This window comes from Streptomyces sp. NPDC092952, assembly GCF_044754785.1.
Classification (GTDB): Bacteria; Actinomycetota; Actinomycetes; order Streptomycetales; family Streptomycetaceae; genus Streptomyces.
The window spans coordinates 1-227,960 of the sequence record NZ_JBIVPT010000010.1 but is presented as its reverse complement, the minus strand read 5'-3'; the positions used below and the strand labels follow the sequence as shown (position 1 = coordinate 227,960).

Annotated in this window: 185 protein-coding genes and 4 pseudogenes; 63 read left to right on the top strand and 126 right to left on the bottom strand. The window is 72.8% G+C overall.

Features of this window, described 5'->3' with window-relative positions:
- Positions 1–38: 38 nt before the first annotated feature.
- A complete protein-coding gene (locus tag ACIQGQ_RS24120) occupies positions 39–698 on the top strand; it encodes a TetR/AcrR family transcriptional regulator (RefSeq protein WP_402398732.1) in 660 nt (219 codons plus the stop codon).
- Between the two features lie 144 nt (positions 699–842).
- Here ACIQGQ_RS24120 and ACIQGQ_RS24115 read toward each other — a convergent pair whose 3' ends face one another.
- The 7 genes and pseudogenes from ACIQGQ_RS24115 to ACIQGQ_RS24085 all read right to left on the bottom strand — a co-directional run bounded on the left by ACIQGQ_RS24115 (position 843) and on the right by ACIQGQ_RS24085 (position 4,107).
- A complete protein-coding gene (locus tag ACIQGQ_RS24115) occupies positions 843–1,184 on the bottom strand; it encodes a hypothetical protein (RefSeq protein WP_402398731.1) in 342 nt (113 codons plus the stop codon).
- Between the two features lie 284 nt (positions 1,185–1,468).
- A complete protein-coding gene (locus tag ACIQGQ_RS24110) occupies positions 1,469–1,603 on the bottom strand; it encodes an SDR family oxidoreductase (RefSeq protein WP_402398815.1) in 135 nt (44 codons plus the stop codon).
- Between the two features lie 32 nt (positions 1,604–1,635).
- Positions 1,636–1,800, bottom strand: a pseudogene (locus tag ACIQGQ_RS24105) (SDR family oxidoreductase); the annotation flags it as partial.
- Positions 1,764–1,994 (bottom strand): hypothetical protein, encoded by a 231-nt coding sequence (locus tag ACIQGQ_RS24100; RefSeq protein WP_402398813.1) that lies wholly within the window; start codon positions 1,992–1,994, stop codon positions 1,764–1,766. The gene ACIQGQ_RS24100 and the pseudogene ACIQGQ_RS24105, both read right to left, overlap by 37 nt.
- A gap of 85 nt (positions 1,995–2,079) precedes the next feature.
- Positions 2,080–2,154, bottom strand: a pseudogene (locus tag ACIQGQ_RS24095) (oxidoreductase); the annotation flags it as partial.
- Positions 2,155–2,201: 47 nt separating this feature from the next.
- Complete coding sequence (locus ACIQGQ_RS24090) at positions 2,202–2,999, bottom strand: alpha/beta hydrolase family protein (protein WP_402398729.1); 798 nt, start codon at positions 2,997–2,999, stop codon at positions 2,202–2,204.
- A 187-nt stretch (positions 3,000–3,186) separates the two neighbouring features.
- Entirely contained in the window at positions 3,187–4,107 is a 921-nt protein-coding gene (locus tag ACIQGQ_RS24085; RefSeq protein ID WP_402398727.1) for a zinc-binding dehydrogenase, read from the bottom strand.
- Positions 4,108–4,196: 89 nt separating this feature from the next.
- Here ACIQGQ_RS24085 and ACIQGQ_RS24080 point away from each other — a divergent pair, with 89 nt between their 5' ends.
- Positions 4,197–5,141 (top strand): LysR family transcriptional regulator, encoded by a 945-nt coding sequence (locus ACIQGQ_RS24080; RefSeq protein ID WP_402398725.1) that lies wholly within the window; start codon positions 4,197–4,199, stop codon positions 5,139–5,141.
- Positions 5,142–5,427: 286 nt separating this feature from the next.
- Here ACIQGQ_RS24080 and ACIQGQ_RS24075 read toward each other — a convergent pair whose 3' ends face one another.
- Complete coding sequence (locus tag ACIQGQ_RS24075) at positions 5,428–5,859, bottom strand: DUF4259 domain-containing protein (protein ID WP_402398723.1); 432 nt, start codon at positions 5,857–5,859, stop codon at positions 5,428–5,430.
- 501 nt (positions 5,860–6,360) lie between these two features.
- Between ACIQGQ_RS24075 and adhP the strand changes: the two genes are divergently transcribed.
- Positions 6,361–7,386 carry an alcohol dehydrogenase AdhP gene (adhP, locus tag ACIQGQ_RS24070; RefSeq protein ID WP_402398721.1) on the top strand — a complete coding sequence of 342 codons (1,026 nt, stop codon included), beginning with the start codon at positions 6,361–6,363 and terminating at the stop codon, positions 7,384–7,386.
- A 433-nt stretch (positions 7,387–7,819) separates the two neighbouring features.
- Here adhP and ACIQGQ_RS24065 read toward each other — a convergent pair whose 3' ends face one another.
- The gene (locus ACIQGQ_RS24065; RefSeq protein WP_402398719.1) at positions 7,820–9,958 is read right to left on the bottom strand and encodes a PQQ-binding-like beta-propeller repeat protein; all 2,139 of its coding nucleotides are present in this window, start codon (positions 9,956–9,958) and stop codon (positions 7,820–7,822) included.
- Between the two features lie 2 nt (positions 9,959–9,960).
- The gene (locus ACIQGQ_RS24060; RefSeq protein ID WP_402398717.1) at positions 9,961–10,410 is read right to left on the bottom strand and encodes a hypothetical protein; all 450 of its coding nucleotides are present in this window, start codon (positions 10,408–10,410) and stop codon (positions 9,961–9,963) included.
- A 758-nt stretch (positions 10,411–11,168) separates the two neighbouring features.
- On the opposite strand from ACIQGQ_RS24060, the gene ACIQGQ_RS24055 reads away from it, so the two are divergent.
- Positions 11,169–11,555 carry a hypothetical protein gene (locus ACIQGQ_RS24055; protein WP_402398716.1) on the top strand — a complete coding sequence of 129 codons (387 nt, stop codon included), beginning with the start codon at positions 11,169–11,171 and terminating at the stop codon, positions 11,553–11,555.
- 444 nt (positions 11,556–11,999) lie between these two features.
- Here ACIQGQ_RS24055 and ACIQGQ_RS24050 read toward each other — a convergent pair whose 3' ends face one another.
- The 3 genes from ACIQGQ_RS24050 to ACIQGQ_RS24040 all read right to left on the bottom strand — a co-directional run bounded on the left by ACIQGQ_RS24050 (position 12,000) and on the right by ACIQGQ_RS24040 (position 14,247).
- Complete coding sequence (locus ACIQGQ_RS24050; protein ID WP_402398714.1) at positions 12,000–12,800, bottom strand: sulfite exporter TauE/SafE family protein; 801 nt, start codon at positions 12,798–12,800, stop codon at positions 12,000–12,002.
- A 171-nt stretch (positions 12,801–12,971) separates the two neighbouring features.
- Positions 12,972–13,121: a hypothetical protein gene (locus ACIQGQ_RS24045; RefSeq protein ID WP_402398712.1), complete on the bottom strand. Its 150-nt coding sequence runs from the start codon at positions 13,119–13,121 to the stop codon at positions 12,972–12,974.
- A 124-nt stretch (positions 13,122–13,245) separates the two neighbouring features.
- On the bottom strand, positions 13,246–14,247 hold the full coding sequence (locus tag ACIQGQ_RS24040; protein WP_402398710.1) for a helix-turn-helix domain-containing protein: 1,002 nt from the start codon (positions 14,245–14,247) through the stop codon (positions 13,246–13,248).
- A gap of 257 nt (positions 14,248–14,504) precedes the next feature.
- Between ACIQGQ_RS24040 and ACIQGQ_RS24035 the strand changes: the two genes are divergently transcribed.
- Positions 14,505–15,275, top strand: a complete 771-nt coding sequence (locus ACIQGQ_RS24035) for an AraC family transcriptional regulator (protein ID WP_402398708.1) — start codon at positions 14,505–14,507, stop codon at positions 15,273–15,275.
- Here the strand turns inward: ACIQGQ_RS24035 and ACIQGQ_RS24030 are convergent.
- Complete coding sequence (locus ACIQGQ_RS24030) at positions 15,254–15,961, bottom strand: class I SAM-dependent methyltransferase (protein ID WP_402398707.1); 708 nt, start codon at positions 15,959–15,961, stop codon at positions 15,254–15,256. The genes ACIQGQ_RS24035 and ACIQGQ_RS24030 overlap by 22 nt on opposite strands.
- 168 nt (positions 15,962–16,129) lie before the next feature.
- Here ACIQGQ_RS24030 and ACIQGQ_RS24025 point away from each other — a divergent pair, with 168 nt between their 5' ends.
- Positions 16,130–16,450, top strand: a complete 321-nt coding sequence (locus ACIQGQ_RS24025; RefSeq protein WP_402398706.1) for a hypothetical protein — start codon at positions 16,130–16,132, stop codon at positions 16,448–16,450.
- Between the two features lie 62 nt (positions 16,451–16,512).
- On the opposite strand, the gene ACIQGQ_RS24020 is transcribed toward ACIQGQ_RS24025, so the two are convergent.
- A complete protein-coding gene (locus ACIQGQ_RS24020; RefSeq protein WP_402398705.1) occupies positions 16,513–17,532 on the bottom strand; it encodes a proline racemase family protein in 1,020 nt (339 codons plus the stop codon).
- Between the two features lie 262 nt (positions 17,533–17,794).
- On the opposite strand from ACIQGQ_RS24020, the pseudogene ACIQGQ_RS24015 reads away from it, so the two are divergent.
- Positions 17,795–18,211 (top strand): annotated as a pseudogene (locus ACIQGQ_RS24015) (IS607 family transposase).
- Positions 18,204–19,847 (top strand): IS200/IS605 family accessory protein TnpB-related protein, encoded by a 1,644-nt coding sequence (locus ACIQGQ_RS24010; RefSeq protein WP_402398703.1) that lies wholly within the window; start codon positions 18,204–18,206, stop codon positions 19,845–19,847. Before ACIQGQ_RS24015 ends, ACIQGQ_RS24010 begins: the two are co-directional and overlap by 8 nt.
- A 6-nt stretch (positions 19,848–19,853) precedes the next feature.
- Here ACIQGQ_RS24010 and ACIQGQ_RS24005 read toward each other — a convergent pair whose 3' ends face one another.
- The 5 genes from ACIQGQ_RS24005 to ACIQGQ_RS23985 all read right to left on the bottom strand — a co-directional run bounded on the left by ACIQGQ_RS24005 (position 19,854) and on the right by ACIQGQ_RS23985 (position 25,173).
- The gene (locus tag ACIQGQ_RS24005; protein ID WP_402398702.1) at positions 19,854–20,711 is read right to left on the bottom strand and encodes a class I SAM-dependent methyltransferase; all 858 of its coding nucleotides are present in this window, start codon (positions 20,709–20,711) and stop codon (positions 19,854–19,856) included.
- Positions 20,712–20,835: 124 nt separating this feature from the next.
- Positions 20,836–21,432, bottom strand: coding sequence for an RNA 2',3'-cyclic phosphodiesterase (gene thpR, locus ACIQGQ_RS24000; protein ID WP_402398701.1), 597 nt, complete (start codon positions 21,430–21,432; stop codon positions 20,836–20,838).
- Positions 21,433–21,551: 119 nt separating this feature from the next.
- A complete protein-coding gene (locus ACIQGQ_RS23995; protein ID WP_402398699.1) occupies positions 21,552–23,129 on the bottom strand; it encodes an alpha/beta hydrolase in 1,578 nt (525 codons plus the stop codon).
- Positions 23,130–23,611: 482 nt separating this feature from the next.
- Positions 23,612–24,412, bottom strand: coding sequence for a DUF6585 family protein (locus ACIQGQ_RS23990; RefSeq protein WP_402398697.1), 801 nt, complete (start codon positions 24,410–24,412; stop codon positions 23,612–23,614).
- 137 nt (positions 24,413–24,549) lie between these two features.
- Entirely contained in the window at positions 24,550–25,173 is a 624-nt protein-coding gene (locus ACIQGQ_RS23985; protein ID WP_402398696.1) for a TetR/AcrR family transcriptional regulator, read from the bottom strand.
- Between the two features lie 95 nt (positions 25,174–25,268).
- Between ACIQGQ_RS23985 and ACIQGQ_RS23980 the strand changes: the two genes are divergently transcribed.
- Both ACIQGQ_RS23980 and ACIQGQ_RS23975 read left to right on the top strand, forming a co-directional pair.
- On the top strand, positions 25,269–26,519 hold the full coding sequence (locus ACIQGQ_RS23980) for a 2,4-dienoyl-CoA reductase (RefSeq protein WP_402398695.1): 1,251 nt from the start codon (positions 25,269–25,271) through the stop codon (positions 26,517–26,519).
- Positions 26,520–26,657: 138 nt separating this feature from the next.
- Entirely contained in the window at positions 26,658–27,203 is a 546-nt protein-coding gene (locus ACIQGQ_RS23975) for a hypothetical protein (protein WP_402398693.1), read from the top strand.
- Positions 27,204–27,266: 63 nt separating this feature from the next.
- Here ACIQGQ_RS23975 and ACIQGQ_RS23970 read toward each other — a convergent pair whose 3' ends face one another.
- From ACIQGQ_RS23970 to ACIQGQ_RS23945, 6 genes are all read right to left on the bottom strand, one after another.
- Positions 27,267–27,929 (bottom strand): DUF4232 domain-containing protein, encoded by a 663-nt coding sequence (locus ACIQGQ_RS23970; RefSeq protein WP_402398692.1) that lies wholly within the window; start codon positions 27,927–27,929, stop codon positions 27,267–27,269.
- Between the two features lie 228 nt (positions 27,930–28,157).
- Positions 28,158–29,969, bottom strand: coding sequence for a hypothetical protein (locus ACIQGQ_RS23965; protein ID WP_402398690.1), 1,812 nt, complete (start codon positions 29,967–29,969; stop codon positions 28,158–28,160).
- Positions 29,966–33,571: a DUF5682 family protein gene (locus ACIQGQ_RS23960; RefSeq protein ID WP_402398688.1), complete on the bottom strand. Its 3,606-nt coding sequence runs from the start codon at positions 33,569–33,571 to the stop codon at positions 29,966–29,968. The genes ACIQGQ_RS23965 and ACIQGQ_RS23960 overlap by 4 nt, the downstream gene beginning before the upstream one ends.
- Positions 33,568–34,722, bottom strand: coding sequence for an AAA family ATPase (locus tag ACIQGQ_RS23955; RefSeq protein WP_402398687.1), 1,155 nt, complete (start codon positions 34,720–34,722; stop codon positions 33,568–33,570). The genes ACIQGQ_RS23960 and ACIQGQ_RS23955 overlap by 4 nt, the downstream gene beginning before the upstream one ends.
- Positions 34,723–34,838: 116 nt before the next feature.
- On the bottom strand, positions 34,839–39,758 hold the full coding sequence (locus tag ACIQGQ_RS23950) for a DNA-binding protein (protein ID WP_402398685.1): 4,920 nt from the start codon (positions 39,756–39,758) through the stop codon (positions 34,839–34,841).
- Complete coding sequence (locus ACIQGQ_RS23945; RefSeq protein ID WP_402398684.1) at positions 39,755–40,621, bottom strand: DUF4132 domain-containing protein; 867 nt, start codon at positions 40,619–40,621, stop codon at positions 39,755–39,757. The genes ACIQGQ_RS23950 and ACIQGQ_RS23945 overlap by 4 nt, the downstream gene beginning before the upstream one ends.
- A gap of 465 nt (positions 40,622–41,086) precedes the next feature.
- On the opposite strand from ACIQGQ_RS23945, the gene ACIQGQ_RS23940 reads away from it, so the two are divergent.
- Both ACIQGQ_RS23940 and ACIQGQ_RS23935 read left to right on the top strand, forming a co-directional pair.
- A complete protein-coding gene (locus tag ACIQGQ_RS23940; RefSeq protein ID WP_402398682.1) occupies positions 41,087–42,427 on the top strand; it encodes a bifunctional folylpolyglutamate synthase/dihydrofolate synthase in 1,341 nt (446 codons plus the stop codon).
- Positions 42,428–42,661: 234 nt separating this feature from the next.
- Positions 42,662–43,975, top strand: coding sequence for a serine hydrolase domain-containing protein (locus tag ACIQGQ_RS23935; protein ID WP_402398680.1), 1,314 nt, complete (start codon positions 42,662–42,664; stop codon positions 43,973–43,975).
- Between the two features lie 29 nt (positions 43,976–44,004).
- Here the strand turns inward: ACIQGQ_RS23935 and ACIQGQ_RS23930 are convergent, their stop codons facing one another.
- Entirely contained in the window at positions 44,005–44,940 is a 936-nt protein-coding gene (locus ACIQGQ_RS23930; protein ID WP_402398679.1) for an EamA family transporter, read from the bottom strand.
- A 38-nt stretch (positions 44,941–44,978) separates the two neighbouring features.
- Here ACIQGQ_RS23930 and ACIQGQ_RS23925 point away from each other — a divergent pair, with 38 nt between their 5' ends.
- Together ACIQGQ_RS23925 and ACIQGQ_RS23920 are read left to right on the top strand one after the other, a co-directional pair.
- Positions 44,979–45,485, top strand: coding sequence for a MarR family winged helix-turn-helix transcriptional regulator (locus ACIQGQ_RS23925; RefSeq protein WP_402398678.1), 507 nt, complete (start codon positions 44,979–44,981; stop codon positions 45,483–45,485).
- 159 nt (positions 45,486–45,644) lie between these two features.
- Complete coding sequence (locus ACIQGQ_RS23920; RefSeq protein ID WP_402398677.1) at positions 45,645–47,486, top strand: BTAD domain-containing putative transcriptional regulator; 1,842 nt, start codon at positions 45,645–45,647, stop codon at positions 47,484–47,486.
- A 35-nt stretch (positions 47,487–47,521) separates the two neighbouring features.
- Here the strand turns inward: ACIQGQ_RS23920 and ACIQGQ_RS23915 are convergent, their stop codons facing one another.
- Both ACIQGQ_RS23915 and ACIQGQ_RS23910 read right to left on the bottom strand, forming a co-directional pair.
- Positions 47,522–48,061 carry a hypothetical protein gene (locus tag ACIQGQ_RS23915; RefSeq protein WP_402398676.1) on the bottom strand — a complete coding sequence of 180 codons (540 nt, stop codon included), beginning with the start codon at positions 48,059–48,061 and terminating at the stop codon, positions 47,522–47,524.
- Complete coding sequence (locus tag ACIQGQ_RS23910) at positions 48,058–48,897, bottom strand: 4'-phosphopantetheinyl transferase family protein (protein ID WP_402398675.1); 840 nt, start codon at positions 48,895–48,897, stop codon at positions 48,058–48,060. The genes ACIQGQ_RS23915 and ACIQGQ_RS23910 overlap by 4 nt, the downstream gene beginning before the upstream one ends.
- A 241-nt stretch (positions 48,898–49,138) precedes the next feature.
- Here ACIQGQ_RS23910 and ACIQGQ_RS23905 point away from each other — a divergent pair, with 241 nt between their 5' ends.
- Complete coding sequence (locus ACIQGQ_RS23905; protein WP_402398674.1) at positions 49,139–50,149, top strand: TauD/TfdA family dioxygenase; 1,011 nt, start codon at positions 49,139–49,141, stop codon at positions 50,147–50,149.
- Between the two features lie 184 nt (positions 50,150–50,333).
- Here ACIQGQ_RS23905 and ACIQGQ_RS23900 read toward each other — a convergent pair whose 3' ends face one another.
- The 11 genes from ACIQGQ_RS23900 to ACIQGQ_RS23850 all read right to left on the bottom strand — a co-directional run bounded on the left by ACIQGQ_RS23900 (position 50,334) and on the right by ACIQGQ_RS23850 (position 62,887).
- Positions 50,334–52,901 carry an FtsX-like permease family protein gene (locus ACIQGQ_RS23900; RefSeq protein ID WP_402398673.1) on the bottom strand — a complete coding sequence of 856 codons (2,568 nt, stop codon included), beginning with the start codon at positions 52,899–52,901 and terminating at the stop codon, positions 50,334–50,336.
- Positions 52,901–53,686, bottom strand: a complete 786-nt coding sequence (locus tag ACIQGQ_RS23895; RefSeq protein WP_402398672.1) for an ABC transporter ATP-binding protein — start codon at positions 53,684–53,686, stop codon at positions 52,901–52,903. Before ACIQGQ_RS23895 ends, ACIQGQ_RS23900 begins: the two co-directional genes overlap by 1 nt.
- Positions 53,687–53,904: 218 nt before the next feature.
- The gene (locus tag ACIQGQ_RS23890) at positions 53,905–54,693 is read right to left on the bottom strand and encodes a 4'-phosphopantetheinyl transferase family protein (protein ID WP_402398671.1); all 789 of its coding nucleotides are present in this window, start codon (positions 54,691–54,693) and stop codon (positions 53,905–53,907) included.
- A gap of 35 nt (positions 54,694–54,728) precedes the next feature.
- Complete coding sequence (locus tag ACIQGQ_RS23885; protein WP_402398670.1) at positions 54,729–56,105, bottom strand: nucleotide pyrophosphatase/phosphodiesterase family protein; 1,377 nt, start codon at positions 56,103–56,105, stop codon at positions 54,729–54,731.
- The gene (eboE, locus tag ACIQGQ_RS23880) at positions 56,102–57,283 is read right to left on the bottom strand and encodes a metabolite traffic protein EboE (protein ID WP_402398669.1); all 1,182 of its coding nucleotides are present in this window, start codon (positions 57,281–57,283) and stop codon (positions 56,102–56,104) included. Before eboE ends, ACIQGQ_RS23885 begins: the two co-directional genes overlap by 4 nt.
- Before the next feature lie 12 nt (positions 57,284–57,295).
- Positions 57,296–58,153 (bottom strand): TatD family hydrolase, encoded by an 858-nt coding sequence (locus ACIQGQ_RS23875; protein ID WP_402398668.1) that lies wholly within the window; start codon positions 58,151–58,153, stop codon positions 57,296–57,298.
- Between the two features lie 54 nt (positions 58,154–58,207).
- A complete protein-coding gene (locus tag ACIQGQ_RS23870) occupies positions 58,208–58,867 on the bottom strand; it encodes an EboA domain-containing protein (RefSeq protein ID WP_402398667.1) in 660 nt (219 codons plus the stop codon).
- Positions 58,864–59,745, bottom strand: coding sequence for a sugar phosphate isomerase/epimerase family protein (locus ACIQGQ_RS23865; protein WP_402398666.1), 882 nt, complete (start codon positions 59,743–59,745; stop codon positions 58,864–58,866). Before ACIQGQ_RS23865 ends, ACIQGQ_RS23870 begins: the two co-directional genes overlap by 4 nt.
- Positions 59,742–60,734, bottom strand: coding sequence for an SCO3242 family prenyltransferase (locus tag ACIQGQ_RS23860; protein ID WP_402398665.1), 993 nt, complete (start codon positions 60,732–60,734; stop codon positions 59,742–59,744). The genes ACIQGQ_RS23865 and ACIQGQ_RS23860 overlap by 4 nt, the downstream gene beginning before the upstream one ends.
- Positions 60,731–61,918, bottom strand: a complete 1,188-nt coding sequence (locus ACIQGQ_RS23855; protein WP_402398664.1) for an inositol-3-phosphate synthase — start codon at positions 61,916–61,918, stop codon at positions 60,731–60,733. Before ACIQGQ_RS23855 ends, ACIQGQ_RS23860 begins: the two co-directional genes overlap by 4 nt.
- 177 nt (positions 61,919–62,095) lie before the next feature.
- The gene (locus ACIQGQ_RS23850; protein ID WP_402398663.1) at positions 62,096–62,887 is read right to left on the bottom strand and encodes a Tat pathway signal sequence domain protein; all 792 of its coding nucleotides are present in this window, start codon (positions 62,885–62,887) and stop codon (positions 62,096–62,098) included.
- A 371-nt stretch (positions 62,888–63,258) separates the two neighbouring features.
- Here ACIQGQ_RS23850 and ACIQGQ_RS23845 point away from each other — a divergent pair, with 371 nt between their 5' ends.
- Positions 63,259–64,161, top strand: a complete 903-nt coding sequence (locus tag ACIQGQ_RS23845; protein ID WP_402398662.1) for a hypothetical protein — start codon at positions 63,259–63,261, stop codon at positions 64,159–64,161.
- 77 nt (positions 64,162–64,238) lie between these two features.
- Here the strand turns inward: ACIQGQ_RS23845 and ACIQGQ_RS23840 are convergent, their stop codons facing one another.
- The 13 genes from ACIQGQ_RS23840 to sbnA all read right to left on the bottom strand — a co-directional run bounded on the left by ACIQGQ_RS23840 (position 64,239) and on the right by sbnA (position 86,790).
- Entirely contained in the window at positions 64,239–65,651 is a 1,413-nt protein-coding gene (locus ACIQGQ_RS23840; protein ID WP_402398661.1) for an MFS transporter, read from the bottom strand.
- Positions 65,648–66,625, bottom strand: coding sequence for an ornithine carbamoyltransferase (locus ACIQGQ_RS23835; RefSeq protein ID WP_402398660.1), 978 nt, complete (start codon positions 66,623–66,625; stop codon positions 65,648–65,650). Before ACIQGQ_RS23835 ends, ACIQGQ_RS23840 begins: the two co-directional genes overlap by 4 nt.
- Before the next feature lie 4 nt (positions 66,626–66,629).
- Positions 66,630–73,172, bottom strand: coding sequence for an amino acid adenylation domain-containing protein (locus ACIQGQ_RS23830; protein WP_402398659.1), 6,543 nt, complete (start codon positions 73,170–73,172; stop codon positions 66,630–66,632).
- Complete coding sequence (locus tag ACIQGQ_RS23825) at positions 73,169–78,244, bottom strand: amino acid adenylation domain-containing protein (protein ID WP_402398658.1); 5,076 nt, start codon at positions 78,242–78,244, stop codon at positions 73,169–73,171. Before ACIQGQ_RS23825 ends, ACIQGQ_RS23830 begins: the two co-directional genes overlap by 4 nt.
- Before the next feature lie 72 nt (positions 78,245–78,316).
- Positions 78,317–78,532, bottom strand: coding sequence for an MbtH family protein (locus ACIQGQ_RS23820; RefSeq protein ID WP_402398657.1), 216 nt, complete (start codon positions 78,530–78,532; stop codon positions 78,317–78,319).
- Positions 78,533–78,707: 175 nt separating this feature from the next.
- Positions 78,708–79,880: an FAD-dependent monooxygenase gene (locus ACIQGQ_RS23815; RefSeq protein ID WP_402398656.1), complete on the bottom strand. Its 1,173-nt coding sequence runs from the start codon at positions 79,878–79,880 to the stop codon at positions 78,708–78,710.
- Positions 79,877–81,340: a condensation domain-containing protein gene (locus tag ACIQGQ_RS23810; RefSeq protein WP_402398655.1), complete on the bottom strand. Its 1,464-nt coding sequence runs from the start codon at positions 81,338–81,340 to the stop codon at positions 79,877–79,879. The genes ACIQGQ_RS23815 and ACIQGQ_RS23810 overlap by 4 nt, the downstream gene beginning before the upstream one ends.
- Positions 81,337–82,047: a 2-hydroxychromene-2-carboxylate isomerase gene (locus ACIQGQ_RS23805; protein WP_402398654.1), complete on the bottom strand. Its 711-nt coding sequence runs from the start codon at positions 82,045–82,047 to the stop codon at positions 81,337–81,339. The genes ACIQGQ_RS23810 and ACIQGQ_RS23805 overlap by 4 nt, the downstream gene beginning before the upstream one ends.
- A 76-nt stretch (positions 82,048–82,123) precedes the next feature.
- The gene (fabG, locus tag ACIQGQ_RS23800; RefSeq protein ID WP_402398653.1) at positions 82,124–82,867 is read right to left on the bottom strand and encodes a 3-oxoacyl-ACP reductase FabG; all 744 of its coding nucleotides are present in this window, start codon (positions 82,865–82,867) and stop codon (positions 82,124–82,126) included.
- Between the two features lie 40 nt (positions 82,868–82,907).
- Entirely contained in the window at positions 82,908–84,002 is a 1,095-nt protein-coding gene (locus ACIQGQ_RS23795) for a beta-ketoacyl synthase N-terminal-like domain-containing protein (RefSeq protein ID WP_402398652.1), read from the bottom strand.
- A gap of 35 nt (positions 84,003–84,037) precedes the next feature.
- Complete coding sequence (locus ACIQGQ_RS23790; RefSeq protein ID WP_402398651.1) at positions 84,038–85,324, bottom strand: beta-ketoacyl-[acyl-carrier-protein] synthase family protein; 1,287 nt, start codon at positions 85,322–85,324, stop codon at positions 84,038–84,040.
- On the bottom strand, positions 85,321–85,584 hold the full coding sequence (locus ACIQGQ_RS23785) for an acyl carrier protein (RefSeq protein WP_366291837.1): 264 nt from the start codon (positions 85,582–85,584) through the stop codon (positions 85,321–85,323). Before ACIQGQ_RS23785 ends, ACIQGQ_RS23790 begins: the two co-directional genes overlap by 4 nt.
- Positions 85,585–85,740: 156 nt before the next feature.
- A complete protein-coding gene (sbnA, locus tag ACIQGQ_RS23780) occupies positions 85,741–86,790 on the bottom strand; it encodes a 2,3-diaminopropionate biosynthesis protein SbnA (RefSeq protein WP_402398650.1) in 1,050 nt (349 codons plus the stop codon).
- A 258-nt stretch (positions 86,791–87,048) separates the two neighbouring features.
- On the opposite strand from sbnA, the gene ACIQGQ_RS23775 reads away from it, so the two are divergent.
- The 3 genes from ACIQGQ_RS23775 to ACIQGQ_RS23765 all read left to right on the top strand — a co-directional run bounded on the left by ACIQGQ_RS23775 (position 87,049) and on the right by ACIQGQ_RS23765 (position 90,584).
- Complete coding sequence (locus tag ACIQGQ_RS23775) at positions 87,049–88,662, top strand: tryptophan halogenase family protein (RefSeq protein WP_402398649.1); 1,614 nt, start codon at positions 87,049–87,051, stop codon at positions 88,660–88,662.
- A gap of 82 nt (positions 88,663–88,744) precedes the next feature.
- Positions 88,745–89,281: a flavin reductase family protein gene (locus tag ACIQGQ_RS23770; protein WP_402398648.1), complete on the top strand. Its 537-nt coding sequence runs from the start codon at positions 88,745–88,747 to the stop codon at positions 89,279–89,281.
- Positions 89,268–90,584: a cation:proton antiporter gene (locus ACIQGQ_RS23765; protein ID WP_402398647.1), complete on the top strand. Its 1,317-nt coding sequence runs from the start codon at positions 89,268–89,270 to the stop codon at positions 90,582–90,584. Before ACIQGQ_RS23770 ends, ACIQGQ_RS23765 begins: the two co-directional genes overlap by 14 nt.
- Positions 90,585–90,679: 95 nt before the next feature.
- Here the strand turns inward: ACIQGQ_RS23765 and trpD are convergent, their stop codons facing one another.
- The 8 genes from trpD to ACIQGQ_RS23725 all read right to left on the bottom strand — a co-directional run bounded on the left by trpD (position 90,680) and on the right by ACIQGQ_RS23725 (position 100,799).
- Positions 90,680–91,783: an anthranilate phosphoribosyltransferase gene (gene trpD, locus ACIQGQ_RS23760; RefSeq protein ID WP_402398646.1), complete on the bottom strand. Its 1,104-nt coding sequence runs from the start codon at positions 91,781–91,783 to the stop codon at positions 90,680–90,682.
- Positions 91,784–91,803: 20 nt separating this feature from the next.
- The gene (locus ACIQGQ_RS23755) at positions 91,804–92,088 is read right to left on the bottom strand and encodes a hypothetical protein (RefSeq protein WP_402398645.1); all 285 of its coding nucleotides are present in this window, start codon (positions 92,086–92,088) and stop codon (positions 91,804–91,806) included.
- Positions 92,089–92,277: 189 nt separating this feature from the next.
- Positions 92,278–92,910, bottom strand: a complete 633-nt coding sequence (locus ACIQGQ_RS23750) for an anthranilate synthase component II (RefSeq protein ID WP_402398644.1) — start codon at positions 92,908–92,910, stop codon at positions 92,278–92,280.
- A complete protein-coding gene (locus ACIQGQ_RS23745) occupies positions 92,907–94,436 on the bottom strand; it encodes an anthranilate synthase component I family protein (RefSeq protein WP_402398643.1) in 1,530 nt (509 codons plus the stop codon). Before ACIQGQ_RS23745 ends, ACIQGQ_RS23750 begins: the two co-directional genes overlap by 4 nt.
- A 12-nt stretch (positions 94,437–94,448) precedes the next feature.
- Positions 94,449–95,483, bottom strand: a complete 1,035-nt coding sequence (gene sbnB / locus ACIQGQ_RS23740; protein WP_402398642.1) for a 2,3-diaminopropionate biosynthesis protein SbnB — start codon at positions 95,481–95,483, stop codon at positions 94,449–94,451.
- 192 nt (positions 95,484–95,675) lie between these two features.
- Positions 95,676–98,660 carry a BTAD domain-containing putative transcriptional regulator gene (locus ACIQGQ_RS23735; protein WP_402398641.1) on the bottom strand — a complete coding sequence of 995 codons (2,985 nt, stop codon included), beginning with the start codon at positions 98,658–98,660 and terminating at the stop codon, positions 95,676–95,678.
- Positions 98,661–98,955: 295 nt separating this feature from the next.
- Positions 98,956–100,587 carry an acyl-CoA carboxylase subunit beta gene (locus tag ACIQGQ_RS23730; protein ID WP_402398640.1) on the bottom strand — a complete coding sequence of 544 codons (1,632 nt, stop codon included), beginning with the start codon at positions 100,585–100,587 and terminating at the stop codon, positions 98,956–98,958.
- A gap of 14 nt (positions 100,588–100,601) precedes the next feature.
- A complete protein-coding gene (locus ACIQGQ_RS23725; RefSeq protein ID WP_402398639.1) occupies positions 100,602–100,799 on the bottom strand; it encodes an acyl-CoA carboxylase subunit epsilon in 198 nt (65 codons plus the stop codon).
- A gap of 613 nt (positions 100,800–101,412) precedes the next feature.
- Between ACIQGQ_RS23725 and ACIQGQ_RS23720 the strand changes: the two are divergent.
- The 4 genes and pseudogenes from ACIQGQ_RS23720 to ACIQGQ_RS23705 all read left to right on the top strand — a co-directional run.
- Positions 101,413–101,973, top strand: a pseudogene (locus ACIQGQ_RS23720) (phosphatase PAP2 family protein); the annotation flags it as partial.
- 292 nt (positions 101,974–102,265) lie between these two features.
- Positions 102,266–102,778, top strand: a complete 513-nt coding sequence (locus ACIQGQ_RS23715; RefSeq protein WP_402398638.1) for a SigE family RNA polymerase sigma factor — start codon at positions 102,266–102,268, stop codon at positions 102,776–102,778.
- Between the two features lie 42 nt (positions 102,779–102,820).
- Positions 102,821–104,074 carry a hypothetical protein gene (locus ACIQGQ_RS23710; protein ID WP_402398637.1) on the top strand — a complete coding sequence of 418 codons (1,254 nt, stop codon included), beginning with the start codon at positions 102,821–102,823 and terminating at the stop codon, positions 104,072–104,074.
- A gap of 206 nt (positions 104,075–104,280) precedes the next feature.
- Positions 104,281–105,072, top strand: a complete 792-nt coding sequence (locus ACIQGQ_RS23705) for an SDR family NAD(P)-dependent oxidoreductase (protein WP_402398636.1) — start codon at positions 104,281–104,283, stop codon at positions 105,070–105,072.
- Positions 105,073–105,392: 320 nt separating this feature from the next.
- Here the strand turns inward: ACIQGQ_RS23705 and ACIQGQ_RS23700 are convergent, their stop codons facing one another.
- From ACIQGQ_RS23700 to ACIQGQ_RS23690, 3 genes are all read right to left on the bottom strand, one after another.
- Positions 105,393–105,749, bottom strand: coding sequence for a hypothetical protein (locus ACIQGQ_RS23700; protein ID WP_402398635.1), 357 nt, complete (start codon positions 105,747–105,749; stop codon positions 105,393–105,395).
- A 431-nt stretch (positions 105,750–106,180) separates the two neighbouring features.
- Positions 106,181–106,507 carry a hypothetical protein gene (locus tag ACIQGQ_RS23695; protein WP_402398634.1) on the bottom strand — a complete coding sequence of 109 codons (327 nt, stop codon included), beginning with the start codon at positions 106,505–106,507 and terminating at the stop codon, positions 106,181–106,183.
- Positions 106,508–107,868: 1,361 nt separating this feature from the next.
- The gene (locus tag ACIQGQ_RS23690; protein WP_402398633.1) at positions 107,869–108,342 is read right to left on the bottom strand and encodes a MarR family winged helix-turn-helix transcriptional regulator; all 474 of its coding nucleotides are present in this window, start codon (positions 108,340–108,342) and stop codon (positions 107,869–107,871) included.
- Between the two features lie 82 nt (positions 108,343–108,424).
- Between ACIQGQ_RS23690 and ACIQGQ_RS23685 the strand changes: the two genes are divergently transcribed.
- Positions 108,425–109,363 (top strand): zinc-binding alcohol dehydrogenase family protein, encoded by a 939-nt coding sequence (locus ACIQGQ_RS23685; protein WP_402398632.1) that lies wholly within the window; start codon positions 108,425–108,427, stop codon positions 109,361–109,363.
- Between the two features lie 445 nt (positions 109,364–109,808).
- Here the strand turns inward: ACIQGQ_RS23685 and ACIQGQ_RS23680 are convergent, their stop codons facing one another.
- The gene (locus ACIQGQ_RS23680; protein WP_402398631.1) at positions 109,809–110,168 is read right to left on the bottom strand and encodes a VOC family protein; all 360 of its coding nucleotides are present in this window, start codon (positions 110,166–110,168) and stop codon (positions 109,809–109,811) included.
- A gap of 132 nt (positions 110,169–110,300) precedes the next feature.
- On the opposite strand from ACIQGQ_RS23680, the gene ACIQGQ_RS23675 reads away from it, so the two are divergent.
- Positions 110,301–111,041 (top strand): SDR family NAD(P)-dependent oxidoreductase, encoded by a 741-nt coding sequence (locus ACIQGQ_RS23675; protein ID WP_402398630.1) that lies wholly within the window; start codon positions 110,301–110,303, stop codon positions 111,039–111,041.
- 63 nt (positions 111,042–111,104) lie between these two features.
- Here ACIQGQ_RS23675 and ACIQGQ_RS23670 read toward each other — a convergent pair whose 3' ends face one another.
- Positions 111,105–112,514, bottom strand: a complete 1,410-nt coding sequence (locus tag ACIQGQ_RS23670) for an aminopeptidase P family protein (protein WP_402398629.1) — start codon at positions 112,512–112,514, stop codon at positions 111,105–111,107.
- Positions 112,515–112,746: 232 nt separating this feature from the next.
- Between ACIQGQ_RS23670 and ACIQGQ_RS23665 the strand changes: the two genes are divergently transcribed.
- Entirely contained in the window at positions 112,747–113,730 is a 984-nt protein-coding gene (locus ACIQGQ_RS23665) for a LuxR family transcriptional regulator (protein WP_402398811.1), read from the top strand.
- Between the two features lie 15 nt (positions 113,731–113,745).
- Here the strand turns inward: ACIQGQ_RS23665 and ACIQGQ_RS23660 are convergent, their stop codons facing one another.
- Together ACIQGQ_RS23660 and ACIQGQ_RS23655 are read right to left on the bottom strand one after the other, a co-directional pair.
- Positions 113,746–114,138, bottom strand: coding sequence for a glyoxalase/bleomycin resistance/extradiol dioxygenase family protein (locus tag ACIQGQ_RS23660; RefSeq protein WP_402398628.1), 393 nt, complete (start codon positions 114,136–114,138; stop codon positions 113,746–113,748).
- A 67-nt stretch (positions 114,139–114,205) separates the two neighbouring features.
- On the bottom strand, positions 114,206–114,940 hold the full coding sequence (locus ACIQGQ_RS23655) for a dienelactone hydrolase family protein (protein WP_402398627.1): 735 nt from the start codon (positions 114,938–114,940) through the stop codon (positions 114,206–114,208).
- 268 nt (positions 114,941–115,208) lie between these two features.
- Between ACIQGQ_RS23655 and ACIQGQ_RS23650 the strand changes: the two genes are divergently transcribed.
- Positions 115,209–116,060 (top strand): MHYT domain-containing protein, encoded by an 852-nt coding sequence (locus tag ACIQGQ_RS23650; protein ID WP_402398626.1) that lies wholly within the window; start codon positions 115,209–115,211, stop codon positions 116,058–116,060.
- Between the two features lie 168 nt (positions 116,061–116,228).
- On the opposite strand, the gene ACIQGQ_RS23645 is transcribed toward ACIQGQ_RS23650, so the two are convergent.
- A complete protein-coding gene (locus tag ACIQGQ_RS23645; RefSeq protein WP_402398625.1) occupies positions 116,229–116,879 on the bottom strand; it encodes an HD domain-containing protein in 651 nt (216 codons plus the stop codon).
- A 101-nt stretch (positions 116,880–116,980) separates the two neighbouring features.
- Here ACIQGQ_RS23645 and ACIQGQ_RS23640 point away from each other — a divergent pair, with 101 nt between their 5' ends.
- Positions 116,981–117,946: a GlxA family transcriptional regulator gene (locus ACIQGQ_RS23640; protein WP_402398624.1), complete on the top strand. Its 966-nt coding sequence runs from the start codon at positions 116,981–116,983 to the stop codon at positions 117,944–117,946.
- 78 nt (positions 117,947–118,024) lie between these two features.
- The gene (locus ACIQGQ_RS23635) at positions 118,025–118,747 is read left to right on the top strand and encodes a class I SAM-dependent methyltransferase (protein WP_402398623.1); all 723 of its coding nucleotides are present in this window, start codon (positions 118,025–118,027) and stop codon (positions 118,745–118,747) included.
- 70 nt (positions 118,748–118,817) lie between these two features.
- On the opposite strand, the gene ACIQGQ_RS23630 is transcribed toward ACIQGQ_RS23635, so the two are convergent.
- The 3 genes from ACIQGQ_RS23630 to ACIQGQ_RS23620 form a co-directional block, all read right to left on the bottom strand.
- A complete protein-coding gene (locus ACIQGQ_RS23630) occupies positions 118,818–119,645 on the bottom strand; it encodes an aldo/keto reductase (protein ID WP_402398622.1) in 828 nt (275 codons plus the stop codon).
- A gap of 61 nt (positions 119,646–119,706) precedes the next feature.
- On the bottom strand, positions 119,707–120,918 hold the full coding sequence (locus ACIQGQ_RS23625; RefSeq protein ID WP_402398621.1) for an MFS transporter: 1,212 nt from the start codon (positions 120,916–120,918) through the stop codon (positions 119,707–119,709).
- A gap of 166 nt (positions 120,919–121,084) precedes the next feature.
- Positions 121,085–121,579, bottom strand: a complete 495-nt coding sequence (locus ACIQGQ_RS23620) for a VOC family protein (RefSeq protein ID WP_402398620.1) — start codon at positions 121,577–121,579, stop codon at positions 121,085–121,087.
- Between the two features lie 269 nt (positions 121,580–121,848).
- Between ACIQGQ_RS23620 and ACIQGQ_RS23615 the strand changes: the two genes are divergently transcribed.
- Positions 121,849–122,319 carry a MarR family winged helix-turn-helix transcriptional regulator gene (locus tag ACIQGQ_RS23615; RefSeq protein WP_402398619.1) on the top strand — a complete coding sequence of 157 codons (471 nt, stop codon included), beginning with the start codon at positions 121,849–121,851 and terminating at the stop codon, positions 122,317–122,319.
- A gap of 457 nt (positions 122,320–122,776) precedes the next feature.
- Here the strand turns inward: ACIQGQ_RS23615 and ACIQGQ_RS23610 are convergent, their stop codons facing one another.
- Both ACIQGQ_RS23610 and ACIQGQ_RS23605 read right to left on the bottom strand, forming a co-directional pair.
- Positions 122,777–124,294 (bottom strand): FAD-dependent monooxygenase, encoded by a 1,518-nt coding sequence (locus tag ACIQGQ_RS23610; RefSeq protein ID WP_402398618.1) that lies wholly within the window; start codon positions 124,292–124,294, stop codon positions 122,777–122,779.
- Between the two features lie 113 nt (positions 124,295–124,407).
- Complete coding sequence (locus ACIQGQ_RS23605) at positions 124,408–125,022, bottom strand: TetR/AcrR family transcriptional regulator (RefSeq protein ID WP_402398617.1); 615 nt, start codon at positions 125,020–125,022, stop codon at positions 124,408–124,410.
- Positions 125,023–125,066: 44 nt separating this feature from the next.
- On the opposite strand from ACIQGQ_RS23605, the gene ACIQGQ_RS23600 reads away from it, so the two are divergent.
- Positions 125,067–126,320, top strand: a complete 1,254-nt coding sequence (locus tag ACIQGQ_RS23600; RefSeq protein ID WP_402398616.1) for an oxygenase MpaB family protein — start codon at positions 125,067–125,069, stop codon at positions 126,318–126,320.
- A gap of 125 nt (positions 126,321–126,445) precedes the next feature.
- Positions 126,446–127,129, top strand: coding sequence for a tyrosine-protein phosphatase (locus ACIQGQ_RS23595; protein ID WP_402398615.1), 684 nt, complete (start codon positions 126,446–126,448; stop codon positions 127,127–127,129).
- A 92-nt stretch (positions 127,130–127,221) separates the two neighbouring features.
- Here ACIQGQ_RS23595 and ACIQGQ_RS23590 read toward each other — a convergent pair whose 3' ends face one another.
- Positions 127,222–127,884 (bottom strand): lysophospholipid acyltransferase family protein, encoded by a 663-nt coding sequence (locus ACIQGQ_RS23590; protein WP_402398614.1) that lies wholly within the window; start codon positions 127,882–127,884, stop codon positions 127,222–127,224.
- Between the two features lie 363 nt (positions 127,885–128,247).
- On the opposite strand from ACIQGQ_RS23590, the gene ACIQGQ_RS23585 reads away from it, so the two are divergent.
- Positions 128,248–129,036: an IclR family transcriptional regulator gene (locus ACIQGQ_RS23585; protein WP_402398613.1), complete on the top strand. Its 789-nt coding sequence runs from the start codon at positions 128,248–128,250 to the stop codon at positions 129,034–129,036.
- Between the two features lie 86 nt (positions 129,037–129,122).
- Here the strand turns inward: ACIQGQ_RS23585 and ACIQGQ_RS23580 are convergent, their stop codons facing one another.
- Complete coding sequence (locus ACIQGQ_RS23580; RefSeq protein ID WP_402398612.1) at positions 129,123–131,420, bottom strand: FAD-dependent oxidoreductase; 2,298 nt, start codon at positions 131,418–131,420, stop codon at positions 129,123–129,125.
- Positions 131,421–131,857: 437 nt separating this feature from the next.
- On the opposite strand from ACIQGQ_RS23580, the gene ACIQGQ_RS23575 reads away from it, so the two are divergent.
- From ACIQGQ_RS23575 to ACIQGQ_RS23560, 4 genes are all read left to right on the top strand, one after another.
- A complete protein-coding gene (locus tag ACIQGQ_RS23575; RefSeq protein ID WP_402398611.1) occupies positions 131,858–132,784 on the top strand; it encodes a carbohydrate ABC transporter permease in 927 nt (308 codons plus the stop codon).
- On the top strand, positions 132,784–133,704 hold the full coding sequence (locus ACIQGQ_RS23570; protein WP_352278702.1) for a carbohydrate ABC transporter permease: 921 nt from the start codon (positions 132,784–132,786) through the stop codon (positions 133,702–133,704). The genes ACIQGQ_RS23575 and ACIQGQ_RS23570 overlap by 1 nt, the downstream gene beginning before the upstream one ends.
- A 70-nt stretch (positions 133,705–133,774) precedes the next feature.
- The gene (locus tag ACIQGQ_RS23565) at positions 133,775–135,076 is read left to right on the top strand and encodes an extracellular solute-binding protein (RefSeq protein ID WP_402398610.1); all 1,302 of its coding nucleotides are present in this window, start codon (positions 133,775–133,777) and stop codon (positions 135,074–135,076) included.
- 220 nt (positions 135,077–135,296) lie between these two features.
- A complete protein-coding gene (locus tag ACIQGQ_RS23560) occupies positions 135,297–136,619 on the top strand; it encodes a BNR-4 repeat-containing protein (protein WP_402398609.1) in 1,323 nt (440 codons plus the stop codon).
- A gap of 72 nt (positions 136,620–136,691) precedes the next feature.
- On the opposite strand, the gene ACIQGQ_RS23555 is transcribed toward ACIQGQ_RS23560, so the two are convergent.
- Together ACIQGQ_RS23555 and ACIQGQ_RS23550 are read right to left on the bottom strand one after the other, a co-directional pair.
- Positions 136,692–137,528 (bottom strand): EamA family transporter, encoded by an 837-nt coding sequence (locus tag ACIQGQ_RS23555; RefSeq protein ID WP_402398608.1) that lies wholly within the window; start codon positions 137,526–137,528, stop codon positions 136,692–136,694.
- A 159-nt stretch (positions 137,529–137,687) separates the two neighbouring features.
- The gene (locus ACIQGQ_RS23550; RefSeq protein WP_402398607.1) at positions 137,688–137,894 is read right to left on the bottom strand and encodes a DUF664 domain-containing protein; all 207 of its coding nucleotides are present in this window, start codon (positions 137,892–137,894) and stop codon (positions 137,688–137,690) included.
- On the opposite strand from ACIQGQ_RS23550, the gene ACIQGQ_RS23545 reads away from it, so the two are divergent.
- A complete protein-coding gene (locus ACIQGQ_RS23545) occupies positions 137,893–138,873 on the top strand; it encodes an SDR family oxidoreductase (protein WP_402398606.1) in 981 nt (326 codons plus the stop codon). The genes ACIQGQ_RS23550 and ACIQGQ_RS23545 overlap by 2 nt on opposite strands.
- Positions 138,874–138,895: 22 nt before the next feature.
- Here the strand turns inward: ACIQGQ_RS23545 and ACIQGQ_RS23540 are convergent, their stop codons facing one another.
- Entirely contained in the window at positions 138,896–140,401 is a 1,506-nt protein-coding gene (locus ACIQGQ_RS23540; protein WP_402398605.1) for a carotenoid oxygenase family protein, read from the bottom strand.
- A gap of 367 nt (positions 140,402–140,768) precedes the next feature.
- Here ACIQGQ_RS23540 and ACIQGQ_RS23535 point away from each other — a divergent pair, with 367 nt between their 5' ends.
- Positions 140,769–141,935, top strand: a complete 1,167-nt coding sequence (locus ACIQGQ_RS23535) for a hypothetical protein (protein WP_402398604.1) — start codon at positions 140,769–140,771, stop codon at positions 141,933–141,935.
- Positions 141,936–142,192: 257 nt separating this feature from the next.
- Positions 142,193–143,476: a phosphatase PAP2 family protein gene (locus ACIQGQ_RS23530; protein WP_402398603.1), complete on the top strand. Its 1,284-nt coding sequence runs from the start codon at positions 142,193–142,195 to the stop codon at positions 143,474–143,476.
- 61 nt (positions 143,477–143,537) lie between these two features.
- Here ACIQGQ_RS23530 and ACIQGQ_RS23525 read toward each other — a convergent pair whose 3' ends face one another.
- Both ACIQGQ_RS23525 and ACIQGQ_RS23520 read right to left on the bottom strand, forming a co-directional pair.
- A complete protein-coding gene (locus ACIQGQ_RS23525) occupies positions 143,538–144,428 on the bottom strand; it encodes an alpha/beta fold hydrolase (RefSeq protein ID WP_402398602.1) in 891 nt (296 codons plus the stop codon).
- A gap of 38 nt (positions 144,429–144,466) precedes the next feature.
- A complete protein-coding gene (locus tag ACIQGQ_RS23520) occupies positions 144,467–144,991 on the bottom strand; it encodes a hypothetical protein (protein WP_402398601.1) in 525 nt (174 codons plus the stop codon).
- Between the two features lie 442 nt (positions 144,992–145,433).
- Here ACIQGQ_RS23520 and ACIQGQ_RS23515 point away from each other — a divergent pair, with 442 nt between their 5' ends.
- On the top strand, positions 145,434–146,363 hold the full coding sequence (locus ACIQGQ_RS23515; protein ID WP_402398600.1) for an N-acetylmuramoyl-L-alanine amidase: 930 nt from the start codon (positions 145,434–145,436) through the stop codon (positions 146,361–146,363).
- A gap of 51 nt (positions 146,364–146,414) precedes the next feature.
- On the opposite strand, the gene ACIQGQ_RS23510 is transcribed toward ACIQGQ_RS23515, so the two are convergent.
- Positions 146,415–148,070 carry a TlrC/CarA/OleB/SrmB family ABC-F type ribosomal protection protein gene (locus ACIQGQ_RS23510; protein ID WP_402398599.1) on the bottom strand — a complete coding sequence of 552 codons (1,656 nt, stop codon included), beginning with the start codon at positions 148,068–148,070 and terminating at the stop codon, positions 146,415–146,417.
- A gap of 355 nt (positions 148,071–148,425) precedes the next feature.
- On the opposite strand from ACIQGQ_RS23510, the gene ACIQGQ_RS23505 reads away from it, so the two are divergent.
- Positions 148,426–149,484 (top strand): protein kinase family protein, encoded by a 1,059-nt coding sequence (locus ACIQGQ_RS23505; RefSeq protein WP_402398598.1) that lies wholly within the window; start codon positions 148,426–148,428, stop codon positions 149,482–149,484.
- Between the two features lie 18 nt (positions 149,485–149,502).
- On the opposite strand, the gene ACIQGQ_RS23500 is transcribed toward ACIQGQ_RS23505, so the two are convergent.
- Together ACIQGQ_RS23500 and ACIQGQ_RS23495 are read right to left on the bottom strand one after the other, a co-directional pair.
- On the bottom strand, positions 149,503–150,747 hold the full coding sequence (locus ACIQGQ_RS23500) for an MFS transporter (protein ID WP_402398597.1): 1,245 nt from the start codon (positions 150,745–150,747) through the stop codon (positions 149,503–149,505).
- A complete protein-coding gene (locus tag ACIQGQ_RS23495; protein WP_402398596.1) occupies positions 150,744–151,346 on the bottom strand; it encodes an ArsR/SmtB family transcription factor in 603 nt (200 codons plus the stop codon). Before ACIQGQ_RS23495 ends, ACIQGQ_RS23500 begins: the two co-directional genes overlap by 4 nt.
- Positions 151,347–151,514: 168 nt before the next feature.
- Here ACIQGQ_RS23495 and ACIQGQ_RS23490 point away from each other — a divergent pair, with 168 nt between their 5' ends.
- From ACIQGQ_RS23490 to ACIQGQ_RS23480, 3 genes are all read left to right on the top strand, one after another.
- The gene (locus ACIQGQ_RS23490; RefSeq protein WP_402398595.1) at positions 151,515–152,120 is read left to right on the top strand and encodes a dihydrofolate reductase family protein; all 606 of its coding nucleotides are present in this window, start codon (positions 151,515–151,517) and stop codon (positions 152,118–152,120) included.
- Positions 152,121–152,239: 119 nt separating this feature from the next.
- Positions 152,240–152,593 (top strand): ADP-ribosylation/crystallin J1, encoded by a 354-nt coding sequence (locus ACIQGQ_RS23485; protein WP_402398594.1) that lies wholly within the window; start codon positions 152,240–152,242, stop codon positions 152,591–152,593.
- A gap of 58 nt (positions 152,594–152,651) precedes the next feature.
- On the top strand, positions 152,652–153,197 hold the full coding sequence (locus ACIQGQ_RS23480; protein ID WP_402398593.1) for a GNAT family N-acetyltransferase: 546 nt from the start codon (positions 152,652–152,654) through the stop codon (positions 153,195–153,197).
- Between the two features lie 9 nt (positions 153,198–153,206).
- Here ACIQGQ_RS23480 and ACIQGQ_RS23475 read toward each other — a convergent pair whose 3' ends face one another.
- Positions 153,207–153,701 carry a MarR family winged helix-turn-helix transcriptional regulator gene (locus tag ACIQGQ_RS23475; protein WP_402398592.1) on the bottom strand — a complete coding sequence of 165 codons (495 nt, stop codon included), beginning with the start codon at positions 153,699–153,701 and terminating at the stop codon, positions 153,207–153,209.
- A gap of 182 nt (positions 153,702–153,883) precedes the next feature.
- On the opposite strand from ACIQGQ_RS23475, the gene ACIQGQ_RS23470 reads away from it, so the two are divergent.
- From ACIQGQ_RS23470 to ACIQGQ_RS23460, 3 genes are all read left to right on the top strand, one after another.
- On the top strand, positions 153,884–154,681 hold the full coding sequence (locus ACIQGQ_RS23470; protein ID WP_402398591.1) for an SDR family NAD(P)-dependent oxidoreductase: 798 nt from the start codon (positions 153,884–153,886) through the stop codon (positions 154,679–154,681).
- A gap of 101 nt (positions 154,682–154,782) precedes the next feature.
- Positions 154,783–155,388, top strand: a complete 606-nt coding sequence (locus ACIQGQ_RS23465) for a TetR family transcriptional regulator (RefSeq protein ID WP_402398809.1) — start codon at positions 154,783–154,785, stop codon at positions 155,386–155,388.
- A 75-nt stretch (positions 155,389–155,463) separates the two neighbouring features.
- Positions 155,464–157,053, top strand: coding sequence for an MDR family MFS transporter (locus tag ACIQGQ_RS23460; protein WP_402398590.1), 1,590 nt, complete (start codon positions 155,464–155,466; stop codon positions 157,051–157,053).
- Positions 157,054–157,262: 209 nt separating this feature from the next.
- Here the strand turns inward: ACIQGQ_RS23460 and ACIQGQ_RS23455 are convergent, their stop codons facing one another.
- The 3 genes from ACIQGQ_RS23455 to ACIQGQ_RS23445 form a co-directional block, all read right to left on the bottom strand.
- On the bottom strand, positions 157,263–158,039 hold the full coding sequence (locus ACIQGQ_RS23455; protein ID WP_402398589.1) for a hypothetical protein: 777 nt from the start codon (positions 158,037–158,039) through the stop codon (positions 157,263–157,265).
- A gap of 311 nt (positions 158,040–158,350) precedes the next feature.
- Positions 158,351–160,636, bottom strand: coding sequence for an ATP-binding protein (locus tag ACIQGQ_RS23450; protein WP_402398588.1), 2,286 nt, complete (start codon positions 160,634–160,636; stop codon positions 158,351–158,353).
- Positions 160,637–160,800: 164 nt separating this feature from the next.
- Entirely contained in the window at positions 160,801–162,180 is a 1,380-nt protein-coding gene (locus tag ACIQGQ_RS23445; RefSeq protein WP_402398587.1) for a ferric reductase-like transmembrane domain-containing protein, read from the bottom strand.
- A 418-nt stretch (positions 162,181–162,598) separates the two neighbouring features.
- Here ACIQGQ_RS23445 and ACIQGQ_RS23440 point away from each other — a divergent pair, with 418 nt between their 5' ends.
- A complete protein-coding gene (locus tag ACIQGQ_RS23440; protein ID WP_402398586.1) occupies positions 162,599–163,678 on the top strand; it encodes a class E sortase in 1,080 nt (359 codons plus the stop codon).
- Between the two features lie 103 nt (positions 163,679–163,781).
- Here ACIQGQ_RS23440 and ACIQGQ_RS23435 read toward each other — a convergent pair whose 3' ends face one another.
- The gene (locus ACIQGQ_RS23435; protein WP_402398585.1) at positions 163,782–166,028 is read right to left on the bottom strand and encodes a PAS domain-containing protein; all 2,247 of its coding nucleotides are present in this window, start codon (positions 166,026–166,028) and stop codon (positions 163,782–163,784) included.
- Between the two features lie 251 nt (positions 166,029–166,279).
- A complete protein-coding gene (locus ACIQGQ_RS23430) occupies positions 166,280–167,263 on the bottom strand; it encodes a lytic polysaccharide monooxygenase (protein ID WP_402398584.1) in 984 nt (327 codons plus the stop codon).
- Positions 167,264–167,736: 473 nt separating this feature from the next.
- Between ACIQGQ_RS23430 and ACIQGQ_RS23425 the strand changes: the two genes are divergently transcribed.
- A complete protein-coding gene (locus ACIQGQ_RS23425; protein WP_402398583.1) occupies positions 167,737–169,140 on the top strand; it encodes an LAETG motif-containing sortase-dependent surface protein in 1,404 nt (467 codons plus the stop codon).
- Between the two features lie 109 nt (positions 169,141–169,249).
- Here ACIQGQ_RS23425 and ACIQGQ_RS23420 read toward each other — a convergent pair whose 3' ends face one another.
- The 10 genes from ACIQGQ_RS23420 to ACIQGQ_RS23375 form a co-directional block, all read right to left on the bottom strand.
- A complete protein-coding gene (locus ACIQGQ_RS23420; RefSeq protein WP_402398582.1) occupies positions 169,250–170,020 on the bottom strand; it encodes a VOC family protein in 771 nt (256 codons plus the stop codon).
- A 212-nt stretch (positions 170,021–170,232) separates the two neighbouring features.
- Positions 170,233–171,042 (bottom strand): aminoglycoside N(3)-acetyltransferase, encoded by an 810-nt coding sequence (locus ACIQGQ_RS23415; protein WP_402398581.1) that lies wholly within the window; start codon positions 171,040–171,042, stop codon positions 170,233–170,235.
- A 126-nt stretch (positions 171,043–171,168) separates the two neighbouring features.
- Entirely contained in the window at positions 171,169–171,726 is a 558-nt protein-coding gene (locus ACIQGQ_RS23410; RefSeq protein ID WP_402398580.1) for a GNAT family N-acetyltransferase, read from the bottom strand.
- A 119-nt stretch (positions 171,727–171,845) separates the two neighbouring features.
- Positions 171,846–174,647: a DUF5682 family protein gene (locus ACIQGQ_RS23405; protein ID WP_402398579.1), complete on the bottom strand. Its 2,802-nt coding sequence runs from the start codon at positions 174,645–174,647 to the stop codon at positions 171,846–171,848.
- A complete protein-coding gene (locus ACIQGQ_RS23400; protein ID WP_402398578.1) occupies positions 174,644–175,756 on the bottom strand; it encodes an AAA family ATPase in 1,113 nt (370 codons plus the stop codon). Before ACIQGQ_RS23400 ends, ACIQGQ_RS23405 begins: the two co-directional genes overlap by 4 nt.
- 11 nt (positions 175,757–175,767) lie before the next feature.
- Positions 175,768–177,228: a VWA domain-containing protein gene (locus ACIQGQ_RS23395; RefSeq protein WP_402398577.1), complete on the bottom strand. Its 1,461-nt coding sequence runs from the start codon at positions 177,226–177,228 to the stop codon at positions 175,768–175,770.
- Positions 177,225–178,643, bottom strand: a complete 1,419-nt coding sequence (locus tag ACIQGQ_RS23390) for a hypothetical protein (protein WP_402398807.1) — start codon at positions 178,641–178,643, stop codon at positions 177,225–177,227. The genes ACIQGQ_RS23395 and ACIQGQ_RS23390 overlap by 4 nt, the downstream gene beginning before the upstream one ends.
- Positions 178,613–179,116, bottom strand: a complete 504-nt coding sequence (locus ACIQGQ_RS23385) for a hypothetical protein (protein WP_402398576.1) — start codon at positions 179,114–179,116, stop codon at positions 178,613–178,615. Before ACIQGQ_RS23385 ends, ACIQGQ_RS23390 begins: the two co-directional genes overlap by 31 nt.
- A gap of 134 nt (positions 179,117–179,250) precedes the next feature.
- Entirely contained in the window at positions 179,251–179,565 is a 315-nt protein-coding gene (locus ACIQGQ_RS23380; RefSeq protein WP_402398575.1) for a hypothetical protein, read from the bottom strand.
- 148 nt (positions 179,566–179,713) lie between these two features.
- Complete coding sequence (locus tag ACIQGQ_RS23375) at positions 179,714–182,266, bottom strand: ATP-dependent Clp protease ATP-binding subunit (RefSeq protein ID WP_402398574.1); 2,553 nt, start codon at positions 182,264–182,266, stop codon at positions 179,714–179,716.
- 355 nt (positions 182,267–182,621) lie between these two features.
- Here ACIQGQ_RS23375 and ACIQGQ_RS23370 point away from each other — a divergent pair, with 355 nt between their 5' ends.
- A complete protein-coding gene (locus tag ACIQGQ_RS23370; protein ID WP_402398573.1) occupies positions 182,622–183,392 on the top strand; it encodes a hypothetical protein in 771 nt (256 codons plus the stop codon).
- Between the two features lie 313 nt (positions 183,393–183,705).
- Entirely contained in the window at positions 183,706–184,440 is a 735-nt protein-coding gene (locus tag ACIQGQ_RS23365) for a hypothetical protein (RefSeq protein WP_402398572.1), read from the top strand.
- A gap of 77 nt (positions 184,441–184,517) precedes the next feature.
- Here ACIQGQ_RS23365 and ACIQGQ_RS23360 read toward each other — a convergent pair whose 3' ends face one another.
- Positions 184,518–185,033 (bottom strand): lytic polysaccharide monooxygenase auxiliary activity family 9 protein, encoded by a 516-nt coding sequence (locus ACIQGQ_RS23360; protein ID WP_366291611.1) that lies wholly within the window; start codon positions 185,031–185,033, stop codon positions 184,518–184,520.
- Between the two features lie 359 nt (positions 185,034–185,392).
- Here ACIQGQ_RS23360 and ACIQGQ_RS23355 point away from each other — a divergent pair, with 359 nt between their 5' ends.
- The gene (locus ACIQGQ_RS23355; RefSeq protein ID WP_402398571.1) at positions 185,393–186,121 is read left to right on the top strand and encodes a YoaK family protein; all 729 of its coding nucleotides are present in this window, start codon (positions 185,393–185,395) and stop codon (positions 186,119–186,121) included.
- Positions 186,122–186,475: 354 nt separating this feature from the next.
- Entirely contained in the window at positions 186,476–188,008 is a 1,533-nt protein-coding gene (locus tag ACIQGQ_RS23350; protein ID WP_402398570.1) for a PP2C family protein-serine/threonine phosphatase, read from the top strand.
- Positions 188,009–188,062: 54 nt separating this feature from the next.
- Here ACIQGQ_RS23350 and ACIQGQ_RS23345 read toward each other — a convergent pair whose 3' ends face one another.
- Positions 188,063–189,559: a hypothetical protein gene (locus ACIQGQ_RS23345; RefSeq protein WP_402398569.1), complete on the bottom strand. Its 1,497-nt coding sequence runs from the start codon at positions 189,557–189,559 to the stop codon at positions 188,063–188,065.
- A gap of 230 nt (positions 189,560–189,789) precedes the next feature.
- Between ACIQGQ_RS23345 and ACIQGQ_RS23340 the strand changes: the two genes are divergently transcribed.
- Positions 189,790–190,911, top strand: a complete 1,122-nt coding sequence (locus ACIQGQ_RS23340; protein ID WP_402398568.1) for an aminoglycoside phosphotransferase family protein — start codon at positions 189,790–189,792, stop codon at positions 190,909–190,911.
- 122 nt (positions 190,912–191,033) lie between these two features.
- On the opposite strand, the gene ACIQGQ_RS23335 is transcribed toward ACIQGQ_RS23340, so the two are convergent.
- Together ACIQGQ_RS23335 and ACIQGQ_RS23330 are read right to left on the bottom strand one after the other, a co-directional pair.
- Positions 191,034–191,306 (bottom strand): hypothetical protein, encoded by a 273-nt coding sequence (locus ACIQGQ_RS23335; protein WP_402398567.1) that lies wholly within the window; start codon positions 191,304–191,306, stop codon positions 191,034–191,036.
- Positions 191,307–191,351: 45 nt separating this feature from the next.
- Positions 191,352–192,683, bottom strand: coding sequence for an N-acetylmuramoyl-L-alanine amidase (locus tag ACIQGQ_RS23330; RefSeq protein ID WP_402398566.1), 1,332 nt, complete (start codon positions 192,681–192,683; stop codon positions 191,352–191,354).
- A gap of 384 nt (positions 192,684–193,067) precedes the next feature.
- Between ACIQGQ_RS23330 and ACIQGQ_RS23325 the strand changes: the two genes are divergently transcribed.
- Positions 193,068–195,281, top strand: coding sequence for a germacradienol/geosmin synthase (locus ACIQGQ_RS23325; RefSeq protein ID WP_402398565.1), 2,214 nt, complete (start codon positions 193,068–193,070; stop codon positions 195,279–195,281).
- 98 nt (positions 195,282–195,379) lie between these two features.
- Here ACIQGQ_RS23325 and ACIQGQ_RS23320 read toward each other — a convergent pair whose 3' ends face one another.
- The 5 genes from ACIQGQ_RS23320 to ACIQGQ_RS23300 form a co-directional block, all read right to left on the bottom strand.
- On the bottom strand, positions 195,380–195,880 hold the full coding sequence (locus tag ACIQGQ_RS23320) for a hypothetical protein (RefSeq protein WP_352278775.1): 501 nt from the start codon (positions 195,878–195,880) through the stop codon (positions 195,380–195,382).
- Positions 195,881–196,001: 121 nt separating this feature from the next.
- The gene (locus ACIQGQ_RS23315; protein ID WP_402398564.1) at positions 196,002–197,168 is read right to left on the bottom strand and encodes a thiolase domain-containing protein; all 1,167 of its coding nucleotides are present in this window, start codon (positions 197,166–197,168) and stop codon (positions 196,002–196,004) included.
- Complete coding sequence (locus ACIQGQ_RS23310; protein ID WP_402398563.1) at positions 197,161–198,213, bottom strand: thiolase domain-containing protein; 1,053 nt, start codon at positions 198,211–198,213, stop codon at positions 197,161–197,163. The genes ACIQGQ_RS23315 and ACIQGQ_RS23310 overlap by 8 nt, the downstream gene beginning before the upstream one ends.
- Entirely contained in the window at positions 198,214–199,161 is a 948-nt protein-coding gene (locus ACIQGQ_RS23305; protein ID WP_402398562.1) for a Zn-ribbon domain-containing OB-fold protein, read from the bottom strand.
- A 15-nt stretch (positions 199,162–199,176) separates the two neighbouring features.
- On the bottom strand, positions 199,177–199,977 hold the full coding sequence (locus ACIQGQ_RS23300) for a crotonase/enoyl-CoA hydratase family protein (protein ID WP_402398561.1): 801 nt from the start codon (positions 199,975–199,977) through the stop codon (positions 199,177–199,179).
- Positions 199,978–200,143: 166 nt separating this feature from the next.
- On the opposite strand from ACIQGQ_RS23300, the gene ACIQGQ_RS23295 reads away from it, so the two are divergent.
- From ACIQGQ_RS23295 to ACIQGQ_RS23285, 3 genes are all read left to right on the top strand, one after another.
- Positions 200,144–201,772, top strand: a complete 1,629-nt coding sequence (locus ACIQGQ_RS23295; protein WP_402398560.1) for an acyl-CoA synthetase — start codon at positions 200,144–200,146, stop codon at positions 201,770–201,772.
- A 271-nt stretch (positions 201,773–202,043) separates the two neighbouring features.
- Positions 202,044–203,114: a nitrous oxide reductase family maturation protein NosD gene (locus tag ACIQGQ_RS23290; RefSeq protein ID WP_402398559.1), complete on the top strand. Its 1,071-nt coding sequence runs from the start codon at positions 202,044–202,046 to the stop codon at positions 203,112–203,114.
- A 35-nt stretch (positions 203,115–203,149) separates the two neighbouring features.
- A complete protein-coding gene (locus ACIQGQ_RS23285) occupies positions 203,150–204,226 on the top strand; it encodes a methyltransferase (RefSeq protein WP_402398558.1) in 1,077 nt (358 codons plus the stop codon).
- A 64-nt stretch (positions 204,227–204,290) separates the two neighbouring features.
- Here the strand turns inward: ACIQGQ_RS23285 and ACIQGQ_RS23280 are convergent, their stop codons facing one another.
- The 7 genes from ACIQGQ_RS23280 to ACIQGQ_RS23250 form a co-directional block, all read right to left on the bottom strand.
- A complete protein-coding gene (locus tag ACIQGQ_RS23280) occupies positions 204,291–204,620 on the bottom strand; it encodes a TcmI family type II polyketide cyclase (protein WP_402398557.1) in 330 nt (109 codons plus the stop codon).
- A 75-nt stretch (positions 204,621–204,695) separates the two neighbouring features.
- Positions 204,696–205,175 carry an SRPBCC family protein gene (locus ACIQGQ_RS23275; RefSeq protein ID WP_402398556.1) on the bottom strand — a complete coding sequence of 160 codons (480 nt, stop codon included), beginning with the start codon at positions 205,173–205,175 and terminating at the stop codon, positions 204,696–204,698.
- A gap of 1 nt (position 205,176) precedes the next feature.
- Positions 205,177–205,434, bottom strand: coding sequence for an acyl carrier protein (locus ACIQGQ_RS23270; RefSeq protein WP_352278791.1), 258 nt, complete (start codon positions 205,432–205,434; stop codon positions 205,177–205,179).
- Positions 205,435–205,449: 15 nt separating this feature from the next.
- On the bottom strand, positions 205,450–206,700 hold the full coding sequence (locus ACIQGQ_RS23265; protein ID WP_402398555.1) for a ketosynthase chain-length factor: 1,251 nt from the start codon (positions 206,698–206,700) through the stop codon (positions 205,450–205,452).
- Complete coding sequence (locus ACIQGQ_RS23260) at positions 206,697–207,965, bottom strand: beta-ketoacyl-[acyl-carrier-protein] synthase family protein (RefSeq protein ID WP_402398554.1); 1,269 nt, start codon at positions 207,963–207,965, stop codon at positions 206,697–206,699. Before ACIQGQ_RS23260 ends, ACIQGQ_RS23265 begins: the two co-directional genes overlap by 4 nt.
- A complete protein-coding gene (locus tag ACIQGQ_RS23255) occupies positions 207,962–208,396 on the bottom strand; it encodes a cupin domain-containing protein (protein WP_402398553.1) in 435 nt (144 codons plus the stop codon). The genes ACIQGQ_RS23260 and ACIQGQ_RS23255 overlap by 4 nt, the downstream gene beginning before the upstream one ends.
- A gap of 78 nt (positions 208,397–208,474) precedes the next feature.
- Positions 208,475–209,590: a SchA/CurD-like domain-containing protein gene (locus ACIQGQ_RS23250; protein ID WP_402398552.1), complete on the bottom strand. Its 1,116-nt coding sequence runs from the start codon at positions 209,588–209,590 to the stop codon at positions 208,475–208,477.
- A 265-nt stretch (positions 209,591–209,855) separates the two neighbouring features.
- On the opposite strand from ACIQGQ_RS23250, the gene ACIQGQ_RS23245 reads away from it, so the two are divergent.
- Positions 209,856–211,484 (top strand): FAD-dependent oxidoreductase, encoded by a 1,629-nt coding sequence (locus tag ACIQGQ_RS23245; RefSeq protein ID WP_402398551.1) that lies wholly within the window; start codon positions 209,856–209,858, stop codon positions 211,482–211,484.
- A 25-nt stretch (positions 211,485–211,509) separates the two neighbouring features.
- Here the strand turns inward: ACIQGQ_RS23245 and ACIQGQ_RS23240 are convergent, their stop codons facing one another.
- Positions 211,510–213,033, bottom strand: a complete 1,524-nt coding sequence (locus ACIQGQ_RS23240) for an alpha/beta fold hydrolase (protein ID WP_402398550.1) — start codon at positions 213,031–213,033, stop codon at positions 211,510–211,512.
- Between the two features lie 171 nt (positions 213,034–213,204).
- On the opposite strand from ACIQGQ_RS23240, the gene paaK reads away from it, so the two are divergent.
- Complete coding sequence (paaK, locus tag ACIQGQ_RS23235) at positions 213,205–214,494, top strand: phenylacetate--CoA ligase PaaK (RefSeq protein ID WP_402398549.1); 1,290 nt, start codon at positions 213,205–213,207, stop codon at positions 214,492–214,494.
- A gap of 27 nt (positions 214,495–214,521) precedes the next feature.
- Here the strand turns inward: paaK and ACIQGQ_RS23230 are convergent, their stop codons facing one another.
- Positions 214,522–216,132: a Flp family type IVb pilin gene (locus tag ACIQGQ_RS23230; RefSeq protein WP_402398548.1), complete on the bottom strand. Its 1,611-nt coding sequence runs from the start codon at positions 216,130–216,132 to the stop codon at positions 214,522–214,524.
- Between the two features lie 218 nt (positions 216,133–216,350).
- Positions 216,351–216,809 (bottom strand): hypothetical protein, encoded by a 459-nt coding sequence (locus tag ACIQGQ_RS23225; protein ID WP_402398547.1) that lies wholly within the window; start codon positions 216,807–216,809, stop codon positions 216,351–216,353.
- Positions 216,810–216,942: 133 nt separating this feature from the next.
- Here ACIQGQ_RS23225 and ACIQGQ_RS23220 point away from each other — a divergent pair, with 133 nt between their 5' ends.
- Complete coding sequence (locus ACIQGQ_RS23220) at positions 216,943–217,983, top strand: RNA ligase family protein (protein ID WP_402398546.1); 1,041 nt, start codon at positions 216,943–216,945, stop codon at positions 217,981–217,983.
- Positions 217,984–218,256: 273 nt separating this feature from the next.
- On the opposite strand, the gene ACIQGQ_RS23215 is transcribed toward ACIQGQ_RS23220, so the two are convergent.
- From ACIQGQ_RS23215 to ACIQGQ_RS23200, 4 genes are read right to left on the bottom strand one after another with little or no spacing between them, the layout of a single operon-like run.
- Positions 218,257–219,768, bottom strand: coding sequence for an acyl-CoA synthetase (locus ACIQGQ_RS23215; protein ID WP_402398545.1), 1,512 nt, complete (start codon positions 219,766–219,768; stop codon positions 218,257–218,259).
- 48 nt (positions 219,769–219,816) lie between these two features.
- The gene (locus tag ACIQGQ_RS23210; protein ID WP_402398544.1) at positions 219,817–220,923 is read right to left on the bottom strand and encodes a calcium:proton antiporter; all 1,107 of its coding nucleotides are present in this window, start codon (positions 220,921–220,923) and stop codon (positions 219,817–219,819) included.
- A gap of 56 nt (positions 220,924–220,979) precedes the next feature.
- Positions 220,980–222,530 (bottom strand): acyl-CoA synthetase, encoded by a 1,551-nt coding sequence (locus ACIQGQ_RS23205; protein WP_402398543.1) that lies wholly within the window; start codon positions 222,528–222,530, stop codon positions 220,980–220,982.
- Positions 222,527–223,636 carry an NAD(P)H-dependent flavin oxidoreductase gene (locus ACIQGQ_RS23200; protein WP_402398542.1) on the bottom strand — a complete coding sequence of 370 codons (1,110 nt, stop codon included), beginning with the start codon at positions 223,634–223,636 and terminating at the stop codon, positions 222,527–222,529. The genes ACIQGQ_RS23205 and ACIQGQ_RS23200 overlap by 4 nt, the downstream gene beginning before the upstream one ends.
- Positions 223,637–223,817: 181 nt before the next feature.
- Between ACIQGQ_RS23200 and ACIQGQ_RS23195 the strand changes: the two genes are divergently transcribed.
- Positions 223,818–225,668: a serine hydrolase gene (locus tag ACIQGQ_RS23195; protein ID WP_402398805.1), complete on the top strand. Its 1,851-nt coding sequence runs from the start codon at positions 223,818–223,820 to the stop codon at positions 225,666–225,668.
- 47 nt (positions 225,669–225,715) lie between these two features.
- On the opposite strand, the gene ACIQGQ_RS23190 is transcribed toward ACIQGQ_RS23195, so the two are convergent.
- The 3 genes from ACIQGQ_RS23190 to ACIQGQ_RS23180 all read right to left on the bottom strand — a co-directional run.
- Positions 225,716–226,885 (bottom strand): low temperature requirement protein A, encoded by a 1,170-nt coding sequence (locus ACIQGQ_RS23190; RefSeq protein ID WP_402398541.1) that lies wholly within the window; start codon positions 226,883–226,885, stop codon positions 225,716–225,718.
- Between the two features lie 139 nt (positions 226,886–227,024).
- Entirely contained in the window at positions 227,025–227,444 is a 420-nt protein-coding gene (locus ACIQGQ_RS23185; protein ID WP_402398540.1) for an SRPBCC family protein, read from the bottom strand.
- A 59-nt stretch (positions 227,445–227,503) separates the two neighbouring features.
- Positions 227,504–227,960 (bottom strand): aldo/keto reductase (locus ACIQGQ_RS23180; protein ID WP_402398539.1); only part of this gene is annotated, 457 nt, incomplete at its 5' end.

The window sequence follows — 227,960 nt, the reverse complement described above, 5'->3', positions numbered from 1 at the left end:
CAGAAATCAAGTCGGTGGACGGCCCAGGAGGAACAGCAGTGGCGAACACCCAGGAGACGGCCCGGTCCCGCCCTCGCCGCACGCACGGCGGGCGGGACCGCAGGGCGCAGATCCTCCACGCGGCGGCCGCGGTGTTCGCCCGCGACGGCTTCGCGCGGGCGAGTCTCGACACGATCGCCGCCGAGGCGAACGTGGCCAAGCAGACCCTCTACAACCACTTCGGCGACCGCGACTCGCTCGTGGCCGAAGTGGTGGCGGCGACGATGGACCCGCTGGCCGACCGGTTCGACATGCTGGTGCGCGAGACCATCACCGCCCATGACGGCACCGACCTGCCGGCGCAGTTCCGGGACTTCGGCCGGCGCTGGGTGCGGCTGATGCTGTGCGATGACACTGCCTCGCTCCGCTGGCGGATTCTGTCGGACGCCCAGGTGGAGGAGTCCATGCGCCGGGCGCTGCGCGGCATCGACCGGGACGCGGGCATCCGCGCCGTTGCCGAGCAGCTCGCGCTGCTCGGCCGGGCCGGCCACCTGGACATCACCGACACCGAGGCAGCGGCCCGGCAACTGCGGGCGCTGCTGGTCGGGGAGGCCCAGCTGGAGTCGATGCTCGGCCAGGTCCCGTTGGACGAAGAGGAGATAGACGCGGTGGTGGAGCGGGGCATCAGCATGTTCATGCGCGCGTACGGGCGCCGTTGACGGTGGCCGGGGCCCGCCCGCTGTCCCCCGCGGGCCGCCGAGGCGGCGGCGCGGGGGCGCGGCCGCCGCGTCAGCGGGACAAGGGGCGGGGCCGTCCGCCGCGCGGGGGTTCGCGGCGGACGGCCCCGGGGCGCGGGGGCGGGCTCAGCGGGATCCGGTGCCCGCCGGTTCGGGCACCGGCAGGCCGGGGGCGGCCACTCCGGCATCGGTGAACGCCTTCTGGAAGGCGCCGACTGCCTGGGTGACGAAATCGGCCCGGTGCTCGCGCACCCACGAAGCGGAGGCCTCGAAGCCCTCCAGCGAGCCGTTGAAGCGCGGTACGACAAAGCGCGCCAGGCGCTCGAAGGAGGCCCGGGTGTTCTCCCGGGACGCCCGGTCGGCGCCGGTGACCAGCAGGGTGCCGAAGCCTCCGCTCCTCTCGTACAGCTCCTCGACGCCCGCGGCGACCTCGTCCGGCGAGCCGACGATCGCGGCGCCGGTCTCCACCAGGTGCTCGATCTCCCGGCCCGGCTCGATGCCGAGCGCGTCGACCGGCAGGCCTGGAGCACGTCGCGGTCGACGTACCGGTCGACGGCGGCGAGAACGAGGCGCTGGAGCGCGTCCGGCTCCAGCGCCTCTGCCTTCCACCGCACCGGGCGGCGCGGGCCGAATCCGTAGCGGGGGCCGCAGGTCGGCCACCGTGGATCGCCGCGCTTGCTCTCGGTCGCGGACCTGCCTGCAGGTCAGCGGCACCCGCCCCGTCCGGCTCCAGCAGCCCGTGCGCGTCACCATCAGGCGGGTACAGCACCGGTCAGGCCGCCGTCGATGACGGGATCCTGGCCGTTGGCGTAGGACGCGTCGGACGAGGCGAGGAACGCCACAGCCGCGGCGACCTCCTCCGGGCGCCCGAAGCGGCCGGCGGCGATCTGGCCGGTGACCGCGGTCGCCTCCGCTTCCGTCAGCGCGTCCGCGGGGTGTCGATGCAGCCGGGGCTGACGGAGTCGACGCGGATACCGCGCGGGGCGAGTGCGGCGGCGAGAGTTCGGGCCAGGTTGTGCACCGCGGCCTTTGCCGCCGGGTAGGAGGTCAGGACGCTGTTGCCCCGGTGAAGGGTCCAGGAGGCATTGATGGCGATCGAGCCTCCGTCCGCCAGCAGCGGCAGTGCCTTGGGACGGTGAAGAACACGCCCTTGAAGTTGGCGTCGACGCCATGGTCGAAGTCCGGCCCGGTGATGTTCTCGAACAGCAGGGATGTGCCGGTGCCCGCATTCGCGAAGAGGCCGCCCAGCCGGCCGTGGCGGTCCCGGACGGTCTCCACCAGTGCGTCCACCGCGCCGAGGTCGGGCGACGTCGGCCACGGTCCCCGAAGCGGCCGGGCCGACCTCCTGGACGGCGGAATCCACGCGTGCGCGGGTACGGCCGGTGACGACGGCGTGGGCGCCTTCGGCGACGAGGCGGTGGGCGGTCGCCAGGCCCATGCCGCTGGTGCCGCCGGTGATGAGGACGGTCCTGCCGGTGAAGCGGTTCATGCCGGTGTTCCCGTCAGGGCGTGCGTGAGGTGGTCGCCGAGGTGGGGCAGCCAGTCGGGCCGCGCGTTGCCGAGGAGGTGGTCGCCGTGCGGGACGGACAGGTAGCTGCCGTGCGGCGCCAGACGGGCCAGGGGCTCGCCGTTCGTCACCCCGGGGATGACGTCCTGGCCTCCGTCCACGACCAGCAGCGGGGCCATGATGCGGGGTGCCAGGGCGGCGAGGTCCACGTGACGTACGAACTCGTGGGCGGCGTCGGGTCCCCCCGCGCGTTGGGCCATGATCTCCTGTACCGGCGGGGGCAGTTGCTCCCAGTCGAGGCGGAAGGGACCGCTGACGGTGGCGACGGCCGCCACGCGCGGCTCCAGCGCCGCGGCCCGGGCCGCGAAGTAGCCGCCCAGACTCAGGCCGACGAGTCCGATGCGTGCGACGCCGAGGGCGTCGACGACCCGGCCCACGACCCGCTCGTAGTCCGGCACGAAGACCGTGGTGGCCGCGAGCACGCCCTGCCCGGGGCCGTCCATCGCGAACACCGCAAGCCCCCTGGCCAGCAGCGCGGACACCAGATCGAGGAACTCCTCCTTGGCCGAGTCCAGGCCGGGGACGACGACCACGGTCCCCGGCGAGTCGGCGGGGCCACGCAGCCAGCCGGTGAATCCCTCGCCGCTCACCCGCCGCGCACCGGGCTCCAGCACCGTGAGTGCCCGGCCCAGGGCGCGGTCCGCCTCGGCGGCGGCACGGGGCGCGTCCGCGTACGGTGCCAGGGTGGCCAGGTGGAACCACCGGGCCGCCGTCAACAGGTACTCACCTGCCGAGAGAAGCGATCCCGCGTCGTCCGCCCGCCGGAGGTAGCCGTGTCCGGTAGGAAGGACGGGCCCCAGTCGGCGACGGAGGCGAGGCCCTCGGTGACGCGCCGGTACTCGTGAGGGTCCACGCCTGCGCCGATGGCGCGTGTCCACTGGGCGGCGGCGAAGTCGGTGGCGCTCATCGCGCTCCTCCGGTCAGCAGGACGGCCTTGCCCCGTATCCGGCGCTCGCGGAGGTCGACCAGGGTGTCGGCGGTCTGCGCCCAGTCGGCGAGGCGGCCGATCTCCGGGTGCAGCCGGTCCCGCTCCACCAGGCGTACCAGTGCGGCAAGATCGGGGCCGTACGGGGCGCCGGCGTAGTGGAAGTGCTGGATCGTGACGCGCTCGGGCCCGCCGAGCAGTTGGAAGAAGTCGAGGGTCACCGGGGTGCGGCTCGCCTGGCCGAACCACACGAGCGTGCCGCCCGGGCGCACCTTCGACAGGGCGAGGGCCAGAGCCGGCCCAGCCGTGGATTCCAGCACGACGTCGAACGGTCCCTGAGCCGCCTCGACCTCGTGCACCACGTTCGCGCCCAGCTCTGCGAGCCGTTCGCCACGCACCGGCGTGGCTGTCACCGCGGTCAGCTCGGCTCCCGCGCCGACGGCCAGTTCGGTGACGTAGTGGCCGACGCCGCCCGAGGCGCCGGTCAGAAGCACCCGTCGGCCGGCCAGGGAACCGGCCGTACGCAGCAGTCGCAGGGCAGTGGTCCCGGCCAGGGGCAGGGCCGCCGCCCGCACGCTGTCGACACTGTCCGGGAGCACCGCGAGCGAGTGCGCGGGCACGGCCGCGTACTCGGCCCAGCCGCCCTGCGCCGGATGCCCGACCACACGGGTACCGATGCCGGGGCCGGACCCGTCGGCCGCCGCCTGTACGACGAGCCCTGCGATGTCCTTGCCGGGCAGCAGCTCCGGCCGGGGGCGTTCGAGAAGGAACGTCTCGCCCCGGTTCGGGGCGAACGCCTCGACCTTGATCAGTGCCTCACCGGGCTCCGGCACGGGCTGGGGGACCTCGGCGAAGGCCACCGGACGCGCCGCTTCGCCTGTGGGAATCAGTCTTTGCATGGGGAGGATGCAACCCCCGCGGCCGTCCCGCGATCCAACAACGGACAAGCAGAACCGACAACTTTTGGTTGTCACCTATGGTGAGAGCCATGGATCTCGACATGGCGCAGGTACGTTCCTTCGTGCGCACCGCCGAGGAACTGCACTTCGGGCGGGCGGCCGGGACGCTTGCCGTCTCCCAGCAGGCGCTGTCCAAGAGGATCGCGCGGCTGGAATCCCTGCTCGGCACCGAACTGTTCCAGCGCGTCGGCAACGGCGTACGCCTCACCGAGGCCGGCAGGCGTTTCCTCCCGCCGGCCCGGCAGGCCGTGGCCGCCGCCGACGCTGCGGTCGCGGCGGCGGTCGGCGAGGACCGTCCGCTGCGCGTGGATGTCTGGGGGCATCTCTACGCACCGATGCGGACGCTGGCCCAGGTTGCCGGACGGGCCGGAGAGCTGGCGTTGGGACACGGGCGCGATCTGCCGTCAGTGACGACGGCACTGCTGCACGGCGACATCGACGCGGCCTTCGGCCGGGTCCATCCCCCTCTTCCCGCCGGCCTCGCACACCGCCTCGTCCGCCTCGAACCGGTGGACGCCGTGCTGAACGCGGACCATCCGCTCGCAGCCGAACCAGTGCTGCGGCCGGACCAGCTGCGGGACAGCGTGCTGTGGGCGCCCGGCGCGCTGGACCGGCTCGACTTCCTCCACCGGTTCGCCGGCCGGTTCGGCATTCGGAGCACGGCCACGAGCGTCAACCTGGGGCTCGCCCACTTCCTCGCCGCGGTGGCGGAAGAGCCGCGGCGCTTCTCTCTGGTGCCTGCCGATGTGCCACTGCCGGAGATCCCCGGGCTGCGTTCCGTCCCGCTGGTCGAACCCACGCCGCTGTATGCCTGGTCGCTGCTGTGGCGCACCGGCGACGGGCGCCCGGGCCTGAACAGCCTCGCCGCCTCTTGCGCCGAGGCAGCACGGCGAAACCGATGGCTGGAGTACGACCCGACCCGTGAATGGCTGCCCGAACCACCCGCGAGCGGTCCCGGGACCGGGCCGGAATGACCGGCCACCGCGCACCGAACCGGCCGACGCAGTAGGCGGCACCGGCTGACCAACGCACCTGACGAACGACACGACTACGGCATCCGCCCCGGTAAGCGCCATACGCTTCAGCACGGGACTGCCGACCGGTCCGGACCGACTCCTCCGGACGCGTCTCCCGCACCGGAGGGCTGGGCGTCCGTGGCCACGGCGACCGGCGAGCTGGTGCCGGAACTCCTGGAACCTGCTGAGTGGCTTCGTCCACTTCGAGCGGTTCCGCCCAGTTTTCGTGCCGGGTGACGCTCCGTCATGGCTGGACGTCGAAGAGAGCGATGGACGGTGGGGGCGGGGCAAGCACGGCGCGAAGGCGGGTGAGCAGGGACCGCCACCGCTTCCAGTCCTCCGGGTCGGCCCGGTTTGAGGCCGGCCCGTCCTCGTCGCTCGCGATGCGGGCGAGGGCTTCGTCGGCGAGCGTCCGAAGGTCGGAAGGGAACACGGGGATAGGTGTTTCCGGACCGTAGGACATGTCGACGGGTTCGCCTCCCGGGCATTGCGCCGCGATGAGTGCAGCGGCGGCCACCGCCTCTTCCGCTTCCGTGAGATATCCGGTGGCGTCGGTCGTACGGATGAGGACGCCTCGGATCAGGGCTTCGCGCGCCTCGGGCCGGGCGTCGTCGAGAGCGTCGGCGAAGTCTGCGGCTGTGTCGTTGTCGAAGGGACCGGTACCCCAGGTGCCCATGCTGATCTCCTTTCCGCAAGGCCGCCCGGATCCTCGCATCAGGGACTGACAGCATGCCTACGGGGCGAGCAGGACCCGTTTGGGCAGAGGCGGGAAGCCTGCGCGGCCGGGCATCCGGCGCGGTACAGCCGGGCGCAGGCCGGACACTCTCTCCACGCGGCTGGGCGGCCGGGCGGCCACGCGTCCGCCGTCCGCCCCTCCCGCCTGTCCGGCGCCGTCAGATCCCGGCGGCATGGAGCCGGGCGAAGGTGCCGGCCCCCGCGGCCCGTGCGGCCGGGAGACGGCGTCCTTCACGCGATGCCCGGCATCCCCGGCATGTGCGGGCCCCTCAGCGGGCGGGCAAGGCCGCACAGTGCCCCGCCCGCGGTGGCTCGGAGATCGTTCGGGGGCGGGGCCGGGAGAAGAGGCAGGGGCAACCCATCCGAAATAGTCTGTTCCAAGGCTTGTGCACCCTGGTTGCGCACATGGGCCGGATGTACTCGTCGAGGCAGAGGAGCCCCCATGAAAGCAGCCGTTGTCCGCAGCTTCACCGAACCGGTGGTCGTCGAGGACCGGCCGGTCCCCTCTCCCGCCGGGCACCAGGTCCTCGTCAGGATGGAGGCGTCCGGCCTGTGCCACACCGACATCCACGCGGCGCACGGCGACTGGCCGGTCAAGCCCTCCCCTCCCTTCGTCCCGGGCCACGAGGGCATCGGCATCGTGGAGGCGGCCGGCGACCAGGTCACCCACCTCGCGGTCGGCGACCGGGTGGCCATTCCCTGGCTCGGAGAGGCGTGCGGGCACTGCGACCACTGCGTCTCCGGCTGGGAGACGCTCTGTCTCCAGCAGCAGAACAGCGGCTACTCGGTCGACGGCAGCCATGCCGAGTACGCCCTCGCCCACGGAACGTACGTGGTACCCGTGCCCGACGGCATCGACCCGCTGGACGCGGCACCGCTGACCTGCGCGGGTGTCACCACGTACAAGGCGGTCAAGCTCTCCGGGGCACGCCCCGGCACCCGGGCGCTCGTGTCCGGCATCGGCGGGCTGGGACACCTGGCCCTGCAGTACGCCCGGATCTTCGGCGCCGAGACCATCGCGGTCGACGTCACCGACGAGAAACTCGCCCTCGCCAGGGAACTGGGCGCCGACCACGTCATCGACGCACGTGTCCAGGACGTGGCCGAGGAGGCGCAGCGGCTCGGCGGTGCCGACGCGGCCGTCTCGCTTGCGGTGAGCAACGCCTCGTTCGAGGCCGCGTACGCGTCGCTGCGGCGTGGCGGCACGCTGGTCCTGGTGGCCCTGCCGGCGGAAGGGAAGCTGGAGATCCCGGTCTTCGACACCGTGCTCAACGGAACGAAGATCGTCGGATCGATCGTCGGCACCCGGGAGGACCTGGCCGAGGTCTTCCGGCTGCACGGCCTGGGCCGCACCCGGGTGGTGCGCGAGACCCGGGACCTGACCGACATCAACGCCTCGATCGATGAGGTGCTGGGCGGCCGGGTGCCGGGCCGTCTCGTCTTCGACATGAGCCGGACCCGTACCTGAGCCCGTGTCCGGTCCGGTGAGGCTGACGGGTCGTTCGTACGGCGGACGGCTGCGGCGACGCGGGAGCAGCGTGGTCTGCTCGACGCGCTGACGGAACGCGTCGTCCCGCTGCCCCGGCCACGCCGGCACGCGACCCCGCTGGCCGAACCGCGCCGCGCGGCTCGTTGGACGGCTCCGGACCGGGCGGAGGCGCGCTGGGGCGCCGAGCACGCCTCCGCCCGGCCGCACCAGCCCAAACGGATCCGCGCCCACGACGAACGGCGCGCCGGTCTCCGCCAGGGCCCGCCCGAACCGGTCTGCGGCCTCACACACCTCCGCCGCCCGCGGGCCTCAATCGGATCACCCCAGCGGACCAGACGTCGCACGATGGCCGGTGCGGAGAAGGCAGGCCGCCTCTCCCCGCAGCACCCCACGGCTTCGCGGGTCGGCCATGTCAGCGCGCCAGCGCGTGGAGACAACCGTCCGTCGAGGCCACGTACACCGTGGTGGCGTCGACAGCTGTCGTACCGGTGGCCCCGCCTGCCTCGAAGTGCCAGTGTTCTGTCCCGGTGGCCGCGTCCACCGCGTGCACAAAGCGGGTGGCGCGGTTCTTCTCCCGGTAGGCGGCCTCGTCGGGCAGGGCCTGGTAGGCCAGGCTGCCGAGGTACACGGCCTGGCCGGCGACGATCGGGGTGGCGCCGCCCCCGGATGCCCACTGGCCCCAGGTGGCGAACCGCTCGCCGTACCGGACCTTGAACCGCCAGCGCGGCGTACCGGTCCATGGGTCTCTGGCTGTGAGCAGCCCGTCCACGGTCGTCGTGTAGAGCACCCCGCCCGCCAGCGTGAGCGGCTGGAGGTCGGCGGTGGGATCCTTTCTGGATCCGGGCTGGGACCAGCGTCTCTCGTGTGTCGCCATGTCCAGGCCGGTGAGCGTTCCCGCCGCGCAGTTGTAGACATACTGGGTGTCGATGGCCACGTAGTCGCTGAGGCCGAATGAGTCGCGCCATTTCTCACGTCCGGTACGCAGGTCGACGGCGCTCAAGTAGTTGACGGTGGAACCGAGTACCCCCACGCAGACGACGGTTCCGTTCACCGCCGGGCCCGATCCGATACCACCCCTCGGTGCGTAGCTCCATCTTTTCCTGCCCGTGGCCGCGTCGAGTGCGTAAAGGGGCGCTCCCGACCGGGCGGCGTAGACGATGCCGCCGTGCACGCATGGCGGCATCGGGTCCAGGGCGTCGTCCGTGGTGGCCAGTCGGTAGGCCCACCGCTTCGTTCCCCGCCGGGTGTCGACGCCCTGCAGATACATGTTCCCGTCCTCGATGCAGAGGATGCCGGAACTCACCGCGGCACTGCTCAGCCGCCGCGTGAAAGGGGCGTTGTGGTGCAGTGTCCACCGGCGTTCCCCCGACGACCGGTCGAAGCCGTGCAACGTGCCGTCCAGGTTCAGCACCAGAACGTCGTCGACGAGCAGCACATCGGACACGTCCTCCATCTCCGGGATCTTCTTGCGCCACATGGTCTCGCCCGGCTTCGGCTCCTTGCGCGGCGCGCCGCCTGCGGGGCTCGACGTCCGCGTCGTGGTCGGGGTGGGCGAGCGCGAGATGGAAGGGGCGACGGGTGGGCTCGTGGTGCGGTCTGCGGGGCCGGGCCCCAGGCCGACGCCTGCCTTCTCTTCACCGCCGAGCAGGAACTGCCGTATGCCGAGTCCCGCTCCGCCCAGGCCCGCCGTGCCGACGGCCGCACCGGCGAGGAGCGAGCGTCGGGGAAGGCGCCCCAGCAACGGTGCGGTGCTCGGAGCGAGTCGCATGAGCGTGGGGTCGCTCGAGGCGTCGGTGGCCGGGCTGTCCGGGTGGGCCCGGTTACGGGCCAGGACGATCAGCCCGCCCGCGTTTCTGTTGCGCTGCTGCGGCAGAGGTCTTCCCTTCGCGGCGAGCCGCGCGTGGGCTTCCCGGTAGATGGTGTCCATGTCCAGCAGCTCGGGCCCTTCGGGGATGCCGCCGACGAGAATACCGATCAGCTCCCCGGTGAATGCCGTGTACCGCTCCCCCGGGAAGGACAGCGACTTGCGTGTCTCTGCCGTCGACGTCAGCAGACACGTGCCGTCGATCAATGCCTGTGCGGTGACATGGTCACCGGCACCCATCTCCCCGATCAGCGCGCGTCCGCTGTAGCAGCTGTCCAGGATGACAACCTTGCGGCGGGCCGTGACGGCCGGGTCCAGAACAGCCCTGCGCACATACTCGTACCGCAGGGCCGTGTCGGGCCGCCCCCGTTCGGAAGCGGGCAGCGCCAGGTACAGCTCGTCGGTGTAGGGGTCGACCAGGCCATGGCCCGCGTAGTACACGATGAGCGTGTCGGTGGCCAACGGCGCCTGCGCGTGCAGGGCGTCGAGGGCCTGCTGCGCGCTCTCGGGCTGGTCGAGCACCGTGCAGTGGGAGTCAGGCAGGCCCCAGACGGCGGGGTGCCGCAGCGCGCCCGCCAGCCCGGTGAGGTTCCGTGTCACCGCGGACAGATCGGTCAGCTTCCGGTAGGTGTGGCTCCCGATCAGCACCGCCCGCGAGGCCTTCGGGTCCGGCGGGGACAGGCGCACGGCTACGGCTGCTGCGCCGGCAGGTCCTCGGGTGGCACGGAAGAACTGGCCGGACCGGCCTCGCCCGCCAGCCCCGCCGCCCCTCCGCCGTCTCCGTCCGTGGCACCCGGGCAACCGCCCAGCGCGCCGAGAATCCTGCGTACGTTCTCGGCGTCGGCCGCGTCACCGGTCAGCTCTACAGTGGCGCCCGCGCATTCGATGCGAACGGACGGGGCTGCGGGCCGCGAGTCGCGCCAGGCCAGCACCGAGATCACCAGACTGCCGAGCGCGAGGGTGCTGTCGACGACGGCGCTGATCGATTCGAGGTCCGCGCCCATGTCGCCGTCCCGGAGAGGTGCGGCCACCAGGGACACCCTGGCGTCGTGTACAACCTCCCGGTCCCGGACGATCCAGCGATGCAGCGAGGTCAGCTCGCGATCGGCACCTGCCGTGACCACACGGATCTCCACCATGCCTCCCCCGGCACCCACGGCTCTCACAGTCCTACTGGACCCTCTCGGAACAGACCAGCATTCTAACTTCAACTCAGGCATTCTCATTCGATGTTCACCTATTCCTACGCTTCAGGTGTCGGCCACATCACTCCGCCACGGAGCCTCACCCCGAAGAACTGCCTCGGCATCTCAACGATGGCCAGGAATGCCGTGTCGCACCACAGCAGTCAAAGCGTCGGAGAACCCGATGATCTCCGTGATGCTCAGGTCTGTCCGCAACGGAGGAAAATCCGGTCGAGCGCGATCCGCGCCTGAACGGGCGGGGTCTGCCGCTGGTGCCGTCGTACTTCTACTGGCAGCACCCGATCCCCCTGGTAGACAAACAGCTGCTGCCGGCACTCATCCACCCGGTCGACAAGACCCCCTCACCGCCGACCGCTCCCCGGCATCGCCGGCGCGCATGCCGGGCCCACCCGCGCCGCGCTCCTGTCCGAGGCCGCCGCGCCACCACCTCCGAGCTCTCCGATGCGGCAGGGGTACGCCTACCGGGCGTCAGCCAGCAACTGCCCGTACTGCGGGACGGCGGACTCGCCGCGTCCCGGCACGATGGCAAACGCATCCCGGACACCGCAACTCCCCTGCAACGTAGGTTCCTTGGCGGCTTCCAGCACCCCTCGACGTTTTGGCCGCAGCCAAAACCACAAACGCGCTACCTGGTGGCCGTCGCATGCTCTGCGGGAAGGAACACGGCGCACACCACATAAAGGGGATCTTGCATGAAGCAGTTCAAGCGTGCCGCAGCAGTACTGGCCTCCGTCGTCCTTGCCGGGACGGGGCTGGCGCTCGCGACCGCACCGGCCTCCGCCGCCCGGGCCGGGGCCGCCCCGGCCGTCCAAGCGGTTTACCCCAAGGTCTACGTGTACTTCGCCTACTCCTCGTGGTCCCACGAGAGCCCGGACTCGAAGGCGTCCACCCACGTAGGCACCTTGAAAGCGGGCAGGAACTACGTCTTCTGCTTCGTCAACGGCGAAACGTACACGGACAAGGGCCACACGAGCAGCGTCTGGCTGAGGACCAACGACGACAACGGCAACCCCGATGTCTATGTGTCCAGGGTCTACCTCACCGACGGCAGCTACAACGTGGACCTGCCGCGCTGCTGATACCCCGCCGCCCCGGCAGTCCCCGCCAGGCCGCTTCGGACTGGGCCTGGCGGGCCCCCGGGCCTCCCCACGGTCCCCGCATGCACGTTGTCCGAAGGGGGTTGGTGCCATGTTCCCGATCCCCGGGTCGGGACGTCTCAGCCGGCGTCGAACCCTTCCGCTCGTAGCATCGAAGTACGAGCCAGGATCGAACATCACCGGGTGAGCCGGACATCTCCGGTGTCGCCTCCTCCTTCACAGATCCCGGGCACCCGTGTGCTGATGGTGCTGGCCGATGGGCGTGCGCTCCCGGCAGAACGCCCTGCCCAGGCGGCGGGCGTGTCCGGACGAGCGGTCGCGAACCGTCCCATCTACGTGGTGATGGCCGTGACCGCGGTCGGATCCGGCCGTCGTGGGTCTGTCCGCGGTGACGGGAGGGGCGTGCCGTGGTGCCGGCCTGTTGTTTCAGATCACCATGACGAGTGTGACGACTGCCAGCAGGGCGATGTAGGCGAGGGAGTGGATCCGGTCCGGGACGCGGGCGGCGGTGCGGCGGGCGAGGGCGATGGTGGGCAGTGAGCCGGCGAGCAGTGCGGCGCAGGCGATCAGGTCGATGTGGCCGAGCTGTCCGGGGCCGGTGTGCTGGGTGGGGACCGCGAGGGCGTAGACGGCGGTGCCGACCACGGCGACGGGCACGCTGAGCGGGTTGGCCATCGCCGTGGCCTCGGCCATGGGCAGGCCGCGGCGGCGCAGCAGGGGGACGGTCATGACGCTGCCGCCGACACCCAGGCACGCGGCGACGGTGCCGATGGCGATGCCGCCGAGGGTGGTGACGGGGCGGCTCAGGGGGCGTGGTTCCCGGGTCTGCGGGGCGGTCAGGAAGCCCTTGCGGAGCAGGCTGTCGGCGATCGTCGCGAGCAGGTAGACGGTGAAGAGTGCTCGCAGTGTGGTTTCGCCGGTCCGGGTTGCCACGAGGGATCCGGCCACCGCGCCGGCCAGGACGAATGCGGCCATGGGCCAGATGTATTCCTGGCGGATCCGGCCCTGGCGCCATTGTGTCAGGGTCGCGAAGAGCGAGTTGACGACCATGACCGCCGTGGAGGTGGCCACCGCGACGTGCATGGCGTCGGTGCCGGGGTGGGCCGTGGTGTTCCAGAGGGCGTAGACGACGGGGACGGTGACGAAGCCGCCGCCGAATCCGAAGAGCGCCGTGGTGATCCCGGTCAGGCAGCCGAACAGGAGCAGCAGGAGGTAGGGGGTTTGCACTGCTGCGACGCTACGGGCCTGGCGGTGTGGCGGGCAATCGACTGGTTGCCAGGTTCTTTCGCTGATCCGACAGGGGTGGTCCGGCAGGGTGGTCCGGCAGGGGTTTCTTCGGCCGGGCCCGGTGGCCGCGGTGCGGGTTGGCGGTTCGTGTGTGGTGCCGGACCGGGGCGGTCAGCTCCCGGACAGCAGGGAGAGGCCGCCGACGAGCACGATCGCCATGAGGATGACCAGGGCGAGCAGGACTCCCATGCAGAAGCCGCAGCCCTGGCCCGTCCCCCGGCTGAACGAACCGTCGCCCCCGCCGGGCGCTTGCCCTGCCATCCCGCCTCCCGAACTCTCCTGGATGCCACAGGTGGCAGGGCTTTTCCGTCCCCCGGTGCCACGCACCCATCGTGATGGGCCGTGTCTTCGTGGAGTTGGCGACGGGTGCGCGGCGGATGTGCTTTCAGCGCGGAGAACGTGCTGGGGCCGTGCCGTCCCGGAACTGCCGGGGTGTCTGGCCGTAGGTTCTCCTGAACACGCGGCTGAACTCGCCCGGGCTGGAGAATCCCCATCGGGCGGCGATCACGCCGATGGGCTGCTTGTGCGGGGAGGGTGTGGCGAGGGCTTGTCGGCAGCGTTCCAGCCGTCGGCGCCGCACGGCCGCCATGACGCCTTCGGGCTCGACGCTGAACAGTTGGTGGAGGGTGCGGACCGAGATGTGGTGGTGCGCGGCGATGGCGGCCGGGGTGAGTCCGGGGTCGCCGAGGTTCGTCTCGATGAACGCTCCGATTCTCGTGACGAGGGCTCGGCGTCTGGTCTCGGCGGGAAGGATGCCGCTGGCATCGATGTGGCCGGCGAGGAAGGCCGCTGCCAGGTCGACGGCGATGGTGCCCAGGCGTTGGTTCTCCGCCTTCGACTGGTGCGCGACCTGCCCGAACGCGGATCCCATGAGGTGCCGCAGGAGGGAGCCCGTGGCGGTGTGCGTGGACAGCGGCTGGGCGAGCAGCCGGTCCGTCTGGTCGGCGGGCAGGGGGAACGCCGCCCTGGGGAGGTGGAGGACCGTCAGGACCGTGCCCAGTCCGAGGTCCGGGAAGGTCGCCTCCAGCGGGTGGGCCATGTCGAAGAACACCAGTCCGCCGGCGTCGACGGCGACGCTTCCGTTCTGCTGGGTCACCCGCATGGGGCTGCGGTGGATGAGTGCCAGCATGTAGGTGTCGGTGCCGCCGCGCCGGATGTGCCGTGCGGTCCGGGTGGCGTCCAGGGCAGGGAAGGAGAACCGGGCCAGTTGTACCGCGCCGAGATCGGTGTGCCGGACCTGCGCGGGGAAGTCCCCGGCGTGGGAGCTGGTCATGGCCAGTGGTGCGATCTGGTCGTGGATGACATCGACGAACCAGCCGAACCGGTCGGTGGCGGCCAGGCCGCTGTTCGACAGCGAGACCACGGGTGCGGCGGCAGAAGTCGTCATCGCGACATGGTCGGGAACCCGGAGCCGCTCCGGGAAGACCATCTTCGGCCAGGCTGAGACAAGAAGAATAGGGGGCTCGTCGGCTGCGACGGGGCAGGGGCAGGGCTGGCGGCAGTACCGCGGAATGCGCGGCAGCGGCGGTGGGCTCCCCCGACCGGCCCCGGCACGCGACGAGTTCATTCGTCCTCGTACCAGGGGGAAGCCGCCGTGACAGCCGTGTGCCCAAGGGCGCGACAGGGCACTACTAGTCTGGTGGTGTGCGCAATGTCCGTATCGACGAGGTCGATGGCTTCGACCGTGCGGTTCTGGCCATCGGTACCGATTACCCGCCCGGTCATCTGCTGCCGTACCACGAGCATCGCCGGGCCCAGGTGCTGTATGCGGCGACCGGTGTGATGGAGGTGTCGACGGCGGAGGGGGCGTGGACGGTGCCTCCCGACCGGGCGGTGCTGGTCCCGGCGGGGACGCGGCATCGGGTGTCGATGCGCGGGGTGAGTACCCGCAGTCTCTACGTCGAGCCCGCCGCCGTGCCGTGGTTTCCCGGCCGGTGCCGGGTCGTCGAGGTCTCCGCGTTGCTGCGGGAGCTTCTTCTGGCGGCCGTCGACATGGAGCCGCTGTATCCGGAGCACGGTCGCGATGCCGCGCTGGTGGGTCTGCTCCTGCATGAGCTGGCCGGTCTGGCGCCGTTGCCCCTGGAGGTTCCGTTGCCTGCCGATCCGGCGCTCCGGCGGCTGTGTGCCGCGTTCCTGCGCCGTCCGGACATCCATGATCCGCCTGCTCGTTGGGCTGCTGAACTGGGGGTCAGCGAGCGCACTCTGGGCCGTCGGTTCCGTGATTCCACCGGGCTGGGTTTCGCGCAGTGGCGGCAGCGGGCGTGTGTCGTGCATTCCTTGCAGCACCTGGCCGTTGGTGTGCCGGTGGCCCGGGTCGCGGCGGGTCTCGGGTACGAGAGTCCGGCGGCGTTCACCACCGCTTTCGGTGCCCTGCTGGGCCGTCCGCCGAGTGCCTACCGGGGGCCCGGTCCCTGAGGGGGTTCGAGGGGGGCCGTCCAGACCATGGCCAGGGCGAAGCCGAGGTCGTCGAAGCGTGCTCCGGGGAAGACGCTCCCGTAGAGCTCGCGGAACTGTGCGCGGGACAGGTAGCGGTCGCTGAGCAGGTGGGCCAGCCAGGGCCGGCTGTGCCAGAAGCGCAGTTGGAACCATGCGTCGCGGAGCCCCAGGCGCCGGGCCTCGCGGGGGAAGTTCCACCGTGCGGGCCAGGTGTACGCCCGTCGTGGCGGGGTCGGGCGGAAGTCGCAGACGTTGTCGACGAGTGCGACGGTGGCGCCGGGTCTCGCGAGGCTCTTGAGGTGTTCGAGGCCCGCGCGGCAGTCCTTCAGGTGGTGCAGCATCGTGTGGCTGTAGACCAGGTCGAAGCCGTTCTTGTCCTCCAGCGCGAGCAGGTCCTCCACGATGTAGTGCGTGCGGGGCCGTGCTCTTGTGGTCCTGGCGATCTCGATGAGGGGGACGCTCAGGTCGAGGCCGACGACTTCCTCGAAGTGGCCGGACAGGGCTTCGACCGCGTGGCCCGAGCCGCAGCCGGCGTCCAGGGCCCGTTCGCCCTTCAGGCCCAGTCCCAGGAGCCAGGCGGTGTTCCGTCCGGGGAGCAGGCTCACGAAGCGGTCGTAGTCGCGGGCGAACCGGTCGAAGGACTGGGGGTCGGTCGTCTCCGTCATGTCCCGTCCCGATGTCGCCGGCCCTCGGTCTCCGCCGGCCCAGTATGCACGGTGGGATGTGGCGGTGGGATGTGGCGGTGGGATGTGCGGTGCGTTGTGCGCAACCCGGTTCCGTTTCCTGGCGTCCAGTCCCTTGACGGACGGCTGACGATCACCCGTGGAGAGCACATGGCGAAGAAGGACCGGACGGCGGACGCGGTGCGGGAGAGGGACCGCGAGAAGTGGATGGCCCGTTTCCAGGTGCGGCTGGCCATGCAGCCGGGGGTGGACCGGGCGGTGGTGCTCCGGGCGGTCAAGGAGGTCACGACGCACGACGCGGGTGCCGGGGAGGATCCGCGGGCTGTTCTCGGCGATCCGGACGCCTATGCCGTTCAGGTCGCCGAGCGGCTGGTGCCGGCGGACCGGGCGGCGCGCGCGAAGCGGCGCGACGCCGCGGTGGACACGTTCGACTCCGTGCTGAAGAAGGCCCGGGACATCGCCGGTCTCTGACCGGCCGGTGCGGTTTCGGCCGGGCCGGCCGCACCGCCCGTCGCACGTGTCCGCCCGGTCGGTCACCGCAGGACGAAGCCGGTGCCGAGCCCGTCCTCGGGGTCGAGGTCGAAGTGGTGCTCGCCGGTCCGGTAGGCGGTTCCCGTGACCTCGGCGACGACGGCGGGGCGGCCGTGGGCGGTCAGTTCCTCGACGATCCGTGCGTGGAAGCGGGTGCCGACGATCGAGTCGTGGACGAGGGTCCGGCCCGGTGCGAGGCGGCCGGTCGCCGCGAGTACGGCGACGCGGGAGCAGGTGCCGGAGCCGCAGGGGGAACGGTCGACCTGGCCGTCGGCGAAGACGGTGACGTTGCGCTGGTGGGGGTTGCCGTCCTCGTCGTCGCCGAGGTCGTCGTAGAGGATGGTGCCGTAGATGCCGCTGAGGCGGTCGTCGGCGGGGTGCCGGGCGTGCTCGGTGTCGTTCAGCGCCCGTTTGACCTCGCGTCCGAGCGCGATGAGGTCGGTGTAGTGCTCGGGAGTGACGGCGAGTCCGGCGCTGCCCGCGTCCAGGTGTGCGTAGATGGCGCCGCCGTAGGCGATGTCGACGACGACGTCCCCGCGGGAGGTGGTGAGGGCGACGCGTTCGGCGAGCCGGTAGCCGGGGACGTTGACGAAGTCGATGCCGGTGATCCGCTCGCCCTCGGTGTGGACGCGCAGGGTGACCCTGCCCGAGGGGACGTCGATGACGACCGTGGTGGTGCCGGAGGGGTCACGGGCGACGCGGCCGGTCCGCACGGCCCAGGCGGCGAGTGCGATGGAGCCGTGGCCGCAGGCCGTCGAGAAGCCGTCCTTGTGCCAGAACAGGACGCCGAAGTGGGCGCCTTCGTCGTCGGGCGGGGTGATGAAGCCGCCGTACATGTCGGCGTGGCCGCGGGGTTCGAAGCAGAGCAGGGTGCGCAGGGCCTGTACGTCGGGGTCGCCGATGGCGAACATCCGGCGTTCGGCGACGGTGGCTCCCCCGATGGCGGCCGGCGGCTCGGGGACGATACGGAAGGGCTCGCCGCCGGTGTGGTAGTCGACGGTGCGTACCTGACGGACGGTCATGGTGTTCTCCTCGGTCCGGGTCGCCGGTGCGGCGCCGGTCCTCGGGCACGGTGAGGCGGTCCCGGGCGGGCCGCGCCGCTCCCCCGCCGCCGTTGCGCGGGGGCTCGGGGACGATATCCCGCACCGCGGGTGCCCGGTGCCCGGGAGTGCCACTGGCACGGATCGGCCGGTGGGGCGGGGGTGTTCACGGGGTGCACAACTGCTCCCGAACAAGTGTCTATGAGTGTCTTTTGGATGCTATGGGTGTCTTATGATCTCGTGTATGAACCTGACGGAATGGGCACGCGCGCAGGGGGTCGCCCCGCGTACTGCGTACCGCTGGTTCCGTGAGGACACGTTGCCGGTCCCCGCGGAACGTGTGGGGCCGCGCACCATCTCATCGAGGCGAACTCCTCACCGACGGTGACGGGCGGCGTGGGTCTGTATGCCCGCGTCTCCTCCCACGACCAGAAGGACGACCTTGTCCGGCAGACGGCACGGCCGGATGAACGTCGAGCTGGTCGAAGCCGCTCTGTCCGCGACGGGCCGCCGTCTGGTGGTGCTGGACGACGGCGAGGCCGAAGACGACCTGGTGCACGACATGGTGGAAGTGCTGACCTCGTTCTGCGCCCGCCTGTACGGGCGCCGGTCGGCGAAGAACCGTGCGCAGAAGGCTCTTGAGGCGGCGGCCGATGGCTGAGCCGAAGAAGAAGCTGCGCACCATCGACGCACCGTTCGTCGCACTCGGCCCGTCCGGGGTGGCGGTACGCGACCGGCTCAAGCAGCTCACGCCCAAGGACGAGAAGCTGCTACGGCTGGTCGGCGAACACCTCGGTTCGCTGGCGTCGCTGGACCTCAAGGCCCGGTGCGTGGACGGCCCGGACCACACCAGCGACACATGGGCTGCCCGTAAACAGAGCCTGACCGCCGCGTCATCGTCCCGCTGGGCCGGGAGCATCACGAAGGCCACCCACGACCAGTGGGCGCTGTCCCGCCGTTGTCAGCTCGCGCACATCCACAACCTCGAGGCCGGCGTCCGCACGCTGATGCAACGGCTGTCCCGGCCGATCGGCGAGAAGGGCACCAAGCGGGCACCGGGCGGATACCGGTCCAAGAGCGAGTGGTTCCAGAAAACCCGCCGACTGGTGGTCCTGGAACACCGGCTCAACGTCGCTCGCGCCGATCGTGAGGCCAGTGTCGTGCATGTGGTGCGCGGTGGCCGGCGCCTGCTGAACACCCGCCACCACCTGGCCGAAGCGCAGCTCACCGAGGCCGAATGGCGCCGGCGCTGGGAGGCCGGGCGCTGGTTCCTGGCCGCCGACGGCGAGACCGGCAAACGCTTCGGGAACGAGACGATCCGGGTCACCCCGGACGGCGAAGTATCGGTCAAGCTGCCCGCGCCGCTGGCACACTTGGCGAACGCGAAGCACGGCCGGTACGTCCTCGCCCGCAAAGTTGCCTTCAAGCACCGGGGCCAGGAATGGGCCGCCCGCATCTCGGCGAACCGGGCGGTGGCCTACCGCATCCACCTGGACGTCGGCCGTGGCCGCTGGTACCTCACCGCGTCCTGGCAGCGCCCCGTCGTCAGGACCGTCCCGCTCGACGCCGCACGAGCAGGCGGCATGATCGGCGTCGACACGAACACCGACCACTTCGCCGCCTGTCAGCTCGATGCCCACGGCAACCCGGTGGGCGACCCGCGCCGCTTCTCCTACGACCTGTCCGGCACCGCGGATCACCGGGACGCCCAGGTCCGGCACGCCATCACCCAGGTTCTGCACTGGGCCAAGCAGTGCGGCGTGGCCGCGATCGGTATCGAGAACCTCGACTTCACGGCGGAGAAGACCCGCGAGAAACACGGACGCAGGAAGCGGTTCCGGCAGCTCATCTCCGGTATCCCCACCGGCAGGCTCAAGGCCCGGCTGGTGTCGATGGCCGCAGAGCAGGACCTCGCCATCGTGGCTGTCGACCCGGCGTACACATCGGTGTGGGGCGATGAGCACTGGCGCAAGCCCCTGAACAGCAACAAAAGGAAGATGTCCCGTCACGATGCCGCCGGTATCGCAATCGGGCGACGCGCCCTCGGGCATCCGATCCGGCGACGGACGGCACCGCCCCACGACGACCAGAGCGATCGTCGCGGGCATCGGACCGCCCAGGCCGGACCGGGAGCACGGAGGCGTGAGGAAACCCGCCCACCGGTCACGGAGCGTGCACACGATGCACGTCGCCGGACCGGGGAACTGAGAACGCGGGCAACCAGCGCATCCAACACCGTTCGGGACGCGCGCAGTGCCAGGACGTGGGTCCAAAACTCACTCCTGGACACTGTTTAGGAACGGTCAGGTGGTGGCCAGCAGCAGGTCCTCGCCGCTCGACGGGCGCAGGCCGTCGGCGCGACCGGAGAAGTAGCGTTCGGCGAGGAGCGCTCCGGGCACGTGCCCGGCGTCCTCGAAGCCGGTCTCGCGGGCCAGTGCCAGCATCTCGGACGGGGTGTAGAAGCTGATGAACGGTGTTCCGGATGCCTGGGCGCCCGCCTCGCTCGTCCGGAGGCCGGGGCGGTCGGCGTCGTCGAGGAGTTCGGGCGGGAGCAGGAAGGTCATGGCGAGGGTCGAGCCGGGTGCGAGGCCGGCGATCTCGCGCAGGGTGGCCGCGTTGGTTTCCCTGGTGAGGTACATGGTGACGCCGGTGGAGACGACGACTGCCGGGCGGCCGGTGTCGAATCCGGCCCGGGTCAGTTCTTCGAGCCAGTCCTCGTTCGCCTCGAAGTCGACCGGTACGAGGTGGAGCCGGTCGGGGATGCGGTAGCCGAGTTCGGTGAGGCGGCGGCGTTTCCATGCCTGGGTGTCGGGCTGGTCGACCTCGAAGATCTGCAGGCGGGAGGCGAGTTCCGGGTTGCGCTGGGCGAAGGTGTCCAGTCCGGCGCCCAGGATGACGTACTGGGTCGTGCCCCGGTCGGCCTGTTCGGTGATCAGGTCCTCGATGAACCGGGCGCGGGCGACGACGGCCGCCCGGAATCCGCTGGTGGCCTGCGGGTCCATGTCGGGGCGGGTGCGCCAGTCGTCGCCGGGGGCGACCAGGCGCAGGCCGATCCCGTCCTCGATCACGTGCGGGGGCGGGTCGGCCTCGAGGTGCAGTGCCCGCCACAGGGCGGTCCGCACCGCGGTGTGGTCCGGTGGCCGTGTCCGCTCGTGTGCCATGGTGCCGCTCCTTCGTCGCGGTCGGTTCCGGGCCGGTGGTCCGGGGGCGCGGGTGCCTGCCGGGGTCCCCGGGGCGGGCGTGGTGGTGGGGGAAGCCGTGGCGGACCACCACGGTATCGGCTGCTCAGGTTCTGGCGGGCTGTTCGTCGCCGAGCGGCCATGCCTCGATGTCGCGGTAGTGGATCGGGCCCCGGCTGCGGCCGGCGTTGCTCCCGACCAGGTGCAGGCGTTCGGTGTGCCAGGGGCGGCCGGTGAACCCGGCGAGTCTCCCGGCGATCTCCCCCACCGAGGACGGGTCTCCCCGGCGGGCGCGGGCGAGCGTGAGGTGGGGGCGCAGGGGCCGTTCCTCGAAGTCGATGCCGTGGTTCCTGACGGCGGTGCGCACGTCGGCGGCGAGGAGGTGCAGCCCGTCCAGGTCTCCGGTGATTCCGCTCCAGAGCACCCGGTCGTCGAAGGTGCCGCTGCCGTTCAGTGCCAGGCGCAGCGGTTCGTGGTCCGCCGCGAGGGCGGCGAGGGGCGGGCGCAGCAAGGGGACCGTCGCGGCGGGGAGTTCTCCGAGGAATGCCAGGGTGATGTGCCAGTCCTCGATGCGGTTCCATCGCATGCGGGGGTGTGTGGCGTGGGCGGGGCGCAGTTCCTGGGCCAGTTCTTCCTTCGCGTGGTCGGGTGGGGCGAGTGCGATGAAGACGCGGACGGTCGTGGGCGGGGTCTGATCGTTCACACCGGACTTCGTACCGCACGGGGTGGCGGGGGTGGTGTCCGGGGCCGGGATGTCCGTCGCGGCGCCCCGGGCCGGGTGGGTCCGGTCCGGGGTGCGTGTGTGCTGCGGGTGGGGCCGGGTTACTTGGCGCAGGTGCGGTCGCGGGCGGGGAGGCGGCCGGTGGCGAGGTAGGAGTTGACGGTGGAGTCGATGCAGGTGTTGCCGTAGGCGGCGTAGTTGACGTGCTGGTTGGCGCCGTCGAGGGTGAGGAGGCGGGAGCTGGGCAGGCGGTCGTGCAGGGTGGCGCTGTTGGTGTAGGGGACGCGGGGGTCACCGGTGGAGGCGACGATCAGGGCCGGGGTGTCGTGGGTGACGCGGACGGGTGCCTCGCGGGGGCGGTCCCAGAAGGCGCACGGGGTGATGCTCTCGGTCAGCGGGGCGAACAGCGGGTGGGCGGTGCGGCCGTTCTCGATGTCGCGCCAGTACGTCTCGGGGTCGCGCGGGGCGGCGACGTCGCCGCAGAGGATCGCGGTCTGGGCGCTGGCGACGGGGGAACCGGCGGGGGTGAACACGCTGCGCATCAGGGCGGCGAAGGCGGGCGGCAGGGTGGTGGGGCGGCCTTCGGCGGCCCGGGCGAGCAGGGCCATGTGTTCGGCCAGGGAGGCGCGTGCCGGTTCGGTCTCGTCGGCGAGTTCGGTGAAGAGCAGGGCGGGGACCTGGCTGTTGTCGAGGCGGAAGACGTCGGGGGCGGTGCCGACGGTCAGCGGTTCGCGGGCGGAGGCGGCGATCACGTCGTCGAGGGTGGCCCGTACCTGTGCGCGGGTGCGGCCGAGGCCGTAGGTGCTGTCGCGGGCGGCCGTCCATCGGGCCCAGTCGTCGTACGCCTTCTCGTTCTCGGCGTCGGCCCCCTTGAGGAGGCGGGGGTTGTAGCGGTCGGGGTCCAGGGCGCTGTCGAGGACGACCCGGTCGTAGCGCTTGGGGAACATCTGGGTGTAGGCCGTGCCCAGGTAGGTGCCGTAGGAGAAGCCCAGGTAGGAGATCTTCCGCTCGCCGAGGACGCTGCGGACGACGTCGATGTCGCGGGCGGTGTTGCGTGTGGTGACGTGGGGCAGGAGGGGGCCGTTGGTGGTGCGGCACCGCTGTGCGACGTCCTTGGCGCGGGCGGTCTGGCGGTCGAAGCCGGCCCGGTCGGGGCCGGCCGACAGCAGGCCGGGTCCGGAGCTCAGGCCGCAGTCCAGGGGGGTGCTGCGGCCGGTGAAGCGGGGGTCCATGCCGATGAGGTCGTAGCGGGCGCCGGTCTCCTTCATCGTGGGGCGCACGAGGAGTCCGATGCCGAGGCCGGGGCCGCCCGGGCCGCCGGGGTTGATCAGGAGGGAGCCGATCCGGTTGCGGGTGTCGGTGGCCTTCAGGCGGGACACGGCGACGGTGATGGTCCGGCCCCGGGGCTTGCTGTAGTCGAGCGGTACGGTCACGTCCGCGCAGCGTGCGCCCGCGGCGTCGAGGGCGCGGCCCGTCTCGTCGTCCGTTCCCCGGGCGCAGCCCTGCCAGTGGGGGCGCTGCTGGTAGTAGCGGCCGAGTCCGGCCGTGGGCGCCGCGTCGGCGGGCTTGTGCGTGGCGGCGGGGGCGGCGGGCGCGGCGGCCAGGGCGGTGGTGAGGCCGGCGGCGAGGGCGAGTCCCACAGCCGAGGCGCGCCGTAGGGCGGTGCCGGGGGTGGTCATGTGCTTCTCCTGACGATGACGGACACGGCCGGCCCGGGGGTGTCCGGGCCGTACCGGTCGAGCCTTTCAGCGGGGCTTGTCCGTGCGCGTCGTTGCGGGGCACGAACCGGTGGTACGTCAGGGGCAGCAGGCCGGGTGCGGGCGTACGTCGCGCGTACGACGTAGCGTCGGTGCGGGGTTCTTTGTCGGGTGCCGCCGGTCGTCCTGCGGGGTTCGGGTCGGGGTGCTGCCCGTCGGGGTCAGGGTTCCGGTGCAGGGCACGCCCCGGGGTCCCGGGGTGTGTCGCCGTCGGGGCCGGCGGGGTGTCGGTGCCGCGCCGGTGGCGGCCGGGGTGGTCCGGGCGGTGTCCGCGGGTGCGGTCCGGGGCGGCGGCGCTGGGGCCGCCGCGCGGCGAGCATCGGTGCGGCCGGTACGCAGGTGAAGCCGGTGGGCAGTGCGGTCGGGGCGGCGGGGCGTGGGTGTGTGGCGGGAGGGGCGCCGGGTCAGACCGGGTCGCCCGGTTCCGGCCGCCTCCCGGCCGCCTCCCGGCACATCCTCTCGGTGAGGGCCAGGAGGACCGAGAGGTTCTCCACCGCCTCCGCGGGGAACCTGGCCCACGGCTTCCTGTCGCCGTGCCGGTGGATCTCCAACCAGCCGCGCTCCACCGCGATCCGCTCGATCTCGCGCCAGGCGAGCAGGTGGTCGAGGTGTCCGACGCCTGCGGGGTCGAGGTGGAACCCGAAGAAGTCGACCCGTTCGCCCGCCCTCAGCCGGGCGCCGTCCTGCGGCAGCCGTACGCGGGTGAACGCCCTGTCCACTTCCTCGGCGAACCGGACGACTCCCGCGTAGCCGTCGGTCACCACGATCTCGGCGCCCTTGCGGGGGCGTACCCGGAGTTCGTGCGTGGTGGCGCTGGTGATCCCGTTCGTCACTCTGGTGCTGTGCCACCGGATGCCGCCGATCTCGTCCCAGGTGTACGCCTCCGGCTCGTTCCCGGCGACCTGGCGGACGATGCCGTTGCGGTAGTGGCCCACCCAGACCTGTGGCTGTCGTCTCGTGAGTGCGAGGAAGAGGTAGTAGCCGGCCACGGAGACGATGCCGGCCCCCAGTACGAGCAGCGGCAGCCCGTAGTACCAGGCGCCGTGGCTGCGTTGGGCCTCCGCCGCGGCGGAGATCCCCATCCACAGGAGCGGCAGTCCGATCACTGCCGGGAACAGCACCACGATCCACGGGAAGCGTCTGGGGTCGGTCCACGCCAGCCCCTGGCGGGGGCCGAGTTGGAGTTCCTGTGCGGCTCCGCGCATGGCGGGCGGAACGGGAGTGGAAGCACGGTCCGGCACAAGTCCCCCCGGGGGCAAGATGGTTGAGGCCATTGTCGGGGTGGGCGGCCTGTCCGGGAAGGGGGTTTCGGCCCTGTTGCGCGTGCCGGGCGACACGGTTGTCAGGCGGTCGTCCCGGGGGCGGGTGCGGTCGTGGTGCGCGGCGCCGCCGGGGGCGGGGCGAGCAGGGCGCGCACGGCGGCGCGGACCTGGTCGTCGACCGCCTGCGGGGTGGAGCTGTCGAGTTTGCCGTCGAGGTGCAGGAACGCCAGCCCGTGGACGAGGGCCCAGACGGCGGTCGCCCGTGCCGCCGGGTCGCCGGTCCCGGGGAACGCGGTGCGGACGACGTCCTGGACGTACTCCGAGAGGACGGCGGCCGCGGCGGCGCGTTCCTCGTCGGCGGGGTCGCAGGGTTCGGCGAACATCGCCCGGAACAGTGCGGGGTGTTCGAGCGCGAACCGTACGTAGACGACGGCGAGCGCGGCCAGGTCGTCCGGCGCCGGGGGGGACGGACGGGCTCCGGCCAGTTTCCCGGCGAGTTCGCGGTATCCCTGGGCGGCGACCCCGGAGACGAGCGCGTCGCGGTCGGCGAAGTGGCGGTAGGGGGCGGTGGCCGACACCCCGGCGCGGCGGGCGACGGCGCGCAGGGACAGCCCGGCGCCGCCGTCCTCCTCCAGCAGTTCCCGCGCGGCACGCAGGCAGGCCGCGCGCAGATCGCCGTGGTGGTACCCGTTGCTCTGCGGCACAGCTCACACCCTCCAATGTTTGCGGTGCTCACACCGCACCGTAATGTAAGTGGTGCACACATTGTAGGCAGGCGGCACGGAAGAGGGAGACGACCATGACCAGCGAGCTGTTCTCGCCCCTGCGGCTGGGCTCCGGGCAGGTACTGGGGAACCGGATCGCGAAGGCGGCCATGGAGGAGAACATGGCCGGGGAGGGGCAGCTTCCCGGCCGGCGGCTGCTGACGCTCTACCGGCGCTGGGCCGCGGGCGGTGCCGGGCTCCTGATCACCGGCAACGTCATGGTCCACGCCGAGGCGCTGACCGGTCCCGGCGGCGTCGTGCTCGACGAGCACGCACCGCTCGGACCGTTCGCCGACTGGGCCGCGGCCGGCAGGTCGGGCGGCGGGGCGGTCTGGATGCAGATCAACCACCCCGGCCGCCAGGTGGAATCCGGCATGCCCGGCGTGGTGTGGGGGCCGTCCGACGCCGGTGTCTCCCTGGGCAGGCACAGCGGCCGGTTCGGGCGGCCCACCGCCATGACCGCGCGGCAGATCGACCGGACCGTGGACCGGTTCGCCGTCACGGCCCGCCGCGCCGAGGAGGCGGGGTTCGACGGGGTGGAGATCCACGCCGCCCACGGCTATCTGCTCTCCCAGTTCCTCTCCCCGCTGGTCAACACGCGCACCGACCGGTGGGGCGGGCCGCTGGAGAACCGGGCCCGGATGCTGCTGGACACCGTCCGGGCCGTACGCGCCGCCGTCTCCCCGTCCTTCGCCGTCGCGGTCAAGCTCAACTCCGCCGACTTCCAGCGCGGCGGCTTCGACGCCGACGACGCCCGGCAGGTCATCGGGATGCTCGCACCGCTCGGCACCGACCTGGTCGAACTGTCCGGCGGCAGCTACGAGAGCCCGGCGATGACCGGCGGCTCCGCCGACGACCGGACCCGGGCCCGGGAGGCCTACTTCCTCGACCTGGCCCGGGACCTGGTCGGAACGAGCCCGCTGCCGCTGATGCTCACCGGCGGCATCACCCGGCGCGCCACGGCACAGCGGGTCCTCGACAGCGGCGTGGCGGTCATCGGCATGGGCACCGCCCTCGCCGTCACCCCGGACCTGCCCGACCGGTGGAAGGACGGCCGCGAGGCCGACCGGCGGATGGCACCGGTGACCTGGTCCGACAAGACGCTCGCCTCGGCGGCCGGCATGGCCCGGGTCCGCCACCAGATGCGCCGCCTCGCCAGGGGCGCCGGCCCCCGGCCCGGTGTCCACCCGGCCCTCACCCTGGCCTCCGAGCAGTGGAAGCAGCGGCGGGCCCTGCGCCGCTACCGTGCCTGGCTGGCCACCGCGCGGGGCGCCGCGGGCGAGTGACCGGCCCCGGCGGTACGGCCGCGCCGGGCGCAGCCCCTGGCCCCGCCGATTGGCTCCCCAACGGCTCCGTGGGGTAGAAAGCCCCGTCGATCAATCATGATCACGTCACTGAGCCATCTCATTCGGGGGAATGAAGGAATGACGTCAACCCGCCGTTTTCTCGGCGCGATCGCACTGCTCGCCGCTCTGGGCGCCGTCACCGCCTGCGGCCCGGACGAATCCGACGCCGTGGGCACGGCCGGAGGCGACAGCGCCGCCTCCCCGGCCGCCGGAGGCGCGGAGGACGGGGACTGCGGCAAGCCGCCGGTCCTGCCCGCGGGGCACACACGGCTGAAGGTCACGCTGATGCGTGACGCCGGCGGCTTCGAGGCCGCGAAGGCCGAGCCGCACTGCACACCGAACGACTGGATCTACGGCGCCGGCAAGGACGCCCCGACCACGCACTACGTCCTGCCCGAGAACGTCGGGGCGCAGCTGGCCCTGGCCGACGGCCCCGGCCAGTGGAAGCAGGTCGACCACGACCAGCTGGCGCTGCACATCGACCGCTGCCTCGCCCAGGAGATCGGGGCGCCCGACGACTACCCCAAGGTGAAGGCGCCCTTCGGCTGCTTCGGCAACATCTACGAGATCACTCTGGACGCCAAGGGCGAGGTGGCGACGGTGAAGGAGATCTGGAGCGTCTGACGGTGCCCGCGCGTCCGGCCGGGGCCCGGGCTCCGGCCGGGCGTGTTTGGCCCGTCGCCGCTGTCAGACCGTGTGCGTGGGGTAGACCTCGACGTCGGTGTAGGCGCCCTTGACGTCCCCCGCGCCCTCGGGCCACGGCAGGGTCACGGTGTGGGTCTCGTTCGGGGGCGTCACCAGGAGGTTGGTCGGGTGCGCGAGGCTGCCGCCGCTGTTGTCGATGTCGTAGGCGAGGTCGAAGACGGCGGCGTCACCGGGCTTCAGGACGGTGACGCGCGGCTGGGCGTGGCCGCGCGGGACGGGGTTCGAGGTGTTGTCGGCGTCCTTGATGTCGACGCCCGCGAAGCCCGTCGCCGAGCAGGCGGTCGAACCCCGGTTGACCATGGTGATGTCGATCCGGCCGGAGTCCTTGCCGGGTGCGGCGTCCACGGCGTCGATGGCCAGGTCCTTCGTCCTGCAGAACGCGACCTTGCCGCCGGTGCCCGCCGCGGCGCCGGCCCCGCTCCCGCTTCCCTCGCCGGAGCCCTGCTCCGCGCCGCCGGAGCCCGAGCCGCCCTCCGTCCCCGCGCTCCCGTCCGGGGACGAGGGCGAGGCGGCGGACGACGGGGACGAGGCGGCGGGGCCCTGGGCGGACGGGTCCGCCGCGGGGTCGTCGCCGTCGCAGGCGGTGAGCGAGAAGGCGGCGGCGACGGCGAGGGCGGCGAGAGCGGTGACGCGGGTGTACTTCACGGTGTTCCCCCGGAACGGTGCGGTGCGTGCGGTCTGAAGTATTTGTATTCCCCACCGGGTCACGGGCGGCCCCCCGCCGCGTCCTCGTTCTGTCACAGGCGGGGCGGCGGCCGCCCGCCCCGCGCGGGCGCGCGGACGGCCCCGCCGGCCGGCCCGTTCCGCAGCGGCCGGACCGTTCCGCGGCTTCTCCAACGTCCGCCCGGCGGTGGCCCGTTGGGGCGGCCGGGCTCAGGCCTCGGGGTGCGACCAGGACGCGGCCAGCAGCGAGCGTTCCGCGGCGGCCAGATGCACGGCCGAGGCGAGCCAGGCCCGGGCGTAGGCGTCGGCGGAGGGGTCGGCTAGGCGGCCGAAGGGGTCGCGGGGGCGGCGGCCCGCCTCCGCCGTCAGTTCCTGCGCGAGCCGGGCCGCCCGGCCGAGCCCCGCCCGGGTCAGGCGGGCGGGGAGGGAGGCGGCGTCCGGCCCCCGGCCCGCCTCGGCCACGGCGCGCCGGCCGCCCGCGACACCCGTCTCCAGCAGGCGCCGGACCCGCCACAGCGGTGCCAGGGCCAGCGGGTCGGGGCCCGCGGTGACCGGCCCGCCGGCCGCCCCTCCCGCCGGCCGGGTGGGGAAGTGCTCGCCCTGGAGCCGGTCGTAGCCCAGGTCGGCACGGCCCTTCCACGCCTCCGGCAGGCGCAGGGTGGCGGACTCCCCCGGCACCGGCCCGACCGCCAGCGGCAGGAGCGTCGCCGCCCGGTCCAGGTCGGGGCGGCCGAGCACGCGCAGGGCGAGCCCGGGGTGTTCGGCGATCCGTCGCAGGTTGGCGGCGTGCGGCAGTTCCGGGTGGGGGTGGGCGGGGCGCAGCCTCAGCAGCGGTCCCCCGCCGGTGACACGGACGACGACGAAGCCGTCGGCCGCGCCGATCACCTCCGTGTCGCAGCCCAGCAGCTCCGGTGCCGGGCCGCCGGGGGCGCGGTCGGCGAGGACGGCGGCCATCGCCTCGCGCACCGGGCGGGCGAAGAGGGCGGCGGCCGGTTCCTCGGACCAGTCCACCCCGCGCAGCGGTGTCGCCCCGACCTTCCGTCCCGCGCCGAGCCGCCCGTCCGCGGAGACGGTCGCGCCGACGATCCGCAGGCCGCCGCGGGCCAGCCCGGCGTGGTCGAGGACGGCGCCGCCCAGTGCCACGGACGCGGATCCCGCGCCCTTCGCGCGGGCGAGGCCGCCGGGGCGCACGTCGGACACCGTGTAGTGGGCGCCGTCCGGGCCGACCAGGTGCGTGGTCACCCCGCCGTATCCCGTCGCGGACAGCACCGGCTCCCGGCACAGGCCGTGCACCCGCAGGGTGCCGCCCTGTTCGTAGACCCGGCGGGCGGGGCGCGCCGCGTCCGTTCCGGCGGTCCCGGCGGCGAGCAGGGCGGCGCCCGCCAGCAGCTCGCGGAAGGCTCCGGTGAGGTCGGCGAGGCGCTGTTCCCCGCTCCGGTCCCGGGCGGCTCTCAGGCCCCGTACGACGGTGAGTGCGGCCGCTTCGGCCCGGGGCAGCCCGGCCAGCCGGGCGGTGTGGGCGGCGCGGAGCAGCTCGGCCTGCACCACGGCGCCGCCCGCGGTGACGCCGGCGGACAGGGCCTCGGCGGCGGCGTCCCACAGCGCCGTGGCGGCGCGGACCTGTGCCGGGGCGGGGGCGGGCGGGGCGGTGGCGGGCGCGGCCTCCTCCGGGTCCGGGTCCGGTTCCGTGCAGGTGCCGGGGGGCGTGGGGTCCGTACCGTCGTCGCCGTCGGCGAGGGGGGCGGCGCCCAGGACCGCGGCCCGGTGCAGGCAGCGCGGGGCCAGCAGGCAGGTGCACACGGCCTGTCCGGGTTCCGTGACGGTGCCGGACGGGCCGGGGCGCAGGGTGACCGCGGCGTCCTCGCCGAAGGGGACCTCGACCGCCCCGTCGGCCGTGGCCGAGGCCCGGGCGGCGCAGTCCGTGATCGCCGCGTCGAGTTTCCTGCGCAGGCGCGGGCTGAGCTGCTCCACGGCGTCGGCGAGGACGTCGGGGGCGACGGGGGGCAGGGTGCGGGTGCTCAACGGGGTTCTCCACGGAGGCGGTCGCCCACCCAGCGGGCGAGTTCGAGCGGGCTGAGGGCGGCCACCGGCATTCCGGCCGCGACGAGCCGGCGTGCCACGGGCACCGAGTAGCGGGGGGTGCCGGTGTCGTCGAGTGCCGCGCAGCCCAGCAGGTGGGCGCCGCTGGAGGCCAGGGCGCGGACCTCGCCCAGCAGGTGGCCGAGCGGTGCGCCCTCCTCGAAGTCGCTGACCACGACGACGAGGGTGCGGCTGGGCACGGTGATCAGCGAGCGCGCGTGCGCGAGGCCGGCGGCGATGTGCGTGCCGCCGCCGACCCGGACCTCCAGGAGCAGGGACAGCGGGTCCTCGACCCGGTCGGTCAGGTCGATGACCTGGGTGGAGAAGGCCAGGAAGTGCGTGGACAGGGTGGGGACCCCGCCGAGGACGGCGGCGGTCAGCGCCGACCAGATCACCGATGCCTCCATCGAGCCGGAGACGTCGACGACGAGGACCAGGCGCCAGTCCGCCTCCTTGCTCGCCCGGGTGCTGAACAGCGGGCGCTCCGGTACGACGACGAGCCGGCCGTCCGGTGTCCGCCGGGTGTGGGCGAGGTTGGCGCGCAGGGTGCGGGCGAGGTCGAGGCGTCCGCCGGGGCGGCGGGTCGGGCGGGGGGTGGCCAGGCCGGTGAGCGCCGGGCGCAGGCGGGTGGCCAGCTGCCGGGACAGTTCGTCGACGAGCCGCTTCACCAGGGGTCGCAGCCGGGCGAGTTGGGCCTCGGGCATGCCTCCGGCCAGGAACAGCACCGAGCCGAGGAGTTCGACGGACGGGCGTACCGCTGCCGGGTCGAGCTGGGCGAGGACGTCGGTGCGTCCCGTGTCGGCGGCCTCGGCGAGGACCTCCTCGCGTACGTCGGTGCCGAAGAGGGCCTCCAGTTCCCGTGCCCACTCCCGGGCGGTGGGGAAGGAGGGGTCCTGGCCGCCGCCCTGGCCCGGGGCGGTGGTGCCGGGGTCGTGTGCGCCTTCGCCGCGGCCGCGGCCGTAGAGCTCGTCCAGGGCGTGGGCGTAGCGGCGGGCGTCGCCGGTGAGCCGTTCCTTGTGGCGGCCCAGGAGCAGGCGCCAGCGGTCGGTGCGGCCCAGGCGCCGGTCGGGGCCGTTCGTGGCGGTGTCCGGGGCGGGGCGGGGTGTTCCGGCCGGGTCCGGGTCCGGTTCGGGGCCGGGGTGCGTGTTCGTGTCCGGGTGGGGCAGGCCGAGGGCTTGGAGGGCCGCCGAGCCGGCGGCGTCGGCCGCCGCCCACAGGGCGAGCAGTTCGGGCGGGGCGTCGAGCGACAGGTCGAGCCGGTCGCCGAGCCGGTCCGTCACGGTGGTGAGCAGTCTGTCGCGGGCGGCCGGGGGCAGTGTGTCGAAGCCGCCGCGCAGGGCCGGGAGCCGGTCGAGGAAGTCCTGGTCGGTCAGGGTGTCGATCCGGTCCATGAGGGGGGTCAGGGCGTCCGGTGACGCCTGGAGCAGCGGTCCGGCGGCGGTGAGCAGTCCGGTGAGGCGTTTCGTCAGGGCCCGGCGGGTGTCGGGGGCCGTGGCTCCGTCGATCCAGCCGGCCGTGCGTCCGCCCAGTCCGGTCGCGTCGTCCAGGTCGAGCAGGACGCGTACGGCCAGGGCCGCGCCCTGGACGAGTGGTGCGCCCCCGTCCGCGAGTTCGGCCAGGGCTTGGTCCAGGCGCAGGCCCAGGTGGCGGGTGGCTGCCCGGTCCGCGAGGGCGACCAGTGCGGCGGCGTCGGCTTCGCTGTCGCTTCCGGCGAGGCCGGGCAGGGAGCGGACCGCGGCTTCGAGGAGTTCCTCGGCGAGTGTGCCGGCCGTGGTGCGGGTGTGGTGGGGGGTGGCGGGGTAGTGGCCGCGTCGCAGTCCTTCCAGCAGGTCCAGGGCCTGGAGGAGTTCGGGCAGGTCGGCGTCGCGGGGCAGTACGGCGGTTGCCTCGTGCAGGCGTGCGTCGACGAGTTCGGGCAGGTCGCAGCGGGCGGCGGCGGTCAGTCCGGTGAGGATCTGCGCCGGGGTGGGTCCGCCTTCGGCGGCCTCGTGGCGGGCGGTCGCGGTGAGTGTGCCGGCGGCGGCCTGGGCCGCGGTCACTCCGCGTACGCCCGCGAGGTCGAGGCGTGCGGGTACGGAGGGTGTCCAGGTGGCACGCCATCGGGTGCCGAGTGCGGTGCCGTCGCCGGTGCCGGCCACGTCCAGGGGTTCGCCGTAGGAGGCGCCGATCACCAGCAGCCGTTGGAGGAGCGCTTCGCGGCGGGCGTCCAGCGGTGAGCGGAGCGGGTCCAGGCGCAGGTCGCGGGGGGCGGGGTCGTCGGGGCGGGGCAGGCGCAGTTGTGCGAGTTCGGCCTCGACCGAGGGGCCGAGGCCGGACCGGGGCGCGTGCGGGGTGATCCGGCCGCGGGTGGTGCCGACGAACACGGTCTCCAGCGCGCGGGCCAGGGCCCGGCCCCGGCCGAGGGGTTCGCCCTGGCCGAGGACGGTGGTGACGGCTTCCAGGAGTTCGCCGCGTCCGGGTGCGGGCAGGCCGCGCAGGGCGGCCAGGTCGCAGGCCAGGCGCAGGGTCTCGGCGGCCTCGCCGGTCCCCGCGGTGTGGCCGTTGCGGCGCAGTTCGCGGCAGAGGGCGGTCACCGCGTCGCCGGCGGCTTCCCGGATCCGTTCCGGATCGCCGGCGGTGGTGAGCACCGCCTGCTGCCAGAGCGGGTCGCGGATTCCGGCCGGGTAGCCGGACCGGGAGTCGAGCAGGTCGAAGGAGTACGGCACGAGGGAGGTCACCGCCGGGTTGTCGGGCGCCGTGGTGGTCTTCTTCCCGGCTCCGGCCTCCGCTCCGGTGCCGGCCTGTGCGGGCGTGAGGAGCGCGGGGGCGTGGAAGGCGCCGATCACGGCCGCCACCCGGCGCCCGTGGGCCGAGGCGGCGGCGATCACCTGCCGCATCCGTTCCTCCCGCGCCAGGTCGGCGGCGGGTACGGCGGCGTCGGCGCGCAGGGCCCAGCCCACGCCCAGTGCGGCGCGGCGCACCGCGTCCGGGGCGCACCCCGGGGCCAGTACCTCCACCGCGCGGTCCCACAGGTCGTCCCCGTCCCGGCCGGTCCCGGCGGCGGCGAGCGCCTCGGCGTAGGAGTGCGGTGCCCGTGCCGCCCCGTCACCGGGAACGGGACCGGACGTGTCCGTGGCGTCGAGGGGGGCACCGGGGTGCGCGGTCCCGGTCCCGTCCGGTGCGGGGGCCGGTCCGGGTTCGTGCGCCGACCAGCCCGGGTCGGCGAGGGGCAGGTCGCAGCAGACGACCTCCGCTCCCCTGCCCGCGGCCCAGCGGATGGCGGCGAGTTCGGGCGAGAAGTCGGCGAACGGGTAGAACGAGAGCCGTCCTCCTTCGCCCGCGCCGGCCAGGGCGACCGGGGCGACGGTCCCGGGGTCCGCGAGGTGTTCGAGCCAGGGCCGGAAGTCGGCCGGCAGCTCGACGCAGACCACGTCGGCCCGTGCCTCGTCGAGCAGGGCGGGCACCACCGCGGCCAGGGCCGGGCTGTGGTGGCGCACCCCCAGCAGGTACGGGGTGCGCGACGCGGCCAGCGCGTCCACGGCCGTGCGCGGGTCCGGGGCGGTCAACGCAGGCTCCCGCGCAGGTCCCAGAGCCGGCGCCACATCGCCGAGCCGTTCTCCGCCCGGCGGCGCACCGGGCCGTCCCAGTAGCCCAGCAGCCGTGCGTGGTCGGCGGGGTCGTCCTTGCGGACCACGCCGAGCAGGTGTCCCGGCAGCAGGTCGAGCACGTCCCCGCCGGGCAGGTAGGCGGCCGCGACCCCGAGGGACGCCGCGACCTGGACGGCCTCGGCGGTGGACATGACCGTGCCGGGCCGTTCCACGTCCCAGCCCTCGGTGGAGCGGCCGGAGCGCAGGTCGCGGAAAACGGTGACGAGGGCGTCGAGGACGGCTTCGTCGACGGCGAAGGCCGCGCCCGCGCGCTGCACGGCGGCGACCGCCTGGCGGCGGATCAGGACCGCTTCGGCGTCGGCGTCGGCGATCGGGTCGACGGTCTCGAAGTTGAAGCGGCGCTTGAGCGCGGCCGACATCTCCGAGACGCCCCGGTCGCGGAGGTTGGCGGTGGCGATGACGGTGAAGCCGGGGGCGGCGCGGACGACCGCGTCCTCGGTGGCGGTCAGCTCGGGCACGCTCATCCGCCGGTCGGACAGGATGGAGACGAGGGCGTCCTGGACCTCGGGCAGGCAGCGGGTGATCTCCTCGACCCGCACGACCCGTCCGGCCCGCATGGCGGCCAGGACCGGGGAGTCCACCAGGGCCTGCGGGGTGGGGCCCTGGGCGAGGAGCAGGGCGTAGTTCCAGCCGTAGCGGAACGCGTCCTCGGTGGTGCCCGCGGTGCCCTGCACGGTCAGGGCGCTGGTGCCGCTGACGGCGGCCGCGAGGAGTTCCGACAGCATCGACTTGGCCGTGCCGGGTTCGCCGGTGAGCAGCAGTCCGCGTTCTCCGGCGAGGGTGACCACGCAGCGTTCGACCAGGGCGCGTTCGCCGACGAACTTCGGGGCGATCACCAGCTTCGGCGGGAGGCCGGTCCGGCTCCGGGGCAGGGTCAGTTCCGCGCCGTCGCTGCCGCAGACGAACGTGACGACCGCGCGGGGGGTGAGTGCCCAGCCGGGCGGGCGGGGGCCGGTGTCCTGGGCGGCGAGGAAGGCGAGTTCGGTGGCGTGGTGTTCCTCGGCCGGCCGGCCCTGCCGGGCGGGTGCGGTCTGTTCGGTGGCGGTCATGCGGGGTCCTTCGTCGTGGTTCGCGGGATGCGTACGGGGGGCGGCGCGGCGCGCCCGGGGTGCGGGGGCGCCGCGCCGTCCTGGTGGCGGGCGGCCCGGTGAGGGGCCGTGGTGGTTCAGCGGCGGCGCCTGGTGCGCCGCACCTTCAGTTCCTCGAAGCGCGGGAGGTCGCCTTCGAGGATCCGCCGCCAGGCCCGGGTGAACAGTTCCGCGGCCGGTTCGAGCGGGACCAGGGCGCCCAGCGCGGGACGGCCGCCGGTGGCGGTCCCGTACATCGGCAGTTTCCACTGCTCGACGGGCAGGACGGGGGCCGACTGCTCCGCCCAGGCGCCCGGCAGGAACAGGGAGCGTCCCGCCCGGGCCCGTACGGCCGTCACCACCAGGTCGGTCGCGGCGAGTCCGGTGCGGGCCGCCTTGAGCCGGGCCGGCTTCCATCCCGTCCATCGCGCGGTGTTGCGGTCCGTCGGGTCGGGCAGGGCGAGCAGCATCAGGTAGAGCGTCGCCGCGTCGGCGGTCAGTGCGTGCTTCCCGGCGACCTCGGCGACGTGTCCGGGCACCGAGCGGGACGGGTCCTGCGGCCACCACAGGCCCTCGTCGTCCGCCGTTCCGGCCGCGGGGGCGCCCGGGTCGGCCAGCAGCCGGGCGAACGCCGGGTCGTAGGCGCGGCGCAGGGCCGCCTCGGTCTGGGTCGGCTGCTGGTCGGCGCCGCGCAGTGCCGCCAGGTAGGGGTCGGATCCGGTGGGGTCCAGCAGGGCGGGGCGGACGGCCGGCTGGGGCTGGCCGTCCTGCGTGGCCATGAGCACCGCGCCGTACTGCTCGTGGTCGGGTGCGGTCCGGGTCGGGGCGCCGGCCACCTTCCGGAAGTCCGCGAGGCTGCTGTAGTGCCCGACGGAGAGCAGCAGTTCGGGGGCCGCGAGCCGTTGCCGTACGGCGGTCAGGGCGCTGGGCAGTGCCGCCCTGACCGGGTCGCCGGCGGGCAGCCGGTGGGCGAGCCAGGCCGTCAGGCTCATGGCGCCGGCCAGGACCGACGAGGTGAACGGTGTGTCGGCGGGGGTCGCCGGTACCGGGCGGTCGCCCTCGATGCGCCACGGCACGTCGGTGGAGAGCTCCGGGGAGGACTCCGGTTCCAGCAGGGCCGGGAGGGCCCGGTGCACGGGCCAGCCGCCGCGCGTGGCGCGGGCGGCCTCCGCCGTCAGCCAGTCGGGCACCTGGCGGCGGCGTCCCACCTTCGCGTTCCACACGGCGGCGGCCGCCGCCACGTCGGGGCCCTCGTTCCACAGCCGTGCCGGGGTGCCGGGCAGGAGTGCCGCGAGGAGCGCGCGGCGTACCTCGGCCGGCAGTGCGCGCAGTTCGTCGCGGGCGTGTCCCGCCTCGGCCACCTTCAGGCCGAGTGTCCTGCGCAGTTCGGCGGGCAGGAAGTTGTTCTCCCAGCTGTCGATGGCGGGCATGCCCGCGAGAAGGATCCGGGCCAGGGCCCGGGAGGCGCCGGTGAGGCTGCTGAACTCGTCGGCGGCCCGGGGCGAGAAGGGCGCGGCCTCGCGGGTCCGGGCCTCTTCGAGGAAGCGGGTCAGCCAGTCGGCGCCGCGTGTCCGGTCGCCGACCCGGGTCCCGCCGCTGCCGGTGTAGGGGCCGGGGACCTCGAAGCGGCCGTCCGGGTCGTGGAACAGCGCGTCGAACTCCCGGCCGCCGTCGATCTCGGTGTTGTGCTCGGTGAAGCCGAGCGCGGCGCCGCCGCCCAGGGGCAGCACGCTGCGGTGGGCGGGGGTGCGCCGCTGGCCGTCCGGTGTGTGCAGGTGGGGGGTGGTCAGGCGGACCGTGACCCGGCGCCAGTGGGTGGCCGAGGCCTCCGTCGAGGCCAGTCCCAGCGCGTCGACCCGGCCCAGGATGTCGAGGAGGGCCGCCCGGTGTTCCGGGTCGCCGCCGGGTGCGACGGCCCGGTAGGCGATGGCGGCCGGCTCGTCCAGGAGCGGGACGAACGGCAGTGACGAGTACGGCAGTGACGGCAGGTCGAAGTGGAGCCGGCCCGGCGGGACCGTGGCGGCGGTGTCGGCGCGCACGGACGCCAGGGCCTCCAGGTAGCGGTGGGTCACGTCGGTGTCCGCGCCGTAGCTGTAGTAGGAGCGTTCGGCGTCGGTGATGCCGTGCAGTGCCTTGGCGAGCGTCCGGTCGCTCGGTCCCTGGGTCCGGTCCTCCGCGGGCCGGCCGGTGGGGTCGAGGCGTGCGGCCACGGCGTCCAGCGTCTTCTGCTGCTGCATCGCGAAGCGCAGCACCTTCACCACACCGGCGACCAGTTCGGGTGCCGAGAGGCGGGGCAGTGCGGTGCGCACCAGTGCGGGCAGGTCCGTTGCCCGTTCCGCGAGCGCGGCCGCCTTCAGCAGGGCCCCGGCCGACTCCGTGTCGGCGACCCGCAGTGCCGCCGAGCCCTGCGGGTCGCGGGCGCGCAGCATGTGCAGGTACGGCAGGGGCGGCAGGGCCTGGGCGGCGGTCCCGTACAGGTTGTTGTGGTGTTCGCAGTGGGCGGTCGCCGTGACCAGGCCGTCCGGGTCGTTGAGCGACAGCTCGCGCCACTGCCGGGTCAGGGCCCGTGGCCGGTCGTCGCCGGGGAACGTGAGGGCGCCGACCGGCCGCTCGGCGCCCTTGGGGAGGGTGACGGTCCGTCCGGTGGTGTCCTCGCCGTGGTGGGTGCCGTCGGGCAGCCGTACGACGCGCCAGCCGAGGAGCCCGTCCGCGGACGTCCCCTGGGCCGATCCGGCCACCGCCGGGGCGGGCCGCAGCCGGCAGGACCGGGCCACCAGTTCGGTTCCGGGGGTGTGCGGCAGCAGTGCGTCGGCGAGGAAGCCGGGCTGGGAGCGCCGGCCGTACGTGCCGCTCACGGGGTCGTGTTCGAGCCAGCCGCCCGGTTCCTCCCCGTCCCTTTCCCGCCACACCCAGTACGAGGTGCCGTCGGACAGCAGCGCGCGTTCGGCGGGCAGCTTGGTGTCGCCGGTGTGGAGGACTCCCCCGCCGGTGGCCCGGCCGCCGGTGGGGAGCTGCAGGCTGAGGTGGTCCGAGCGCATGGCCCAGGAGTCGAGGCCCGGGAGCGTGAACACCGTGTCGGGTGCGGTGTGCCAGTAGCCCTGCGGTTCGCCCCGGCCGTAGGTGCTCCAGAACACCAGCAGCGCGCCGTCCACGTAGTGGAAGCCCGTGCGCCACACGGAGGTGGCGGGTGTCCGCAGGTCGTGGACGAGAACGGTGGAGTCGGCGTCGATGACGCGTGCCTGGGTGGCGTTGGCCACGATCAGGTACGGCCATGCCTCGGCGACCGTGAGGCCCTCGGTGCTGTGGTGTCCGGGTGCCAGGTGTTCCAGGGCCTCTTCCCACACCGGCCAGCGCAGTTCCTCCCACAGGCCGCCGCGCAGGGTGCGGGCCACGGCTTCGCCGAGATCGGCCCCGGCCGCGGTCGCGACCTCGCGCGGTGCGAGGGCGAGTGCCTCGGCGGGCAGCCACGAGAGGCGTTCGATCGCCTGCGGCAGTCCGGGCAGCCCGGCCGTCACCGAGGAGGCGGCCACCTCGCGCATCCACTCGGTGAGCATCGGGCGGCCGCCCGGGGAGGCGGCCAGCCGCCGCATCACGTCGGTGCCGGAGGAGGCGTTGGTGTAGCTGTCGGCCCCGCGGGTGAAGGCGGGCCGGAAGCGCGGGTCGGCCGCCAGTGCGGTCAGGTCCCGTGGTTGCTCGCCGCGTGCCCAGTCCGACAGGTTCAGGGCGTTGTCGCCGCGGTGGCGGAGGTGCTTCCTCTCGGGGTCGGCGACCTGGATCCCCAGGGAGAGCAGGAGGTCCAGCAGGTCCACGTCCTCGACGCCGATCCGCAGGAACCGCTGGTCGTCGGGGCGGGCGGCCAGGTCGGTGCGGAGCCGGCCGGCCGCCCGCTCGACCAGTGCGAGCAGGGCGGGGGGTGTCGGGCGCGGGCCCCAGCCGCGGTGCCGGGCGGCGTGGAAGCGTTCCAGCCAGCCGGCCGCGCCGTCGGAGCACTGCTCCTGCTGCGGCAGGCCGGCGTCGGTGAGACCGGCGTCGGCCCCGGATTCCGCCAGGATCCCCAGCCACAGGTCGGACGTCTCCCCGTCGTCCCCGGGCGGGGTCATCGACAGCAGTGTGCCCCGTACGGACGGGACGCGCCGGGCCAGGGCGGCCAGCGCGCCGCGGTTCGACTTCCACCAGCCGGTGGCGGCCCGCAGGGTGGCCGGGAGCGGGAGGAGTTCGGCGAGGTGGTCCTGTTCCGCCTCGCTGCCGGAGAGGGACGCGGCGCGGGCGAGGCGCTTGAGTTCGGTCGCGGCCTGGGCGGAGGGGGCGAGGCCGCCGGCGGTGCGGCGGACGCACAGCCGGCGGAACCGCTCGTACGCCTCGGTGGGGGTGAGCCGGGCCGACAGGTCCTTGGCGTAGCCGGTCAGGACCTTCACCGGCAGTGCGCCGGCCAGGGCGAACTCCAGGAACACGGCGTCGAGCCGGTTCTCGTCGACCGTCAGTCCGTGCTGTGCCTCGGCCGTGCGGGCGCGGCCGAAGAGCTGGCCGGCGTAGGTGCTGTTCTCGACGCCGAGGAAGATCCGTGCGGCCTGCTCGTAGAAGAGGGGCAGGAAGTGCGGGACGGACTGGGCGAGCCGCCCGGCCAGTTCGTGGCAGGCGTCCAGGGCGGCCTTGGGCTTGGTCCTGGCCTGCCGGGCCAGTCGGTCCAGTTCCGGTACGACGGCCAGGGCGTGGTGCCCGTCCTCGGGGTGGTGGACCAGCACCCATTCGGGGAAGCCGAGTTCCCGGCGCCGGCCGAGGCCGACCACGGTGGGAGCGGTGTGCGGCTGGAGTCCGAGGAAGCTCGCGGCGAGGTCCTCGGCGGGGCCCAGTTCGGCCGCGGCCAGCCGGACGACGACGCGGTCCTCGCCGAGGACCGGGTGGCGGTAGGTCCGTGCGGTCAGCTCGACCGCCGAGGGGCCCGCGTCCGGTGTGCCGGCCGGGAGGACCGCACCCGCCGCGAGGAGTTCCCCGTTGTTGTTCCCAGCCGTCGCGGTCATGCGCCCTCACCCTTCTCGATCGTGCGGCCGGCGTACAGCGCAGCGGCCATGCGCATCCCCTCGGACCAGGCGACTGGTCCGACCTCGGTCAGCCGCACCGCGCGGCCGTCCCCGTCGTGCCAGCTCAGCGCGCCGGTCTCCGACTCCCCGTCCCAGTACGGCTCGCCGATCCACACCGATGCCTCCGTGCTGCCGCCCCGGTCGCGCACCTTGCAGGTGGCGTAGCCGCCGGAGACGCGGTAGCCGAGGCTGGTGGCGCGTGCGGCGAGGCCGAACCGCGAGGCGAACTTCCCGCCCGCGTAGTCCCGTATCTCCGTCGCCGTCCGCGGGTGCGCGGTGTCCGGTCCGTCCGGCCGGGTCCAGGTCGCCCGGTGGATCTGCTCCACCTTCTGGGTGATGCCGAGGTCGGCGGCGAAGTCCCGTACGTCGTCCAGGTCCGGCAGGAGGACGGGGTGGGGAAGCGTCACCGTGCGCGGGGACAGCCGCACGGTCTCGCCGTCGAGGTCGACGACCTTGAGCTCCCCGTCCCCGGTGACGTCCCGCAGGAAGCCGGCCTCGTCCGGGTCGTCGCCGACGACGGCCATGTCGCGCAGCGCCGCCCGCCACGCCTCGTCCGGCCACACCCGTGCGATCAGTTCGGTCGGGACCGGGAGCGAGGACACCATCCAGGCGTCCACCTGGGCCACGCACGCGGCCGCGTGCCGGTCCAGCCATTCGGCCAGCTGCTTCAGCCGGTCCGCCTCGGGACTGTCGCGCAGCGCCTTCGGCACCGTCTTCAGCTGCCGTCCCCCGGCGCGCCGTGCGACCACACGCCCTTCCTCAAGGGTGATCTCGTACCCCTCACCCGCTGCCAGCCACGCCATCAGCCGTGCCCCTCCGCCTGTCCATCCGATGCCGGCGCAGCCGGAACCAGGGACTACGGAAGTCCCTGAGCTGCGATATGAGGGGGAGACTAGCGAGGGCCTCTGACAACGCGGTTCATGGGCGGGGCCGGTTGCCCGTCGCGCGGCGGGCGGGCGAGTGGTCCCGGTGGGCTCGTCGGTGAGGGCGCCGGTGCGGGGCGGGGTGCGGCCCCGGGGCCTCGGCGGGCGGGGCGGCACCGTCCCCGCGACGGAACAGCGGTGGCGCGTCAGCGGGCTCCTCCTCCCGGTGCGCGGGGCCGCGCAGGGCCAACCCCGGTGGCCTGCGGGGCTCTTGGCCGACGTCCGGGGCCGTCCCCGGCGGGTCTCCGCGCGGCGGTGTGCCGGTGGGCGGCGGCCCGGACACCCGCCCCCGGAGTGATCACTCCCCGCTTCTCGTCCGTCACGCCTGGTGGCATGATCTGGCGGGTGGACTACCAACGCTGCGCCGACATCCTCGCGAAGATGCACGAGAACCCCCACGGCCTCCCCCGGCCGGTGCGGCAGGCGAACGTCTCCAGGCTGCTGGAGGTACTGGGCCGCCCCGAGCGGGAGTTGCGCGGGATGCTGGTGGTCGGTACGAACGGCAAGGGGTCGACCTGCGCGTTCGCGGTGTCGGCGGTGGCCGCGACCGGCGCACGGGTCGGCAGCATGCCGAGCCCGCATCTGCAGGAGCCCCGGGAACGGATCCGGATCGACGGGGTTCCCGTCACACGGGCCGAGTACACCGCGGCGTTCGCCGAGGTCTGGGACGCGATCGAGCGGCACGGTCTGCCCGTCCTGAGCCAGGGCGTCTTCACCACCACCGCGGCCGTGCACTTCCGGCGGGCCGGCGTCGGCCTGGCGGTGGCCGAGGCGAGCATCGGGGGAAGCAGGGCCGCGGCCGCGGAACTCGGCCTGGACGTCAAGGTCCTCACCGGTGTCGGACTCGACCACACCCGGCTGCTCGGCGACTCCCCGGCCCTGATCGCCCGGGCCAAGATCGAGGCCGTGCGCGACGGCGACCACGTGGTCCTCGGGCGGCTGGCCCCCGAGGCGGCCTCCAGCGCGGAACAGGTCCTCAGGACACGGACGGGGCTGTCCGTGTGGCGCGTGGACCACGAGATCCGCTACACCGCCCGTACCGCCGGCCGCGGTCCGGCGACGCTGGTGGACGTCACGACTCCCCGCGCGGTGCACCGCGATCTGCCCTGCCCCCTGCCCGGCGCACACCAGCACCACAACCTCGCGGTCGCCATCGCCGCGGTGGACGCGATGGCCGAACGCGGCCACATCCGCGACCCGGAGACCGAACGCCTGCGTCCCCGGCTGGCGGCCACCCGCTGGCCCGGCCGCCTCGAACTCGTCCCCCACGCCCGGCTGGACGGCTGGACGGGCCGCGTCCTGCTGGAAGGCGCCACCAATCCGCAGGGGGTCCGGACCGTCGCCCCCGAGATCCTGGACCGGGCCCGCTCCGAGGGACACCCGGGCCCGCCCGTGCTGGTCTTCGCCGCGATGGACGACAAGGACGTCTCCGGCATGCTCGCCCCGCTCCCGGCCGACTGGCCCCTGGTCCTCACCCGCACCGACTCGCACCAGGCCGCGGCCCCCGCCGCCCTGCACGGCCTGCTCTCCCCCGGCCGCCGAGGACCGTGCCTGAGCGCCGAGGACACCCCCTCGGCGCTGCGCCGGGCCGCCGGTATCGCCGGGCCCGGCGGCCTGATCGTCGTGTTCGGCTCGCTGCGCCTCGTGGGAGAGGCGCGTACCGCGCTCGCCCTGCGGCCCGGGTGAGGGGTTCCGCGAAGGACGCCGGTCGCGCCACGGCCCGCGCCGGGCCCCGCGACCGTCGCCGTCCGGTCCCCGCTCCGGCCCGCGTCATACCCAAGTACCTTTCTGCCGGGGCGGTTTCACGTCCGTGGTGCCAGGGGAGTCGGTGCCGGCTCGTCCCCGGGAAGGACGCCGCCACGGGAACGGCCGACCAGGATGGCCGGGATGCATTTCGGGCACGAAGGAAAGGACTCCCCTTTGCGTATCATCCGGACAGCCTCGACCGTCGCCGCCGCCGCCCTGTTGGTGACCGCCGCCGCGCCCGTGGCCCTCGCGGGTGCCGGACCCCGGGCGGCGGCCGTCTCCTCGGCGCCGTCCCCGCCCGGGGCGGGCCTGGACCCGGCGGCGCTGGGCGGTTCCCTGGACGCCGTCCACGCGGCGGGCATGTACGGCGTCTACTCCAGCGTCCGTGACGGCGCCCGGAGCTGGGACGGGGCCTCGGGCGTCGCCGACGTGGACACGGGCCGCCCGGTGGAGCCGGGGATGCGGCACCGGGTGGGCAGCATCAGCAAGACCTTCACCTCGGTCGCCGTGCTCCAGCAGGTCGAACGCGGCCGCATCCGTCTGGACGCCCCCGTCGGCGACTACCTGCCCGGCCTGATACCCGGGCAGCGCGGCCGCCAGATCACCGTCCGGATGCTGCTGAACCACACCAGCGGCATCGGCGACTACGTGCTGGGCGCCTTCCCGTCCCTGGCGCAGGGCTCGACGGCCAGCCTCGACGAGGAGCGTTTCCGCTCCATCGCCCCGAAGGAGCTGGTCCGGCTGGGGCTCGCGGCCCCGGCCACCGGAGCCCCCGGGGCGCAGCCCGGCCACTACTCCAACACCAACTACGTCGTCGCCGGGCTGCTCCTCGCCAAGGTCACCGGCCGGAGCGCGGAGTCGTACATCGCCCGGAACGTCATCGACCGCGCCGGGCTGCGCCACACCTCCTACCCGGACGGCCCCGCCGTCCGGGGCCCGCACTCCCGGATGTACGAGAGCTTCTACGGGCTGATCGACCCGCCCCGCGACTACAGCGTCTACGACATGTCCTGGGCCTCCACAGCGGGTGCGGTCGTCTCCACCACCGACGACCTGAACCGCTTCTACCGCGCCCTGCTGACCGGCCGTCTGATCGGCCCGGCGGCGCTCGCGGAGATGCAGCGCACGGTGTCGGTGGACGGCATCGACTACGGCCTGGGCCTGTACGCCGTCGACATCCCCGGCTGCGGGCGTTTCTGGGGCCACGACGGAGCGGTGTTCGGTGCCGGAACGCTCGCGCTGTCCAGTGCGGACGGCAGCCGCCAGGTGGCCACGGGCTGGAACCTGATGAAGTACCAGCGGATCGATGAGGACGGCACCGGCTTCGAGCCGAGCCCGATCGACGACGCCCTCAACCGCTACGTCGTGGGCGCCCTGTGCCCGGCGTACGCCGGACCCGCGGCACCGGCGCTGTCGCCGGCGCCCTCCGCCTCGGTGCTGACCGGTACCGACCTCTCCGCGGAGCCCTGGGCGGCGGTCCTGCGCTGAGCTTCCGGCCCGTGCCGCGCCCGTACCGCTCAGCCGGCGTCCCGCCGGCCGGTGCGGGCCGCGGTGCCGGGGCGCGCCGCACCGGCCCGGGTCCGGATCCTGGCGGCGGCCGTGGCGGCGACGGGCTGCCCGAGCACGATCCCGGCCAGGACGAGGAACAGTCCGCACAGCTGCTGCGGGGTGAGGGTCTCCGAGGCGACGGCGGTGCCGAGCAGTACCCCGGTGACCGGGTTCAGCAGTCCGACCAGGCCGACCGCGGCCGCCGGCAGCCGGCGCAGCCCGGCGAACCAGGCGACGAAGGCGACCGCGGTCGCGACGACGGAGACGTAGGCGAATCCGAGGACCGCGCCCGTGTCGAGGGAGGGGGGTGCTCCTTCGACGACGACGGCGAGCGGGAGCACGACCAGTCCCCCGGCGACGAGCTGCCACGCCGTCGAGGCGATGACATCGGTCCCGGTCCCGGTGTTCCACCGCTTGGCGAGCACGTAGCCGAGGGAGGACAGCACCATCGCCGTGGCCGAGGCGAGGACGCCTAGCGTGTTCGGGCGCGCGGTGCCGGTGAGCAGCATCAGGCACACGCCCGCCAGTCCGGTGGCGCCGCCCAGCAGGGGAAGGGCCCGGGGGCGTTCGGCGACCACCGCCCAGGCGGACAGCATCAGGACCAGGGGCGAGGCCGCCATGACGGTGGAGGCGATGCTCGTCGGCAGCAGCTGGGCCGCAAGGTAGACCAGGGCGAAGAAGGACCCCATGTTGAGGGTGCCGAGCACCAGCGACTTCCACCACCACGCCCCGTGGGGTGTCCGTCGGCGCAGGGCCAGCAGCAGGATCCCCGCGGGCAGGGACCGGAGCACCGCGCCGTAGAGCGGGTGGCCGGAGGGCAGGTAGGCGTGGGTGACGAAGTAGTTCGTTCCCCAGGCGACCGGGGCGATCGCCGTCACGAGGGTCCATCGGACAGTGGCTTCCACGGAAGAAATATAGCTTCCTTGGAAGCTATGCTGGGGCGGTGAACGACTACGAGGACCACGTCGCCCGGATCCAGGCCGAGTGGGCGCGTGAGCGCCCGGACGTGGACGTGGGCCCGCAGGGGGTGATCGGCCGGCTCCACCGCCTGGCCGCCCTGCTGACCGAGCAGTTGTGCCTGGTCTACCGGCGGCACGGGCTGAACGAGGGCGAGTTCGACGTCCTGGCGGCGCTCCGCAGGGCCGGGGAGCCCTTCGAGCGCGCCCCGGGCGAGCTGGCCGCGTTCACCATGGTGACCACGGGGGCGATGACCAAACGCCTCGACCGGCTCGAACGCGACGGGCTGGTCGCCCGGCGCCGGTCGGCCGAGGACGGCCGGGGGCGGGTGGTCGCGCTCACCGGTGCGGGACGGGAGCTGTTCGACCGGGCCTTCACCGACCACATGCGCAACGAGCGCCGGATGCTCGACGAGCTCGCCCCCGACGAGGCCGCGCACCTCGAAGTGCTGCTCACCGCCTGGCTGGCACGGGTCGAGCCGCCGCCGCGGTGACCTGGTCCGACCTCTTGCCCCTGCCCGGTCCGCGGCCGCGTCCGGGGTGGTTCCGGCCTCCGGTATCGACATCCGGCCGATGGCGATAACCCATGGATAAGGGCGCCGCCTACCTTCGGACGGCATGCAGGAGGCTCAGACCTGAAAGGGGTTTGCCGCATGGACTTCCGGATTCTCGGGCCGGTGGAGGCCCGGCGTGACGGAGACCGGATCGCGTTGTCCGGCTCCAAGGTGCACACGGTCCTCGCCGCGATGCTGCTCGCGCACGGGCGGGTCGTCTCGGACTCCAGACTCGGCGCGCTGCTGTGGGGGTGGGACCCGCCCGTCACGGCGAGCGCGCAGATCTACACGTACATGTCGCGGCTGCGCAAGCTGCTCGGCGACGGGGTCGAGATCGTACGGCGGCAGCCGGGATACGTGCTGCGGGCGCCCGGCGCCCGGATCGACGTCGTCGAGTTCGAACGGCTCGACCGGCTCGGCCGGGAGGCGCTGCGGGAGCGGCGGCACGCCGACGCCCAGCGGCTGCTGACCGGGGCGCTGGGGTGGTGGCGCGGTCCGGCGCTGTCGAACGTGACCGAGTTCCTTCTGGAGGCGGAGCTGCCGCAGCTGGAGGAGGCGCGGATGCTGACGCTGGAGAACCGCATCGAGGCGGATCTCGCGCTGGGCATGCACGAGCAGGTGACGGCCGAGCTGACGGGCCTGGTCGGTGAGCATCCGGTGCGGGAGCGGCTGCGCGCCCAGCTGATGACCGCGCTGTACCGGTGCGGGCGGCAGGCCGACGCCCTCCAGACGTACTACGAGGGGCGCAAGGTGCTCGTCGACCAGCTGGGGGTGGATCCGGGCGAGGTGCTCGGGGCGACGTACCAGGCCGTGCTGGGCGGGGAGCTGGGGTTGCGAGGTGCAGGGGCAGCGCGGGGGCGGTCCGATGCACCCACCATGCTTCCGGCCGCCGAGGGCGGGCTGGTCGGCCGGTCCGCGGAACTGTCCCTGCTGACGTCGCGGCTGGCGGCCGGGACGGACCGGCCCCGGCGCCTGCTGGTGACCGGGATGGCGGGGGTGGGCAAGACCGCGCTCGCCGTACGGGCCGCCGAGAAGAGCGCGGACCGTTTCCCCGACGGTCAGCTCTTCGCCGAGCTGTGCGACCGGGACGGCACGCCCAAGGACGTCGGCGAGGTGCTGGTGCGGTTGCTGCGGGCGCTGGGCGAGCCCGGTCTCGACGGCGGCTCCCCGCCCGGCCTCGACCGCGACGAGCTGGTCCGGCTCTACCGTGCGCGGACCTCCGGCAAACGGCTTCTGGTCGTCCTCGACGACGCGGTCGGCGACCTCCAGGTGGCACCGCTGCTGCCCGTGGGCCCGCAGGCCGCGGTGCTGATCACCAGCCGGGCCCGGCTGGCCCGGGTGGCCGGGGCGGACACCGTGGCCCTCGCGCCGCTGGACGACGACGCGTCCCTGGCGATGCTGGCCGAGGCGGCCGGTGCGGAGCGGCTGGACAGCGACCCGGACTCCGCCGACGACCTGGTCGCCTACTGCGGGGGGCTGCCGTTGGCGCTGGCCGTGGTGGGCGCCCGGCTCGCGGCGCGGCCGTCGTGGCCGGCCCGCCGGTTCGCCGACCGGCTCGCCGATCCGGCCGAGCGGCTCGCCGAGCTGTCCTTCGGTGATCTGGACGTGCGGGAGGCGCTGCTTCCGTCGGTGCGGCGCATGGCCGCCAGGGGGCCGTCGGCGCTGCGGGCACTGTCCGGCGCGGGTACGGAGCCGTTCTCGGCCCGGGACGCCGGCGAACGCCTCGCGGTGTCGGAGGACGAGGCCGAGCGGGTGCTGGAGTCGCTGGTGGACACCGCGCTGCTCGACCTCTCGGGACTCGACGCCGAGGGGCTGCCGCTGTACCGGTGCCATGAACTGGTGCTCCTGTACGCGGCGTCGCTGGACCCGGCGGAGGCCGGACCGGTCGTCCCGGCCCGGCGCCGGCCCGCCGCGCACGACAGCGCCACCGCGGTCGGATGACCGCGGTGGCCGGTGGGTCCGCGCCGTCCGCGGTGTCACCACGTGCCGCGGGTCCAGGAGTACGTCGGGATCTCGGGGACGAGCGCCGGGGCGATGGTCTCGCGGACCACGGTCCACGCGTCGGCGACGACGCGTTCGCGGGGCGGCCGGGCGGCGGGGCCGAAGGCGGCCGCGGTGACCGCCCACATGGCGGCGACCGCGGCGACGGCCCGCACCTCGGCGGAGGGCTTGGCCGGCACGGCGCGCCCCCGGCCGACGTCGATACGGAAGCCGAGCTCGGCGGCCTGGGCGGCCCGCACCTCGTGGGCGACCGGGCCGTCGGGGCGGCCGAACACGGCCGAGGACAGCGGGTGTTCGTAGACGGCGCGCACCCAGGAGGAGACCCGGACGCGTTCGCGCTCCTCCCAGCCGCCGCGCGCGGCGGGACCGGGGTCCGCCTGCTCGACGGCGGCGGCGAGCTCGGCGAAGTACCGGGTCAGCCCGGTGTCGTCGGGCTCCCCGGGGCGGTCGGCGCGCGGGGCGCCGGTACGGGCGGCCGGGGGCAGCGGGGCGGTCTCCAGGGGATGCGTCGTCATGACGGGCGGCTTCCTTCGGTGTCGGGCCGGCCGGTCTCGTCCGGCGGGCCGGGTACGGAGTGGATGTGAACGGGGCCGGGCGGGGCGGTGCCGGGCGGGCGGGCGAGGGCGGCGACCACCCGGTCGTCGAGCCGCAGGTCCTGCACCGACCAGACGGTGGTCCGGCCCGAGTGCGTGTGCAGGACGCGGACCGGTCCGTGCCGGGCCGGCCAGGTCTCCAGCCGGTTCAGCTCGGTGCCCACCAGTCCCAGCCCGGCCGCCTTCACGACGGCCTCCTTGCGCGTCCAGACGCGGTGGAATCCGGCGTCGCGCACCGGTCCGGGCGGCAACGACCCCAGATGGGCGCGTTCGTTGTCGGTCAGCACCGAGTCGTGCAGCGAGGCCCGGCGCATGGGCCGCACCGCCTCGACGTCGACCCCGAGGGCGTGGCCCTCGCCGACCGCGAAGACGCCGCACCCCGCGGTGCGGGACATGCTGACCGCCCACGGCACCTCGGGACGCTCGATCACCGGCGGGCCGTGACCGAGGTCCCCGCAGCCGGGGCACCGGCGCCGGCCCAGCTCGATGGAGTGCGGCGCCACGAGCAGTAGTTCGGACAGCGCGCGGCGCGCCCCGGCCCTCGTGTGCACGAAGGCGGCCGCGTCCCGCTCGGCCAGCAGGGTGAGCGCGCGGTGGAACTCGTCGGTGCCCAGCAGCGCCAGGTCGTCGGGGACGACCCGGTGCGGCGGCCGCCACCACCAGACGTGGACCGCACCGGCGAGATCCGGCGTCCCGGGCGCCGCCCGGGACGGCTGCCGGGTCCCGGTGTTCTTCGGTGTTCCGGGTACGAACGCCATGGACTGCCCCCATTCTCATTTCTTCGAGGCCCGGTCGGGCTCTCGTGATTCCCGTGGCCTCCGGTTCCTCCGCCCGGACGGCCGGGCGGACAGGAATGCCACGGTGCGATCGTCCGCCCGGCGGCTACGGGCCGCCTATATGCGCCCGGGCGGTCGCCCGGCACCGAATTCCCCGTAGGGCCGCGATAGCACCTCCTCGGAAACTGGGCCGGTAAAGTCCGAGCGACCCGAGGATGTCCACATGTCCGAGACCCATACGCTTTCCCTGCCGCTTTCCGCGGTGGCGGCCGGCACCGTCGTGGAGCTGTCGCAGGCCGAGCGGAACACGCTCGTCGCCGTCGCCGAACAGCTGACCCCGAAGGGCTCCGCGAACGGCAGGATCGATGACCCGCACTGGCTGGACGCGGCGCGCGAGGCCTCCGTACGGCTTCCGCACCGGCTGCTGTCGGCGCTGCGCGCCTTCCGTCACGACGCGGGCCCCGACGGGGTCCTGCTGCTGCGCAACCTGCCGGTGGCGGCGGAGGTCCCGCTGCTCCCGACGCCGGCCGTGAAGGGGTCGGTGGAGCGTCTTCCCACGGTCGCCGCCTCCGTCATCACCACCGCGATGCTGCATCTCGGAGAGGTCATAGCATTCCGTAACGAAAAGACGGGTGCGCTCGTGCAGAATGTCGTTCCCGTTCCGGGGAGCGAGTCCTCGCAGAGCAATGCGGGTTCCGTTCTCCTCGAACTCCATACCGAGAACGCATTCCACGACAACCGCCCGGATTTCGTGGGTCTGCTGTGTGTGCGGGAGGACCCCACGGGCGACGCGAAGCTGTGCACGTCCTCGATCCGCCGCGCGCTCCCGCTGCTTTCCGAGCGGGCGCGGACCGTACTGTCCGAGCCGCGGTTCCTGACCGAGCCGCCGCCGTCCTTCGGCGCCCTGGACAGCGTGACGCCCGCCCACGCGGTACTCAACGGCGCCCCGGAGGACCCGAATGTGCTGGTGGACTTCTCCGCCACCCATCCGCTGGACGACGAGGCCCGCCGGGCCATGGCCGAGCTGCGGGACGCGTTCATGGCGACGATGTCGGCGCTGTCGCTGCGCGTCGGCGACCTGGCCGTCGTCGACAACCGTCTCGCGGTGCACGGCCGTACCTCGTTCACCCCGTCCTACAACGGTGCGGACCGCTGGCTGCACCGGGTGTACGCGCACCTGGACCACCGGCGCAGCCGGGTGGACCGGGCGGGCAACGGTGCGGTCCTCGGCTGAGCGGGCCGCGCACACGACGTCCGGGTCCGCCGGACAGGCCGAGGGGCCGGCCCCGCGACAGGGGGCCGGCCCCTCGGCCGTTCACGTGCGGCCAGCGGTGCGGCGGCGGGGGGGAAGACGACGGGAAAGGGGGTACGGGAGCGGACTCCCGTACCCCCTTGGGGTGGTGGTGCGGCGATCGGGGCTACTGGCGGGCGCTGATGACGTCCGCCGGGCGGCCGCCGAGCGCGAACCGGCCGGGGACCAGCGTCGCCAGGGCGGTGAGCACCGTGGCGAAGCCGAGGACCCCGAGGAACATCGGCAGGTCGATGGAGGGCTGGGCGGCGCCCGTCATGCCGACGCTGAAGGCGGTGAGCACCGCGAGGGCGATGGCCGTGCCGAGTACCGCGGCGACCAGGACGATCAGCGCGGTCTCGATCCTCAGCATCGACATCACCTGGCGGCGGGTCGTACCGACGAGCCGCAGCAGGGCGAACTCGCGGGTGCGGTCCGAGACCGACATGGCCAGGGTGTTCACCACGGCGATCGCGGTGAACGCGATGATCAGGCCCATGGCGAGGTAGTTGACCTCGGCGTTGGACTGCTGGACCTCGGCCTGTACGTCGTCGACCTGGGTGCGGTCGAGGATGCCGATGCCCGGGAAGCGCTCGAGGGCGCCGGTCAGCTGTTCGCGGCCCGCCTTGCCGTCGCCGGCGGTCTTGACCAGGACGGAGGAGGCGAGCGGGTTGTCGACGTGCCGGGCGATCAGGTCGTGCGACATGGTCAGGTCGCCGAAGCCGAGGCCCCGTTCGTAGACGGCGGCGACCTTCAGCCGGACCACGGTGGAGTCGCCGAGCGTCACCTGGAGCGTGTCGCCGGGCTTCTTGCCGAGGTGGTCGGCGGAGACGTCACTCATCGCGATGCTGCCGTCCCCGAAGCCCTTGAGGCTGCCGCGGGAGACGTCCGGGTCCCAGGTGGTGGTGAGGCCCTGCGCGGAGATGCCCTGTGCCGGGTACTTGTCGAGGCCGACGCGGACCTGGGTGCGGACGATCTCGGTGACCTGGGTGACGCCCGGTACGCCGCGCAGGGCGTCGGTCGCCCCGGCGGGGACGCCGGGGCCGTTCGAGGCGACCACCCAGTCGGCCTTGTTGCCCGCCTTGGCCTGGGCCGAGGCGGCGTCGCCCATGGTGGTCTGGACGAACAGGACGGTGCAGGCCATACCGATGAGCAGGACCAGCGGGGTGACGGCGGCGGCCATCCGCTTGGCGTTGGCGCGGGCGTTGGCGGTCGCGAGGTGGCCGCCGACGCGTGAGAACTTCAGCGGGACCCCGAGGATCGCGACGGCGATGCGGGCGATGACCGGGCCCAGCAGCGAGACCGCGACGGCGAGGACCACGACGGACAGGAACGTGACGGGCTGCGAGGCCGGCTCGGTGCGCAGGAAGCCCAGCAGGACGACCACGCCGATGCCGAGGGCCAGGACGAGGACGCCGCCGCCGAGGCGGCCCCACGCGAAGTGGCGCTGTTCCATGGCGGCCTCGGACAGGGCCTCCGCCGGGCGGATGCGGGCGGTGCGGCGGGCGGAGATGCGGGCCGCGACCCACGCCCCGAGCAGGGCCGCGCCGATCGCGGCGGTGAACGGCACGAAGCTGAAGGTGAGTTCGAGGGTGTCCGGGATGGCCTTGAAGTCGATGAACTTGCCGTGCAGCCAGTACGCGATGGGCAGGCCCGCGGCCGAGCCGAGGGCGCCCGCGAGGCCGCCGATGATCAGGGCCTCGCGGCCGATCAGCTGGCGGACCTGCTTGGGGGTGGCGGCGATGGCGCGCAGCAGGGCGAGTTCGCGGTAGCGCTGCTGGATGGAGAGGGCGAAGGTGCCGACGACGACGAGGATCGCGACGAGCAGCGAGGTGCCGCCCATGGCGCCGCCCATGGAGACGAGCTTGACCCGGGCCTTGCCCGCGTCGAGGAACTCGACGGGGCCGCGCTCGCCGCCGGTGGCGACGGCGTACTTGCGGCCGTCGTCGGCGAGGGCCTTCTCCGCCTGGTCGGCGAGTTGGCCCGCCGAGACGCCGGGCTTGGGCAGCAGGCCGACGACGGCGACCTGGCCGGCCCGTCCGGAGAGGTCGCGGGCGGTCTCGTCGGAGAAGAACAGTGAGGTCTGCTGGTGCAGGTCGCCGTCCTTCGCCGCGGCGATGCCGCTGACCTTGTACGTCGTGGGGGTGCCGGTGGACTGGACGACGAGGCTGCTGCCGGTCTTGAGGCCGGTGCGGCCGGCGAGTTCCCGGTCGAGGACGACCTCGTCGGTGGTTGCGGGTGCTTTGCCGTCGATCAGTTCGAACGGGGTCAGTGCGGCGGAGGACCAGGCGTGCCCGTAGGAGGGCTTGCCGTCGACGCCGGGCACGATCCGGCCCTGGGGGCCGACCGCGTACGCCGGGAAGTTCGTCTCGGGCACGGCCTTGCGGACACCGGGTAAGGCGGCGAGGGTCTCGGTGGTGCCCTCGGGCAGCCAGACCCGTTCGGCCAGCGGCTTCGCCTTGTGCTTCTCCTTGACCTTGCCCTTCTTCTTCTTGACGGTCGTCTGGTGGACGTTCTGGTCGGCGCCGACGATGACCGGTGCGGCGGCGTAGCGCTCGGTGGCGATGGTGCCGCGCAGGCCGGTCTCCAGGAGGATGCCGCAGGCGGTGACGAGGGCGGCGGCGCAGAACAGGGCGAGGAAGGCTCCGATGAAGCCGCCCTTCCTCGCCTTGAGCGTCTGCAGTGCGTAGCGCAGCATCAGGCCCACGCTCCCAGGTGTGTCATGCGCTCGGCGACGCGGTCGGCGGTCGGGGCGTCCATCTTTCCGGCGATCCTGCCGTCGGCGAGGAAGAGGACGGTGTCGGCGTACGAGGCGGCGACCGGGTCGTGGGTGACCATGACGACGGTCTGGCCGGTCTCGTTCACGCAGTCGCGCAGCAGGGAGAGGATCTCCTTGGCGGTCACGGTGTCCAGGGCGCCGGTCGGCTCGTCGCCGAAGATGACGTCGGGCCGGGTGATGAGGGCGCGGGCGATGGCGACGCGCTGCTGCTGGCCGCCGGAGAGTTCGGCGGGGCGGTGGGCGGCCCGGCCGGCCAGGCCGACGCGGGAGAGGATCTCTTCGAGCCAGTTGCGGTCGAGGCTCTCGCCGGCGAGGCGCAGGGGCAGTTCGACGTTCTCGCGGACCGACAGGGACGGGATGAGGTTGAAGGCCTGGAAGACGAAGCCGATGCGCTGGCGGCGCAGTTTCGTCAGCTGGGTCTCGTTCATGTCGTTGAGCTGGGTGTCGCCGATGTAGGACTGGCCGGTGGTGGGCTTGTCGAGGCCGGCCGCGCAGTGCAGGAACGTCGATTTGCCGGAGCCCGACGGGCCCATCACCGCGGTGAAGGAGCCTCTCTCGATCCCCACGGAGACCCCGTCCAGGGCACGTACGCCGCGGTCGTTCTTGCCGTACACCTTGGTCACGTCGGCCAGGCGAAGGGCGTACCCCCGGTTGACCGTGTTGTAGCCGTTGTCGAGTGAGGGGCGGCTCGTCTCGGTCACCATGTTGCGACCTGTCCTCTCGGTAGTGCGGTTCCGGGGTTCGTGGGATGGATTTCGAGCGTATATGGCGTCGCGTCGAGCATGGTCCGTACTTCTATATTCGATCTACTTCGGTTCGTTTCAGGGCAGTTGACCAGGGATTTGCCCGGGTGGCGGGGTGTTGGGGCCGGGTACGGCCTCGCGCCGCGGGAAGGGGTTCCCGCGGCGCGAGGTTCCCGGTGTCATGCCGGGGTGTGGATGCGGACCGGGCCCGGGGGTCCGGTCCTCGGGCGGGCCACGGCGGCGGCCCATGGGCCGCCGGTGCCGATGTCGGTGACCTGCCAGTGGGTTTCCTCACCGCGGTAGCGGTGCACCACGTGGACTGGGCCGTCCTGTGCCGGGGCGACGTCCAGGGTGTTGAGCGGCATGCCCAGCAGGCCGAGGCCGACGGCCTTGACCACCGCCTCCTTGCGGGTCCAGGCCCGGTGGAAGGCGGCGTCCCTGGCCGGGCCCGGGGGCAGGCCGAGGATGTGGGCGCCCTCCGAGGCGGTGAGGACCACCTCGGCCAGGCCCGCGGGTTCGACCGGCCGCAGGGCCTCCACGTCGACCCCCACCCAGGTGCCCGCCCGTACCGCGAGGGCTCCGGCCCCGGCGGTGCGGGACAGGCTGACCGCGAGCGGGACCGGTGGCCGGGTGACGGCCGGCGGGCCGTGTTCCGGGTCGCCGCAGCCGGGGCAGATGCGCCGGCCGAAGGCGACTTCCTCCGGTTGCACTCCGAGCAGTCCGGCGACGGCCCGTCGGGCGGCGGCCCTGGTCGCGGTGAACGCGGCGGCGTCCGCCTCCGCGTGGAAGCGTTGGGCGCGGCCCCGTTCCACCTCGTCCAGGACGGCGTAGTCCGCCGGGTCGGTGCGTGCGCCGAGCGGCCACCACCACACGTGGGTCTCTCCCGATTCCCGCATCCGGCCGACCGCGTCGAGCGCCGGGCGGGGTATGCGCACCTCGCTGATCGCGGTGTTCCGCCGAGGTGTCATCTGGCCTCCTCTCGATCCTTTCGATACGGCCGGTCTCAGGCCAGGTCGTTGAGGCGCAGGAGCAGGTCCTTGACCTCGGTGGCGTGGTAGCGGTCCCGTTCTTGCCGGGGGTCGGAGCACAGCAGCAGTGGTCCGTCCCGGTGGTCCTGGGGCAGCCGTCCGTGGCTGCCTCTGACGTGGGCCGGGTCGAGCGGCACCACGGTGAGTGGTGCGCGCATTCCGGCCTTCTTGCGCAGCAGGGTGAGTGCCGCCTTCGCCTTCACCGCCTTGTCGGCGGGGTCGAAGAAGAGTTCGGCCGGGTCGTAGCCCGGCTTGCGGTGGATCTCGACGCCGCGTGCGAAGTCGGGGGCGCGGGTGTCGTCGAGCCAGTAGTAGTAGGTGAACCAGGCGTCGGGTTCGGCGACGGCGACGAGCTCGCCCGCGTTGGGGTGGTCGATGCCGTAGGCGGCCTGTTCGGTGCGGTCCCAGATCTCGTCGACGCCTTCGGTGTGTTTCAGGACGTCGCGGACGCGCGGGATGTCGGCGGGGTCGGCGACGTACACGTGGGCGGCCTGGTGGTCGGCGACGGCGAAGGCGCGGGAGGTGCAGGGGTCCAGGTACTCCATGCCGCGTTGGGTGTACACGGAGAGGAGGCCTTCGCGGCGCAGTGCGCGGTTGATGTCGACGGGCCGGGAGACGGGGCCGATGCCGTATTCGCTGAGGGCGACGACGGTGGTTCCGCGGTCGCGGAGGTCGCCGAGGAGCGGGGCGAGCGCGGCGTCGGCCTCGCGGGCGGCGCGTACCGCCCGGGGGCTGTCGGGTCCGTAGCGCTGGAGGTCGTAGTCGAGGTGGGGGACGTAGATGAACGAGAGGTCGGGGCGCCGGGTGTCGGCGACGTGGCGGGCGGCGCCGGCGATCCATCGGGTGGAGGCGATGGAGGCGGTCGGTCCCCAGTAGTTGAAGAGGGGGAACTCGCCCTGGCGGGTGGTGAGTTCGTCGCGCAGGCCGGCGGGTTTGGTGTAGCAGTCGGGGGATTTGCGGCCGTCGTAGTGGTAGACGGGTCGCGGCGTCAGTACGGTGTCGACGTCCGCGCCCATGGCCCACCACCAGCAGAGGTAGGCGGTGGTGTGGTCCGGGTTCCGGTTCCGGGCGGCCTGCCAGACCTTCTCGCCGGCGACCAGGGCGTTGTGCTGGCGCCACATCATGACCTCGCCGTGGTCGCGGTGGTACCAGCCGTTGGCGACGGCGCCGTGGTCGCGGGGCAGCAGGCCGGTGGTGAGGGTGGCCTGGACGGTGGCGGTGACGGCGGGGAAGACGGTGTCGAGGCGGGCGGTGAAGCCTTCCTGGCCGATGGCCGCGACGTGCGGCATCTCGCCGAGGAGGCGGGGGGTGAGGCCCACGGTGCACAGGACCGCGACCTGGTGGGTGTTCATGGTGTGTCTCCCCCGTGCTCGGTGAGGCCGAGGCGGATCAGTTCGCCGTGCGTCCATTCCAGTTCGGCGGCGATCCCGGCGGCGATGCCGGCCGCTCCGGTGGGCCGGAGTCCGGCCGGCAGGACGTCCCAGGTGTAGGTCTCGACCTCGATGTGGTCGGTGAGGGCGCGTTCTCCGCCGAGTACCGCCCGCAGGGTCTCCTGCAGGGAGTCGCTGGTGGTGCGCAGCGGCGGCTCGGGCTGGTCGTGCAGGGGTACGTGGTAGTGGATGCGCCAGGGGGCGTCGCCGGGCAGGGCGCCGGCGAGGGCGGGGGCGAGGTCGTCGGAGCCGTGGAGGGTGTTGTCGGGTCCCTGTTCGCGGACCTGGTGCAGGAAGCGGGGTTCGGCGAAGGGGCGCAGTGCCTCGCGGGTCTCGGTGGCGGCGGGTGTGTCGGCGACGAGGGCGGAGGAGGCCTGGAGTTTGACGATGGGTACGCCTTCGGCGACGAGGGCGGCGACGGCGCTTCGGGGGTCCTCGTGCTGGACGGCGAGGTGGCAGGCGTCCAGGCACAGGCCGATCCAGTCGTGGTCGGCGCCGGCGATGGCGTGGGCGGCCTGGGTGGTGGTCTCGGCGACGCAGCCGGGTTCGGGTTCCAGGCCGACGCGGATGGTGCGGCCGGTCTCGGCCTCGATCCGCTTGAGTCCGGCGGCCAGGTCGTCGAGGTGCCGGGCGGCGGTGGAGCGCTGCACGCCGGTCCAGGGGGTGCGCCAGGCCAGTGGCAGGGTGGATATGGAGCCGTGGGCGGCGTCCTCGGGGAGCAGTCCGGCGAGTACCTTGGCGAGGTTGAGGGTGTAGGTGAGGCGGGCGGGTTCGGACCAGTCGGGGAAGTAGACGCCGCGTTTGACGACGGGGCTGTGGAAGCCCCGGTAGGGGAAGCCGTTGAGGGTGACGGTCTCCAGGCCCCGGGCGGTCAGGGCCCGGCGGAGTGCGGCGGTGGCGTCGGGGTGGTCGGCGAGGTGGTGGGCCACGTCGGCGGGGAGCCAGAGGCCGAGGCCGACGAGGTCGGCGCCGAGGTGCTGGCGTACTTGTCCGGCGTGGTCGGTGAGCTGGGCCGTGATGCCGTCGAGGGTCTCCGCCGGGTGCACGTTGGTGCAGTAGGCGAGGTGGATGGTGGTGGAGTCCGGGTGGTGCAGACGCATGATGTATCGACCTCAACTGCCGCCGCGGGCAATCGAGTTTCCGGCGTACAGCCCCGCGGCCTGCACATCGTTGTAACCGTCCAGGTCAAGCCTGCCCGACTGCCCGTAGAACGTGATCGGATTGCGCCACATGACGCGGTCGACATCATCCTCGTCGAAACCGGCTTCGAGCATGGCTTGTGCGGTGATCCTCGTGAGCAGGGGGTCGCTGTGGCCCCAGTCCGCCGCCGAGTTCACGAGCATGTGTTCCGTTCCGTACTTTTTGAGGATGCCGACCATCCGCTGCGGGGTCATCTTGGTGTCCGGGTATATGGAGAACCCCATCCAGCAGCCGGTTCCGACCACTTCGGTGACGGTGACCTCGTTGAGGTGGTCGAGGACGACGTGTCCGGGCCGGATGCCGGATTCCTGGATGACGGCCAGTGAGCGGGCGGTGCCGCCGGCCTTGTCGCGGTGCGGGGTGTGGACCAGTGCGGGCAGTCCGAACTCGACGGCGAGGGCGAGCTGGGCGGCGAAGGCGTGTTCCTCGGCGTCGGTCATGGTGTCGTAGCCGATCTCCCCGACCGCTACGACGGAGTCCTTGGCGAGGTAGCGCGGCAGCAGGTCGAGCACGGGGGTGCAGCGCGGGTCGTTGGCCTCCTTCGGGTTGAGTCCGATGGTGCAGTGGTGGCGGATGCCGAACTGGGCGGCGCGGTAGGGCTCCCAGCCGATCAGTGCGTCGAAGTAGTCGGTGAAGCTGGCCGGGTGGGTGCGTGGCTGGCCGAGCCAGAAGGCCGGTTCCACCAGGGCGCGGACACCTGCGTCGTACATGGCCCGGTAGTCGTCGGTGGTCCGGGACGTCATGTGGATGTGCGGGTCGAATATGCGCATGGCCGATCTCCGTCGGGGTGTGTGGCCCGGTCCCTCGCGGGCCGGGGGCGGTGCTCAGCTGTGGTGGGTGGCGATCAGCCACAGGTCGGCGGGGACGGTGCGGCCCGCCGCGCGGCGTTCGGCGGCGAAGCCGGCGGCCATCCGGGCGAGTTCGGCGTCCCGGCGTTCGTGCAGTCCGGCCACCTTGGCCAGCGGGATCCCGGTGAAGAGGCATTTGAGGACGGCCTGGCGCCAGCGGTACTGGTCGAGGTGGGCGTGTGCGTAGGGGCCGAGGGCCGCGGCGATGAGCCGGTTGTCGTTGGTGCGCAGCGCGTCGTCGGTGAGGTGGAGGGCGTGTGGTCCCAGTGGCAGGAAGGGCAGGGCGCACAGGACGCCGCGCCGCTCCGCCGCGTCGCCGGTGCGGTAGCGGTCGGTGAGCTCGTGGGCCAGTTCCGGTCCTTCGAGGTCGAGCCGGGTGAGGAGCCGGGTGCGTACGCCGTCCTCGATGCTCCAGCCGGCCCAGCCGGAGAGGCGGCCCCGGCCGTAGACGCGGCCGGCGGCGGGGAAGCGGCTGTCGAGGGCGGCCGGTCCCTGTTCGGTGACGGCTTCGAGGTCCCGGGCGAGGCGGGCGCGGTGGTCGTGGCCGAGGGCGGAGCCGAGCCCCTCGGCGAGGGCGCGCAGGGTGAGGGTGTGGTGCACGGTGGCCGGGGCCACCGTGGTCGTCGGTGCTGTCATACCGGTTCGGCCTCCTTCGGCAGGGCTGCGGTACGCAGGAATTCGATGCTGTGGCGGGCGGTCGCGGTGGCCGCGTGGCTGTGGCGGGGCAGTTCCACGGAGACCAGTCCCCGGTAGCCGGCGGTGGCGAGGGCGCGCAGGACCGGCGGGAAGTCGATCTCGCCCTCGCCGAACGGCAGGTGTTCGTGGACGCCGCGGCGCATGTCCTCGATCTGTACGTGGGCCAGGCGGTCGGATGCCAGTTCGATGCAGTGGGTGATGGTGTGCGGTTCCAGGCACCGGCAGTGGCCGATGTCCAGGGTGAGGCGGAGGCGGTCGGGGCGGCCGAGGTCGTGGTGGAGTCTGCGGTAGCCGGCGAGGTCGGCGACGAGCATGCCGGGCTCGGGTTCGAAGGCGAGGTCGATCCCGGCGGCGTCGGCGTGCGCGAGGGTCTCGGCGCAGCCGTCGACGAGCCGCTGCCAGGCCTGTCCGGGGGTGGTGCCGGGGTCCGGGGTGCCGCTCCAGAGGTGGACGGCCCCGGCGCCGAGTTCGGCGCCGATGCCGAGGGCGCGGCGCAGCAGTCCCAGGCGCAGTCCGCGGCCCTCGGGTTCGGCGGAGAGCAGGGTGGGGCGGTGTTTGCGCCAGGGGTCGAGGAGGTAGCGGGCGCCGGTCTCGACGACGACGGCGAGGCCGGTGGCCTCCAGGGCGCGGCGGGTCTCGGTGATGCGCCGGGGCAGGTCGTGGGCGTAGGGGTCGAGGTGCTGGTGGTCCAGGGTGAGGGAGACGCCCTGGTAGCCGAGGTCGGCCAGGACGCGCAGCGCGTCGGGCAGGCGGTGGTCGGCGAAGCCGTTGGTGCCGTAGGCGAAGCGCAGGCCGGCAGGGGCCGGTGGGTGGCTCATGTCGGGGACACCTTCCGGGCGAGCCGGCCCGCCAGGGGCAGGGCGGCGACGAGCGGCAGGGCGAGCAGGGGTGCTCCGGCGCGGGCCGCCAGGGCGGCCTGGAGGGGCAGCAGGGCGTGGATGCCCGCGCCGACGGCGGCGCGGACGCGCGGGGCGCGGGGGTCGCGGACGACGGAGGCCTGGGCGCGGGTGCAGGTGCCCGCGTAGGTGGCGAGGGCGGTCGCGGTGACCAGGGCGTCGACCGGTTTGCGGGCGGTGAGCAGCGCGGCGACGGAGGAGGCGGCGGGGGCGCCGAGGTGGGCGCTGCCGGCCGCCGCCGAGGACAGCCTGGCGGTGGCGGTGGTGGTGGCGGTGGTGCGGGGGCGGGTGGTGGCCAGGAGGTGGGCGGTGCCCGCCGCGGTGATCGCGGTGGTCGTCGCCAGGGAGAGTTTCGGCTCGCCGGGGGGTGCGCCCTCGACCTCGTGGCGGCTGAGGCGGGTCACCGCGAAGGTGTGCGCGGCGACGGCGCCGGCGGCCGGGAGTGCGGCGGTGGCGTGTCCGGGGCGGGTGCCGTGCAGGACGTCCAGGGCGCGGGCGGCGGCCATGGCGGCGGGGCCGAGCGGGGTCGTCTTGAGGCCGAGGTCGTAGGCCCAGACGGCGGCGGCCAGCGGCAGGGTGCGGCGCAGCAGGGTGCGGCGGCCGCCGGCGAGGGCGCCGAGGGCGAGGCCCGCGCCGGTGAGGGCGGTGGCGGTGGCGAGGGCGGCGCGCGGGGTGAGGCGGCCGGAGGGGATGGGGCGTTCGGGGCGTTCGGTGGCGTCCTGGGCGCGGTCCGCCCAGTCGTTGAGGGCCATGCCGGCCCAGTACAGGGCGACGGAGGACGCGGCGAGGCCGGTGGTGCGGGCGAGGCCGGGGCGGCCGGCGGCGAGTGCTCCGGCGACGACGTCGCCGGGGACGGTGATCGCGGCGGGGGCCCGGACCAGTTCCGCGTAGGTGCGCCAGGTGGTGGTCATCGCGGGCTGCCCGTCGTGACCGGGACCGGGGCGTTGGCCCAGGCGGTCAGGGTCTCGTACTGGAGGGTGAGGTTGTGTTCGCGGGAGCCGGCCGGGTCCTTGAAGAAGAAGCCGAGCGCGGTCAGTGCCCCGGACTCGCCGCGGCGGCGGCCGTGGGCGGCCAGCCGTACGAGGTCCAGGACGAGGGGGGCGGCGAGGGCGGAGTCGCAGCCCTGCCAGGTGAACTGCATGGACATCCGCACGCCGAGGAAGCCTTCGAAGGAGATGTGGTCCCAGGCGGTCTTCCACTCCCCCATCTCGGGGACGTTGTCGATGTGGACCTGGCCCTGGACGGGGTGGCCGACGGTCTCCTCCAGGCTGCGCTGCTTGGACTCGGTCTTGCTGCGGGCGGCCTCGGGGTCCTGGAGGGTGGCGCCGTCGCCGCCGCCGAGGAGGTTGGTGCCGGACCAGGAGCGCAGGCGCAGGGCGCGCTGGGTGAACATCGGGGCGAGTGCGCTCTTGACGAGGGTCTCGCCGGTCTTGCCGTCGCGCCCGGCGTGCGGGACGCCGCAGGCGCGGGCGAGCTGCTCCAGGGCGGGCAGCGAGGCACCGGCGGACGGGGTGAAGTTGACGTAGGCGCAGCCGGCGCGGAAGGCGGCGTACGCGTACAGGGAGCTGGGCGGCAGCAGGTCGGTGGCGGTGGCCAGGACCTCGTCGAGTTCGGTGAGGTCGAGGAAGGCGGGGTCGGGGTCGGGCAGGGGTTCGGTGGAGGAGACGTTGACGACGACGACCTGTTCCAGGGCGTGCCGTTCGCGGAAGGAGACGATGTCGGCCGTGAGGCGTGCGGCGGCCCGGGCCTGGGGTTCGCCGGGCCGCTGGGAGCCGTCGCGGATCTCGCGGTCCGCGGCCTCCAGGGCGTCGTGCACGCCGTCGGGGAGGGTGGCGGGCAGGACCCCGGCCCGGGCGAGTTGCCCGGCCCTCGCCGTGAGTGGGACGGACACGAGGTCGTGCCCGCCGAACACGAGGTCGGCGAGGGCCGGGAGTGATGCGTCGCGGAACGGGGGGAGGTCCGTGACGCATCCGTCACTGGAGGCGCTGCCCGCGGCGATCGCGGCGGCGCCGGCGGTCGCGGCCGTGGCGACCGAGCCTCGTGCGCCGATCATCCAGACGCCGATGCGGGGGGAAGTTCCGGTCGTGGCTCGCATGGTGGGCTGTGCCTCCTGTGTCGTGCGGGGGTGGGGTGCGCGGTCCGGGGTGTGCGGGGGCCTCCTGGGGCCCGTCCTCGGAGTGCCGCCCGCCGTGCGGTGCCCGGTACGCGCGGCGGCGCGTCGCCGGGGTCGTCCCCGTACGCCGCACGGCAGGCGGCAGGTCCGAGGCAGGGCCTAGAACGTGCCCATGTCGGCCGGGTACGGGTAGGTGTCGAAGGCCTGGTCGAGCTGGTCGGGGGTGCGGTGCAGCCACTTGCGGGTGAGGCCGTCGACGGTCCGCCGGGGCAGGCGCTTGTTGTCGTTCGCGTCGATGGCCGGCTGGGCGAGGGCCTGGAGCTCCCAGGCGAGGCCCGCGAGCCGGTTGATGTGGGTCCACCACGTGACGTCGATGTCCAGCAGGCGGAAGCCGGCCAGGAAGGGCTGCCAGCGGTGGTAGGCGTGGGTGAAGTCCGGCGGCGTGAAGTTCATCATGTGGACCTTCTCGCCGGGCGCGCGGCGCGGGTCGAACAGGACGCCCTGGCCGAAGTCCTGGAAGGCGCGGACCAGGCCGCGCGGGTCGTCCCCGTAGAACTCGCGGTAGACGTCGCGCTGGACGTCGGAGAGCAGGACGAAGGCGTCGCGGTTGGGGCGGACGAGCTCCAGGAAGCTGCGCGGGTAGCGGCCGCCGGAGCGGGTCTCGGCCCAGGCCGTGTCGACCTTGGTGAAGCCGCCGAACGGCTTGACGATGGCGGCGACGGCCTCGGACGACTCGGGCGTCGGGTTGAAGTAGAAGCGCTCGTCGTACTCGTACCAGAACTCGTTGGCGCGGCGGTCGCCGACCATGCCCGGTACCTCGGGGAACTCGCTGCGGGGCCGGCCGTGCGCGGCCGCCGGCGGGGCGCCGGCCACTGTTACCGCGGCCGCCGCCCCGGCGATGCCGACGGCGGTCCTGAGGACGCCCCGGCGGTCCATGGTGTTCTGCGGCATCGGTGGTTCTCCTTCGTCGGTGGGCGCGTTGGGGAGGACTTCGGTGATGCACCGACTCTCACAGTCCGGACTATGTGCGTCCTATACCGGGCCGGCGGGGCGTACTGCCTGGTCACGTGGGGGTTCGGCGGGTGTCGAAGCCGCCTCGATGCCTGGACGATATGGCCACGGATTACGTTCTTCCGGAAAGCGGATGTACGCATCACTACATCGTTTTCCGGCCAAGTAAGCGGCCAGTACCGGTCACTGCCCCCACCAGTGAAGGAGTCACTGTGGTCACGCTCACCACCACCCGGGTCCGACGGAAGGACACGGAGGACAACGGGGGTCTCCCCCGATTACACGGCCCCCTCGCCTGGTGCGCGGGGGCCATGGCACTGCTCGCGGCGACGGCCGCCGGCGGCCTGTTCCTCGACGGACGCACCGTGCTGGGTGAGGGGGTGTGGCTCAAACCCCTGAAGTTCGCGGTCTCCTTCGGCCTGTACACGATCACCCTGGCGTGGATGATCGGCCGGACGGAACGCTGGCGGCGCACCCTGCGCCGGCTCGGCACCGCCACCGTGGTGCTGTTCGTCGTTCCGGAGATGTCGATCATCACGTTCCAGGCGGCACGGGGCGAACGCAGCCACTTCAACGTGTCGTCCGTGCTCGACGAGGTGCTGGTCAAGGCGATGGGCGGCGCGGCCTACGTCGGCTGGACCATGACGCTGCTGCTCGGGGTCTTCCTCCTGTGGCAGCGCACGGTGGACCGGCCGCTGGCCTGGGCCGTCCCGATCGGGCTGTCCGTCTCCCTGGCGGGCATGTCGATCGGCTATCTGATGACCAGTCCGACGGCCGCGCAGCAGCGGGCCGTGGACGCCGGGGAGCATCCGGACACGGTCGGCGCGCACAGCGTCGGGGTGCTGGACGGCGGTTCCGGTCTGCCGCTGACCCACTGGACGACCGGTGGCGGGGACCTGCGGGTCGCGCACTTCGTGGGTCTGCACGCGCTGCAGCTGCTGCCGCTCGTCGCCCTGGGCCTGGGGATGCTCGCGGGACGGGTGCCGCTGCTGCGGGGCGAGGGGACGCGCACGGCCCTGGTCGCCGTCGTCGGCGCCGGCCATGCCGGGGTCACCGCGCTGCTGCTCTGGCAGGCGGAGCGGGGACAGCCGCTGCTCCAGCCCGACCGGCTCACGCTCACCGTCGCCGCGTGGCTCGTCGGCGCGGTCGTGGTGGCCGTCGCCGTGGTGCTCGCGGCGGCGGCGCGCGGGCGGGGTGGACCGTCCAGGAGATGACGGCTCCCGGTACGCACGGGAACGGGGGGCACCGCGGACGCGGTGCCCCCCGTTCCCTTTTCCGTGGGCCGGGCCGGTCAGCCGGCCGCCGCGAACGGGCCCCGGCGCAGGGCCGGGGAGACCAGCGCGGCGAGGGCCGTCAGGGCCATCGCGAGGCTGAGTCCGAGGACGGTGCGGGTCGGGCCGAGGCCCTCCAGGGCGAACCCGGCCGCGACCGGTCCCACGGCCATCGCGCCGCCGCCGACCAGCATGGCCAGGGAGTTGGCCCGCCCGCGCATCTCGTCCGGTGCGATCCGCACGAGGTAGACGCTGCCCGCCACGTTGAACACACCGCCCACGTAGCCGCTCAGCGCGAAGATCGCGCCCAGGGCGTAGGGGTCGCGGAGCACGGCGACGGGCACCATCAGCAGCGCCCAGACCGCCAGCCCGCCGATCACCAGGGCGCGCATCGAGAGGCGTTCGGTCCACCGGCCGCCGCTGAGCGCCCCGACCAGGCCGCCCGCCCCGCTGAGCGAGAGCACGGCGCCCACCTGGAACTCGGTGCCGCCCGCCGACTGGATGCCGGACATCACCGCCAGGTTGAGGCCCTGGAAGAGGATGTTGGAGACGGCGACGGCGGCCATCACGGCCCGCAGGAAGCGCTGGCGCCACATCCAGAGGAGTCCGGCGCGGACCTCGGCGGCCAGCGCGGTGCGGGGCGCCTGGCCGCGGTCCCGCTGGAGCCGTCCGCGTACCCCGAACAGGCAGGCGACGGCGGCCAGTTGACCGGCCGCGGCGGCCACGAACGGCAGTGCGGAGCCCAGGGTGACCAGTCCGCTGCCCAGCGGCTGGCCCGCGATGGCGGCCCCCCGGGTACGGGCCTCGTTGCCGGTCATCGCGGCGCCGATCTGCTCGGGCGGCACCACGGCGGGCACGGCGGCCCGCTCGGCCAGCTGGAACAGCACGCCGAGGGTGCCCTCGACGAACGCGGCGGCCAGCAGCGCCCACAGCAGTACCTGCCCGCTCAGCAGGAGCGCGGCGACCGCGCCGGCCACCACCGCCTGGCCGAGCCCGGCCGCCAGCATGACGCGCCGCCGGTCCCAGCGGTCGACGAGCGCGCCGCCGGGCAGCTGCACCACGAGCTGCGGCAGCAGCAGCGCGGTCCCCACCAGTCCGGCGTCGCCGGGCGACCCGGTCGCCCACAGGACGGCCAGCGGGTACGCGACGGCGGTGGCGCGCCCGGAGAGCAGCGAGAGGCCGGCGCCGCCCCACAGCAGGCGGTAGTCGCGGTTGCGCCGCAGCGGTACGGGCGCGGCGGCGTCCTTCCCGGCCGGGGCGGGCCCGGCCGTCCCGGGGGGCCGCTCCTCGGGCACGGCACCGGCGCCGGTGCCGGTGCCGGTGCCGGTGCCGGTGCCGGTGCCGGTGCCGGTGTCGGTGTGCTGCTCGGCCAGGAGCCAGGGCACCACCGCCGGGTCGGCCGGGGCGGGTGCGGGGCCGGTCGCGGGCTTCATCGCGCGGCCACCAGCTCGCGGCCGGCGGCCGGGGCCGTCGCGGGTGTCCCGGGCCCGTTCGCGGTGCGGACGAACTCCAGGACCGCCATCGCGCTGTGCATCTTGTTGGTGGCCTGGGCGAAGGCGATGCTGTGCGGCCCGTCCAGTACCTCGGCCACGACCTCCTCGCCCCGGTGGGCCGGCAGGTCGTGCATGAACACGGCGTCCGGGCTGGTCTCCCACAGGGCGGGGGTGACCTGGAAGGGGGCGAAGAGGGTCCGCCAGTGGGGGTCGGGCTTGCTGGTGCCGGTGGTCTGCCAGCGGGTCGTGTAGATCACGTCGTAGCCGCCGGCCAGTTCCTCCATGTCGTGGCGTTCCGTCAGGGTGGCGCCGGTGCGGGCTGCTCGGGCGCGGGCCCGGCGCACGATCGCCCCGTCGAGGCCGTAGCCCGGCGGGGTGCGGACCTCGAAGTGGACGCCGGGGAAGCGGGTGAGGGCGAGTGCGAGGGCCGCCGCCGTGTTGTTGCCCTCGCCCGTGTACAGGATGCGCAGGCCGTCGACGCGGCCGAAGTGGCGCACCAGTGTGGTGAGGTCGGTGAGTGCCTGGGTGGGGTGTTCCTCGGCGGTCATGGCGTTGACCACGGACATGGTGCCCTGCCGGGCCCAGCCGCGCAGTTCGGCCTCGGGTCCGGCGGTCCGGGCGACGAGGACGTCGAGCATCCCGGACAGCACCCGGCCGGTGTCCTCGGTGGTCTCGCCGGTGTTGAGCTGGAGGTCGCCGGGCCCGTAGGAGACGAGGGAGCCGCCCAGGCGCAGCGATCCGGAGGAGAAGGCGGTGCGGGTGCGGGTGGAGGTCTTGGCGAAGTAGACGCCGACCACCTGGCCGTCCAGCGGGAGGGCCCGCCGGGCGGGGCCGGCGGAGAACTCGGCGCCGCGGTCCACGATCCGCCGCAGCTCCGTGTCGGTGAGGTCGTCGATGGAGATCAGATGGCGCATGGGGTCAGCCTTCCTGGGCCGTGCGGGCGTCGAGTGCGGCGGCGAGGTGTTCCACCGTGTGGTGGCGCAGTGCGGTCGCGAGGTCGAGGGGGAGCCCGGCCCTGCGGGCGGCGAGCAGCAGGGGCGGGACGAGCAGGGAGTCGCCGCCGAGGTCGCGGAAGTCGTCGTGGACACCGACCTGTTCGAGGCCGAGCACTTCGGCCCAGACGGCGGCGAGCCGCCGTTCGGTGTCGCTGCGCGGTTCCTCGTAGGGGGTGTCGGCGGCGGTGGCGGCGCGGGCCACCAGGGCGAACCGGTCGCGTTTGCCGTTGTCGCCGAGCGGGAGCGCGGGCAGGGCGGTGACGGTGGCCGGTATGGCGGCGGCGGGCAGTACCGCGCGCAGCCTCTCGCGCAGGGCGGGCACGTGGACGGTGTGTCCCTCGGCGGGCACCACCCAGGCCGCGAGGCGCTTGCCGCCGTCGGCGGCGTCGACGGCGGCGACGAGGGCTTCGCTCACGGCGGGGTCGGCGGCGAGCGCGGCCTCGGCCTCGCCGGGTTCGACGCGGTGTCCGCGGATCTTGACCTGGTCGTCGGCGCGGCCGAGGAACTCCAGGGCGCCGCCGGGCAGGCGGCGGGCCAGGTCCCCGGTGCGGTAGAGGCGGGCGCCCGGCAGTCCGTAGGGGTCGGGCAGGAACGCGGCGGCGGTCGGGCCGGGGCGTCCGGCGTAGCCGCGGGCGAGTCCGTCGCCGCCGAGGTACACCTCGCCGGCGATGCCGTCGGGGACCGGGCGCAGCAGGTCGTCCAGGAGTCGCAGGGTGACGCCCGGGAGCGGGGAGCCGAGGGCCACGAGGGTGCGCGGGTCGCGGGGCCGTTCGGGGGCGTGCAGGGTGTCGGCGTGCTGGAGTCCGGTCCGGACGCCGGAGGCTGCCGGGGCGGGGCGGGGTGCGGGGCGGTGCCGGGGCAGGACGCGCAGGGCGGTGGCGGCGACGGTGGCCTCGGTGGGGCCGTACTCGGCGGCCAGGGCCATGGAGCCGGCCCGGGTGCGGGCGGTGACCCGGTCGGCCTGGTCGGCCGGGTAGGCGTCGCCCGCGCAGACGGCGAGCGCGGCCAGGGAGCCGAGTTCGGTGTCGGTCAGCTGGGTTTCCAGGAGTGCCAGGTGGCCGGGGGTGAGTCCGACGAAGGAGTAGGGCGCGCCCTTGAGGAGTTCGGCGCCGAACTCCCCCGGTTCGTAGGACTGCGGGAGCAGTCGTACGGTCTGGCCGGTCATCAGGGGGGCGTAGAGGGCGGGGATTCCGAGGTCGAAGCCGACGGAGGTGAACCATGGTGCGCCGCCGGTGCCGGCGGCGGCGTACTGCTCGACGGCCCAGTGCAGGTAGTGGGCGAGGGAGCGGTGGCTGATCTCGACGCCCTTGGGGGTGCCGGTGGAGCCGGAGGTGTGCAGGACGTAGGCGAGGCGGTCGGGGTCGTGGGCGGTGGCGGGCCGGGCGGGTACGGGGGTGTCGTCGATGTCCTCGGTGACCAGGAGGGGGATGTCGCCCAGGCGGGCGGCGTGCCGGCGTTCGGTGACGGCGAGCGCGATGCCGGCGGCGGCGATGCGGGGGTCGGGGGTGCAGGGGTCCAGGGGTACCTGGGCGGCTCCCGTCTTCCAGACGCCGAGGAGTGCGGCCACCAGGTCGGGGCCCCGGTCCAGGAGTACGGCGACGCGGGTCTCGGGTCCGGCGCCGAGGGCGCGCAGCCGGTGGGCGACGGCCTCGGCGCGGGCGTCGAGGCGGGCGTAGGAGAGGGTGGTGGAGCCGTGGGAGAGGGCGGGGGCCGCCGGGGTGCGGGCGGCCTGTGCCTCGATGGCGCCGAGGACGTCGGCGGGGGTGTCGGAGTGCGGCAGGGCGGGTGCGGCGAGGGCGGCGCGTTCGTGGGTGTCGGGGTAGGCGCCGCGGGCGTCGCCGTCGGCGCCGGTGCGTGCCATGTCGGTGAGGACGGCGGTGTAGAGGGCGGCGAGGCGCTTGGCGCGGCCCCGGGAGAGGGTGCCGGTGCGGGAGGCGAGGGAGAGGTGGCCGCGTACGGGGGTGCCGACGACGAGCCGGAACTCGTTGGGGCTGTCGTCGCGGCTGGCCATGATGTCGATGAGTTCGGTGTCGACCTGGTGGAAGTCCAGGTAGTGGAAGAGGACGTCGATGAGGTGGGACTCGCCGCCGGGGACGCGCATGGCGGGCATCGGGTAGCGGCGGTGCGGCCACAGTCCGACCTCGTGGGCGAAGACCTGCTGGGCGAGTTCGCCCCAGGTCCTGGCGGTGCGCTCGTAGGGGAAGGGCACGGAGTTGAGGTACATGCCGGAGACGCGTTCGGCGCCGGCCTCCTCGGGGCGGGCGTCGGCGACCATGCCGCCGCGGAACCGTGTGGCGCGGGTGAGCAGGGACAGCACCTTGCTGTGGGCGGCGTGCAGGACGCTCTTGTAGGGGACCTCGGCGGCGGTGGCCAGGGCGCGCAGGCCCGGTTCGGTGTCGCCGAGCGGGATGTCGATGCGGTAGCGCTCGTCGCCCTCGTCGTCGCCCTGCCAGCCGGTGGGGACGCTGAAGCGTTCGTAGGTGTCGACGATGTGGCGCCAGTGGTCGCGGTCGGCGGTGTCGTCCAGGGAGCGCAGTTCGCCCGCGACGAAGTCGGCGTAGCGGACGGCGGGCAGGGGCGGGGCGGGCTCGGGGTCGGTGCCGGAGCGCAGTGCGTGGTAGGCGCGGACCATCTCCATCAGCTGGGAGTGGTAGCTCCAGCCCTCGATGACGGGGTGGCATTCGGTGATCGACAGCCACCAGCTCTCGTCGTCCAGGAGGTGGACGGCCATCCGCATGAGCGGTGCGCGGGTGAGGTCGAAGAGTTCTTCGCGGTCGCGGTCGGCGAACTCCCAGAGGGCCTGTTCGCGCTGGGTGGCGGGCAGGTGGCGCAGGTCGTGGAAGACGCAGGGCATCCGGGCGGCGGCGTGGACGAGCTGGAGGGGCCGGGAGTAGCCGTCGAGGGCGAAGGAGGTCCGCATGACCTCGTGGCGTTCGACGATGAGGTCGGCGGCGCGCTGGAAGGCGTCGGGGTCGAAGGGGAGTTCGTCGCGGATCCGGAAGGAGGTGATGTTGTGGTAGCGGTTCTCGGTGCTGCGTCCGTGCATCTCGACGATCATCCCGGCCTGGGTGAGCGAGACGGGGTAGGCGTCGGTGACGTCGGCGGGCAGGGCGGCGCGGTCGTCGTCGCCGATGAGGGCGAACCGGGCGACGGTGGTGCCGGGTCCGGTGGTGCCGGCGTCGCCGAGTGCGGCGCGCAGGCGGGCCACGGTGCGGTGGGCGAAGATGTCGCGGACGCTGGTCTCCCAGCCGGCCTCGCGCAGGGCGCCGACGAGGGTGACGGCGCGGATGGAGTCGCCGCCGAGCTCGAAGAAGTTGTCGTGGACGCCGACGGTGTCGCGGCCCAGGACGGTGGCCCAGATCGCGGCGATGGCGCTCTCGGTGGCGTCGCGGGCCCCGACGTAGGCGCCGACGGCGGTGGCGGCGCGGCCGGGGGCGGGCAGGGCGCGGCGGTCGAGTTTGCCGTTGGCGGTCAGCGGCAGGGCGTCGAGGGTGAGGTAGGCGGCGGGCACCATGTAGGACGGGAGGGTGTCGCCGGCGCGGGCGCGCAGGGCGGCCGGGGTGAGGTCGTCGGGGCGGGCGCCTTCGGCGGGGACGACGTAGGCGACGAGTTCCCTGGCTCCGGGGGTGTCCTCGCGGACGAGGGCGACGGCTTCGGCGACGGCGGGGTCGGCGGTGAGTGCGGCCTCGATCTCGCCGGGTTCGATGCGGTAGCCGCGGAGTTTGACCTGGTGGTCGGCGCGGGCGACGAAGTCGAGGTTGCCGTCGGGCAGGACCCGGGCGATGTCGCCGGTGCGGTAGAGCCGGGTGCCGGCCGGGCCGTAGGGGTCGGGGACGAAGCGCTCGGCGGTCAGGTCGGGGCGGCCCGCGTAGCCGCGGGCGACGCCGATGCCGCCGATCCACACCTCGCCGGGCACGCCGATGGGCAGGGGGCTGAGGTGTTCGTCGAGGACGTACATGGTGGTGTGGGGGACGGCGCGGCCGATGGGGACGAGTTCGGTGGTGAGGGGGGTGTCGAGGAAGTAGGCGGAGTTGCCGACGGTGATCTCGGTGGGGCCGTACTCGGCGGCGAGGCGGGGGCCGTCGGGGCCGGCGGAGGCGGTCCAGCGTTCGGCGAGGCGGGCGGTGAAGGAGTCGCCCGCGGCGATGACGAGGCCGGCCAGGCCCTGGATCTGGTCGTCCGTCAGCTGTTGCTGGAGCAGGTCGAGGTGGCCGGGGGTGAGTTTGATGAAGGCGTACGGTGCGCCGGCGGTGAGCAGGGCGCCGAGGTCGGCGGTGTCGAAGTCCTGCGGGAGCAGGTCGACGGCGCGGCCGGTCATCAGGGGTGCGTAGAGGTCGGGGACGCCGAGGTCGAAGGCGATCGAGGAGAACAGGGGGGCGCCGCCGGGGCCGGCGTCCGCGTAGGCCTGGACGGTCCAGCCGAGGTAGTTGGCCAGGCCGCGGTGGGTGACGAGGACGCCCTTGGGGCGGCCGGTGGAGCCGGAGGTGTAGATGACGTAGGCGAGTGCGTCGAGGTCGTACGTGGTGGGCAGGGCGGCGGTGGCGGCCGTGCGGGCGGCCTGTTCGGCGGGGTCGTCGGTGACCAGGACGGTGCGGCCCGTGCCGTCGGCGAAGCGGGCGGCGTGGCGGGTCTCGGTGAGGACGGTCCGGGTGTCGGTGGTGGCCAGCATGTGGGCGATGCGCTCGTCCGGGTAGCCGGGGTCGACGGGGACGTAGGCGGCGCCGGCGCGCCAGATGCCGAGGAGGGCGGTGATCAGGTGCGGTGAGCGGTCCAGGAGGACGGCGACGGTGTCCTCGGGGCCGATGCCGAGTCCGGCGAGCCGGCGGGCGTGGCGTTCCGATTCCTCGGCGAGCCGGCGGTAGGTGTAGGTGGTGCCGTCGTGGCGCAGGGCGGTGGCGTCGGGGGTGGCCGCGGCCTGTTCGAGGATGGTTTCCAGGACGGGGCGCAGGGCGGTGGCGTCGAGGGGGTGGTCGGTGCCGACGGGGGTGGCGGGTCCGTCGAGGAGGAGGGCGCGTTCCTGGGGGCCGATGGGGTCGAGGGCGGAGAGCGGGGTGCGGGGGGCGGTGGCGATCTGGGCGAGGAGGTGGGTGTAGTGGCCGGCGATCCGGGCGGCGGTGGTGTCGTCGAAGAGGGCCGTGGCGTATTCGAGGCTGCCGTGCAGGGTGCCGTCGGCGCGTTCGGTGAGGTGCAGGGTCAGGTCGAAGCGGGCGATGGCGCCGGCGGCCGGGACGGGTTCGGCGGTGATGCCGGGCAGTTCGGGTCCGTCCGTTCCCTCGCCGGACGCGAGGTCGAACATGACCTGGAAGAGCGGTGTGGTGGACAGGTCGCGTTCGGGCTCCAGCTCGTCGGCGATCCGGTCGAACGGGGTGTCCTGGTGGTCGAAGGCGTCCAGGACGGTGGTGCGGTTGGCGGTGAGGACGTCCTCGAAGGCCGGGTCGGTCCCCCAGCGGGCGCGCAGTACCAGGGTGTTGTAGGCGTATCCGGCCATCTGCCGCAGTTCGGGGCGGGTGCGGCCTGAGACGGCGGTGCCGACGGCGATGTCCTGTTTGCCGGTGTAGCGGCCGAGCAGGACCTGGTAGGCGGTGAGCAGGACCATGAAGAGGGTGGCGTCGCCCTGGTCGGCGACCCGGCGCAGCGCGGTGGTGGTGGCGGCGGGGACGTCGAAGCCGTGGGAGGCGCCGCCCCAGGTGCGTGCGGCGGGGCGGGGCCGGTCGGTGGGCAGGGCGAGGGGTTCGACGCCGGTGAGTTCGCGGCGCCACCGGTCGAGGCCGCGGTCGGCGTCGGGGCCGTTCTGGCGGCGGGCGGCCCAGGCCGCGTAGTCGGCGTACTGGACGGGGGGTTCGGGCAGTTCCTCGCCCCGGTAGAGGGCGGCGAGGTCGGTCAGGAGCAGGGGGCGGGTCAGTGCGTCGCAGGCGATGTGGTGCATGACGACGAGCAGGACGTGGTCGTCGGGGGCGAGGCGCAGCAGCCGTACCCGCAGGGGGTGGTCGGTGGCGAGGTCGAAGGGCTGGGTGGCGTGGGCCTCGGTGAAGGCGACGGCGGCCGTGTCGCGGGCGGCGGGGTCGAGGCCGGGCCGGTCGGTGACCGTGAGGTCGACGGGGCCGGCCGGGTCGACGGCCTGCCGGGGTTCGGCCGCGTCCAGGACGTAGCGGGTGCGCAGGATCTCGTGGCGGGCGGCGAGTGCGTCGAACGCCCGGCGGAGGGTGTCCGTCGAGAGGGGGCCGTGGAGCCGGTGCGCCATGGGCAGGAGGTATTCGGGGCTCTTGGGGTCGAGTTGGTGCAGGAACCACAGCTGGCGTTGTCCGGAGGAGAGTCCGAGGGGTTGGGTGCGGTCGGCGCGGGGGATGGTGGCGGCCCTGGCGGGGGTCCTGGTGCCTTGCCCGGCGCGTCCGGCGAGGCGGCGGCGCAGGAGTGCGGCGCGCAGTTCCTCCTGCGTGGGCTGCGTCGGCGCGGTGGGTGCGGTCACGGCTGGTACTCCCTGTGGGCGAGGGCGAGTTCGGCTTCGGTGAGCGTCTCTATCTCGGCCGTCACGGCTTCTTCCACGGCTTCGGCGAGCCGGGCGACGGTGGGGCGTTCGAAGACGGCTCGCAGGGGCAGTTCGACGTCGAACTCCTCCTGGATGCGGGCGATGACCTGGGCGGCGCGCACGGAGTTCCCGCCGCTGCGGAAGAATCCCTGGCGGGAGCCGATCCGGTGGCCGTTGACGGCGTCGGGGCCGAGCAGTACCTCGGCCCAGATCCCGGCGATGATCTCCTCGACGGGACCTTCGGGTGCGGTGTACGGCTCGTCGGCGAGGGCGGCGGCGAGGTCGGGTACGGGCAGGGCGGCGGTGTCGGCCTTGCCGTGCCGGGTGAGGGGTACGGCGGTGATCGGGACGAGCAGTGCGGGGACCATGTAGTCGGGCAGTCTGCGGGCGCAGTGGTCCAGGAGTGTGCTGTCGGCGGGTACGGGCATGTGGTCGGCGGCGACCCAGTAGCCGATGAGTGCGGCGTCGGGGCCGGTGCCGTGGACGGTGACGACGGCCTGGGCGACGGAGGGGTGTTCGGCCAGGACGTTCTGGACCTCGCCGGTCTCCACGCGCCGGCCGCGGATCTTGACCTGGCCGTCGGCGCGTCCGGCGAATTGCAGGGTGCCGTCGGGCAGCATGCGGGCCGTGTCGCCGGTGCGGTAGAGGCGGGTGCCGGGGTCGCCGTAGGGGTCGGGCACGAACGCGGCGGCGGTCAGGTCGCCCCGGCCGTGGTAGCCGCGGGCGAGGGCGGTTCCGCCGATGCACAGTTCGCCGGTCACTCCGTAGGGGACGGGGGTGAGGTTCTCGTCCAGTACGCGGACGGTGCAGTGCGGGTAGGGGCGGCCGATCGGGACGGTGCGTGCGGTGTCGTGGGCGTCCCACCGGGTGGAGGCGATGGTGGTCTCGGTGAGGCCGTACTCGTTGATGAACCGCCACAGTCTGCGCGAGAGGTCGCGGGCGAGGGCGGGCGGGCAGTCCTCGCCGCCGGTCTTGCCGACCAGGGGGCGGTGGCCGAGTCCGGCGTCGATGAGCATCTGCCAGTGGGTGGGGGCGGCCTGCAGGTGGGTGACGGCGTGGCGGTCGATGAGGGCCAGCTGGGCGCGGTGGTCGCGCAGTTCGTGGTCCTGGGCGAGGACCACCCGGCCGCCGGCGACGAGCGGCATGACGAGTTCGGTCCAGGAGATGTCGAACGTGGGCTGGGCCAGGGCGAGGTAGGCGTCGTCGGGGCCCTGGCCGAAGTCCAGGTGGGCCTGGAAGGCGCGCAGGGTCGGCAGCAGGGTGCGGTGTTCGACGGCGACGCCCTTGGGGCGGCCGGTGGAGCCGGAGGTGTACATCAGGTAGGCGAGGCGGGTGCCGTCGGCGGCGGGCAGCGGGTCGGCGTCGGGCGGCGGTGTGGTGCCCGGTTCGGTGTCCAGGGTGAGGACGGCGCCGTGGTGGATGCCGGCCAGGCGTGCGGCGCCCGCGGTGTCGGTGACCAGGACGCCGGCCCGCGAGTCGGCGAGGACGTGGGCGATGCGGTCGTCGGGCGCGCCGGGGTCGAGCGGGACGTGGGCGGCGCCCGCGTGCCAGCCGGCGAGGATCGTGGCGAGGAGGTCGGGGGTGCGGCCGAGCAGCACGGCGACGGTGGTCTCCGGGCCGGCGCCGAGGGTGCGCAGCCGGTGGGCGAGGAACGCGGCGCGGCCGGTCAGCTGTTGGTACGTCCAGGTCTCGTCGCCGCAGACGACGGCCGGGTCCTGCGGGGAGCGCCGGGCCGCGTCCGCGACGGCGGTGTGCACGGCGCCGTCGGAGGTTTCGGTGGGGGTCTTTCCCGGGCCGGCCGGGCCGGGGCCGTGGGCGACGAGTTCGGTGCGCAGTGCGGCGGGCAGGAGGTCGGCGGTGCCCAGGGGGGTCCACGGGTCGTCGGCGACCGTCTCCAGGAGCCGGGTCCAGCAGTCGGCGAACCGTTCGACGGTGGCGGGGTCGAACAGGGCGGTGGCGTACTCGGCCATGCCGAGCAGGGAGCCGTCGTCCTGGCGCTGCACGACGAAGGTGAGGTCGGTGCGGGCGGCCTGCCAGGCTCCGCGGAAGGCGTCGAGGTCGCCGGAGGTGGTCGCGGTGCCGGTGCGGCCCTCCTCGTGCAGGTCGAACATGACCTGGTAGAGCGGGGTGCGGGCGGTGTCGCGGCTCTCGTCGAGTTCGGCGACGAGCCGGTCGAAGGGCAGTTCCTGGTGGGCGAAGGCCGTTCGGGCGGTGTCGCGGACCTTGACGACGGCGTCGTGGAAGGTGTCGTGGGCGGCGGCGTCGCAGCGCAGTACGAGGGTGTTGAGGAAGAATCCGACGACGTCGGCGGTCTCGGGCCGTTCCCGGCCGGCGACCGGGATGCCGACGGGGACGTCCCAGCGGCCGGTGAGGCGGGCGACGAGCGTGGCGAACGCGGTGAGCAGGGTCTGCTGGAGGGTCGCCCCGCAGCTGCGGCCGAGGGCGGCGACGCGTTCGGTGAGCGCGGCGGGGACGGTGAAGAGGTGGACGGCGCCGTGTGCGTCGCGCACCGGTGGCCGGGGCCGGTCGGCAGGCAGGTCGAGCGGGGCGATGCCGTCCAGGGCCCGCTTCCAGTGGTCGAGTTCGCGGGCGACGAAGGTGTCGGTGAGCCGGGCGCGGCGGTGGGCGGCGTGGTCGGCGTACTGCACCGGGAGTGCGGGCAGGCGGGCGTCGGTGCCGGTGTGGGCGGCCTCGGCGAGGGCCTTGAGGTCGCGTTCGAGGACGACGGAGGACCAGCCGTCGCAGGCGATGTGGTGCAGTGAGAGGACCACGTGCAGGTGCCCGGTCCCCCGGCGTACGGTCAGGGCCCGCCAGACGGGGCCGTTCTCCAGGTCGAAGGGGCGGGCGAACTCCTCCTGCACCAGGGCGTTGAGCTCGTCGGCGGTCGCGGCGGTCGCGGTGCGGATCCGGGGCGGGCGGGTGCCGGGGGCGTCGGCGGTCTGGACGGGTTCGGTGCCGTGCAGGACGTACCGGGTGCGGAGGATCTCGTGCCGGTCGGCGAGGGCGGCGAGGGCGGTGGCGACGGTGGCGTCGCTGTACCGGGCGGGCAGGGTGAGGAAGACGGGGGCGTTCCACTCGCTGCTGCCGGGGCGCAGCCGGTCCAGGAGCCACATGCCCTGCTGGCCGGGTGACAGGGGCATTCCCTCGGGCTTGCGGGGCACGGGGAGAACCGTTTCCGCAGGGTGGTCGTCGCCGGTCGGGTCGCCGGGGCGGCCGATCAGGGCGGCCTGGGTCTCGACGGTGGTCGCGGTGAACAGGGCGCGCAGCGGGATCCGGGTGCCCGCGGACGCGGACAGCAGTTCGGAGAGCCGGGTCAGCATCAGTGAGGAGCCGCCGAGCTGGAAGAAGTCGTGGGTGGCGCCGATCTGTCCGGCGGGGACGCCGGTGAGCTGTGCCCAGATCTCGGTGACGGCGCGTTCGGCGGCGTCGCGTACCGGGACGTGGGCGGCCTTGGTGCGGTCGGCGGCCGGGTCGGGCAGTGCGCTGCGGTCGATCTTCCCGCTGGCGGTGAGGGGCCACTCGTCGACGGTGGTGAACACGGAGGGCACCAGGACGTCGGGCAGGGTGCGGCGCAGGAAGGCGCGCAGTTCGTCGGGGCGGGGTGCTTCGCCGCGCGGCTGTACCCAGGCGGCGAGGCGGTGGCCGCCGGTGGCGGGGTCGGGGACGGCGGCGGCGACGGCGGTGCGTACCCAGGGGTGGGCGGCGAGCGCGGCCTCGACCTCGCCGGGTTCGATGCGTACGCCGTTGACCTTGACCTGCTGGTCGAGGCGGCCGAGGTATTCGAGGACGCCGTCGGCGCGCCAGCGCACCTTGTCGCCGGTGCGGTAGAGCCGCTGTCCGTCGTGGTGGGGGTCGGGGACGAAGCGTTCGGCGGTCAGGTCGGGGCGGCCCAGGTAGCCGTGGGCGAGTTGGATGCCGCCCGCGTGGAGTTCGCCGGCGACGCCGACGGGCACGGGCCGGCCCGCCGGGTCGAGGACGACGACGCGCATGTTGCCGATGGGGCGTCCGATGGGGACGGCGCCGGTGTCCCGGTCCGGGTCCCAGGGGTGCTCGGTGATGTCGACGGAGGCCTCGGTGGGTCCGTAGGTGTTCCAGATCCGTACGCCGGGGGCGCGTTCGAGGATGCGGCGGCACAGGTCGGCGTGGAGGGGTTCGCCGGCGCTGAAGACCAGGCGCAGGGCGGTGGCGCGTTCCCAGCCGGGTTCGTCGACGAGGCGCCGGTAGACGGAGGGGACGCCCTGCAGGACGGTGACGCCGTGGTCGGCGACGGTGGTGAGCAGGGCCGCGGGGTCGTGTTCGGCGCCCTCGGGGGCGAGGACGAGGGCGGCGCCGCTGATGAGGGGGGAGAACAGTTCGAGTCCGGCGGCGTCGAAGCCGACGGTGGTCTTGAGGAGCACCCGGTCGGCGGGGCCGAGGCGGTGGCGGTGGGCCAGCCAGCGCACCCGGTTGGCGATGCCGGCGTGCGGGACGAGGACGCCCTTGGGGCGGCCGGTGGAGCCGGAGGTGTGCAGTACGTAGGCGGGCCGGGCCGGGTCGGCGGCGGACTCCGGTGCCGCTGCGGCCGGTTCGCCGGTGACGTCCTCGGCGAGCAGGGTCCGGGTGCCGGCGGGCAGTTTGCCGGCGGTGGCCCGTTCGGCGAGGGCGACGGGGGCCTGCGCGTCGTCCAGGACGAGGGCGATGCGGCTTTCGGGGTGGTTCGGGTCGAGCGGTACGTAGGCGCCGCCCGCGAGCCAGACGCCGAGGAGTCCGGCGACCAGGTCGGGTCCGCGGTGCAGGCACACGCCCACGAAGTCGCCGGGGCGCACGCCCAGGGCGTGCAGGCGGGCGGCGAACAGCGTGGCGCGGGCGCCGAGTCCGGCGTACGTGACCGTGGTCCCGTCGGGGCCGATCACCGCGGGCGCGTCGGGGGTGCGGGCGCGCTGGGCGGCGAACAGGGCGGGCAGCAGGGGTGCGGTCCTGGGCCGGGCGGTGGTCGCACCGGCGTCCGGGCCCGACAGCGTGCGGTCGTTCACAGTCTCTCCTCCATCGGGATCGGGCGGCGCGGTGGGGGTCGGGCCCGGCCTCGGATCCGGTGGCCAGTTCGGTCAGGCGGCGGTGGCGTCCATGCGCCGGCGCAGGCTCAGCGGGCGCAGGTCGGTCCAGATCCCGGCGATGTGCGCGAGGCACTCCTCGCGGGTGCCCTCGGTGCCCTCGGTGTGCCAGCCGGCCGGCAGGGCGCGGTCGGCCCACCAGATCGAGTACTGCTCCTCGTCGTTGAGCACGACGCGGTACAGGGTCTCTTCGGTCTGCTTCTCGCTCATCAGTTCGACGTCCCTCTGTGTGGTCGGTTATGGACATGGTTGAAGGGGGAGCTATCCGGGCCCTATGCCGACGATGTATTGGCCGGGCCCGGGGTGTGGTGGAACGCCAGGGGCCCCTGGCGCGGGGAGAGCGCCAGGGGCCCCTTGTCCGGGTGGGCGGTGCTGCGGCCGTGGGTCAGACCGCCCGGGGAAGGCGGTCCCGTGTCCCGGTCAGGGCCGCCTCGGCGTCGTGGTCGAGGACCCAGTCGACGTTCTCGGCGTCGAGGCGGCGCCGGGCGGCGTCCCCCGGCTGCTGCCCGGTCCGGGAGCCGAGCTGCACGCGGGTGGTGTGCGGCCGGCGTGCCCGCTCGTAGCGGTGCAGTGCGGCGGCGATGCCGTCCGGGCCGGGTACCGCCTCCTTGAGGCAGACGGCGAGTGCCACGGCGTCCTCGACGGCCTGGTTGGCGCCCTGTCCGTGGTGCGGGAGCATCGGGTGGGCCGCGTCGCCCAGCAGGGTGGTGCGGGCGGTGCTCCACCGCTCCAGGGGCTCGCGGTCGTACAGTGCCCAGCGGCGCACCTCCCCCGCCGCGTCGGCCAGTGCGCGCACGGCCGGGTCCCAGCCGGTCAGGACGGCGGCCAGGTCGGTGCGGTCGCCGGCGCTGGTCCACGACTCGGCGGCGCCCTCGGCGGCCGGGGTCACCACGACGAAGGTGAACTGCCGTCCGCCGGCGACCGGGTAGAGCAGGACGCGGGCGCCGGGGCCCGCGTACATGTACATCAGGGCCGGGTCCAGTGCGGGCAGGCCGGCGGCGTCGGCCAGGCCGCGCAGGGCGCTGTTGCCGGAGTAGACCGGGGTGTCCTCGCCCGCGACGGTGCGGCGGACCGCCGAGTGCATGCCGTCCGCGCCGATCAGTACGTCGGCGTGGGCGTCGGTGCCGTCCGCGAAGTGCAGGACGACCCCGTGCCCGGTCTCCTCGTACCGGACGAGTTCCCTGCCGGTGTGCACCCGCTCGGCGGGGACCCGGGAGGCCAGCATCCGGTGCAGGTCGCCGCGGTGCACGGTGTAGTACGGGGCGCGGAACCGCTGCTGCCACGCCTCGCCCATCTCCTGGCGGGCCACGAGGGCGCCGTTGTGGAAGGCCCGTATCTCCAGTGCCTCGGGGCGCACCGCGCTCCGCTCCAGCTCCGGTCCGAGGCCGAGGCGCTGGAGCAGCCGGGTGCCGTTGGGGCCCAGGTGCATGCCGACGCCCTGTTCGCGCAGTTCCTCCCCGCGTTCGTGGACCTGGACGTCCAGGCCGCGGTGGTGGAGCGCGGCGGCGGCCGTCAGGCCGCCCAGTCCCGCGCCGGCGATCGCGATGCGCGGGGTCATCGGTGGTCCCGGGAGTTCTCGAAGGATTCGAAGTCGTCGAAACCGGCGGAGCCGTCGGTGTCGTCGAAGGAGGTGGTGCCGAGGGCGAGCAGGGCGGCCGTCTCGTCCTGTCCGGTCAGTTCGACGTCGGTGATGCGGGTGTCCGGGTCGGTGACACCGGCGGTGAGCATCCGTTCGTATCCGTCGGCGAACCGCTCGACCGTGGCGTGGTCGAAGAGGTCGGTGTCGTAGGAGAAGACGGCGGTGATGCCGTCGGGGGTCTGCTCGATGCGCAGCAGCAGGTCGAGCTGGCCCTCCTGCTGGGGTACGTCGACCAGGGCGATGTCCAGTCCCTTGTAGGTGACGGACGGGCCGATGACCTGTCCGGGCGGGACGTTGGGGACCGGCGGGTCCATCCGGTCCATCTGGACCAGGAACAGTGCGGTGCGGAAGACGGTGGCCTGCGGGAAGGCCAGGGCGCACGGGTAGCGGACGTTGACCATGCCCCGCATGATCCGTTCGCCGGCCAGTGCGGCGGTGGTCCGGAAGGTGCTGCCGGTGTCGAACTCGGCGCGGAGCGGCATGGTGTTGAGGAAGCAGCCGATGACGTCGCGCTGTGCCTTGCCCATCCGGCTGGTCGCGGGTACTCCGAGGACGAATTCCTCCTGGCCGGTCCAGCGGTGGGTGAGGGCCTGGAAGACGCCGAGGAGGTAGGCGAACGGGGTGACGCCGGCGGTGTCGGCGGCGGGGTCGATGCCCCGGGCGCAGGCCGGGTCGAGGACGCGGACGACGGTGCCGCCTGTGAGCGAGCGGACCGCGGGGCGCGGCCGGTCCGGCGGGAGCTGTGCGGCGGGTGCCCCGGCGACCGATTCGCGCCACCGGTCCGCGCCGCGCCGGCCCGCCTCGGAGGCGGTGTGGCGCAGTTCCTCGGCGGTGTGGTCGGTGTAGGAGCCGGGGATGGGCCGCCAGGCCGGGGCGGTGCCGGAGGCGATGGCGGTGTAGGCGTCGAGGAGGTCGCGCACGAGCAGCCAGCGCGAGGTGAAGTCGCTGACGATGTGGTGGGCGGCGGTGACCAGCACCCACTCGTGGTCGGTGCGGCGCAGCAGGACGACCCGGAAGGTGCCGGATTCCAGGCGGAAGGGGCGGGCGCCGGCCTCCTGTGCGGCCTGTCGCAGGGCTTCGTCGTCGAGGGGGCCGAGGTCGTTGAACTCCATGTGGACCAGGGCGTGTTCGGCGGTGGTGCGGACGGGTGCGCCGTTGTTCTCGGTGAAGACGGAGCGCAGCAGTTCCTGGCGTTCGCCGACGGCGGTGACGGCCCGGGCCATGGCGGCCGGGTCGAGGGGGCCGCGCAGCAGCAGGGGCATGACGATGTTGTAGGAGGCGCTGTGCGGTGCGACGCGGTACGCGGTCCACATCGCTTCCTGGACGGCGGTGAGCGGGAGGGTGCTGCCGGCCGTGGCGCGTTCGGTGGTGGTGTTCATCCGCAGCCTCCCGCGTGGCTCATGTCGGTGGTCCGGCCCGCGGCGGGCTCGGCCGGCGGCTCGGCGGCGGCTGGGGTGGGGGTGGGGTCGAAGGAGGCCGCGAAGGCGGTGACGCGGTCCAGGCCCCAGTACGGTTCGCCGCCGTTGATGAAGTACGGGACGCCGAAGACGCCGTCGCGGTGCACGTCGAGCAGGGCGCGTACGCCCTGTTCGCGTACGAGGGGGTGGTGGGGGGCCTGGGCGACCTCGGTTCCGTCCAGGCCGATCTCCTCGGCGAGTTCGCGTACCACGTCGGGGTCGCAGATGTCGCGTCCCTCCAGCCAGCGGGCGCGGCCGGCGCGTTCGACCCAGGTGCGGCCCAGGCCCTCGCGTTCGGCGAGGAACCAGGTCAGGTGGGCCGGCTCCCACCAGGGTGTGCGGTCCACCGGCCAGGTGAGGGCCAGGCCGCGGTCGGCGGCGAGTCTGCGCACGTCGCGCAGGATGTAGAACTGTTTGGCCCGGGACATGGGGTGGAACGGGAACGCGGCGCCGGGCGAGGCCTCGGCGAGGAGTTTCTCGCTGGTCGGGTCCGGTTCCCAGAACGGGCGCCATTCGACGCGGTCGAGGAGTTCGGGGTGGTCGCGTTCCAGGTCGGCGAGGGCGAAGAAGTTGTAGGGGCTGCGCAGGTTGAAGTAGAAGCGGGGCGGCTTGGCGGTGCGGGCGGTCACGGCGGGCTCCTGGGAGTGGCGGGCGGGGCGGGGCGGTGGTCTGTGCCGGGCACCTTGCGGGGGTGCGGGGGCGGGGTCAGACGACCAGGCCGCCGTCGATGGAGAAGACCTGTCCGGTGATGTACGCGGCGCGGTCGGAGGCGAGGAACGCCACGAGTTCGGCGACCTCCTCGGGCTCTCCGAACCGGCCGAGCGGGATGCTTCTGGTCATCTCCTTGGCGTACTTCTCGGAGAGTGCGCCGGTCATGTCGGTGCGGATGAAGCCGGGTGCCACGGTGTTGGCGCGCAGTCCGGCCCGGCCGCCCTCCTTGGCGAGGGCCTTGGTGAAGCCGATGATCCCGGCCTTGGAGGCCGAGTAGTTGGTCTGGCTCGCCTGGCCCCGGGAGGCGATCGAGGAGAGGGTGATCACGGTGCCGCGGCGGCGCTTCATCATGGGGAAGACGAGTGCCTTGGCGAAGTTGTACGTGCCGTCGAGGTTGGTGCGCACCACGGCGTCCCAGTCGTCGTCGGTGAGGGTGGCCAGGTTGCTGTCCCGGACGATTCCGGCGGCGGTGACGAGGGTGTCGACCGGGCCGAGGGTGTCCTCGGTCTCGGCGACGAAGGCGCGTACGGCGTCGCGGTCGGTGACGTCGAGGCGGCCGGTCAGGGTTCGGGCGCCGTGTTCCCGGGCGGATTTCGCGGCGAGTTCGGCCGCTTCCGCGCGGGACTGGTAGCACAGGGCCACGTCGTGTCCGTCGCGGGCCAGGACCTCCACGACGGACCGTCCGATGCCGCGCGATCCGCCGGTGACGAGGGCCACCGGCCTGGGGGTGTCGGACATGGTGTGTGCCCTTTCTGCGAGTGCGGTTCGGGGTGGTGGCTCAGCCGAGGCGGAGGAGGGCCGCGCCGACGGTTCCGTCCCGGTCGACGGCGGTGACCAGGGCGAGCCGGTCCGTCAGTCCGGGGCGGGCGTCGGCCGCGGCGAGGACGGCGGCGAGCTGGAAGGCGGCGCCGGCCGCGGTGGCGTCGCCGACCAGGGGGCGGACCGCGGTGCGGGGGGCGGTGAGGCCGTCCAGGGCGGCGGTCTCCTCCTTGCCGAAGACGCCCGGCGGGGTGCCGGGGGCGATGAGCGCGAGGTCGTCGGGGGTGGCGCCGGCGGCGGCCAGGACCTCGTCGACGCAGTTCCTGAGCACGGCGGAGGCGCGGCCCGTGTCCCGGAAGGCCCGGAAGCGGCAGCCGAGCACCGTGGCGAGGACGGTGCGTCCGCCGTCGCGGGCCGCGGCCCCGCTCTCCAGGAGGAAGAGTGCCGCGCCCTCGCCGAGCGGTTCGGGGGCGGCGCCGCCGTGGTCGGCCACGTGCTCCAGCCGGGCGCGCTGGACCGAGAACTCCTCGGCCGCGCCCGCCAGGAGTGCGGTGGCGTGGCCGCCGCGCAGCAGCCGGGAGGCGTAGTTGAGGGCGAGGAGCCCGGTGGCGGCGCCGCCGGAGACGGTGACGTTGGGGCCCTTGAGCGTGTGCCGGATGGCGCTCTGTCCGGTGGGGCAGTTCATCACGGTGTTGGGGAATCTGGCGGGGTCGACCAGGTAGGGGGCCCTGCCGGTGAGGGCGTCCCGGGTGAAGTCCATGATCGACTGGACGCTGCCGGAGGTGCCGAGCACCAGGCCGGTGCTCTCGGGGGTGCCGGCCAGTCCCGTTCCGTACTCGTCCAGGAGCATGCCCACGGTGGTGGCGGCGATGGCGGTGACCCGGTCCATGGAGCGGGTGCCCTTGCGGCCGAGGACGGCCTTGATGTCGAAGCCGGGGATGAGTCCGGCCTCGTCGTAGGGGACCGGCCACTGTGCGGCGTCGAGGGTGTGGACGGCGCGCTGCTGCTCGCGCAGTCCGGCCGTGAATCCGTCCCGGCCCAGTCCGTAGGGCGAGGACACGGCCCAGCCCGAGACGACCAGGTCCTGCGCGGTGGTGACCGCGTCGGCTGACATTGTGTTCGACTCCTCTCAGGCCGCGTCGGGCCGGTTCACGCCGCCGTGCCGGCGGGCAGGGTCTGGGCCGGGGGGCCGTCCCAGTGGCCGAGCATCAGGACCGCGTTGTTCCCGCCGAAGGCGAGGCCGTTGTTCTGCACGACCCGCAGCCGGGCCTCGACCGCGTGGTTGGGTACGCAGTCGACCGCGCACTCGGGGTCGGTCGTGCGGTGGTTGATGGTGGGCGGGATGAATCCCTCCCGCAGGGCCAGGGAGCAGGCGGCCGCGGCCAGTGCGCTGGCGGCGCCCATGGTGTGGCCGATCATCGATTTGATCGACACGGTGCGCGGCAGGTCGTCGCCGAAGACCTGCCGGATCGCGCCGACCTCGGTGACGTCGTTGGCCCTGGTGCCGGTGCCGTGTGCCGAGATGAAGTCCACGTCGGACGCCTCGATGCCGGCGTTGCGGTGGGCGGCGGTGATGCAGCGGGCGATGGAGTCGCGGTCGGGTGCGACCGGGTGGCTGGCGTCGCAGGACAGTCCGTACCCGAGGACCTCCGCGTAGATGCGGGCGCCGCGGGCGAGTGCGGACTCCAGGGATTCCATGAGGAGGATCCCGGCGCCCTCGCCGGTCAGGATGCCCTGCCGGTCGGCGTCGAAGGGGCGGCACACGTCGGGGGCGATGGTGCCGAGCCGGTAGAAGCCGGTGAAGGTCTTGCGGCACAGTGCGTCGGCCCCGCCGCAGAGCGCCATCTCGACGTCGCCGGAGCTGATGGCGTCGTAGCCGGAGCCGACCGCGTAGTTGCCGGCCGCGCAGGCGGTGGGGACGGTGACCGTCTCCACGTCCTCCAGGCCGAGTTCGCGGACGATGCCGGCGGAGAGCCGGCCGGGCCACACCCGGCGGGCGACGGTGGCGTCGAGCCGGTCCTCGCCCTCGGTGACCTGGAGGCCGATCAGGTGGTCCAGGTCGCGGGACTCGCCGTCGGTGGTGCCGACCGAGACCAGGGTGCGTCTGGCCCGTACGTCGTCCTCGGTGAGTCCCGCGTCCGCGACCGCCATCCGGCTGCCGGCCACCGCGAACTGCGCGGCCCGGCCGAGCTCGTCGGCCCTCAGGTCGCGCAGCCACTCCTGGGGGTCGAAGTCGGTGATCTCGCAGGCGTTGGAGTACGCGAATCCGGTGGTGTCGAAGGCGCCGATCGGCTGGGCACCGCTGCGCCCGGCGCGCAGGCCGCCGGCGAAGGCGTCCACTCCGATGCCGATGCTGGTCACCACGCCGAGGCCGGTGATCACCACCCGGTGCCGGGCGGGCGTGCGCGGCGCCGTGCCGTCCGTCGCGCCGTTCACTTTCCCTCGGCCTCCGCGACCACGGCGTACACGCCCGCCAGGTTGACCATGCGGCTGAGCTCGGCCTGCTCCAGGACGAGGCCGAAGTTGCGCTCCAGGGAGGCGAGGATCTCGATGGTGCGCAGGGAGTCGGCGTCGTGCTCCTCCTTGAAGAGGCTGGTGTCGGTGACCTCGTCGAGTTCGAGTTCGAGGATGTCGCAGACGATCTCCTTGATCTCGGCCTTGCGCTCGGTGTCGAGGTCGGCGGTCTGGGCGGTCATGTGGTGCCTCCGGGTCTCGGTTCGGACGTCCCTGTCCGGGATCTCCCGGGACGGGAATTGCCCGGGACGGAATTTCTCTGTTCTGGTGGTGCCGGGCTCCGGGGGCATGCGCTCCGGTGCCGTTCTCCGATGAAAAAATTCTGCGGCGGAACGCTATTACTGGGCTATATCGGCCAGTTGGCCGACGGCTTCGGTGTTGCCCGGCCCGTCCCACAGGTGGGCGACGTCGCCGAAGTGCCGCCGTACCCAGGTGTCGTCGTAGATGGTGTCGAGGTAGCGGTCGCCGCCGTCGGGCAGCACGATCACCACGTTGGAGCCGGCCGGTATGCCGGGGGCGAGCCGGGTCAGGGCCGCGACGACCGCGCCCGAGGAGCCGCCGGCGAGGATCGCCTCGCGGCGCACCAGGGTGCGGCAGCCCACCACGCAGTCGAGGTCGCCGACGTGCACCACCCGGTCCGCGTCGGAGCGTCGCAGCAGTTTCGGTGCGACGGACGCGCCGTGGCCGGGCACCAGGCGGGCGCAGTCGACGGGCGGGCCGAACAGCACGCTGCCGAGGGCGTCGACCGCGTTGACGGTGGTGCCGAGGCGGTGGCGGCGGATGTACTCGGCGCAGCCGCCGAGGGTGCCGCTGGTGCCGGCGGCCACGACGAGCTGGTCGACCTTGCCGTCGAGGGCTTCGGCGATCTCCTCCATCGTGGTCTCGTGGGCCCGCCGGTTGAGCGGGTTGGCGTACTGGTCGGGCCAGTAGGCGCCGGGGGTGGTCGCGACGAGTTCGGCGACCCGGTGCAGCCGGGCGGACAGCAGTTCCCCGGTGGCCGGGTCGGGTTCGGTGATGATCTCGACCTCGGCCCCGTAGGCCCGCAGGATCGCGATGTTCTGCCGGGTGGTGCGGGTGTCCACCACGCAGACGAGCCGCAGGCCGTAGTAGCCGCAGATCTGCGCGAGCCCGATCGCGAGGTTTCCCGAGCTGGACTCGATGACCGTCGACCGGCCCGGGACGAGTTCCCCGGACCTGATCTTCGTGGCCACCATGTTCAGCGCGGAGCGGTCCTTGACACTGCCGCCGGGGTTGAAGCGCTCCACCTTGGCGAACACCCGCGAGGTGGACCCCGGCACCAACCGTTCGAGCTCTACGAGCGGGGTTCCTCCCACGGTGGAAAGGATGCCTTTCAGCCCCGTCTCCGGCTCCCGTTCTGTGCGCGCCATGTGATGCGGCCATCCTCTGCTGGGAGATACGAGTGCGGAATGAACAGGTCCCAGACTGCGCCCGCGCGCTATACGCCCTCCATAAGGGCGCGGTGCGGCACGCCGTGCGGGGCCGGCCGCCGGGCACGTCGAATGCGGGCGCCCAGCGATCTCATTCAGCCTTTTCCTCCGGCTTATAGAAATGCCGTAGATATTCTGCCGATTCTGGCCATCCCCACAGTTCCGCCACCACAACTCCGGCCAGAAGAGGAATTCGATATGACGGGCACCTCCACCGCAACAGACAACGCCATCAAGAAGGTCGTGATCCTCGGCGGCGGTACGGCCGGCTGGATGACCGCCGCCTATCTCGGGAAGGCCCTCCACAACACGGTCGACGTCACGGTGCTGGAGGCGCCCAGCATTCCGCGTATCGGTGTGGGCGAGGCCACCGTGCCCAATCTGCACCGTGTTCTGTTCGACTTCCTCGGAATCGCGGAGGAGGACTGGATGCGTGAGTGCAACGCCAGTTACAAGATGGCGGTCCGCTTCATCAACTGGCGTACGCCGGGCAGGGGCCAGAGCGATCCGCGCGAGCTCGACCGGGGCGGTGCGGACCACTTCTACCACCCGTTCGGGATCAGCCCGGAGCACGACAGCATTCCGATGTCGCACTACTGGTTCAAGAACAAGTTCGAGGGCAGGACCGACGAGCCGTACGACTACGCCTGCTTCCGCGAGGCGCCGCTGATGGACGCCAAGAAGGCGCCCCGGTTCCTGGACGGCACCTCCCCCACCCGGTACGCGTGGCACTTCGACGCGGCGCTCGTCGCGGACTTCCTGCGCCGGTTCGCGACCGGGAAGCAGGGCGTGCACCACGTCCAGGACGAGATGACGCGCGTCGAGAAGGACGAGCGGGGCTTCGTGAAGGCCCTGCACACCAAGGAGGGGCGGGTCCTGGACGCGGACCTGTTCGTGGACTGCTCCGGCTTCCGCAGCCTGCTGATGAACCAGGCGATGGAGGAGCCCTTCATCGACATGAGCGACCAGCTGCTGTGCGACCGCGCGGTCGCCACGGCCGTCCCGCACGACGACGACGCCAACGGGGTGGAGCCGTACACCTCGGCGATCGCGATGTCGTCGGGGTGGACGTGGAAGATACCGATGCCGGGCCGTTTCGGCACCGGTTACGTCTATTCCAGCCGCTTCACCACGCAGGAGGAGGCCACCGCCGAGTTCTGCGAGCTGTGGGGCCTGGACCCCGAGACCACCCAGTTCAACCACGTGAAGTTCCGGGTCGGGCGCAACCGCCGCGCCTGGGTGAAGAACGTCATCGGCATCGGCCTCTCCGGCGCCTTCCTGGAGCCGTTGGAGTCCACCGGCATCTACTTCATCACCGCCGCGGCCTACCAGCTGGCGAAGCACTTCCCGGACAAGACGTTCAACCCGACCCTGGTCGACAACTTCAACAAGGAAATCGAGGTGATGTTCGACGACACCCGTGATTTCATCCAGACCCACTTCTACTTCGCGCCGCGTACCGACTCGCCGTTCTGGCGTGCCAACAAGGAGCTGAAGCTCCCCGAGAGCATCCGCGAGAAGATCGACGCGTACAAGGCGGGTCTTCCGGTCAACCCCGCGGCCACCGACGACACGACGTACTACGGGAATTTCGAGGCGGAGTTCCGGAACTTCTGGACCAACGAGCGCTATTACTGCATCTTCGCCGGTCTCGGTCTGGAGCCGGACGCGCCGCTGCCGATCCTCGCCCACAAGCCGGAGTCCGTGGCCGCCGCGCAGGCCATGTTCGCGCAGGTCAAGAAGGAGCAGAAGGAGCTCCTCAACTCGCTGCCGAGCGCCCACGAGGCGCTCCGCAGGCTGCACGGCAAGTAGCCGTGCCGCCCCGCGTCCCCGGCAGCCGGGTCCCCTCTCCGGCCGGCTGCCGGGCCCGCGGCACACCCTCGAAGGAGAATCCATGACCGACCGGCCCGTTCCGGAAGCCGACATACGCCCGCTGATGGGCGGTTTCCCCTCCGGGGTCTCCGTGGTGACGGCGCTCGGCGCCGACGGCACGCCCCGCGGGATGACCTGCAGTTCACTGGCGAGTGTGGCGCTGGGTCCGCCGACGCTGGTGATCTGCCTGCGCACCGCGAGCCCCACCACCCAGTCCGTGCTGTCCAGTGGGCAGTTGGCCCTCAATCTGCTGCACGAGCAGGCGCAGGCCACCTCCGACCTGTTCAGCTCCGGCAACCCCGACCGGTTCGCACTGAGCGGGTGGCGGCTGCCGCTGGGCGCGGGCGGACCGCATCTGACGGAGGCCGCGCACGCCATCGCCGACTGCGCGGTGGTCGGTACCCGGGAGGTCGGGGACCACACCGCCGTCTTCGTCCGGGTGCGGCGGTTCACCGCCGACGAGACCGCCCAGCCGCTGCTGTACGGGCGGCGCCGCTACGCACGCTGGTCCGACGCCACGGCGTCGGCCAGGGAAGGAGCCGGCCGTGTCGGCACATGACCCGCTGCCCGATCTCCTGGTCGCCGTCCCGGTCGTCATCCTGGCGTGCCAGGCGGGGGCCCAGCTGTTCCGCAGGCTCGGCCAGCCGCCGGTCATCGGCGAGATCACCCTGGGCATCATGCTGGGGCCGTCGCTGCTGGGCTGGATCTCGCCCGCGGCGCAGGCGTGGCTGTTCCCCGAGTCGGTGCTGCCGTACATCGGCGCCCTGGGCAACCTGGGCCTGCTGGCCTTCATGTTCCTGATCGGTCTCGAACTCGATCTCGGCACGCTGCGCGGCCATCGCAGGGCCGCCGTCGCGGTCAGTCAGGCGAGCATCGCCCTGCCGCTGGTGCTGGGCTCGCTGCTGGCCCTGGCGATGTTCGGGTCGTTCGCGCCGCCGGGTGTGGGGCGGTTGCCGTTCGTGCTGTTCATCGCCGTGTCGATGAGCATCACCGCGTTCCCCGTGCTCGCCCGGGTCCTCACCGACCGCGGTCTGCTCGGTACCCGGATCGGTTCGCTGGCCATGGCGTGCGCGGCGGTCGACGACGTGACCGCCTGGTGCCTGCTGGCGGCGGTCGTCGCGGTGTCGACGAGCGGTTCACCGGCCGAGGCGCTGACGACGGCGGCGCTCGCCGCGGCCTTCCTCGCCGTCATGGCCGGTGTGCTGCGTCCGCTGCTCGCCCGCTGGGCGGGGCGGGCCGAGCGGGCCGTGGACGGTGTGGTCCTCGTCGTCCTGTTCAGCGGCCTGTGCCTCTCCGCACTGGCCACCGACCGGATCGGTGTGCACGCCCTGTTCGGCGCCTTCGTCTTCGGCCTGGTCACTCCTCGGGGGTCCGTGGTCATCGAGCACTGCGCGGCCCGGCTGCGCGCGTTCTCGGTTCCGGTGCTGCTGCCGCTGTTCTTCGTCTCCACCGGGCTGCACACCGATGTCTCGCTGCTGGCCGGCGACCCGGTGCAGTGGCTGTGGGCGCTGGCGGTGCTCGCCGTCGCGGTCCTCGGCAAATGGGGCGGGAGCACGGGCGGGGCCCGGCTCTCGGGCCAGTCCTGGCGCGATTCCCTGGCGATCGGGGCGCTGATGAACTGCCGGGGCCTGACCGAGCTGGTGGTGCTGAACCTGGGGCTCGAACTCGGTGTGATCGGGCCCGATCTGTTCACCATGCTGGTGCTCATGGCGCTGATCACCACCGGTCTCACCTCGCCGGCCCTCTCCTGGATCCGGCGCGAGCGGCTCGGCGGTTCCCGGCGCGCGAAGTCCGGGCCGCCGGGTGCGGGCGGCCCGGACCGGGAGCGGTCCCCGGCGCTCGGAGCCACTGCCTCCCGGTGACCGCGCGGACGGGCCGCGGCCGTTCCCCTGCCGGTCCCCCGGCAGGGTGTGCCGCGGTGCCGTCCGCGGCCGGTTCCCGCCCCCGGGTGCCCGCGTCATGCCGCCGTGGCGACGCGGGCGGCCGGGGCCGCGCCGGCCGGGGCGCACGGGGCCGAGGTGGCCCGTACCCACCGGTCGAGGGTGCCGGCCGCGGCGCCGGAGTCGATCGCCCGGCCCGCCGCTTCCACCGCCCAGCCCAGGCGTTCGGTGACGGTCCGGCCCCCGGCGGGTTCGCCCGCCACGAGCGCGGCGCCCGCGGAGAGCAGCACCGCGTCGCGTACCGGTCCGCGTTCGCCGTCCAGGACCCGGCGGGCGACGGACGCGTTGTACGCGGCGTCCTCGCCGCGCAGCGCCTCCAGCGGTGCGCGGGCGATCCCCAGGTCGCGGGGGTCGAACCGTTCCCGGCGGACGGTGCCGTCGTCGACGCAGAGCACGGTCGAGGTGGTGGTGACGGTGAGTTCGTCGAGCCCGTCGTCGCCGCGGAAGACCAGGCCCCGTCCGCCGGCCCCGGCCAGGGCTCCGGCGATCAGCGGCAGCAGCCGGGCGTCGGCGACCCCGACCGCCTGCGCGGTGGGGGACGCCGGGTTGGTCAGCGGGCCCAGCGCGTTGAAGACGGTCGGGATGCCGAGCTGTCTGCGCGGGCCCGCCGCGTGGCGCATCGCCGGGTGGAAGTCCGGCGCGAAGCAGAAGGTGATGCCGGCCTCGTCGGCCACGGCGGCGATCCGTTCGGGCGGCAGCCGCAGGGTGACGCCCAGTGCTTCGAGGACGTCGGCGGAGCCGGAGGCCGAACTCGCCGCCCGGTTGCCGTGCTTGACGACCCGTGCGCCGGCGCCCGCCGCGACGATCGCGGCCATCGTGGAGATGTTGACCGTGTGCGCCCCGTCGCCCCCGGTGCCCACCACGTCGACGGTCCTCCCCGGCACGTCGATGTGTACGGCATGGGCCAGCATCCCGTGCACGAGTCCTTCGAGCTCGTCCACGGTCTCGCCCTTGGCCCGCAGGGCCACCAGGAAGCCGGCGATCTGCGCGTCGGTCGCCCGGCCCCGCATCACCTGGTCCATCACCCAGGCGGTGTCGACGGCGGTGAGGTCCCGGCCGTCGAGCACCTGCCCCAGCAACGGGGGCCAGGAGCGTTCCTGTTCGGGTGGTGTGGCGCTCACGGGTCTTCTCCTTCTCGGGTTCAGGCGGCGCTGGGCGCCGGGTGCCACGGGTCGTCCGTGACCTGTTCCTGGGCGGACACCGGGCTCGGGTGCCACGGGTCGTCCGTGACCAGTCTGCGGACGGACGTCGTGGAGCCCGGGTGCCACGGGTCGTCCAGCGGTGCGGCGGAGGCGGTGACGGCGGAGCCGGCGTGCTGTGCCGGGCCGGCCTCCGCGGCGGCCTGCACGGTGGCGAACACCGCCGCGCCGGCGAGGGCGAGGGCGAGGGTCCGCTGGATCTTTCCGGTGATCGCGTCGAGCTTCATGATTCTTTTCCCCCTATGAACTGTTGCGGTTCGTTCCGACATCCAGAACATTAGGAAGGGCCTGCTTCGAATCATTATCGCCAGGACTTCCACTTACCAGGCACGGCAATATATTCGATATAATCGCTGCTCAGCGCCTTGCGGACGCGGATATTCCAGCCGTTCGGAGGGTGCGGTCGGGGGGTGATTTCATTTTGCGGGCGATCCGGTGCGCGAGTTTCCCATTGCGGTCCCGTCCGGTGCGGGGCCGGTGCGTGAGGCGGCCGTCAGGAAGTTGTCCAGGAGCCGCAGGCCGCCGGCGGTGGTGATGGACTCGGGATGGAACTGCACCCCTTCCACGGCGAGCGTGCGGTGCCGCAGCCCCATCACGTAGCCGTCGTCCTGGGCGTGCGCGGTGGCGATCAGCGGGGGCGGCAGCGGTTCGTCGGCGATCAGCGAGTGGTAGCGGGTGGCGGTCATCACCGGTTCCAGTCCCTCGAACACTCCGGCGCCGTCGTGGCGCACGGGGCTGGTCTTGCCGTGCTTGAGCCGCCCTGCCACCCGGACCCGGCCCCCGTAGGCCAGGCAGATCGCCTGGTGGCCCAGGCAGATGCCGAGGAGGGGGACGGATCCGGCGAAGGCGCGTACCAGCTCGACGTGGCCCGAGTCGGCCGCGTGGCCGGGCCCCGGTCCCAGGACGACCGCGTCCGGCCGCAGGCCGGCGAGCTGCCGCGGGGTGCGGGTGTGCGACCGTACGACGTCGGTTTCGGCGCCCAGGGTGCGCAGGTACTGGTCGATGATGTGGGTGAAGCTGTCGTAGGCGTCGACGAGCAGGACCTTCACGGCAGCAGCTCCTGACCGGTCAGCGACCAGTAGGCCGCGCCCATCTTGTGGAGGGTCTCGCGCCATTCGGCCGGGGGCGAGGAGTCGGCGACGATGCCCGCGCAGCTCTGGGTGGAGTAGGTGTTGCTGCGGCCGTCGTGGACGATCGTGCGGATGCACAGGGCGAGCTGGCTCCAGCCGCGCAGGTCGACGAGGCCGACGGCGCCCGCGTACATGCCGCGCGGTTCGTTCTCCAGTTCCTCGATGATCTCCATGGCGCGGATCTTGGGCGCGCCGGTGACGGTGCCGGCGGGGAAGGTGGCGCGCAGCACGGACCAGGTGTCGTTGCCGGGGGCGAGGGTGCCCTGGACGGTGGAGACGAGGTGGAAGACGTGGGAGTACGTCTCGACGGTCATCAGGCCGTGCGCCTCCAGCGTGCCGGGCAGGCAGACCCGGCCGATGTCGTTGCGGCACAGGTCGACGAGCATGACGTGTTCGGCGCGTTCCTTCTCGTCGGCGACGAGCCGGGCGACGCGGGCCTCGTCGGTGCGGGGGTCGCCGCTGCGGGGTGCGGTTCCGGCGATGGGCCGCATGACGACCTTGCCGCCCTGGGTGCGGAAGAGGACTTCGGGGCTGGCGCCGATGACGGTGCGTCGGTCGCGCGGGAGGAGGTACATGTAGGGGGACGGGTTGCGGTCGCGCAGGCGGCGGTAGACGTCGAAGGGTTCGAGGTCGGTCTCGACGTCGATGCGGTGGCCGATCTGGATCTGGTAGATGTCGCCGACGCCGATGTGTTCCAGGCAGCGCCGGGTCCGTTCGAGGAAGGTCCGTTCGTCGCAGGTGTCCCGTACGGAGTGCGGGCGGGGTGCTTGGGGCGGGGGCTGGTGGGCGGGGCCGGCGGGGGTCTGGGCGGTTGCTTCGGCGGGGGGGTGGGGGGCGGGGCCGGGGAAGGCGTCGCTGTGTGCGGTGAGTCTTCGTACGGTGCCGGGTCGGGGGCCGTACCAGATGGTCTCGCGGTACAGGCCGAGGACGATGTCGGGTTCGTCGTGGTCCCTCTCGCCGCGGTCCGGGAGGGTTTCCATGTGCCAGGCGGAGCCGTAGCCGAAGGTGGCGAGGAATCCGAAGGCGTAGCTGTCGTGGGGGCGGGTGGTCTCCACGGTGAACAGGTCCTGGACGGTGCGCAGCAGGTGCCAGAGCTGGTCGCCGTGGAGGAGGCCGCGTTCGTTGCCGGGCCGGGGGGTGAGGCCGAGTGCGTCGGCGGCCGTGAGGGTGGCGGTGACGAGGGTGTCGGTGCCGTCGACGGTGATGCGGTCGGCGTGGACCCGGATCTCGGCGAGCAGTCCGTGGCCCACGACGGTGGCGCCGGGGTCCTGTCCGGGGCCTTCGCGGCTCTCGAGCAGGAAGACGTCGTGCGCGGAGCGTGCGTGCAGTGCGGCGTACAGGTCGAGTGGTTCGTGCGGGGCGAGGGCGGTCTCCTCCACGCGTACGGTGATGGATCCGGGGCGGGGGCCGGTGGGGCGGGGCGGGCTGTCGAGCAGAGTGGTCATGGTCGTCTCCTCTCAGCCGTGTCGGCGCATCTCGTGGAAGAAGTCGTCCACGACGGCGAGGCGGCCGTGGGCGTGCAGGGTGTCGTAGATGTGTCTGCCGAGCGCGAGGTCCAGTACGCCGAGCCCGAAGGGGGAGAAGACGACGGGCCGGTCGTGGGGGATCCTCAGGTCGCCGGTGAGTACGTCGTACAGGGTGCCGTCGATGAATTCCCGGTTTCCGCTGGTCTGTTCGGCGAGGTGGGGGGAGGTTTCGGCTTTCAGGCAGTGGTCGATGTCGTCGACGATGTTGGTGGCCGAGAGGATCACTTCGGGTGACAGGTCGCGCAGGGACACGTGCAGGACCAGCGGGTTGTGGGTGAACCATGCGGGGTCGGTGACGTGCGGGGCTGCGGCGACGGTCGCGAAGACGACGAGGTCGCTGGAGCGGATGAGGTGTTCGGGGTCGGTGTGCAGGGTGATCCTGCCGTTGTCGCCCTCGTGTTCCAGGTGCTGGGTGAAGCCGCGGGCGTGCTCGTCGGAGAGGTCGTGGACGCCGGTCTCCTCGAATTTCCAGCCGGTGCCGGCGAGGTACTGGTGGATGAATCTGGCGATCAGGCCGGTGCCGATGAAGCCGATGCGGCGTGGCCGGTCGCGTCCCCGGCTGAGCCGGTCGGCGGCGAGGGCCGCCGAGGCGGCGGTGCGGGCGGCGCTGATGATGGAGCTTTCCAGGCAGGCCAGGGGGTAGCCGGTGGCGGGGTCGTTGAGGATGAGGACGGCGGAGGCGCGGGGGATGCCGGCGGCGACGTTGCCGGGGAAGCTGGAGATCCATTTGATGCCGTCGACGGGTGCGGGGCCGCCGAGGGAGGCGGGCAGGGCGATGATGCGTGAGGCGGGGCGGTCGGGGAAGCGCAGGAAGGAGGAGGGCGGGTTGACCGTGTCACCGTCGCCGTGCGCGCGGTAGGCCGACTCGACCAGCCGGACCACTTCCTCGTGCCGGCCGTCGAGGACTCGGTGCACCTGTGCGCCGGGGATCACGGCGAACGGGGGCACCTCGGGGTTGGGCGGCATCACTGACTCCACAGCTCTCGGGGAAACAGAATTTCTGTGATGACGCTAGGCATCCGGCTTATCGGCGTGATATCGCCGGATTAAGCGGGCCCCGTTCCGTGGGGTTGTGGCCGTCTTCTGGAATATGTCCGGCGTTTTTTTCCGGGGGCCGTTCCGCGGTCCCGGCCGGGGTGCGGGACGGCCCCCGTTCTTTCATCCGGTGGCCGGGCCCTTCGGGGGGAGGTGCGGTGCGGGGTCCGGGAGTGGTTCGGGGAAGCCGCCGAGTTCCCGGGCGACCTCGTCCTGCCAGTGTGTGGCCCCTCTGCGGGTGAACAGTTCCCTGGCGCCGAGGAGTTCGGTGCGGGCCTCCTCCTCCCGGCCCAGTTCCCGCAGGAGTACGCCGAGTTTCAGCCGGATCGATCCCTCGACCACGGGGCTGTCGAGTCCGCGGGCGACCTTGCGGCCCTGGACGTAGGCGGTCTCGGCCGATTCGAGTGCGCCGAGTGCCACCCGGGCCTGGCCCAGTCCGTACAGGGCGTGTGCGAGGCCGTGGGTGTCGGCCTTGGCGCGGGACAGTTCCTCCACCCGCAGGTAGGTTTTCTCGGCCTCCTGCGCCCGTCCGGACAGGAGTTGTGCGCTGCCCAGCCGGTACAGGCACTGGGCGAGGCTGCGTGAGGCGACGGGCCGCATGGATTCCGCGACCCGGACGGCGTCCCGGGCGTGGCCGAGGCTGGCTTCGTAGTTGCCGCGGTCCAGTTCCAGCTGGGCCATGTTCTGCAGGACGGAGGACTCCGAGGACAGGTCGCCGGCCTCGCGGAAGATGGGCAGGGCTCCGCGCAGCCGGTCGGCCGCGGCGTCGGGGTCGCCCTGGAGGCGGTGGACGACGGCGAGGTTGCGCAGGACCAGGGCGCGGCCGAGTTGTTCGTACAGGTCGCCGTAGAGTGCCAGTGCCTCCTCGAAGCGGGCCCTGGCCTCGTCCATGCTCTGGCGCATCAGCGCGGCGGCTCCGGTGTGGTGCAGCATGACCGCCTGGCCCAGGAGGTCGTCGGCGGCCCGTGCCGCGGCCAGGGCGTGTGCGGCGCAGCTCTGCCAGTTCTCCACGTAGCTGCGGGTCTCGAAGAGTACGGAGGCGCAGGCGGTGAGGTCCCAGGCGAGGTCGGCCATGCCTGCCCGGGCCGCCTGTTCGACCATGCCGACCAGGCAGAGCCGTTCGGCCTCGAACCAGGCGAGCGGGTCGGAGAGGAGTTCTTCGAGCAGGTCGGTGTCGACGGCGGCCGGTGCGGCGGTGCTGTGGACGATGCTGAATTCTCCGCCGCTCTCGCGGCGGTGTGCCTCGCGGGCGATGGTCAGCGCGGTGCTGAAGACCCGCCGGCAGGCGTCGCGTCCGGCGTCGTGCGGTTCCTCGTCCCGGGCGCGTTCGGCCGCGTACAGGCGCAGCAGGTTCTGGAAGCGGTAGCGCAGCCGGCCGGTCGCGTCGACGCCGACGACTTCGAGGAACTGGGTGTCCACGAGGTCTTCCAGGAGGAGTTCCGCGTCGATCACGTCGACGTCGAGGAGTGCGGCGGCGGCCCAGGAGGTGAAGTCGGGTACGCGGGCGAGGCCGAGGCGGCGGAAGAGGCGGGCGGCGTCGGTGGAGAGGTAGCGGTAGCTGAGTTCGAATCCGGCGCGTACCCGGGACTCCCCCTGGCTGAGTTCGTCGAGTCTGCGGCGTTCGTCGCTGAGTCTGATCACCAGGTGCCGTACCGACCAGTGCGATTTGGAGGCGAGGCGGGCGGCGGCGATGCGCAGGGCGAGCGGGAGGCGGTCGCAGAGTTCGACGAGTCGGTCCGTGTCGGTGCGGGCGGTGGTGATGCGTTCCTCGCCGGCGATCCTGGCGACGAGGGCGACGGCCGCGTCGGGTGGCAGTACGCCGAGGTGGACGCGGGCCTCCTGTGGCCAGGTCACCAGTTGTTCCAGCTGGTCGCGGCTGGTGACGACGACGCAGCTGGCTCCGCTGCCGGGCAGCAGGGGGGCGATCTGGGCGTGGGTGCGTACGTTGTCCAGGACGATCAGTGCGCGGCGTTCGGCGAGCAGGCTGCGGTAGAGCGCGATGCGTTCTTCCAGGGCTTCGGGGATCTGCTGCCCGGGTACGCCGAGGGAGCGCAGGAAGCGGCCGAGGACGTCGGAGACGGATGCGGGTTCGTGCTGGCCGTCGTAGCCGCGCAGGTCGGCGAAGAGGCGTCCGTCGGGGAAGTCGTCGGCGACCCGGTGGGCCCAGCGCAGGGCGAGGCCGGACTTGCCCACTCCGGCGACGCCGGTGATCAGGCCGACGGTGGGGGTCTGGAGGGTGGCCCCGGACTCGATCATCAGTGCGTCCAGGGCGGCGAGTTCCGTTTCGCGGCCGGTGAACCCCGGTACGTCCGGGGGGAGTTCGGAGGGGACCACGGCGACTTCCGGCGGGGCGGTCTCGGTGACGAGGACCGGTCCGTCGGCCGGGGTCAGCGAGGGGTCGTCGCGCAGGACCAGGTCGTGGAGTTCCTGGAGGTCGGGGCCGGGTTCGAGTCCGAGTTCCTCGATGAACCGCTCGCGTGCCTCGCGGTAGGACTCCATGGCCTCGGCGCGCCGGCCGGCCCGGTACTGGGCGAGCATCTGGTGGTAGCGGGTCCGTTCGCGCAGCGGGTTGTCCTGCACGATCCCGCCGAGTTCGGGCAGGAGTTCGTAGTGGCGTCCCAGTGCGAGCTGGACGGCGGTGGCGTCGTCGTAGGCGTTGAGGCGGTGTTCGCCGAGGCGGCCGGCCTCCTCCTCGACGAGGAGTCCGGACACTCCGGCGAGTGCGGGTCCGCGCCACAGGTCCAGGGCGCGCCGGTAGTGGCGGGCCGCGTCCTTGAGGCGCTGTTCGCGTACGTCGGTCTCCGCCTGGGCGACGAGGTCGGTGAACTCCACCGAGTCGATGTAGTGGCTCTCGGCGTCGAGGAGGTATCCGGGGTGTGTGGTGACGATGGTGTCGTCGGCGGCGCCCTGTGCCTTGAACGTCTTGCGGAGCGCGGCGATGACGATGGCGATCTGGGTGCGGGCGGTGGCGGGCGGGTTCCCGTTCCACACTTCGTGCACCAGGGTGTCCACCGGCACGGTCCGGCCGGGATTGAGTAACAGCAGGGCGAGCGTGGTCCGTTGGCGGGCACCGCCGATGACCACCTTTCGCTCACCCGATGTCACCATGAGTGGGCCTAGGATTTTGAACAAGAACCGTTCCCCCACCGGGCCTCCCGTTTCCCCCACCCCGAGGCGTTCTGGGGCCAGATTACCCGTCCAGGAGTTCGAAACGGGTGATCGGGGACGAACTCTCGGTGGCTGGTTCCCGGTTCCGGTCGCGGGCATACTTCCGGGGGCCGGTTTCCTGTCATATGCGGGCGCATCCGTGCAGGTGCGGTCGGCCGTGGTCGCCGGGGCGGGGCGGGGGCCCGGTGGTCCGGGGCGCGGCGGATTTCCGTGCCGCGCGCCCGGGGGGGCGGGTCTACTGCGGGGGGTTGCCGTGCTTGCGGGAGGGCAGGCCGGCGTGTTTGTTGCGGAGCATGGCGAGGGAGGCGGTCAGGACCTCGCGGGTCTCGGCGGGGTCGATGACGTCGTCGACCAGTCCGCGTTCGGCGGCGTAGTAGGGGTGCATGAGTTCGGTCCTGTACTCCTCGACCATGCGGGCGCGTGTCGCCTCGGGGTCCTGGGCGGCGGCGATCTGCCGGCGGAAGATGACGTTGGCGGCGCCCTCGGCGCCCATCACGGCGATCTCGTTGGTGGGCCAGGCGTAGGTGAGGTCGGCGCCGATGGACTGGGAGTCCATGACGATGTACGCGCCGCCGTACGCCTTGCGCAGGACGAGGGAGATCCGGGGGACGGTGGCGTTGCAGTACGCGTAGAGGAGTTTGGCGCCGTGCCGGATGATCCCGCCGTGTTCCTGGTCGACGCCGGGCAGGAAGCCGGGTACGTCCAGCAGGGTGATGATGGGGATGTTGAAGGCGTCGCAGAACTGGACGAAGCGGGCCGCCTTCTCGGAGGCCTCGATGTCCAGGACGCCGGCCAGCGACTGCGGCTGGTTGGCGACGATGCCGACCGTGTGCCCGTCGAGGCGGGCCAGGGCGCAGACGATGTTGCGGGCCCAGCGTTCGTGGACCTCCAGGTAGTCGCCGTCGTCGACGAGTTCCTCGATGACCTTCGTCATGTCGTAGGGGCGGTTGCCGTCGGCGGGCACGAGGTCGAGCAGGGTGTCGTTGCGCCGGCCGGCGGGGTCGCGGGCCGGCTGGGCGGGCGGGTCCTGCCGGTTGTTGGAGGGCAGCATCCCGATGAGGTAGCGGACCTCGGCGATGCAGGTCTCCTCGTCGTCGTACGCGAAGTGCGCGACGCCGGAGGTTTCGGCGTGGACGTCGGCGCCGCCGAGTCCGTTCTGGGTGATCTCCTCGCCGGTGACGGCCTTGACGACGTCCGGGCCGGTGATGAACATCTGCGAGGTCCCGCGGACCATGAACACGAAGTCGGTCAGGGCGGGGCTGTAGGCCGCGCCGCCCGCGCAGGGGCCGAGCATCACGCTGATCTGCGGGATGACGCCGGAGGCCTTCGTGTTGCGCTGGAAGATCCCGCCGTAGCCGGCGAGCGCGCTGACGCCCTCCTGGATACGGGCGCCGGCGCCGTCGTTCAGCGAGACCAGCGGGGCGCCCGCCGCGATGGCCATGTCCATGATCTTGTGGATCTTCGTGGCGTGGGCCTCGCCCAGCGCACCGCCGAAGATCCGGAAGTCGTGCGCGAAGGCGAAGACGGTCCGGCCGTCCACGAGCCCCCAGCCGGTGACCACACCGTCGGTGTAGGGCTTCTTGTCCTCCAGGCCGAAGCCGGTGGCCCGGTGCCGGCGCAGCTGCTCGATCTCGTGGAAGGTGCCCTCGTCGAAGAGGAGCGCCAGCCGCTGGTGCACGGTCAGTTTGCCCTTGGCGTGCTGTGCCCGGGTCGCTTTCTCGCCCGGTCCGCCGCGGGCCAGTTCGCGCAGGGCGTGCAGCTCCCCGACACGGCCCCGGACCCCGGCCGGGGCCGGGGCGGGGGCGGGGGCGGGGGCGGGGCTCTTGGCCGCCGGGGCGGGGGCCGCGGGGTGGGTCGTCGTCGTCATGTCGTCCCCTTTTCTCACTGCCAGCTGATCGGGGCGTCGTAGCGGTCCACGTGCCGCCACCACCGCGAGCCGGCGGCCGGCCGGTCCCCCGGTGTGTCCGCCCGGCCGGCGCGCAGCGCGAACAGCACCGCGGTGAGCGCGGCCAGTTCCTCGTCGGTGGCCTGCCCCCGTTCGATGTTCAGCGCGATCCCGGAGCTGTCCGGACCGTTCATCTCGCCCTCCTGTGGCTCCCAAGTCCACCGCGTGGAACCCCGCGGTGCACCCAGGGGACGACAGGCCCCTTGCGGGGGGCTACGCGGCCCCTATGCCGGGACACCGGGCGGCCGGGCGCACCGGGGGCGCCGGGGGCCGGGGCGCCGGGGCGCCGTGCGTACCGGGGGCGGGCAGCCGGGGGGCCGGGGTGCCGGGGTGCCGGGCGGCGTACGCGCCGGGCGGCCGTGCGTACCGGGGTGCCGGTGCTCCCCGGTGCTGGTCCCGGTTCCGGCCGTCGTCTGCGGTCACGCGTCCGTCTGCACGAACGCAGACGGTGTGTGTGCCGGGGCGGCCGTGTGCCCGTACCCGCGAGCGAAGGGCCCCGTACCCGTGGCCACCGCGCCCGCCGCCGTCCTGGCCGTCCAGGACGGTTCCCGCATCAACAGGGGTTTGTGCACGGCGGTCACCGGTTTTGCCCGCAGCACCCCCTGGCCGAACCGGCCGGCGGTGCGGCGGACCGGTTGCGGGGCGGTGCCGTTCATCGCGCCGCCGGCCACGGCGTGATGGCAGGCCCGGTCCCGGGACGCGCGGGCGCCCGCCGGTGCGACGGCCGGTTCCACCGCGGCCGCGGCCGCCCATCTGGCCGACTCCGGTGTGAAGGACTGCTTCCAGGAGCCCCGGCCGTGCCGGGCCCTGCCCCACGGCCTCCTCCTGGAGGCGTGCCCCTCGCCGGGCGACTACGCCTTCCCCGGCAACCACACCACCGTCGCCTTCGCCGCGGCCGCGGCGCCGCTGGCCGCCGACCGCCGTCCCGGGGCCGTCACGGCCGCGGCCGCCGTGCCGATGGGTGCCTCCCGCGTCCACGCGGGCGCCCACTGCCCGCACGGCGTCCTCGCCGCCGCCCCGGCCGGGACCCTCGTCGCCCTGCCCGTCGTGCCGGCCGGCCACCGGCCCGACCACGAGGACACCACCGGCCGCCGGCCGCTGTCGCGGGGCGGCCTCTTCCCGTCCGTACCGGCAGGAGACCCCTGTCTCCCCAGACGGATCCCCCACGACCGGGACGACGAGCCGGCCGCGGCCCTGCGCACCCGCCGGCGGTCCACGGCACCCGGCCGCCCGGCGGGCACTCCCGCGTCGCCGACGCCGTCGTGCCGCCCAAAAACCCGCCCCACCCGTCCAGGACCATGGACCTGATGACGATGGCCTCCCCCACCGGAAGGCAACGCACGGCGGAGGACCTCGCGCGGCTCTCCGGTCCGGCCCGCCCGCGCCCGCACGGGACCGTGCCGCACCGGACCGTGCCGGCACCGACCGTGCCGGCACCGGGCCGGGCCGTGCGGGGTCGGGGCGGTGAGCGCCGCATAGGATCCAGCGCACCGCCGCGCGAAAGCCCCGCCGCCAGAGCCTCCGGGCACCCGGGTGAAACATCCCGCGGGTCCCACCGCATCCATAAGGCGTAGGCGACGAGACAAGGAGACAGCGGCGGATGAGACGGTCCCAGGAGAACGCCTTCCGGGAGTTCGCGGCGGCCCGCATGGGGCACCTCTTCCGCTCGGCGTGCCTGCTGACCAGCGGCGACACCCATCTCGCCGAGGATCTGGTGCAGGAGACGCTGGGCCGGATGTACGTGGTGTGGGGCAGGCCGTCCAAGCTCGGCAATCCGGCGGCGTACGCGCAGACCGTCCTCGTACGGGCCTTTCTGGCGCACCAGCGGCGCCGTTCGGCCGGGGAACGGCCCAGCGACGAGATCCCCGAGGTCCCCCAGCCGGCCGCGCAGGGCGACGCCCCGCTGCGGCTCACCCTCCTGGACGCGCTGCGGACACTGTCGGCGAAGGACCGGGCGGTGGTCGTCCTGCGGTACTGGGAGGACCGGTCCGTCACCCAGACCGCGGACGTCCTCGACCTCAGCTCCGCGGCCGTACGCACCCGCAGCACCCGCGCACTGGCCCGGCTCAGGGCACAGCTGGGCGACATCGCGGAAGAACTCGCCGCGCACTGACCGGCCCGAACGGCCAACACGAGGAAATGGTGGTGATCCGGCATGCCCGGAACGCAGGAGGACCTGGACGGCTTCGAGAGCGGGCTCGGCGACGCGCTGCGCCGTGCCGGGGAGGGATTCACCGCGCAGGGACGCCCGCTGGTGGACGGCGGCGTCGCACGCGGAAGGCGCCGGCTGCGGCGCAGACGGGCCGCGGCCATGACCGGCGGTGCCGTGGCACTCGCCGTCGTCGGGATCGGCGCACCGTACGCCACCGGGGCACTCGGCAGCGGCGGTGGGCAGGACGGGGCGGGCGTGGCCGCACGGCCGAAGACGGCGGCGTCGCCCGGCACGGGACCGCAGCTCCCGGCGCAGCAGGTGATCGCGACGCTGGAGGGGCTGCTGCCCAAGGGGAAGGTCAGCGGGCAGGAAGGGCGCGGCACCGCCGACCCGGGCGGCCCGTCGGCGCATCTCGTCCTGGACGACGGCAGGGGCGGGGCCGCGGTCGGTGTCAGTGTCGGCGCCGTCGACCCGCACGGCATGGAGGCCAAGCAGCAGCTCGCCTGCCCCGACCGGACCTACATCCCCTACGACTCCTGCCGCAACGAAACACTCGCCGACGGTTCACGCCTGATGCTGCTGCGCGGGTACGAGTACCCCGACAAGCGCGTGGACACCAAGTGGTGGCACGCCTATCTCGTGACCCCCGACGGGTACACGGTCGACGCCAACGAGTGGAACGCGCCCGCGGAGAAGGACGCCGCCGTGACCCGGCCCCGGCCCCCGCTCACGGTGGGGCAGTTGAGAACACTCGTCACCTCACGCGCCTGGCGGCCCGTGATGAACGCCCTGGAGAAGGCGGCCCCCGAACCGGTCCCCCAGCCGCCGGCACAGGGACAGGACGGCAAGGCGGTCCTGCACACCCTCAAGTCGCTGCTGCCCGCCTCCGCGAAGGTGGTCTCCGGGCGCGGTGAGGACGGCTACGCCTACGTCGTCGTGGACGACGGCAGGGGCGCGAGCCTGGTACAGATCAATGTGCAGCCGGGCATGTCGGACGTGGAGGACGAACTGTTCGGGGCCGGCGCCGAGGTACTCGCGGACGGGACGAAGGCCGTCACACACCAGGGACCGGGCGAGAAGGGCGGCCCGGGCGTGGTCATGTGGACCGCCGACACACTGCGCCCGGACGGACTGCGGGTCGTGGTCTCCGCGTTCAACTCCGGCGCCCAGAACACGAAAGCCACACGGAAGACACCCGCGCTGACCCTGACACAGCTGAAAGCGGTCGCGACGAGCGGGAAATGGACCGGGAAGTGAAATAGAACCACCGGCACAGGGGGGACAGGGCACGGCCCGCCGCACCCTCCCCTGCCCCCTCGCGTCGCCGGTGCCGGTGCCCGGGCCGGGCACCGGGCCCGGCGACGGGTCCGGCGACGGGTCCGGTGGCCGGACCAGCACCGGTCCGGCCACCGGTCCGGGAAAAGAGCGCATGGCGGCAGACCGCTTCGGGTTTACTCGCGTCCATGAACGAGCGGACATCCCCCCTACAGAACACCGGCCTCCTGACCGGCCGGACCGTGATGATCACCGGAGCATCGAGCGGCATCGGAGAAGCCGCAGCACGGCTGTTCGCCTCCGAGGGCGCGGCCGTCGTCCTCATGGCCCGCCGCGAGGACCGGCTGGAGGCCCTGGCCCGGGACATCGTCGCGTCCGGCGGCCGGGCCGCCAAGAGCACCGGCGACGTGACCCGGGCCGACGACGTCGAACGCGCCGTCACAACCGCCCTCGACCACTTCGGCGGCCTCGACGGCGCCTTCAACAACGCCGGCTACGCCGGTTCCGTCTTCGGCCGGTCCCACGAACTGCCCGAGGAGGACTTCGACCGCGTCATGGACGTCAACGTACGCGGGACATGGAACTGCCTGCGCCGCCAGATCCCCGCCATGCTGGCAGCCGGACACGGATCGATCGTGAACACCGCCAGCACCGCCGGACTCATCGCCACCGGCGCCCCGTCCCCGTACATCGCAGCGAAACACGCCGTACTCGGCCTCACGAAAGCCGCAGCCGCCGAATACGGAAACCACGGCATCCGGATCAACTCCCTGGTCGTCGGCACCACCCGAACCGAAATGATCAACGCAGCCGTGGCAAGCGAACCCGCCCTCGAAGAAGCATTCATCGCCCGCCAGATCCAAAAACGAATGGCCGAACCCCACGAAATCGCGGAAGCCGCCCTATGGCTACTGAGCGACCGCGCCTCATTCGCCACCGGCAGCCACATAGCAGTGGACGGCGGCATCCTAGCCATCTAAAACAGCAAACCCCCATTTACCTTTTTCGTGGCTCCGCAATGGGGCCACCGGCCTTCGGGCCCGGCACGCCTTCCCCCCTCGTTGTTCATGGTCCGGGGGTGTCACCGGGCCCGGAGGCATCGACGGACCGCTGATGACAGGCTCGAGCACCGGCTTCACCCAAGGCCGGAAGAACTCTCCGTAACGTGAATGCGGCAACTCGATGCCCTGACAAGGCCGGACGAGCACGTGATGGAGAGGTCTGCACGTGATCGGCACCGGCGACATCGACGTCCTCCTCGGCCTGGACCCCGGCAAGAGCGAACACCACGCCACCACCGTCACACCGGCCAGGAAGCCAGAACACCCTGCAGCTCCGCGAAGCGCCGGTCCCGAAAGGCTCCCGCGGCCAGCCCGCTCAGCGCATAGGCCGTGGCCCTGAAGCCGTCCCCGTGATGGAACTCCGCACCCCACGCACCAAGCCGCACCGAAACCACCTCGTCCAGCCCCAGGCGGTGGGCCCCCCACGGGTTGACCGCCACGATCCCGTCAGGGCCGACCTCAAGCCGGACCCTGAGGATCGCCCACCAGAAGAACAACGCGACACCGACGGCCAACCCCGACCACAGGCCGGCCGTCCGGGCCGTCTCGGCTCCCGGAGAGGAAACCCACCCCACCCAACCGAAGAGCGACTTCACCCCTACAACACCCGGGATCGCATAGCCCGCCACACGAGCCCCCCCACCCACCCGCCACACCGACACCAAGTCCCCACCCTGGTCATCCATGCCCGCATTGCGAGCCACACAGCTTGACCAAAAACATAGAAGCACCCCCCGCCCCCATACCGCAGGGACAACAGGCCGACCCGTGATATCACGGACCGGCCCGTCCCCCATTCCGCACCACCACCCCGCCATCACCAACAACACGCCAGCACAGGCCGAAAGCCGGGCACATCAGCCGATACACCAGCAAAAGCCGGACACATTCAGCCGATACACCAGCAAGAGCCGGACAACGGCCGGACACATTCAACCGATACGCCGACAAAGGGCGGAGCGCGTCAGCCGATACGCCGACAAAGGGCGGAGCGCGCCAGTCGGCGCACCGGCAAGGGCGGGGCGCGTCAGTCGGTGCGGTCCACCCAGACGTTCGCGACGTACCCCGCACCCCAGGGATTGGAGACGACCGAGGCCTGGCCGACCGGGGCCCAGTCACCGAGAACGATGCGCTGCGGGAGTCTGGGGTCGAGCGGGTTGAGCACCACGTGGATCCGGTGCAGGCCCGTACCGCTGCTACAGAGACTGGAGAGCGTACCGCTCCCGGACGAGACGGTGCAGTCGCCGGGCACCGCCTGAGCGGCGGGCGCCACGGCCAGCACCAGACCCGCCGCGGCCACGGCGAGGGCCACGGCCCCGGTCGCCCGCTTACGGGAAAGAGACTTCACGAACATGGGAACTCCTTCGTCCTATGACGACACGCAACAGAAAAAAAGGGGGGCGCACACGCGGACGGAACACGGAGAAGAACCGGTCCGGCCTCTACAGGCGGATCCCATGGGGTACCACGGACACCGCACACGCCACACAACACAACGCCGAATGAAGAAGCAGACGATCGCCTGCCTGGCCACACGTCAGATCCTGCCCACACCCACGACTCCCGGCAAGACCCACACCAAATCTGGTACAGACCAATCCCACCAACCAACACACACCCACCCACCCACCACGACGGAGGCGAGGCACACCAACAAAAACCCCACCCCACCCCCCAAACCCGACACAAACCCCACCACAGACCCCACCCGCCCGCAGACCCGGGGCGGGCAGACCGGCACCGCCCTACGGCCGGTCCCACCCGCCGAAAACCTTCCCAGGGGAATGCGCCGCATGCCCCCACCGCCCGAACCCCGCCCCTTCCCGCCGGGCCGCTCCAGGACCGTACGGCCCTCCCGACCAACGGCGGACCAGGCACCGGACTACGGACGGCCCAGGCCATCACCACCCAGGCGCGGACCATCCTGGGCGGGCACACATCAAAGCGTCCGACCACGACCGCAGAACCCGGGGCAGCACCGCGCGGCAGCAGCGCGTGGACACGACCGACACCGCACCACCGACCACACTCCCCGACAGACCGGACCAGGCGCGGACCCCCCATCCACCCCCGCGTCGACGCCCTGCGGAAACCCGGCCCCCAGAACACCGCCCCCCCTGCACCCCCAAATTCTGGAGGCAGCACCACACAGCGCGGCACACGACACCATGTGCCGTCACCCGACAGCCCCACCCCACTCATGACGGAAACCACCAGGGCACACCCACCCGCCCCCACCCCGACCGTGGGCACACCCCGCACCGACACCCAAAACCCGCACCACCAGACCCCAAGCCCCAAGCGCGCGAGGGACGACCGACGGCCACGAAGGGTTCGACACCTGGCAGGACGTCTGCCCCGGGCGCACGAGGGACGACCGTCGGAGCCCGTAGCGGGGCAGACCCGGTACGTGCCTGCCCTGGGCGCTTCGTCGCCGCCCTGCCCTACCCCATCGTCACTGAAGCCCCCCGAGTCCTTGGCATTCATCAGTCGATGCTGGTGACCCAGATCAATCGCCCGGAGAAAGACCTGGGCCGACCCCTGATCGAGCACGCAGAACGCGGCCGCAGGATGCGACCTGCCCCGTTCGGCAGGAGGGTTGCGGCGGTGGTGCGACGGATCGGCTCCGGAACGTGACCATGGAAGGCGTCGGCCGTGAATTGGACACGACGCTCGACTCCCTGATCTCAGGTCCGGACGGCTGCCTTGCAACCGCTACTCGCCACCCGGGCCGGTTTCAGCGCAGGGCTCTTCCGGCTGGACTATGCGCGCGAGGAGATCCATGAGCTGGGTCCGCTCGGCGGGCGTCAAGGCAGCGGTCAGCTCATCGTTCGCCTCGCGGCCCAGTTTCTCCGTCTGAATCAGGCGGCGTTTCCCGCTCGGCGAGAGGGAAATGGCGTTCTTGCGACGGTCCTTGGCATCCGGCGCTCGGGTTACGAGGCCATCGTTCTGGAGGTCGTTGAGGATCGCGACCATGTCCTTGGGATCGATGCTCAGGCTGCGGCCCAGCTCGGCCTGCGATACGGGACCCAGTTCGGCGACTCCCGACAGGACGGCATGGTGCATCATCCGCATGCCCACCTGAGAGAGGGCTTCGGCGACGAGCCGGTGCCCCCGAGCTGCGACACGGCCCAGGAGCCAGCTGGGGAGGGAGCGAATACGGGAGGGAGCGCGGGTGGTCTCGGACATGGGACCAGACTAACCAGAAAATCATTGGGGTTCCCTACGATTCTTCGCTATCGTTGGGTCTCCCAATGACCTGGAGGTGCGCATGCGGCGGGTTCGCTTCTATGAGTACGGCGGTCCGGAAGTGCTCCGCGTCGAAGATGCGGCAGCCCCCAAGCCCGGCCCGGGGGAACTGCTGGTCCGCACGGAAGCCATCGGCGTAACCCTTCCCTCCGTGCGCAAGACTCGCGGCGAAGAGGGCAGGACGCCGCTACCGGGAGTCCTTGGAGGCGAGGTCGCCGGAACGGTGATCGCCCTCGGCTCGGATGTGACGGATTTCGAGGTCGGCGACCGCATCACGTCGCTGACTTTCGGCGGCGGCTCGTATTCCGAACTGGCAATCGCACCCAGCTCCATGGCGAGCCGCATACCGGACGGAGCGAGCGCCGTCCAGGCCGTCGCGCTCGTGCGCAGCGGACGCGTCGCCCTCGCCGCCCTCGCCACGGCCCGTCCCCTCGTGAGCGAGTCGGTCCTCATCACGGGCGCCGCAAGCGGAGTGGGACATCTCGCGGTCCAACTGGCCAGGCTTCAGGGCATTGAAAGGGTCGTCGCGGCCGTGAGCTCGCACACCAAGGTGGAATTCCTCCGCAGTCTGGGTGCCGACGAGATCGTGACCTACGACAGCGAGCACTGGGGGGAGCCGGTCGATGTCGTCCTGGACGGAGTCGGCGGAGATCTGCTCCCCCGCGCCGTCTCCGCCCTTGCACCCGGCGGGCGACTCATCTTCTTCAACTCGGGTGGCGGCACCGTTCCCGCCTTCGACCTCCTGGCAGGATCGAAAACCATCACCGGGCTCACCATGGCGAGGTTTGCCAACACTCAGCGTGAGCTCTATGACCAACATGGCGAGGAGCTTTGGAAGCTGACCCTGTCCGGGCGGTTGCGGCCAGCCGTCCACGCCCAAATTCCGCTGACTGACGCGGCGCGAGCGCACGAGATCATCGAAGCCCGTGCCAACCTCGGCAAGGTCGTCTTGCTGCCCTGAGGACGAGGCTGGCCCGCGTCGGGAAACGCGTGGCCGCTGGGGCCAGGAAGACTCCCACAGAGGAAATGACACGGCGATGAGACAGAACTCATCGGCCATGCCATGAGACAGCCAGAGAAGCCGCAGGTCACGGCGTCGAGCGGTGCCACGGGTCGCGAGATCCAACATTTGTCCCATGTCTCACCGAACGGGTTCGAGCAGATCAACCCTGTGTCCGTTTCCAATGGAAACGGACACAGCAGAGATCGGGGCGCGGTGGAGCTGAGCGATCCCGTGGACGCGCCGGGCGGCTTTGTCCGGCCTCGACCGCCTGGAGCCGGTCCTGCGCCGTATCGAGGTCGGGCCCCCGGCGATCCGACCGTCCCCGCCCGGACGCCTGCCGTCTGCCGTCTGCCGTCTGCCGTCTGCCGACCGGCGTCCGGCACCCGGCGTCCAGCGCGGCTTCTCAGCCCTGGCAGATGCAGAAGGGGTGGCCGGCCGGGTCGGTGAGGACCCGTGCCCGGGTGGCGTCGTGCGGCTGGTGGTCCGGGCTGCCCGCGCCGAGTTCCAGCAGTTCCGCCTCGGCCGCGTCGAGATCGTCGACGTCGAAACAGAGGTGCATCTGCTGGGGAACGGTCTGGCCGGGCCACTGCGGGGGTCGGTAGTCCTCGACCCGCTGGAAGCCGATGAAGAGTCCGTCCCCGCGGGTCAGGCCCGCGAAGTCGGCGTCCGACGCAGGGTGCGGCTCGAAGCCGGTGGCCCGCCGGTAGAAGGCCGCCAGGGCCAGCGGGTCGGGGCAGTCGAACGTGACGGCGGTCAGCTTCATCCTCGTAGGGACGGACACGGCGCCTCCAGGGCGGTCGGCGAACTTCTACGGCCGGTACCGAAGACTACGGGTCCGAGCACCGGGTCGGATTCCCGCCAGCGCCCGGACCCGGCGCCCGCGAAGCTCCATGACATGAATCGACTTGAAGGAAAAGTTGCCCTGGTCACCGGCGGCAGCCGGGGCATCGGTGCCGCCATTGCGCTGCGCCTGGCCGAAGAGGGTGCCGACACCGTACTGACCTACGAGAACAACGCGGAGCACGCCGACGCCGTGGCCGGGCGGATCAGGGCCGCGGGGCGCCGGGGTCTGGCCCTGCGCTCCGACAGCGCCCTGCCCGGGGCTCCGGCCGCCGCGGTGGAGGAGGCGGTCGCGGCGTTCGGCAGGCTCGACATCCTGGTCAACAACGCCGCGGTCTTCCTCGTCGGCCCCCTGGAGGACTGGGGGGCGGCGGAGATCGACCGCACCCTGGCGGTGAACGTCCGGGCCCCGTTCACCGCGGCCCAGGCCGCCGCCCGTCACATGGGTCCGGGCGGGCGCATCATCAGCATCGGCAGCAACGTCGCCGACCGCGCCCCCTTCCCGGGGCTGGCGCTGTACTCGATGAGCAAGACCGCCCTGGCGGGGATGACCCGGGGGCTGGCCCGGGAGCTGGGCCCGCGCGGGATCACCGTGAACCTGGTGCACCCCGGCCCCACCGACACCGACGCCAACCCCGCCGACGGGCCGAACGCCCAGGCGATCGCGGGCCTGACCTCGGTGGGCCGCTACGCCCGGACCACCGAGATCGCGGCCACCGTCGCCCATCTGGCGGGCGAGGACGGTGACTACATCACCGGGGCCGAACTCCACGTCGACGGCGGCTTCACCGCCTGACCCACGGAAGCAGCAGAAGTAGGGGGAGGGCCGGCGGCCCTCCCCCTTGTCCTCGCCCGGACCTCAGCCGGCGAACCGGGCCATCCACGCCTCGACGGCCTCCGCGGACCTCGGCAGCCCCGCCGACAGGTTCTCGTGACCGTCCTCGGTGACGAGGAGGTCGTCCTCGATCCGGACGCCGATGCCCCGCCACTCCTCGGGCACGGTCAGGTCGTCGGGCTGGAAGTACAGCCCCGGCTCCACGGTGAGCACCATGCCCGGCTCCAGCACCCCCTCGACGTACTCCTCGTTCCTGGCCTGCGCGCAGTCGTGGACGTCCAGGCCGAGCATGTGGCCGGTGCCCGCCATCGTGAAGCGGCGCTGCAGGCCCAGCTCGTACGCGCGGTCGGCCGGGCCCTCGATGAAGCCCCACTCGACCAGTCGGGCCGCCAGGTGGCGCTGGGACGCCTCGTGGAAGTCGCGATAGGCGGCACCCGGCTTGACCGCCGCCATGCCGGCCTCCTGCGCCTCGTACACCGCGTCGTAGGCCTTGCGCTGCACGGGGGTGAAGGTGCCACTGATCGGGAGGGTGCGGGTGACGTCGGCGGTGTAGAGGGTGTCCGTCTCCACCCCGGCGTCGAGCAGGAGGAGGTCGCCCGGGCGCACCGGGCCGTCGTTGTTCGTCCAGTGCATGATCGTGGCGTGGTCGCCCGCGGCGCAGATCGTGCCGTAGCCGACGGCGTTGCCCTCCAGGCGGGCCCGGCGGAAGAACGTGCCCTCGATCCACCGCTCGGAGGAGGCGACCGCCTTGGAGAGTTCGCCGATGACGTCGGTGAATCCGCGGACGGTGGAGTCCACGGCCTTGCGGAGTTCGCCGATCTCCCAGTCGTCCTTGACCAGACGGAGGGCGTCGAGTGCCTCCTCCAGCTCGGCGTCCCGGTCCTCTTCGGTGCTGACGGCGGCCTCCAGGGCCGGGTCGATGCCGCGGACGATCCGGGTCGGGGCGGTGGAGACGGCCAGGTCCTCGGCCGCGGTGCGCACGTCCCGGCAGGGCAGTCCGAGGACGGTCCGCGCCTCGGCCAGGGAGCGGCGCCGGCCCATCCACAGTTCGGCCGTGGAGCCGGTCCAGAACTCGTTGTTGTCACGGGCGTCGCGCGGCAGCTGGTAGCAGTAGGCGTCGTGGCCGCCGTCCGCGCGGGGTTCGAGGACGAGCGCGCCGTCCCGGGCCTGGTCCCCGGTCATGTGGACGTAGCCCGAGTACGCCCGGAAGGGGTAGGTGTCGTCGTTGGAGCGGACCTTGAGGTTCCCCGAGGGGACGACGAGGCGCTCGCCGGGGAATCGCGCGGAGAGCGCGGCACGGCGGCGGGCCGCGTGCGGGGCCTGCACGTCGGGGGCCAGGTCGTGCCGTTCGGTGTCCGCCCAGCCGGTACGCATCAGGGCGGACAGTTCCTCGGAGATCCCTGCGTAGAGACCGTTCTTGCGGCCTTTCGCCACGGCTTACACCTTTCTTCTCATCCGTATCCCGGGGATGCCGGGGGCCTGGAGTTCTGGAAATTCCCGGGAGCCACGGGAGTTCCTGGGGCCCGGGGGTTGCGGGCCGGTGTCCGCCGTCAGGCGGTGGTTTCCCGGACGCTACCGGGCGGTGCCCGTGCGTGGAGCCGAGGAGTGCCACTGGCACGGATCGGCCACGGAGCAGTGCGCGGAGGCCGACAATGGACACATGAGGATGGAGAACGCGGAGCCCGGCGAGGCGCTCCGGATGCTGGGGATCGGGCCTGCCTCGGTCCGGGTCTACCTGGCGCTGCTGGAGCTGGCACCGGCCCCGCTGGGCGCGGTCGGCGAGGCGGCCGGGCTGGAGGGCGAGGAGCTGGCGGGGGCGTACGGTGCGCTGGTCGGGGCGGGGCTGGCCAGTGCCGCCGGGAAGGACGGGGACGTGGTGGCCCCGGTGCCGCCCGCCGCGGGGCTGGAGATCCTCGCCCGGCACCGGGCGGCCGAGATCGAGGAGTCGCGGATCGCCGTCGGAGGCGCGTTCGAGTCGTTCAGGCGCCACCGGCTGGCCGCGTACAACGACGATCTCGTGGAGGTCGTCACGGGTGAGGCGGTCGGGCCGCGGATGCGGCAGGCCTGGGCCAGCGCCCGGGAACAGATCCGGCAGTTCGAGTCACCGCCGTACTTCCCGATGCCGGAGACCACCGACGACGCGCTGGCCACGCTGGCACGCGGGATCACGCAGCGCGTCGTGTACTCGCGGGAGTCGCTGGAGCATCCGGGACACCTGACGGAGGTCATCGAGCCGTGTGTCAGGGCCGGCGAGCAGGCCCGGGTGATGCCGTCGGTCCCGGTCAAACTCGTGATCATCGACGAGGCGTACGCGCTGGTGTCGCTGTCGATCCGGGAGGCCGACGTGCACAACACGATGCTGGTGGTACAGCCGTGCGGTCTGCTGTCCGCGCTGATCGCGCTGTTCGAGCAGTCCTGGGCCGGTGCCCTGCCGCTGCACGGCCGCACCGCCCGCCCGGGCGGCCTGCCACCCGCCGACCGGCGGCTGCTGTGGCTCCTGGCGGGCGGGGCCAGGGACGACGTGATCGCCCGGGAGCTGGGCATCAGCCGTCGCACGCTCTTCCGCCGGCTACAGGTTCTGATGGCCCGGCTGGGCGCGGCGAACCGTTTCCAGCTGGCCCTCCAGGCACAGCGGTCGGGCTTGCTGTGAACCGGGGCGGGGCGGTCAGTACGTCTGGATCTCCAGCAGATTGCCGTCCGGGTCGCACAGATGCGCGGCACGCAGTCCCCATCCCGGCAGATCCCGGGCCGGTGCCACCGGACGCGCACCGTGCGCGAGACACAGCGTGACAGCCTCGTCCAGCGCGGCGGCATCCGCGACCGGCAGGACGAGGACCGTACCGCCGGCCGCGGGGGCACCGGGCACCGTGGTGGTGAACATGTCCCGCCGGATCACGGCGAAAGCGGTATCGCCCCTAGGGGTGTCCCAGCTGGCGTATCCGGAGTCGGCGTCGCCGCGCGCGGGCACGTGTCCGGCCAGTGCGGGCAGTACGGCCGCGTAGAAGGCGAAGGCGGCCGGATAGTCGTCGGTGAGCACACGCGGGTAGAGGGCGGGCATGGCGCTCACCCTACGGGAGCGGGCGGTTTCGCGGGGGCGGTTCGGCGCCCCCGCGAGGGCGGGGAGTTCAGTTGTCGGTCAGGGTGGCGGCGAGAAGGGGCAGCAGGCGGTCCCAGTGGCGCTGGAGCCCGGCGGCGTCGTAGGCGTCGGTGTCGGCCATGGTGAAGCCGTGGACGGTGCCGGGATAGATCTCGGAGGTGTGGTCGACCCCCGCGGCGTCCAGGTCCCGGCCGAGCGCGTCGAGGTCCTGGGGGGTCAGGTCGCCCTCGGCGTGGCCGAGATGGACCCGGGCGGTGACCGGGGCGAAGAGGCCGGGCCCGTCGGCGGCCACGGGGGCGTGGAACGCGGCGACGGCCGCGACCCGGCCGGGATGGGCCGCGGCGGTACGCATCGCCAGGAGGCCGCCGAAGCAGTAGCCGGTCACACCGACCGGTCCGGGGGCGACCTCGGGGCGGGCGGTGAGGAAGTCGAGGTAGGCGTCCGCGTCGCTCAGCGTGCGTTCGGCGGTGTGCTCCTTGATCAGGGGCATCAGCCGGGTGATGAGTTCGCCGCGCTCCTTCTCCCCGATGTGTCCGGGAAGCCTGACCACCGGTGCCGGGCCGGTGCGGTAGAAGATGTTGGGGACGAGTACGAAGTAGCCGTGCCCGGCCAGTTCGCGGGCCATCTCCCGCAGGACGGGCCGGATCCCGAAGGCGTCCATGTACATCAGCACACCGGGATGGCGCCCGCCGTCGCCGGGGTGGGCGGCGAAGGCGTCGGCCGTGCCGTCCGCGGTGGGAATGTGCAGTGTTTCGGTACGCATGGTTCTCCTGCCGTGGCTGATGGGTCGGGCCTACCTGGGCGGCGCGGAGTGACATTCCATCAGGTCTCGGTCCGGAAACGCCACGACCCCATATAGGCGCTTTGTCCGTGCGTCATGTCACAGAAGGTCCATTTCAAGATCAATCTTGGCGATTCTTAATCATTTGGTTATCCAGGAGCGGATTTTCGGCCATTGTGACTGCATATCGTCATCGGGCGGATTCCGGAGGGGAGTTCGTACGGCTCGGACAAAAGGGAGGGGCGGAGCGATGGCATCCGCGACCGTCGACGGATTCAGCCAGGGGTTCGTGACCCCGGTCGCCGGGTTCCTGGTGGCATGGCTGGGAGGCGCCCTCGGGCTGCGGTGCACGAACCGGTCGATGCACAGCGGGGGCGGCGCGAAGGCGGGCTGGCTCGCGCTCGGCTCCACGTCGATCGGGGTCGGGATCTGGACGATGCACTTCATCGCGATGCTCGGCTTCAGCGTGGCGGAATCACCCATCACCTACGACGGCACGCTGACCGCGGCGAGCCTCGTCGTGGCGGTCACCGTCGTGGGCATCGGCATCTTCACCGTCGGCTACCTGGGGGCGCGTCGGCCTGCGCTGGTGACGGCCGGCGTGCTGATGGGACTGGGCATCGCGGGCATGCACTACCTCGGCATGGCGGCGATGCACGTCGGGTCCGGGGTCACCTACTCCATGCCCCTGGTCGTGCTGTCCATCGTGATCGCGGTCGCCGCCTCGACCGCCGCGCTGTGGTCGGCGATGTCGGCGTACGGGTTCCGGGCGAGCCTGCGGGCCAGCCTCATCTTCGGCGTCGCGGTCGCCGCGATGCACTACACCGGAATGGCCGCGCTGAACGTGGAAATGGGCGCGGGACACGGCTCGCACACCGGTGGCATGACAGGCACACAGCTACTCGTACCCATGCTCCTGGGCCCCGCCGTGTTCCTCGTCATCGCCGCAGCGATCGTCATGTTCGACCCCGTCCTCATGCTCGGCAACGAATGGAACGGCGCCCCGGGCACCCGCCCGGCCGGCACCGCCTCCACCGCCACGGCCCGGCGGCACACCGCGCGGCAGAAGACCCGGCGGCAGAAGGCGGACAGCAGCCTGTGACGGGGCGCGGCCCCTTGCCCCCGCCGCTGCCCTTTCCACCGGCTTTCCACCGCGGACGGCGGCTGCCGGGGCGCGGGCAGGGGCGGCGTCGCACCGCAGGATCGGCGGGGTGGCGTTCATTCCCTGACGGAATTCGACCGTTCCGAGGTCCGCGGGGCCTCCGTGGGATCACTCCGGCCAGTCGGAGTGACGGATGACCTCCACGAAGTCGCCCCGGCTGAAACCGGGGACGAAGTGGGCCAGCACATCGGCCTTGACATTGCCGAAGGTGGTGTCGGGGCGGTCCTTGATGCCGTCGGTGAACGCGGTGAGGATGCGGTTCTTGAAGTCGGGTCGGGGGTGGGCCGCGACCACGGCGGCACGCTGCTCGTCGGTGACCGCGTGGTAGCCGATCCCCAGGACGTCGAGTTCGACGCCACGGGTGACCAGGGCGATCTCGGGGGCCATGTGGAGGGGGATCTCGGGTGTGGTGTGCAGGGCGATGGCGGTCCACACCCGCTCGGCCGGTTCGCCGGTGATGCCGTGGGCGTGGAGGAAGCGGCGGGCCTCGTCGGCGCCGTCGATCTCGAAGCGCTGGTCGGTACGGGCGTAGCGGGTGGTCAGGCCGAGGTCGTGGAACATCGCTCCGATGTAGAGCAGCTCCGGGTCGAAATCCAGTCCCTGCCGGGCACCGCGCAGGGCACCGAAGAGGAACACGCGGCGCGAGTGGTCGAACAGGAGCGGAGTGGCGGCCTCGCGCACCAGCTCGGTCGCCTCCTTCGCCAGGGCGCTGTCGGGGATCCGTACGCCCGCGATCGTCCGGGCGGTCTGGGTGGTCATGGCGGGTCTCCCTCGGGGTGTGGTGTGCGGTCCTCTCCACGGTCCCGCGCGGTCTAGGCTGGCGCCATGTCTCTGCGGCCATGTACCCCTCGGATCCGGACATGACGCGGCGGGTCGGGTTCCTCGTCTTCGACGCGGTGACCCTGCTTGATGTCAGCGGCCCGCTGGAGGTCTTCGACCAGGCGGCTCGGCGCGGCCACGGTTACGGAACGTTCCTGGTCTCCCCGCACGGCGGCCCCGTCACCACGTCCGCCGGGGTGGTACTGGCGGCCACCGCCGCGCCCGGGGACGCGGGGGAGCTGGACACCCTGGTGGTCGCGGGGGCCGACCGTCTCGCCGGCGAGGAGGTGGACGGGGCGTTGCTGGAGGCGGCCGGGGTGCTGGCCGGGCGGGCGCGGCGGGTGGCGTCCGTATGCACGGGGGCGTTCGTCCTGGCCGGGCTCGGACTGCTCGACGGGCGCCGGGCCACCACGCACTGGCGGCATGCCCGGGCGTTGGCCCTGCGCCATCCCCGGGTGCGGGTCGAGGCCGACGCGCTCCATGTGCGTGACGGCCGTTTCCACACCAGTGCGGGAATCAGCGCCGGGATCGATCTCGCGCTGGCGCTGGTGGAGCAGGACCACGGTCCCGAGGCGGCGCGAGGGATCGCCCGTGAGCTGGTGGTGTTCATGCAGCGGCCGGGCGGGCAGTCCCAGTTCTCCGCCGCCCTGGCCACGCCGCCGGTCCGGGGTGATCTGCTGCGTTCCCTGACCGCTGCCGTGCTGGCCGATCCGTCCGCCGATCACAGCCCGTCCGCGATGGCCGCCACCGCCTGCGTGAGCACCCGTCATCTCTCCCGGCTCTTCCGGGCCGAGTTGCGGACCACCCCGGCGCGCTGGGTCGAGCGGGTCCGGCTGGACCGTGCCCGGCAGCTCCTTCTGGACGGTCACGGCATCGCCTCGGCCGCCCGGCTGAGCGGTCTGGGCAGCGACGAGACGCTGCGCCGGGTCTTCGCCCGGCACCTGGGCATCACGCCCACCGAGTACCGCAGGCGTTTCGGGACCACCGACCCGCCGGCCTCCGAGTAGCGCCCTCTGCACCTTGGGGTTCAACCGCGAGGAAAAATGCGGTGGTTGAGAGGAGAGAGGGTGCGTAGTTTCGGTGGTATGGCTGATGAGTGCTTCACGGATCCGGTACTGGCCGCGCTCTACGATCCGCTCGACCCCGACCGGAGCGATCTCGACGCCTATCTGGGCATGGTGCGGGAATTCGGGGCGCGGCGGGTGCTGGACGTCGGTTGCGGGACGGGGGTGTTCGCGCTGCTGCTGGCCGGCCGGGGTGTCGAGGTCACCGGTGTCGAACCGGCCCTGGCGTCCCTGGAGGTCGCACGGGCCAAGCCGGGCGGCGGGCGGGTGCGGTGGGTCCACGGGGACGCGACGGTGCCGCTGCCGGTGCGCGCGGACCTGGTGACGATGACGGCGAACGTCGCCCAGGCCATCACCGGCCCCCGGGACTGGGAGCTGACGCTGCGGCATGCGTTCGATGCGCTGGAGGCGGGCGGACGGCTGGTCTTCGAGACCCGTGATCCGGCCCGGCGCGCCTGGGAGGAGTGGACGCGGGAGAGGTCGCGGAGCGTGGTGGAGGTCGCCGGGACCGGGCCGGTGGAGAGCTGGGTGGACCTGGTGGAGGTGGCGCTGCCGCTGGTGACGTTCCGCTCGACCTATGTGTTCGCGGACGGGCGGGTGATGACCGCGGACTCGACGCTGCGGTTCCGGGAACGGGACGAGATCGGGGAGGCGCTGGCCGCGCAGGGCTATGTGGTGGACGAGGTGCGTGACGCGCCCGACCGGCCGGGCCGGGAGTTCGTGTTCGTGGCACGCCGCCCCTGAACGGCGGTCCGCCGGACGGTGCCCGCAGGGGCGTCGTCCGGCGGACCGGGGACCGTGTACCGGCCGTGCGTCAGTTGAACTCGTCCGGGTCGGGGCCGGTGCGCAGACCCCGGTCGGTGGCGGCGATGGCGGCCATGTCGTCGTCGGTGAGGGTGAAGTCGAAGACGTCGAGGTTCTGGCGGATGCGGGCCGGGGTGACGGACTTGGGGATGACGATGTTGCCGAGCTGGAGGTGCCAGCGCAGGACGACCTGGGCGGGTGACTTGCCGGTGCGGTCGGCGATCGCGGTGATCTCCGGGTCGCTCAGGACGGCGCCCTGGGCGAGCGGGCTCCAGGCCTCGGTGGCGATGCCGTGCTCGGCGTGGAAGGCGCGCAGTTCGGCCTGCTGGAGGCCGGGGTGCAGCTCGACCTGGTTGACCGCGGGGACGAGGTCGCTGGTGTCCAGGAGGCGCTGGAGGTGGGCGGGCTGGAAGTTGGAGACGCCCGCGGCCCGGATGCGGCCGTCGGCGGCCAGCTTCTCCAGGGCCTTCCAGGTGTCGGCGTAGAGGTCGCGGGCGGGGGTGGGCCAGTGGATCAGGTAGAGGTCGACGTGGTCCAGGCCCAGCTTGGCGAGGCTGGCGTCGAAGGCACGCAGGGTGGCGTCGTGGCCCTGGTCGGCGTTCCACAGCTTGGTGGTGACGAACAGGTCCTCGCGGGGCAGGCCGGAGGCGGCGAGGGCGCGGCCGACGCCGGCCTCGTTGCCGTAGATCGCGGCGGTGTCGATGCTGCGGTATCCGGCTTCCAGGGCGGCGGAGACGGCGGTGGTGGTCTCGTCGTCGGGGACCTGGAAGACGCCGAAGCCGAGCTGGGGGATCTCGACGCCGTTGTTCAGCTTCACGGTGGGAACGTTGCCGGTCATGGTGGTTCGCTTCCTTGCTGTCGCGGGAGTGGGGGGTCGGAGTGGGAGAGGGAGTCGGGGGTCAGCCGTGGACGGGGACCGGGGCGGGACCGTCGACGGGGGCAGGCCCGTCGGCGGGCACGGCCGCGGGGGTACGGCGTTCCAGGGCGGCGGACCAGAGGGCGAGGCCGAGGGCCGCGGCCGCCAGCAGGGCGCCGACCCAGTTCGGGGCGGTCCAGCCGAGTCCGGCGGCGATGACCATGCCGCCGAGCCAGGCGGCGAGCGCGTTGCCGAGGTTGAACGCGCCGATGTTGACGGCGGAGGCCAGGGTGGGGGCGCCGTGGGCGTGGTCCAGGACGCGCTTCTGCAGCGGCGGGACGGTCGCGAAGCCGAGGGCGCCCACGAGCAGGATCGTGACGGCGGCGGCGATCTTGTCGTGCGCGGTGAAGGTGAACAGGCCGAGCACGACGGCCAGACCGCCGAGGGTGGTGTAGAGCATCGGCATCAGCCTGCGGTCGGCGAAGCGGCCGCCGAGGAGGTTGCCAAGGAACATGCCGACGCCGAGCAGGGCCAGCAGCCAGGTGACCGCTCCGTCCGAGTAGCCAGCGACGTCGGTCATCATCGGGGCGATGTAGGTGATCGCGGCGAAGACACCGCCGAAGCCGAGCACGGTCATCGCCATCGCGAGGAGGACCTGCGGGTTGCGGAACGCGGTCAGTTCCTGGCGCAGCCGGGCGCCCTCGGGGCGGGGCAGGGCGGGGACCAGCCGGGCGATGCCGAGCAGGCCGACGACGCCGAGCGCGGCGACCGCCGCGAAGGTGGTCCGCCAGCCCACGGCCTGGCCGATGAAGGTGCCGACCGGTACGCCGACGATGTTCGCGACGGTGAGCCCGGTGAACATCGTGGCGATCGCACCGGCCTTCTTGTCCGGCGCGACCAGGTCGGCCGCGACCACGGAGCCGATCCCGAAGAACGCCCCGTGGGCGAACGAGGCGACGACGCGGCCCGCGAGCATGGCCCCGAAGCTCGGCGCGACGGCGGACAGCAGGTTGCCGGCCGTGAACAGGACCATGAGCAGCATGAGCATCGTCTTGCGGCTGATCCTGGTGCCGAGGACCGTCATCAGCGGTGCGCCGATGACGACGCCTGCCGCGTAACCGGTGACGAGGAGCCCCGCGGTGGGGACGGACACGCCGTAGTCGGCGGCGATCTGGGGCAGGAGACCCATCACCACGAACTCGGTGGTGCCGATCCCGAAGGCCCCGACGGCCAGGGCGAGGAGTGCGAGCGGCATGGGAGCGGCCCTCCATACGGATTGCTGGTGCGCCTTACGGGACACGACAATAGTTGCATGCGCGCCATAAATGCAAACGCGGGCATTCATCTATGGCCGTGGACCTTGGGCGGGCGGCATCCGCGCCGGCACCTCCGGGACGCGTCGGGGCGGGGCAGGTGCGGCCTCAGCCGGCGAAACCGCCCCGGGGCTGGATGATCTCCAGGTTGGTGCCGTCCGGGTCGTTGAAGTACGCGACCCTGGTCCCCAGCGCCGCGTCCGGGGTCACCTCGCCCGCCACGAAGGTGTAGTCGTCGCCGAGGAAGCCGTACCCGGCATCCTTCATCCGCCGGTACACCGCGTCGAAGTCGTCGACCCGGAAGCACAGGTGCATCGAGCCCGGACGGTTGGCCATCCCTCCCGTCCGCTCGCCCCGCGGCTCCTGGAACTCGATGAGGTCGATGCCGAGGCTGTTGTCCAGGTTGATCGTGGCGTAGCGGAGTTTCGCGGTGGGCAGTCCCTGCGACCTGCCGAACGGGTCGCTGTGCATGGTCTCGCCCGCGACGACGGGCTCCCGCCCGGTCAGGGCCCGGTAGAACGCGACCGAGACGTCCAGATCGGCGACCGAGATCCCGACATGGGCGGCCAGGGTGAGGTTCATCGCAGCGCCGGAAACGGCCATGGTCATCCCCTTCGTCTCGCACCCTCCGGTGCCGTACGGCAACCGGGGCACGGCGGCCCTGGGAACAGGGCGGCTGCAACCGATTGTCCCGGCCCCGGCGGATCCCGCATCTCCTCCGCCCACGCCCCGTCACCGCCCGATCCCGTCCGCAACCACGGGGCGCCGGGGTGTTCCTTGCAGGGGCGGCATACCGTTCCTCGCGGATTGCCCCGGCCCAGGGCTTACCCTGGACGGTGTCGCACCGGGAAACGGGAAAGGAACCCATCCCCATGACCGCCACGGACCGTTCACTGACCGCCCTCGCCAACGGTTGGGCCGCCCTGTCGTTCCTGCACGGCAGGATCGAGGCACACATCGAGCGGGCACTGCAGTCCGGGCACGGCCTGAGCGTGCGGGAGTACTCCCTGCTCGACGTGCTCAGCCGCCAGCACGACGGAGAGGGCGGCCATCTGCAGATGAAGCAGGTCGCCGACGCGGTCGTGCTCAGCCAGAGCGCCACCACCCGCCTGGTGAGCCGGCTGGAGGACCGCGGCCTGCTGGCCCGCTACCTCTGCCCGACCGACCGGCGCGGTATCTACACCAACGTCACCGAGGACGGGCTGCGCCTCCTCGAAGAGGCCCGGCCGACCAACGACGCGGCCCTGCGCGAGGCGCTGGGCGAGGCCGCCGGCAACCCCGAACTCGCCCCGCTGGTCGCGGTCGTGGAGGCGGTGACCCCGCCCTCGCACGCCACCGTGTGACCCGACGGCCGGCCCGGGGCGCCACCGTGCCGCCGCACCGCCGGCGTCCGCGTCCTCCCCCGCGCCGAGGCCCGGGCCCGTCCCGGCGGCCGCGGTGCCCAGCGCTTCGGCGAGGCGGGCGACGGGACCGGAGGGCGGGTGGGGCAGCCGGGCCGGGGCCGGCCGCCGCACCTCCTGCGGTCCGCCGCGCACCGGCAGTACGCGTACGCCGGGCGGTGCGGCCGTAGCCATCGCGCCGGGCAGGGTGGTCAGTCCGCAGCCCGTGGCGACCAGACGGAACCGGGTCGGCCTGTCGCGGGCCGTGTGCGGGATCCCGGGGCGTTCGTCCAGACCCGGCCGCACCCCCATCCGGTGGTCGGCGCCGTCGACCCCACGGATGCCCGGCGTCCGTGGGAACTGTCCACGGACCTTCTGGCCACCGCCGGCTGAACCACCCACCGCCCCGGGGGCGCGTGGTTCACCTCCCGGACGCGTCCGGGCCCGGCAGCCCACGGCCCTGGTCGGAGCACTGCCGCAGGTACTGGGCCAGTACGTCCGGCAGTGCCCGGCCGCCCGGCACCCAGGCCGCGTATCCGTCCGGTCGCACCAGCGCCGCGTCGAACGGCAGGCCCGTGACGGGCCGGGCCCTGACCACCCGCACGGCCCCTTCCCACCGTCGGGCCTCCTCCCCGTGGCCGTCGCTCCCCCCGCCGAGCAGCAGAAGCAGCGGCCTGCCGTCACGCAGCAGCGTGATCACGTCGGTCCCGCCGTCCGGCGTGTCCAGCACCAGGTTGCTCAGGAACTCCCCCGTGCCCCTCGGCCCCTCATGGCCGGGGAGCACCGTGTCCTGGGCGCTGATCATCGCGCCGAGACGCCCCTGCGCACGGTCCGCCGGCAGCATGCCGGTGAACACCTCGCGCAACGCGTCCAGTTCGGCCCCGGGCCGCATCAGCGCGAGCTGCGCCCGGGTCTGCTCCACGATGCGCCCGGCGGCCGGGCGGCGCTCGGCGTCGTAGGTGTCCAACAGCCCCGCGGCTGCCCGGCCGTTGACGGCCAGGGCCAGTTTCCACCCCAGATTGAGGGCGTCGAGCACCCCGGCACTCAAGCCCTGCCCGCCGATCGGGAAGTGGACATGTGCCGCGTCCCCCGCCAGGAAGACCCGTCCGGCGCGGAAGTCCCGGGCCAGACGGGAGAAGTCGCTGAACCTGCTGAGCCACTGCGGATCACCCATCCCGATGTCCCGGCCCGCCAGCCGGGACACCTCACCGCGCAGTTCCTCCAGTACCGGCGGAACCTCCCGGCCCGCGAAGGCACCGGAGCAGTTCAGCGTCCGGATATGCGTACGGCCGTCGGCGGTGTGCTTGGCGACGATCCAGCCGCGCGGCGTCTGGTGCCACCCCGGGGCGAGCTCGTCGGGCCGGGCTAGGGTCACGGTGCCCGCCAGCGCGGACACCGTGGCCTCGTGGGTGTCGGACGCGATGCCCACGAGGCCACGCACCGTACTGCGTGCTCCGTCCGCTCCCACCGCGTACCGGCCCGTACAGACCATCGTCCCGTGCGGCCCGTCGGCCGTGACCCGGACCCCTTCGGCCCCCTGAGAGACTCCCGTCACCCGGTACCCGCGCAGTACCCGGGCCCCGGCCTCGCGCGCCCGTGCCTCGAAATGGCGTTCCAGCTCGGCCTGAACACACTTGAGGACCGGGACGGGCTCGTTCGCCGGGGTCGTGATGGCCAGTCCCGGCAGGCCCGCGAAATGGAACGGACTCTCCCCCGGACCGTCCCGGTACGAGCGCACGGGACCCGGCAGGTACCCGCGACGGGCCAGAACCTGCACCGCCCGGGCATGCAACGTGGTCGCCCTCGGCCAGTCCGACACGGCGTCCGTCGACTCCAGCAGTACGGTGTCGACCCCGTACCCGGCGAGCTCGGCGGCGAGCAGCATCCCGACCGGGCCCCCACCGACGACCACGACCTCCGCCGCTTCCTCCCCACGCACCACAACACACCTGGCCCTTCGACCCACCCGCACACCACGGAACAACACTGGACGGACCATTCATACCTTCGCCCTCCGTCCCGCCCGTCGGCGGGGCGGGAGCGCGACGGCGGTCAGGGCAGGAGGCCGGGCGGGGAGGCGGCTGTGCCCGTCAGGTATGCGGCGGCCAGGGCGGTGAGCTCTTCGACCAGTTCCTCGCGGGGGATGGCCGGACGGTCGAGTACCCAGCGCACACTGAGCGCCTCCATCGCGGCGACGAGTACCCAGGCCCGCGTGGTCCCCCGGCCCGCCGGTGGGGTGTGGCCCGCGACATAGGCCGAGCACAGGTCCTGGACGCGGCGGCGCAGGCTGTGCAGATGGTCCCCGTGAAAGCCGGGCGGCACTTCCTCGACCACAACGCGAAGGAGTCGCGAGTCGTGCTCGACGGCGCGGAGCAGCGCTTCGACGACGCTGGGGATCAGCCGCTCGGACGGCTGGTCGAGCTGGTCGGCGAGCGAGGCCGCGATCCGGTCGCCGGTCTCGGCCCAGTACCGCTCCATGATCATGACGAGCAGCTCGTCCTTGTCACGAAAGTACTGGTAGAGGGAGCCGGGGCTGATGTCCGCCTCGGCGGCGACCCGGGTCGTCGCGAACCGGGCGTAGCCGTCGCGGGCCAGGACCGTCCGCCCCGCTTCGACGATCCGCTCGACCATCTGCCGTGACCGCTCCTGCCGGGGCGTCCTGCGCATACACGAATTGTATGCGAATGATTACTCGCGTTACAACGGTCGGTATGACACGGAGCGACGCGGCACGTGGTGAGGGACGGTTTCCGGGCCGGTTCCGGGAGGCCGAGGAGCGCGGGCGCAGGATCGCCCGTCCGCTCCTGTGGCTGACGGGTATCGGCGGGGAGGTTGACGAGGAGTTGATGGAGCGGCTGGGGGCGGCCCTTCTGCAGCGGGACGAGCCCGGCGCCGCCCTGGCCGGGGCGATGGGGCTCCCGGACGGGGCGGCGGGCCGGGTGACGCGGGCCCAGGTGGGTGCGGCGTTACGCGCGGCGCCGGACATGCCCGAGGGTCTGCCCGGGGCTCTGCGGTCGTTCCTGGAGCAGGTGGTGGCCGTGCCGGACTGGGTGGACTGGGGGCGGGTGGAGTCGGGGGCGGCGACGTTCCGTTCGCTGGGACGCAACAGCGGCGACGTCCTCACGCTTCTCTCGCTGGTCGGCGGATACCGGTTCGGCGGTCCGGCGGATCTGCTGGTGCTCACCGGTGGGCTGGCGGACGGGCGGACGCTGCGGCGGCTGGGCGAGACGGCCGCCTGGTCCCACGCGGTGACGCGTCCGGGCGGGCTGCGTCCGGGGGCCGAGGGCTGGCGTCTGACGGTCCATGTGCGGGTGATGCACGCGCTGGTGAACGCCCGTTTCGCGGCGCGGTGGGACACCGGGCGGTGGGGCTGTCCGATCAGCCAGGCCGACCAGGCGGCCACGCTGGGGCTGTTCGACGCGACGGTGATCGTGGGGTGCTTGGCGCTGGGGGTGCGCCTGACCCGGCGGCAGCGGGACGACCTCATGCACCTGTGGCGGTACGTCGGCTGGCTGATGGGCGTGGCGCCGCAGTGGCTGACCGACGACGAGGACGTCCGGCACCGGTGGAACTACCACATCCTGCTGGCCGCCGGCGGCCAGAGCGGGGCCGGTCGGGAACTGGCCCGGCTGACGATGGACGCCCAGGCAGAGCGGGCCTTCGGGCACCGCGCCCCGGCCGTGGAGCGGCTCCACCAACGCTACGAACGGGCCCGGCAGCTGAGCATGCTCACCGCTTTCGTGGGGCTGCCGGGCATGCGCGACCTGGGCCTGCGGCCCAGGCTGCCGTGGGCCGTGCCGCTCGCGCAGACGAGGAACGTCGTGCGCTACCGGGTCCTCGGCGCGCTGCCCGGAGGCCGGCACCGGCTGGAGGAGCGCGGGGCCCGGGCGCAGAACGCGTACCTGGCGTCGCTGTTCCCCGGCGGCGGCGACGCCGCGGTGGCCCGACTTCCGGAATCGGCCTGACGCACCTCGCGGACGTCCGCGCACGGGCCCCGGTACGGCCGGGTGCGCGGGGTGACGCCGGGGACGTTCCCGGGCCGAGGCGGGCACGTCCCGGCAGGGCGGGCATCGGGACATACAGTGGCCCGATGACGACCGACAGCATAGGAACGACGCCGCTGACCAGCATCGACGGCATCCGGAACTTCCGGGACGCCGGCGGGGCCGGGGCGCTGCCGCGCGGCCTGCTCTACCGTTCCGGCGCCCTGCACGGCCTGACGGCCGAGGGCGCGCGGGCCCTGGAGGACGCGGGCGTGCGTACCGTCGTCGACCTGCGCAGCCGGCCCGAGGTGTCCGACCGGCCCGACGCCCTGCACGGCGCCGGGATCAGGTATCTGCACGTGCCGGTGTACGCGGAGCAGCGGTGGCCGCAGGAGCAGATGGAGCTGTATCCGTCGATGGCGGAGCATGCCGGGCGCTCCGTGCTGGCCGTGTTGCGGCGGCTCACCGCCGAGCGGCCCGAGCCGGTCCTGGTCCACTGCGCCTCCGGGAAGGACCGGACCGGTGTGGTGGTCGCTGTCCTACAGACCCTGTTCGGTGCCTCCGAGGCCGAGGTCACCGCCGATTTCGTACGCACCAATGCCGAACTGGGCCTCGGTCGCACCGCGCCGACGGGTGCGCGGGGACACAACACGCTGCCGGTCGAGCCCCGGCATCTGGCGCGCGCCCTGTTGTGGATCCGGAGCCACCACGGCTCCGTCGCCGGTTATCTGCGCGCGCATGGCGCCGCGCCGCATGAGCTTCCCGGCGTCGACGGGACGCCCGCCCGCTGAGCCCACGGGTGCCGGACCGGGCGGGTCGTCCCGCTCGACGGGCCCGCACGCGCTGCCGCATCGCGGGCCGTCCTGTGGTGGAACCGCTCGGGTCAGGCGGCCAGAGCGGCGGGTTCGCGCAGATGGGCGGCGGCCGTGCGCCATGCCTCCGTCACCGCCGTACGGGCCCGTGCCGTGCGGGCGGCCCGGTCACCGGTCAGCTCCAGGGGCGCACCCACGTGTACATGGAGGTCCGGGCGGCGCAGGGGCGCGGTCACCAGACCGGCCAGCTGCTTGGCGGCACCGCCCGAGGCGAGCCGGCGGGCTCCCGCCTGGCCCACCGGAACGACGGGGGCGCCGGTGTACTCGACGATCCGGGCCAGGCCGCTGCGGAACGGGCCGGGGGCGGCTTCCGCGGCGTCCCGGCGGCGGGGCAGCCCGCCCTCCGCGTAGATGAGGACCAGGCGCCCCCGCTCCAGGGCCCGCGCCGCGAGGTCCAGCGAGGCCGCCGCCCGCCGGTCCCCTCGGACGACGGGGATGTGCCCCTCGCGGGCGAGCGCGCGGCCCAGCAGCGGGATCCGCCACAGCCCCGCGGCCGCCATGACGACCGGCTCGACGCCGAGGCGGCGCAGCGCGGCGATCACGACGGCGGGGTCGGCCAGGGAGGTGTGGTTCGCGGCCACGATGCTTCCGGGCGCGAGACCCGCGCCGGGGTCGGTGGTCACCGACAGACGGCCGGCCGCGGGCACCAGCACCTCGGCGATACGGCTGAGCATGAACGGGCTCCCTGAGTCTGCGGGTTCGGGGCGTTTCCCCCTCGCGTCCGGCCTTCATCGTCAAGGGCCGGAACACTCCGGCGCCTGAGTACCGGTACTCATCTCCCCGCCCCGTGGGAGCCGACGGGAACCGCCTCGCGGAACCGGGCGGTTCGGCGCTTCCGGCGCGGTCCGGTACCGAACACCGCAGCCTCTCATGGCGGGTCACGCGGGTGCGGGGCGGCCCCTCCCCCGGACCGTCAGGAGCCCGGCGCGTCCAGGAGCTTGTTCCGGCCATGAACTGGCAAATTCCTCTCACGGGATGGCCAGTTAGGCGATATGCTGATGCAGAATGTGCAAACGATTTGCAGAATAAGGAGGGTCATGGCTACTCGGGCGACCGACGCCGGGACGAACCAGAGCGTCGAACGGGCTGTCTCGGTGCTGCGCGCACTCGACTCCGGCCGCGCCGAACTACGTGTCTCGGACGTCGCCGAACTCACCGGGCTGGGCTCCTCGACGACGTCCCGGCTGCTGTCCACCCTCGAACGCCTCGACATGGTGGAGCGCGACCCCGTCAGCAATCTCTACCGGCTCAGCCTCGGCATCCTGCCGCTCGCCGCCACCGCGGCCAACCGCCACCCGGTGCACCGCGCCGCCCGCATGGTCCTCCAGGACCTCGCCACCCGTACCGGGCTCGGGGCCAATGCCGCCATCCGCCGCGGCACCGAGCTGATGTTCCTGTGCAACTTCGAGGGTGCCCGCGCCCCCAAGTCCTATACACAGGCCGGGCACAGCGCCCCGCTGCACGCCACCAGCATCGGCAAGTGCCTGCTCACCGGCCTCACTCCCAAGGAGCGCCGCAAGCTGCTCCCCGAGCCGCTCGCGGCGCACACCGATTTCACGACCACCAGCCACGATCTCCTCGACGCCGAGATCGAGACCGTCCGCCGCACCGGATACGCCATCGAGGCCGAGGAGCGCGCCCTGGGCCGGGCCTCCCTCGCCGCGCCCGTCCGGGACGGCTCGGGGGACGTGGTCGCCGCCATCTCCCTGTGGGGCCCCACCTCCCTGCTCGGCAGCCACACCGAGGCCGAGGGACAGCGCCTCGCCCTGACCCGGGAGGTCGTCGAGGCCGCCGACGTCATCAGTCAGGCGCTCGGCGCCCTCTGAGCCCGCCGCGCGCAGAGACCCGCGAGGGGCCCGGTGAAAGGCCGACAGCCTTTCACCGGGCCCCTTCGCCGTACCGGCGGGCGCCGTTACGCGCCGTACGCCTTGAACGCGGTCACCTGGGCGTGCCGCGCCCCGTGCGTCGCGTCCACCACGAGCCGCAGCGCGTCGGTGCGCACGGGCCCGCCGTCCTCGCCGGTCAGTGCGTGCACCCGGTGGCGGCGGCGGTTGTCCGTCACCGTCAGCAGGGTGCGCCAGCCGCCGTCGGGCTCGCGGCTCTCGATCCGGTAGTCGCGGACCAGCTCCGGCATGACCTCGAACGGGGTGCGGTGCCGGTGCAGGTTGTTGAGGTACTCGTCGACGTCGTCGTCGAACACCACCCGCACCTCGGCGATCCCCTGCTCGCCGTCCCAGTCCAGGCGCAGCCACTCCTCGGCCCGCTCCGGGTCGGGCAGCGGGGCGGACGACCACTTCTGCGGGCCGCCGTAGGGGCGCTGGTAGCCGCCGACGGCGCGCTCGGGCAGGAAGGCCCCGGTCTCCGGCGTCGCACGGAACGCGAAGGTCTGCCGCCGCAGTCCGCGGGCCTGCCACTCCAGGACCAGCTGGCCCTCCTCCTCCGGGATGTCGTGGTCGACGGCCGCGTCCCCCTCGACCCTGCTGCGCAGCGCGAGGACGCCCTCGGTGCGCTCGGGCACGAGGACCAGGGCCGCGCCCGGGCAGGAGCCGACGATCAGGACGACGTTCTCCGGGGTGTCGGGACGGTGGTCGAGCCGGGCCGTGACCCAGTGGGGGCCGCCGGCGGGCACGGTCACCGTGGTGGTGAGCAGCCGGTCGACCGGGACGGCGTTCTCGGGGCGGCCGGTGCTCCACAGCTCCACGGCGAGCTCGACCGGCTCCTCCGGCGCGCCGTGGACCAGCAGTTCGACCGTGTCGAGCGCGGGGTCCACGGGCAGCAGCAGCGCGAGGTCGCGGCTGAGCGGGTACGGCTCGCCGGGCGCAGCCCCGGCGGGCTCGGCGGCCAGGTGCCCCAGGTGCGAGGAGGCGCTGACCCTGGCCGCGCGCGCCAGGTTGCCGGGGTCGTCGTCGGCGAGGCCGATGACGGAGGCGTCCTGCCGCAGCAGGGTACGACGTACCAGTTCGGGTCGTTTCGTGGCGAGTTCGCGCGGGGTGAGGTCCTCGGTGACGCACAGCGCCGCGGCGGTTCCGGCGGCCTCGCCGAGGGTGGCGCAGGTGGCCATGACCCGGGTGGCGCCGAAGGCGATGTGGGTGGCGGAGATGTTGCGCCCGGCGAAGAACAGGTTGGTGACGTTCGCCGAGTACAGGGAGCGCAGCGGGATGTGGAAGATGCCGTCCGCGTAGCGCTGGCGGGCGCCCGGCTCGTCCGCGTACATGCCCTGGACCGGGTGGAGGTCGACGGACCAGCCGCCGAAGGCGATCCGGTCGTCGAACTGGCGCTGTTCGAGGATGTCCTGCTGGGTGAGGACGTAGTCGCCGAGGAAGCGGCGGTACTCGCGCTTGCCGGGGAGGCTGCCGACCCACTCCAGGGTGAGGTTCTCGGCGTCCGGGAACTCCCCGGAGTTCTTGATGTGGTCCCAGATCCCCATGATCACGGACTGGAGTTCGTCGCGGATGCGCTCGTTGTCGTGGACGGTGTCGATCTCGCCGCCCCACTCGATCCACCAGTAGTCGCAGCCGTTGTCACCGGTGCGCAGGACCCGGTTGCGCAGGATGGGCGTGGTGGTGAGGTCGCGGGCGGAGTCGGGCGCCACGAACTTCACCGGCCGGCCCAGGTCCTTGGTGTGGAACAGGATCGTCGAGCCGAGCAGCGCCTCGTCCTGCTCCTCGGGCGCCCAGGGCTCGTCGAACTCCGCACGGGCCTCGCGGCCGATACGGTACTCGGCGCCGGCGAAGTGGCCGAGCAGGCCGTCGCCGGTGCAGTCGAGGAACTGCTTCGCGTGGAAGGTGATGCGCCGCTCCGAACCCATCATCCAGCCGGTGCACGAGTGCAGCGCGCGGGCGTCGTCCGGGCCGCTCGCGTCGACCTCGCGCACGTCGGTGTTGAGGTACAGGTCGATGTTGGGCTCGGCCCGTACGGCGTCGAGGACCACCTGGTCCCAGTAGTACGGGTTGCCCTCGGGGTTGCGGTACTGGTTCTCGGTGTACAGCTCGCCCATGATGCCGGTCTCCCGGGCCCACCGGTGCACCCCGTGGGCGGTGGCGCCGCAGACCCAGACCCGGATCTCGCTGCTGGCGTTGCCGCCCAGGACGGGCCGGTTGTTGACCAGGGCGACACGTCGGCCGAGCCGGGCCGCGGCGATGGCCGCGCAGGTCCCCGCCAGGCCGCCGCCGATGACGGCGATGTCGTAATGGACCTCTTCTTCCCGCACGGTGCGGCCTCCTTGGAGTGAAGCTCGGATACTCTCCGCCGCAGCGGAGCGTCCTTGAACGTACATCACTTCCATATTGTGCAACCACTGTTCAGCCAGTGGGATGTGTTGTAGATTTCCGGCGCAGCCACAGACGATCGCCACTACGGACGCCCGGATGGGCCCGTGACTCGTCCGACGGCTTCGCCGGTTCTGCACGGATTCGGCGATTCACCGCCCAAAAGGGTTGACGCCGTCGCACGATATGGAGAACGATCCCGCATGCTGCAACTTGCGTTCAATGGAGCATGTATGGCATTCCTGCAGGGTCTCGGTCGAGGCAGAGGGCGGAGCGGCCCCACCGGCACAGCCGGCCGTGCCGCGCCCGTCCCTCCGCGCACGGCCGCCTGCGGCACGCCCCGCACCAGCGCTCCCGCCCCGTTCGAGAGGACACACCCATGAGTACGGCCGCACCTCCGCAGAAGGCCGCTCCACGCCGTGAGCGGGCCGGCGGACGGCTCTCCAACGGCGCGTTCGCACTGTTGCTGACCGCGCCGGGAATCGCCCTGTTCGCGACGATCATCATCTACCCGCTGCTGTCGGCCCTGGTCACAGGCTTCTTCAAGCAGGACCTGCGACTGCCGGGCCGGGAGTTCGTCGGGCTGGAGAACTTCTCCTACTGGCTGGACGGCGACTTCCTCACCATCCTGAAGCAGACGCTGGTCTTCACGGTCGGCGCGACCGTCGTCCCGTTCGTGATCGGCTTCGCGCTCGCCCTGGCACTGAACTCGGGCCTGAAGGCCAGCGGCTTCCTGCGCGGCCTGTTCCTCTTCCCCTGGGTGATCCCGGGCGTGGTGGTCTCCTTCCTCTGGATGTGGATCTTCAACGCGAACTACGGCGTGCTCAACGGTGTCCTCATGAAGGCCGGGATCATCGAGGAGTCGATCTCCTGGCTCGGCCAGCCCGGCACGGCGATGCTCGCGGTCATCATCACCAAGACCTGGGCCAGCTTCCCCTGGATGATGGTCATGCTCCTGGCCGGTCTGCAGACCGTGCCCAAGGAACTGCACGAGGCGGCCTCGATGGACGGCGCCGGCTCGATCCGGCGCTTCTTCGCCGTGACCTGGCCGCAGGTCCGCGGCGTCGCCTCCATCGTGCTGCTGCTGGAGTTCATCTGGAACTTCCAGCACTTCGACACCATCTACGTGCTCACCGGCGGCGGCCCGGCCGGTGCGACCGAGACCTTCGCCACCGCCGTGTACCAGACCGCCTTCAAGGGCTTCGACATCGGCCGGGCGACCGCGCTGGGCGGCCTGTGGATGCTGCTGCTGCTCGTCCTCGTAGTTGTGTACCTCAGGATCACCGAGCGGAAGAACGACGCCTGATGACTTCCACGACCACCACCCCGCTGTCCGGCACCGACCGGCTGAGCCCCGCCGCCACGTCCTCCGGGCGCACCGCGCGCCGCCGGATACGCAAGGACCTGCTGCGCTCGCGGATCGTGGCCTGGACCGCCGTCCTGGTCATCGGCGCCTTCGGCATGCTGCCGGTGTACTGGCTGCTGGTCACCGCGCTGAGCAGCCCCGAGCAGACCTTCCAGTTCCCGCCGAGGCTGATCCCCACCGAGATCACCTTCAGCAACTTCACGGCCCTCGCCGAGAACGACCAGCTGATCAAGTACCTGGTCAACTCGCTGATCGTCGCCTCGATCACCGCCGTGCTGAGCGTGGTCGTCGCCACGTACATGGGCTACTCGTTCTCCAAGTTCCGCTACCGCGGACGGCGCTCGCTGATGCACATGGTGCTGGCCTCCCAGATGTTCCCGCAGGCGCTCCTGCTGGTGACGCTGTACGCGGTCTTCTCCAGCTTCGGCCTGCTGAACACGTACACCGCCCTGGTGCTGTCCTTCACCACGTTCACGATGCCGCTGTGCGTGTGGATGCTGAAGGGGATCTTCGACACCATCCCCGACGCCCTGCTGGAGGCCGCGTCCATCGACGGCGCATCCCGCTGGCGGACGCTGCACTCCATCGTGGCCCCGCTGGCCGCGCCCGGTATGATCGCCGCCGGCCTGTTCGCCTTCGTCCGCGGCTGGAACGACTTCATCTTCGCGGTGACGCTGGCCGACAAGGAGAAGCAGACCCTGCCGCCCGGCCTCGTCTCGACGTACATCGGCGAGTTCCAGACCGCCTGGCCCGAGCTGATGGCCGCCTCCCTGGTGGTGTCCGTCCCGGTGGTCGTCGCCTTCATGTTCCTCCAGCGCTACCTCGTCGGCGGCATGACCGCCGGTTCGGTCAAGAGCTGAGCCCGCGGGACCACCCGCCCCCTCCCCCCACGCGTTCCCCTTCCGCCCAACCCTCAATGGAGAGACAACCATGACCACCTCCGGTCTCAGCCGGCGCGGCGCGCTTCGTATGTTCGGTCTCGGCGCGCTCGGCGTGGCCGGCGTCGGCGCCCTGAGCGCCTGCGCGCCGTCCGGTCCCAGCTCCTCCTCGAACGGAGGCGACACGAAGTCCAAGAACTTCGACTTCACCTCCTGGTCGCTCAACGAGGAGGCCGCCAAGCCCTCCATCGAGAAGATCATCAAGGCCTGGGAGAAGGCCGAGGGCTCCAAGATCCGCGCCGTCTCGTACCCGTACAACGAGTACCTGAGCCAGCTCACGCTCAAGCTCGGCGGCGGCGAGACCACCGGTGCGATCCACCTCGACATCGCCTGGCTCGCCGCGGTGGCGCAGATGGGCAAGCTCGTCGACCTCGGTTCGGTGGCCGGCAAGGGCGGCTACACCGACGTCGCGCTGAACAGCGGCAAGTACGACGGCAAGCAGTACGGTCTGCCGTGGAACACCGGCTCGATCGGCCTCATCGCCAACTCCAAGCTCCTGGCCAAGGCGGGCATCAAGAAGCACCCGACCACCATCGAGGAGTTCGAGGACGCGCTGCGGGAGCTGAAGGGCCTCGGCGGCGGTGTGGTGCCCTACGCCGCGGCCACCAAGGTCGCCCAGCTGAAGGACATCTTCCCGTGGATGCAGACCTTCGGCTGCACGCTGCTCGACGGTGACAAGGTCACCATCGGCGACGACGCCTCGATCGACGCGGTCACCTGGTACAAGAAGCTCCACGACCAGAAGCTGATCGCCGCCGACGTGGACCGCTTCGACGCCCGCGCCCTGTTCGGGCAGGGCAAGGCCGCCTTCTACGACGACGCCATCATCGGCAAGGGCGTGACCTCGGCCCAGTCCAAGGACAAGACGCTGGCCGACGCCATGCAGCCGATGCAGCGTCCCGTGCTGAAGGCGGGCGACACGCCCCAGGCGCTGCTGTGGGGCGGTGTCATCGCGATCGTCAAGGGCAAGGGCCAGGACGCGGCCACCGACTTCGCGCTGCACGCCACGACCGACCAGGCCACCGTCGCCCAGTACTTCGCCGAGCGCGCCCTGCCGCCGTCCACCACGGCGGGCCTGGCCGACCCGAAGGTCGCCAAGGACACGTTCTCCACCGAGTGGACCGAGAAGATCACCAAGACGGCGACCGGCAGCCCGTTCTGGCAGTTCGCGCAGAACGCCCAGATCGAGGAGGCCGTGGCCAAGCAGGTCCAGGCCGTCCTGGTCGGCAAGTCGAAGCCGAAGGACGCCATGAAGCGTGCCGCCGAGGAGGTCTCGGACCTCATCAAGCGCTGATCCGGGGCGCGGCGGCCGGAGGGCCCGGTACAGGCGGTTCGCCTGTACCGGGCCCTCCGGCGTCTCGCACTCGACTTCCTGAAGACGTATTTCAGTTTCGCATTGTGCACCCTCTATTCGTGATCTGGGATCAGTTGTAAGCTCCCGGCGCAGCGACGGAGCAGTCCTGCAAGTGGGATGCTCCGTTCGCCTCACCCCCGCATCCGCGAAGGAGCTCACCTTGCGACGTCCCACGGCACGCGTGTACGCGGCCTCGGCAGCGGCCCTGGCCGCCCTGCTCACGCTCGTCCCGGCCGCCCAGGCCGACGGCGGCACGGACGGCACGGCCGTCGCGGCCACCACGGCCGCCGCCACGGCGATCGAGAAGATCCCGTACGCGATGGACTCGTCGAACCAGGCCGCCTGGTGGTCCCCGGTCGCCACGTACAAGGGCCGCGGGCAGTACACGTACTTCGCGTTCAACGAGCCCGGCGCGACCGCGGCCACGCACCGTCCGGCCATCGCCCGGCGCGACCCGGACGGGGTCTGGAGCCGGCTTCCGCTGCTCGACAAGAACGGGCAGCAGGCCGAGTTCGCCGACGACAACGGCCACAACCAGCCGTCCGTCGCCCGCGACGGCAGCGGCCGGCTGCACGTCTTCACCTCGATGCACGCCGACCCCTGGCGCTACTTCCGCACCGAGGCCCCGGGCACCGACGTCACGGACCACGCGTCCGAACTGCCCGACCAGGGCGTGGGCATCACGTACCCGGTCGTCACCACCGCCCCCAACGGCGACCTGTACCTGGCCGCCCGGGTCGGCTCCGGCGCCGACAAGCGGCCCGGGAAGCTCTACCGCTGGGACAACGCCGCCTCGAAGTGGAGCGTGGTCGCCACCTTCGCCGACGCGCTGAACCGCTCGGTGTACCCGGACGACCTGATGGTGGACGCCACCGGGCGCGTGCACCTGCTCTTCGAGTGGGCGAAGGCCCCGGCGACCGGCTTCCGCCACCAGCTCACGTACATGAGCTACGACCCGGCGACCGGCACCTTCGCCGACAGCAGGGGCGCCGCGATCACCACACCGGTCACGCCCGCCACGTCCGACGTGATCCAGGACCTCACCGCGGGCGAGGAGTGGAGCATCGACAACGCCTACACCGGCCCGGCGGTGCAGAGCGCCAAGCTCACCCTGGACGGCTCCACCCCGAAGGTGGCCTACCGCTACCGCTCGGCCGAGAGCGGCGCCAACTTCCGCGTCTACTACGCCTACCCGAGCGGCAGCAGTTGGGTCAGCAAGACCGTGTACGCGGGCGGCCAGACGGCCGCCGCCATCGGGATCACCTGGGACGCCACGGACACCAAGCGGGTGTACTACGTGACCACCACCGGCACCGACCGGGTCTTCGCCGCGACGCAGAACGCGGACGGGGCCTGGGTCGCGCAGTCCGCCGCGCCGGGCGTGACCGCCGACCGGCTGGCGGTGCGCCAGGACTCGGACGGGTCCGACGTGCTGTACCTGCCGGTCACCGCGAGCAACTCGCTGTACTACGGGCGCCGCTGAGGCCCGCGCCGTGGGCCGCCGTCCGCACCGAACCGTGGTGCGGGCGGCGGCCCACGGCTCTCCCCCGGCTCCTCAGGCCAGGGCCAGCAGACTGACCGCGACGGCCGCCGCGCCGAGCCCCACCAGCTGGCCGCGGTGGATCCGCTCGGCGAGCACGCTGCGGGCGAGCAGCACCGTACCCGCCGGGTAGAGCGCGGTGATGACGGCGACGACGGCGAGGTCCCCGCCGCGGGCGGCCATCAGGAACAGCAGGTTGGCCACCGAGTCCAGGGCACCCGCGGCGGCCGACACCGCGTAGGCGGGCCGCTCGGTGCCCAGGCCGGAACGGATCACGAAGGCCACGCTCAGCGTGATCGCCGCGGAGACCGCCCGCCCCACGATCAGCGGGGCCACCCCGCTCCCGTCGGGCGCCTGGTTGAGGCAGATGAGCTGGACGGCGATGGCGGAACCGGCGCCGAGGGCCAGCAGCAGTGCCCGGCGCGAGGGCCGCGCCACCCCGGCCCCGTGCCCGGCACTCACCATCACCACCGCGGCCAGCGCCAGCGGCAGGCCCACCAGCCCGGCCGCCCCGAGGTGTTCGCCCTGCACCAGGCCCACCCCGACCGGAAGCATGGCGGAGATCACCGCCGTGACCGGCGAGAGCACGCTCATCGGGCCGATCGCCAGGGTGTGGTAGAGCAGCGCGAACGCACCCGCCGAGGCGACCCCCGACGCGACACCCCAGCCGAGCGCACCGGGGCTGAACGCGGCCCCGAGCACCGGCCACAGGGTCAGCTCCACCGCCAGCGAGGCCGGGGCCGCGATCACGACGGTGCGCAGCACATGGGCCTTGCGGGCGCCCAGCCCGCCCAGGAAGTCGGCGCAGCCGTAGACCAGGGAGCTGCCCAGGGCCAGCAGCAGAGCGATCACGGTCCGCCCCGCCTCCTCGGGCCCGTGCCGCCTCCGCGCCGTACCCTCAGGCTCGCCATGCCCCACCCCTCCCATTCGACCCGGGAGCCTACCGGGGGCAACTCCCTTCACGGCAAGGGCCTTTGGCGGAGATTTACGGGGGATGCGGAACGGCCGAGGTCAGCCTCCGGCGGCTCCACCGATCCGTTCCCGGACGAGGCCGGAATGGCCGTTGTGGCGCGCGTACTCCTCGCTCAGGTGGACCAGGGTCCGGCGCGGGGAGACGCCGCGGTCGACCCGGGCGTGGAGCCCGTGGAGGAAATCGTGGAAGAACGCGCCGGAAAAGGAGACAGGATCTGTCTGGTTTCCCGTGCACGGTGATGCCATGAACGAGGAAACGCACGTCCCGAACACCGCCCGAAACACCCCGCACACCCACCCGGACGCCCCGCTCACCGGCCGGATCGCACTCGTCGCCGGAGCCACCCGGGGCGCCGGCCGCGCCCTCGCCGTCGAACTGGGACGCTCCGGCGCCACCGTCTACGTGACCGGCCGCACCACCCGCGCCCGGGTCAGCGAGGTCGGCCGGAGCACGGAGACCATCGAGGAGACCGCCGAGCTGGTCACCGCGGCCGGCGGCACCGGCATCGCCGTCCCCACCGACCATCTGGACGAGGAGCGGGTACGCGCCCTGGTCGATCGGATCGACCGTGAACAGGGCCGGCTCGACATCCTGGTCAACGACCTCTGGGGCGGCGACCACCTGCTCATCCGCTCCGTCTTCGGCAAGAAGAGCTGGGAGACGCCGCTGGCGGACGGGCTGCGCATCCTGGAGCTGGGAGTGCGCTCGCACATGATCACCGCGGCGCTCGCCCTCCCCCTCCTGATCCGCTCCGACGCGCCCCTGCACGTGGAGGTCACCGACGGCACGGCGGCCTCCAACCGCCGGTACCGCGAGAACCTCTACTACGACCTCGCGAAGAACGCCCCCATCCGGATCGCCTACGGCCTGGGCGAGGAGCTGGCGGAGTACGGCGGCACCGCCGTCGCCGTCAGCCCGGGTTTCCTCCGCTCGGAGCAGATGCTCACCCACTTCGGGGTCACGGAGGAGAACTGGCGCGACGCCATCGCCCAGGAGCCGACCTTCGCGATCGCCGAGTCCCCGCTCTTCCTCGCCCGGGGCGTCGCGGCGCTCGCCGCCGACCCGGACCGGGCCGCCCGCTGGAACGGGAAGTCCACGTCCAGCGGCGAACTGGGCCGGGTCTACGACGTCCGGGACGCGGACGGCAGCCGGCCGGACGCCTGGGCGTTCATCGAGGACACGGTGTACGGCGGGAAGGAGGCCCCGGCGGAGGACTACCGCTGACCCGGGCGGGAGCGGGTGCCGCTCACGCGTCCGGCACCCAGCTCCCGTGGAAGCCGAGCGGCACCCGTCCCGGGAGGTGGACACGGGCCAGCGGGCGGCCGGTGAAGTCCTCCGCCGAGAGGATCACCAGATCGCTCGCGCCCCGGTCCGGATCGTGCACGTACGACAAGAGGTAGCCGTCGTCCTCGTGCCGTGCCCCGCGGCGCGGCACGAAGACCGGCTCCGAGGCCGCCGCGCCCCGGGGGAAGCGGTGCACCTGGCGGCTGCCGCGCAGCATGTCGTGCTTGACCAGGCAGTTGGTGAACGTCTCGTCCGGCGGCACCCCGTCGACCGTCCCGTAGGCGCGCCACATCTCCGCCGCGCACGCCGTGTAGGCGTACCGGTGCCGCCGGGACACCAGCGACTCGTCGATGCGGGGGAACTCCTGCGGCAGGTCGTCGATCCGGGTGGTGCGGACCCGCCCGGCGCGCAGGTCGATGGTCCAGCGGTCGAGGGCCGGGGTGCCGGTGCCGGAGGGGCCGCCCTCGGTGCCCGCGACGTGGAACGGCGCGGGCATGGTGGTGAGTTCCATGACGATGGTGTCGCCCTGGTCGTAGGCGTTGAGCGTGTGCGAGAAGAAGACCGGGTCGGTCTCGAACCAGCGGACGGCTCCCCCGGTCCGCTTCATCACCCCGACCCGCATCGGGTGCTTCGCGTTCCAGGAGTACGGGACGGCCGCGCCCGCCCGGGCGGCCGCCGGGTCGAAGGTGACCGGCAGGTCGACGATCACCACGTACTTCCCGGTGAGGGCGAAGTCGTGCATCATCGGCGCGTCCGCCACCGGGATCCGGCTGGTCCGGGCCACCCGCCCGGTGTGGTCGACCACGATGTGCCGCACATGGTCCCAGGTCGGGTAGTACGCCACCGCGTGCAGCTCGTCGGCCACCGCGTCGTACTTGGTGTGCGCGGTGAACGCCCCCTCCAGCGTGGCGCGGAAGTCGTGGGGCCGGACGGTGTTCAGCTCGCCGTCCAGTTCGTACGGCAGCGGTCCGCTCTCCTGGAGCGCCAGGATGCGCCCCTTGTACGGGATGACGTGGGTGTTGCACGCGAAGTCGTCCGGCGGGACCGTGCCCGGGTACGTCTCGCCCAGCTTGGCGGCCACCTGCGAGGAGCGGACCCACCGGTTGCGGTACCACTCGGCGCGGCCGTCGCGCAGCCGCACGCCGTGCACCATGCCGTCACCGATCATCCAGTGGTGGGCCCTCGGGTCCTCCAGGCCCAGCGGGTTGGGGCCGGTGCGCAGGTAGCGGCCGTCCAGATCGCGCGGCACCCGGCCGGTCACCGGGAGACCGAACGCGGTGAGCTCCTCGGTGACGGGGGCGAAGGCCCCCTCCAGGAACGGGAACGACACGCCGCCCCGGTCCGCGCCGTCCCGGGTGGCCGCCTGCGCCGCGGTGCCGTAGTGGCCGGGCCCGTAGCCCCCGACGACGCTGCCGACCGCCGCGAGTGCCGCTCCCCCGAGAACCCTTCGGCGGGTGTGACCGGTCATCGTTTCTCTCCGTCCGTGCGTCCGTGCCCCGGCGGGTTCCCGCCGGTTCCGGACCGAGTCTGCTGCGCGGCCGCCGGCCGGTCAGGAGGTCTGGGGCCCTGGCCGGGGTGGCACTGACGCCACCCCCGAGGGGTGTCACCGGGTCGCCGCAGAGGTCACCGCGATGCGTCAACTCACCGGGGAACGAGGTACGTTGTACGCGTCATCCACATCTCCCCCGGCCGGACGGCCGACAGGGGGGGCCGCCCCGCCGCGCGAGGCGGTCGCACGAACGTACTACCCAGTCATCGGAGTGGAGTTGGGCGCCCGTTACCCCCAGGTCCCGGGCAGCGGCTACGGTGCTGCTGTGGTAATCGACGGGGAGGACATGACATCCGGGACCGCGCTGCTGATCGCGGCAGCCCCGGCCGGCAAGGGCTGCCTCATCGACGCGACCGGCGCGCTGTCCCCGCTGGCCGCGGTGGCACCCGGCATCCTGACCCGCTCCGCCACGGCCACGGTCGTCGAGCTCGCCGATCCGGCCGACCCGCAGACGGTGCTCACCCGCATCCGCGCCGCGGCCACCGAGCCCGGCCCGCTCACCCTCTACCTCGCGGGCCAGCTCCACCTCGACCACCGCCAGCGGCTGATCCACCTCGCGCTCGCCCGGACCACGCCCGCCACCCTGCGCTACACCTCGCTGCCCTGGCACTGGCTGGCCGCCGAGCTCGCGACGCGGCGCCCTGGGACCACCACCGTCGTGGTCGACCTGGCCGCCGCCCCGGACGCCTGGCCGAAGCTCCACGCCGAGGGGCTCGGCCTCGGCCACGGGACCCGGCTGTACGGGCGGATCGTTCCGCCGTCGGCCCGCCGCCGTCCGGCGGAGCCGTCCTATCTGAAGGCACTCGCCGCCGTGTGGCGCAGCGGCCTCAATCCACCGCTCGCCCGGCTGCACGCGCAGACCGTCGCCCAGCTCGGCGCCGACAGCGCCCTGTTCATCGCCCCGGACACCGCGTCGCACCCCGCCCCGCCGCCTTCTCCCTCGGCCCCCAGCGGGCCGACCGTCTCCGCCCAGGGCTTCGCGGACCTCCCGCCCGCCGCCGGGAGCGATCCGCTCCCCGCGATCCTCGCGGCCGCCCATGCCGGGCGGCACGGCGAGGCCGCGTCGATGGCCGCCCTGTGGGAGGGGTGGGCGCTGCGCACCCACGGCGCCGCCTCCGCCGAGGCCGTCCACTGGCTGGAGGTGCGGGCCGACCTCGCCCGTCTGGCCGGTGACCCGGCCCGGAGCTGCGAGCTGTGGACGGCCGCCGCCGACGCCCGCCTCGCCCGCCGTCAGCCGCCGGACGACCCCGCCGTGGAGGGTGCCGTGGACCGGGCCCACCACCAGTGGCAGGAGATCGGCGATCCGCGGCGGGCCCTGGAGCTCGGTCCGGCACTGGTGGCCCTGCGCCAGCGGGTGCCCGGCCGGCGTCCCGGAGCGGTCGAAGCCCTGCGGCACCGGCTGAAGCAGCTGGACTCCGCGCACTCCCCCCGGACCGAACACCCCGTCAGCTGACGTACGGGGCGGCCGGCCGGTCACCCCGTACCGCCTGACCAGCGGGCTCGTGAACGCGCTCCGATAGCATGTTCGGGCTCATGACGAGCGCCCCCGACGCCTGCCCTTCCCTGGAAAACCATGCCAAACGGATTGAAAAGTGCCCTGTCCAGCCAGAACCGAACAAATCGGCCAAACACTTGATATCTATAGCATCGCGGTTTTTTTCGCGTAATAACTTCAGAGCTCTGATCACCGCATGGCGTCGGCCCCGGGCAATGCTGTGGACCGCAGCGGCCGTGGTGACCCTCGGATTCCTCGTCGCGCTGGAGATCGCCGCGCGGCACTACGGTCTGCCGGGCCCGATCGTCACCCAGGCGCAGGAGGTCGTGGTCGCCCCCAAGTCGGGCTTCCTGCTGTACGCCAGCATGGCACTGACGATGCTGGTCCTCACCTGGCGCCAGCGGCTCATCGCCCTCTGCGCCGCGGTCGGCATCGACCTCGTCTTCCTCCTGGTGCGGTGGGTGGCCGGCATCGGCCTGAACGGGGGCCACCCCTTCGGCAACGGCGCGCTGTGGGTGATCATCGGCTGTGTGGTCATCGCCTTCACCCGGCGCACGGGCGCGGAGCGGATGCTGCTGCTGAAGGGCGTCGGGCTGGGGCTGCTGCTGGTGGCGGGCCGGAAGACCGGAGACACCTGGCTGCTCATCACGTCGAAGACCCGCTACGAGGTGCTCGACCAGTACGTCGCCGTCGCGGACCACGCACTGGGCAATCCGTCGTGGCTGGTGGGCCGGCTCGTCACGGCCACGGGGCCGGTCGGCGCCCACTTCCTCGACGCCGTCTACACCCAGCTCCCGGTGGCTGCGGTCGCGGTCGCCGCGTACCAGTTGCGGCGCGTGGCGGTCGAGCGCCGCTTCCCGAGCCACCACCTGGTCCGCACCTTCCTGGTCATAGGACTGCTCGGGCCCGGCATCTACATGATCTTCCCGGTGGTCGGACCGATCTTCGCCTACGGCGCGGACGGCGGGCACTGGGCGCTGGCCGACCTCTGGCCGAACACCCCGCCGCCGCTCGACGCCCCGCAGCACATGCCGTTCGACGGGATCACCCCGCGCAACTGCATGCCCAGCCTGCACACCGCATGGGCCACCGCGATCTTCATCCACTCCCGCAGGGGCCCCCGGTTCCTGCGGTACGCGGGGACGTTCTGGCTGATCGCCACGCTCGGCGCCACGCTGGGCTTCGGCTACCACTACGGTGCCGACATCATCGCCGGAGTCGTGTTCACGCTCACCATCGAGGCGGGGCTCCGCTCGCTCGAACGCGGCTGGGACCGGTCGGGGACCCTGCTCGTCGGCTACGGCACGGCCGTCTTCGCCGCGCTGCTGGTGGCGTACCGCTACCTGCCCACGGTGATGGCCGGCACCCCCTGGCTGTTCGGGCCGCTGCTCGTCCTCGCCATGATCTCGGTCATCTACTGCTATGTGCGGACCACGAGGCGGTGGGATCCGAAGGACGTACCGGTCCGGTCGGCACAGCCGCAGCCCGAACTCGTCTGAGGGCGCTCGTCCTGACGGCGCCCCTTCCGCTCACCGCGAGCGGAAGGGGCGCCGTCCGCGTTCAGTCGCGCGGACGGGTGTGCGCTTCCAGGGCGTCGATGATCCGGGGCCAGAGCGGACGCGGCCGGTCGTGCCCCATGTCGGGGAGGAGCAGGAGCTCCGCTCCCGGCACCAGTTCGGCCGTACGCTCCCCGCCGCTGGGGTGGACCAGGGTGTCGTCCAGGCCGTGGATGACCAGCGTCGGCACCCGGAGTGCGCGCAGCGCGTCGGTGCGCGGGCCGCTGAGCGTCATGGCGGCGAGCTGCCGGGCCGTTCCCGCCGGGTAGTGGCCGCGGTCGTAGCTCCGGGCGGCCAGGTCGCGCAGGGCCTCCGGGTCGCCGTAGCGCTTGGAGGCCCACAGCAGGTCCCGCTCGGACGCCGCGACGTACCCCTCGCGGTCCGAGGGCTTCGGGGCGAGGAGCGCCGCCTGGGCCTCGGGGCTGGAGCGGCCGTACTCGGGCTCGCCCGTCGTGGACATCATCGACGTCAGTGTCAGGACGCGCTCCGGCCTGGCGACGGCCATCAGCTGGGCGAGCAGCCCGCCCATCGACGAGCCGACCACATGGGCCCGCTCGATGCCGAGGGCGGTGAGCAGGCCGAAGCCGTCGTCGGCCATCTCCTGGGCGGAGTAGGGCGCCATCGCGAGGGCCGCCGGGATGTCCCCGGCGCTCACCGTCCCGACGAACCGGGCCATGTCGACGGGGCGGTCGTCGAACCGGGTGGACAGTCCGCAGTCCCGGTTGTCGTAACGGATCACCCGGCGCCCGCGCTCCGCGAGCGCGCGGCAGAAGTCCTCGTGCCAGGTGATCATCTGTGCGCCGAGCCCCGCCACGAGCAGGACCGGCGGATCGGACGGATCACCGAACGTCTCATGGGCGAGGGAGATCCCGGGCGATATCTCAGTGAGGGGCATACGGGGATTCTCCCAGCTCTTCCGGTTCCGTGCGACGCTCAGTCCCGCAGGCCGCAGCGCCGTTCGACGGCCCTCAGCCGTTCCAGCTCGCGCTCCGCCGCCACCGGGTGGTTCAGGTCGAGGGCCATGGAGGCGCGGGCGGTGATGTAGCCGATGTCCTCGCGGACGGCGGGGTCGAGGCCGGGGAGGGCCAGGAGGCGGCGGGCGGCGACGCTCAGGAGGATCACGAGGGTGCCGAGACGTTCGCGCCGGTGCACGGACATGGTCCCGCGCAGCCGGTCCTTGGCGTAGTCACGCGCCTGCCCGTCCGCCTCGCGGGGCCTCGGCGCGGTGGGCGCCCAGCGGAGGCGGGCCTCCTCGGCCTCCTCGTACATGTCCGCCACCCTGGACCGGGCGAACGCGCGGTCGCCGTCCGCCGCCGCCGCACGGGCCGACTCCAGCGCGGAGCGCAGCCGTTCGCGGACGACGGGGTCCTCCCCGGTCTCCGCGCCCAGGTACCCGGACCACACGTCGAACGCCTTGGCCAGTTCGGCGTCCAGCATGATCCTGTACGTGTCCGGCACTCCGCCGCCTCTCTGTCGGGCCCGCCCGGGTACGGACGGCAGCGGTACACGATAGGCGGGGCCGCACGCCCGCTGCCTCCGGTTTTCCGTGGAGCCCCCGGCCTCGGCCACTCGTACCGGTGGTGGGGAAGCGGTTTCCCTCCCGCTCGGGCAGGGCGCTGGGTAGCGTACGTTCCGCCGGATCCGGTCGGTGCTCGCGCGTCCGGGACCGGTGAACCGGCCGTGTCCGGTGGGTGGATGGCGACGGCCGTCCATACTGCGGGCCTCCCGGTCGAGTCCTGCGGTGGACGCGGGGGTATGGAACTCGTATGAACCACACGTCGCCATGGGCCGGTTCAGCTCCGCGCGAGCAGGGGCGACCGGCGTGGTGCGTTCCTCCGGGTGGAGACGGTCGAGTCGATCGACGGCACCGCTCGTACACCTCGGGCTGAAAGGAAGACGAATGGCAACTCCTCTGTCCGCCGCTGCCGTCCTCAAGGCGCTGCGCGCCGAGGGCGTGCGCGTGGTCGAGGTCGGGAACTGGCGTACCCACAACCGCAATGCGAAGGGCCCGTGGGGGCCGGTCAACGGGTCGGTCGTCCATCACACGGTGACCAAGGGCACCGCGAACACGGTCCGGATCGTCCGCGACGGCTACCCGGACCTGCCCGGTCCGCTGTGCCACGGGATGATCGCGAAGAACGGCCAGGTGCACCTGGTCGGCTGGGGCCGCACCAACCACGCCGGCGGCGGCGACCCCAAGGTCCTGAACCAGGTGATAGCGGAGTCGTACGGCACCCGTCCCACCCCGCCCACGAAGGGCAACGCGAACGGGGTCGACGGCAACGCCCGGTTCTACGGCTGGGAATGCGAGAACCTCGGCGACGGCAAGGACCCCTGGCCCGCCGTCCAGTACGACGCGATCGTCCGCGTCCAGGCCGCCCTGTGCCGGGCGCACAAGTGGTCCGCCAAGTCCGTGATCGGACACCTGGAGTGGTCGAACGACAAGGTCGACCCCCGCGGTTTCACCATGGCCAAGCTCCGTGCCGACGTGGCGGAGCGGCTCAAGCACCCCGCGAGCTGGAACGGCTCCGACCCCGAGGAGGACCCCATGGCCGGAATCACCAAGCGCGACATCTTCGACGCCGTGTGGAAGACCGACGCGATCGGCGGGCCGGCCGACGCGGCGGACCACGCGACGAACCCGACGTGGCAGCCGCAGTCCATCCTGAAGGACATGCAGGCCCGCATCCGGTCCATGGACAAGCGGCTGGCCGCCCAGACGGCCGCGATCACCGCCCTCGCCGGTCAGCTCGGCACCGGCGCCGACTCGAAGACCGTGGTCGCCGCGGTCCAGGCCGCGATCGACCGGGCCGTCACCGAATCCGACTGAGGCCGCGGGCCGGCCCCCGTGCCCCGGTGGGGCGTGGGGACCGGCCCTCGCTCAGCCCGTGCCCTTCTCACCGGCCGGCCGGACGGCACGGCCGGCGTCCAGTTCAAGGTGCCCGCCGGAGAACCGGCCGCGCATCCGGCGGTCGTGAGTGACGACGACGACGGCGCCCGGGAACTCGGCCAGGGCCCCTTCCAACTCCTCGACCAGGGCCGGGGAGAGGTGGTTGGTCGGCTCGTCCAGGAGGAGCAGATCGGCCGGATCGCCGACCAGCCGCGCCAGTTCGAGCCGACGGCGCTGCCCGTACGACAGCTCGCCCACCCTCAGCCGCAGATCGGCCGGGGCGAACAGGCCGAGTGCCAGCAGCCGTTCGGTCTGCTCGTCCTGGTCGCCCGCGCGCCCCCGGGCGAACGCTTGGGGCACCGTCAGACCCAGTGGCCAGTTCGTCCCTTCCTGTCTCAGATGACCGACCCGGCCGCGTGTTTGCACCGTCCCCTCGTCGGGTGTCGTCTCGCCTGCCAGGACCCGCATCAGCGTGGTCTTGCCCGCGCCGTTGGGGCCGGTGACCAGCAGGCGGTCCGTGCCGCCGATCCGGAGCGACGGCAGGTGCAGCCGGTTCCCGACCCGGATGCCGTCGAGCTCCGCCACGGGCTGTTCCATCCCCTCGACGGCGGCGGTGGTCAACCGGCCGGTGAACACCAGGGGTTCGGGCGGTGGGGCGACGGGCCGCCCGGTCAGCCGCTCGACGCGTTCCTTCGCGTTGCGGATGCGGACCATGGCCCCGTGGCCGCGGCCCCGGGTCCGGAATCCGCCGTGGCCGAACACCGCGAGGGGCAGTTTGCGCGGGACCGCCGCCAGCCGTCCCGCGTTCGAGGCCGCCAGTTCCCGGTTGCGGTCCAGCTCCGCGCGCCAGTCGGCGTACGCCTGCAGGCGGCGGCGCCGTTCGGCGGCCTTGGCCGCGCGGTAGCCGTCGTAACCGTCGCCGTAGCGCGTCACCTTCCCTTCGTCGACCTCCAGGATCGTGGTGGCGACCCGTTCCAGGAACACCCGGTCGTGGGTGACCGCGACGACGGTGCCCCGGTGTGCCCGCAGTCGGTCCTCCAGGCGGCCCAGCGCCCGTTCGTCGAGGTCGTTGGTCGGTTCGTCCAGCAGCAGCAGCTCCGGCCGGGACGCGAGCGTGGTGGCCAGCGCGAGCCGGGACCTCTCCCCGCCGGAGAGGGTGCCGAGCGTCCTGTCCCGGGCCAGCCCGGGGAGACCGAGTTCGTGGAGCGCGACGTCCACCCGGGCGTCGGCTCCGTGGCCGCCGCGCGCCTCGTGGTGGGCGAGCAGCCGGGCGTAGTCGTCCAGTGCGGTGGTGAGCCGGGCCCCGGACAGTCCCTCCAGCCCGGTCTCGGCCTGCCGGATCCGCGCCTCCAGGTCGTGCAGATCGGCCAGGGCCGCGTCCACCACGTCCTGGACACGGGCCCCGGACGGCAGCTGCGGCGCCTGGGCGAGATAGGCCGAGCCGCCGGGCGCGGTCACGGTCAGCTCGCCGTTGTCGGGCCGGTCCCGTCCGGCGATGAGCCGGAGCAGGGTGGATTTTCCCGCTCCGTTCTCGCCGATGACGCCGACCTTCTCGCCGGGGCCGATGGTGAAGGACACCCGGTCCAGCACGATGTGGTCGTCGTAGCGGCGGGTGACGTCGTGGAGTGCGAGTTGTGCGACGGGCATGGGAAAGCCCCCCTGTTCTCGGCCGGGCCGATCGGCATGGTCGGTGGGACGCGTCCGCGCACGCCGAGGAAGCCCCGCGCGCCCTGCCGGGCAGGGCGCGGGGATCACGGAAGGAGAGGCGGCGCGGAGGAGAACGCGCGGCGGCGGAGTCGGACTCGACGCGGTCGCGCGGGGACTGTCACAGAGAACCCATGCGCAGCACCGTAGGCGCGGGAGCGGGGGCCCGCAAGGCGTTTTCCGAGCCCGGTGACCGGTGCCGGTGCCGGTGCCGGTCTCGGTCCGTAGGATCGATCGCGTTCGCGCGGCCGCCGGTACGTCGGGGCCGGTTCCCGGCGCGGGCGGTGAGGAGCCGTTCATGGACCGTCCCGGTGCGCCGCACTCCGTACGGCCGGCCGCTTTCGGGGCGGTGTCCGCCCGGTTGTCGCTGCTGAGCGACCGTCGGCTCCGTGACGTCGTGGCCTCGGCGACGACGCTCGGGTCCGGTGTCGGGGGCAGGACCGCCGGCTTCGAGGTCGACGGCACGCCGGTCTTCGTCAAGCGGATCCCGCTGACGGACATCGAGTCGATACCGGGGAACGTGCGGTCCACGGCGAACCTCTTCGGGCTGCCCGCGTTCTACCAGTACGGGGTGGGATCGTCGGGGTTCGGTGCCTGGCGCGAGTTGGCCGTGCACGCCCTGACCACCGGGTGGGTGCTCGACGGCGTCTGCGCGGACTTCCCGCTGATGTACCACTGGCGGGTGCTCCCGGACACGCCGCCGAGCGGGTTCGCCGACGAGTTCGGAGGCATCGACGGGGCGGTCGCGCACTGGGAGGGGTCGTCGGCCGTACGCGCCCGGCTGGAGGCCATCGGCCGGTCCACCGCCTCCGTCGTCGTCTTCCTGGAGCATCTGCCGCAGACGCTCGCCGCCTGGCTCGCCGATCACCGGGAGGGAAGGCCGGGCGACGGGTACGGGGCCCGGTACGCCTGGGCGGAGGAAGCCGTGATGCGTACGGCCGCCTTCATGCGCTCCCGGGGGCTCGTCCACTTCGACGCGCACTTCGACAACGTCCTGACCGACGGCCGTTCGGTCCGCTTCGCGGATTTCGGCCTCGCGCTGAGTGCGGAGTTCGAACTCTCCCCCGCCGAGTCCGCGTTCCTGGCCACGCACCGCGCGTACGACAGCGACTACCTGGCGAACCATCTGCTCCGTCACCATCTCCCCGCCGGGCTGCGCGGCGGGCTGGAGCACGAGGAGTTCCTGCGCCGCTGGCTCACGGGCGACCGGCCCGAGGGGGTGGCGCCGGAGGTCGCCTCGGTCATCGACCGGCATGCCCCGAGGGCCGTCGTCGTGGACGGGTTCCAGCGCCGGTTGGTCCATGGGACCCGGCGGACGCCGTACCCGGCTGCCGCGATCGAGCGGGCCGGGCGGTGAGCGGGCCGGGCGGTACGGTCACCGCCCGGGCGGCCGGAGTCCGGCGCGGCGGAGTACGGGAGTGGAGAGGGCGAGGACGGCGGCGAGCAGGCAGACCGCGCCGCAGCCGGTGAAGAACACGCCCGCACCCCACAGGTGGACCGTGATCCCGACGGCCGGAAAGAGCGCGGGGGCCAGTCCGAGCGTGCACAGCGTCGTGACCGAGGTGACCCGGCCGAGGTAGCGGGGATCGGTCTCCGTCTGGATGAGTGCGCCGGTCACCGTGGTGGTGAATCCGCTGCTCATGCCGATCAGGGCACCGAACGCGACGGCCGCGGGCAAGGAGGCGGCGCGTCCCAGGGCCACCGCCCCCGCGGCGGTGACGAGCAGGGCGCCCGCCATGGCGAGGCCGGCGCGGGGTATCCGGGGCGCCGCGGTGAGCAGCAGTGCGGCGGCCGCGGCTCCGACGCTGAACGCGCCGGCGATCCACCCCATGCCGGGCGCGCCCCAGCCGCGTTCGTCCGCCAGGAGCACCAGCCCGGTGGCGACCGGGCCGCTGAAGCACATCTCGCTCAGGCCGGTCACCACGACGAGTGGGGCGAGCAGCCGGTGGCGGCGCAGGTAGCGCAGTCCGTCGCCCAGTTCGCGCCGGGCGGATCCACGGGGCAGGGGTGCGGGGCGGGGCGGTTCGGAGGTCCGCACCGTGAGCAGGAGGACGAGCGAGACCGCGAACAGCGTCCCGGAGGCTGCGAACGCGCCGGCCGTGCCGCCGGACACCAGTAACGCCCCCGCGAGGAGCGGCCCGGTGGCGTTGCCGAGCCGGATCGACAGGCCGCGCATGCCCTGGACCCGGGCGAGTTGCGCGGGCGTGGTGATCCGGGGCGGGAGGGCGCCCACCGCCGGCATGAACACCGCGTCGACCGCGCCGAAGACCAGCGCGACGGCGATCAGCAGCCGCACCCCCGGTGCTGCCGCCACTACCGCCCCGGCGGTCACCAGGATCACCCCGCAGCGGACCGCGTCGCTGACGACGGCGACCCGGCGCGGCCCGAAGCGGTCGGCCACCACGCCCCCGCCGAGCATGAGCACCGCGCGTGGCAGCGCCCCCGCCGCGACCACCAGACCCACCTGCGAGGGCCCGGCGACCCGGGTGGCCGCCCAGGACAGGGCGAGGAAGTACACGACGTCGCCCGTGACCGAGGCCGTGTACGCGGTGAGCCAGCGCAGGACGTTGACATCCCGGTACGCGGGCCGCGGCGGGGCCGCCGGAGCGGGCAGGCTCACGCCCCGGCGTCCGGCGGCAGGGCCGTGCCGGGCGCCGGGAACGCCTGCACCTGGACGAAGACCGGCGAAGTGCCCTCGGGCACCCCGCCCGACCGGTCGCGGTACCGGGTGATCACCTCGAAGATCTCGTCCCGCATCCGGCTCGTGTCCTCGGGGGTCAGACGCAGCAGGAAGTCGCCGTAGGCGGTGGCCCGGAGCCAGTCCTCGGGGAGCAGCGGCACCTCCCGCGCGGCCCGGTGCAGGCGGTCGGCGGCGACCTCGGCCACGGCCTGTGTGTAGGCGCGGCCGGTGTCGCACTGTTCGGCGGTGGCCGTCGCCGGGTCGTGGACCGACTGGCGGTGGACGGACCTCCACCAGCGTTCCCGCCCGGTTCCCCGGTCGGGTTCCTCCTCGATGAGTCCGCCCGCCGCGAGTCGGCGCAGGTGGTAGCTGGCGGCGCCGGGGTTGATGCCCAGTTCGTCGGCGACGTGGGTGGCGGTGGCGGGGCCGCGCTCGCGCAGCAGGGCGAGCACGGTCAGCCGCAGGGGGTGGGCGAGCACGCGCAGGGCCGCGGTGCCGAGTTCGACATCGTGCCGGGGTGGGAGGTCGGAGGCGGTCATGCGCAGACGATAGCCCCACAACAGTTCTTTCGAAAGAGTTGTTGTGAAGTGGCGAACGCCCGGGGCATCCATCGGAGTCGCCCCTCGGCCGCCGACCGCCGGATCTTGTCCGACGACGCGCGTGCGGCGATCATGGGAGCTCGACGACCCGTTCTGCGAAAGGCCCCCGTGCGCAAGCTCGTGTACTTCATCGCGTCCACCCTCGACGGATTCATCGCGGGACCGGACGGCGCCGACCCCACCGGCCCGGACGGCTTCTGGCCGATCCCCGAGGAGTACGTCCGGCACCTCGTGGAGAAGTACCCGGAGACGCTGCCCGGCCCGGCCCGTGCCGCACTGTCCGTCACCGACCCGGGCACCTGTTTCGACACGGTCCTCGAAGGACGGCGCTCCTACGAACTCGGCCTCCGGGTCGGGGTGACCGACGCTTACCCGCACCTGCGCCACCTGGTGTTCTCACGGACGATCGGCGAGAGCCCGGACCCGGCGGTGGAGATCGTCGCGGACGATCCGGTGGAGACCGTGCGGGAGTTGAAGCGGCAGGACGGGAAGGACATCTGGCTGCTGGGCGGGGCCGAGCTGGCCGCTTCGCTGTACTCCGAGATCGACGGGATGATCGTGAAGCTGAGCCCGATGACCATCGGTTCCGGGATCCCGCTCTTCTCCGGCGGGGCACCCTTCGATCCCCGCACCTGGGACCTCACCGACCACACCGTGCTGAATTCCGGGGCGGTCTTCCTCACGTACGCCCGCGCCGCGGCAGCCGCCGAGTAGTACGGGGTCACGGGTGGTCCGGGGCGGAATCTCCGTGGCTGTGCGGCGTGCCGTCCGGGTATCGTCCGGCACCCGGACGGCCCGCCCCCAGGGCCCCGACCCGTGGAAGGACCCGTTTCATGACCGGCGTGCGAGCGACGACGACCCTGTGGCGCCCGACCGGCCCGGAGGAGCTGGAGCTGGTCCGGCAGTCGGGCTGGCGCGCCTGGCCGCCCCGCCTGCCCGAGCAGCCCCTCTTCTATCCGGTCCTCGACGAGGAGTACGCGATCACGATCGCGCGGGACTGGAACGTGAAGCACAGCGGAGCCGGGTTCGTGACGCGTTTCGAGGTCGATACGGAGTTCCTGCGGCGCTATCCGGTGCGCCAGGCCGGCGGGCGGACCATCCTCGAACTGTGGGTTCCGGCGGACGAGCTCGACGACTTCAACGCCCACATCGTCGGCGGGATCCAGGTGGTCCACACCTTCCGGTAGGCAAAGGGGCGTTGACTCACCCCCGTACGGATCCGGGCACCCGTGCGAGGATCGCGGCGTGAACGAACCGCGCCTCCGCCTCGCCGACGCGTCCGACGCCTCCGCCCTGGTCCAGCTCCGCGACGGGGCCGCCCGTTGGATGCTCGGCCGGGGCATCACCGGCCAGTGGCGCCCCGGCGAGCTCGGCGAGGACCATTTCCGCCGGGTCATGACGAGCGGCGAGGTCTGGGTCGCCGAGGACCGGGGCCGGCTGTTCGGGGCCTGGGAGCTGTGGTGGGCGGACGAGGACGCTTGGGGGCCGCAGCCGCCGGTGGCCGGATACGTGCACCGGCTGATGGTCGACCGCGGCAACGCCCCCGCGGGAGCGGGCCGGAGGCTGCTGCGGGCCGCCGAGCGGCGAGTGGCCGCGACGGGCCGGACACGCGTCCGCCTCGACTGCCTGGCCACCAACGCGCGCCTGACCGCCTACTACCTGGCCGAGGGGTACCGGGCCGTCGGCCACAAGGCGGGCAAGCCGCAGCCGGGCGGCGCGCCCAAGTCGTTCACCCTCCTGGAGAAGACCCTGCGGCCGGGAAGGCCGGCGGAGGCGGACCGCCGCGCCTGACCGCCCCGGTCACTCCTGGGGCGGCCGGCCTTCCGGGCGGCCCGTGCGGGACCAGGTGAGCCCTTCGAGCCGTTCGATGCTCTGGTTGAACTCGATGAGCAGGGTGACGAACTCCTCGGTCCGCTCCTGGGTCCACCCCGAGATCCCGATGAGGCGGTTCGCCCCCGCGCGGCTGACGGCGCGGTCCGCCGCCAGACGTTCCAGGCCGAGCGCGGTGGGACGGAACTTGCGGGCCAGGCCGCCGTCGGGGTCGGGGATGCGTTCCACCAGCCCGTTCCGGAGCATGGCGCTGACCTGCCGGTTGATGGTGGAGACATCGACCTGGAAGGTGAGCGCCAGCTCCTTGAGCGTGAGCGGTTCGCCGACTTCCAGCCGGGTGAGCAGCACATACGCCGAGCGCTCCAGGCTCTGGCCCGCACGGGGGCCCCGGGCGGCGATGAAGTGCCGGGAGAGCAGTGTCAGCTCCCGCTCCAGATCGCCCAGCCGGGACTCTTGCTCACTCATCGCTCGATCCTCTCCCACCATCGGTTCCCCGCCATCATCGCGCATGGCCGCACCGCTCCCGAGGCCACCACTCGATATGTTTGTGCACAGTGCACATGATGTGTACTGTGCACAATGCGGGTGGCGCGGCACTCCCCGCCGGGCACCGGCAGAACCACCGGCACGACGAAAGGATCAGGGCCATGGAACGCCTCAAGGACAAGGTCGCGGTCATCACCGGCGCGGGCAGCGGCATCGGACGGGCCGCCGCCGAGCTGATGGGCCGGGAGGGCGCCCGGGTCGTGGTCGCCGACCACCACGGGCAGAGCGCGGAGGAGACCGCCACCCTCGTCGAGGCCGCGGGCGGACGGGCCCTGCCGGTCACCGTGGACGTCACCGACGAGGGCTCGGTCGCGGACATGGTCGCCGCGGCCGTCGCCGAGTTCGGCGGGCTGCACGTCCTGTGCAACCACGTCGGCGGCACCAACCCGCGCAAGGACCTGGACCTGCTCCGCATGGACATGGACGAGTTCGACCGCGCCGTCACCCTCAACATGCGCAGCACCCTTCTCGGCTCCCGGCACGCGGCCCCCCACATGATCAGCGCCGGCGGCGGGTCGATCATCAACACCGCGTCCGTGGCCGCGCTCGTCGGCGACGTCCTGCAGACCTCGTACGGCGCCGTGAAGGCGGCGGTGGTCAGCATGACGAAGTCGATCGCCGTCCAGTACGGACCGCGGGGCATCCGCTGCAACGCGGTGGCCCCCGGCGCGGTGATGACCCCCGCCCTGGAGAACAACCTGCCCGAGGGCGTCATCGCGGCGCTGAAGGAGGGCAACGCGCTCCCCTACCTGGGCGCCCCCGAGGACATCGGGCACACCATGGTCTTCCTCGCCTCCGACGAGTCCCGCTACCTCACCGGCCAGCTCCTGGTGGTCGACGGCGGCATGACCATGCAGTCCTCCGCCGCCCCCGGACGACGGGCCATGCTTCCGGGATAAGGTCGGCGCCGGGCAGCCGGTTCCCGCGCGGGCGGTACGGGGTTCTCCCGTACCGCCCAAATAATTTTGCACACCACGCAAAAATGCATAGCATGCACGTCATGACCGCCGCCGACCCGTCTCTCGGGCTGCGTGAACGCAAGAAGCGTGCCACGCGCAGAGCCCTCGCCGACACGGCGCTGCGCATGGCCGCGGAACGCGGCATCGACGAGGTGACCGTGGAAGCGGTCACCGACGCGGTCGGCGTATCCGTCCGCACCTTCTTCAACTACTTCCCGTGCCTGGAGGAAGCGATCACCCGCCCCCTCCAGGAGGACGCCGAACGGGTCCGCCGGGCCGTGCTCAACGCACCGTCCGACTTCACCGTGCTCCAGGCCCTGCGCGAGGCCATCGCCCAGGAGCTCGCCCACATCGAAGAGGACCACGAACGCTGGGAGCTCCAGATGGCGGTGGTGTGCACCAGCCCGTCGCTGCTCCCCCGGTTCCTGGCCGCCCAGGGCGCGGACGAGCGGGCGCTGGTCGCCGTCGTCGCCGAACGGCTCGGCCAGGACCCCGAGTCCGACCTCCGCCCCCGGCTCGTCGCCCATGCGGCGATCGCCGCCGTGCGCGCCTCCGTCGAGCTCTGGGTGGCCTCGGGACGCACCCGTACGTTCCAGAGCATCTACCACGAGGCGTTCACCGCACTGGCCGCGGGCCTGAACGACTGACCCATGCACGGAGCCCCACCGGGGTTCCGCCACCGAGAACCACCTGAGAATCCAGAGAATGAGGAACGCCGGCCGATGAGCGCTGCCGCCACTCCCGAAGAACAGATAGCCGGTGCGCCCGAGGCGGCGCCATCGGCCATGTCACGCCGTCAGATACTCCAGGCCATGTCGGGCCTGATGGCCGGTATGTTCGTGGCCATCCTGGCCTCGACCGTGGTCTCCAACGCACTTCCGAGGATCATCGCCGACCTGAACGGCAGCCAGTCCTCGTACACCTGGGTGGTCACCGCCGAGCTGCTGGCGATGACGGCGACCGTCCCGATCTGGGGCAAGCTGTCCGACCTCTACGACAAGAAGCTGCTCATCCAGCTGTCGCTCTCGATGTTCGTCGTCGGCTCGCTGGTGGCCGGCTTCTCGCACAGCGTCGGCCTGCTGATCGTGAGCCGTGTGGTGCAGGGCATCGGCGCGGGTGGCCTCACGGCGCTCGCCCAGGTCGTGATGGCGGCGATCATCCCGCCCCGTGAACTCGGCCGCTACTCCGGCATCTTCGGTGCCGTGTTCGCCGTCGGCACCGTCGCGGGCCCGCTGATCGGCGGGGTCCTCGTGGACACCTCCTGGCTCGGCTGGCGCTGGTGCTTCTTCATCGGGGTGCCGTTCGCGCTGCTCGCGATCGTGCTGCTCCAGCTGACGCTGAAACTGCCCACGGTCCGCCGCGAGGTGAAGATCGACTATCTCGGTGCCGTGCTCATCATGAGCGGCGTCAGCGCGCTGCTGCTCTGGGTGACCCTCGCGGGCAACCGCTTCGACTGGGCCTCCTGGCAGACCGCCGCCCTGGTGGGCGCCGGCGTGGTCCTGCTGGCCGTCGCGGTGCTGGTCGAGTCCAAGGTCCAGGAACCGATCATTCCGCTGGACATCTTCCGCAACCGCACGGTGGCGCTGACGACCGTGGCGAGCATGCTCGTGGGTGTGGCCATGTTCGGCGGCACCGTCTTCCTCTCGCAGTACTTCCAGATCTCGCTGGGCAAGACGCCGACCACCGCCGGTCTGATGAGCCTGCCGATGATCCTCGGTCTGATGATCTCGACGACCGTCGCCGGTCAGATCATTTCCTCCCGGGGCAAGTGGAAGGGCTTCCTCATCGCGGGCGGCATCATCATGACCGCGGGCATGGGTCTGCTCTCCACGATCAGCGCGGACTCCTCCTTCGGACTGCTCAGCGTCTACATGGTGGTGCTCGGCGTGGGCGTCGGCATGCTGATGCAGAACCTGGTGCTGGCCGCGCAGAACGACGTGCCCGCCTCGGAGCTGGGCGCGGCGACCTCGGTCCTGTCGTTCTTCCGCAGCCTCGGTGGCGCGATCGGTACGAGCGCCCTCGGCGCCGTCCTCGGCAACCGGGTGGCGAGCGAGCTGGAGAAGGGCTTCGGCGGTGCGGCGGCCGGCGGCGGCTCCGGTCACTCCGTCCCCGACCTGAGCAAGCTGCCCGAACCGGCCCGGCACATCGTCGAGCAGGCGTACGGGGTCGCGACCGCCGAGGTCTTCCTGGTCGGCGCGCCGTTCGCCTTCCTCGCCCTGATCGCGGTGCTGTTCATCAAGGAGAAGCCGCTCAAGACGCAGAGCGGCATGCAGCGGCTCGCGGAGGAGAAGGCCGCGGCGGAGGCGGGCTGAGCCACCGGCTCCCGGTGGCAGGGGCCCGGCCGCGGTGACGGGGCGGGCTCTTCCGGACGCGTGCGACACGTCGTCCGGGAGAGCCCGTGCCGGACACGGCGGCCGGGCCTTCGCCGTACCCCCGGATCCGGGGCCCGCCGCGGCTGCCGGATCCGGGCCCTGTCGCACCTGTGCGGCTCCGGGGGCCGCCGTCCTTGCGCGGGTCCGGGTCAGTCGTCGTGCGGCACCGGCCACCCGGCCGGCCGGGTACCGCCGCCGGGCCGCTTGGCGGCCGCGCGGTTGCCGACCAGCGTCCTGCGGATCCGCGCGGCGGTCGCGCGCGCGTGCTCCGAGGTGGAGACCGCCTCGGCGGTGGCCGGGACGAAGCGGTGGGCGGGCTGCTGGCAGTACGGGCAGGGCGCACCGTCGGTGAGGAGGTACCCGTCCTCGCAGGTCCTGTTCCCGCACCGGCCGGGGCTCACCAGGGCCTCGGCGATCTCCTGCGGCGCCCAGCGGCGGCGGTTCTCCTCGTCGCGTTCGTGGATGGCGTGGGACCAGCGGTTGCTCCAGCGCCGCTCGACGCGGTCGAGGAGCTGGGCGGCCGTGCGATGCTCCAGCTCGCCGTACAGGATGTCGGGGAGGGTGCGCGGCACCCGGTGTCCGAGGGCCTGGAGCAGGGGTGCGGGGAAGCCCTGCAGGACGAAGCTGATCGGGTCGCCCCCCGGGCGCTGCTTCCACTGCCGGCACTCGCAGGCACCGATGTCGGGCAGGGGCTTGCGGCAGTTCGCGCAGAGGCCGCGGCAGTCGGAGCAGATCCCGTCGTGCAGCCCGTCCAGATACGGGGCCGGGGCCCTGCCGCACTCCCGGCAGCAGGCGGCGCACGGACCGCACAGCCGCTCGCTGCCCTGCTGCGTCGTCCAGCTCCGCTGCTGGCAGCGGCAGCACAGGACGGTGTTGCAGTGGTCGCTGTGCTCGCCGTTGTGCCGGCCGAGTGGGGCGAAGGACATGGCGCATCCTCTTCTCGGGTGGTACTCCCTCCACCCTAAGGGCTGTCCCGGGCCCTCCACGCATGCGGAAGCAGCGGGCGCCCCGTACGCCTGGTGCCGCTGGGGCGGGAGCACTCGGGCCTGCGCGTCGGCCACGACCACCCTTGCCGCACAGCTGCTTCCTGCCCCAGCGGCACGCCCAGCCTGCCGCACGGGCCGCCCCGGCAACCCGCGCCGAATCGCGCATCGGTACACGTATCTGTGCGGCCCTTCGCGCTCACCCCGTCGGCGTCGGCATACGTACCGGAGGCGCGCCCGGCTACGTACGGGGGTCAGGGCTCCAGCACCGCGGCGATCTCCGTGCGTGAGTCGATGGAGAGTTTGGTGAGGATCCGTTCCACGTGGGTGTCCGCGGTCCGCTTGGAGATCACCAGGTGCTCGGCCACCTCTCGGTTGGAGAGGCCCCGTGCGACGAGGACGGCGACCTCCCGTTCCCGGGGGGTGAGCAGATCGGCCGCCGCGGGCTCCGGCCGGGCGCGGGGCACGGTCCGCCGGGGCGAGGGCCGGTCGGTGTCCGAGCGCACCGCCGCCAGGATCTCGGTCCCCGACAGCCGCGCCCCGACGCCGTGCCAGCGCTCGTACTCCGCGTCCCCCAGCGCGTCCCGTACGGCGCTGCGGGTCGTCTCCTGCTGTTCCAGCACGGCCACCAGCATGGCCACCGGATCGCCGCTGAGCCGGCGCGCCCCCTCCGCGTACCCCAGCAGCCAGGCCGCCCGGACATGGCGCCCGGCCAGGGCCGCGTGCCAGGACAGGCCCAGACAGCAGAGCGCCGCGACCAGTACGTCGCCGATCTCGCTGATGGCCTCCAGGGACTCCCTCAGCACCTCGGCGGCCTCGTCGTGGCGTCCGGCGAGCCAGAGGATGAGCCCCTGGGCCATCAGCGTGGAGCCGTAGAACTGCCGGTCGCCCGTGCCCTCCAGATGGGCCAGCCCCCAGGCGCACAGCTCCAGGGCCCCGTCGGTGTGCCCGAGCGCGGCCCGCAGCAGCGCGCCCTCGTAGTGGACCATGCTGATGCCCAGCAGGTCGCCCACGGCGACGATCTGGCGGCGGCCCTGCTCCATGTCGGCGAGGCCTTCCTCGATCTCGCCGCACAGGGCCCGCATCGCGCCGTTGTACGCCTCGGTGAACAGGGCGACGCGCTGCTCGTCGCAGTTCAGCGCCGCCTCCCGGGCCCACCGGAAGAGGTCCGGCGCCTCGTCGAGGGCGGCGGTCCAGGTCGCGAACACACCGGTCATGAAGAGGCCCCAGGCCCGCTCCGAGCAGTCCTCCGGCACCAGGGCGAGGCCCTTGTCGATCCAGTACCGCCCCTCCGACAGGGTGCCGCTGGCCCGCCAGTGGGGAGCCAGCCAGACGGCGAGGACCAGCCCGTCCGCCGCGCCGCCCTCCGTCGAGAAGGCGTGCTTCATCGCGGCCCGGATGTCGGCGATCTGGCCGCGCACCGCCCGGTGCAGTTCGGCCTGGGCGGGAGTGATCAGCTCCTCCCACATCCGGCGGGCCGTCTCGCGGTGGTGCGCGAAGTGGCGCTCGCGTACGTCGGTCGCGGTGCGGTCCTCGTCGAGGCGCTCGGCCCCGTACTCACGGATGGTGTCCAGCAGCCGGTAGCGTGCCCCGTCCTCCCCGACGCGCTGCACCACCGACTTGTCGACCAGCCCGAAGAGCGCCTCCAGCACGGCGTCGGCCGGGAGCCGGTCGCCGCCGCCCACCCGCTCGGCGGCGGACAGCTCGAAGGGGCCGGCGAAGACCGACAGCCGCGCCCAGAGGAGGCGCTCCGCCGGGGTGCAGAGCTCGTAGGACCAGCCGATCGTGGTACGCAGGGTCTGGTGGCGGGCGCAGGCGGCGCGCTGACCGCCGGTGAAGACCTCGAACCGGCGGTCCAGCCGGGCCACCAGCTCCGCCAGCGGCGCGACCCGCAGGCGGACGGCGGCCAGTTCGAGGGCGAGCGGGATCCGGTCGAGCCGCTCCACGAGCGAGAGCACCTGGTCCCGGTTGGCGTCGGTGACGGCCCAGCCGGGCAGCACCCGGGCGGCCCGCTGGGTGAACAGCTCCACGGCGTCGTCCACGCCGAGCGGGGCGATCGCCATCGTCCGCTCGTCGACGACGTCGAGGGGCTGCCGGCTGGTGGCCAGGACGCAGACCTCGGCCGCCTCCCGCAGCAGGACGTCGCAGAGCACGGCACAGGCGTCGACCATGTGCTCGCAGGTGTCGAGCACGACGAGGAGCCGCTGTCCCCTGATGTGGGAGACCACCGCGTCCAGCGGTTCCATCCCGGCGTGCTCCGGCACCTCCAGCACGGTGGCCAGCGTCTCCGGCACCAGCTCCGGATCGGACAGGGCCGACAGCTCGACCAGCCACACCCCGTCCGGGAACCGGTCCCGCAGGCCCTCCGTCGCGCGCAGGGCGGTGCGGCTCTTCCCGACGCCGCCCGGCCCCACGAGCGTGACGAGCCGCGCCTCCTGGAACGCCTCGCGGATCAGCGCGACCTCCTCGGTCCGCCCGACGAAACTGGTCCGCTCGGCGGGGGGTTGCCCGCTGCGCCGCTGCCCGAAGCCGAATCCCATGGGGCCCCCGTGATGCTCAGGTGCCTCGCCCCTTCGCGAAGCATCAGCACAGTGTAGAGGCGCGACTGCGGAGCGTTGCCGGTGTGCGGGACGGCGTACCGGGGCGGGGCGGAGTTCCGGGTATCCTGCGCCCCGCCCCGCCCCGGCCGGCGGCCGGCGGCCGGTCAGAGCGCGAAGCTCTCGGTGTGTATGCGTTTCTGGGGCACCCCGGCCTGCACGAGTGCCGCGGTCGCCGCGACGGTCATGCCGTTCGGGCCGCAGAGGTAGACATCGCGCCGGGCCAGGTCGGGGACCAGGCTCCGCAGCGTCTGCGGTGCCAGCGGGTTGAACGAGGCGTCGGACCGGCCGAGCAGGTAGTGCAGCCGCGCCTGCCGGTGGGCGGCGATCGCCTCCAGTTCCTCGCGCAGCACCAACTGGTCCTCGCTGCCGGCCCGGTAGAGCAGGGTGATGTCGCCGGGGCCGCCGGGCAGGGTCTCGAAGAGGGCCCGTATCGGTGTGATGCCCACGCCGCCCGCGAGCAGGAGCACTCTTCGCCGCTTGCGCCGGTGGGCCGTCATGGCTCCGAAGGGGCCCGTGGCCAGCACCCGGGTGCCCGGCCTGAGTCTGCGGATGCGGCGGGTGTGGTTGCCGACCGCCTTGACCGTGATCCGCAGCCGGTCGTCCCGTACGGGCGCCGAGAGCGAGAAGGGCAGCGCCGAGTGCCAGATCCTCCGTTGCAGGAACCGCCACCGGAAGAACTGGCCCGCCTCCGCGGCGAGTTCGTCGAGCCCCTCGCCCCGCATCACGACCGAGAACACCTCGGGCCCCTCGGCCCGGACCTCCAGAACACGCAGGTCGTGCCGGAGCGCCTGCCGCACCGGGACGACGATCCGGTACCGGACCAGCAGCACCAGCACGGTGAGGTGCAGCAGCGCCCACATCCACCACGCGCAGACGTTGACCGCGACGTCCGGGCCGGTCATCTGGTGCGCGACGCCGAGCGCCGCGCCCAGGTAGGTGAGCAGATGCACCGCCCGCCAGGTCTCGTGCCGGATCCGGCCCCGTACCGCGTGGGCGGAGACCGCGCCGACCGCGCACAGCAGCACGAGTCCGACACCGGCGAGCGCCAGTTGCGTCCGGCCCAGCATCCGCAGCGCGGACGTCAGCAGGTCGTGCCCGTCACGGGCGGCGGAACCGCACACCGCGAGCAGGGTGTGCCCCAGGCACAGCAGCACCACCCAGCGCCCGCCCCACGCGTGCCACCGGGCCAGCCTGTCGGCACCCACCCCGTGCTCGACGGCGGGCACCCGCGCCATCAGGAAGAACATGACGAGCGCGCCGTACCCGGCGAGCAGTCCGGTCATATGGGCGAGGTCCGCGAGGAGTTCGTCGAGCCGGGCCGTCGGCCGGACGTTCACGGCCCACAGGGCCAGGACCCACCCGCCCCCCGTGACCACCCCCGCCAGCAGGGTCTTCGGGGACATCCGCCAGGGACCGGCCCACCGGTCACCGGCGGCGAGAGCCCGCTTCACCACCCTGGCCGGGCGCACGAGGTACGAGCGCACGGGCCGCTCACGGTGCCTGGTCCGCGGGGGCGGCGTCCGGGCCGGCCGGCCCACGGCGTGCCGCGGGCCGGGTACCACGTCGAGGGGAATCGGCGCGGTGCGTGAGGCGCGCCCCCGGCCCGTCGGGGCGCCTGCCGGCCGCCCGACGGAGGATTTCGCACTGGATTCGATACGGTCCCGGATTTCCACGGGACCGAACCTAGCTGCTCGAATTTCGGGAATAAGCTCCCCGTGACCTTTTCGGAGAATCCTTAAGGTTCTCTTGAGTCTCGCTTCCGGGGTGAATAAGAATCACCCCGGCCCATACGCCCCATGGGCCGCCATTCCTCCAAATCCACTGACGCCGAACGGACTTCGGCCACCCGAATCGGATATCGTCGGCATTCGGCGGCCGACGACCCGCCGGGCATCTCCCATTGTGTCGTCCACTTGTGCCGTCCACGATCCCCCACGCTCCCCCGGGCCCGCGGAAGAACGCCGCCCGGGAACCGGAGGCGGCGATCCGGCACATGACACCGGACCAGAGAACAAGGAAAGCCATGCACGACTCGATCGGGCCTCTTCCATCCGCGCGTCCACGCCGCGGGGCCCGGATGCCTCGCACCCCGAAGGCCGCGACATGACGGGGCCGCTGCCCGAGGGCGGGCGCGCCGCGCGCCGGAAGGCCGCGAAGCGGAGCGGCAGGCACACCGCCGCCCCGTCCCCGGAACGCGCCGCGCGCCGGCACGCCTCGCCCCGGTCCCGCGCCCCGCTCGCCTCCCCCGCCGCCCCACCGCCGCCCATGACGCGCGTCGAGGCCCGGCGCGCGGCCCGGGCGCGGAAGCCGGGCGCCGCCACGGTGGCGGGCCGGGTGGGCGGTGAGGTCCTCATCACCACGGGGGCGCTGATGCTCCTCTTCACCTCCTACCAGCTGTGGTGGTCGAACGTACGCGCCCACAGCATCACGGGCAGCGCCCGTCACGAGCTGGAGCGGTCCTGGGCGCACGGCGGTGGCGGACCGGACGCGTTCGAGCCCGGCCAGGGCTTCGCGATCCTGCACATCCCCAAGCTGGACGTGGTCGTGCCGATCGCGGAAGGGATCGACAAGACCCGGGTCCTGGACCGCGGCATGGTCGGCCACTACGACAAGGGCAGCATCCCCACCCCGATGCCGGGGGCGAGGACGGGTAACTTCGCGATCGCCGGGCACCGCAACACCCACGGTGAGCCGTTCCGCTACATCAACCGCCTGCGGCCGGGCGACCCGATCGTCGTCGAGACCCGGGACACGTACTACGTCTACAAGATGGCGAGCATCCTGCCCCGGACCACGCCGAAGAACATCTCCGTGCTCGATCCGGTGCCCGTCGGTTCGGGCTTCACCGCGCCGGGCCGGTACATCACGCTGACGACCTGCACGCCGGAGTTCACCAGCACGTACCGGATGATCGTCTGGGGCAGACTGGCCGAGGAACGGCCGCGCCCCGAGGGTGAACCGGCGGAGATCCAGGAGCGGTGAGGCACCGCGCGGCGTGCGCGGTACGGAACGCGTCGCGCGGCTGCCGGTTCTCCGGCAGCCACGCGGACCGTTCCCCGGGGCCCGGACCGGTCCGGGCGGGCGGTCAGGCCGTTGACTGGTGGGGGGCGGGCACCGTCACGAGCTGCGAGGGCTGTACGGAGACGGCCCCGGCGCCGATCAGGGCAGCGTGGGCGGCCCGCCCGCGCACCGCCGCCATCGGGGCCGCGAGCGCCGGGGGTTCCTCCGGCGAGGGGGTGCCGTGCGGGCCGGGGAGGACCGGACGGTCCTGGTTCGCCTCGTACCCGGCCGGCGTCTCCGCCGCGGGTTCGGGCCAGTACACCGGCGCCGGGACCAGTCCGGGAGCGCCCTCGACACCGGCGGGGGTCAGTTCGGACCGGCCCCAGGGCTCGGCCCCGACGGGCTCGCCCCACTCCTGGCCGGCCATCGAGGCATGCCGACCGCCCGGGAAGGGGCGTGCGGCCGGGACCACGGAGCCGTCCGGGCCGCCGGTGCGGGTGCCGGTCTGCGTGGCGGGGGCCGCCCCCCGGGCCCGTCGGGGGCGTGCGGCCTCGCCGTCGGGGCCGTTGCCCCGCGTGCTCTCCGCGGCGGTCGCGACGACGCCTTCGGCGGGGCGTCCCCGGCGGCGTCCGGTCGCTCCCGGGCCGGTGCGGACGGGCGTTCGCGCGCTGTCCGGGACGGGCTCCAGGGCCGCCCGGCGGGCGTGCCGGCGCCCGGTCCCGCCGATGACCGCGACCTCCGCGGCGGGCCGGACCGGCCCCGCGTCCTCCCGGTGGGCGGGCGACGGCGCCTCGGGGGCCGGCCCGGTGGGCAGGAACGGGATGTCCATGACGTGGACGCCCCCGCCCGTCTCCGGTACCCCACGGGTGCGGACCGTACCTCCGTGCGCACCGACGATGCCGTGGACGAGGGCCTGGTGGACCGGGTCGCCGCCGGTGTGCGGTCCGCGCACCTCGACGCGCACCGCGTCGCCGCGCGGGGCGGGCCCGACCGTGATCGCGACCAACGGGTCGTGGTGACCGGCGTCCGGGGCGCCGATGCCCGCGACGTCGGCGATGAGATGCGCGAGCGCGGTGGCGAGGCGTTCCGGGTCGACGTCCGCCTCCACCGGCGGGGTGTCCACCTGGAAGCGGAGGCGGCCGGGGCCGGCCAGTTCGACGGCACGGTCGATACCGGCGTCGACGACCCGGTCGAGCAGTACGCGGCTCCGGCGCGGTCCGTCCGCGCCCGCGTCGGACCGCTGGTGATCGAGGACGTCGTCGATCAGGGCGGCCGCCCGGGTGTATCCGGACACCAGGTGGTCCAGGAGCCGGTGGGCCTCCGGCCAGAGGTGGACGGCGTCGTCGGCCGCCAGGGTGCGGAGCTCCGCGGTCAGCTCCGCCAGGGTCCCGTGCAGGGCTCCGTCGAGCGCCGCCGCGAGCTGGGTGTTGCGGGCGGTCAGCGCGGCGAGCCGGTCCCGGTGCCGGTCCAGTTCGGCTCCGTGCCGCTCGGCCAGTCCGGCCAGTTCGGCCTCGTGCTCCTGTACGAGCCGCTCGTACGGGCGCTGGTCGGTGAAGGTGAGGACGGCCCCGACGAGCCGGCTGCCCTCACGGACCGGGGCGGTCGCGATGTCGACCGGGACGCGGGTGCCGTCCCGGGTCCAGAGGACCTGCTCGCGGACCCGGTGCGCTCGGCCGGACCTGAGCGTGTCGGCGAGGGGCGACTCCTCGTACGGGTAGGACTCGCCGTCCGTCCGCGAGTGCAGGATCAGCGAGTGGAGGTCCTGGCCGCCGAGTTGACCGGCGCGGTATCCCAGGAGCCGTGCCGCCGCCGGGTTGACCAGGACGACCCGGCCCTCGATGTCCGTCCCGACGACGCCTTCCGAGGCGGCCCGCAGGACCATCTCCAACTGCTCGTGCGAGCGGTTCAGTTCTCCCTCGGTGTCGAAGGTGCGGGTGAGGTCCCGCAGCACGAGCAGGAGCAGCCGTTCGCCGGCGTGTTCGTACGGGCCGCGGCTCCCGCCCCGGCCGTCCAGGTGGACGCCGGTGACCTCCGCGGCGAACTCGCTCCCGTCGGCGCGTCGCGCGGTCATCCGCTCCGGTGCGGTGCGGAACGGGCCGTCGGTGTCCTCGGGGAGCGGGGCCGGGCCGGGGAGGGACCGCGGGTCGAAGCCGGGCAGCAGATCGAACAGTCCGCGGCCCACCAGCACGGCACCGGGCATCTCGAACATGCCGAGCGCCATGGTGTTGGCGTTGACGATGGTGCCGTTGCCGTTCACGATCACGAGGCCATCGGGGAGGGCATCGACGATGGCCGCGAGGTGGTCGGCTCCTCGGGACGGTCGGTTGTTCACGACGGCGCTTCCTTCCTTGACTGTCCGACGCCGCCCGCCGGTTCCCCGGGGCATGTCGTCGAACCGCCGCCCGCCGGGCGGTTTCTGGCACGCCCCGGGCCCGACGGCTTCCGGCCGGCCGGAGTACGGGCGGATGGGGGCTGTTGACTACGGGCGGCCGGCCCGGGCGGCACCGGGCTGTTCGGACCGCCGCGGTGCCGCGCTGTTCCCCCCGGCACACAACCACCGGGGGGACGGGGACGGGAGAGGGGTCAGCGGCCGGCCGCGGTCGAGCGGCGTCGGCCGACGGCGAACACCGCGGTCGCGCCGGCGGCCAGGACCGCCGCCCCCGCGACGGCGATGTAGCGGGTGGAGTCGTCGCCACCGGTCTCGGCGAGCGTGGTGTGCGGCGACTCTTCGGCGGCGCTGTCGGCCCGGGGCTCGTTGGCACCGGCCGGGGTCTCGGCGGCGCCCTGCGCGGTCCCTGCCCCGGAGGATGCCGGGGCGGCCGCTCCGTGACCGCCGTGGCCCTGGTGCTGGACGGAGGACTTCGAGGCGCCCTCCTCGATCTCCTTCTCGGTCGGCGCGGAGGCGGTGGGTGCGGCGGCGCCGCCCTTGGCACCGCCGCCGAAGACGACGTCCGAGCAGGTGTAGAAGGCCTCCGGGGAGTCGGAGCGCTGCCAGATCGAGTAGATGAGATGGCGCCCGGACCTCGCGGGGACAGTGCCCTGGAACACGTAGTCGCCGTTCTCCATCCGGGGGTCGGCGACCTTCACGAAGGGCTGGGCCTCCAGGTCCGACCACTTCAGCGGCTTCGACGGGTCGTAGGAGTCCTTGGTGATGTACAGCTCGAAGGAACCCTTGTGCGGGGCGGTGCCCTTGTAGTGGAAGGTGTGGGCGCCCGCCGCCATCTTCGTGGACGGCCAGTCGGTACGCGGCAGATCCAGGCCCCGGTACTTGTCGTTGGCGGCGCTGCACAGCTTGCCGTCGGGGATGATCTGCTTCGACTTCCCGGCCGCGTTCGCGATGTTGACCGCGTTCCAGTCGTAGAACGCCTGCTTGCCACTGGCGGCGATCGCCGCCTTGCACGCCGCGGACGTCGGCGATTCCACGCCCTCCGCGTAGCAGGCGGAAACCCGGCTGACCGGGTCCGTCATCGAACCGTGGGCCGATGCGGGAACACTCGACAGCGCGGCCAGAACCAGTGAGGCGGCACCTGCGGCGGTGCACTCGGCGGCCTTGCGGCGAAGGGTCATGGGGAAGAACTCCTCAGGAATGACGACGTCCGGGAGCAGGCCGGCGGGGCGGCCTTTTCGGCTCGATGCCTCCGCGGCCCGGCGATCAGCAACCTAACCCCGAAAATCGCGTCGGCCGCCCTTCCCGAGCACCGGCGGGCCATTCTTATGGATGCCTTAAGGCATACCTCAGGTTGTGCTCACACAGACCCCGGATTGGTCTGGACCGATTTCCCCGGCACGGGTCCGCACACCGCCCGACGCACCTCTTCCGCCCGTGTTCTCCGCTGAGTTGGGAACCACCGGTAACGATTCCGGCTCGCTAGCCTTATCCCAGTCCTATGACCGGCATTCCACGGGAACGGAGTTCCTAGGATTCCCGTGTACCCGGGTGGCGCACCAGCCCCGCCCGCGTCCGTACGTATGCCGCAGGAATCCACCGCGCCCCTTCATCGACCAACGGCGCGGATCGGCCTGCTTTCGAGGGGAATTCAATGTTTTCTGTCTTCAGACGCGGCGCCGCCCGTCTGGCCGCCGTCTCCCTGGCCTCGGGGCTGCTCGCGACGGGGGCCATGGCCCTCGCCGGTCCCGCCGCGGCCGACGAGAGCCCCCTGGGCACGGGCGGTGCCACGGCGAAGCTCGGCGGCCTGACCGACTATGGTCCGGTCAGGATCGAGGAGAAGGACGGGAGCAAGTGGTCCGTCGGACGCGCGGGCCTGTTCGAGATGCGGACCGGGCAGGGGGGCACGCTCTCGACCTACTGCATCGATCTGCGCACCGGGGCCCGGCAGGACTTCCACTACAAGGAGGTCGGCTGGGACGAGTCCTCCCTGCACGACAACGGCGACGCCGGGAAGATCCTCTGGGTCCTGGAGAACTCCTACCCCAAGGTCGCGGTGGCCGACCTGGCCAAGAAGGTCGGCGCCGGCAACCTCGACGCGAACGACGCCGCAGCGGGGACCCAGGCCGCCATCTGGCACTTCTCGGACCGGGTGACGGCCACCCCCACGGACCCCGATGCCAAGCTGCTGACCGACTACCTGCTCGGCAGGGCGGAGAGCCTCCAGGAGCCGAAGGAGTCCCTGGCGCTCTCCCCCGCCTCCGTCGCGGGCAGGTCCGGTGACCGCGTGGGTCCGGTCACCGTCACCACGAACGCGTCGGCCGTCTCCCTCGCCCTCGCTCCCGGCGCCCCGGCCGGCGTGCGGATCGTCGACGCGGACGGCAAGCCCGTCGAGAACGCCGCGAACGGTGACCGGGTCTTCCTGGACGTTCCCGCCGGTACCCCCGACGGATCGGCCGGACTGACCGCCCGGGCCACCACCGGGGTTCCGCTCGGCCGCGCCTTCGTCAGCACGGACGGCCCCAGCCAGACCCTCGTCCTGGCCGGGTCCAGCGATGCCGCCGTCACCGCCGGGGCGTCCGCGTCCTGGGCGAAGAAGGGGGCCGTCCCCGCCGTCACCGCCGCCACCGACTGCGCGAAGGGCGGCGTCGACATCACCGCCGCCAACCAGGGCGACGAGCCGTGGACCTTCACCCTCAAGGGCGCGCGGTACACCGTCGCCCCCGGTGGCACGAAGACCGTGACGGTCCCGGTCGCCGAGGACGCCTCGTACGACCTCACCGTCACCGGCCCGAACGGCTTCGAGGAGACCTTCCGGGGCGTCCTCGACTGCAGGACGGCCGCTCCCGGCACCAAGCCGTCGACGGCCCCCTCCGCCGCGCCCGCCCACACGGCACCCGCCGGCCAGGTCACCGGTTCCACCACCGGCGGCGGCGACCTCGCCGAGACCGGCGGTTCCAGCGCCACCCCGGTGATCGCCGGCGTCGCCGCCCTGCTCGTCGTGGTCGGCGGCGGCGCGGTGTTCCTCCTCCGCAGGAAGAGCGCGGGCGGCCGGTGAACCACCGGCGCGGCTGACGGCCGTCGCCGATCGACGGCACGGAACGCGCAGGTCGCGGCCCCGGAGCGGATGGACGCTCCGGGGCCGCGACCGTTCCCGGAGGGGGCTTTCAGGCGTCGAACACGGTGAAGAGCGCGCCGTCGGGGTCGCGGATGACCAAGTCGTCCGTCGGGGGCCCGCCGTTCGACGGGGACACCGCCCCTCCCGCGGCGCCGGCGGCGGTCGCCGTCCGCGCGCCGTCCACGACGCGGAAGCCGACGACCCACCGGGGCCTGATCGCGGGGTCGGCGGCGCTCCCGACCCCGCCGCCGTGCAGGGTGGCGACGGTGTGCCCGTCGAGTCCGATGTGGACGTGGCCCTCCGCGTAGTCGACCGTGCAGCCGCCGGGGCGTTCGGCCCAGTCGAAGACCTCCGCGTAGAAGATGGCCGCCTCGAAGGCGTGGCGGGTCCGCAGGTCCAGGCGGGCGGGGGCGTCGCCCCGGCCCACCGACCAGGTCAGGGCGGTTCCCTCCCAGAATCCGAAGACGGCGCCGTCACGGTCGGCGGCGATCGCGGCCCGGCCCTCTCCGAGCTTCACCGGCCCGACGGCGAGGGTCGCGCCGCGCTCCCTGACCCGGTCCGCGGTCTCGTCCGCGTCGTCCACCGCGAAGTACGGGGTCCAGACCGCGGGCGGCCGGGCGGCGCGGGAACAGGATCCGAGCCCGGCCACGGGCCGCCCCTGGGCCATCGCCACGGAGAAGTTCTCGCCGAGCGCGCTGCCGACGAAGTCCCAGCCCATGACGGACCGGTAGAAGCCCTGGGCCGCACGCAGATCATGGACGATCAGGCTCACCCAGCAGGGCGCGCCGTTCACGGGCCTGATCCTTTCCAGGGCCTCCATGCGCTGCTCCTTCGGGCTTCCCCACCGCCACGGCCGGGTCGGGTTCGTGCTCCCACCGTGTACCCCGGGCGGCGTACCCGCACCCCGGCGCCCGCACCCCGGCGCCCGTTCCCGCGCCACGACCGGCCGAGGCGGCCCCCACCAGCGGTGATGCGCACCTGGGCACGTACCGGCCGGTGTCCTCGGTCAGGTCCCGGCCCGGTCCGGGCCGGTCAGATCCCGGCGGCTTCGGGACGGTGCACGGGAAGCCAGCTCTCGGCGTAGGCGACGGCGTCGGCGAGGCCGAACAGCCGCGCCTCGGCGCCGCCCACCGCGCCGCGCAGCACCGGGCGCTCCTTCTCGTACGCCGCGCCCAGCTCGTCGAACCGTTCCGAGGAGATCATGGTGTCGCGCACCGTGACCCAGCGGCGCCCCTGCGGTGTCACGGCCGCGAAGGAGTTGTCCGTCAGCGGGGCGGGGATCCGGTATTCGGCCAGGTGGAAGGCGGTGCAGGAGTCGTATCCGGCGCCCAGCAGGAGGATCCGCGCCCCGTTCTCCTCCAGCCGGGCGAGCGGGCTGCGCTCCCCGAGGCGGCAGTCCGGCGCATGCCCGTCCACGAGGGCGGCGGCGCGCGGGCCCACGGCGGCGAAGGAGGTCTGCGGATGGGAACTGCGGAGCGCGCCCGGCCAGGTACGTACGGTCTCCGGCACGACTCCGACGCCCAGGGTGCGGGTGGTCCGGGTGTCGAAGGCCGGGGTCGCGGCGCGGATCCCCTCCCACCATGCCTCGGGCACGGGCGGGTTCGACCAGAGCGCCGGATCGGAGTTGTCACCGGAGTGGGACGGCACGACCAGGGTGCCCTCCTCGCCGAGCACGTCGAGCAGCGCCATGACGACGGCCACGGGACCGCCGCAGACCCAGCCCAGCGAGCTCAGCGAGGAGTGCACCAGCACTGTTTCGCCGGGGCGCAGTCCGAGGGTACGGAGATCGGCCGCGAGCGACGCACGGGTGCACATCGGGCCGGAGACGGGATTGGCTGACATGGGCAGGCATTATCCGGCCATGAATCCGCCGGGTCCAAGGAGTTTCCGTGCCCGCCCGGCGCACGGTCGGGGGGTGCCCCGGGCGGCGGGCCGGCTCCACCGGCCAGGAGCGCGGTCCCGCTGCGCTCAGAATCCGTCCGAGGGGTGCGCCAGGGCGAACTCCTCCGCGAGGATGCCCATCAGGACGAGGTCCTGGTGGCGCCCGCCGACGTACACATGGTCGCGGAGCCGGCCCTCCTCGACGAATCCCAGCCGTCGGTGCATGGCCAGTGACGCCGTGTTGTACGCGAGGATCCGGGCCTGGCACCGGTGGAACCGCCGCTCGTCGAACATGTGGCGCAGCAGGAGCCGTACGGCCTCGGCCGCGTACCCGCTGCGCCGATGACCGGCGCCGATGACGACCCCGTACTCGAACCACCCGGCCCGTTGATCGGCCTGGAAGGAGCCGACGGCCCCGACCATCTCCCCCGTCTCCACCGATTCGACCGCCAGTTGGAAGCAGTCCGCGTCGAGGGCGGTGACGGACAGTTCCTTCGCGCGGGCGCGATGCTGCTCGGCCGAACGCGGCAGGCGGGGCAGGTCGCCCGTGCCCGCCTCCTCCTCGGCGAAGCGCATGAGGGCGGTCCAGTCGTCGGGTTCGATGCCGCGCAGCCGTATCCGCTTTCCCGTCCAGAACGATGTCATGGGCGTCATCGAACCACGGGGCCTGATCCGGCGTCCAGGTCGTTGCACCGCTCTGACCAGGTACTTCGTCGTTGTGGGCCGGTCCTGCGCCCCGTCCGCCCGGGACCGGCCCCAGAAGGTCACCCGGTGGCCAGCAGCGCCTCCAGTGCCTGTGCGGTGGCTGGATGACGGCCGAGCAGCACCGCCCCGGCGGGGCCGATGTCCGGCTCCTCCCAGCCGTCCTCGCAGCCGAGCAGGCCCGCGAGCGCGTCGCACGTCCCCGGGTGCGCGGCGAGCAGGGCACTTCCCGGGCCGCTCAGCGCGCCGCCCGGCGGCTGCGCGGCGGGCGGAGCGGACGGGGCCCGCCACGGCGGCACCCAGGCGTCCAACGCGGCCAGCCTGCCGGGGAAGGTCCGTCCGGCCTCCCGGATCAGCAGCGGGGCGAGCTCCGATCCGCTCGACCGCAGGGTGGTGATCAGCGTCGGCAGCCAGGGCAGGAGCACCTGGTCCGGCAGCCGCCCGAAGGCGTTCGACACGGCCTCCACGACGAAGTCGGTGAGCCCCGGAACGGGCTCCAGCGCGTGGACGAAGCCGCTGAGGCAGCGCGGATAGGCGGCTACCGTCAGCGGGTTGTCCAGCAGGGCGTCGCACCGCGCGCGGAGTTCCGCGCGGGTCAGACGGCCGAGCTGGACCTGCGCCGCCCACAGCAGTGCCGTCTTCGACGACTCCTCCGGGTGCGACTGGCCCACCGCCAGCTCCAGCTGGGTCCGGTCGCAGCCCAGGGAGAGCGCCAGGCTCTCCATGCTGAACAGGAAGCCCAGCATCGCCGCCACGTGACGGACCGTCGCGTCCTCGTCGGTGAACGCCGTCGGCAGCAGGGTGCAGTAGTGGGCGTAGCCGGTCTTGACGAACGACTCGATCCAGGGCGGCAGTACCGGCTCGGCGGTGCGGTAGTACGCCAGCAGCCGTCGCACCCGGCGCAGCACCTCCGGCGCGCCGTCGACTCCGCGCTCGGCGGACAGCACCTCCAGGGCATGGGTGCCCAGTTCGTCGGAGAGCCGCCGGCTGCGCAGATACAGCGTCGCGTCCTCCACGGCCGCCAGGACGGTCCCCGTGGTGGCCTGCCGGTCGTACGCGGTCCGGCGCAGCCGCTGCTCCAGCACCTGCTCGATGCTGACGCCCTCGTATCCGAGCTCGATGAGCGCGCGCTGGTGGGTGCCGAGGGCGAGGTCCCACGATTCCTGGATCGGCCGCTCCCCCAGTTTCCGCTCGCCCATGATCGGGCGGGCGGCGCCCTGTGGCATCAGGTACCGCAGCATCCACAGCGCGTCGGAGCAGCGCTCCAGCTCCGGCCGCGCGGCGATGTCCAGCAGGGCGCGCCGCACTCCGCGCCTTTGGAGCTCGAGTCCGAGGGGGGCCAGCCGGTCGTGCACGTCGCGGGCGAGGGGCGGCAGCGCGTCGTAGCCGACCTGGCCGACCCGGTCGCCGCCCATCATGATCTCCACCAGGCGCCGGACGTCGCGGCGGCCGGGCACGGAGTCCTTCTCGATGCAGGTGACCGCCGCGTCCTGGAAGTCGTACGGCGTGGGTCTGGCCCGGTCGCGCATCCCGGCGAGCAGGATCGACGTCTCGAACACCGCGATGGCGTCGGCGGTGGAGGCGAGGTAGCCGTTGCGCCGGGCGGCGCGCACGATCTCCACCGACCAGCCGAGCAGTTCGGCCTCGTCCAGCCGGTCCAGGACGGGCGGCTGCTGGAGGAAGCCGGTCAGCCGGTCCGACGGCGGCAGGTCCGGGACCGGGTCCGGCAGGGGCCCGGCCTTCCTGGCCCCTGTCTTCTCCTTGCCGGCCTGCCCCGCCAGGCGGAACGGTTTCACGCGGCTGCGCCTGACGTTCTTCGCCCAGACGGTGGCGGCGATCGACACCGATCCGGCGGCGAGGCCGAACTGCGCCTCGATCGCCGCGTGGCTGGACGGGATCAGGCCGTGCTGCCAGACCGTGGCCGTGGGCGGGGTGGTCTCGAAGGTGTCGGCGCCGTGGACGCCGAACTCCTCGACGCGGCTGACCGCGTGGAAGGCGCCGCAGACGTAGAGGCAGTCCGCGGGGTCGGCACCGCTCGCCACGAGGTGCCGGCGCATCCGGGTCCACATGTGGCGCTCGCGGTCCTCGTCCACCCGGACCCGGTGCGGGTCGCCGGGCGCCAGTCGCCGGAAGAGGCTGCCGATCAGGAGCATGACCTGGCGGTAGGTGTCGTGGTCGCTGTCGCCGAGCGGCAGCTCGACGTACTGGTGCCACCATTCCGACCAGTGCCGGACCTTGCCGTGGCGCAGCAGGTGCTCCTCCAGCTCGGCGAAGCGGGGGCGCAGGTCGCCGATCTCCACGCCCACGGCGTCGCCGTGCAGCGCGGCCTCCTCCTCGGCGGGCGGCGCGTCCGGGTCGGCGGGTGCCTCGGGGTGCGCGCCGCGCGCGTCCCACTGGAAGACGTGGTCGGAGGAGCGGTCGACGAGGACGAGCTCGACGCCCGGCGTGTCCAGCGCGTAGGCGATCGCCTGGTACTCGGCGGAGGCCTCGGTGATCGGGGCGACCACCGACAGCGGGGACCAGTCGGCGGGGAAGCCGTCGACCTCGGTCGCGAAGGACTGGACCGCCACCGGCAGCCTGCAGTTGCGCAGCTCGGTCAGGAGAGGGGCCATGTCCTCGCACAGCTCCAGGTACACGACCTTGGGCTGCTTCTCCCGCAGGCGGCGGGCCATGGCGATCGCGGAGGCCGGTGAGTGGTGGCAGACGGGGAAGATCTCCAGCGGTTCGCGGGCCGCGTGGTCGACGTCGTCGACGATGCCGAGGAGGATCCCCTCCAGGGCGTCCGGTCCGTCGGCGAAGGCCGCCGCGGCCTCCTGGAGCTGGGCGCGGAGCCCCTCGAAGGTGCCTTCGTGGGCGCCGGTCATGACAGGGTGGCGATCGCGTCGCGGCCGCCCTCCAGGAACTCCGGCCAGGAGCCGCCCTCTTCCTTGCTGCGCGGCTCGACGACTCCGTGCAGGTACTTGTTGAGGATGGCCAGGTCCTCGGGCTCGCGCCGGGCCAGCGAGCCGACGAGCGAGGACGCCAGCGTGCGGGCGGTCAGGGTGTGCCTGCCGAAGAAGTTGCTGTGCAGCACCGCGTCCTCCAGCACACCGATCTGCTCCGCGGTGGAGAGCGCGGACTCCAGCTTCTCGTCCTCGCTGCCGGCCGCCGCCGCCGAGGCCCGCAGGTCGGCGAAGCTCCGCAGCAGTACGTCCAGGAGCGTCGGCGGGACCTCCAGTTCGATCCGGTGGCGGCGCAGCAGTTCCTCGGTGCGGAAGCGGACGATCTCCGCCTCGCTCTTCTTGTTCGTCACCACCGGGATGCGGACGAAGTTGAACCGGCGCTTGAGGGCCGAGGACAGGTCGTTGACGCCCCGGTCGCGGCTGTTCGCGGTGGCGATGACGGAGAACCCGGGCTTGGCGAAGACGATGCTGTCGCTGTCCAGTTCGGGGACCGAGATGTACTTCTCGGACAGGATCGAGATCAGCGCGTCCTGTACGTCGCTGGTGGAGCGGGTCAGCTCCTCGAAGCGGCCGATGGCGCCGGCCTCCATCGCGGTCATGATCGGTGAGGGGATCATCGACTCCCGGGACTGGCCCTTGGCGATGACCATCGACACGTTCCAGGAGTACTTGATGTGGTCCTCGGTGGTGCCGGCCGTGCCCTGCACCACGAGCGTGGAGTTGCGGCAGATCGCGGCGGACAGCAGTTCGGCCAGCCAGCTCTTGCCCGTGCCCGGGTCACCTATCAGCAGCAGGCCCCGGTCCGAGGCGAGGGTGACGATGGAACGCTCGACGAAGCTGCGGTCTCCGTACCACTTCTGGGAGATCTCCCGGTCCAGGCCGTCGGAGCGCTCGGAGCCCAGGATGAACAGGCGCACCATCTTGGGCGAGAGCCGCCAGGAGAAGGGCTTGGGGTTGTCGTCGACGGACTCCAGCCACTCCAGTTCCTCGGCGTACTTGATCTCGGCGGGGGCGCGCAACAGGTCGGACATGAGGGGCCTTTCTAGGCGAGGAAGTTCTTGAGTTCGTGGACGAGCTTGCGGATGTGGCCGGAGAGGACCGGCGTCCCGAGGTCCTTGAAGCGTTCGCGGAACCACGGGTTGACGCTGCCCCGGCCGGCGCTGGTGACCGAGCCGACGGGGATGAACCGGGCCCCCGAGCGGTGGATGGCGGCCATGGCCTCGAAGAGCGGCTCGCTCCGCCACTCGTAGAAGTCGGAGATCCACACCACGACGGTGTTGCGGGGCTCGGAGATCTTCGGCTGGGCCAGCGTCATGGCTGCCGTGCCGTCGGTGCCGCCCCCGAGGTTGGTGCGCAGCAGGGTCTCGAAGGGGTCGTGCACCCAGGGGGTGAGGTCGAGCGCCTGGGTGTCGTAGGCGATCAGATGGACGTCCACCTTGGGCAGCCCGGCGAAGATCGACGCGAGGATGGTGCAGTTGACCATCGAGTCGACCATCGAGCCGGACTGGTCGACGACGACGATCAACCGCTGGGGTGTCGTCCTGCGGGTCGTGTGCCGGTAGTAGAGGCGGTCGACGTAGAGCCGCTCCTCCTCCGGGCTCCAGTTGGTGAGGTTCTTCCAGATCGTGCGGTCGAGGTCGAGGTTGCGGAAGACCCGCTTGGGCGGGACCGAGCGGTCCAGGGCGCCGACCGTGGCCTTCTCCACCTGGGTGCGCAGCACTTCGGCGACCTCGTCGACGAAGCGGCGGATCAGGCTCTTGGCGTTGGCCAGGGCCACGCCGGAGAGGTTGTTCTTGTCCCGCAGCAGCTGCTCGATCAGCGACATGCTCGGGGTGAGCCGGGCGGCGAGCGCGGGGTCGGCGAGCACTTCGCGCAGGTGCATCCGTTTGACGAGATCGGCCTCGATGTTTCCCAGCTCCGGCCCGATGGCCGGGATCAGCCTGCTGAGGTCGGGGGTCGTGCCGTTGCCGCCGGTGCCGGCCGGGCCGGGGCCCCGTCCCGCCGCGCGCCCACCGGTCCGGCCGCCGCGCAGATCGCCGGGACGGCAGCCGAGCGCGCGCTCCAGCCAGTCGGCGTCCGACTGCCAGCGCGCCAGCTGTCCGGCGGTGACCTGGCCCGAGCCGGAGGCGAAGACGTTGAGCAGCACCTTCGACACCAGGGCCGCCCGCCGTACCTCGGCGGCCCGGTCACGGTCCGTCCCGCCGTCGCCGCCTTCGCCGCCGTCTCCGGCTTCGGCGGCGGGGGCCATCAGGCCGTCGAACTCGTCGGCCAGCTCCGGGTGGCGCTGCACGATCGAATCGACGGACGCCTGGGGGTCCAGCAGCGCGGCCGGCAGTCCGATGTCCTCGACCACGGCGAGGCCGGCCGATTCCAGCGCGGCCTGTTCCTCCTGGTCGAAGAGGCGGGCGAGGAGCCGCCAGTAGAGGACCTGGCGCCGGTTCTCCTGCGGGTCCGCCCCGGGGGGCGTGGTTCCGGCGGACGGGTCCGTCATGTGCTCGGTCATTTCCGCAGCAGCCTTCCCGCCCGCTCCCGCAACACCGTGACGGCGTCGGTGGCGGCCTTCTCCGCCCTGGCACCTGCCTTGTCGGCCGTGCCCCCGGCCCATCCTCCGGCGTGCACCGCGACGGCCTTCTTCCGGACGGTCGTCTCGACGGCCAGGGGCTGGACGCGGTAGGCCCCGGCGTCCCAGCGGAGCAGTCCGATGCAGGCGCCGGACGCCGCGACCGCCTCGGGAGTGAGGGGCCCGGCGGCCGGGATGCGCCCGGTGTCGACGGCCAGGGCACAGCCGGGCAGGACGAAGGTCCGTGCGCCGTCGTCCTCGGCGGTGGTGTAGCCCTCCAGGAACACGGGGACGGCGATGCGTGCCGGGTGGCGGTCCAGGGGCGCGGTGGCCGCGTCCGTCGCGGTGGGCAGGGCGACCCGGGCGGTGGCGAAGGCGTCGGCGGGCTCGCCCCGGCGGGCGTGCTCGTCGCTCCAGAGCAGATCGCCCTCGGCGGTGACGGGCATGTCGGTGAGGTCCATGGCGCGGCCCTCGCCGAGGGCCGCGAGCAGCGAGAGACGCGGGCGGAGCAGCTGCCAGAGGCCCGCCCCGACGACCGTGTCGGGTTTCGGCACCGCCGCCCCGGCCCGGACCAGCCGCGGCGCCCCGCCGCCCGCGGGCTCGAACACCGCGTGGACCTGGGCCTGTACGGCGGTCGGGTGCTCCTGGAGATCGACGCCGAGGGGCAGCAGGCGGCCGGTGACCGTGCCGGTCACGGGCGTCTCGGCGGCGCCGGGCAGGGTGAGCAGCAGCGCCCTGGCCCACAGGTCGGCCCAGCGGCGCACCGGTATCCGCTCCAGGGTGGCTCCCGGACAGGAGGCGGCCAGCTCGGCGGCGAAGCCGTCGAGGAGCATCGCCGGGCGGCGCAGCGCGGGCTCCGGGAGCATGGCGGAGACGACGGGGGCCGCTCCGGCGGCCAGGTCGTGGTCGATGCCCTGCCATCCGGAACGCGCCAGGTCCGACAGCCAGGAGCGGGCGGCGGCGAGCAGGTTGGCCGGCTGCTGCCCGGCGGGCGGCGGTACGGGTTCCTCCCCACGGGTCCGTCCGGTCGCCTCGGCGGCCCGGGCGGTCAGCGCGTCGTGCGCGGAGCCGAGGAGCGCGGTGCGAGCGGCGGCGAGGGCGACGAAGTCGTCCTCGCTCGCGGCTCCGGCAGCCGCCTTCTCGGCCGCCCCGGCGACCCGCGCGGCGAGCGGGCTGCCGGCGACCGCGTGGGCGAGCGCGGTCAGCCCCTCGGTCTGGGCTGCCTGCGGCCGGAGCAGCCCGGCGACGAGGGCCCGGTCGAACGCGTCGACGGCGGCGAGGACTTCGTCGAGTCCGTCGATGGTCCCCGCGAGGAGGTCGGCGCGCATCAGGCCACCGCCCTGGTCGTCGGGAACCAGTGCATCTCCGGCACCGGGGTGGTGTCCGGGGTGAACTCCAGGTAGGCGAGATGGCGCAGGAACCGGCTGAACACCGGAGCGGCGGCCCCGGCGTCCGCCTGCGGGGGACGGGTGTTGCGCATCGCGGAGGTGATGGCGCCCGCGTCCGGTTCCCCTTCCCCGGGCTCGAGGCGCAGGTAGCGGGCGACGCGCCCGGCACCGTACTGAAGCACGGCCTCGCCGATCAGGGCGAGGATGTGGTTGCAGAACGAGCCGCGGGCGCCGCCGCACGGACGGTTGTTGTTGGTGCTGCACGCGAAGGCGTAGGTGCCGGCGGCGACCGACGACACGTAGACCCGCCCGATGTCCGACCCGCTGGACACCACACCCTGAAGACGTCCGTCGGCCAGTTCGACGAACGGGACCTTGGCCAGCTTGCGGGCCCGCGCCGGCGCGGTCACCCGTACCGTGCTGGACCTCTCCCAGTCTGACAACACACCACTCCTCTGCGTACCGGGGCGACTTCCGCGCCACAACGGCAGGACACCACCGAACGTATCCGCGACCACTGACAATCGGTCCGGACGCAGGTGTGCGGACGGCGCGGAAGGCCGCTCCGGGGCAGAGGTCAGAAGGAGCGCCCCACCCCCTCCGGCGTCGCCCGCCCCGCACCGGCGGGCAGCGGGAGGAACGGGAGTGCGATGAGGTCGTACTGGGGGCACGGCGCCTTGATGCACTGCTTCGGCGACGGCACGCAGATGTGCCCGGCGGGCGCCACGACGGAGGCGCACGGAATCAGCTGGGCCGTGAGGGGGTCGTCCGAGGCGAACGCCGGGCTCGCCATCGTCAGGGGCAGGGCGGTGAGGGCGACCGCGGTGGCGGTGCGCAGCAGGTTGTCGATCACAAGCAGCAGGAATAGCCGCGTGCTGGCAGGGCGTCGCATCGAGGACACCTTCCGCCACCCGTTCGAGTGACGACATTCACCACTCGAACGCACTTCACATTTCTGGAAGTCCGCAGCGCGGCGCAGGGCCTGCCGTACGGGCCGGGGACCGTACGGCAGGCCCTGCGGGCGGCGGGGCCGCGCGGTCCTACTCGGCCGGTGTCCCCTCCGCCGCTCCGTCGGCGGCGCCCCCGTCCCCGGCGGCCTCCTCGGCGGAGGTCTTCGGGCGGTCGACGGTGCAGACCAGCGCGTTGTCCCGCACGTCGGCGACGATGGTGTCGCCCGGATCGGCCTCGCCGCCCAGCAGCAGGGAGGCGATGCGGTTGTCGAGTTCGGTCTGGATCGTGCGGCGCAGCGGACGGGCACCGAACTCCGGCTGGTGGCCGTGCGCGACGAGGAGCTTCTTCGCCGCCTCGGTGACCTCCAGCTCCATGCCCTGGGCCCGGACCCGGCGTTTGCTGCCGTCCAGCATGAGGTCGACGATCTGTCCGAGGTCGCCCTTGTCGAGGCCGTGGAAGATGATCGTCTCGTCGACGCGGTTGAGGAACTCCGGCGGGAAGTGCCCCCGCAGGTCCCCCATGAGGTCCTCCCGGATCTCGGAGACGTCGCCCTTGTGGGCGAGGATGCGCTGGGCCCCGATGTTGGACGTCATGATGACGACGGTGTGCCGGAAGTCCACCGTGCGCCCCTGCGCATCGGTCAGCCGCCCGTCGTCGAGCACCTGGAGCAGGGTGTTGAAGACGTCGGGGTGCGCCTTCTCCACCTCGTCGAACAGCAGCACGCTGTAGGGCTGTCGGCGCACCTTCTCCGTCAGCTGGCCCGCCTCCTCGTGGCCGACGTATCCGGGCGGCGCCCCGACGAGCCGGGAGACGGTGTGCTTCTCCTGGAACTCGCTCATGTCGAAGCGGGCCATGCGGTTCTCGTCGCCGAACAGCAGCTCGGCCAGGGCCTTGGCGAGTTCGGTCTTTCCGACGCCGGTGGGCCCGAGGAAGAGGAAGGAGCCCACGGGCCGGTTGGGATCGCCCATTCCGGACCGGCTGCGGCGTACCGCCTGCGCGATCGCGGTGACCGCCTCGTCCTGGCCGACGACCCGGGAGTGCAGCGCGTCCTCCAGCTTGAGGAGCTTCTCCTTCTCGCTGGCGGTGAGCTGGGTGACCGGGATGCCGGTGCGGCGGGAGACGACATCGGCGATGTCGGCGGTGGTGACGTCCATGACGCCCTCGCGCCGTTCCTCGATCCCGGCGAGCTCGGCCTCGGTCTCCGCGATCCGGCCCTTCAGCTCGGACGCCTTCTCGAAGTCCTCGGAGGCGACGGCCTCGTCCTTCTCCCGCTTGAGCTTGGCGAGCCGGTCCTCGCGGGAGACGACCTCGGTGGACCGGCCGAGCGACCGCAGCCGCACCCGGGCGCCCGCCTGGTCCATGAGGTCGATGGCCTTGTCCGGCAGGAAGCGGTCGCTGATGTAGCGGTCGGACAGCTCGGCAGCCGCCACCAGGGCGTCGTCGGCGAAGCGGACCTGGTGGTGCGCCTCGTAGGAGTCGCGCAGGCCCTCCAGGATCTGGATGGTCTCCTCGACCGTCGGTTCGGGCACCATGACGGGCTGGAAGCGGCGTTCCAGCGCCGCGTCCTTCTCGATGTGCTTGCGGTACTCGTCGATGGTGGTCGCCCCGACCACGTGCAGTTCACCGCGGGCCAGCGCGGGCTTCAGCATGTTGCCCGCGTCCATCGCACCCTCGCCGGACGCTCCGGCGCCGACCACGGTGTGCAGTTCGTCGATGAACAGGATCGTCGATTCGGCGGCGGCGCTGACCTCCTCGATGACGTTCTTGAGCCGCTCCTCGAACTGGCCGCGGTACTGGGAGCCCGCCACCAGACCGGAGAGGTCCAGCGCGATCACCCGCTTGTCCTTGAGGGTGCGCGGGACGTCACCGGCCACGATGCGCTGGGCGATGCCCTCCACGATGGCGGTCTTGCCGACCCCGGGCTCACCGATCAGCACCGGGTTGTTCTTGGAGCGCCGGGAGAGGACCTCCACGGTCTGTTCGATCTCCTCGGCCCGGCCGACCACGGGATCGAGCTTCCCGGCCTTCGCCTCCTCGGTCAGGTCCCGCCCGTACTGGTCGAGCGTGGGGGTGTCGCTCGTACCGGCCGCAGGCGTCCCGTCGGCCCGTGCGGCGTTGTCGGCCTCGCGCCGCAGCCTGCCGGTGTCGGTGCCGTACGCGCCCAGCAGCTTGGCCGCACCGGACTCCTTGGCGTCCAGCAGCGCACCGAGGATGTGCTCCGGCCCGATGTACGAGACCCCGGCCGCCTGCGAACGCTCGTACGCCTGGAGCAGTACGCGCTTGGCGGCGGGCGTCAGGCTCGGCTCCGCCGACGGGGTGGCGCTCTCCCCCGGCAGGGCCTCGGCGATCCGCTTGCCCAGCTCGTCCGGGTCCGCCCCGGCCTGCTGGAGCAGGGTGCGGGACGGGTCCACCTGGGTGGCGGCCCACAGCAGGTGTTCGGTGTCCAGGTCCCGGCTGCCGTCGCCGGTCGCCCGGGTGGTCGCCCGGCCTATCAGCTCACGGGCCGACTCGGTCAGCAGCCGGCCGATCGGGACCCGCTGCACCTGCGGTGGCGAGGACGCCGGGGACATCCCGAAGAACCGGTTGAGCATTTCCGAGAACGGGTCCGGGCCGCCGAAGGAACCGAAGGAGGACATGGTCATGGTCACCGTCCAGTGAGTGCGGGTGCGGAGAGCGCGCGAAGGGTGGCCCGCCGGGATCCCCCCGTGTCGGGGCACCGGCTCCGGTGCCCACGGAGCGCCGAGCCCGTCCCGTGGCCCCCATGGGCAGGTGGTCCCACTAGAACAACGCCCACCTGGTCACGCAACGGCACGGACGCTCACCCCCGGCCCCGCGAGCGGCCCGCACCACGGTGCCGTGGATCCCCCGGCCCGGTCGCGGGTAGCCCGATCGGGTGATTTCCGGGCGGCGGCGCGACCGGGTCGGGCCGACCCCGTCGGCCCCGGTCCCCGGCGGCCTCGCCTCGCCGACCGTCCGGACCCCGCCAAGACTTGGCCCATGAGCAACAAGGAACGGTCGACGGACCTCAAGGGAGGCCCCGGCCACATCGTGCTGCTGGCGGTCGTCTTCGCCGTGCCCGTCCTCAAACTGGCCTGGACGCTGGGCGGCGGAGGCGCGGCGAGCGAGGCGTTCGTCGCCATGGAGCCGGCCAACTGGCCCGACGTCCTCATCGGGATGCTCCTCAACGACGCGCTGCTGGCCTCGGTGCTCGCCGTCGTGGTGTCGCGCACCTCGTACGCGTACTTCGCCGCCAGGGGCGGGGCCCGGATCCACGCGGACACCCCCACCGCCCACACGGTCGTGCAGGCCGCCGTCGTCCCGCTCACCTGCGCGCTGGTGGTGGGGGCCTTCCACGGCCTGTGGTGGGGCGTGGCGGTCGGTCTCGTCTCGTACGCGCTGCGGCTCGGCGTGATCGCCGAGTACCGCACCGGTCGGCGCGAGCGCGACAGCGGCAGACGCAGCCACACCTCCCCCTCCGGCTGGCTGGAACGCACCGCGGACGGCGCATCGGTGGCCGCCCTGCTGCTGGCCGCGGCGGCACTCCCGGTGATCGCCCTGGCCGAGGCCGTGGACGGCCGTTCCTGGACCAGCATCGTGGAGTGCGACGTCAACACCGGGCACGGGGACGAACGCGCCCGTCTCGTGGAACTCGCACGGAAGGGCAACGGTGTCGTCGGCTGGGACATCGCGCGGGACGAGGTCGTCAACGGTCTCCACTGCCAGGTCTCCGAGGACGACGGGGTACGCGCGCCGCTGTGGCGCGCCTGAGGGCGTACGCCGTCGGCCGCAGCGTTCCCGGGGACGGCGGCGAGGAACTCGGGTGACGCGCATTTTCGGACATGCGGCAGGTGGTCCGGAGCGCTTCCGCGCAGCACGGTGTTCGCGCGGCCCCGCCGGGGAACCGCCCGGTGGCCGTGGTGTGCGCGCCGTCGCAGCGCATCTCGAGTCCTGACGGACTGTCAATACCGCCTCGATCAGGACCGTCAGCCGCAGTACGTTCTATTTCCTGATTTCTACCTCCATGTCAGTTCCGTACGCCACGCTGGACACATACCGCCCAACACCGGCTTGGAGGCCAGTAGTGGACGCCCAGGATCTCGCGCAGCTCGGCGACAAAGAGTTCGAGCAGTTGCTCACGTCGAACATCCACCCTCCCACCCGTGACGCCAGAACATGGGCAGCGATCATCCACCCCGACAACCTGCCGCGGGCCCGGAAGATCCTCACCCATGTCCACGAGCGGACCGCGAGCGTGCTGCGGCGGCGCAAGACCGAGCGCGAGGAGTTCCGGGTCGAGTGCTTCGCCCGGGGAGATGCCGGCAAGCACGAGTGGTTCGCCACCCGGGCCGACTTCGAGTCGCTGCGCCGCCGCACCGCCAACTTCCATCAGCGGGTGCAGCGGGCCATCACCGAGCTGGGGCAGGAGCAGCGCAATGTGAACCGGACGCAGAGCCACACCGCCGGACAGCAGAGCCGCGAGACCCTCCGCGAGCTGGCCGTCGCCGTGCAGCGCCACCAGGACGTCCACGCCCGCGAGGGCGGCGGGGCCGATCAGACCGACCACGAGCTGTGGCAGCACCTCGACCGGCTGACGGTGCCCACCGGGCCCGGCCAGCACCCCACGACGCTCCGTACGATGCTCGGCGTCTACTGGACCGACCCCCAGCCGCTCGGCGACACCCCCGAGCATCCGGCACCCGCCGAGCGAGCCGTCCCGAGCGGCACGGCGGCCCGCCCCGGCGTACCGCAGGCCAGGCGCGCGGACGAGCGGGGCGACCCCGCGGCGCGGGCCCTGCCCCTGGATCCGTCCGGCTGACGCCCCGGACCGGCGGCGTTCCGGGGCGGGCGGTGCCGGGCGGAACGGTCGCCGTCCGGTCCGCCCGGCACCGGGGCTCAGCCGATGTTCACATCGATGCAGGCGTAGAAGGCGTTGGCGGTGTCCGCGATGTTCCACACCGCGAGGACCTTCTGACGCCCCGTCACGCTGCCGAAGTCGACCTGGTGGGTGACCGTGGCACCGGGCTGCGCGCCGTTGTCGTTGAATTCCGCGACCTTCCGGCCACCGGCGAAGTACTGCCAGGTGCTGGTGGCGTGCCGGGCGGTCAGCACCCACTGGAAGGACGTGTTGCGGCTGATCGAGGTGACCTTCCACCCCTTGGAGTCGTTGTCGAGCTCGGCGAACCGGCTGTTCCCGCCGCTGCAGCTGGTCAGCCCCTTGGGGCCTTCCACGCTCTGCGGCTCGTACTTGATGTCGCCACAGCTCACGGTTCCGGCGGCGCACTGGGCCTGACGGCTCGGCGGCGACGAGATGTACCCGTGGGCGCTGGCCGACCCGACCGGGAGGGTCAGGGCCAGCACGGGGGCGAGCAGGGCGCCGACGACCGCGGCCGTCTTCCTCTTCGTGTGCATGCTTCTCCTTCACAGGAGGCGTCGCCGCACCCGACGGGCTATGGGGGCCCGTGGTGCCGGACCGGCCTCTTTGGTGTGGGGCCAAGACGTGCGAAGGGCACGGCAGTCACCGCCGCCGTGTACACCCGGGAAACACCGGGCGCCCGGCAGGGCACTGCACTTGGCCTAGACCATACCGACCGGCGGATCCCCGTCAAGGTGCCCGGCACCACCCTCTTCCACCGTCGCGCGTACGCCGGGGGCGCACTCCCGCCCGTCACGCGCCCACCCCTCGTCCGCCCGCACCAGGGGCGCGCTCCGTGACGTCCCCCGGCGGGTCACACCGGTCCGGCGACGGCGCCGGGGCCGAAAATGCGGACGTGTCCACTGCCGTACGTCCCCCCGTCCCCCGCCCCGGTCCCGCGCCCGACCCCTGGGGGGAGTGGCCGCTGCTGCTCCTGTCGGCGGCCTCCGGCTCGGCCGACGCCTTCGCCTTCCTCTGCGTCGGCCAGGTCTTCGCCGGGGTGATGACCGGGAACCTGGTGCTGCTCGGCATCTCCGCCACCGGCGCCGGGGAACACGGGGTGGTGATCCGGGTGGTCACGGCGCTGCTCGCGTACGGCGCCGGGGTCGCCTGCGGCGCGTGGATGGAGGGCCGGCTGCGGTGGCCGCTTCCGGTGATACTGCTGGCGGAGGTGGCCCTGCTGACCGCGGGATCCGTGCTGTGGGCTTTGGATCCGGCCGCCTCCGCCGGGGGCCGGACGGGGCTGCTGGCGCTCACCGCCGTGGCCATGGGCATCCAGGGCCGGATCCGCTCCACCCCGACCAACTACTTCACCGGAACGCTCACGGGGCTCGTCGGCCGGGCGGCGCTGCGGTCCTGGGGGCGCGGGGATCTCTGGGTGGCCGGTCGGCTGGTGGCGGTGGCGGCGGGCGCTGCGGCCACCGCCGTCACGGGGCACCTGTGGCCGGGCGCGGCGGCCGCGGCCGCCGCACTGCTCGTCGAGAACCGGCACCGGGTGCGGCTGCGGCACCGTGCCGCCCCGGCCGGACCGGAGGAGCCTGGCCCGGACGCTCCGGAGCGCGGGCGCGGTGGCACCCCCGCATAGACGAAGGACGCACCGCACCCGGACCACGGCCTCCACACCGCACCCCACAGCACGGAGCCGGCGCTTCCGCGACCGAAGACCTCTGGCATATGCCCGAACCAGGCCGAACACGCAAGCCCGGACGCGGTACGCACCCTTGCCCCGCACCCCGCACACACCGGCTGACTTGCGCCAACGTCCGTAGAAGGCAAGGACGTTCGAAGGACGAGCTCCCCGCACAGCCTGTGGCATATTCCGCAGGCAACAACGCATCGAGTGTCGCCAAATCCCTTACGGCCTCCCCCCGGCTGTGCGACAGTCGTCTTCGGTCCATCTCTCGGACCTGGTCGTACCGCGCCTGTATCGGAGTACGAGATGCCCTCCCCCCTGTCCGCGGACCGCCCCGCCCCACAACCGCCCGAGCACGACACGGTCGACGCGCTGATCAGCCGGACCCGTCGGCTCCACGGCGACGTGGACGCGGTACGGCGGGGCACGGCGCTGGTCGACGAGGAGGACCCCCAGCTGCGCTGGCGGCGCGCGCTCTACGATCTCGCGGTCCACCACCTGGAGAATCTCGGGACCCACCTGGACCAGCTCAGGGAGGGCCCGCCGTCCGCCGCCCCCGAACGCCGCGCGGAGGTCCCGGCGCCGAGGACGGTGCCGGGCACGCCGGAGCGCGGCATGCCGAGGCCGGGCTCGCTGATCGGCCGGGTGGGCAGCGCCGAATGGGATCTGCTCACCGGCGACGTCAGCTGGTCGGAGGAGTTGTTCCAGATCTTCGGCAGGTCCCCCGGGGCCGAGCCGCTCCCGCTGGACGAGCTGCCGTCCGTGCTCCCCGCCGAGGACCAGCCGCTCCTCAGCTCACTGATGACGGACTGCCTGGTGGACGGCAGGCCGATAGACGGCGAATTCCGCATCCTGCGGCCCGATGGCGGGACGCGCACCCTCCATATGACGGGCGAGCCCGTCCTCGATCCGGACGGCCGCACCGTCGCCATGTGGGCCGTCCTGCGCGATGTCAGCGAACTCCGGCGCAGCGAGCAGACGCTGCGCCGGAGCCATGACTCGCTGCGCCGCCGGGAGTACCGTGCGCGGGCCGAGCACCGCATGGCCGTCGAGCTCCAGGAGGCCGTGCTGCCCCCGTGGCGGGGCACGCTGCGTCTCCCCTCCCGGGAGCCGGACACGCTGGACGTCGCCGCCCACTACCTCCCTTCCGGATCGAGCGCGCACCTCGGCGGTGACTGGTACGACGCGCTGGCGGTGCCGGACGGCAGGACCTTCCTGGCCGTCGGCGATCTGACCGGTCACGGCGTCCGCGCGGCCTCGTCGACGGCGATGCTGCTGGGCGCGCTGCGCGGGATGGCCCTGGCCGGCATCGGTCCGGGTGCACTGATGGGGCATCTCAACCAGTTACTGGAGTCCTCCGTCCAATCCGCTCTGGGCAGCGCGCTGTGCTGCCGGTTCGATCCTGCGACCGGCACCCTCTCCTGGGCACAGGCCGGGCACCCCGCACCGCTGTTGTTCCGCGACGGAACGGGCCGTCCGCTGCCCGCGCCGGACGGTGTCCTGCTCGGTGCCGCCTCCGGGGTCGTCTACGAACAGGACGAAGCACGGCTACTGCCCGGCGATGTGCTGGTCCTGCACACCGACACACTGAACCGCCGGGGCGACCGGGCCACCGGCCCCGATGCCCTGCTGGCACTGGCCCCCCGATTCGCTCGGGCCAGGACCGCGCAGGAATGCCTGCGGGCCGTCGTCGCGGAGTCCGGTGACGACATGCCCCTGCACGACGCCTGTGTACTGGTCGCCCGTGTCGGGGCACAACAGCACGACAAAACGTCCACAGCCACGCACATGGCCTCGCCCACCCGGAACCGCATGACGCCGGACGGCACGGCACACTGACGCACGTGGGCATGCCCGCCCACGACCACGGATCCCGTACGACCGGGCCGTCCCTCAGATCTGTGAGGTACGCCTCGGCTTGACGACCGAGGTCTGCGGCAGGGAGAGCTTGATCTCCTCGCGCAGGTCCGCGATCTTCGTGTATCCCGCGAACTGGCCGGTGAGCCGGTACATTTCGCGCAGCCGGTCCCAGGTGCGGTGCGAGGAGGTCTCGCCCATCGACATCAGGGCGAGCCGGGCGTACCGGTCCGCCTGCTCGGGGTCGTCGGCGATGAAGCATGCCGAGGCGAGCGAGATGTAGTCGAAGATCTTGGACCTCTGACGGCCGTTGACCCTCAGCTCCAGCGCCTGCTTGGCGTGGCGCTGGGCGACGATCGCCGCGGAGGGCTCGTGATCGGCGAGCGTACGGAACGCCAGCGCCTGCATGCCGTGCAGATCCGCCTCGTCGAACATCTGCATCCAACTCGGCGGTGGGACATCGCTCTTGTCGGAGACGAAGAGCTCCTCCGCCTTGCCGAGGGTACGCCGCATCGCCTGGCCGCGCCCCATCGAGGCCTGCGCCCAGGCCTCGATGGTGTACAGCATCGCCTGGGTACGCGGCAGGACCATGTCCCCGGAGCCGGACTTGGCGAGCTTCATCAGGTCCAGGGCGTCGTCGGGGCGGCCGAGATGGACCATCTGGCGGGCCGCCCTGGACAGCGCCTCGCCCGCCCGGGGCCGGTCGCCGCCCTCGCGCGCCGCGTGTGCCGCGATGACGAAGTACTTCTGGGCGGTGGGTTCGAGGCCGATGTCGTGGGACATCCAGCCCGCGAGCACCGCGAGGTTGGCCGCGACGCCCCAGAGGCGGCGCTGCAGATGGTCGGGGTGACGGTAGGCGAGCATGCCGCCCACCTCGTTGAGCTGGCCCACCACGGCCTTGCGCTGGAGTCCGCCCCCGCGTGAGGCGTCCCAGGCACGGAACACCTCCACGGACCGTTCGAGCGCCTCGATCTCGTCCGACCCGATGGGGGCGGCCTCGTACCGGTCGAAACCGGCCGGGTCCGCGGACAGCGGGTCGTTGATCCTTGGCGCGTCGGCAGCCAGTACGGGGTCGGAGTGCAGCCAGTCGTGCATGGGGCCGGTGATGGTCGATCCTGCGGCGAGCGCGGCGCCCGCGCTCACCAAGCCGCGTCGGTTGAGCATGAGGTCCATTCCCGTGACTTCGGTGAGGACCGCTGCCGTCCGGTCGGGCGCCCACGGAAGTCCGTCGGGATTCTCCTGCGTCCCGGCCTCCCGCCGTTTCCCCACACGCCCGCGCCGGTCGAACCCGAGGTCCTCGATGGTCACGACACGGCCGAGCCGCTCGGTGAACAGGGCCGCCAGCACCTTGGGCACGGGATCGCGGGGGCACTCCCCCATGTCGATCCACCGCCTCACCCGCGAGGTGTCGGTGGCCAGTTGGGAGTGGCCCATGGCCGCCGCCTTCCTGTTCACCATTCTCGCGAGTTCGCCCTTGGACCAGCCGGCGAGGCCGAACAGGTCGGACAGGCGGGTGTTGGGTTCTCCGGTCACGTCAAGCCCCCAGGTTCTCGGCTGTTTCGACAGTAACGCCCTGTCAGAGGCCCTGCGCCAATTCGCCACCGTTCGCCAGGGTGCGCCACATGGTCTGCCACCCGGCGCCCGGTGTCAGGTAGGAAAGCGCCACCCCGCCCGGCAGCCCTCGGTACTCCCCAGGGTGCCGACCGGCCGCCGGCGGGGCGGTGTACGCAACTTGTCGGCGCGCGAAGGGATCTGTCTCCCCCATGTACACAGCATCGTCCTCCGTGACCGCCCCGCCCCGGCCGCTCCGCCCTCTGGGGGCGGGCGGCGGGCCGTACCTCGCTCCGCATCCGTCCGCGCCCGGCACGGTCCGGCCGCGGCGGCCTGCGGGTCCCCCGCTCAGCGGCCGGCTGGACCTGTCCGGCCCGCAGGGGGCCCAGTTGAGGATGGCGATCGCCTCGGTGCGACGGATCTGTCCCGAGTTCAACCCGGTCCAGGTGATGCGGCGCAGCGGCCGTTCGGTGCTGCTGGTCGGCTCCACCGGCCGGGCCACCGCGGTCGCCAAGTGTTTACTGGACCACTCGCCCGCCTGGTCGGAGCGGTTCCGCCACGAGATAGCCGCATACCGTGCGTTCGTCCGGCACCGCCCGCCGGTGCGCGTGCCGCGTCTCATCGCGGCCGATCCGGAGAACTGCACCCTGGTGATCGAGCGGCTGCCCGGCCGGGTCGCGGCGCTGAGCAGGCATCCGTCGGAGGCGCCGCCCCGGGCCGACATCCGGTCCGCGCTCGGTGCGATCAGCCGGGTCAACGCCTGGCGGCCGGCCCCCGGTCTCTTCGGGGCCCCGCTCGACTACGCCGCCCGGGTCTCCCGCTACCACGAGCTGGGGCTCTTCACCGACCGGGATCTGGGCGACCTGCAGAAGCTGCTGCACGGGCTGGCGCACGCGAGCAGCCGTCAGGACATGTGGCAGTTCTGCCACGGTGACGCGCTGCTCTCCAACATCCTGCTGTCGCCCGCCGGTCCGGTGCTGGTGGACTGGGAGCACGCCGGCTGGTACCTGCGCGGCTACGACCTGGCGACGCTCTGGACGGTGCTGGGCGACGCCCCGGTGGCGCGGCGGCAGATCAGCCAGCTGGCGCAGGCCGCGGGCCCCGCCGCGCGGGACGCCTTCCTGGTGAACCTGATGCTGGTGCTGACCGGGGAGATCCGTACGTACGAGACGGCCGTGCAGCGTGCCATGCGCGACTCGACCGCCTCGGGTCCCGGGCAGGAACGTCCGGGTGCGCTGTCGTCGAGCGAGGAGCAGCGGCTGCTGCTCCGCCGGCTGCACGACGACTGCGCGATGGCCCGCAGGGCCGTGCGTGCCGCGGTCGGTACGCGCTGACCCTGCTCCGGGGGGATGCGTGCCGCGGGGCCGGTGCCGACACACCGGCCCCGTGGCACGCCGGGGTCCGGGTGCCCCGCCGCACACCCGTCAGGTGGCGGGGCACCCGGGCCGTTGGGCCGTCACGCGGGAATCATCAGGTCCCAGCGGGCCTCGAACAGGACACAGCGGTAGTTCGTCCAGCTTCCGGCGGCGACGCCGGCGTCCCCGGCCGCGGCGCACTCCTGCTGGGTGTCGAAGGCGCCGGCGGTCTCCCAGCCCTGCGCGCCGGTCCCGGCCGCCGCGGCGGCCGGTGCGGTCGCCACGGTGACGACGGCCGCACCGGCTCCGGTCAGCGCGAGCGCCATGACGGCTCCCGCCGCCGCGGTGACGGCGGTCCTGGTCAGCTTCTGCATGAGCCTCTCCTTCTGTTCGGACGGATACCCGGGTGCGGCGCGGACTCAGCGGGTGCGGACGATATCCACGTCGGACGCCTTCACGAAGGCGATGCGGTGGCCGATCTGCACCGTCACGTACTTCTCCTTGCCGCTGAAGTACGCGTGGTCGAAGGGGTACGAGGAGTCGATCGTCGGCGAGTAGAAGAAGCCGGTGGGCGCCTTGCCGCCGCCGGGGTAGGACTGCCCGGCCTTGATCGTGTACTGGAGCGGCGCGCCCACCCGCTGGTCGCCGAAGCCCGCCGGGTACTCGGACTTCTCGGGGTAGGCGACGCCGTAGACCGGTACGTCGGTGCGGCCGGCCTTCGGCCTGACGACGTATCCGGCGGTGGGCACGGTGACCCGGTCCTTGGCCGGGGTGCGGAACCAGGCCTTCTGGCCGTACCACCAGATCGCCGTCCAGCCGGGGGCCCGGTCCGCGACGACGGCCTGCTGGGTGGCGCTGATCTTGCTGCCCCAGTCGGCGGCGCAGTTGGTGCCGGGCGAGCCGTCGGTGTGCAGGCCGGGGTCGGAGAAGAGCGGGGCGTCCTCGGAGGGGCCGGTGTGCAGCGGGACGGCGCTGGAGCCCTGGACCGGCAGGTCGACGCCCTTCTCGCAGTCACGGAAGGCCTGCTTGTTCTGCTTGAAGTCCGGCCCGACGGTGATCAGTTCGCTCTTCTTGGAGGCGCTGGGCACGGTGGGCCTGCCGAGCAGCTTCATGAAGCGGTTCCAGTCCCAGTAGGTGCCCGGGTCCCAGTGCATGTTCTTGGTGCCGGACGCGCTGGTGGGCGGGACCCCGTCGTGGCCGATGATGTGCTGGCGGTCGAGCGGGATGTCGTACTTGGCGGCCAGGTAGCGCACCAGCCGGGCGGTGGAGCGGTACATCTCGGGGGTGTACCACTTGGCGCCCTCGACGGCGACGCCCTCCTGCTCGATGCCGATGGAGTGGCTGTTGACGTACCAGTTGCCCGCCTGCCAGGCGACGTCCTTGTTCTTCACCATCTGGGTGACATGGCCGTCGGAGGAGCGGACCACGTAGTGGGCGGAGGTCTGCTTCAGCGGGTTCTGGAAGATCTTCAGCGTGGTGTCGAAGTCCTCCTCGGTGTCGTGCAGAACGATGAACTTGATCTTGTTGGTGTTCGGCCGGTCCGCGGTGTCGTAGTTCCCGTACGTCTCCTTGTCGGCCGGGTCGCCGGTCTGCTGGTACGCCGCCGGAACCCAGTCGCAGTCGAGGGTGCGCGGACACTCCGGCCGCACCCCGTCCGCACCGGCCTGTGCCGCGGGACTGAGCAGCGCCATGCTCAGCGCGCCGACACCTGTCAGCGCGAGCGCGATTCCGGTCCTCTTCTTCGACGTCATGACAACCCTTCTTGGAGCCGTGCGTACGAGCCGTGCGTGATCCGATCTCACCGTTCCGCCGTGCGCGCACACTCTCCGACCTGAGATGACAGCACGTCAAGAGATCTGTGGCGGACAGCGGACGAGCCAGTGGAACAGACCATTGGCAGGGCGTCTGACCTGCGAGAGGAAGATCAACTGGCGAGGATCGGCAGTTCGTTGCCGGGGTGTCGCGACGACTCCGCGGGGTGTTCGCCACCATCCGCTCGACGCCTCATATCACTTGTCTTATATGACTAATTCCGGATGTGTGTACCTCGAACAGTCGAAGGGTAGTGCTCGCGCCGACACGATCACTCCCGTGCGGTGTTTCGCGCGGCGGTCCAGGAAAGGCACCGGACGCACATGGCTCAGCCCTTCACCCTGCCGGACTTCTACGTTCCGTATCCGGCCCGGCTCAACGCCCATGTCGAGGAGGCCCGAACCCACACCAAGCGGTGGGCACGCGGCATGGGGATGGTGGAGGGTTCGGGTGTCTGGGAGGAGCGGGACATCGACTCCCACGACTACGCGCTGCTGTGCGCGTACACCCATCCCGACTGCTCGGCCGAGGCGTTGTCCCTGGTCACCGACTGGTACGTGTGGGTCTTCTTCTTCGACGACCACTTCCTGGAGCTGTTCAAGCGCACGCCGGACCGGGCGGGCGCCAAGCGGTACCTGGAGCGGCTGCCCGCCTTCATGCCGATGGAGCGGGGCGCCGCGATGCCGGAGCCGGAGAACCCGGTCGAGGCGGGGCTGGCCGACCTGTGGAGACGTACCGTTCCGAGCATGTCCGACGCCTGGCGGGCCAGGTTCGCCGAGGCGACGGAGAACCTCCTCAACGAGTCGCTGTGGGAGCTGTCCAACATCGACGAGGGGCGCGTCGCCAACCCCGTCGAGTACATCGAGATGCGCCGCAAGGTGGGCGGGGCCCCCTGGTCGGCGGGGCTCGTGGAGTACGCGGCGGGTGCCGAGGTCCCCGAGGAGGTGGCGGACGAGCGGGCGCTGCGGGTGCTGCGGGACGCCTTCTCCGACGCCGTCCATCTGCGCAACGACCTCTTCTCGTACCAGCGGGAGGTCGAGGAGGAGGGAGAGAACAGCAACGGGGTGCTGGTCCTGGAGCGTTTCCTCGGCTGCTCCACCCAGGAGGCCGCCGAGGCGGTGAACGACCTGCTGACCTCCCGGCTCCAGCAGTTCGAGAACACCGCGCTCACCGAACTCGGCCCGCTCTGCGCGGAGAAGGGGCTCGACCCGGTCCGTGCCGCCTCGCTGGTGGCGTACGTCAAGGGGCTCCAGGACTGGCAGTCCGGTGGCCACGAATGGCACATGCGCTCCAGCCGGTACATGAACGACGGCGCGGTCGAGGCGGGCACCACCGCCTTCGGGATGGCCGCGGCGTCGATCCGCCTTCCGGTGCGCGCGGAGGCGGCCCGGCTCCGCAGCCACGGCCACCTGCCCCACCGGCGCGTCGGCCCGTCGCTGCTGCCCGAGCTCCGCCTGCCCTTCGGCACGACGCTCAGCCCGCACCTGGAGGGTGCCCGGTGGCGGATCGTCGACTGGGCGGAGCGGACGGGCATCCTGTCACCGCAGCCGGGCGTGCCCGGTTCGCACATCTGGGACCGGCAACGGCTCCTCGCCAACGATCTCCCGCTGTGCGCGGCGGGCATCCACCCGGACGCGACGCCCGACCAGCTGGATCTCGTCTCGCAGTGGCTGACGTGGGGGACGTACGGCGACGACTGGTTCCCGGTGGTGCACGGGCGGACCCGCGACCTGCACGGGGCCCGGATCGCCAACGAACGCCTGTCGCTCTTCATGCCCCTGGACGGGACCGGGACGCCGGAACCGGTCAACGCCCTGGAGCGCGGGCTCGCCGACCTCTGGGCGAGGACCTCGGCCCCGATGGACGCAGAAGGCCGCCGGACGTTCCGCGCGGCCGTGGAGGCGATGACCGCCAGCTGGATCTGGGAGCTGGCGAACCAGGCGCAGAACCGCATCCCCGACCCGGTGGACTACATCGAGATGCGGCGGGCGACCTTCGGCTCCGATCTCACCATGGGCCTGTGCCGGCTCGGGCACGGCCGGAAGGTTCCGCCGGAGGTCTACCGCAGCGGTCCGATGCGCTCACTGGAGAACGCGGCGGCCGACTACGCCTGCCTGCTCAACGACCTCTTCTCGTACCAGAAGGAGATCGAGTACGAGGGCGAGATCCACAACGGGGTCCTGGTCGTGCAGAACTTCTTCGAGGTGGACTATCCGACCGGGGTGGCGGTCGTCCATGACCTGATGGAGTCGCGGCTGAGGCAGTTCCTCCACGTGGCCGAGCACGAACTGCCCGCCCTGTACGACGACTTCGGGCTGGACGGCGAGGCGCGCGAGGCGCTCGCCGGGTACGTGCGCGAGCTGCGGAACTGGCTCGCGGGCATCCTGATCTGGCACCGGGGCTGCCGCCGCTACCGCGAGGAGGACCTGCGGCGCGGGAACGCGGCTCCGTGGCACGCCGACGGCCCCACGGGGCTCGGTGTCTCGGCGGCGCGGGTGACGACGCTCTTCGCCCGGTTCTCCGCAGCCGGTGTGTAGGGCCTGTCCTCCGGGTCGGGCCCCAGGAACACGGCGTCGGCCGTCCGGGGGCGGACGGCCGACGAGCAGGACCGTTTCGGCCGGGTCGGGGGCTCGGCTCAGCCCTGCTGGAACAGCTCGGCGGGCAGCGGCTTCAGCAGGGTGTACAGATCGTCGGTGATCGGCCGGTCCCAGCTGGCGATGGTGACGAGCACGCCGTCGCTGCGGTCGAACTGGACGCAGGAGATACGGCTCTCGGAGAGCTTGATCCGGCGGACGATCAGCAGGTTGTCGCCCTGCATCACGGGGATGTCCTCCGTGCCCGTGACCTCGACCGGCTCGTCGTTCTCCAGGGCGAGGAGCAGCTGGGCGACCTCGAAGGGCGCCTGGCCCTCCTCGGTCTCGCGGGCGGGCGAGCCCTCCGGGAGGTTGCCGATGATCATCGCGGGGCCGCGGCCGCCGAAGAGGTCGTAGCGCAGGAAGACGCCCTGGCAGCTTCCGTCGGGCGCGGGCAGCAGACCGGCGCCCAGGTTTCCGGGCCAGTCACCCGGGTCCATGGCCAGGACGTCGAAGTCGGGGCCCGCGGGTGTGGCTGCGCTACGGCGGCGGAGGAAGGACATGCGGCCATGTTACGTGTCCGGGCCCACCTCGCGGCGCCGGGCCCGCGCGGGGACGGGGCCGGACGGCACCGCCGCCCCGCGCCGGGCCCGCCCCGCGGGCGTCCACCGCGCGGGCCCGGTCTCAGCCGGTGGGGGGCTCGGCCCCGACCAGCCACATGGAGAAGAACTGCGCCCCGCCGCCGTACGCGTGACCGAGCGCCTTGCGGGCCCCGGGCACCTGGTGCTCGCCCGCCCGTCCCCGTACCTGGAGCGCGGCCTCGGCGAAGCGGATCATGCCGGAGGCGCCGATGGGGTTGGTGGAGAGCACCCCGCCGGAGGGGTTGACCGGCAGATCGCCGTCGAGCTCGGTGACCCCGGACTCGGTGAGCTTCCAGCCCTCGCCCTCGTCGGCGAAGCCGAGGTTCTCCAGCCACATCGGCTCGTACCAGGAGAACGGTACGTACATCTCCACGGCGTCGATCTCCCGACGCGGGTCGGTGATGCCGGCCTGGCGGTAGACGTCGGCGGCGCAGTCCCGGCCGGCCTGCGGCGAGACGAAGTCCTTCCCCGCGAAGAGCGTCGGCTCGCTGCGCATGGCGCCGCCGTGCACCCAGGCCGGCGGGTGCGGCGAGCGGGCGGCTCCCGTCCGGTCGGTGAGGATCATGGCGCAGGCCCCGTCGGAGGACGGGCAGGTCTCCGAGTAGCGGATCGGGTCCCAGAGCATCGGGGCCGACCGGACCTTCTCCAGGGTGATGTCCGGGTCGTGGATATGTGCGTACGGGTTCTTCAGCGCGTTGCGGCGGTCCTTGTACGCGACCAGGGAGCCGACCGTGTCGGGGGCGCCGGTGCGGCGCATGTACGCCCGTACGTGCGGGGCGAAGAAGCCGCCCGCCCCGGCCAGCAGCGGCTGCTGGAACGGGATGGGCAGGGAGAGCCCCCACATGGCGTTGGACTCGGACTGCTTCTCGAAGGCGAGGGTGAGGACGGTGCGGTGGACGCGGGCGGCGACCAGGTTGGCGGCGACCAGGGCGGTGGAGCCGCCGACGGAGCCCGCGGTGTGGACGCGGAGCATCGGTTTGCCGACCGCGCCGAGGGCGTCGGCGAGGTAGAGCTCCGGCATCATCAGGCCCTCGAAGAAGTCGGGGGCCTTGCCGATCACGACGGCGTCGATGTCCGCCCAGGCCAGTGCGGCGTCCTCCAGGGCGCGGACGGCGGCCTCGCGGACCAGTCCGGCGATCGAGACATCCCGGCGGGCGGAGACGTGCTTGGTCTGGCCGATGCCGACGACGGCCACGGGCTCCTCAGGCATGGGTGTTCTCCCCTTCGAGGACGGCGACCAGGTTCTGCTGGAGGCAGGGCCCGGAGGTGGCGTGGGCGAGCGCCCGGTCGGACTCGCCGCGGTGGATGCGGGCGGCGGCCTCGCCGAGGCGGATGAGCCCGGCGGCCATGACGGGGTTGGCGGCCAGGGCGCCGCCGGACGGGTTGACCCGCACCTTCCCGTCGAGGCCGAGCGCCTTGCGCAGCACCACCTCCTGGGAGGTGAAGGGGGCGTGCAGCTCGGCGGTGTCCACGGGGCGCTCGAAGGCCCCGGCGCGGGTGGCGGCGAGCCGGGTGGACGGTGAGTCGGTGAGTTCCCGGACGCCGAGGCCGTGCGGCTCGATGCGGTGGTCGATGCCGCGGATCCAGGCGGGCCGGGGGCACAGGGCCCGTGCGGTGTCACCGGCGGCGAGGATCACGGCGGCGGCGCCGTCGCCGACCGGCGGGCAGTCGCCGGTGCGCAGGGGCCGTACCACGTACTCCCCGGCCGGGGCGGCCGTCCTGAGCTGGGCGTGCGGGTTGTCGGCCGCGTCGGCGCGGCTGCGGTGGCCGATCTCCGCGAGGGCGGTCTCGTCGGTGTCGCCCGCGTCGATCAGCGCCTGGGCCTGGAGGGCGGCGAGCGCGACGGAGTCGGGCCAGAGCGGGGCGGTGTAGTAGGGGTCCAGCTGGCGGGTGAGGACGTCCCGCACCCGGCCGGGCGAGGACTTCCCGTAGGAGTAGACGAGCGCGGTGTCGGCCTGTCCCGTCCGGATCTTCACCCAGGCCTCGTACAGGGCCCAGGCGCCGTCCATCTCGACATGGGACTCGGAGATCGGCGGGCAGGCGCCGACGCCGTCGAGCGCCATGGTGAAGGAGAAGGCGCGGCCCGCGAGGTAGTCGCTGGAGCCGGAGCAGGTGAAGCCGATGTCGCTGGTCCTGAGGCCGGTCGCGTCGAGGACCCGGTGGAGCACCGGCATCACCATCTCGACCTCGGAGAGTTCGTCGGTGCGGCGCAGATGGTCCGTCTGCGCGAAGGCGACGATCGCCACGTCTCGCATCTAGAGCAGCTCCTTGTACGCGTCGTAGTCGGCGTCGGGCTCGCCGGTCGGCCGGTAGTGGTCGGGGTGGCGCCCGTCCTCGGTCCAGACGGGCTCGACGCGCAGGCCCATGCGCACCTGGTCGTAGGGGATGCCGCCGATCCGGGCGTGCAGGGCGAGGTCCGCGCCGTCCAGCGCGACGTGCGCGTAGACGTACGGCACGTCGATGTCCAGGTTCTTCGCCTTGATGTTGACGATGCAGAACGTGGTGACGGTGCCGCGCGGGCCGACCTCCACCTGTTCGGTGGTGGCGACCCCGCAGGTGGGGCAGGCGCCGCGGGGCGGGACGTAGACCTTGTGGCAGGAGGGGCAGCGTTCGCCTACGATGCGCCGGTCCGCGAGGGCGCCGAGGTAGGCGCTCTGGGCGCGGCCCGGGGTGTAGCGGTAGTCGAGCCGGGCGGGGGTGACGATGCCGGTGACGGGGTCGGCGAAGACGCCGTCGTGGGGGGTGGCGGTGTGTCCGGTGTCCTCGCCGTCGTACGGCTCGAAGCAGGCGATGTCGGTGATGGCCCCGGTCCGCTCGGCGGCCCAGCGGACGCGTACCCGCATGCCCGTGTGTACGGCGTCGGGGCCGGGGGCGTCGAGGGCGTGCAGCAGGGCGGTGTCGGCGCCGTCGAGCCGGACCAGGACCCAGGCGAAGGGGGTGGAGAGGGGCTGGGCGCGGCGCGGGGCGGGGTTCCAGGCCCAGGTGGTGACGGTGCCGGTGGCGGCGACCTCGGTCAGCTCGCGGAGCTCCTCGGCGGTGACGGGGTCGTACTCGACGGGCGGGACCAGGATCTTCCCCCCGGTGGTGCGGACGCCGAGGACGGTGCGTTCGCGCAGTCCGGTGAGGAAGGCGCTCTGGACGGGTCCGAGGGAGCGGGTGAAGGGGAACTCGACCACCAGCGGTGCGCTGAGGGCTTCGGGCACGGTGATCTCCTCGGCTCAGGCGCGCCGGTAGACGGGCGGGCGCTGCTCGGCGAAGGCGCGGGCGCCTTCCTTGGCGTCGTCGGTGGCGAAGACCGGCCAGCCGCGTTTCAGCTCGGCGGCCAGTCCCTCGGTCTCGGTCAGGTCGGCGCTCTCGTAGACGGACGCCTTGACGGCCTCGACGGCGAGCGGGCCGCAGGCGTTGATCCGCTCGGCGGTTTCGAGAGCGTGTTCCAGTGCGGTGCCGTCGGGGACGACCCGGCCGATCAGGCCGATGGCGGCGGCTTCCGTCGCGCTGTACGGGCGTCCGGTGAGGAGCATTTCGAGGGCGTGCGTCCGGGCGATCTGGCGCGGCAGCCGCACCGTCGACCCGCCGATGGGGAAGAGGCCGCGCCTCACCTCGAAGAGCCCGAAGGTGGCACCCTCGCCGGCGATGCGGATGTCGGTGCCCTGGAGGATCTCGGTGCCGCCGGCGACGCAGTGGCCCTCCACGGCGGCGATCACCGGTTTGCGGGGGCGGTGGTGGCGTAGCATCGCCTTCCAGTGAAGATCGGGATCGGCGGTCATCCGGTCCCGGTACTGCTCACCCGCCATGCCCTTGCCGGCCAGGGCCTTGAGGTCCATCCCGGCGCAGAAGCAGCCGCCCGCGCCGGTCAGCACGACGGAGCGGACGGTGTCGTCGGCGTCCGCCTCCAGCCAGCCGTCGTACAGCCCGACCAGCATCGGCAGCGACAGGGCGTTCTTCGCCTCGGGCCTGTTCAGGGTGAGCACCAGCGTGGCGCCCTCGCGCCGTACGCCGAGGTGTTCCGTACCAGTCATTGTCGGCCTCCCGTCTAGACCTGGAACAGGTTGCAGTAGGCGGGGTGCCAGTTCAATAGTTTTCTGACAGACAGTCAGATTTCTTCGGCGGGACCTCTTCACAGTTGCGTCCACCGGCGCTCTAATGACCGCCGAGCCAGTCAGCTTCCGGGGTCAGGAGGAGTGGGTGGAGTACAACCTTGCCGACCTGTTCGAGTCGGTCGTCGACGCGGTCCCGGAACGGGAGGCGCTCGTCTACCTCGACCACCCGGGTACGGGCGCGGAGCGCAGACTGACCTACGCGGAGCTGGACGCGGCGGCCAACCGCGTCGCCCATCACCTGATCGAGGCGGGCATCGCGCCGGGCGAGCACCTGGGGCTGCACCTCTACAACGGGGTGGAGTACCTCCAGACCGTGCTGGCCTGCCTGAAGGCCCGGATCGTCCCGGTCAACGTGAACTACCGCTACGTGGAGGAGGAGCTGACCTACCTCTACCGTGACGCGGACCTGACCGCGCTGGTCTTCGACGCCGAGTTCGACGAGCGGGTGGCGGCCACCGCGCCCAAGGCCCCGGCCTTACGCCATCTGGTGCGGGTGGGCACCCCGACGGCGGGGGCACCTGGGCCGGAGGCGGTCGCGTTCACCGACGCGGAGGCGTCCGGGAGCCCGGAGCGCGGCTTCCCGCCGCGCTCGGCCGACGACCAGTTCATCATCTACACCGGCGGCACCACCGGCATGCCGAAGGGCGTGATGTGGCGCCAGGAGGACCTCTTCTTCTCCGGCCTCGGCGGGGGCGCGCCGACCGGGGAGCCGGTGAAGTCCCCGCAGGAGCTGGCCGAGCGGGTCGCCGCGGGCGGCGAGGGGATCACCTTCTTCCCCACTCCCCCGCTGATGCACGGCACCTCCACGCTCACCGCCTTCATCGGCTTCAACTTCGGGCAGCGGGTCGTGGTGCACCGCAGGTTCGCGCCGGAGGAGGTGCTCCGCACCATCGAGAAGGAGAAGGTGACCAGTGTGTCGCTGGTCGGCGACGCGATGCTGCGGCCGCTGATCGACGCGCTGCGGGGTCCGCTGAAGGGGACGGACTGCTCGTCGCTGTTCTCCGTGTCCAGCTCCGGCGCGATCATGTCGGACTCGGTGCGCGCGGAGTTCCAGGAGCTCGTGCCGACGGTGATGCTGCTGAACAACTTCGGCTCGTCGGAGTCCGGCTTCAACGGCACCGCGACGGCCGACTCGGGGCCGGAGAAGGGGTTCCGGCTCCAGGTCAACTCCCGTACGGCGGTGGTCGACCCGGCGACGTACGAGCCGGTGGCCCCGGGCGAGCCGGGGCGGCTGGCCCAGCGCGGACACGTACCGCTCGGCTACTACAACGACCCGGACAAGACGGCGGAGACCTTCTTCCGCCGGGGCGAGGAGCGCTGGGTACTGCTCGGGGACATGGCGACGGTCGACGGGAACGGGATCGTCACGGTGCTGGGCCGGGGTTCGCAGTGCATCAACACCGGGGGCGAGAAGGTGTACCCGGAGGAGGTCGAGCAGGCCATCAAGGCCCATCCGGACGTGTACGACGTGCTGGTCGCCGGGGTGCCCGACGAGCGGTGGGGCAACCGGGTCGCGGCGGTGGTGCAGCTGCGCGAGGGAGCGGCCGAGCCCACGCTGGACGACCTCCAGGCGCACTGCCGCACCCGGCTCGCCGGCTACAAGATCCCCCGCCGGCTGGTGATCGCCCGTACCATCCAGCGCTCGCCGAGCGGCAAGGCCGACTACCGGTGGGCCCGCTCGGTCGTCGCGCCCCCGCGGGAGCCCGGGGCGTGAGCCCGTCCGGACGCCGGTCCGGGGCGCCCGCGTAAGACCGACCGGCACATGGGGGGTGGGAGAAGGAGCGGGTCCGGGCGCGTGCGGCTGCAAGGCGGAGGACTGAGGCATGGCGAAGCCATGGTGATGGACGACAACGCCGCAGATGCGCATGCCCGGACCCGCGACGCCGCCCCCCATGTGCCGGTCGGTCTAAGCCATTCGGGCACGCCCCGAACCCAACCGCTCACCCTGTGTGGCAACCGGGTCGGATCGCCCATAGCTTCGGTCCATGAGGAAACGAACCATCACCATCCTGGTCCCGGTCGCGGCGCTCTCCGCCGCGGCCGTGGGCATGGCCTCGCCCGCCGCCTCCGCCCCCGTCGCGCGGGTGGTGCACCCGGGCGAATCGATCCAGCGGGCGGTGGACGCCGCCCGGCCCGGCGACACCGTCGTCGTCCTGCCCGGCACGTACCGGGAGAGCGTACGGATCGCCACCTCCGGGCTCACCCTGCGCGGCTCCGGCGGCCGTACCGTCATCCGTCCGGCCGAACCGGGCACCCGGGCCGCCGACGACGCCTGTGCCAAGGCCGGGAACGGCGTCTGCGTCCTGGGCGCGGAGGGCGGCACCACGGACGGCGTCCGGATCGAATCGCTCACCGTCTCGGGCTTCCCGAAGAACGGGGTCTGGTCCTCCCGCACCGACCGGCTGACCGTCCGCCGCGTGACCGCCGAGCACAACGGTGTCTGGGGCATCGCCCAGGAGCGCTCCACCCGCGCCCTGTTCACGGAGAACGCCGCCCGCTCCAACGGCGACGCGGGCATCTTCGTCGCCAACACCGTCGACGAGGAGGGCGGCGCCACCGACACCGGGGGCACCGAGGTCAGCCACAACGCCCTGTCGGACAACCGGATCGGCTTCACCGCCCGCCGGGTGCGCAACCTCTCCGTCCACCACAACGGTGTCACCGCCAACTGCACCGGAATGTTCGTCGTGGGCGACGAGGGACGGCCACAGGCCGGGGCCATGACCATCGAGTCCAACACGGTCACCGGCAACAACAAGTTCTGCGCCGCGACCGAGCGGCTGTCGGCCCTCCAGGGCTCCGGCATCGTGCTCACCGGCGCCGCGGACACCCGGGTCCGCGCGAACACCGTCCGCGACAACTCCGGGACCTCCCCGATGTCCGGCGGCGTCGTCCTGTTCAAGAGCTTCGTGGGCACCAAGAACACCGGCAACACCATCAGCGACAACGTCGTCCTCGACAACAAGCCGGCCGACCTCACCAACGGGGACACCGGAAAGGGCAACACCTTCACCGCCAACACCTGCGCCACGTCCGCACCGGCCGGGATGTGCTGACCGGTGCACCCCCGCACGAGGAGAAGCGAGACAGCATGACCACCGTGAGCCCCAACCCCGCCCCCACCCCCGCACACACCGCCCTCCCGCACCCCGTCGCGCCTCCGCAGCCGGCGATGCAGCTGCGGGAGCTGGTCTTCGGCGCGGCCAGAGCCGCGGCCGTGCGCGCCGCCGCCCGGCTGCGCGTCGCCGACGCGCTGGGCGAGACCCCGGCCACGGCGCGGGAACTCGCGGACCTGGTGCAGGTCGAGCCGGGCCCGCTGCGGCGGCTGCTGCGCGCCCTGGCCTGCTACGGGATCTTCACCGAGGCGCCGGACGGCCGCTTCGCCCACACCGAGATGTCCCGGCTGCTGCGCGAGGACGACCCGCACAGCCTGCGCGACATCTCGCTGTGGTGCACCGAGCCCTGGACCTGGGACGTGTGGCCGCGCCTGGACGACGCGGTGCGCACCGGCCGGAGCGTCTTCGAGGACGTGCACGGCAAGGGGTTCTTCGACCATCTGCACCAGGACGCCCACGAGTCCGCGCAGGTCTTCAACCGCGCGATGACCACCTCCAGCGTGCAGTCCGCGCTGGACGTCGCCGAACTCCTCGACCTCACCGGGGTGGAGTCGGTCGCCGACATCGGCGGCGGCCAGGGCCATGTCGTGGCGAGCCTGCTGGAGAAGCACCCCGGCCTGCACGGCACCCTGATGGACCTGCCGGGCGTGGTGGCCAGGGCGGACGCGCGGCTGCGGGACCAGGGGCCGCTGGTGGACCGGACCCGGATCGTCGCCGGGGACTGCCGGGAGGCGATCCCGGTCCGGGCCGACCTGTACATCATCAAGAACATCCTGGAGTGGGACGACGACAGCACCCGTCGCACGCTGCGCAACGTCGTCGCCGCGGCCCGTCCGGGGGCCCGGGTCGTGATCATCGAGAACCTGGTCGACGACACCCCCTCGATGCGGTTCACCACCGCGATGGACCTGTTGCTGCTCCTCAACGTCGGCGGGGCGAAGCACACCCGGGAGAGCCTGGTGACCCGGATCTCCGACGCCGGTCTGCTGATCGGGGACGTCGTCCCGGTCAATCCCTACCTCCACGCGTTCGAGTGCGTGGTCCCGGACTGACCGGAACACCGCGCATGCCCCGGGCCCGGCCGTTCGGCCGGGCCCGGGGCATGTACGGCGGGTCTCACGCGGAGGCGCGCTCCCACCGGTAGAACTCGTGGGCCATGGCGTCCTTGGGGCCGCGCCAGGTCTCCGGGTCGTACGCGCTGACGTACGCGCTGAGCCTGTCACTGATGGCCTTGAACTCCGGGTGCCCGGTCACCTTCGCGATCTCGGGGCCCGGCGGGTTCTCGGACTCGATCAGGTGCAGGTACACGTCGCCGAACTGGAAGAGCTTGCGCCGGGTGACGCCGACCAGGTGCGGCAGTTCGGTGCTGTCCGAGGCGGCGAACAGCTCGGCGATGTCCGGCGCCGAGCCCGGTGCCATCCGGGCGACGATCAGGGCGTGGTGCATCGGGAGATGCCTTTCTGGGATCGGGTCCGCCGCCCGGCCGGACGGCGGGGCGGCGGACCACGGGCGGGTGACGGGTCAGTTGGCCCCGACCGGGGCGCTGCGGCGTTCCCGGTCGCGCTGCTCGATCTTGTCCCGGATCAGCTCCATCTGGACCTTGGAGTTCCGGTTGATGTTGTCGGTCATCCAGGCGTCGTCTACGGGCGCGTCGGGGCGCATCGCGAAGTCCTGGGTCCAGTGCATCCTGGTGCCGCCGGGCACCTCCGTGTACGCCCAGCGGATGTCCATGTGCTGGAACGGGCCGGGCTCGACGCGACGGGCGCGTACGGTGCGCGTGGCGCGGTCCACGGTCCGCTCGGAGACCCAGCTCCACACCTTGTCGTTCTCGTCGGGGTGCATCGTCAGCCGGAAGGTGGTGCTGTCCCCGTCCCGCTCGATGATCTCGACCGAGGCGTACTCGCTGAACAGTCTCGGCCAGTTCTCCAGATCGTTGGTCACGTCCCAGACCAGGTCGAGCGGGGCGGCGATGGTGATCTCGTTCTCGGTGTGTCCGGGCACGTCAGGCTCCTGTCATGAGGCTGTTGTTGACGAGGTCGAGGAACTCCTGCGGGGTCTTGCAGCGGTCGGCGTCGGCCGGCAGCGCCCGGCCGTGCCGGTTCTCCAGCACGCCGACGATGCCGAGCAGGCCCAGCGAGTCCAGGCCGTACTCGTCGAAGGCCGAGCCGGGGCGCTGCTCCATGTCGCGGGGGTCGACGGTGACCCCGGCGCCCTTCTTCATCAGCGCGGCGAGTTCCGTGTAGGTCAGTCGGTCGGTCATCGGGACTTCTCCTTGTCACGTTCGGGGGTCGGTGACGCGCCGCAGCACCATCGCCGAGTTCGAGCCCATGAGCCCCCGGCTGAGCACCAGCGCCGTGCGCAGTTCGGCGGGGCGGGCGCTGCCGGTCACCACGTCGATGTCGTGGCACACCTCGAAGACGTTCGGCGTGGGCGGTATGAGCGCGTTCTCCATCGAGAGCACCGCGGCGGCCACGTCCAGTACGGGCGCCCCGCAGTAGGCGCGTCCGATCCCGGTCTTGGGCGCCGTCACCGGCACCCGGCTGCCGTGTGCGCCGAGGGCGTCGGCGAGCGCCAGCACCTCGGCCCGGTCGGCGGCCGGCACTCCGAGGGCGTCCGCGAAGACGACGTCGATCTCCTCGGGCGCGCAGTCGGCCTCCCGCAGGGCGCCGATGATCGCCTGGGCGAGGCCCTCGCGGGACTCCTCCCAGCGGCCCGCCCCGGTGAACGTGGCGGCGTGCCCGGCGAGTTCGGCCCGGACCTTGGCGCCGCGCCGGAGCGCCGACCTCTCCTCCTCGACCACCAGCATGGCTCCGCCCTCGGCCGGGACGAAGCCCCGGGCGTCCGAGGTGAACGGCCGGTAGGCGCGGCCCGGGTCCTCCTCGGTGCTGAGGTCGTCGTAGCCGAGCTGGCAGACGACCGAGTACGGCGCCAACGGGGCCTCGGCCGCGCCGACCACCACCGCCGCGGTGCCGCCGCGGATCGAGCGGGCGGCGTGCGCCAGCGCGTCCAGGCCGCCGGCCTCGTCGCTGGCCACCACCGCGCACGGCCCCTTGAAGCCGCCGCGGATGGAGATCTGGCCGGTGCTGGCCGCGTAGAACCAGGCGATGGACTGGTACGGGCCCACATAGGTGGAGCCCTGGCCCCAGAGCCGCTGGAGCTCGCGCTGGCCGAACTCGCCGCCGCCCGATCCGGCCGCGGTCACCACGCCCACGTCGAAGGGCGACGCCTCGTAGTCGGCGCGGCCGAGCCGGGCGTCCTCCAGCGCGATGTCGGCGGCGGCCATCGCGAAGTGGGTGAACTTGTCGGTCTGGACGAGGTAGCGCTCCTCGATCAGTCCGGCCGGTTCGAATCCCCGTACCTCGCCGGCGACCCGCAGGGGCAGGTGCTCGCAGCCCTCGCGGGTGACCCGGTCCAGGACGCTCATGCCCTCGTGGGTCCGCTTCCAGAAGGCCTCGGTGTTGGTGCCGTTGGGGGCGACCACACCGATGCCGGTGACGACGGTGCGCCGGGCCTTGCGGGTGTTCATGGGGTCCTCCCACCTGTCCGGGTCAGGGCCACCGCGGACTGGAATCCGCCGAATCCGCTGCCCACCGAGAGGACGCTGCGCAGCTTCAGGGGCCGTGCGGTACGCGGCACGTAGTCGAGGTCGCATTCGGGGTCGGGGGTCTCGTAGTTCGCCGTCGGCGGCACCGTCTGGTGCACCAGGGCGAGTACGCAGGCCGCGATTTCTATCGCTCCGATCGCTCCCAGGGAGTGGCCGACCATGGATTTGATCGAGCTCATCGGGATGTCGAAGGCGTGGGCGCCCAGGGCCCGCTTCACGGCGGCCGTCTCGTGCCGGTCGTTCTGCTTGGTGCCCGAGCCGTGGGCGTTGACGTAGTCGATCCGCGAGCCGTCCATCCGGGCGTGGGCCAGGGCCCGGTTGATCGCCTCGGCCATCTCCAGGCCCTCGGGGGTGAGCCCGGTCATGTGGTACGCGTTGCCGAAGGTGGCGTAGCCGGAGATCTCGCAGTAGACCGTGGCGCCGCGGGCGCGGGCGTGCTCCAGCTCCTCCAGGACCAGGACGGCGCCGCCCTCGCCCATCACGAAGCCGTCCCGGCGCGCGTCGAACGGCCGGGAGGCGTGCTCGGCGTCGTCGTTGTTGGCCGAGGTGGCCTTGATCGCGTCGAAGCACGCCACGGTGATCGGGGTGATCGGTGAGTCGGACGCCCCGGCGACGCAGATGTCGACGCGGCCCTCCTCGACGGACTGGAAGGCGTAGCCGATCGCGTCGAGGCCGGAGGTGCAGCCTGTGGAGACGGTCTGCACCGGGCCGTGCGCGCCGACCTGCTCGGCCACCGCCGAGGCCAGGGTGCTGGGCGAGAAGGCCCGTTCCAGATGGCGGTCGGCCTTCTGGTGGTCGACGTCCCAGCGGGCGCCGTGCTCGCTGACGGCGACGTAGTCGTGCTCCAGCCGGGTGGTGCCGCCGACCGCGGTGCCCAGCGACACCCCCATCCGCCAGGGGTCAACCTTCTCCGGGTCCAGGCCCGCGTCGGCGAGGGCCTCCCGGGCCGCCACCATCGCGAACTGGACGTAGCGGTCCTGCCGCGCGACGGTGTCGGCGTCCAGTCCGTGGGCCGCCGGGTCGAAGTCGCACTCGGCGGCGATCCGGGACCGGAAGCCGGCCGGGTCGAAGAGCGTGATGCCCCTGGTCGCGGTCCGTCCGTTGGCGAGGAGGTCCCAGAAGGCGGGGGCGCCGATGCCGCCGGGGGCGACGACGCCGACGCCGGTGACCGCCACGCGGCGGGTCATGAGGCGGCCTCCGTTCGTTCCGGCGGGGCTACGCGGTCGGCGGACCCGGTGTGTTCGGTGTCGACATGGCCGAGCTCCGGGCGCGGGGCGAGCGGGCCGAGATGGAAGACCATCCGCGCCTCGATGTCGCCCACGTTGCGGAACCGGTGGCGCATGTAGGGCGGGATGAGCAGGCCCTGGTCGGGGCTCATCCGGTACGGCTCGCCGTCCAGGTCCACCTCCAGCAGGCCGTCCACCACGTACACGAACTCCTCGGAGTACGGGTGGTAGTGCTCGCCGATGCGTTCGCCGGGCTGGACGATCGCCAGCCCCATGAAGCCGCTGGTGGCCCCGACCGCGGTGGGCGTGAGCATGGCACGGAGATCGCCGCCGCGCCTGCGGTTGGGCTGCGTCTCACTGAGGTCCACGATGCGTGGCCGGTGCGTGGTCATGTCTGTTCTCCTCCTGGCGCATTGCGTGTTGTGTCGACGGGTCGAGCGAGAACCCCCCAGGGGGCGTTTATGCGCGGTTCAGGACTCCATGGCCTGCCGGTCCGTGATCAGGGTCATCTCGGACTCCTTGAGGAAGCGGGCGAGCCCCGGCCCGTCCGTGGGCACGGCGTCGCCGTCGAGGAGCCGTCCGAACCTGGCTTCCTTGCCGGTGCCGTCGACGCCCACGACCTGGGCGGCCTGGTCCTCGATCGGGCCGACCGCTTCGAGGAGGCGGACGACGACGTCGTCGCGCTGGAAGATGGTGCTGCTCTCGACGATGCTCGCCGGGTTCTCGGCGGCCTCCTCGTCCTGTTCGGCGAGGAGCCGGGCGAGGGCCATGCCGCAGCCCTCCTTGGCCTGGTAGAAGAGGGCGTGGCGGCGCACGTCCTGCGCCGGGTGCCGGCCGGTGGTCACGTGGTGGACGGTGGGGAGCGCCGCCCGGGTGAAGAACATCCGGGCGGAGTCCGGGTCGCTGAGGTCCCGGTCCTGCTCCAGGTACGGGTTGATCGCCTCCTCGACGGCCCTGACCTCGGGCTGCCGGGCGACGTGGCGGAGCGCGGCGAGCAGGTCGCCCTCGACCTCGACGGCGCGCACGACGCGGTTGCCGTGCATGAAGAGCGAGGTGCGGCGCAGCCGGGTCTCCGCGTCGACCCGGGCGTCCGGGGACTCGTAGTCGGCCAGGATCTTCGCCACGACGTCCTCGGTGCCGGGGCGGACGGTGAAGGTGAGGGCGTGCCGCACCACTCCGTCGCCCAGGCGCGGGGCCGCCTGGAGGCGGCCCTTGGCCGCGTCGGGCGCCATCTCGAAGGCCTTCCCGGTCTCCCGCAGGACGCTGAACCGCAGCGACCGGGTGTCGCGCACGCAGTTGTGCAGCGGCTGGACGGTGGCGACGTGCTCCTCGCTGTTCACCCAGGCGAGGAAGGGGGGCGCGCTGTCCCACTCGCTGGTGATCAGCCACTGCGAGGGGTTCTCGATGGACTGGCAGAGCTGGTCGCTGAGGTGCCCGGGGACGGAGGCCACCTGGTTGCGCATGTGCTCGTAGGCCTCCAGGAACTCCTTCTGGGCCCCGTCGTAGAGGTCCAGAAGGAGTACGACGCGGAGTCGGGAGCCGTCGAAGGCCGACTGGGAGATCCGTTCCGAGAGGGTGGTGGTCATCTTTGCGAACTCCTTCGAGACGGTCCGGCGGGCGGGGTGGCCTGCCGCCGGCCGTCGGGTGGCGAGTGGTTTTCCGGAGCGGGGTCTCTCCCGGCGAACGTGCGTGATCCGCGTCAGGGCCGCGGGCATCGTCTCCGTGACCGATCGTGAAACGCTGGTCCGGGTGGCGCGAGATTTATGAACCGTTCAGGTGAGCAGCCGTCCGAACCGCTCTCACCAGGGCATTGAACAATGCATCCGAACGGCGTTGGAGCAGGAGCAGCTGATGAACGAGAACGTCGACATTCGCGTACCGGTCCTCATCGTGGGCGGCTCCCTGGTGGGCCTGTCCACATCACTCTTTCTCGGCCGGCTCGGGATCGAACACCTGCTGGTCGAAAAGCACCGGGCCACCTCGACACACCCGCGCGGCCGCGGCAACAACGTCCGCACGATGGAGGTGTTCCGCACGGCGGGTGCCGAGGAGGGCATCCGCCGGGCGGCCACCGTCCTCGCCGGCAACCACGGCATCCTGCAAGCCGGTTCACTGACCGGGGACGACCAGGAGTGGCTGTTCAAGGAGATCGACCCGGGCGGCGGGATCGCCCGCTTCAGCCCGACCGGCTGGTGCCTGTGCAGCCAGAACGACCTGGAGCCGGTGCTGCTGGAGCAGGCCCGGAAGCAGGGCGGTGATCTCCGGTTCTCGACCGAGATGCAGAGCTTCGACCAGGACCCCTCCGGGGTGCACGCGGCGCTGAAGAACCGGGAGACCGGCGAGCACATCAGTGTCCGCGCGGACTACCTCGTCGCGGCCGACGGGCCGCGCAGCCCCATCCGCGACCAGCTGCGCATCGGCCGGACCGGTCCCGGGGACCTCTTCCACAACGTCAGCATCACCTTCCGCTCACTGCGTCTGGCCGATGTGCTGGGCGACCGGCGCTTCATCGTCTGCTACCTGACCAACCCCGACGCGGACGGCGCCCTGTTGCCGGTCGACAACAAGCGCGACTGGGTCTTCCACGCGCCGTGGAAGCCCGAACTCGGGGAAACCCTGGAGGACTTCACCGACGAGCGGTGCGCCCGGCACATCCGCACGGCGGTGGGCGCGCCGCATCTGGACATCGAGATCACCGGAAAGGCGCCGTGGCACGCGGCCGAGCGGGTCGCCGAGCGGTACTCCTCCGGACGGGTCTTCCTCGCCGGCGACTCGGCGCACGAGATGTCCCCCACCGGGGCGTTCGGCTCCAACACCGGCATCCAGGACGCGCACAACCTGGCCTGGAAGCTGGCGGCCGTGCTGAAGGGCGAGGCGGGTCCCGGGCTCCTGGACAGCTACGAGGCGGAGCGGCTGCCGGTGGCGCGGGCGACGAGCGCGCGGGCGTCGGCGCGCTCCGGCGAGCACAGCCACCCGGGGTACGAGGCGGCGCCCGGGGCGGGCGGCGGGCGCCAGGGCGGCATGCTGAGCGTGGCGCTGGGCTACCGCTACGCCCGGGGCGCGGTGCTGGGGGTCGACCCCGAGCAGCCGGTGGTCCCCCAGGGTGTGCGGTTGAACGGTGAACCAGGCAGTCGCGCTCCGCATCTGTGGGTCCGTCAGGGCGAAGAGCGCAAGTCCACGCTCGATCTGTACGAGCAGACACTGGTGCTGCTCACGGACGGTGAGGACACGGTGTGGCGCCGGGCGGCGGAACGGGTCGCGGCCCGGCTCACGGTGCGGCTGCCCGCGTACGGCATCGGCCCGGGTTCCGATCTGGAGCCGGAGGGCGGCGCGGACTGGGCCGAGGCGCACGGGACGACGCGCGGGGGTGCGGTGCTGGTGCGCCCCGACGCCTTCGTGGCCTGGCGGTCGGCGGGCCCGGTGGCCGATGCCGAGCAGACCCTGTACGAGGTCCTCACCTCGCTGCTCGACCGCGCCTGACCCGCCACCGCCGCCCTCCGCCGGCTCAGGACAGGCCGAACTCCTTCAGCGCCGCGAGATAGGCCCCGGGGCGTTCGGTGTGGACGAGATGACCGGCGTCGATGCTCCGGAACCGGCCGTCCGGTATCCGCCCCGCCAGCCAGACCAGCCGTTCCTGGTCGACATGGCTGGTGGGGCCGCCGCCGATGACGAGGGTCGGGGCGGTGATCCCCCCGAGCCGGTCCCGCACGCCGGGGTCCGGTGCGTTCAGCTGGGCGTCGGTCGACGGCACCACGGGCCAGTCGTACGCCAGCTCCCCCTCGGGCCGTACGGCGGGGGCGCGTGGCGGGTCGAGCGGGAACGGCGGCGGCGCCTCCTCCAGGACGAGCCGCCCGATCAGCCCCGGCTCCCGCTGCGCGAGCAGAAGGGCGGCCGCACCGCCCATGGAGTGCCCGACGACGGTGGCCCCGGCCAGATTGCGGACCTCCAGGAAGGCGTGCAGATCGTCCCGGAACAGCTCGAAGGAGTAGCGCCCCGGCCAGTCGCTGAGCCCGTGCCCCCGGAAGTCGAAGGCGTACACCCGGTGCTCGGCCGCGAGGTCCTCGGCGATCCGGGCCCAGGTGCGGCTGTCGTCGCACCGGCCGTGGACGAGCACGACGGGCGGCGCCGACGGCTCCCCCCACACCCGGTAGGCGAGCCGGGTCCCTCCGGCGTGCACACTGCGTACGTCGGGATCGAGGAAGGCCTCCACCGTGCGGACGAAGGCGCCCGGGTCGTCCAGCCAGGGAAAGTGCGCCGCGCCGCGCTGGACGACGAACTCCGCGTCGGGGAAGAGGGCGGCCAGCTCGGCGGCGCGGTCCGGGGTGGGGCCCGCGTCGTACTCCCCCGCGAGGACCAGTACGGGTGCGGTGACCTCGCCCAGAGCGGCCCGGGTGGCGGGCGGGTCGAAGGCGTCGTCCGCGTAGAAGTGCGCGGCCGCGGCGGAGTTGGTCAGCCCGGGCCCGGCGGCGGCGTGGGCGCGGGCGGCCTCGTCCCACCGCCCGTAGGCGAACGGGGCGACGGCGGCCCGGACCTCGTCGGGCGCGCCGCCCGCCAGGAAACCGTCCAGGGCGGCCCGCGCCCGCGGGTACCAGGGCTCGTCGCGCCGCAGTTCGCTCGCCTCGTACCAGTCCTGTTCGGTGACCTCGATGCCCACCGCCACGGTGCCGGGGGTGACGAGCGTCAGGGTGCGCAGCCGCCCCGGGTGGCGGGCCGCGTACAGGGCGGCGAGGTTGCCGGCGGCGGAGTGGGCCAGCAGGTCGACGCGCTCCTCGCCGAGGTGTTCGCGCAGCGCCTCGACGTCGTCGACCAGCCGGTCGCAGCGGTACGTCGACGGATCGTCCGGCACCGCGGAGTCCCCGGAGCCGCGCAGGTCCGGCACCACGAGCCGGCGGCGGGCTGCGAGCCCACCGAGGTCTCCCAGGTACGCGCCCGCCCGCATCGGCCCGCCCGGCAGGCAGATCAGCGCCGCGCCCTCGCCCAGGAGGCGGTAGGAGAGTTCGGTCCCGTCATATGCGTGGAAGATCGGCATGCCCGCCATCCAAACAGGGCCGGCCGGTCCGTGCGGCCCTGTTCGGTATGAGCGAAGTACCGGCCCCGATCAGTGCCGACGCGCCTCTTGCCATCCGGCGGACCGAACTGAATTACTGCTATCGAAAGATCGACCGAATGATCGGTCGTTGCTCGGAAGAGGGAGATCCCGATGGCGCCCCTGCTGGACGAGGCGGAACGACTGGGCCGGGACGAGCTGGAAGCGCTCCAGCTGGAGCGGCTGCGGGCCACGCTGCGCCACGCGTACGAGAACGTCGGGCACTACCGCGCCGCCTTCGACCGCGCCGGGCTGCGCCCGGAGGACTGCCGCACCCTCGCCGACCTCGCCCGTTTCCCCTTCACCACCAAGGCCGACCTGCGGGACAACTACCCCTTCGGGATGTTCGCCGTCCCCGAGGAGCGGGTCCGGCGCATCCATGCCTCCAGCGGGACCACGGGCCGCCCGACCGTCGTCGGCTACACCGACCGCGACCTGGACATCTGGGCCGATGTGGTCGCCCGCTCCATCCGGGCCGCCGGCGGGCGCCCCGGGATGAAGGTCCATGTGGCCTACGGGTACGGGCTGTTCACCGGCGGGCTCGGCGCGCACTACGGGGCGGAGCGGCTCGGCTGCACGGTCGTCCCGGCCTCCGGGGGGATGACCGCCCGCCAGGTCCAGCTGATCCAGGACTTCCGCCCCGAGATCATCATGGTGACCCCGTCGTACATGCTGACGCTGCTCGACGAGTTCGAGCGGCAGGGCGTCGATCCCCGGTCGACCTCGCTGCGGGTCGGGATCTTCGGTGCCGAGCCGTGGACGCAGGAGATGCGGCGCGAGATCGAGGAGCGGTTCGCGATCGACGCGGTCGACATCTACGGCCTCTCCGAGGTGATGGGCCCCGGGGTGGCGCAGGAGTGCGTCGAGACCAAGGACGGGCTGCACATCTGGGAGGACCACTTCTATCCCGAGGTGGTCGATCCGTTCACCGGCGAGGTGCTGCCCGAGGGTGAGGAGGGCGAGCTGGTCTTCACCTCGCTCACCAAGGAGGCGATGCCGGTGATCCGCTACCGCACCCGGGACCTGACCCGGCTGCTGCCGGGCACCGCCCGGGTGTTCCGGCGGATGGAGCAGGTGACCGGGCGCAGCGACGACCTGGTGATCCTGCGCGGGGTGAACCTCTATCCGACGCAGATCGAGGAGATCGTGCTGCGTACGCCGGGAGTGTCGCCCCACTTCCAGCTGCGGCTGACCCGTGAGGGCCGCCTCGACGTGCTGACCGTCCGGGCGGAGGCGCGGGCCGGGGCCGCTCCGGAGCGGCGGACGGCCGCCGCGGCGTCGATCGCGGCGGCCGTCAAGGACGGGATCGGGGTGTCGGTCGGGGTCGAGATCGTCGATCCGGAGACGCTGGAGCGGTCGGTCGGCAAGTTCCGCCGGATCGTGGACGAGCGCGGGGAGCGGTAGGCGCGTCCGCTTCACCGGGCAGGCGGTTCACCGGGGGGAGAAGGTCACCTCCTTGCCGTCCGCCGCGTAGTCGAAGGTGCCGGTGAAGCCCCAGTTCTTCCAGCCGCCGTCCCCCTTGTTGGTGATGGTGCCGCTGTCGAGGGCGAACACGTCGAATCCGTCCACCACCGCGAGGTGTTCGAGGCCGGACACCCCGGTGAAGGAGAGGTCGTCGAACGATTTCGCCACGATGATGTTCTTGCCGGGGAAGCCGCGTCCGTACTCGTCGATCAGCGAATGGGTGAGCTCGGCCCGGTCGCCGGGCACCTTGCCGGAGTAGTCGGTGCCGGGATAGGGGCCGCCGCCCGTGTACTTCGGCGAGCCGTCGTCGAAGTCGACGGTGCCCGATCCGGTGGCGGTGGAGTCGGCGTTCAGGTCGGCGGGCTGCGGCTTGTCGAAGGCGACCTTCGAGCCGTCCCGGGTGAAGTCGCCGTAGAAGGCCCAGTTGGTGTAGCCGCCGTCGCCGTCGTTGCTGAACGTGCCCTTGTCGAAGACGTAGAGGTCGAACACGGCCCGGCCGGAGGCGATGTCGTCGCCGCTCTCGGTGTCGTGGTACTCGTTGGAGTTGAGCCGGTACCTGCCGTGGTGCACGAACGAGTCCGGTTTCTCGACCCAGTGCGACGCCTGTTCGGAGTGCATCGCGACCACGTTGTAGTCGGGGTAGCAGCGGCGCATGTCGTTGACCAGCATCCGTACCGCCTGCGTCGACCCCTCGTTGTCCAGCGGGGAGTACGTGTTGTAGTACCGGCTCCGGTCCGGCGGTTCCTGTCCCTCGACCTGGCAGCCCTCGTCGCCGGGTTTCCAGCCCTCCTTGCGCTTGGGGCGGGGCGGTTCCCGGAACGTGACGGTACGGCGGTCGTCGCTGACGTCGAAGTACCCCTGGAAGGCGCGGTTCTTCCAGCCGAGATCGGCACCGTCCGCCCAGGTGAACGTGCCCGTCTTGAAGGCGTACACCCGGTACGTGGTGCCACTGATCTCCACCGTCTCGATCAGTGCGGTGCCGTCCATCTGCTGCAGATTGCCCTCGTGCGGCTGCGCGATGACGATGTTGTAGTCCGGGAGGCAGTAGGCGAGGTCGGCGAGTGCCAGCTTGACCCGCTTCTCCTTGTTCTTCTCGTTGTCGATCTTGTCGATGACGAAGTTGACCAGCCAGGAGTACCCCCAGGCGGCGGTCTTGCCGAGAACGCCGCTGCCCGGGACGGAGACCGAGGACTGCGATTCCCGGGGCTCGAAGCAGAGGTCGGGGAGCGCGTTCACCGTCTTGCCGGGGTCCTTTCCGGCGGACTTCCTGACGAACGGGGCGCCGAGGTCGCCGGCCCCGGTGCGCAGGGTGCCGGGTTCGACGGGATCCCCGGCCTCCGGCGGCCCGACCACACGCTTGACATCGTTGTCGTCGAGGCAGTCACCGCCCCCTCCGCCCACGGCCGCGGTGATGCGGCAGATCTGGGCGTGCGTGACGCGGGAGACATCGCTCCCGATGGCCGCGGCGGTCACGGCTCCGATCACGGCGACGACGGTCCCCAGCAGGGCCAGGTACTCGATCGCCGTCTGCCCCGCGCTCGCGCGCATGTCCAGGCGTGTGCGGTCACTGCGTTTCACGCGTCACCTCATCATGGATTACTCGCGTCACCGGGGCCGTATGCCTACCGGGACCAGAACGGTAGCGGCGGCACCGGGGCCCACGGGTAGGGTCCGGAGGCCCGCCCATGGACCCAGACCGCCGGGCCGACCGGGCCCGCGGTCGCACCGGGGCCCGGCCCCGCACGCGGGCGGCCGCCGCGACGCACCGGCCCGGGGCGGCGGCGCTCCGCGATTGGTCAGGCGGGGTCGCCCTCGTACGCCGCCAGCGCGGCCTGCCGCAGTCCGAACAGGCGGCGCAGCCCCTCCTCGTCGAGCCGTCCGTCCGCCAACACGACGACGGCCTCGCCCTCCAGGGCGGCCCACGCCGTCCGCGCCCGCTTGTGGGCCACCCGCCGGTCGTCGCTCCGCAGGAATCCGGCCCCTGCCGACAGCCCCGCGGACACCAGGGCCAGCAGCGCCGCGGGAACACGCGCGTCCGCCGTGGCCAGACCCGCCGCACCGGATACGGCGGCGAGCAGGGCGGCGGGAAAGCCCAGGACGACATCGATGACCGCCCAGAGCCGGGCCCGCCGGTCGGCGAGCCGGATTCCCTTCCGCGCCTCGTCACACAGCCGCTCGGCCTCGGCGGACAACCGGCCCCCGGGGTCCGACTCCCCCGGGGCCCCTTCCCCCGCACCTTCCCCACGATCGCTCATGCCCCTGATTCCAGCACAAGTCGCGTTCCCTCCTTACCAGTTGGCACACTTCGAGCCCGCCGGCCCGCCCTGCTCCCCATCCTCGGGGAATCCCGGTTGCCCGGGTTCGGACCGCGCGGCCACAATTCCCGGTGTGTCCGACACGACGTCAACGGGTCCCGCCCTGCGGCCCTATCCGAAGATCTCCGCCAAGCAGCGGCTCGGCCTGTCCGGGGTCCGCGAGTGGATCGCGGTGGAGAAGGTCCACGGGGCGCATTTCGCGGTGGTCTGCGACGGCGCCGGGGCCCGCCCGGCGAAGCGGCGCGAGTCCCTGGGCGACGACGCCCTGGACGGCTTCTTCGGCGTCAGCAGGATCTGGCCGGAACTGTCGGTGGCCGCGGCCCGCTTCGCCTCGGCGACGCGCGCCGCGTGGGGCGGGGACGCGGTGGTGACGGTCTACGGGGAGCTCGCCGGCGGCCGCTACCCGCACCCGGACGTCCCCGCCGTCGCGGGGGTCGAACCGGTGCAGACCGGGGTCTGGTACGCGCCGGCGCTGCGGTGGCTGCCGTTCGACGCCTCGGTCGAGACGGGCGGGGGCCGGTGGTGGCTCTCCGACCGGGAGCTGCGGCGGACGGCGGCCGACACCGGGCTCGTCTGCGTACCCGTGGTCGGCCGGGGCCCGCTGAACGGGCTCCAGGAGCTGCCCTGCGCCTTCCCCACCCGCGTCCCGGCCCTGTTCGGCCTTCCCGGGCTGACGGAGAACCTGGCCGAGGGGTACGTCCTCAAGCCCGCGGCCGAGTGGCGGGAGGCGGGCCCGGACGGTGCCGGGGTCCGCCCGGTGGTGAAGGTGAAGCAGAAGGCGTTCGCCGAGGACGAGCGCTTCGACGGCTCCCGGCCCTATCTGGTGCCGCCGCAGGGCGCGGCGGGGGTTCCCGCCTGGCTCCTGGTCCAGGCGTCGGCGCTGCTCACCCCCGCCCGCGCGGCCGCCGCGGTGAGCAAGCTCGGCCCCCGGACCTCCGTGGACGCGGTGGCGGAGGAGATCGCGCGGGACGTGTCCGAGGAACTCTCCGAAGCCCTGGGCGGGGTGGAGGAGTCGCTTCTGCGCGCCCTGGGACGGGCCCTGGGACCGGGGGTCCGCGCCCTGGCCGCGTTCGACGCCGAGGACCGGTCCGCCGCCGGCCCCGGCCAGGAGTGACCGGCGCATCCCGTCCCGGCGCGTGGCGACCGGATCAGCGGCCCTCGCGACTCCGGAAACCGGGGCGCACACGGCCTCGGCGGGGCCCCGACCGCCTTCGCGGCGCCGAAGTGCGTACGCGCGTCGAGCGCTCCGGCGGCCCCCACGCTGGTACGCCCCTGTTACGCGCCCGGCCCGCCGCCCTGCGCACCGTCCCTCACCCGACGGCCGCCCTCCGGGACGGGCCCGTGACGGGCCGGTCCTCGAACCTGACCGGTCGCTCGTCGGCCGCTCTCACCGCACCTCCCCGGCGAACCGGTCGCGCAGTTCCCGCTTGAGGATCTTCCCGCTGGCGTTGCGCGGCAGCTCGTCCACGAAGCGGATCCGTTTCGGTGCCTTGAAGTGGGCGAGCCGCTCGCGGGCGTGGCCGATGAGTTCGTCGGCCGTCGCCTCGCCACGCAGCACGACGACGGCGGTGACCGCCTCGATCCAGCGTTCGTCGGGCAGGCCGACGACAGCGGCCTCGGCGACGGCGGGGTGGGTGTAGAGGGCGTCCTCGACCTCCCGGGAGGCGACCAGGACACCGCCGGAGTTGATGACGTCCTTCACCCGGTCGACGACGGTGAAGTAGCCGTCCGCGTCGCGCACCGCGAGGTCGCCGGAGTGGAACCAGCCGTTCCGGAAGGCTGCCGCGGTCTCCTCGGGCTTGTCCCAGTAGCCCTCGCACAGCTGGGGCGAGCGGTAGACCACCTCGCCGGGTGTGCCGTCGGGCACCTCCTGGCCGTCCTCGCCGACGACCCGGGCCTCGACGAAGAGGACGGGGCGACCGCAGGAGCCCATCCGGCCCTCGTGCTCGTCCGGGCCGAGGACGGTGGCGAGCGGGCCGATCTCGCTCTGTCCGAAGCAGTTGTAGAAGGCGAGCGCGGGCAGCCGTTCGCGGAGCCGCTCCAGGACCGGTACGGGCATGATCGACGCGCCGTAGTACGCCTTGCGCAGCCCGCCGAGGTCACGGGTGGTGAAGCCGGGGTGGCGGGAGATGCCGATCCAGACGGTCGGCGGGGCGAAGACGCTGTCCGCCCGCCCGGTCTCGACGAGTTCGAGGATCCGGTCCGCGTCGGGCGCGTCGAGGACGATGCTCTCCGCCCCGACCGCGAGGTACGGCATCAGGAACACGTGCATCTGCGCGGAGTGGTAGAGCGGCAGGGCGTGCACGGGCCGGTCGGTGGCCTTGAGGTCGAGTGCGGTGATCGCGCTGACGTACTCGTGGACGAGGGCGCCGTGCGTCATCATCGCGCCCTTGGGCAGCGCGGTGGTGCCGGAGGTGTAGAGCAGCTGCACGAGGTCGCCCGCGGCCGGTCCGCGCTCCGGGGCGAAGGGGCGCGGTACGGCGGTGGCCGCCAGGAGGGAGTCCGGGGCGTCGCGCAGCGGGCGGACCGGGAAGGTGCCGGGGACCCGGCCGGTGAGGTCCGGGTCGGTGAGGACCAGTGTGCTGCCGGACTGTTCGAGGAGGTACGCGAGGTCTCCGCCGGTGAGGTTCTGGTTGACCGGTACGTGGACGAGGCCGGCGCGGGCGCAGCCGAGGAAGCCGATCAGATAGGCGTCGGAGTTGTGCGCGTAGCAGGCGACCCGGTCGCCCGGGCGCAGTCCGTGCTCCTGGGTGAGGACGGCGGCCGCCGTGCTGACGGCCGCGTCGAGTTCGGCGTAGCTCCACGACCGGTCGGCGTACCGCAGTGCGGTGCGTTCCGGGGTGCGCCGGGCGCTGCGCGCCAGGACTCCGTCGACTGTGCTGCTCCGTACACCTGTCATGGCGTGATCCTGTGCGGCCGGAACCCGCTGGTCAAGGGTTCGGGACGGTCAGGGGCTGATCGCGAGGAAGACGAAGGCGGCGAAGATCGACAGATGGACGCCGCCCTGGAGCAGGGTGGCCCGTCCCGGAACGACGGTCAGCGCGCCGACCACCACGGTGAGGGCGAGCAGCACCATGTGGGTGGCGCCGAGGCCGAGGTGGAGCGGGCCGTGGAGCCAGATCGAGGCGAGGGCGATGGCCGGGATGGTCAGGCCGATGCTGGCCATCGCCGAGCCGAGGGCGAGGTTGAGGCTGGTCTGGACGCGCTCGCGGCGGGCCGCCCGTACCGCCGCGAGGGTCTCCGGCAGCAGGACCAGCAGGGCGATGACGACACCGACCACCGCCTGCGGCATGCCGGCCGCCTCCACCCCGGACTCGATGGTCGGGGAGACGGACTTGGCGTCGCCGACGACCGCGACGAGCGCGACCAGCAGCATCACCACGCTGAGGACGGTGGCGCCCCGGCCGGGCAGGGGGGCGTGGTGCTCGTCCGGTTTCAGCGCGCCCTCCGGGGTGAGGGGCAGGAAGTACTCGCGGTGCCGGACGGTCTGGACGGCGACGAAGAGCCCGTACAGGAAGAGCGAGGCGACGGCGGCGAAGGTCAGTTGGGCGCTGGAGAACTCGGGGCCGGGTTTGCCGATGGTGAAGGTCGGCAGGACCAGGCTCAGCGTGGCCAGGGTGGCGACGGTGGCGAGGGCGGCCCCGGACCCCTCGGCGTTGAAGACGGCGACGCGGGAGCGGACCGCCCCGACCAGCAGGGACAGTCCGACGATCCCGTTGCAGGTGATCATCACGGCGGCGAAGACGGTGTCGCGGGCCAGTGCGGTCGTCTTGGGGCCGCCGTCGGCCATCAGGGTGACGATGAGGGCCACTTCGATCACGGTGACGGCGACGGCCAGCACGAGCGAGCCGAACGGCTCCCCGACCCGGTGGGCGATGACCTCGGCGTGGTGCACGGCGGCGAGGACGGCGCCGGCCAGGCAGAGCGCGACCACCACGACCGCGAACGTGGGCAGTTCCCGGCCCCAGCTGAACACCAGCGCGAGGGCGGCGAGGACCGGAACGGCCACCGTCCACTGGGTCGACAGTGCCCGGACCGTGGTGCGCGCGTTCATGGGCCTCACCCTGCCAGAGCCCCGGTACGGCCGCCGCCGGGCGGCGGCCGTCCGGCTCACACGGCCCGGGAGTGCCCTTCCCAGTAGGGGTCGCGCAGCCGCCGTTTGTAGAGCTTGCCGTTGGGGTCGCGGGGCAGGGTGTCGATGAAGTCGACGGTGCGGGGGCGTTTGTATCCGGCGAGCCGCTGTTCGCAGTGGAGCAGGATCGCCTCGGCGAGCTCCGGGCCGGGCCGGTGGCCCTCGGCCGGTTCGACGACGGCCTTGACCTCCTCGCCCCAGTCGGGGTGCGGGATGCCGAAGACCGCGACGTCGGCGACGGCCGGGTGGCCGAGGAGGACGCCCTCGATCTCGGCGGGGTAGATGTTGACGCCGCCGGAGATGATCATGTCGATCTTGCGGTCGCGGAGGAAGAGGTAGCCGTCCTCGTCGAGGAGGCCGAGGTCGCCGACGGTGAAGAAGTCGCCGATGCGGTTCTTCCGGGTCTTGGTCTCGTCCTTGTGGTAGCTGAAGCCGCCGGTGTTCATCTTCAGGTAGACGGTGCCGAGCTCGCCGGGCGGCAGCCGGTTGCCGTCGTCGTCGAAGACGGCGAGTTCGCTGATCGGCCAGGCCCGGCCGACCGTGCCCGGCTTCCTCAGCCAGTCGTCGGCGGTGGCGAAGGCGCCGCCGCCCTCGCTGGCCGCGTAGTACTCCTCGACGCACTTCCCCCACCAGTCGATCATGGCGCGTTTGACGTGGTCGGGGCAGGGCGCGGCGCCGTGGATGGCGTGCCGCATGGCGGTGACGTCGTAGCGCTGTTTGACGTCGTCCGGCAGGGCGAGCAGGCGGTGGAACTGGGTGGGGACCATGTGGGTGTGGGTGCAGCGGTGGGTGTCGATCAGCCGCAGCATCTCCTCGGGGGCCCAGCGGTCCATCAGCACCAGGGGGTGGCCGATGTGCAGGGAGGCGCCGGCGAACTGGAGCACGGCCGTGTGGTAGAGCGGCGAGCAGACCAGGTGGACGTTGCCGTCGAAGGGTTTGATGCCGAAGATGCCGAGGAAGCCGCCGAGGTGGCTCTCCTCGGGGAGGCGGCCGGAGAGCGGGCGGCGGATGCCGCGCGGGCGGCCGGTGGTGCCCGAGGTGTAGTTCATGACCCAGCCCAGGGTGCGGTCGTCCGGGGCGTCCCCGGGCTGCCCTTCGAGCAGTTCGGCGTACGGGCGGAAGCCGTCGACGGTGCCCACGGCGTAGCGGTGGCTCGCGGGGAGTTTCGCCTCGTCGGCGGCGTCGGCCGCGGCCCGTGCGAACCGTTCGTGGGCGATGAGGACCTTGGCGCCGGAGTCGGCGACGATCCAGGCGATCTCGGGGCCGACGAAGTGGTGGTTGACGGGGACGAGGTAGAAGCCGGCCTGGGAGGCGGCGAGGTAGGCGGTGAAGAACTCGACGCCGTTCGGCAGGACGACCGCGAACGCGTCGCCGCGTTCCAGTCCGGCCGCGCGCAGCCCGTGGACCATGCGGTTGGCGGCGGCGTGCAGCCGGCCGGCCGTCCATGGCTCGCCGTCGGGGGCGATCAGTACGGTGCGGCCGGGATCGGCGGTGGCCTGGGCCCAGAAGCCGTTGGGGGGCGGTGTCATGAGGCGCTCCGTCCGGCGATGCGGTCGATCCGGTCCACGGCGCGTTCGAAGCCGCGGGTCAGGTCGTCGAAGACGGCCCGCACACTGCGTTCGCTGTTCATCCGGCCGACGATCTGGCCGACCGGGGTGCCGAGCAGGGCCCCGGTCTCGTACTTCTGGATCCGGGAGACGGCCTCGGCCACCAGCAGCCCCTGGAGCGGCATGGGCAGCGGTCCGGGGCCCGCCGGATCGTCCCAGGCGTCGGTCCATTCGGTACGGAGCTGGCGCGCGGGTTTGCCGGTCAGCGCGCGGGAGCGGACGGTGTCGCCCGAGCCCGCGTCGAGGAGTTTGCGGGTCAGGGCGCGGGAGTGGAGGTCGGCCTCCTCGGTGGTCAGCCAGAGGGAGCCGAGCCAGACGCCCTGGGCGCCGAGGGCGAGCCCGGCGGCGATCTGCTCCCCGCTGCCTATCCCTCCGGCGGCGAGGACGGGGAGCGGTCCGACGGCGTCGACGACTTCCGGGACCAGGACCATCGAGGCGATCTCGCCGGTGTGGCCGCCCGCCTCGTACCCCTGGGCGACGACGATGTCGATGCCCGCCTCGGCGTGGCGGCGGGCGTGCTTGGCGCTTCCGGCGAGGGCGGCGACGAGGACGCCCCGGTCGTGGGCGCGCTGTACGACGTCGGCGGGCGGCGATCCGAGGGCGTTGGCGAGGAGCCTGATGGGGTAGTCGAAGGCGACGTCGAGCTGGTTGCGGGCGACCTCCTCCATCCAGCCGGTGATCCGCCAGCCGGACGCCTCGCCCTCGGGGAGTTCCGGTACGCCGTGCTTGGCGAGGGTGTCCTGGACGAACCGGCGGTGCCCTTCCGGGATCATCGCCTCGACGTCGGCCTCGGTGACCCCTTCGACCTTCTTCGCGGGCATGACGACGTCGAGCCCGTACGGCTTGCCGTCGGTGTGCTCCTGCATCCAGTCGAGATCGCGCGCCAGCTCGTCGGGGGCGGTGTAGCGGACCGCGCCGAGGACGCCGAAGCCACCGGCCCGGGTGATGGCCGCGGCCACCGCCGGGAACGGCGTGAAGCCGAAGATGGCGTGCTCGACTCCCAGTTTCTTGCTCAGCTCCGTCTCCATGGGCGGCAGGATGCCGCAGCCGGGCGGCCGAGGGAAGAGATTTTCTGATGCCCAGTCAGATTCTTTCCGGCGCACGGGACCCCCGTGACGGCAGGGGTGACAGTAACCTCTGCGTCGGCAAGAAGTTTCAGTGGCGGACGAGATTACGAAAGTTATTTTCGTGCAGCGGAAGGGGCTCCGGATGACCGAGGACGCGGCGGGCAGAGGCATCAGCCGGCGGAGGCTGGGCGGTGGGATGCTGGCCCTGGGCGGGGCGATCGCCCTGGCGCCGATCCCGTTCGCGGGGCAGGCGTCGGCCATGGAAGCGGAGACGGGATCGTCGGCTGTGCGCACAACGGAATCCGGGGGCGCCGCGCCCGGGCAGGACCGCCCGACGCTGCGGCGCGGGCCCGCCGCCCGCGCCGGGCTGCTCCAGGAGCCCCTGGACCAACTGGTGGCCGACGCCGAGAAGTTCCTCGCCGACTCCCCCAAGCATCCCTGGTACGCGGGGGCGGTGCTGCTCGCCGGGCGCGGCGGAACGGTCGCCCTGCACCGGCCGATCGGCATGGCCGTGCGCTACGCGGCGTACGACGAGACCACCGACACCGGGGTGGAGTTCCCGCCTGACCAGCAGATCGCGATGGCCGAGGACACCGTCTTCGACCTGGCCTCGGTCTCCAAGCTGTTCACCTCGATCCTGGCCGTGCAGCAGATCGAGCGCGGAAAGCTGGAGCTGGAGGCGAAGGTCGCCTCGTACCTCCCCGATTTCGCGGGCGGCGGCAAGCAGGACATCACCATCCGTCATCTGCTCACCCACACCTCGGGGTTCCGCTCCTGGATCCCGCTCTACAAGGAGCCGACCCGCGAGGGGAAGCTGCGCCTGCTGTGGGACGAGGTCCCGGCCAATCCGCCCGGAACGGTCTACCTCTACTCCGACCTCAATCTGATCTCGCTCCAGCTGGTCCTGGAGAAGATCACCGGCCGCGCCCAGGACGTCCTGCTCCGCGAGGAGATCACCGCCCCGCTCGGGATGCACCGCACCCGCTACAACCCGCCGGCCGCCTGGAAGCCGAAGATCGCCGCGACCGAGGACGCCCGCCAGCCCTGGTCCGGGCTGGACCGCGGACTGGTCTGGGGCGAGGTGCACGACGAGAACGCCTACAGCCTGGACGGGGTGGCGGGCCACGCCGGGGTCTTCTCCTGCGCCTGGGACCTGGCGGTCCTCGCCCGTACGCTGCTCAACGGCGGGGTGTACGGGCGCTCCCGCATCCTCTCGGACGCCTCGGTGGACCTGCTCTTCACCGACTTCAACACCGCGTTCCCGGGCGATGCGCACGGCCTCGGCTTCGAGCTCTACCAGCACTGGTACATGGGAGCGATGGCCACTCCGCGCACTGCGGGCCACACCGGCTTCACCGGCACCAGTCTCGTGCTGGACCCGACGACCGACTCCTTCCTGATCGTCCTCGGCAACTCGGTGCACCCGGTGCGCAACTGGCGTTCCGGCAGCGCCCCGCGCGTCGCCACCGCCAACCGGATGGCCCGCGCCGTCGCGGTCCGCCCCGCGCACGGGCGCACGGCGTGGTTCTCCGGCATGGCGAGCGCCACCACCGCGACGCTCACCCTGCCCGCGCTGCGGCCCGCCTCCGCGCGGGCCAGGCTGCGCTCGGCCCTGTGGTGGGACACCGAGCCCGGCTCCGACTTCCTCTTCCTGGAGGCGTCGGCGGACGCCGGGGCGACCTGGCAGCCCGTGCCGTTCACCACCGTCCCGGCCCCGGGGCGGCCCCGTCCGGAGTCGGAGGCCCATCCCGCCGGTTCGGTCTCGGGCTGGTCCGGCCGGGTGTGGCACGACCTGGAGGCGGACCTCACCGCCTGGCGCGGCACGGAGCTGCGCCTGCGCTGGCGGTACGCGACCGACCAGCTCTACGTCGGCCGCGGGGTGTACGTGGACGCGGTGCGCGTCGAGGACGACGGCCGCACGCTCTTCGACGACAGCCGCTCCCGCGACGCGTCCCGGGTGGAGGCCCGGGGCTGGACGGCCTCCACCGACTGACGGCCGGGGCCGGGGATCCGCCGTCGGCGGGCGGCGGATCCCCGGGCTCACGGCCCCGCGCGGGTTCCGGCCGTCATCGTCGTGAGGACCCGCCGGTGCACCCGTCGCAGTGGGACGACGAGGGCGACGAGAAGGACGTCGAGGATCAGCACCGAGGCCAGCGGCGGGATCCGGACGGCGGCGACACCGGCGACGGCGAAGGCCAGGCAGGCCAGGAGCCGGGCACCCCACGCCTGCCCGGTGGAGGTGAAGTACCACCACGCCTGGGTGATCACGTAGAGGATGGGCCCGCCGAAGAGGAGGAGGCCGAGCGTGATGCCGCCGGGGCCCAGGGGGTGGCCGATGGCGAGCTCGGCGCCGACGGCGAGCGCCACCAGACCGGCCAGGGTGGGGTACTGGCCGCTGACGGCGCGGCGGACCGGCAGCAGTTTGTCGGCCGTGTCCGCGACATGCCGGGCGAGAATGTCCTCGCCGCCCTGGAAGTAGCTGGAGCACAGGCACACCAGCGCGACGAACACACCGAGCCCGGCCGCCACGGTGGCCGCTTCGACGGGGGCGTCGGAGATCGCCGCACCGATGGTCAGGACCGTCTCGCCGAGCTGGATGATGATGAACAGACGGATCCGCTCCACCATGTGCTCGGCGTCGAAGGCGAGGTTCCGGGAGGAGAGCCGGTCGCGGGGCAGCGGGTGGGCCAGCCAGACACCCGCCATGTCGACGGCGGCGGCCACCGCCCACCAGACCACCCGGGGCCCGGGCTCCGCGGCGGCACCGATCAGCCAGAACGGCACCGAGAAGGCGGCCCACGCGGACACCCGGCGGTAGTGATGGCGCAGGACCGGGGTCGGGGCGGCCAGGGCTGCGGTGAGGTCGACCAGGAGCAGAATGGCGACCAGGGGAAGGGCGAAGGCCCACGGCCGCCCGGCGAAGGCGTGCGGGATCTGGGCGTTCATGAACAGGCCCAGTCCCATCACGACCAGGACCAGCCACCGGGTCCGGGGCCGTTCGACGTCCAGGAAGGTGGCGTCGAAGCTGGTCAGCGCCCAGAGGCTGAGCACCGCCACCAGCATGACCGCGGTCTCGGCCGCGCCGCGCCAGGAGAGCTCGCCGTGCAGGTGCTCCGCGAGCCGGCCGATCGCGAAGACGAAGACCAGGTCGAAGAAGAGTTCCAGCGGCGCCACGCTCCGCCGCGGCGGCACCGACGGCGCGCCGTTCACACGCCCGCGCCGTTCACGGTCCCGTCGTCGATCCTCATGGATTCACGATCCGACGGCCGGACGCGGTGCGCAACGCGTGCCGCGACGCCACGGACCGGGCACGTACGGGGTGCCTCCGGCCCGCGGTGGGGCGTCGGCGTCAGGCCGCGAGGGTCTTGCCGAGGGCGTCGAGACCGTCGGCGTAGATGCCGGTGAAGAGCGCGACGGCTTCGTCGTCGGTGACGCCGTCCGGGGCGAAGCGCCCGGACCACTGCACCTCGGCGACGTCGTCCCGGCCCGGGACGGGGTGGACCCGGATGGTGGAGACGTAGCCGCTGACGGGGAAGGGCGCCCGGACGATGGCGTAGCTGTAGTGGCGCTCGGCCTCGTTGAAGCCGACGAGGCGCTCGACGATGGTCTCTCCCCCGGCATTGCTCAGCCGGCGGACCCGGCCGCCCTCCGACGGGGTGCTCTCGGGGATGTAGGGGAGCCAGTCGGGCAGGGCGTCGAAGCCGCCGATGAGGCTCCACACCCTCTCGGGCGAGGCGGCGACGGTACGGGAGACGGAGGTGGAAGCCATGATCGCTTCTCCTGTTGCTGCGTAAGGTGTGTGGGGGGATTCCGTGCCGGGCACGGGGGTCAGGCGCCGTTCGGGAGCGGGGCGGCCGGGCTGACCAGCCCGGCGGCACGCAGCTCCGTCCAGAACGCGGCCGGGATGTCCTCGGCGAGGGCGGCGACGTCCTCGGCGATGCGGCTGGGCCGCGTGGCGCCGGGAACCGCGGCGGCGGACGCCGGGTGGGCGAGGGAGAACTGCAGTGCGGCAGCCTTGATGCCCACCCCGTGCTTCTCGGCCAGCGCCTTGATCCTGCCGACGCGCTCGACGATCTCCGGCGGGGCCTGCTGGTACTCGAAGTGGGTGCCTCCGGCGAGGACTCCGGAGCTGTAGGGGCCGCCGACGACCATGTCGACCCCCTGCTCCTGGGCCATGGGCAGCAGCCGCTCTAGGTGTTCTGTCCCGGGAGGTTGTGGACGGGTGAGCGAGGTCTCGGCTGAGGGATCTTGAAGCAGGTGAGGGCCTTCCGGTTCGGTGTGGATT

Bases quoted from the DNA above. Each gene is read 5' to 3' on its own strand.
- ACIQGQ_RS23475 (WP_402398592.1), bottom strand. From the start codon at position 153,701: ATGAGTGAGCAAGAGTCCCGGCTGGGCGATCTGGAGCGGGAGCTGACA.
- ACIQGQ_RS23465 (WP_402398809.1), top strand. From the start codon at position 154,783: ATGACCGCCGCCGACCCGTCTCTCGGGCTGCGTGAACGCAAGAAGCGT.
- ACIQGQ_RS23620 (WP_402398620.1), bottom strand. From the start codon at position 121,579: ATGGCCGTTTCCGGCGCTGCGATGAACCTCACCCTGGCCGCCCATGTC.
- ACIQGQ_RS23575 (WP_402398611.1), top strand. From the start codon at position 131,858: ATGAGTACGGCCGCACCTCCGCAGAAGGCCGCTCCACGCCGTGAGCGG.
- ACIQGQ_RS23255 (WP_402398553.1), bottom strand. From the start codon at position 208,396: ATGACCACGCACCGGCCACGCATCGTGGACCTCAGTGAGACGCAGCCC.
- ACIQGQ_RS24020 (WP_402398705.1), bottom strand. From the start codon at position 17,532: ATGACCGTCCGTCAGGTACGCACCGTCGACTACCACACCGGCGGCGAG.
- ACIQGQ_RS23270 (WP_352278791.1), bottom strand. From the start codon at position 205,434: ATGACCGACCGACTGACCTACACGGAACTCGCCGCGCTGATGAAGAAG.
- ACIQGQ_RS23915 (WP_402398676.1), bottom strand. From the start codon at position 48,061: ATGACGACGCATCCCCTGGAGACCGCCCCGCTGCCCCCGGCCGCCCGT.
- ACIQGQ_RS23600 (WP_402398616.1), top strand. From the start codon at position 125,067: ATGACACGGAGCGACGCGGCACGTGGTGAGGGACGGTTTCCGGGCCGG.
- ACIQGQ_RS23240 (WP_402398550.1), bottom strand. From the start codon at position 213,033: ATGCCGATCTTCCACGCATATGACGGGACCGAACTCTCCTACCGCCTC.
- ACIQGQ_RS23320 (WP_352278775.1), bottom strand. From the start codon at position 195,880: ATGTCCTTCCTCCGCCGCCGTAGCGCAGCCACACCCGCGGGCCCCGAC.
- ACIQGQ_RS23570 (WP_352278702.1), top strand. From the start codon at position 132,784: ATGACTTCCACGACCACCACCCCGCTGTCCGGCACCGACCGGCTGAGC.
- ACIQGQ_RS23530 (WP_402398603.1), top strand. From the start codon at position 142,193: ATGCTGTGGACCGCAGCGGCCGTGGTGACCCTCGGATTCCTCGTCGCG.
- ACIQGQ_RS23860 (WP_402398665.1), bottom strand. From the start codon at position 60,734: ATGACCACCACCTGGCGCACCTACGCGGAACTGGTCCGGGCCCCCGCC.
- ACIQGQ_RS23870 (WP_402398667.1), bottom strand. From the start codon at position 58,867: ATGACAGCACCGACGACCACGGTGGCCCCGGCCACCGTGCACCACACC.
- ACIQGQ_RS23215 (WP_402398545.1), bottom strand. From the start codon at position 219,768: ATGACAGGTGTACGGAGCAGCACAGTCGACGGAGTCCTGGCGCGCAGC.
- ACIQGQ_RS23715 (WP_402398638.1), top strand. From the start codon at position 102,266: ATGAGACGGTCCCAGGAGAACGCCTTCCGGGAGTTCGCGGCGGCCCGC.
- ACIQGQ_RS23655 (WP_402398627.1), bottom strand. From the start codon at position 114,940: ATGCGTACCGAAACACTGCACATTCCCACCGCGGACGGCACGGCCGAC.
- ACIQGQ_RS23735 (WP_402398641.1), bottom strand. From the start codon at position 98,660: ATGGTGACATCGGGTGAGCGAAAGGTGGTCATCGGCGGTGCCCGCCAA.
- ACIQGQ_RS23595 (WP_402398615.1), top strand. From the start codon at position 126,446: ATGACGACCGACAGCATAGGAACGACGCCGCTGACCAGCATCGACGGC.
- ACIQGQ_RS23210 (WP_402398544.1), bottom strand. From the start codon at position 220,923: ATGAACGCGCGCACCACGGTCCGGGCACTGTCGACCCAGTGGACGGTG.
- ACIQGQ_RS23380 (WP_402398575.1), bottom strand. From the start codon at position 179,565: ATGCGACGCCCTGCCAGCACGCGGCTATTCCTGCTGCTTGTGATCGAC.
- ACIQGQ_RS23820 (WP_402398657.1), bottom strand. From the start codon at position 78,532: ATGAGCGAGAAGCAGACCGAAGAGACCCTGTACCGCGTCGTGCTCAAC.
- ACIQGQ_RS23680 (WP_402398631.1), bottom strand. From the start codon at position 110,168: ATGAAGCTGACCGCCGTCACGTTCGACTGCCCCGACCCGCTGGCCCTG.
- ACIQGQ_RS23910 (WP_402398675.1), bottom strand. From the start codon at position 48,897: ATGGCGTTCGTACCCGGAACACCGAAGAACACCGGGACCCGGCAGCCG.
- ACIQGQ_RS23665 (WP_402398811.1), top strand. From the start codon at position 112,747: ATGGAGAACGCGGAGCCCGGCGAGGCGCTCCGGATGCTGGGGATCGGG.
- ACIQGQ_RS24025 (WP_402398706.1), top strand. From the start codon at position 16,130: ATGGCGAAGAAGGACCGGACGGCGGACGCGGTGCGGGAGAGGGACCGC.
- ACIQGQ_RS23710 (WP_402398637.1), top strand. From the start codon at position 102,821: ATGCCCGGAACGCAGGAGGACCTGGACGGCTTCGAGAGCGGGCTCGGC.
- ACIQGQ_RS23775 (WP_402398649.1), top strand. From the start codon at position 87,049: ATGACGGGCACCTCCACCGCAACAGACAACGCCATCAAGAAGGTCGTG.
- ACIQGQ_RS23460 (WP_402398590.1), top strand. From the start codon at position 155,464: ATGAGCGCTGCCGCCACTCCCGAAGAACAGATAGCCGGTGCGCCCGAG.
- ACIQGQ_RS23645 (WP_402398625.1), bottom strand. From the start codon at position 116,879: ATGACCACCCAGACCGCCCGGACGATCGCGGGCGTACGGATCCCCGAC.
- ACIQGQ_RS24045 (WP_402398712.1), bottom strand. From the start codon at position 13,121: ATGGCAGGGCAAGCGCCCGGCGGGGGCGACGGTTCGTTCAGCCGGGGG.
- ACIQGQ_RS23540 (WP_402398605.1), bottom strand. From the start codon at position 140,401: ATGACCGGTCACACCCGCCGAAGGGTTCTCGGGGGAGCGGCACTCGCG.
- ACIQGQ_RS23840 (WP_402398661.1), bottom strand. From the start codon at position 65,651: ATGAAGCCCGCGACCGGCCCCGCACCCGCCCCGGCCGACCCGGCGGTG.
- ACIQGQ_RS24040 (WP_402398710.1), bottom strand. From the start codon at position 14,247: ATGACGACTTCTGCCGCCGCACCCGTGGTCTCGCTGTCGAACAGCGGC.
- ACIQGQ_RS23470 (WP_402398591.1), top strand. From the start codon at position 153,884: ATGGAACGCCTCAAGGACAAGGTCGCGGTCATCACCGGCGCGGGCAGC.
- ACIQGQ_RS23290 (WP_402398559.1), top strand. From the start codon at position 202,044: ATGAGGAAACGAACCATCACCATCCTGGTCCCGGTCGCGGCGCTCTCC.
- ACIQGQ_RS23250 (WP_402398552.1), bottom strand. From the start codon at position 209,590: ATGACCACCACCCTCTCGGAACGGATCTCCCAGTCGGCCTTCGACGGC.
- ACIQGQ_RS23605 (WP_402398617.1), bottom strand. From the start codon at position 125,022: ATGCGCAGGACGCCCCGGCAGGAGCGGTCACGGCAGATGGTCGAGCGG.
- ACIQGQ_RS23990 (WP_402398697.1), bottom strand. From the start codon at position 24,412: ATGCGCGGAGCCGCACAGGAACTCCAACTCGGCCCCCGCCAGGGGCTG.
- ACIQGQ_RS23225 (WP_402398547.1), bottom strand. From the start codon at position 216,809: ATGAGCGATCGTGGGGAAGGTGCGGGGGAAGGGGCCCCGGGGGAGTCG.
- ACIQGQ_RS23975 (WP_402398693.1), top strand. From the start codon at position 26,658: ATGACGTCAACCCGCCGTTTTCTCGGCGCGATCGCACTGCTCGCCGCT.
- ACIQGQ_RS23300 (WP_402398561.1), bottom strand. From the start codon at position 199,977: ATGACTGGTACGGAACACCTCGGCGTACGGCGCGAGGGCGCCACGCTG.
- ACIQGQ_RS23890 (WP_402398671.1), bottom strand. From the start codon at position 54,693: ATGACACCTCGGCGGAACACCGCGATCAGCGAGGTGCGCATACCCCGC.
- ACIQGQ_RS23695 (WP_402398634.1), bottom strand. From the start codon at position 106,507: ATGTTCGTGAAGTCTCTTTCCCGTAAGCGGGCGACCGGGGCCGTGGCC.
- ACIQGQ_RS23510 (WP_402398599.1), bottom strand. From the start codon at position 148,070: ATGCCCGTCGCACAACTCGCACTCCACGACGTCACCCGCCGCTACGAC.
- ACIQGQ_RS24005 (WP_402398702.1), bottom strand. From the start codon at position 20,711: ATGGCACACGAGCGGACACGGCCACCGGACCACACCGCGGTGCGGACC.
- ACIQGQ_RS24080 (WP_402398725.1), top strand. From the start codon at position 4,197: ATGGATCTCGACATGGCGCAGGTACGTTCCTTCGTGCGCACCGCCGAG.
- ACIQGQ_RS23850 (WP_402398663.1), bottom strand. From the start codon at position 62,887: ATGCCGCAGAACACCATGGACCGCCGGGGCGTCCTCAGGACCGCCGTC.
- ACIQGQ_RS23360 (WP_366291611.1), bottom strand. From the start codon at position 185,033: ATGCACACGAAGAGGAAGACGGCCGCGGTCGTCGGCGCCCTGCTCGCC.
- ACIQGQ_RS23535 (WP_402398604.1), top strand. From the start codon at position 140,769: ATGACATCCGGGACCGCGCTGCTGATCGCGGCAGCCCCGGCCGGCAAG.
- ACIQGQ_RS23945 (WP_402398684.1), bottom strand. From the start codon at position 40,621: ATGGCGTGGCTGGCAGCGGGTGAGGGGTACGAGATCACCCTTGAGGAA.
- ACIQGQ_RS23705 (WP_402398636.1), top strand. From the start codon at position 104,281: ATGAACGAGCGGACATCCCCCCTACAGAACACCGGCCTCCTGACCGGC.
- ACIQGQ_RS23660 (WP_402398628.1), bottom strand. From the start codon at position 114,138: ATGCCCGCCCTCTACCCGCGTGTGCTCACCGACGACTATCCGGCCGCC.
- ACIQGQ_RS23415 (WP_402398581.1), bottom strand. From the start codon at position 171,042: ATGTCAGCCAATCCCGTCTCCGGCCCGATGTGCACCCGTGCGTCGCTC.
- ACIQGQ_RS23545 (WP_402398606.1), top strand. From the start codon at position 137,893: ATGAACGAGGAAACGCACGTCCCGAACACCGCCCGAAACACCCCGCAC.
- ACIQGQ_RS23630 (WP_402398622.1), bottom strand. From the start codon at position 119,645: ATGACCGGCAACGTTCCCACCGTGAAGCTGAACAACGGCGTCGAGATC.
- ACIQGQ_RS23565 (WP_402398610.1), top strand. From the start codon at position 133,775: ATGACCACCTCCGGTCTCAGCCGGCGCGGCGCGCTTCGTATGTTCGGT.
- ACIQGQ_RS23205 (WP_402398543.1), bottom strand. From the start codon at position 222,530: ATGACACCGCCCCCCAACGGCTTCTGGGCCCAGGCCACCGCCGATCCC.
- ACIQGQ_RS23855 (WP_402398664.1), bottom strand. From the start codon at position 61,918: ATGCGAGCCACGACCGGAACTTCCCCCCGCATCGGCGTCTGGATGATC.
- ACIQGQ_RS23335 (WP_402398567.1), bottom strand. From the start codon at position 191,306: ATGCAGAAGCTGACCAGGACCGCCGTCACCGCGGCGGCGGGAGCCGTC.
- ACIQGQ_RS23650 (WP_402398626.1), top strand. From the start codon at position 115,209: ATGGCATCCGCGACCGTCGACGGATTCAGCCAGGGGTTCGTGACCCCG.
- ACIQGQ_RS23195 (WP_402398805.1), top strand. From the start codon at position 223,818: ATGACCGAGGACGCGGCGGGCAGAGGCATCAGCCGGCGGAGGCTGGGC.
- ACIQGQ_RS23920 (WP_402398677.1), top strand. From the start codon at position 45,645: ATGGACTTCCGGATTCTCGGGCCGGTGGAGGCCCGGCGTGACGGAGAC.
- ACIQGQ_RS23315 (WP_402398564.1), bottom strand. From the start codon at position 197,168: ATGCCTGAGGAGCCCGTGGCCGTCGTCGGCATCGGCCAGACCAAGCAC.
- ACIQGQ_RS23265 (WP_402398555.1), bottom strand. From the start codon at position 206,700: ATGAACACCCGCAAGGCCCGGCGCACCGTCGTCACCGGCATCGGTGTG.
- ACIQGQ_RS23995 (WP_402398699.1), bottom strand. From the start codon at position 23,129: ATGACCACCCCCGGCACCGCCCTACGGCGCGCCTCGGCTGTGGGACTC.
- ACIQGQ_RS23550 (WP_402398607.1), bottom strand. From the start codon at position 137,894: ATGGCATCACCGTGCACGGGAAACCAGACAGATCCTGTCTCCTTTTCC.
- ACIQGQ_RS23895 (WP_402398672.1), bottom strand. From the start codon at position 53,686: ATGGTGACCGAGACGAGCCGCCCCTCACTCGACAACGGCTACAACACG.
- ACIQGQ_RS23525 (WP_402398602.1), bottom strand. From the start codon at position 144,428: ATGCCCCTCACTGAGATATCGCCCGGGATCTCCCTCGCCCATGAGACG.
- ACIQGQ_RS24010 (WP_402398703.1), top strand. From the start codon at position 18,204: ATGGCTGAGCCGAAGAAGAAGCTGCGCACCATCGACGCACCGTTCGTC.
- ACIQGQ_RS24075 (WP_402398723.1), bottom strand. From the start codon at position 5,859: ATGGGCACCTGGGGTACCGGTCCCTTCGACAACGACACAGCCGCAGAC.
- fabG (WP_402398653.1), bottom strand. From the start codon at position 82,867: ATGTCCGACACCCCCAGGCCGGTGGCCCTCGTCACCGGCGGATCGCGC.
- ACIQGQ_RS23835 (WP_402398660.1), bottom strand. From the start codon at position 66,625: ATGCGCCATCTGATCTCCATCGACGACCTCACCGACACGGAGCTGCGG.
- ACIQGQ_RS23310 (WP_402398563.1), bottom strand. From the start codon at position 198,213: ATGCGAGACGTGGCGATCGTCGCCTTCGCGCAGACGGACCATCTGCGC.
- ACIQGQ_RS23865 (WP_402398666.1), bottom strand. From the start codon at position 59,745: ATGAGCCACCCACCGGCCCCTGCCGGCCTGCGCTTCGCCTACGGCACC.
- ACIQGQ_RS23585 (WP_402398613.1), top strand. From the start codon at position 128,248: ATGGCTACTCGGGCGACCGACGCCGGGACGAACCAGAGCGTCGAACGG.
- ACIQGQ_RS23815 (WP_402398656.1), bottom strand. From the start codon at position 79,880: ATGACCCCGCGCATCGCGATCGCCGGCGCGGGACTGGGCGGCCTGACG.
- ACIQGQ_RS24060 (WP_402398717.1), bottom strand. From the start codon at position 10,410: ATGGTGGAGATCCGTGTGGTCACGGCAGGTGCCGATCGCGAGCTGACC.
- ACIQGQ_RS23400 (WP_402398578.1), bottom strand. From the start codon at position 175,756: ATGTCCGACCTGTTGCGCGCCCCCGCCGAGATCAAGTACGCCGAGGAA.
- ACIQGQ_RS24030 (WP_402398707.1), bottom strand. From the start codon at position 15,961: ATGACGGAGACGACCGACCCCCAGTCCTTCGACCGGTTCGCCCGCGAC.
- ACIQGQ_RS23725 (WP_402398639.1), bottom strand. From the start codon at position 100,799: ATGAACGGTCCGGACAGCTCCGGGATCGCGCTGAACATCGAACGGGGG.
- ACIQGQ_RS23245 (WP_402398551.1), top strand. From the start codon at position 209,856: ATGAACGAGAACGTCGACATTCGCGTACCGGTCCTCATCGTGGGCGGC.
- ACIQGQ_RS23885 (WP_402398670.1), bottom strand. From the start codon at position 56,105: ATGAACACCCACCAGGTCGCGGTCCTGTGCACCGTGGGCCTCACCCCC.
- ACIQGQ_RS23200 (WP_402398542.1), bottom strand. From the start codon at position 223,636: ATGGAGACGGAGCTGAGCAAGAAACTGGGAGTCGAGCACGCCATCTTC.
- ACIQGQ_RS23330 (WP_402398566.1), bottom strand. From the start codon at position 192,683: ATGACGTCGAAGAAGAGGACCGGAATCGCGCTCGCGCTGACAGGTGTC.
- ACIQGQ_RS23905 (WP_402398674.1), top strand. From the start codon at position 49,139: ATGTCCGAGACCCATACGCTTTCCCTGCCGCTTTCCGCGGTGGCGGCC.
- ACIQGQ_RS23745 (WP_402398643.1), bottom strand. From the start codon at position 94,436: ATGACCACTCTGCTCGACAGCCCGCCCCGCCCCACCGGCCCCCGCCCC.
- ACIQGQ_RS23280 (WP_402398557.1), bottom strand. From the start codon at position 204,620: ATGCACCACGCCCTGATCGTCGCCCGGATGGCACCGGGCTCGGCGCCG.
- ACIQGQ_RS23690 (WP_402398633.1), bottom strand. From the start codon at position 108,342: ATGTCCGAGACCACCCGCGCTCCCTCCCGTATTCGCTCCCTCCCCAGC.
- ACIQGQ_RS23420 (WP_402398582.1), bottom strand. From the start codon at position 170,020: ATGGAGGCCCTGGAAAGGATCAGGCCCGTGAACGGCGCGCCCTGCTGG.
- ACIQGQ_RS23785 (WP_366291837.1), bottom strand. From the start codon at position 85,584: ATGACCGCCCAGACCGCCGACCTCGACACCGAGCGCAAGGCCGAGATC.
- ACIQGQ_RS23410 (WP_402398580.1), bottom strand. From the start codon at position 171,726: ATGACATCGTTCTGGACGGGAAAGCGGATACGGCTGCGCGGCATCGAA.
- ACIQGQ_RS23730 (WP_402398640.1), bottom strand. From the start codon at position 100,587: ATGACGACGACGACCCACCCCGCGGCCCCCGCCCCGGCGGCCAAGAGC.
- ACIQGQ_RS23405 (WP_402398579.1), bottom strand. From the start codon at position 174,647: ATGACCGGCGCCCACGAAGGCACCTTCGAGGGGCTCCGCGCCCAGCTC.
- ACIQGQ_RS23370 (WP_402398573.1), top strand. From the start codon at position 182,622: ATGAGCAACAAGGAACGGTCGACGGACCTCAAGGGAGGCCCCGGCCAC.
- ACIQGQ_RS23285 (WP_402398558.1), top strand. From the start codon at position 203,150: ATGACCACCGTGAGCCCCAACCCCGCCCCCACCCCCGCACACACCGCC.
- ACIQGQ_RS23590 (WP_402398614.1), bottom strand. From the start codon at position 127,884: ATGCTCAGCCGTATCGCCGAGGTGCTGGTGCCCGCGGCCGGCCGTCTG.
- ACIQGQ_RS23640 (WP_402398624.1), top strand. From the start codon at position 116,981: ATGACGCGGCGGGTCGGGTTCCTCGTCTTCGACGCGGTGACCCTGCTT.
- ACIQGQ_RS23795 (WP_402398652.1), bottom strand. From the start codon at position 84,002: ATGTCAGCCGACGCGGTCACCACCGCGCAGGACCTGGTCGTCTCGGGC.
- ACIQGQ_RS23375 (WP_402398574.1), bottom strand. From the start codon at position 182,266: ATGACCATGTCCTCCTTCGGTTCCTTCGGCGGCCCGGACCCGTTCTCG.
- ACIQGQ_RS23455 (WP_402398589.1), bottom strand. From the start codon at position 158,039: ATGTCCTTCGCCCCACTCGGCCGGCACAACGGCGAGCACAGCGACCAC.
- ACIQGQ_RS23845 (WP_402398662.1), top strand. From the start codon at position 63,259: ATGGCACTGCTCGCGGCGACGGCCGCCGGCGGCCTGTTCCTCGACGGA.
- paaK (WP_402398549.1), top strand. From the start codon at position 213,205: ATGGCGCCCCTGCTGGACGAGGCGGAACGACTGGGCCGGGACGAGCTG.
- ACIQGQ_RS23340 (WP_402398568.1), top strand. From the start codon at position 189,790: ATGTACACAGCATCGTCCTCCGTGACCGCCCCGCCCCGGCCGCTCCGC.
- ACIQGQ_RS23635 (WP_402398623.1), top strand. From the start codon at position 118,025: ATGGCTGATGAGTGCTTCACGGATCCGGTACTGGCCGCGCTCTACGAT.
- ACIQGQ_RS23770 (WP_402398648.1), top strand. From the start codon at position 88,745: ATGACCGACCGGCCCGTTCCGGAAGCCGACATACGCCCGCTGATGGGC.
- ACIQGQ_RS23430 (WP_402398584.1), bottom strand. From the start codon at position 167,263: ATGACCCTTCGCCGCAAGGCCGCCGAGTGCACCGCCGCAGGTGCCGCC.
- ACIQGQ_RS23900 (WP_402398673.1), bottom strand. From the start codon at position 52,901: ATGCTGCGCTACGCACTGCAGACGCTCAAGGCGAGGAAGGGCGGCTTC.
- eboE (WP_402398669.1), bottom strand. From the start codon at position 57,283: ATGCGTCTGCACCACCCGGACTCCACCACCATCCACCTCGCCTACTGC.
- ACIQGQ_RS23980 (WP_402398695.1), top strand. From the start codon at position 25,269: ATGACCAGCGAGCTGTTCTCGCCCCTGCGGCTGGGCTCCGGGCAGGTA.
- ACIQGQ_RS23485 (WP_402398594.1), top strand. From the start codon at position 152,240: ATGACCGGCGTGCGAGCGACGACGACCCTGTGGCGCCCGACCGGCCCG.
- ACIQGQ_RS23755 (WP_402398645.1), bottom strand. From the start codon at position 92,088: ATGAAGCTCGACGCGATCACCGGAAAGATCCAGCGGACCCTCGCCCTC.
- ACIQGQ_RS23395 (WP_402398577.1), bottom strand. From the start codon at position 177,228: ATGACCGAGCACATGACGGACCCGTCCGCCGGAACCACGCCCCCCGGG.
- ACIQGQ_RS23675 (WP_402398630.1), top strand. From the start codon at position 110,301: ATGAATCGACTTGAAGGAAAAGTTGCCCTGGTCACCGGCGGCAGCCGG.
- sbnA (WP_402398650.1), bottom strand. From the start codon at position 86,790: ATGGCGCGCACAGAACGGGAGCCGGAGACGGGGCTGAAAGGCATCCTT.
- ACIQGQ_RS23325 (WP_402398565.1), top strand. From the start codon at position 193,068: ATGGCTCAGCCCTTCACCCTGCCGGACTTCTACGTTCCGTATCCGGCC.
- ACIQGQ_RS23450 (WP_402398588.1), bottom strand. From the start codon at position 160,636: ATGGGATTCGGCTTCGGGCAGCGGCGCAGCGGGCAACCCCCCGCCGAG.
- ACIQGQ_RS23260 (WP_402398554.1), bottom strand. From the start codon at position 207,965: ATGACCCGCCGCGTGGCGGTCACCGGCGTCGGCGTCGTCGCCCCCGGC.
- ACIQGQ_RS23950 (WP_402398685.1), bottom strand. From the start codon at position 39,758: ATGACCGCGACGGCTGGGAACAACAACGGGGAACTCCTCGCGGCGGGT.
- ACIQGQ_RS23955 (WP_402398687.1), bottom strand. From the start codon at position 34,722: ATGACCGCCACCGAACAGACCGCACCCGCCCGGCAGGGCCGGCCGGCC.
- ACIQGQ_RS23495 (WP_402398596.1), bottom strand. From the start codon at position 151,346: ATGACCGCCTCCGACCTCCCACCCCGGCACGATGTCGAACTCGGCACC.
- ACIQGQ_RS23625 (WP_402398621.1), bottom strand. From the start codon at position 120,918: ATGCCGCTCGCACTCCTCGCCCTGGCCGTCGGGGCCTTCGGGATCGGC.
- ACIQGQ_RS23425 (WP_402398583.1), top strand. From the start codon at position 167,737: ATGTTTTCTGTCTTCAGACGCGGCGCCGCCCGTCTGGCCGCCGTCTCC.
- ACIQGQ_RS23505 (WP_402398598.1), top strand. From the start codon at position 148,426: ATGGACCGTCCCGGTGCGCCGCACTCCGTACGGCCGGCCGCTTTCGGG.
- ACIQGQ_RS23350 (WP_402398570.1), top strand. From the start codon at position 186,476: ATGCCCTCCCCCCTGTCCGCGGACCGCCCCGCCCCACAACCGCCCGAG.
- ACIQGQ_RS24085 (WP_402398727.1), bottom strand. From the start codon at position 4,107: ATGCAAAGACTGATTCCCACAGGCGAAGCGGCGCGTCCGGTGGCCTTC.
- ACIQGQ_RS23685 (WP_402398632.1), top strand. From the start codon at position 108,425: ATGCGGCGGGTTCGCTTCTATGAGTACGGCGGTCCGGAAGTGCTCCGC.
- ACIQGQ_RS23615 (WP_402398619.1), top strand. From the start codon at position 121,849: ATGACCGCCACGGACCGTTCACTGACCGCCCTCGCCAACGGTTGGGCC.
- sbnB (WP_402398642.1), bottom strand. From the start codon at position 95,483: ATGCCGCCCAACCCCGAGGTGCCCCCGTTCGCCGTGATCCCCGGCGCA.
- ACIQGQ_RS23515 (WP_402398600.1), top strand. From the start codon at position 145,434: ATGGCAACTCCTCTGTCCGCCGCTGCCGTCCTCAAGGCGCTGCGCGCC.
- ACIQGQ_RS23810 (WP_402398655.1), bottom strand. From the start codon at position 81,340: ATGAACACCACCACCGAACGCGCCACGGCCGGCAGCACCCTCCCGCTC.
- ACIQGQ_RS23875 (WP_402398668.1), bottom strand. From the start codon at position 58,153: ATGCGCATATTCGACCCGCACATCCACATGACGTCCCGGACCACCGAC.
- adhP (WP_402398721.1), top strand. From the start codon at position 6,361: ATGAAAGCAGCCGTTGTCCGCAGCTTCACCGAACCGGTGGTCGTCGAG.
- ACIQGQ_RS24055 (WP_402398716.1), top strand. From the start codon at position 11,169: ATGAAGCAGTTCAAGCGTGCCGCAGCAGTACTGGCCTCCGTCGTCCTT.
- ACIQGQ_RS23185 (WP_402398540.1), bottom strand. From the start codon at position 227,444: ATGGCTTCCACCTCCGTCTCCCGTACCGTCGCCGCCTCGCCCGAGAGG.